We start from the raw sequence: 222,149 nt of genomic DNA on the forward strand, positions 1-222,149 counted from the left end.
CGACGACGTGCAGATCCTTGGCGCCTGGCCGGACGGACCGGCGGGGGCCTGCGTCGTGTACCGCCGCACCATCGACCCGACCGTGACCCTGGGCCACAGATTCCAATTCACTGCAAATGCGGCTGACGGCACCCTAGAGGGGTACGCGCGGGACATCGCGATTAATCTTGCCGAGCCGATCGGTGCCGCCGCGAGGACCAGTCGTCCGGATGGTTACGGCATCGTCTGGGTAGCAGTCGCCGAGAACGAGCCGACACCTCGGCCGCCTGTCGAGGTTGTCGAGCGGCTGAGAGCGTGGCCCAACGCGTGAGGTAACCTTCGCCAGCCTGCACGCTCAACGCGTCGATGCCGCCGCCTCGAGCACGGACTCGCGGGCGTAGCGGATCAGTCCGCGGCCGAGGTTGTGGAACGTTGGCCCGACGTCCTGGCCACGCCACCGACGCAGCTCCGCCACGTCGCGGCCGAGGAGTGCCCCCGGCCTCGTCAGGGGTCAGCAGAACGGGTGCAGGGGAGTGCTCGTGCAGCATCAGACGTCCTCTCTCGTGAGTGTGTCGATGACGGTCACGTACTCGGTTCCGTTGACCGTCACCGTGTTCGCGAGCCGGTACCCGTGCCGGCCGTAGTCGTGCAGTTGTTGGTCGCGTTCCTCGATCTTCTGTGAGAGCCGGTAGTGGTCCTCGTCGCCGCAGGGGAGCGTGGTGTGGATCGTCGCGAAGCTCACTGTCGTGCTCATCGCTCACACCGCCCTTGACTTGACCAGATCGTCGATCCGATCGGGTCGGAAACCCGACCACGGATCACCCGCGCCTTTGATGACGGGCGCGTGGAGGAAGCCCGACTCCTTGACGTGCTGCAACGCCACTGGATCGCCGGCCAGGTCGATCATCCGGTATGCGACGCCGGCGTTGTCGAGCGCTCGCAGCGTCGCGGTGCACTGCACACATCCGTCCTTGGAGTACACGGTCAGTGGTTCATCGTCCATGGCACTTCTCCTCTCCAAACCGGCGCGTGTCATCCTCAGGCCCCCGTTGGAGGCGACACCGGCCAAACGAGCGCTTGCTGTCGTCTCGCCAGCGCCGAGCGCCCAGCTGGTCGCCGTCATCACAGAGTCCGTATGGAGGTCGTTATCCGGGCACTCACGCAGCGCCGGCCGACGTCGCGCCGTCGACCAGGTGCCGAGCGTGAGGTTGCTCTCTCTGTGGCGGCGTCCTGTGATCGCTTCGTGTCGCAGGGGCGGTGGTCGCTCGCGTCTACGCCTCGCCGCGTAGCCCGATCGCGACCAGGGATCCCGCCGCGTCACGGACGCGCTTCGGCGCGTCGTCGGCGTGCCCGTGTTGTGCGGTGACGGCCACGGTGAGCGCGTCGCCGTGCAGGTGCGGGTGCTCCAGATGGTCGCGTCGATCCCGTCGAGCACATGGACGGTGCAGGCGGCGAGCACCATGACCCGCTGCCCGTCCGTGACCGCGTTCCGGACTTCGCGCCATGCCTCCTCCGGGGCGCAGTGTCGCGTTGCCCGCTCTGTGGCGGCGTTCTTCGATCGCTTCGTGTCACCGTGGCCAAGGGCGGCCCACGGCGGCCCGTGACGGGGTTCTCACACCGCTGCACTCTGGACGGCGGGCGAGACGTCAGCGGGCGAACGTACGCCCGTAGACCGCCACGTCCAGTCGTTCGTCTCCTCGAGGCAACGCAGAGGCGAGGACGCCTTCACGAGTGAACCCGAGCCGCTCAGCAACGCGCGAGCTGCGCTCGTTCTCAACCGCTGTTCGAATCTCAACTCGACGGATTCCTCGGCTTGGGGCCTCTGTCAGCAGCGCAGCGCAGGCACCAGTCACGGCGCCGCGACCCTCGGTCGCAGCGTCGATCCAGTACCCGAGTTCCGCTGTCTGCGTGTAGGAGTTCACTCGAAGAGAGGCTGAACCGACGATAGCGTCGCCGGACATGATGACGGTCGGCAGCACGGATCCCGCGACGAAGTCCGCCAGCTGAGCACGAGTGAAGGCAGCAGCGCCGTTCTCGGCACGTGCAGCTGCCGCGCTTCAGGTCGTTGAAGAACACCCCTCCTTACAGGAGGAGACTCAGCACAACGCCCGCCCAGCGCGTTCCGAGAGGCACAACAATGCCCCAGGACGTCGCCGTTAGATCGCCTCTGCCCGCCCGGGCTCGCTGCGCGACGGGGCGAAGTTCGACCGCGCGGAACGCACTCGAGCCGGCGAGAACTGGAAGGGCTCGATCTTTCCGACAGGGCTGGTGGTTCGGCGCGCTGCACGCAGCAGGAGCTCAGGGGTGAGCTCGTCCGGCGCCACCGCGATCGCCAGCCCCCGACGGTCGAGTTCTCGCGCGATCTGGATCTGGTGGTCGTCGATGTGCTCCCCGTGGGCCGCGAGACGCGGCACGAGGATGGGCACCTTCCCCGCCTCGATCGCCGTGATGGCCGCGCCGGTGCCGGCGTGTGCGATGACGACATCCGCCTCCTCCACGGCCTGCTGAAGCTCGTGGTGGGGGACACTTGCGCGAGCGGCGATCTCGTAGGGCGTCACGTCCGCGAGGCCGGTCTGCCAGAGCACCTCGGCGTCGCGCAGGAGTGGCACCGCGGCGGCGATGAGCCGATCGAAGGGATAGAGGTCCTGCGTGCCCACCGAGATCACGGCCCGGCGGATGCTGGGCACCGTCCTCGAAGGGCCGGTGGCGAAGGCGTCGAAGATCGAGCCGCCGAAGTGCCAGCGCTCGTCGGCCCACACGGGGTATTGCGTGTAGGTGTTCACCCCGGGAAAGTGCGAGACGATGCGCCCCGAGATCGAGGGTCCGTCGGCGCGCGCCGCGCTCTCGATGTAGTGGCACTCGATGCCCCGCATCGACGCCTCCGGCATGAACGACACCGCAGGGCTCGAGCCCGTGCTGAAAACGGCCGCGTAGTCGCCGCGGGCGAGGATGCGGTGCGCGAGCATCGCGTTCTGTCCGATCGCCACAGCCTCCCGCGGTGCCGCGAATCGGCTGAAGGTGACGCGACGGTCGCCGAGGAGCGAACGGCTGAGCGCGTTGTCGAAGGTCACCCAGTGCTGGTCGGCCGGGTCGATGCCGAACCGGGGAGCGAGGGTGAACAGCTGCTTGAGATGCCCTCCGCCGGAGCAGACGAACAGAAACTGTGACATGGGACCCTCTCCCGGACCGGTCGGGCCCGTGGGCTCCGCGACCGGCGGATGTGAATGTGGCGGCAATGCGAGGTGGTGCGATGTCGCTGAGAGGGGATCGCTGCCCCCTCCTCTCTTCGGAGCCGACGGCTCGAAAGGAGGGAAGGTCGTGGCGATCCCGCGACGCTCAGAGCGCGATGAGAGCTCCCGAGGCGTCGGATGGCGGCGGTTCCGGCGGGCGGGCGCGGGGGACGGGAGCGGTCCTGCGCGTCATAGGGGGTCCTGGTCGGGTTCGGGTGGAGCTTCGAGCGGGGCGGGTTCGCGAAGAGCGACGTCAGGGTTCGACGCTGGCGGGCGGGCGCCGCGGGGCGTGCTCGCCCTCCGTTCGATCGGAGACTGTGCGTCGCCCGATCTCGGGTCCGGAGGGAAGCGGCCGGCCGCAGTGCCACCTTTACGATAACCAGACCCTCAGGTGTTGGCTACTCGGAGGGTCCCCCCACTGGGGGGATTTACTCAAGCGTCTCCGATGTGTCACATGTCGGCAACGAGCCGCGAGCGGGCGCCATCACGATCGAGCAGGATGTCGAGGACCGTCCGGTGCCTCGAGGCCCACGAGTTCTCCTCCACCCACGCCACGCGCTCGCTCTCGGAGGCGCGACCCGCCGCAAGGGCCTCGTCGATCACTCCGGCGAACTCCGCCATGGTCGGGACGATCCTGATCCGGTCGCTGATGCCGTGGATGGGCGGCAGATCGACCGAGATCACGGGACTGCCGCTCGCGACGTACTCGTACAGCTTCAGCGGGCTCATCGCCTCCGTCAGTGGCGTGCGGCGATGGGCCAGCAGGCAGAGTTCGACGTTGCGCATCGTCGCGACCAGTTCGCGGCGACCGACCGAGTGGTGCAGGTGCACGTTCGGGAACGGGGCGAGCGGCGCGAGATAGCCGGGGTCGGGCTGTGGGCCCATCAGCACGATCTGCAGCTGCGGATGCGCCTGCGCGACCGCGACGATCCCCTCCACGTCGAGTCGGTCGTCGAGGGTGCCGACATGCAGAGCGCGAGGCCCGGGGATGCTCAGCAGCCACTCGGGGGCGTCGGGGACGGGGCCGCCCCACTCCTCAGGAGCGACGCCGTTGGGAACCACGGCATGCGGACCGGTCGGGGCGATGCGGTCGATGATCTCTTGCGAGACCGCGGTGACCGAGCGGCCACTGGAGGCCACGCGGCGGTACGCCTCCTGGAAAGCGGGCCAGTGACTGCGCCAGCGAGTCGACGTCGTCCAGTCGTCGCGAGCGAAGAACATCACGTGCTCCGCCCATTCGAACGGGGCGAAGCCCGCCACGACCGGGCTCGTGGTGACCACGACCGGGCGCACGAGCTCGAGTTCGTCGGCAAGACGCGCGATCCCGCGGTCGTACGCGCGGTACTCGGCCTCGAGGCCGGCGACGTCGGTCGGATCGCTCCGGCGCAGACGCAGCGGTGTGTGCAGGACGCGCCGGGGCGTCGCGGGAAACTCGACCTCGCGACCGAGCACCGAGCGGACGACGCTCGTCGGCAGGAAGCGGTAAGGGTTCGCCACGATGAGGCGCCCCACTTGCGGACTCTCCATGAGCGAGGTCAGGATGCGGTCCGGCGGCCGCATCATGCCGCGGCGGGCGGCGTCGGTGTACGTCTCGTAGGAGAAGGTGAAGATGACGTCGCGCACAACGCCGCCCTTGTTCGAATCGCTCACTGCGGGTGTCCTCACGCGAAGGTCCTGATGACGCGCGCCGGAACGCCGACGGCGACGGAGAAGTCCGGCACGTCCTCGCGGACCACCGCGTTGGCGCCGATGACGGCCCCGCGACCGACGGTGACACCGGGCATGATGACGGCGTTCTCGCCGATCCACGCGCCGCGACCGATCCGCACGGGCGCAATGCGGTCGACGGGCTGATCGCGGATGAACGTCTCCGGATCCGAGAAGCCGTGCGAGTGGTCCGAGATGTACACGCCTCTGGCGATACCCACGCCGTCCTCGATGACCACGCTGCGCACGGCGCTGATCGCCGTCATGTTCATGCGGACCCGGTCGCCGATGATGAGGGCAGGGGTCGGCGCGTCCTCCGAGGGGACCATCAGCATGCAGTTCGCGCTAATCAGGACGTTGTCCCCGATCGAGATCCGCTTGCCCTGGCCCGCTCCGATCCTGAACGGCAGGCAGATCCGCGAGCCTCGGCCGAAGCGGTGGAAGCCACCGGCGACCAGCTTGCTGAAGGCCAGATCGCGGGCTCGCTGGGCGAGGATCGCGAGATCCAGTCCGTTCACAGCATCGTCTCCAGGGTCGAGCGGAGCAGAACCGCCGGGGATGCGCGTTCTGAGCCTGGGGGCAGTGCGTCGGGGAGACGCAGAGAGGGAATGTCCCCACGATAGCGAGCGCTTCCTGAGCGCAACGAGTCCACGTCCCCCGCCGAGGCGAGGTTTTACCCCGCCGAAACAGGCGACTCCGTCCCGTCCGGCTGCGCGATGGCCGAGCATCGCAGCGAGCCCGGCGCTTGGCGGCCCGGCGCCGCCTCCGGTGGGCGTAAAATCAGACGGTCCGCCCGCAGGGGCCGGCTCCGCACGGAACGTGCGCCGGCGCATCGTCGGACCAGGCGGCGTCGCTCGGCCCGCTCCCGCTCCGCGACTCCGACCGACCGCACCACCAGAGAGGCTCGCCCGTGGCCCACGCCGCCGACTCCGCCAGCCGTCTGTGGGCCCTGCCCCTCGCACGCGCGATCGTCGCTGCGGCCGCCGGTGCAGTCGTCACCTTCTCACCCGACCACGGGCCCGCGCTCGGCCTCACGGTCTTCGGAGGCTTCGCGATCGCGAGCGGTGCCGTCGCGATCGTGAACGCCGTGCGCACCCTCTCGGGCAGGGCTCGCTCGCTCGGGGTCGGCGCGGCAGCGCTGACGGTGGTCGTCGGGATGGCGGCGTTCTTCGCGCTGCCGGTCGCGACCCTCCTCGCCTTCGTGGCGCTCGTCGCGGGCTGGGGGCTCGTCTCGGGGTTCCTCGAGTTCGCGAGCGGACGTCGCGGCTCGGGCCTCGCGGCCCGCGACCGCGTGGTCGTCGGAGTGGGCACCATGCTCCTCGGCGCCGCGTTCGCGCTGCTGCCTCCGCACCCCGTGGTCACGGTGGGGCTCCTCGGTGCCTATGCGGTGATGCTCGGCGTCTACCTCGCCATCGCGGCCTTCTCGCTCAAGTGGGCGGCCGTCGCTGACCCCGCCGCACGCACGACCCCCACCTCCGGAGGAGACCGATGACCGCCGAAGGCCAGAACCCCGAAAGCCAGGCCCCCGCCGAGTCGCAGACCCCTGCCGAGTCGCAGACCCCCGCCGAGTCGCGCGACCTCACTCCGCGCACCTTCCAGCCCACGCGGAAGGACCGCCTCCGGCCGCTCGAGCTCATCGGCTTCTCGGCGGTCCTCGCCGTGTTCGTCGGACTCGTCGTGCTGCTCTCGACCCGCGAGCCCGTGGTGGCGCTGGTCGCGCTGGGCATCACCTTCATCGTCGTCCTCGTCGCGATCGCGATGTTCTCGCTGACCTTCACGCCGAACGCCGCCGAGATCGCCGACATCGACGAGCAGGACCGCGGCCACTAGCGGGCGCCCGGCCTCGGGCCTCCCGCGGCCGCCTCACGACAGGCGATCGACCAGCTCGGAGGCGAGCCCCGTGTACCCGCCGGGCGTCAGGGCGAGGAGGCGCGTCCTCGCCGCGTCGCCGATGTCGAGTCGCCGGACGAAGACGGCAAGGTCCTCCGCCCCGAGGCGCTTGCCGCGGGTGAGGTCCTTGAGCAGCGCGTACGGATCGGTGATGGCCGAGCGGCCGGCCGCCACCTCGGCGCGGATGACCGTCTGGATCGCCTCCGCGAGCACCTCCCAGTTGCCGTCCAGATCGGCGGCGAGTGCGAGGGGATCGAGGTCGATCTCGAGGAGGCCCCGTGCGACGTTGTCGAGGGCGAGCAGCGAGTGCCCGAAGGCGACTCCGATGTTGCGCTGTGTCGTGGAGTCGGTGAGGTCGCGCTGCAGGCGCGAGGTCACCAGCGTCTGCGCGAGGGAGTCGAGCAGCGCGCTCGAGAGCTCGAGGTTCGCCTCCGCGTTCTCGAAGCGGATCGGGTTGATCTTGTGCGGCATCGTCGACGAGCCGGTCGCTCCGGCCTGGGGGATCTGACGGAAGTAGCCGAGCGAGATGTAGGTCCAGATGTCGGTGCAGACGTTGTGCAGAATACGGTTCGCGTGAGCGGCCTTGCCATACAGCTCGGCCTGCCAGTCGTGTGACTCGATCTGTGTCGTGAGCGGGTTGAAGACGAGGCCGAGGGAGGTGACGAACTCCTCCGCGAGCGCGGGCCAGTCGGTGCTCGGGTCGGCCGCGAGGTGAGCGGCGAAGGTCCCCGTCGCTCCGCTGAATTTGCCGAGGTACTCGGTGGCGTCGATCTGCGCGATCACGCGGTCGAGCCGGTAGGCGTAGACCGCGAACTCCTTGCCCATCGTCGTGGGGGTGGCCGGCTGCCCGTGAGTGCGGCTCAGCATCGCCTCGTCGCGGTAGCGCACGGCGAGCTCGCGCAGGGAGTCGACGACCGAGCGAAGCTTCGGCAGCCAGATCTCGCCGACCGCTTCCCTGACGACGAGCGCGTAGGAGAGGTTGTTGATGTCCTCGCTCGTGGCGGCGAAGTGGGTGAGCTCGGCGATCCGCTCGAGTCCGAGCTCGTCGAGCCAGCGACGCACGAGGTACTCCACGGCCTTCACGTCGTGGCGCGTCCGGGCCTCGAGGACGGCGAGCTCGTCGATCTCGGGCTGGCCGAAGTCGCGCGCGCGGCGGCGCAGCTCCTCGGCCGTGGCGGCGTCGACCGGCTCCGAGCCGAACAGGCGCCGGTCGGTGAGGGCGAGCAGCCACTCGATCTCGACGTGCACGCGCGCGCGGTTGAGACCCGCCTCCGACAGGTGCTCGCCGAGCGGGGAGACGGCGGCGCTGTAGCGTCCGTCGAGGGGGCTCAGCGGCTGAGGGGGGAGCGAGGTCATGCGGGTGTGCCTTCCGGTTCTCGGTCGTCCGGCGAGGGGCGGGCGACGGTGCGCATGCCGGAGGAGTCGGTGCGGACCGTGCGATTGCCGCGCAGTCCGGGTTCGATCTGGGCGAAGAGCGACCGGCAGGCGCGCTCGATGAGCGCGAGCACCTGGTCGAACGCCGCCGCATCGGAATAGTAGGGGTCCGGGACGTCGCCCTGCGGTGAGAGGCCCGGCTCGAAGTCGAGGAGGCGACGCACTTTCTGCCTGTCGCCCTCGGTGCGCGCCCACGAGCGGAGGGCCCGTTCGTGGCCGTGGTCGAGCGCGACGACCAGGTCGAGCTCCTCGAAGCGGCCCGGGTCGAACAGTTGCGCGCGGTGGTGTTCGCCGGTGAGGCCGTGGCGTTCCAGGGCGTCGAGCGCCCGCTGGTCGGCATGCTCGCCGAGGTGCCACTCGCCGGTGCCCGCCGAGCTGATCTCGATGGCGGAGGCGAGACCGGCGCGCTCGGCGAGGGAGCGCAGCACGACCTCGGCCATCGGCGACCGGCAGATATTGCCGGTGCACACGAAGCACACGGCGAACGCCGAGGGTGCAGGGGAGTGGCGGGTCACCCGCCCATTCTGGCCCACGGAGGCTCCTCCCCAGGAGGCGGATTCGGGAGTTCTCCGCCGCCCGGGTCAGTCCTCGCCGTGGCGGGCGAGCGGGCGGAGGACGAGGCCGATGAACCAGTTGAGGAGTGCGAGCACGAGCGCGCCCCAGACACCCCACCAGAAGCCGTCGACCGCGAGGCCGAAGCCGAAGAGCCCGCTGACCCATGCGGTCGCGATGAGGAGCACCCCGTTCACGAGGAACGAAACCAGACCCAACGTGAGCACGTACAGGGGAAAGGCGAGCACCCGCACCACCGGGCCGACGACGGCGTTGACGACGCCGAAGATCAGAGCGACCAACAGATACGTGAGGATCGCGGGCGTGGCCCCCGCGTCGAACGGATCGACTCGCACCCCGGCGACGACGAGCGTCGTGAGCCAGAGCGCGACTGCATGGGTGACGAGGCTGAGGAGGAGTCTGCGCATGACTCCACTATCGCGCTGCTCGGCGGGGTGCGTGCTGGTGCCTCCCGGCCGTGTCTCCGCCTCCGCCTAGCATGGGCGGGTGACCGACCAGCAGGAGCCTCCCGTCCGCCTCCGCCCCGAGATCCTCGCGCTGCCCGCCTACCGGCAGGGGCGCGCCGCTCCCGCCGACGCGTTCAAGCTCTCGTCCAACGAGAACCCCTTCGATCCGCTGCCCTCTGTGCTCGCGAAGGTGCGCGAGATCGACGACTTCAACCGCTACCCCGATGCCTCGGCGAGCGCCCTGCGCACGGCGATCGCCGCCCGGTTCGGCGTGGGGGTCGACGAGGTCATCGTCGGAGCCGGCTCTGTCGCGGTGATCGCGCAGATCATCAGCGCCGCCGCCGGAGCGGGCGACGAGGTCGTCTACGCCTGGCGCTCGTTCGAGGCCTACCCGGCGCTCGTCACCACGGCCGGCGCCACGAGCGTCCGGGTGCCGCTCCGCCCCGACGACACGCACGACGTCGAGGCGATGGCGCAGGCCGTCACCGGACGCACCCGGCTGATCATCGTGTGCAGCCCCAACAACCCCACGGGCACGATCGCGACGGCCGACGACGTCGTCGCCTTGCTCGATCGGGTGCCGAGCGATGTGCTCGTGCTGCTCGACGAGGCGTACGCCGAGTTCGTCGGAGACGAGCGCGCGGTCGACGGTGCGCGTCTCCTCACCCGTTACCCCAACCTCGTGATCGCGCGGACCTTCTCGAAGGCCTACGGCCTCGCCGGGCTCCGCGTCGGCTACGCGATCGGACATGCGCGGATCCTCGACGCCGCGCGCTCCACCGCGATCCCGCTCGCCGTCACGCGCTTCGCCGAGTCCGCCGCGGTCGCCTCCCTCGACCACCGCGAGGAGCTGCTCGAGCGGGTGCGCCGCATCACACGCCTCCGCGACCGGCTCTGGCAGGCGCTCCAGGACCAGGGCTGGACCATCCCGCGCTCCGAAGCGAACTTCCTCTGGTTCGACACCCGTGAGCAGACGGAGTGGGCCGCCGGCGTCTTCGAGCGGGCGGGAGTCGTGGTGCGCGCGTTTCCGCCCGAGGGCATCCGGGTGTCGGTCGGCGAGGCCGGCTCTGTCGACAAGCTCCTCACTGCGGCGGCCGAGATTGTGGAGTCCCTCCCGCAGGGGCATCCCGCGAGGCGGATAGGTTAGTCGGGTGGTAGCCACCAGCACGGAGTCGCCGACGGTCCAGTTCCTCACCGCCGACGGGCGGTTCGCGCCGACCCCTGCGGCCGAGGCCTACGCCTCGATCGTGGAGGGCGTGAGCGAGCAGCAGCATCGCGAGTTCTACCGCGAGATGGCGATCGTCCGCCGCTTCGACATCGAGGCGGCGAACCTCCAGCGACAGGGTCAGCTGGGGCTCTGGGTCCCCAGCCACGGGCAGGAGGCGGCCCAGGTCGGCTCCGCGTTCGCCATGCGACCGCAGGACCACGTGTTCCCCTCCTATCGCGAGCACGTCGTCGGCAAGATCCGCGGCGTCGATCTGCTCGGGGTCCTGGCGCTGCTGCGCGGGACCACCCACGGCGGATGGGATCCCACCGACCCCGCCAACGGCAACTTCCACCTCTACACTCTCGTGCTCGGCTCGCAAGCGCTGCACGCCACCGGCTACGCGATGGGCCTCACCCTGGACGGCGCGACCGGCACGGGCGATCCCGAGCGCGACGCGGCCGTCGTCGTCTACTTCGGCGACGGCGCCTCCAGCCAGGGAGACATCAGCGAGGCGATGGTGTTCGCCGCGAGCTATCAGGCGCCCGAGGTGTTCTTCCTGCAGAACAACCACTATGCGATCTCGGTGCCCGTCGCGACGCAGTCGCGCAGCCCGCTCTACCTCCGCTCCTCCGGCTTCGGCATTCCCGGCGTGCAGATCGACGGCAACGACGTGCTCGCGAGCTACGCGGTCACCGCCAAGCACCTCGACGACGCGCGCTCAGGAGGCGGACCTCAGTTCATCGAGGCCCTCACGTACCGCATCGGGGCGCACACCTCGAGCGACGACCCCACCAAGTACCGCACGGACGACGAGCTCGCCTCGTGGGTCGCGAAGGACCCGATCACGCGCTTCGCCGCCTTCCTGCGCTCCGAAGGGGTCGCGCAGTCGTTCTTCGACGAGGTCGACGAGGAGGCGCGCGACTTCGCCGCCGACATCCGTCGTCGGCTGCTCGAGCTCGAGCCTCCCGAGGCCGACGTGATCTTCGACCACGTGTACGCCGAGCCGCACCCGCGGGTCGAGGAGCAGAAGGCGTGGCTTCAGCGCTACGAGGAATCGTTCGGAGGCGAGTGATGACGATCGACACGAGCACCACGGCCGTGCAGCCGCCCCTCACGGGGGCGCAGCTGGAGTCGATGTCCATGGCCAAGGCCCTGAACGCCGGTCTCCGCCGCGCGATGACCGACGACGAGCGCGTGCTGCTGATGGGCGAGGACATCGGCCCGCTCGGCGGCGTCTTCCGGATCACGGAGGGCCTGCACGCCGAGTTCGGTCCGCGGCGCGTCCTCGACACCCCCTTGGCCGAATCGGGCATCGTCGGGACGGCCATCGGCCTCGCCCTGCGCGGATTCCGGCCCGTGTGCGAGATCCAGTTCGACGGGTTCATCTACCCCGCGTTCGACCAGATCACCTCACAGCTCGCGAAGATCAGCAACCGGCACGAGGGTTCGGTCACGATGCCCGTCGTCATCCGCGTGCCCTACGGCGGCCACATCGGAGCGGTCGAGCACCACCAGGAGAGCAACGAGGCGTACTTCGCGCACACCGCGGGCCTGCGAGCGGTCAGCCCCTCCACGCCCCACGACGCCTACTGGATGATCCAGGAGGCGATCGCCTCGGACGACCCGGTGATGTTCTTCGAGCCCAAGAGCCGCTACTGGCCCAAGGGCGATGTCGACCTCTCCACCTCCGGTACCCCGCTGCACGCGAGCCGCGTCGTGCGCCAGGGCACCGAGGTCACGGTGGTGGGCTGGGGTCCGATGGTCTCGGTGCTGCTCCAGGCGGCCGAGCTCGCCGGCGAGGAGGGCACGAGCCTCGAGGTCGTCGACCTGCGCTCGATCTCGCCCATCGACTGGGAGCCGCTTCTCGCGTCCGTGCGCAAGACCGGCCGACTCATCGTCGCGCAGGAGGCCTCCGCGAACGTCAGCCTCGGCTCCGAGATCGCCGCGACGATCACCGAGCGTGCCTTCTACTCGCTCGAGGCGCCCGTGCTGCGGGTCGCCGGCTTCGACACCCCCTTCCCGCCCGCCAAGGTCGAGAAGCTCTTCCTTCCCGACGTCGACCGCGTGCTCGAGGCCGTCGACCGCTCGCTCGCGTACTGACGCGCGATCCCTTCCCGTCCGAGCCCCCAGGAGTCCCGCCGATGACCGAACAGTTCCTCCTCCCCGATGTGGGCGAGGGCCTCACCGAGGCCGAGATCGTGGCCTGGAGGGTGAAGATCGGCGACGAGGTGACCGTGAACCAGGTCCTCGTCGAGATCGAGACCGCGAAGTCGCTCGTCGAACTGCCCTCGCCCTTCAGCGGCACCGTCGTCGACGTGCTCGTCGACGAGGGACAGACGGTCGACGTCGGCACCCCGATCATCACCGTCCGCTCGAGCGCGGGTGCCGCCGGCCCCGAGGTCCCGGCGATGCCCGCCCAGCCCGCGCCATCCACGTCCGAGCCCGGAGAGGGCTCCGGGGCCGCCCTCGTCGGCTACGGCACGGCGGGCGGACACGTCGCCACCCGCCGACGTCGCCCGGGGGCGGCGCCGGCCGCTGCGCCGGCCCGCCCGAGTGCACCGCAACGACCCGCCTCGGTGCCCGCCGCGGCCGCCCTGCCCGTCATTGCGAAGCCGCCGATCCGCAAGCTCGCGAAAGACCTCGACGTCGACCTCCTCGAGGTGCAGGCCACCGGGCTCGCCGGTGAGGTCACCCGCGACGACGTCATTCGCCACGCGTCCCAGGCCAGCGTCTTCCGCAACATTCAGACGCCCGACTGGGCAGACTCGCGCGAAGAGCGGATCCCCGTCCGCGGCGTGCGCAAGGCCATCGCCGCGGCGATGTCGACGAGCGCCTTCACCGCCCCCCACGTCAGCGTCTTCGTCGACGTGGACGCGACCCGCACGATGGAGTTCGTCAAGCGGCTCAAGAACTCGCCAGACTTCGCGGGCGTCAAAGTCTCACCGCTGCTCATCATGGCGAAGGCCATCATCTGGGCGGTCAGGAGGAACCCCACCGTCAACTCCGCCTGGACCGACACCGAGATCATCGTCCGGCACTACGTCAACCTCGGCATCGCCGCGGCGACCCCTCGCGGCCTGCTCGTCCCGAACGTCAAGGATGCCCAATCGATGAGCCTCCTCGAACTGGCCCAGGCGCTCGAGAAGCTCACCCTCGACGCTCGCGACGGCAAGACCACGGCCGCCGACATGCAGAACGGCACCATCACCATCACCAACATCGGGGTGTTCGGGATGGACACCGGCACGCCGATCCTCAACCCGGGCGAGGTCGCGATCATCGCCCTCGGCACGATCAAGCAGAAGCCGTGGGTCGTCGACGGCGAAGTCCGGCCCCGCTACGTCACCACCGTCGGTGGATCCTTCGACCATCGCGTCGTCGACGGCGACGTCGTCAGCCGCTTCGTCGCCGATGTCGCGAGCGTCCTCGAGGAACCGGCGCTGTTGCTCGACTGAGCAGTCTCCTCCGTCGTCGTCGGCCGCGTCTCGGTCGGCCGGGGCGGGCAGGGCGTGGGTGGAGCGGGACGGTATCCGGTCGTTCGCTCGAGACCGTGAGGGTGGGAGACCGCGCCCTTCCCGAGGAGGCGCGGCTCCACCGGTACGGGCCAGAAAAAGAAGAGCGGGCGGCCGGGCGCGATGCGCCTGGCCGCCCGCTCCGGGGATCAGCGGCAGCTGAGCGCGGCGAAGCCGGGCTGGGCCGAAGCCGGAGCGGCGGCGCCCGCCGTGGACGACGTCGACGCGACCGTCAGGGTGCCGGCCGTGACACTCGTGGCGCGAGTGCTGAAGGCGGCGGTGACGGTCTTGCCGGGAGCGACGGCTGCGAACGACTTGCTGCCCCACGCCGACGTCACGGTCACGTCGGCGGCGACCGGACCGGTGTTGGTCGCGGTACCGGTGACCGTGACCTTGCCCGCGATGCAGCGCGACAGTGCCGAGGCGTCGACCGTCAGGGCCGCGGTCCGCAGCGTCATCGGGGTGACCGAGATCTTGTCGATGTTCGGTGCGTACTGCGAGGTGAGCAGCACCCCCGGGAACGTGTCGGACAGGTAGGTCTTGCCGTCGAACTCGGGCAGCTCCTTCGAGGTGAACGAAATCGTGTTCGAGCCCTTCTTCAGGGTCACGGGCACCGTCAGATCCCACAGCTGGTTCTGGTGGAAAGTGTGCGGGAAGAGCACGCGCTGCGTGACTCCGTTGACCGTGATGTCGGCGTGCCGGGCGATCGGGTCGGGGTTGTAGTGCGTCGCGGGCGACTGCTCCTCGTTGGAGTAGCGCACGGTCAGCGCGTACGTCCCGTCGTCCTTGGCCTGCACCGAGGAGAAGGTGAGCGAGGAGTCGCCGTTGCGTCCGCCTCCGATGTTGCCGACCGCCTTGCCGCCCGAGGCCAGCGAGAGGTCGCGCACCACGGCGGGTCCGGCGATGGTCGCCGCCTCCGCCTCGTAGCTCGTGCTGGTCAGGGCACCGCTCGAGGCGCCGATCGTGATGCGGTCGAGCAGCAGCGTGCCGCTCGTGCCCGTGACCTCGATCTTGTTCACGCCTCCCGACAGGAACACCTGCTTGACAGTGCTCGAGGTGACCGGGCCGACCTTGACGTCGTTGACGTACAGGTCACCTGAGCCGCCGCCGAGGGTGTCGATGCCGATCGACGCCGGGGCGTCCTTGGCGCTATAGGTCCACAGGGTGTCGGTGGCGCCGGTGCCGAGGCTGGCGACCCCCGAGCCCGAGACTCCTGCGCGGGAGTAGTCGGCGGTCGCTCCGCTGGAGAGGTCGCCTGTCTCGGCCTCGTAGATCGAGGTCGCGGAGGAGGCGCTCGGCAAGGAGAGCTCGATCTTGTCGATGATCTCGTCGCCCACGGTCGACTTCGTGCCCGCCAGGTTCTTGGCGGCTAGCGAGATCGTGTGCGTGCCGGCGGTCAGGGCGACCTTCGTGTCGGCGTGGTCCCAGACCACGAACTTGTAGGCGAGCGGCAGGTAGACCTCTTGCTCGGCTGCTCCGTCGACGGTCACGAAGGCGTTGACCGGCCCTTGTTGGGCGTTGGCGGCGAAGGTGTTGAGCGAGTTGGCGAAGATGCTCAGGTTGTAGTCGCCGTTTTTGGGCACGGTGACCTGGAAGTTGAGCTTCAGGTCGCCGCCTGCGCGGATGCCGCCGACATCGCGGCCGCCCGAGGTGTAGAAGCCGCCGACGTTGCTCGGCGATCCCTCGGGGCCGTTGAGGTTGCGTGTCCCGGTGAAGGGCGCGTCCTCGGCCTCGTACTTCTGGCGGAAGTCGACCGGCGAGGAGGAGGGCGAGGTCGCGTTGGCTCCCGGAGTCACGATGACCTCGTAGGCCGAGTCCGCGTCGAGGGCGGGCAGCGAGCCGCCGAAGTCGAGCGCGAGGCTGCCGTTGGTGACGGTCGCGTCGTACTCCTTCACGGTCTGCGGCGCGCCCGAGTCGCCGACCTGGCCGGTCCAGCGGATCTCGTTGACCTTCACGTGCACCTTCGAGCCGAAGGTGGCGGAGGGGATGCGGTCGAAGGTGACCCTCTGCGAACCGCTACTGCCCCCGAAGATCGCGCGGGCCTGCTTGGTCGCGGTGTCGAGGGTGGCGACGCCCTGCAGCGTGTAGCTCGCGCCGGGCTGCGGAGGCGTGACCGCGACCGTCTTGCCGGTCATCGACGAGTAGGCGTTGAGGAGCCACCATTGGCCGTTTGCGCGATTCGCCTGGACGGCCGAGTCGCTGAGGTTGCCGTCGATGTTCCAGTAGGCGATGTCGCCGTCGACCTTCTTGTCCTCCAGCGCGCTGACCCACTGGATCATCTGGCCGGGAACGGAGGTGTGGTAGTTGAAGGCGTACTCGTTGAGGTTGATCGGCAGGTGCTTCCCGGCGTAGGAGGTGCCGGTGTAGAGCTCGTCCTCCCAGGAACGGAAGCGGTCGACGTTGGTGCGGATGTCGCCGGGATTGCTGAGCTCGTGCCAGGTCATCACGTCGGGCACGGTGTTCTTCGCGAGGGTGTGCGTCATGAAGCCGCGGATCTGGTTGTAGAGGATGCTCGTGTTCGGTCCGGCGATGCGAGCCGTCGGCATCTTGCCCTTGATGAGGGCGTAGGTGCTGTCCCACGCGGCGAAGAAGTCGGTGGGGTTGTCGAGCCAGCTGGTGCCGTTGTAGCTCCACTGCCCGTTGCCGAACATGTTGCCCTCGGGCTCGTTGAAGGGCACGAAGACGATGTTGTCCTGATACTGAGCGGGCATCGAGAGGACCTGGTCGACCTGCTTCGCGATCTTCGACTGATAGTCGGCGAGCTTGGCCTGCGGGGTGTCGCCCGGCCACTCGTAAGGGAAGCCTCGGTAGATGTCGGTCATGTAGATGAAGACGTCGCCGTTGGAGGCGTCGGCGATCGGCTTGACGACGTCCAGCGCGTCCGCTCCCGGGTGCTGCGGCCCGTCCTGGGCCTTAGTCGAGACGGTGCGCAGGCCCATCCCCTCGAGGAGGTTGCGTGAGGGCACGCCGTCGCCGTAGACGCCGTAGAGCGAGCCGGAGGCGCCGCCCATGAAGTCGCCGGTGGTCGTGCCGAGGTCGATGCTGAGCTCGCCCGGCGTGCGGACGGTCACGACCGCCGTGACGGCGCGAGTGGTGCCGGTGACGACTCCGTTGACCGTGAAGGAGCCGCGGGTGGCGTAGGCCGACGCGGGCACCGAGTCCCAGGTCACGGGGGCCGTGCGCGAGATGCCGTCCGAGTAGGAGGCGTCGATCCCGGCGGGCAGTGTCGGCGCAGTCCCCACATTGGTGAGCACGGTGACCGAGCTGGTGGAGAGCGCGGTGACGGTGGGCGCGGAGCTGCCGGCGAGTCCGCGGACCTGCGCGGCGGTGAGCGCCCGGTTGTAGACGCGGAAGTCGTCGATCGCACCGTCGTAGTAGGGGTGGACGTTCCACAGGGCGCGGCCGATATTGCCGCTCGTGCTAGCCGACGCCGAGTACAGCTGGGCGGCGAGGTCGACCGAGGCGGGGGCGGAGGCGACCTGGAGGCCGTTGAGGTAGAGCGCGATGGTGCTCCCGTCCATCGTCGCGGTGACGTTGACCCACTGGTCCTTCGGGAGAGCGGACGTGCTCGAGGCGCCGGTCTCGCCTCCGCCGCGCAGCTGCTTGATGATCGCCCGGGCGTTGCCGCTGTCGAAGGAGGGCGCGAACGCCGATGCGGCGTCGGGGCTGATGCCGAGGCACCAGAGCCACTGGAACCCGTCGGTGCCGGACCACTTCGTCCAGGCGGAGACCGTGGCTCCGCTGATGCCCTGGAAGACGCCGTTGGGCACGGTGATGTAAGGGGCGCTGGTCGAGTCCGACGCGCCGCCGGGGAGGTCGATCGCCTGCGTGCCGGCCGTGCGGCCCGCGACGTAGGTGGCCGAGCCGCTGTTGACGATGGTGCCGTCGAGCTTCTTCGACGACAGATCGGTCACCTTCGAGCCCGAGACCTGGCCCTGCTCGAAGTCGTAGCGGAGCACGAGGGCGTCCTGCGGGATGTCGGAGTCGGCCGCGAAAGCGGGCGACGCGACCGGCACGAGTGCCGTGAGAGCGACCACCGTGGCGGCGCTGAGCGAGAGTGCGAGCGCATGGGTTGCGCGCCTGCGGGGGGACGTCATCGTCACGCGAGCTTCTTCCTGTGGGGCGGAGAGACCGGGGCGCCGAGGCGCTGCGAAGCGTCGATGCTTCGAACCGGTTCGATAACCTTATTTTCGCGGACGCCCCGACACAAGGGTGAGGGTTCACGCAGTCGGTCCGCGGGAGGCTCTCCTCACGCCAGGTCGCGGTCACAGCCTCCGGGTGCTGCCGCGATCGACCAGGCGAGCCGCGAGGAGGCGCGTGGTGCCGGAGCCTGCCGTGGCGAGACCCTCGATGCGCTCGACCACCGCGTCCACCACGCGGGTGCCGAGCTCGCTCGGGCCGGTCTCGACGAAGCTGTACGGAAGGGTGAAGTCGCGCGCGAACTCCGCCGAGTACAGCCCGACGACGGCGAGGTCGTCGGGCACGCGGATGCCGCGAGGGCCGAGCAGGGAGGGCAGCATCGCCACCGTGCGGTCGCTGTGCACGATCAGGCCGGTGAGGTCCGGGTTCTCGTCGAGGAACCCCGAGACCATCGGCTCGATGCCCGCGGCCGAGGAGGCGGCGGCGCGGACCGCGAGCTCGATGCCGAGTCGCTCCGCGGTCTCGAGCGCCGCCTCTCGGAAGCGCCAGCAGTAGGTCCCGCCACGTTCGAACACGCGCTCGGGAGGCGTGACGAGGCCGATCCGGCGATGGCCGAGGCCGGCCAGGTGCTCGACGAGGAGCTGCGCGGCGGCTCCGAAGTCGAGATCGAAGACGTCGACCCCTTGGGCATCGGCGGGCACGCCGATGGCCGCGCCCGGACGGCGTGCCGTGCGCAGGGCCGGGAGGCGCTCGTCCTCGGTCGCGACGCTCAGCAGGATCACTCCGTCGACGAGGCCGGAGCCGGAGAGCCGGGTCAGGGCGGCGGCTCCGTCGCGGTCGGTCGTGAGCAGGATGTCGTAGCCGAGTTCGCGAGCACGCGTCGTGATGGGGAGGAGGTACTCCATCATCGCGGGCGCGAACTCGTCCGGATCGAAGTGCACGAGCACTCCGAGTGCCATCGTCCGTCGGGTCGCCAGGGCCCGGGCGCCGGCGTTGACCGTGAAATCGAGCTCGTCGATCGCGGCCTGGATGCGGCGCCGGGTATCGGGCGAGATGGCCCTCTTTCCCGAGATCGCATACGAGACGGTGCTGCGCGAGACACCCGCAGCTTTCGCGACGTCGCCGATCGTGGCCACCGTTTACCCCCTCGAACCGTTTCGAGGGTGGCACCAGGGGCCTCTAGACGCAACTCTTCCCCCGGAAAGACGGCGAGAGAGCGCTCCCGCAGGCGTCTCGGGACGCGCGGGCAGCTTCTCAGAGGGGGCGAACCCCGCTGCGCGGTGTCTCCCGTCCTCTTCGACCGTGTTGTTACCGTGAACACTTTCAGGTACTTTCGCTCTTATACCCTGCACCGCTTCGCGACTCCCCCTCCGCGAACTGAGGGTCAAACCGGTTCGATGTCGAACCCGAGAGGATCCGTCAACGATGACGACACGACCCCCGCGCGTCCGACGACGCCGACTGCTGGCGGCCGCACTCGCTTCTCTTTCGGCGGCCGCGCTCGCCGCCGGTGCTGCGGTTCCCGTCGCCGCCGCCGAGCCGAGCACCCCGCCGACGCCCGCGCAGAGCCTCCTCGCCGACTTCACCTTCGACTCGGCACCGACCGCAGGCGCGTTCACCGACCGCTCCGCCCGCGCGAGCGTGCAGGGCACCGCGACCCTCGTCCCTGGCCGTGACGGGCAGGGGACAGCCGCCTCGCTCTCGTCGTCGTTCTGGCTGAACCTCACCGGCACCGACGGGCAGCCGCTGCTCAAGGGCCGCGACAGCGTCACCTTCTCGTACGATTCCCGGCCCGCCACCGACGGCAACGTCGGCTGGAGCCTCTTCGCCGCGCGTACCGCCGACGGCCAGAACTACGGGCAGGAGAAGTACCTCGGTGTCCTCGACCGCACGACCGGGCTCAACGTCGAGCGGTACGCCAACACCACCGGCCGCGACACCTCCGGCAACCTCGCCGCTCCGGGATCGGGTGCGCAGTGGAAGCACGTCGACCTCGTGCTCGACGGCAGCACCGCCCGCCTCTACGTCGACGGCGTCGCGAAGTCGGTCACGACGGCCGGCCCGTCGCTCAGCACGATCCTCAGCAGCACCGGGGGCGTACTGCAGGTGGGGAAGGCGAACTGGGGAGGCGGAGAGTACTTCACGGGCCTCCTCGACAACCTGCGCGTCTACAGCCGAGCACTGACCGGAGCCGAGCTCGGCGCCGCACCGAGCTCCGTCGCCACCGACGTGGGCGCCGCCCTCGCCGTGCCCGCGACAGTGCTCGGAGACCTGCCCTCCCAGGTCCTCGGCAAAGCCGTGACCTGGACTGCGAGCGGAGCCGGTGCCGCGCGCGTCTCCTCCGCAGGGCGCGTCGACACCTCGGGCCTCGCCGCCCCGGTCTCCGTGACCCTGCAGGCCGCCGTCGCCGGAGTCGCCCAGACGTTCAGCTGGACCAGCACGATCGCCGCTCCCGGCGGCCGCATCGCCACCTACGTCAAGACGGTGACGACGACTAACGGAGTCAAGGACGACCCGCTGGCCTACAACGACGACCGCCGAGCAGACGCGCTCTATGCCGCGGCCCTGCCGACGGGCGCGAGCGCGTGGGAGCCGCTCAACCGCGCGCAGGCGATCCTCTACGTCGCGCAGGACGGCGACCAAAACCAGAAGCCCAACGCCCAGATGGGCTCGCCGCTGCTCTTCCGCGCGAAGGACGGCTCGCTCGCGGCGGTCTCGTCGCAGAACAACGCGACCGACTCCCTCTACCTGTGGAGCTCCTCCGACGGACGCACTTTCACCGACCAGCGCGTCGTGACGCTCGCCCCCGGCTCGGTCGTCACCGACCCGCGGATCGTCTTCGACACGGCCCGCTCGAGCTACAAGGTGTTCTGGACCGACCTGCTCACGGGGGAGGGGCGCGTGACCCTCCTCGCCGACCTCGCCGCCGGCACCACTCCGGGAGCCACCACTCTCGCCGACACCCGCACGCTCGGCGTGAGCGGCGCGGGAATCCCCAGCTGGGCCGCGCAGAACCAGGCGAGCGACGTCACTCTCACGGCGGGCGAGTTCGACACCTTCTACAAGAACTACGTCGACCTGCAGAACACCGGAGTCAAGACCCTCGCGGCGCAGGTCGCCCAGGGCGCCTCGTCGAGCGCGGTCGCCGCCTCCCTGCCGCAGAAGGCGGTCATGGAGTACAACGACGGCTCCACCAAGAGCCTCGTCGTCGACTGGCAGGACGACCTCTCGGGAGTCGACACCTCCAAGCCGGGCAGCTATCAGGTCAGCGGAGTCGTGCAGCAGGACCCCGAGAAGATGGTGAACGACGCGCGGGCCGACCCGCACGTGTTCCTCAACCCCGACGACGGCTACTACTACCTCACCGGCTCGCACTACGGTCAGCCGTCCACCGGCCCGATCGAGGAGAGCACCAGCTACCGCAAGATCGGCCTCAAGCGCGCGAAGACCCTCGCGGGCCTCGCGACCGCGCCCGAGCAGATCGTCATCGATCCCGACGCGGGCACTCCCGGCAAGCAGAGCCAATACCCCAACACCTTCTACGGCTGGGGCGGGTACATCTGGGCGCAGGAGTTCCACAAGATCAACGGCACCTGGTGGATCGTCGCCGGCATGCACAAGGGCTACGCGCTCACGGGCGCCTGGTGCGACAACACCGTGCTGATCCCGTACACCGGCACCGACGCCTCCATCGCCGCGGGTGGTTTCTTCGACCAGACGAAGTGGGGTGCGCCGGTCGTGCTCGAGGGTGCCCCGTTCGATGTGACCTACATCGACCGCCAGGAGAACGGCGCGACCCAGGGCTACTGGATCCTCCCCAGCGGCAATTCGATCTCGATCGCGAAGGCGCAGATGGGCCCGAAGGGGACCGTCCCCCTCATCGCGGGCGCGTCGAGCCGCGTCTACAGCCAGAGCCAGGCGTGGGAGCAGGGCAAGCGCTCGCCTACCCCCTCTGACACCACCGAGGGCACCGATCAGCCGGTCGTCGAGGCGCCGTTCATGGTGCAGCAGGGCGGGAAGATGTACCTGACCTACTCGGGTGGCACGGTCGACAAGTACTACTCGCTTGGGATGCTCACCGCCGACGCCACCGCCGATCTGCAGAACCCGGCGAGCTGGAAGCAGACCCCGTTCCCGGTGCTGGACACTTCCGACACCTACCAGGGTCGCCTCGGCGCCGACGAGACGGCATACACCCGCCAGCAGGCGGGCACCGGCCACAACTCGTTCGCCACCGACGAGTCCGGCAACCTCGTGCTCGCCTACCATGCGCGTCCCTACCCGGACCCGCACATGGTCACCGACCCGCAGAACGCCGGTGGCCTGTTCGACTCCGACCGCAACACCTGGCTCAAGGGCGTGAATGTGCGGGCCAACGGCGCGCTCGACCTCTCGCTCGGCAAAGACCAGGAGGTGGCGCCCGGCAACCGGACCGTCCGCGTGACCGTCACGGTCACCGGCTCGGCCGTCACGGCAAGCGCCGTCGCCCGCTGCGTCTCGGGCAAGGCGGTCGTCACGGTGACCACGAAGAACGCGGCGAACTCGACGGCCGACGTGCAGTGGAACACCGCCTGGGGCGCGCGCAGCCAGCAGATCGGCGCGCAGAAGACCGCCTCCCTCGCCATCACCACGCGCGCCACGTCGATCGTCGCCGGAACGCTGCAGGGCACCGCGACCATCGGCTCGACCTCGACGCCCGTGAGCGCGGCCTACCCCGCGCTGCGCTGCGGCTGATCACCTCCCTCCTCCCCTCCATCCCCGCTCTCTCGGAAAGGCACCCCATGCCACGATCCCCCAGGCCAGAGGCCCGCCAGCGGCGCCTCCGGCTCCCGAAGGCGGCCGTCTCGCTGACGCTCGCCGCCGTCTGTCTCGGAGGCGTCCTCGGTCCTGTCGGCAGCGCCGTCGCAGCCGAGACGGTCCCCGCCCCCGTCCTGCAGTACAGCTTCGACGCGCTCGGCACCGCCGCGCTCAGCAACGGAGCCGTCATCGCCGACGACATCGCCAACGGGCACCCGGGCACGGTCGTCAACGCTGGAGCGACCACCGTCGCCGGCCCTTCCGGCGCGTCGGGCGATCGCGCCCTCTCGCTCCCGGGCGGCGGCAGCAACTCGGGCGCCCCCTATGTGAACATCGCCCCGGGGCTCATCCCCGCCGGCACCACCGACGTCACGATGTCGGCGTGGCTCCTCTGGAGCGGCGCACCGCAGTGCACCTGGCCGTTCACCCTCGGCTCGGGCGTGAACGCGCACGTGCTCGCGACCACGCAGTGTGGTGACTCGGGCTACGGAGCGATCAAGAACGGCAACGAGGTGCGCGCCTCCGGCACCGCCCCCGTTCCCGCCTCCCGCTGGGTGCAGATGTCCGTCGTCGTCCGCGGCGGCGTCTCGATCTCGACCTTCCTCGACGGCCAGCAGATCGGCACCGCGGCCACCGGCTACAACGCCTCGGCCGCCGTCGGCAGCTCCACCTTCTCGGGCTTCCTCGGCAAGTCGTTCTACGGCGCCGACGCCTACTGGGCCGGCGCGATCGACAACGTCCAGGTCTGGACCTCCGCGCTGACCCCGGGCCAGCTCCAGCAGAGCGGCGCGTCCATCCACTCGGTGCTCGCCACGAAGGACGCCGCCGTCTCGCTCGGCGACACCTCGGCCGTGACGTCGAACCTCACGCTCCCGACCACGGGCGCCAACGGCTCCACGATCACCTGGGCGTCCAGCGCGCCCGGCACGGTCAGCACGAGCGGAGTCGTCACCCGGCCCGCCTCGGGCACCCCCGACGCGACGCTGACCCTCACCCCGACGGCGACCCACGGCGGCTCCGCGGTCACCGGCTCCGCCATCACGGTGACCGTCAAGGCGTACGCCGCCGGAGACAGCGCCCAGGCCGAGCTCGCTCGCGCCGTCGCCGCCGCTGTCAAGGCCGACCCGGCCCTGCAGGGCTCGGTCCGCGGCAGCCTCTCGCTGCCGAACACCGGAGCCGACCTCGACTCCGTGTCGTCGCTCTCGGGTGCCTCGAGCGCCGTCATCGACTGGAGCTCCTCCGCTCCGGCTGTGATCAGCGCCACCGACGTCGGCACCGAGCCGAACGTCGTCAAGAAGGGCTCCGTCACCCGCGGCAGCGCCGACACGAACGTGACCCTGACCGCCACCGTGCGCGTCTCGGGCGCCTCGCCCGTTGTCGTGACCCTGCCACTGACCGTGCTCGCCGCCGCGCCGGTGAGCCAGGCCGACCTCGACGCGTACCTGTTCGTCTACTTCACCGGTGACAACGTCGAGGGCGAGAAGCTGCGCTTCGCAACCTCCGACGGCAACAACGCGCTCAAGTGGAAGACCCTCAACGACGCGCAGCCGATCCTGACCTCGACCAAGGGCACGCAGGGTCTGCGCGACCCGTACATCCTGCGCTCGCCCGAGGGTGACCGCTTCTTCCTGATCGCGACCGACCTCTCGGTCGGCCGCTCGGGCTGGGGAGGCGCGACCGACAACGGCAGCCACTACCTCGAGATCTGGGAGTCGACCGACCTCGTCAACTGGGGCGAGCAGCGCCACGTCGAGGTCAACGTGCCCAAGGCGGGCATGACCTGGGCGCCTGAGGCGACCTACGACCCCACGATCGACGCCTACGTCGTGTACTGGACCTCGTCGATGTACCTCGACGACGCGCGCACGCAGCCCGACGGCAACGGACCGCAGATCGTCACCTCGATCACGCGCGACTTCCGCACTTTCACCACTCCTCAGCCGTGGTTCAAGGCGGCCGACCTCCCCAGCCTCAACAAGGGCAACGGACTGATCGACTCGACCGTCCTCAAGGAGGGCGACCAGTACTACCGGTTCACGAAGGCCACGCAGAACTCGGGCTGCCCCTCGCCCGACATCATCGGACAGCGTTCGACGGATCTGCGCGCCACCACGGCGTCCGGCGCCTGGAGCCTGGTCGACACCTGCATCGGTCGCACCGCCGGCACACCGGAGGTGGAGGGTCCGGAGATCTTCCGCGCCAACCCGGGTGACGCGAGCGGGTTCAAGTACTTCCTCTGGGTCGACAACTACGGCGGAGTCGGCTACATCCCGCTCGGCACGAACTCGCTCGACGGCGACATCCAGTGGACCTACCCGTCGAACTTCTCGCTGCCCGCCTCCCCGCGCCACGGCTCGGTGCTGGCGATCACGGCGAAGGAGCGCGACGCTCTCGCCGCGAAGTGGAACCCGGCACTCCTGGTCACCTCGGTCGACCCGGTCTCCGCGACCGTGCAGGCCGGCGCCACCACGGTGACGCTGCCCTCGACCGTGGGGGCGACCTTCAAGGACGGCCACCGCGAGACCGTCGGAGTCACCTGGGCGACCGCCGATCTGTCGGGCCTGAAGAAGGCAGGCGACACGGTCCAGGTCAAGGGACAGCTCGCGAACTCCGCGGCGACTCCCGCGATCGCGACCATCACCGCGACCGCCCCTCCCGGGATCCCGGTCACGGTGACCGCCGAGCCGCGATGCCTCGCGGGCAAGGTCACCCTGACGGGCACGGCGAAGAACACCAGCACCGTCACCGCCGACCTCACCATGAGGACGGCGTGGGGCAGCAAGACCTTCGCCTCGGTCGCCCCGGGCAAGACCGTCACGGGCGCCTTCTCGACCCGCGCCGCGTCGATTAGCGCGGGCACGCTCCAGCTGACCGCCACGGGCGTCTCGGGCAACTCGGCCACCGGAAGCGCCTCCGCGGCGTACCCGGCGCTGAGCTGCCGCTGACGACCTGAGTCGGGAGGGGGGCGGCCGCGTGCCGCCCCCCTCCCGACTCCCTTCCCTCCCCACCGATTCCGCCACGGAAGCAGACCACTATGCGATTGAGACGAACCACGACCCTCCTGGTCGCGGCGAGCCTGACGGCAGGAGGGCTGGTCCTGCAGGCCGCCCCCGCACAGGCCGCAGTGCCCAGCCCGATCCTCTCTTACGACTTCTCGGCCTCCTCGGCCGTCGGCACCGGCATCGCCGCCGGTGCGACGTTCGCCGACGCCGCCGGCTCGCACCCCGGAACCCTCCGCGGAACGGGAGCGACCACCGTCGCCGGACCCCGCGGCGGGACCGACCGTGCCCTCAAGCTCCCCGGCGGCAACGCCGGATCCTCGGCCGCCTACGTCGAGATCGCTCCCGGCCTGACCACCGCGGCGACCACCGACCTCACGATGTCGGCGTGGCTGCGCTGGGACGGTAACCAGAGCTGCTCCTGGGCGTACTCGCTCGGCCAGTCCTCCGACCGCTACCTCTTCACCACCCCGCAGTGCGGCGGGAACCTCATCGGAGCGGTGAAGAACGGCTCTGAGCAGCGCGCGACCGCCAACGGCCCCGCCGCGACCGGGCGCTGGAGCCACGTCGCCGTGGTGCTCCGCAGCGGCGTGAGCGTCTCGACCTATGTCGACGGCACGCTCGCCCAGACCACCCCCACTACGGCCACCGGTGCCGCTGCGCTGGGCACCTCGACCTTCTCGGGCCTGCTCGGCAAGTCGTTCTACGGCGGCGACCCGTTCTATGCGGGCGCGATCGACGACGTCCACGTGTATTCGTCCGCTCTCACCCAGGACCAGGTCCGTGAGGAGGCCGGCCCGGCCGCCAGCGCGATCGCCGCGTCCGACGCCGCCGCCGCGCGCGTGCCGGTCTCGGGAGCCGTCACCTCGGACATCGCCCTGCCCCTCACTGGCGCAGGCGGCTCCACCCTCACCTGGGCGAGCAGCAACACGAGCGTCATCGGGACCGACGGCACCGTCCGCCGCCCCGCGGCAGGCTCCGCCGACGCGAACGTGACGCTCACTCCGACGGCCACCTTCGCCGGCTCCTCCTCGACCGGGTCGCCCACCACCGTGACCGTGACCGCCGACACCGCGGCCGACGCGGCCGACCGCCTGCGCACGGTCCTCATCGTGCCGCCGGTCGTCGCCTCCGGAACGACCCTGCCCACCGTCCCCGGCTACACGGTGACGTGGACCGCCGACGGCGCGGGCCTCTCGGGCGGCGTGCTCACCAACAGCACGGCCACCGACCGCACCCTCAAGGTGACGGCGACCGTGCCGATCGGCTCGACGACCCTCACCAAGACGTTCACCGTCTCGGTGCTCAGCTCCTCCACCGGCCGTCAGATCGTGTCGTACACGCGCACGCCCAGCGGCGAGAACGACGCGAACCAGGACTCGGTCGCCCGCAGCCTGCACCTCGCGCTCGGCACCTCCGTCGCCGACGCCGCGCCGCTCTCGAAGAACGGCGGGATCCTCTTCGCCGACGGCGAGTTCATCGCCATCGACCGCGTCGACCACCGCAGCATGGCCAACCCCTCGCTGTTCACCTTCGCGGACGGCACGATCGGCGTCATCGCGACCCGCGTGCTCGAGAACGGTGGCCCCGACGGCACCGAGACCTCGAGCGCTCTCGTGTTCAAGGCCAAGGACGCCGGCGCCACCGACTTCGACGAGCTCGGCCTCCTCGATCTCGGCACCACCAACGGAGTCGCGCAGCCTCGCGCGGTCTACGACTCGGCTCAGGGCCGCTACCTCGTGTCGTGGAAGGACTCTTCTGGAGCCACCCGCTCGACGACCGTGACCGACCTCGCTCGGACCGAGCTGCGCACCGCGCCGTTCTGGCCCGAGAACGGCGGCAAGCGCTCCTGGATCGTCTCGGACAACAACCGTGGCACGGTCCGCTCCGGCGTCGCCGTGACCATCGCGGCCCCCGACCTGTCCGGCTTCGCGAGCCGCGTCGACGAAGCGGTTCCGGCCGGTACCCTCGCGGTCCCGTCGGCGACGGCGACATCGCTCCTGAACCGCCTCGGTCGCGTCGTGAACACCGGTGTCACTGTGGCGGGCCAGACGATCCCGCAGGGCGACACCTCGTCGCTCTCGACGGTCAAGGCGAACCTCTCGTATTCCGACGGCTCCACCGGGCAGCTCGGCGTCGACTGGAACCAGGACCAGCTCAAGAGCCTCGCCACCGCGGCTCCCGGCACCTACAACCTGTCGGGCACCGTGCGCCAGCACCAGTACTCGGACCCCTTCGCGTACAACCGCGCGGATCCGACGATCTACCGCTACGAGCACAACGGCACGACGAAGTACCTCTTCATCGCGACCGACGACACCAACAACAACAACATCGCCTCCAGTCACCTGCCGATCCGAGTGGCCGACACCATCGACCAGCTCGCCGACGACAACGGTGGACTCTCGCGTGAGGTCGACCTGCTCAACCGCAACACTCGCGGTGACCGCACGGCCGAGGGCCGCGTGATCGCGGGCTGCTACTGGGCTCCCGAGATCCACGAGATCGGCGGCAAGCTGTCGATCCTCTTCGCCCCGTGCTTCAACCCGGACAACGACCAGTCGACGCAGAACGGCGCCTGGTACACCGTGCAGGCGCACATCATGCAGATGCGCGACGGCGGCGACCCGGGCAACCCGGCCGACTGGTCCAAGCCCAGCGCGATCCTCAAGTCGGACGGCTCGGCCCTGGGCCGTGTCGGGTTCTCGCAGAACATCAGCCTCGACATGACCTATTTCGAGTCGGGCGGAACCGCCTACTACGCCTGGTCGCAGCGCTACACGCCCTCGGGCCAGCCGCTGAGCGACCCGGCGACCTGGATCGCGAAGGTCGACCCGGCCAACCCGACCCGCGTCATCGGCGAGCCGGTCCCGATCATCGTCCCCTCGGTCACCTTCGAGGAGCACCTGAGCGAGGGCGCCTTCGCGGTGCAGCGCAACGGCAAGATCACGCTGATCTACTCGAGCGACAGCGTCAGCCCGAAGTACATCGTGGGTGGCGCCTGGGCCGACGAGTCGAGCGACCTGACCGACATCAACAGCTGGCACAAGTACGACACCCCGCTGCTCAAGAGCGAGGCGATGCCCAACGGCGTGGTCGACTACCGCACCTACAAGCAGGGCCCGGGCCACGGCGCGGTCACCCAGGACGAGGACGGCAACGACCTGTTCGTGTATCACACGTGGGGTGACGGAGTGGGCGGCAACGGCCGCGACACCCGCATCTCGCGCATCCACTACGCCGCCGACGGTCGCCCGATCCTCGACATGACCCGTGACGAGGAGGTGCTGGCGGCCAACCGCTCGGTCACCACCACCGTCGTGGTCACCGGCTCGCTCTCGGTCAGCGCCACGGCGACGACCCGCTGCGTCGGAGGCAAGGTCGTGCTGACCGGTACGGCGAAGAACGACAGCCGTGTCGCCGTCGACCTGACGACGACCTCGACCTACGGGTCGAAGACCGCCACGGGAGTCGCTCCCGGAGCGAACTCCACCACCGCGTTCACGACGCGCGCCGTCTCGGTGCCCGCCGGCTCGATCACGGTGAAGGGCTCGGCGGTCGTGAACGGCAAGACGATCACGACGCAGGCCACGGCGGCGTACGCCGCGCGGTCCTGCGGCTGATCCACGAGTGAGAGGTGGGGGAGGGGCCGAGCGGCTCCTCCCTCACCTCAGCGATCACGGGGGCACGACAAGGCCGGGCCCACCTCTTGCGAGGTGGGCCCGGCCTTGTCGTGCGGGACGTGTCGGGGGATCACATCCCGTCGGTGAGCATCGCCTCCACGACGTCGACGTGGCGCACGAAGGCGACGTCCGAGAACTCGTTCGAGTAGTTCAGGCCGTAGGGCCAGATGTGCCCGCCGCCGCAGTTGAGCTGTGCATCCGGCCCGTCGAACGACTTCACGAGGGCGGTCGCGTTGGGGCCATCCCACACGCCGTTGACGCAGTGGGCGAACCAGCCGCCGTTCTGGCCGACGCCGATCGTGTGCGAGATCTCGTGCATCGCAGTGCCCTGGACCATGTAGTTGCGGTCGGAGCCGAAGCGGAGGTCTCCGTTGTTGCTGGCCTCGGCCGTCGGCACGCCGGGCGCGTAGTAGACGTTGAGGTGCTTCGTGATGTCGGAGTTGTCGTTGTAGACCGCGATGGCCGCGTCGACGGCCGCAGTGATGCGGTTGTATGCGTCCTGCTCGTCGGCGGTGGGGTTGTCGGAGCGGTAGAGCGTGTACGTGATCTCGCCGTCCGCTGCGTTCGCGGGAGCCGCGCCACCGAGGGCGGCGACCGCGCAGGCGGCCGTTGCCAGGGAGGCGAAGGCGATCGAGCGGAGGGAGTGGCGTGTGCGTCGTTGCATGTTCTTCTCCAGTTCAGCGTCTTCTTCGACTGGCCCCGATGCGGTGATCAGGACCGATGGCGACGCTAACAACGGCATGAGGAACACGTCCACCCATACGGGGGACAACGCGTCGAACCGGTTCGATAACACGCGCTTCCCGAGCGGCGCTGCGCGGGAGAGCGGTCTTTTGCAACGATCGCGCGCCGGCCCGGGGGAGTGCTCGAACGCGTCCGCCGGAGGCTGGACGGAATGAGAGAGGGCGGCTCGTGCTCACCTCGCCAGCGCGACCGCCGTCCACGACACCGGCGGCAGGGTGAGCGTCAGCACCCCGTCCTCCAGGGCGGCTGGCGCCTCCCTCAGACCCACCCGCTCCTGCTCGTCCTTCGTGTTCTTCGCGTACGGGTCTTCGTCGAAGAGGGCGAGCGCCTCGGCGACTGTCGTGACGCCCAGCCCGCTCACGTCGACCGACACCTCCAGCGGCTCGGAGATCGACCGGTTCACCAGGAACACTGCGGCGCGACCGTCGTCGGACGTGGCCACCGCGTCGACCAGCGGCGCCTCGCCGTAGCGCGCCGTCGAGTACGAGCCGACCTCGATGCGCGGGCGCAGCACCGAGCCGGAGGCGAGACGCGCGGTCGTCGAGAACGGGAAGAACGTGGTCTGCCGCCAGGCCGCGCCTCCGGGCTCGGTCATGATCGGCGCGATCACGTTGACGAGCTGCGCGAGGGAGGCTGAGGTCACGCGGTCGGAGTTCTTCAGCAGCGTGATCAGCAGTGTGCCGAGCACGACCGCGTCGGCGACCGAGTAGACGTCCTCGAGCAGGCGCGGCGCCCGGGCCCACTCGCGGGTGGTCTGGTCGCCCTCGGCGTCGGCCTTCTCCTTCGCGTTCCACTCGCTGAGGTACCAGACGTTCCACTCGTCGAAGGAGAGCGCGATGTCCTTCGTCTTCTTGAGCTTGTGCTTCACGTGGTCGACGGTCGCCGCCACGGTCGAGATGAAGTACTCCATGTCGAGCGAGGAGGCGAGGAACGAGCCGAGGTCGCCGTCGTACTCCTGGTAGTAGGCGTGGCACGACACGTACTCGATGTCGTCGTAGGTGTGCTCGAGGACGACGCGCTCCCATTCGCCGAAGGTGGGCATCGACGAGCTCGACGAGCCGCAGACGACCAGTTCGAGCGACGGATCGGCGATCTTCATCGCCTTGGCGGTGCGGGAGGCGAGCTTCGCGTAGTCCTCGGCGCTCATCGCGCCCACCTGCCACGGCCCGTCCATCTCGTTGCCGAGGCACCACATCCGGATGTCGTGCGGCTCGACGCTGCCGTTCGCGATGCGCTGGTCGGCGAGGGCGGTGCCGGCGGCGCCGTTCGCGTACTCGAGCACGTCGAGCGCCTCGAGGACGCCGCGGGTGCCGAGGTTGACGGCGTACATGATCTCGCTGCCGGTCAGCTTCGCCCACGCGGCGAAGTCGTCGAGGCCCACCTCGTTCGTCTCGAGCGAGTGCCACGCGAGGTCGCGTCGGCGCGGGCGGCCGGAGCGTGGTCCCACACCGTCCTCCCAGCGGTAGCCCGAGACGAAGTTGCCGCCCGGGTAGCGGATGGTCGTCACGCCCAGCTCCTTGACCAGGTCGACGACGTCGAGACGGAAACCGTCCTCGTTGGCGGTGGGGTGGTCGGGCTCGTAGATGCCGTCGTAGACGCAGCGGCCGAGGTGCTCGACGAAGGAGCCGAAGAGCCGCGGGTTCACGGCGGCGACGACCGCGGACGGATCGAGGGTGATGTGCGCGGAGGCGGCGTCGGTCATGGTGGGCCTTTCGGGCGTGTCTCCGGGAGCGGCGCTCGTCGGCGAGGGTATTTCTAACGTTGTAACGATGCTCGACCCTCGCCCGGGGCGCTGTCAAGGCAGAGAAGCGCCCGCGCCGTTGTGCTGTCCTGGAGCGGTGCCTCCCTCCGATGCCTGCGCCGCGCTCGCCGCGCGCACCGACGCGCTCGCCGCCTCCGCCCCGCGACCGCGTGCCCTGATCGCCGCTCTCGCCCGTGAGGTGGCGGGCATTCGCCGCGCGCCTCTCGGCGTGCTCGACCTGGCTGGAGGCGGCCGCAATCGCCTCCGCGGCCGAGGATTCCGCAGGCCGTACGACGATGGCACGCGCGGCCAGGCGCGGCACTTCGCCGGAGTCGCGGGCGCGAGTCTCGTCCTGGGCGGTCCCCTCGCGCACCTGTTCCTGCGGACGATCGGCGGCGACCGCGCCGGCTCCGCCGACGACCGCCTGACGACGCGAGCGCTCGAGTGGAGCCGCCTCCTGCGCCGAGGGGAGCTCCCGGTCGCCGAGGCGGGAGCCTGGATCCGTCGCGAGATCTGTGGCTGAGGCCGAGGGTGGCGGAGACGGAGGGCGGCTGAGGTCTAGGACGTCGCCGTCGACTCCCGCGGCACCACCCGGAACGACGCCTCGCGCAGGAGGGGTGGCTGCGTGAGCGGGCCGTCGATGCGCCCCTTCAGGAGCTCGACCGCCGTGCGGGCGATCTCGTCGCGGCCCGCGTCGACGCTCGAGAGGCTGGGGGAGGAGTAGCCGGCCTCGTCGATGTCGTCGAACCCGATCACGGCCACGTCCTCGGGCACGCGGACCCCCGCCTCCTGCAACGCCCGCATCGCGCCGAGCGCGAGCGTGTCGTTGAGGGCGAACACGCCGTCGATGTCGACACCGGAGGCGAGCAGTCGACGCATCGCGTCGGCTCCGCCCGAGCGCTGCCACGGGCCCGTCGCGGCGATCAGCCGGGGGTCGTAGGGGAGGCCGGCACCGACCAGTGCCGCGCGGTAGCCCTCGAGACGGAGGGAGGCGGAGCTCGTCTCGGTGCCGGGGTCGGCTCCGAGGACGGCGATCCGGCGTCGGCCCGCCGCGAGGAGGTGCTCGGTCGCGGCGCACGCGGCCGCAGCGTTCTGCATCGTCACGTGGTCGACGAGCCCGGTGAAGAGGCGCTCGCCGAGCAGCACGAGGGGGAAGTCGACCGCGAGCACCGACTCCTCCGGCACCCCGAGCGGGCTGAACAGCAGGCCGTCGGTGAGCTGGCGTCGCGAGCTGGTGAGGACGCCGCGCTCGCGCTCCGGATCGCCCTCGGTCTGCTCGATGAGCACCGTGAGGCCCCGCTGGTCGGCGGCGCGCATCACGCGGTCAGCCAGCTCGGCGAAATAGGGGAGGCTCAGCTCGGGCAGGGCGAGCCCGATCACGCCGGTGCGTCCGCGGCGCAGGCTCCGTGCGCTCAGATTGGGCCGGTAGCCGAGCTGGGCGACGGCCGCGGTGACGCGCGCGCGGGTCTCGGGGCGCACGTGCGGATAGTCGTTGATGACGTTCGACACGGTCTTGATCGAGACGTCGGCGGCTCGGGCGACGTCGTGCAGCGTGACCGCCATGTTCCTCCTCCGTCGACCTGCCCACGGTATCTCGGGCGTCGATGCGCCGCCATGCTCGGCGAAGGCGTCTCGCCCGTCAGAGTCTCGCGCAGCGATTTTGACAATCGTTATCAATAGTGGCTACGGTGGAGGCATCCCGACCGTCCGCACCCGGACTCAGATTGGCCCTCCGTGAAGACCCGCATCCTCGCTCTCGGCGCCCTCCTCGGCGCCTCCGCCCTCGCCCTCTCCGGCTGCGCCGGCGCCTCCTCCCCGGCGGCGGGAGGCGCCGTCAAGGTCGTCGCCTCGACGGACGTCTACGGCGACCTCGCCCGCACCGTCGGCGGTGACCACGTCGACGTCACGAGCATCATCGACAGCCCCGACAAGGACCCGCACGAGTACGAGGCCACCGCGCGCGACCAGCTCGCCGTCGCCGACGCCGCGCTCGTGATCGAGAACGGCGGCGGCTACGACTCCTTCGTCGAGAAGATGATCGACGCCTCCGGCTCGACCGCCCCGGTCATCACGGCGACGGTCGTCGCGGGCCTCGAGGAGGATCACGCGCACACGGACCACGCGACCTCCACGGACGAGGCGAGCAGCGCCTCCACGCCGGGCGACGACCACGAGCACGAGCACGCCGAGTTCAACGAGCACGTCTGGTACGACCTCGCCGCGATCCGCCAGGTCGTCGCGCGGATCGGCGACGAGCTCTCGAGCATCGACCCGGCGAACGCCTCCAGCTACGCCGCCAACGCCCAGACGCTCGAGAGCGGCATCGACGCCCTCGTCGCTCGCGAAGGCGAGCTGAAGGGCACCCTCTCCGGTCGCTCGATCGCGATCACCGAACCCGTCCCGCTTGACCTGACCGACGCGCTCGGGCTCGTCAACGCGACTCCGGAGGCGTTCAGCGAGGCGGTCGAGGAAGGCACCGACGTCCCCGCCACCACTCTCCAGCAGACGCTCGCGCTCTTCAGCGACAAGAAGGTCGACGCCCTCGTCTACAACGAGCAGACCGAGAGCGCGCAGACCGACACCGTGCTCAACGCGGCCACGACAGCGGGCATCCCGACGGTGGGGGTGACCGAGACGCTGCCCGCCGGCACGGACTACCTCGGCTGGATGACGGCCAACCTCGACGCGATCTCGGGGGCGCTCTCACGGTGAGCGCCGTCTCCTCGACCCGGCCCGCCTCTTCGGAGGCGGGCCCTTCGTCGGTTCTGCAGCTGCGCGGCGCGGGACTGCGCTTCGGCGACCGTGAGCTCTGGAGCGGTGTCGACCTCGACGTGCAGGCCGGCGAGTTCGTCGCCGTCCTCGGCGCGAACGGCTCGGGCAAGACGAGCCTCCTGCGTGCCGTGCTCGGCCAGCAGCCCCTCAGCGCGGGGGAGCTGCGCGTGCTCGGCACCCCCGTGCACCGCGGCAATCGGCGCATCGGCTACATCCCACAGCAGAAGCTCGCCGACGAGGGCACGCCGCTGCGCGCCCGCGACCTGCTCGGACTCGGGATCGACGGGCACCGCTTCGGACTTCCCCTGCCTTCGAAGGCCCGTCGCGCGCAAGTCGACGCCCTGCTCGAGGCCGTCGGCGCCACCGCGTTCGCCGATGCTCCCATCGGCAGCCTCTCCGGAGGCGAGCAGCAGCGCGTCCGCGTCGGTCAGGCCCTCGCAGGTGACCCGGCGCTCCTGCTCTGCGACGAGCCCCTGATCGCGCTCGACCTCGCGCACCAGCGCGCCGTGAGCGAGCTGATCGACCGGCACCGTCGCGAACGGAACCTCGGCGTCCTCTTCGTCACGCACGACGTGAACCCGGTGCTCGGGATGGTCGACCGCGTGCTCTACCTCGCGGGCGGCAGATTCCGGGTGGGCACGCCAGACGAGGTGCTGCGCTCGGAGGTGCTCTCAGAGCTCTACGACGCGCCGGTCGACGTGATCCGTGCGCGCGGTCGCGTCATCGTGGTCGGCGCGCCAGACCACTCGCACGTGCACGAGCACGAGGAGGGGCAGTCGTGAACGACGTCTGGTCTCAGATCTTCGACTTCTCCGACTACGGGGCTCTGCTCGCCCTCCTGCTGAACTCGGTGATCGCCGGAGCGGTGCTCGGCGTGGTGGGCGGGCTGATCGGCGTGTTCGTGATGTCGCGCGACATGGCGTTCGCGGTACACGGCATCAGCGAACTCTCGTTCGCCGGCGCCTCCGCGGGCCTCCTGCTGGGCATCGGAGTCGTCCAGGGGTCCCTCATCGGCTCCCTGATCGCGGCCGTGCTGATCGGACTGCTCGGCACCCGTGCCCGCGACCGGAACTCGATCATCGCGGTGCTGATGCCCTTCGGGCTCGGACTCGGCATCCTCTGCCTCGCCCTGTACCCGGGCCGGAGCGTCAACAAATTCGGCCTGCTCACCGGCCAGATCGTCGCCGTCGACGACCCGCAACTCGGCTGGCTGATCGCCATCTCGGTGGTCGTGGTGATCGGGCTCGCGCTGATCTGGCGTCCGTTGACCTTCGCGAGCGTCGACGCCGACGTCGCCGCCGCGCGCGGCATCCCGACCCGCGCCCTCTCGATCGCGTTCATGCTGCTGCTCGGGCTCGCTGTGGCCGTCTCGGTGCAGATCGTCGGGTCCTTGCTCGTCCTGGCGATCCTCGTGACGCCGGCGGCCGCCGCTCTGCGCATCTCCGCCTCCCCGGTCGTGGTGCCGCTGCTCAGCGTGCTGTTCGCCGTGGTCTCGCTGGTCGGAGGCATCCTGCTCGCGCTCGGCGGCTCCATCCCGATCAGCCCCTACGTCACCACCATCTCGTTCGCGATCTACGTCGTCTGCCGAGTCCTCGGCCGGCACGGCGTGCGGCGGCGCTCGCGGCCCGCCGTCGGGACGGCGCGGTAGCGTGGCGAGCACTCAGCGGAGGGAGGAGCGTCCCGTGGTCAGACGCAACACGTGGCAGCGCGAGGCAGTGCGGGAGGCGCTCGGCCGCCGCGAGGACTTCGTGAGCGCGCAGGGTCTGCACAGCGCCTTGCACGCCTCCGGATCGCCCATCGGCCTGGCGACCGTGTACCGCGCCCTCTCTGACCTCGCGGTCGAGGGCGAGGCCGACTCGCTGCAGTCGCCCGAAGGGGAGAGCCTCTATCGCGCGTGCACGCCCGGAACCCACCACCACCACCTGATCTGCCGTCACTGTGGGTTGACGGTCGAGATCGCCGCCGACGAGGTCGAGGCCTGGGCCCGATCGGTCGCGGCGCAACACGGCTTCACCGAGGCCCACCACGTCGTCGACGTGTTCGGCCTCTGCGTGTCGTGCACCGCCGAGACCTCCACCTGAGGGCACGGCCTGCGGCGCGGATCACGCCGGGAGGAAGACGCCCGCCGACCGGTCCTTCACGACAGCGCCGGCCGGCAGGATCCGACCGCTCATCGCGACGTACACACCGGGGGCGAGCAGCTGCACCGCCGCCACCGCGACGCCGAGGTTGAAGGAGGCGTCGCTGTCGCGCATACGCGCGGGCTGCATCGCGCCGGTCAGCACGACCACGCGATCGCCGACCGCGCCGAGACTCTCGGCCGTCACGGTCATCGTGTCGGTGCCGTGGGTGACGACGATGCGATCCTCCTCGGCGGCGAGCACACGGTCGCGGATCAGCGCCCGATCGTCGTCGTCGAGTTCGAGGCTGTCCTTCGCGAGGATCGGCTCCACTCGGAACTCGAGGGTCGTGAGCACGGGTGCGAGCAGGCGCGGCACCGTCGTCTCGCCGATCTCGAGCTCGCCCGCGAGCGAGTACTCCTTGTCGAGCGTGCCGCCGGTGGTGAGGACGAGGATGCGGTCTGTCACCCGATCAGACTAGGGGGGCGTCCGAGGCGTCCGAGGCACGTTCGTGCGAAGTCTCTCTCGGAGGCGGTTCCTCGGGCCGGCGTCGGTCACGATGGAGGACATGCGAACCTCGTCCCCCTCCCTCCTCCGCGCCGGTGCCACCGTGCTGCTGGGCGCCGCCCTCGTCTTCGCGGGTGTCAGTCACCTCACGCGCAAGCGGCAAGAGTTCCAGGCTCAGGTGCCCGAGTGGGTGCCTCTGGACGCCGATACGGTCGTCCTCGCCTCGGGTGTGGTCGAGATCGGGCTGGGTGCCTCGCTGGTGCTCGCGCGGCGCCACACGCCCCTCGCGGGCGTGGCTACGGCGGCATTCTTCGCGGCCGTCTTCCCGGGCAACGTCTCGCAGTGGCGCACCAAGACCGACGCCTTCGGGCTCGACACCGACCGCAAGCGCGCCGTGCGGCTGCTGTTCCAGCCCGTCCTGGTGGCGTGGGCGCTCTGGTCGACGCGGCGCTGAACGGGCGTCATCGGCACAACGTCAGCTGAGAGGGTCGCTGGCGCGCCATCGCGCGCGACCGGGCGCCTCAGCTGACGTTGTGCGGTCGATCGCGATCGTCGGGCGTCGGCGCTCGCTTCCGACGGCCGCCGATCAGGACGCGGGCACGAGCTTCCAGCGTGCGGCGAGCAGCTCGAGCCCCTTGTCGAAGATCGCCGACCAGGCCGTGGCATCGTGCGCGCTGCCCGGGACCTCGTAGTACGTCGCATCCATGCCCGCCGCCTTCGCCGCGGCGTAGACCGTCTTCGCGCTCGGGAGGAAGCCGGTGTCGTTCGCGCCGACTCCGAAGAGCGCGAACGTGTTCTTGTAGGGCGCCTTGGCGGCCATGATGCTGAGGGGCTTCGAGGCCTCGTAGGCCGCCGCGTTGCCGCCGAAGGCCCGCTGGATCGTGTCGGCGTCGTTGCCCAGGGTCGGCGCGAGTTCTCCCGACGCGTCCACGATGTTGCCGAAGAGCTCGGGGAACGCGGCGCCCAGCTGGATCGCGCATGTTCCTCCCTCCGAGAGGCCGCCAACCGCCCAGTGCTGCGCGTCGCCGAGCACCGGGAGGTGGCCGCGGATCCAGTCCGGCACATCGACTGTGAGGTAGGTGGCGGAACGGCCCAGCGGCGAATCGATGCACATCGGGTTGGCAGTGGGATCGCCCAACTGGTCGGGCGAGACGACGATGGGGGCGAGTCCGGCGTGGGCTGCGGCGTAGCTGTCGAGCGCCGGCTGGAGCTTCTCGGTCGACAGGGGGTCGGAGGGAGACCCGGGCTGCCCTGAGAGCATCACCATCACCGGGAGCAGCGGCGGCTTCGAGGTGAGCGCGGCAGGCGGGAGGTACACGACGGCGTCGCGCGCCGCGAATCCCGAGGCGGTCGCGGGGATGCTCACGGTGGTGACCGTGCCGACGGTGGCCATGCCGGCGGGTGCCGTCCAGCTCGCGAGGTCGGAGTGCGGCCCTGTCGCGGCGGCGACCGGCACCGGCACTGTCGAGTAGGCGCTGATCCCGAGGGCGCTGCGCACCGTCGGGTATTGGCCGAAGTCGATGTTGACGGTCATCGCCGTGGTGGCGAAGACGAGCACCGCGACCGCGAGCGAGGCGACGATGCCGCGCAGCCTCCTGCGGACCTTGCGGTGGGTGAAGGCGTGGACCGCGACGACGATCGCCAGTCCGAGGCCGCCGAGGCCGAGGCCGATCGACACGCGGGTGACGGGCGTGAAGTCGACGCCGAAGGGGCCGTCGCGGCCGTCGAGGGAGGCCGCCAGCGCCGCCCCGCCGATCAGGCCGATCAGGAGCACGGCGACCGCGATGCCGAAGCGGCGACCGCGACCGAAGCGGCGGACCCGGATGAAGGCGTCGGCGAGCAGGATCAGAGCGACGATCGAGATCGCGTACACGCCGACCACGAGAGGACCGGAGACAAGGCTGAGGTCGAGGAGTGTGGTCATGCGTGGATCCGGTCGTGTCTCTGCCGGCCGTGGAGGTGGCGCGGTGGGAGGTGGTGGCGGCGCGGGCCGGTCTGGCCCTGGCGCCGGGTCGTGGTGGTGGTGGCTCGGGTGGCTGTCCTGCGAGCCGGCTCCAGTGTGCCCCCGGTCTCTGGGCGAAGGCTGGCCTCGCGCCGCTGTGGTGGGTGTGTCGCGAGCGGGGCGTCGCGCCTCCTGAAGTCTGGAGCGATCGAGGGCCCGCTGCCACGTCGTGCCTCCTCCACAGGCGCGGATGCCCCGAGTACTCCCCCGGTCCGGCGCAACCCCGCGCGCCTCCTCGCCTCCCGGCCTAGCGTGGAAGGACAGACGCACCCGCACCCGACGCGACCCGCGCCCTCACGAAGGAGCACGATCATGACGCAGAATCTCCGCACGCCCGAGCCGTTCGGAGCCCTCGCGTGAGCCGCGGCGTGGCGGTCGTCACGGGCGGCACGGCCGGGCTCGGGCGCGCCACCGTCCGCGAGCTCGTGTCGCGGGGCTGGGATGTCGCCGTGCTCGCCCGTGGTGAGGACGGTCTGGCGGCCACGGTCGCCGAAATCGAGCAGGCCGGGCGTCGGGGCCTCGGCGTTCCCACAGATGTCGCCGACCGCGAGGCGGTCGAGTCGGCGGCCGACCGTGTCGAGGCCGAGCTCGGTCCGATCGACCTGTGGGTGAACGACGCGATGGTCGGTGTCTTCGGCGAGTTCCTCTCCACTGAGCCGGCCGATTTCGAGCGCGCCGTGGCGGTCAATTTCTTCGGCTTCGTCAACGGCACCCGCGCCGCGCTCTCGCGGATGACCCCGCGAGGCCACGGCCACGTCATCCAGGTGGGCTCGGCCCTCGCGCACCGCGGCATCCCCTTGCAGGCGGCGTACTGCGCCTCCAAGTTCGGAGCGCGCGGCTTCACCGAGGCGGTGACCGCCGAACTCCTCCACAGCAAGAGCAGGATCCGCCTCTCCGAGGTCGACATGCCCGCGCTCAACACCATCCAGTTCAACTGGGTCAAGTCGCAGCTTCCGCACCACCCGCAGCCGGTCCCGCCGATCTACGAGCCGGAGGTAGGGGCGATCGCGATAGCCGACGTCGCCGACAAGCCACGCCGCCGCACGTGGGTCGGGGAGCCGACTGCCGGCACGATCCTCGGAGACCGCTTCGCCGGCGCCTTCATGGACTGGTACCTCGCTCGCAGCGCTTTCGACGGGCAGCAGGCGCCCGAGAAGAAGGAGCCGATGCTCCCCACCAACATCTACGAGCCGGTGCCCGGAGACCACGGCGCCCGGGGGCTCTTCAGCGATCGCGCGCACACGATGACTCCGCAGATCTGGATGATCCGTCACCGGGCGGCGAGCTACGCGGGTGCAGCGCTCGCGCTGGCCGCCGGTGCCGTGGGCGCGGTCTCGGCGCTACGGAGGAAGTGAGCGTGGTCGACGCGGTCGTCGTCGGTGCGGGGCCCAACGGTCTCGCCGCCGCGGTCACCCTCGCGCGCGCGGGGCTGTCAGTCACGGTCTTCGAGCGCAACGAGACCATCGGCGGAGGCGCGCGCACGGCCGAGCTGACCCTCCCGGGCTTCCACCACGACGTCTGCTCCGCGGTGCACCCGATGGCGCTCGCGTCTGGCTTCTTCCGTAGCTTCGGGCTCGACCGCAGGATCGAGCTGCGAGTCCCCGAGATCTCCTACGCCCACCCGCTCGATGGCGGCCGTGCGGGAGTCGCCTATCGCGACCTCGAGCGCACGGCAGGAGCGCTCGGGCGGGACGGAGCGGCGTGGCGGGCCCTGATGGCTCCGCTCGCCGAGAGAGCCGATCGCGTGGCGGGTTTCACGAACGACGCGCTGCTGCGGATCCCGACCGATCCCGGGATCCTCCTCCGCTTCGGTCTGCGCATCCTCGAGCAGGGTTCGCCGGCGTGGAACCTGCGGTTCTCCGACGACGTCGCGCCGGCGATGCTCGCCGGCGTCGCCGCCCATTCCCTCCGCCCGATGCCGAGCCCGTCGACGGCCGCCGCGGCCCTCGCGCTCGGCGCCTACGCCCACGGACGGGGCTGGCCGGTGCCGATCGGCGGTAGCCAGGCGATCGTCGACGCCCTCGCCGACGATCTCCGCGCCCACGGCGGCACCATCGAGACCGGAGTCGAGGTGCGCTCGCTCGCCGAGCTGCCCGCCGCCCGCGCGCTCCTGGTCGATCTCACGCCGCGCGCGCTGCTCGAGCTCGCCGGAGAGCGCCTTCCCACCGCCTACGCGAAGGCTCTCCAGCTCTTCCGGTACGGCAACGGGGTCGCCAAGGTCGATTTCGCGCTCGACGGGCCCGTGCCGTGGACGCACCCCGAGCTCGCGCGCGCCGGCACCCTCCACCTCGGCGGCACACGCGCCGAGATCGCGGCCGCGGAGCACGATGTCGCTCGTGGACGTCACAGCGAGAACCCCTACGTCCTCGTCGCGCAGCCGTCGGTCGCCGATCCCACGCGCGCCCCCGAGGGCAAGCACGTCCTCTGGGCCTACACGCATGTGCCCCGCTTCTCGCCAGCGCATCAGCGCGAGGCGATCACGATGCAGATCGAGCGCTTCGCGCCGGGGTTCCGCGATCGCATCCTCGCCGCCTCCTCGATGACCGCCCGCGACATGCAGGCCCACAATCCCAACTACGTGGGAGGCGACATCGCGGCCGGGGCGGCGAGCGTCGCGCAGCTTCTGGCGCGACCGGTCCTCTCGGGTGATCCCTGGCGCACTCCCGCGAAGGGGCTGTACCTCTGCTCGTCGTCGACCCCGCCCGGTCCCGGCGTGCACGGCATGGCCGGCTGGCACGCCGCCCGCAGCGCCCTGCGCCACGAGTTCGGGATCCGCCTCGCGCCCGAGCTCGCCCCCGAGGCGGCGCACCCCGTGTCCTGACCGCCGCCGTCGACCTCACACCATCCCCTCCGACGAGAAGGAGCCCCCGATGTCTCGCAACACCCGTGTCTTCCACTGCCCGCCCGAATCCGTCTTCGCGGTCTTCGCGTCCGGTTGGCTGTTCCCCAGCTGGGTGGTGGGCGCCTCGCGGATGCGGCAGGTCGACGCCGACTGGCCGCACGTGGGAGCGCAGCTGCATCACTCCTTCGGGATCTGGCCGTTCGTCATCGACGACGCGACGACGGCGCTCGAGTGGAGTCCGTCCCAGCGCTTCGTGATCCAGGCGGCCGGCTGGCCGCTCGGGGAGGCGCGGGTGCGACTCGAGGTCGAGCCGCACCCGCGGGGATGCCGGGTCCGGATCCACGAGAACGCCGTGAAGGGGCCGGGCACACTCCTCCCCAAGCCTCTCCTCCATGCGGGACTCTGGCTGCGCAACGTCGAGACCCTCCGCCGTCTCGCGCACATGGCAGAGGCGGGAGCCGCCGGGCGCACCCTCGCGCCCGCGTCGCTCGCCTCTCCGCGCGACCGGGCGGGCGTGCAGACGCCGCGGCGGGCGTGGCCCCGAGTGCTCACGACGGTCGCGTCCGTCGTGGTCGGGTCGCTCGCGGTACGCGCGGCGCTCGCCGCGGTCAGGACGGTGCGCGACTGAAGGTGTCCCCGCGCTCTCAGAGGAGCGGCTCGATGAGGCGCACGTGGTGCACGGCGACCCGCTGGGGCTCGCCCGCGAACGCGGCGTCCCGCTCGGGCGAGGCGAGGTACGTCTTCTCGATCGCGGCGAACGCCTCCGCGTCGCCGGGCGTGCTGACGGCCCAGACGAACTCGTTCGCCTCCCGGTCGGCGTAGGCGAACTCGATCCGGAAGCCGTGAGCGTGCCGGGCGGGGACGATCCGCGCCGGGAACCAGGCAAGGAAATCGTCCATGACTCCGTCCATCAGCTCATAGCGTCGAAGCTGGATGGTCCTGGTCTCGTCTGCATCGCTCACCCTCCGACCGTATCGCCCGTGCGTCTCATCCGCCGCCTCCGCAGCTCTTCCCCAGAACGCCGCACCCGGCGCCTGCTCCGTGAGGCCCGCAGGAAGGCGTCAGCCCAGGCCGAGCGCCAGGCCGTCGAGGATGTCGTGGGAGGTGGCGGTGACCGCGGGCGCCGCCTCCCGCACGCCGCGCAGGACCTCGCCCCAGATCAGTGCGCCCGCGGCCAACACGTCCTCGCGTCCCGAGCGGACCCACGGCAGCGCCGCCGTCTCGGCGGGCGACAGCGCGGCGAGCTCGTCGCACGCCGAGAGCACATCGGCCAGAGGCAGGGCAGCCTCCACGGCGGCGCGGTCGGTGCTGCGTAGCACGTGCGCGCTGACCGTGAGCACGGTTGCTGCGACGCCGACGACGCTCCGAGCGAGGGAGAGATCGACGGAGGAGGTTGCCAGCGCCGCGCGGACATCGGCGCGCATCGCCGCGCGCTCGGCCTCGGTCGGCGCGTCGGCACGACGATGTCGTTCGGTGAGTCGGACGCTGCCGACGTCCATCGAGTGCGCCTGCTCGGGTGCCGAGCCGCCGAGGACCAGCTCGGTCGACCCTCCGCCGAGGTCGATCACGAGGACGGGGTGGGCCGACGTGACGGCCGAGACGGCTCCGCGGAACGAGAGTCGCGCCTCCTCGTCGCCCGTGATGGTCTCGGGCGCCACGCCCAGGAGGTGTTCGACGGCGGCCAAGAACTCGGCGCGGTCGGCGGCGTCTCGAGTGGCCGAGGTGGCGACGAAGCGGAGCCGCTCGACCCCGGCCTCGCGCGCGGTCGCCGCGTACTCGCGCGTGACGGCGAGAGTACGTTCGAGCGCTGCCGGGTCGAAGCGTCCTGTGCGGTCGACGCCGCGACCGAGTCGGACGAGTTCGGTGCGCCGCAGCACGTCGATGAGCCGGCCGTCCTCGACGTCCGCGATCAGCAGGCGGAGGGAGTTGGTGCCGCAGTCGAACGCCGCGACGCGCGTGGGGGAGGCCATGCCGTCATTCTGCCCGCCCCCGATCGAGCCGTCCGCGGCGCGGACTCGGTGCGGCGATAGCCTGAGACGGAGCCGAAGGAGTCGACCGTGCACGAACACCACGTCCGCGTCCACCGCAGCGAGGAGCAGCTCCCGCGCGACGGACAGCTCGCCCACGCGCTCGCCGAGGTCGCGGCCGACCCTGTCGGGATCGACGACGAGGTCACCGAGATGGTCGTCAACCGGGTGATCGACAATGCCGCGGTCGCCACCGCCTCTCTGCTGCGCCGCCCCGTCGTCGCCGCGCGCGCGCAGGCGCTCGCGCACCCCGCCTCCATCGGCGGCGAGGGCGCGGTCGTGCTCGGCGTCGATCCCGCACGCCGTGTCTCGCCGGAGTGGGCGGCGTGGGCCAACGGTGTCGCCGTCCGCGAGCTCGACTACCACGACACCTTCCTCGCGGCCGAGTACTCGCACCCGGGCGACAACATCCCTCCGCTGATCGCCGTGGCCCAGCATGCGGGCATCGGAGGCGCGCAGTTGGTCCGCGGCATCGTCACCGGCTACGAGGTCCAGGTCGATCTCGTCCGGGCGATCAGCCTGCACCGCCACAAGATCGACCACGTCGCGCACCTCGGCCCCGCGGCAGCGGCGGGCATCGGAACGCTGCTCGGACTCGACGTCGCGACCATCGAGCAGGCGATCGCCCAGGCGCTGCACACGACGACGGCGACGCGACAGTCGCGCAAGGGCGAGATCTCGAGCTGGAAGGCATACGCGCCCGCCTTCGCCGGGAAGATGGCGATCGAGGCCGTCGACCGGGCGATGCGCGGCGAGACCAGCCCGTCGCCGATCTACGAGGGTGAGGACGGCGTCATCGCCTGGCTGCTCGACGGGCCTGACGCGAGCTATGAGGTGCCGTTGCCCGACCGCGGCGAGGCCAAGCGTGCGATCCTCGACACGTACACGAAGGAGCACTCGGCCGAGTACCAGGCGCAGGCGTTGATCGACCTGGCGCGGCGCCTGCACCACTCGCATCCCGAGGCCGCGGACCTCGAGCGCGTCGAGCGCATCGTGATCCACACGTCGCACCATACGCATATGGTGATCGGTTCGGGAGCGAACGATCCGCAAAAATACGACCCGACCGCCTCTCGCGAGACGCTCGACCACTCGGTGCCCTACGTCTTCGCGGTGGCACTCCAGGACGGTGCCTGGCACCACGTCGACAGCTACGCTCCCGAGCGCGCGCGCCGAGCCGACACCGTCGCGCTCTGGCACCGCACGAGCACCGAGGAGGACGCGGAGTGGACGCGCCGCTACCACTCCACCGACCCCGCCGAGAAGGCGTTCGGCGCCCGTGTCGAGATCGCGTTGACGGATGGCACGACGATCGTCGAGGAGATCGCGGTCGCGGACGCGCATCCGCTCGGCGCGCATCCCTTCAGTCGCGAGCAGTATGTGGCGAAGTTCCGTACCCTCGCGGCCGACGTGCTCGAGGAGTCCGAGATCGAGCGCTTCCTCGACCTCGCGCAGCGCCTCCCCGAGCTGACCCCGGGAGAGGTCGCTCGCCTCTCGGTGGTCGCCGCGCCCGGAGTCCTCGCCGCGATCGAGCCTCCCCGCGGCCTCTTCTGACCCCCGCCGCGAGAGGCCGGCCGGACGCGACACCTCGGCGGAGGTGGGCCCACGCGGCATCTCGCGGCGCGCGTGTGGGAATCAGCCGGCGGCGCGGGGGATGGAACCGCTGCTTCAGTCGCGGGCACTCCGGCTCCCTCGACCAGCGGAGGAACTGGTCGACGGCGCGCTGTGGACGGTAGGCATCCCACACGAGTAGGCCCAGCCCTCGCTCGGCGGCCCGGCGCTGCGCGGCGGCGAGGCCGTCCGCCATCTCCTGACTCGCGAGGATCCGTTCGCGGGCGTAGCCGTCCACGGGGGCCCCGGTGAAGTTGTCCGCCGTCGCGTACACCGCCTCGCACCGGATGTCCTCGACCGCCTCGTCGAGATAGACGAAGCGCACACGCCCTGGAGTCATCGCTCCACCGCGAGTGCGATGCTGCGGTCGACCAGATCGGACACGCGGAGTCCGGCGGCGGCCATCATCCGCGGGTAGCGGCTGTAGGAGGTGAAGCCGGGCATCGTGTTGACCTCGTTGAGCACGATCCTCCCGTCGGCGAGGCGGAAGAGGTCGACGCGAGAGAGACCTCGGCACCCGAGCGCGCGATACACCGCCTTGGCCTGCTCCTGGATCCGCTCCCGTTCGGCGCGCGGCAGATCTGCCGGAACCGTGACGGTCGAGTTGGCCGAGCCTTTCTCCGGCTCCGTCTCCTGGTGGATGCGGAAGAGGCCGTGGTGCACGCGGATCTCGTCGACCTCCCCGACCAGGAGGTCCGCTCCGTCGCCGAGCACCGCGCAGCCGACCTCGGTGCCCTGCACGTGCTCCTCGATCACGACCCGCTGGTCGTAGCGGCGAGCGGTGGCGACCGCTTCCGCCAGGCCCTCCGGCGACTCCACGCGGCTGACCCCGAACGAGGAGCCGGAGCGTGCGGGCTTGACGAAAACGGGGTAGCGGAAGGTCGCGGGGTCGAGCTGGTCGCCCGCGTTCAGGATCGCGAAGGTGGGAACGGCGATCCCCGCCTGCGCCGCGACCGTGTAGGCGAGCGACTTGTCCATGCACACGACGGAGCCCTGGATGTCGCAGCCGACGTAGGGGATCCCCGACAGCTCGAGGAGGCCCTGGATCGCTCCGTCCTCGCCTCCTCGACCGTGAAGAACCGGCAGGACGACATCGACCGGGACGGTGCGGAGCACGCCGGCTTCCTCGATCAGCAGCCCTCCGGTCGCCCGGTCCGGGGAGAGCACGGCAGCGGAGCCAGGTCGGGACTCCCAGTCGGGGGTAGGGCCCTCGCTGAGCCTCCACTGCCCCGAGCGGGTGATACCGATGCAGAGGTTGTCGTACCGGGTCGGATCGAGAGCCGCGAGGACTTCCCGCGCGGACTTGATCGAGACGTCGTGCTCGTCGGAGCGGCCGCCGAACAGGAGGGCGACGGTTTTCTTAGACATGGAGGGTCCTTCTCTCGAGGTCCACGCAGCGCGAGAGCGTCGTCTCGACGACCTGGTGGAGGGTGCGGGTGGTGAAGTAGGCGGCGTGCGGGGTGACGATGACGTTCGGCAGCGCGATCAGGCGGGCCAGCTCGGGATGGGGGAGGGCGCGGCCGGAGTGGTCGGAGGAGAAGCACCTCTCCTCGCCGTCGAGGACGTCGAGCGCGGCGCCGCCCAGCCGTCCGTCCTCCAGGGCATGGACCAGCGCGTCGGTGTCGACGAGTCCGCCACGCCCGGTGTTGACGAGCAGTGCGCCCGGCCTCAACAGCGCGAGCCGCTCGGCCGACAGGTAGTGCCGGGTGCGTTCGTTGAGGGGGAGGTGGAGGGTGAGGATGTCGCTCTCGGTGAGCGCCCGCTGTAGCGGGACGCTCTCCGCCCCCTCGACCTCACGGCCGGACTCGCTGACGACGAGGATCCGGCAGCCGAACCCGCGGAGCCGAGCGACCACGGCGCGGCCGATCCGCCCGGCACCGAGCACGCCCACGGTGACCGAGCGCAGCTCCCGGCCACGGGGAGGCGTCACGCGGAAGTCGTGGCGCTCGGTCGCGGCGAGGGTCGGCCGGGCGTGGCGCAGTGCCATCAGCATCAGCATCACGGTGTAGTCGGCGACGCCGTCGGGGTCGTAGGGGATATTGGCGACGGTGAGGCCGAGGGACGCGGCGAGCTCGAGGTCGAGGTGGTCGACGCCGATGCTCCTCGTGAGGAGGTGGCGCACCCCGTTCTCGGCGAGCGCGCGCATCGTGTCGCCGACCACCGGAGTGAGATGGTTCACGCTCACGCAGGAGGTGCCGCGGGCGAGAGCGGCGCTCTCCAGCCCGAGGGGTGCCTCCTGGATGCGGCAGCGCACGGAGCGTCGGCGCGCGATGTCCTCGATCGCGCGAGCCTCCTCGGGGTCACAGCCGAAGAAGGTGACGAGGGGCGCAGATCGGCGCGCCAGGGCCGGGGGGAACGTGTCGAGCATTCCTCCAGTGAACGCTGCGGTGGGTTGCGGCACCGTTCACGTTTTCGGAGATGCTGACGAAACATCGCCTCCTCACCGCCGCTCCCCCTCCCGCCGCGAGATGCCACTTATGATGCGCGACACGCCGAGTGACGTGCTCATAAGTGGCATCTCGCGGCGGGAGGGGGAGTCGTCAGAGCAGCGCGTCCGTCAGGTGGTCGGGGGCGCCGAAGCGGTGGGCCGTGACCGAGACGGCCTGCTCACGCACGAACGGCAGCAGCTCCAGTCGTCCCGCCTCGGTCGCCTCGCCCGCGTAGACCGCGAGGTCCGGGCGGCCACCGGTGACCGCCGTCACGGAGGAGGTATCGGCGCCGAGCAGGCGCACCCGGCCGGCCCCGTGCGCGCGCACCCGCGCCTCCCAGGCGCCCTCGTCCTCGACGACCACGCTCGACGCCACCGCTCCGAGCGCTGCGGCGAGCTGCGGAGGCGGCGCCACTGCACTCGACAGCACGACGCGCGCCTGCGCGGTCGCCGCCGCGACGGCCACACGCGCGAGCGAGCCCAGCGGTTCCCCGGTGGCCAGCCGCACCAAGACGGCGGAGTCGTAAGGCCGGTGCCGGAACACGTTCCGCTCGGCCTCGAGCCCCGTCACATCGCGCGCCGGAGCGATGTGCTCGGCCCACGCGACGGCGCACGAGCGGGCCGTGCGTTCGACGCCGGCCGCCTCCTCTGCCGAGAGCTCGGCGCGCGCCGCCGCGACGAGACCTGACGCGGCCTGTGCGACGGGAGCCGTCGCCTCCGCCGGCGCCGACCTCCAGGAGCCGAGACCGAGGAGATAGTCCGGCCCGCCCGCCTTCGTGCCCGGTCCGACGGCCGACTTCTTCCAGCCGCCGAACGGCTGACGCTGCACGATCGCGCCGGTGATCCCGCGGTTCACGTACAGGTTGCCGGCGTCGATCCCCTCCAGCCATAGGCCGATCTCGGCCGGGTCGAGCGCGTGCAAGCCCGAGGTGAGGCCGTAGTCGACCTCGTTCACGAGCGCGATCGCCTCGTCGAGCGTCTCGGCGGTCATGATGCCCAGGATCGGGCCGAAGTACTCGGTGCGGTGGTACTCGGAGCCGCGCCGTACGCCGTCGCGCACGCCCGGGCTCCAGAGGCGGCCGGTGTCGTCGAGCCTGCGCGGCTCGAGCAGCCAGCGCTCGCCGGGGCCGAGCGTCGTCAGGCCGTGCAGGAGCTTGCCCGAGGCCGGCTCGATCACCGGGCCCATTCGCGAGGCGGGATCGTCCGGCCAGCCGACCGTGAGCGAGGCGACCGCGTCGAGCAGTTGCGCCCGGAACCGCTTCGACCGGGCGACGGAGCCCACCAGCACGACGAGCGAGGCGGCGGAGCACTTCTGGCCCGCGTGCCCGAAAGCGCTTGCCACCACATCCTTCACCGCACCATCGACATCGGCCGAAGGAGTGACCACGATCGCGTTCTTGCCGCTCGTCTCCGCGAGCAGCGGCAGGTCGTCCCGGAACGAACGGAACAGCTCGGCCGTCTCGTAGGCGCCAGTGAGGATCACGCGATCGACCGCCGGGTGGGCGATGAGGTCTCGGCCCAACTCCTCTTCGGGCAGGCGGAGCAGCCGCAGCGCATCGCGGGGCACGCCCGCCGCCCAGAGAGCCTCGGCCACCACGGCCCCGCAGCGCACGGTCGGACCGGCCGGCTTGAGCACGACGGCGGAGCCGGCAGCGAGCGCCGCGAGCACGCCGCCGGCCGGGATCGCGACCGGGAAGTTCCACGGCGGAGCGACGACGGTCAGCGCCGCAGGACGGAAGCGTGCGCCGTCGATCGCGTCGAGCTCGCGGGCGCGCTCCGCGTAGTAATGCGCGAAGTCGATCGCCTCCGAGACCTCCGGATCACCCTGATCGAGCGGCTTGCCGCCCTCGGCAGCCATCACTTCGAGCAGCTCGGACCGGCGAGCCTCCAGCTCGTCGCCCGCGCGGTGCAGGAGGCGGGCGCGCTCGTCGGCGGGCACGCCTCCCCAGCCGCTGGCATGAGTGGCGGTGAGCACTGCCTCCAGCTCGTCGCGGCTGCCGATCGTGGCCGCCTCGATCGCGTCGACGCCCGCGCGGGAACCGGGGACACGGGCGAGGATCGCCTGCGCCCATTCCCGATTCGCGGCGACGGCGGGGTCGGTGTCGGGCGTGCTGCGGAAGTCGCCGAAGCCGGGGCGTCCGGCCGCGGCGAAGCGGTCCGGCACGCGGTGCGCGGCGGGTACCGCGCCGTCGAGGGCGGCAACGGAGGCGCGGAACCGCTCCTCCTCGCGGGCGAACAGCGCGGGGTCGGCGTCGAGCTCGAAGACGGCCGACATGAAGTTGTCGCTCGACGCGCCCTCTTCGAGACGGCGGATCAGGTAGGCGATCGCCACGTCGAACTCGGCCGGAGCGACCACCGGCGTATAGAGCAGGAGCGAGCCGACGCTTCGGCGCACCGCCTCCGCTTGCCCCTGTGCCATGCCGAGGAGCATCTCGTACTCGATGCCTTCGCGGACGCCGCGCTCGCCCGCGAGCAGCCAGGAGTAGGCGATGTCGAAGAGGTTGTGTCCTGCGATGCCGAGCCGGACGGCGCGGATGCGGTCGGGGTGCAGCGCGTAGTCGAGCACGCGCTTGTAGTTCGTGTCGGAGTCCTGTTTCGTGCTCCAGGTCGCGAGCGGCCAGCCGTGCACCGAGGCCTCGACCTGTTCCATGGGGAGGTTCGCGCCCTTCACCAAGCGCACCTTGATCGCGGCGCCGCCGCGCTCGTGTCGCGTTGCGCTCCACTCCTGCAGCCGGATCATCGCCGAGAGGGCGTCAGGAAGGTAGGCCTGCAGCACGATGCCTGCTTCGAGGCCGAGGAACTCGGGGCGGTCGAGGAGGCGCGTGAAGACCGTGATGGTGAGATCGAGGTCCTTGTACTCCTCCATGTCGAGGTTGATGAACTTGTGCGGCGAGAAGCCGGCCGCGCGGGCGAACAGTGGTGTCAGCTCCGCCACGATGTCCTCCACGGCGGCGTCGAACGCCCACGGGTTGTGCGGCGCGACGGTCGACGAGACCTTGATCGAGACGTAGTCGACGTCATCGCGGTCGAGGAGGCGATGGGTGCCCTCGAGTCGGCGCTGCGCCTCCGCCCGGCCGAGCACGGCCTCGCCGAGCAAGTTCATGTTCAGGCGCACGCCGTCGCGGCGGATCCTGGCGATGGCAGGACCGAGCCGCGAGTCGCTCGCGTCGATGATGAGGTGGCCGACCATCCTCCGCAGCATCCGGCGGGCGATCGGCACCACGATGCCCGGCAGGAGCGGCGCCACGATGCCGCCCAGCGCGACGGCCGCGCGCAGGGGGGCGGGGAGGAACCGGGGCACGCCGCCCGCGATCGAGCGCAGCGCGGAGGCGGCCACGCGGGTGTCTTCCGGGCGGACGACGCCGTCGACGAAGCCGACGGTGAAGTCGAGGCCGGACGGGTCCTTCAGGACCCCGGCCAGCTGGGCGCCGGAGGCATCGGTCGGAACCTCAGCGGCCTCTCGCAGCCAACGGCGCACCAGGGCGACGCTGTCGTCGACCAGGCGCGGGTCGACGGAGTCGGGGGAGGGCCCGGTGGGGCGAGGGGAGTCGACGAGATCCGTCATGATGCGGTCCTTCTGCTGCGAGGGTCGGTGTCCTCAGTATTCGGGCGAGTACCGTTGAGCAGAAGCGACCGTTTCTTACCGATATCGGTCAACTAATCTGATGAATGGAGCGTGCCGTGCTCGATGTCCGCCGGCTGGTCCTGCTCCGGGAGGTCGCTATCCGCGGCACCCTCGCCGCCGCCGCCGAGGCGCTGGCCTACAGTCCCTCTGCCGTGTCGCAGCAGCTCACCGTGCTCGAGCGTGAGACCGGGGTCGAATTGCTGCGCAAGGTCGGCCGGCGCGTGCAGCTCACTCCGCAGGCCGAGATCTTGGTCGCGGCGGCGGGTGAGGTGCTCGCGCTGCTCGAGCGCGCGGAGGCGGCGCTCGCCGCGTCCGGCGAGTCGGTCACGGGCCGCGTCCGAGTCGCGGTGTTCCAGTCGGCGGCGCTCGCGCTGATGCCGGGAGCGCTGCGGGCGGTCGCCGAGCGCTTCCCCGAGGTGCGGGTCGAGATGGTGCAGCGCGAGCCGGAGGGTGCGCTGCACGAGACGTCGTGGGCGCGAGAGTTCGACCTCGTGGTGGCCGAGCAGTATCCCGGGCACTCGACCTCGTGGCTGCCCGGTCTGGTGCGCAGCGACCTCACGACCGATGCGATCCGTCTCGCGGTGAGCCGCGACTCCGCGATCGCCTCGTTGGCCGACGCCCGGGACGAGCCGTGGGTGATGGAGCCGCGAGGCACGGCGAGCCGCCACTTCGCCGAGCAGAGTTGCCGCCTCGCCGGTTTCGAGCCGGACGTGCGCTTCGAGACCGCCGATCTACAGGCGCAGATCCGCCTGGCCGCCTCGGGCAACGCCGTCGCGCTGATGCCCGATCTGGTCTGGGCGGGCGCGGAGCCCGACTGCCGCCTCCTCGACCTGCCGCGTCGCCCCCGCCGCACGATTTTCACGGCCCAGCGGGAGGCGGGCCTTGCCTCGCCCGCCGTCCGCGTCTTCCGCGACTGCCTCGCCGAGGTCGCTGCGGCCCACGTCTGACCCGCCCCGCCCCCGCCCCTCCCCTCCCGCGAGATGCCACTTATGACGACGACACGCCGACGGATTACCGCAGAGGTGGCATCTCGCGGGAGCGGGAGCGGGAGCGGGCGGGCGCGAGCGCGCCGCCGGGCAGGCGATCAGCCACGGCGTGGACGCGGCGGCTGATGAACGCCTCCAGGGGTCCGCGCCGCCCCGTGCGGAGGAGGTAGGCGCCGACCGCCAGGGCCGCTGCGGTATGGATCGCAATGGCGCCGGGGCCGAACGACCACCAGGGTGCCCCCTTCGTCGGGACGAGAATAGTCAGCAAGATCAGTGCGTCGATGCCGAAGAAGTGGGCGACATAGAGCGTCAGCGGCGCCGATCCAGCCCGGGCGACGACAGCGAGCGGGAGCGGCAGCGGAGAGCGCAGGAGGGGCACGAGGAGGAGGAGGACGGCGAGCACGAAGAGCGCGACTCCGCCCGTTCGCAGAATATCGGCGGTCGTCCCGGTGTGCGGCGCGGCGCTGAGCACCGCGATCCAGCCGCCGCCCAACGGCGTCCCGAATCCTTGAGCGGTGGTCAGCTCGCGGGCCTTGTCTGCGGTCTGCCCGGTTGCGATCAGTGCGGCGGTCACCAGTGGTCGGCTGAGGAGGTCGGCGGTGGCGCCGGCGGCGGCCATGACGGCTCCCGAGAGCAGAAGGGTCAGTGCAGCGCGCCGGGGTCGCGCCGCTCGGACGAGGAGGCGACCGGCGCAGACCCCGAAAAGGAGGAACGTGATCCAGGTCACGCCCGGGTAGAAGCCGGTGAACAGGACTGTCTGAAGGAAGTCGAGCGGAGAAGCGAGCGAGGGAAAGGGGATCGCCCCCGTGGGCCCCGTGCTCCTCGCCCACAGGATCAGATGCGGGCTCGCGAGGGTCAGGGTCGCTGCGAGGGTGAGCAGCGCGCCGGTCGGTAGCCAGATCAGGCAGGCGACGACGATCAAGGCGACGCCGTAGTAGGAGAGCACCATCACGATGAACGACGGAACTGCACCGAGGGCCAGCCCGATCAGCGCGAGGAGGACGCCGCGGACCGCGACGGACACGCACGCGGCGAGAGTCCTCCCCTCCTCGAGGAGGCGCCGGGTCGACACGACGACGCTGACTCCTCCGAGGACCGCGAACAGAGTGGAGGGGAAGCCCGTCACGACGGCCAGGACCGGCCCGGGTGCTTTGCCGAGCAACAGGTGCTCGCTGAACATCCCCAGCAGCGCGAGGAATCGGGCGAGGTCGAGAGCGACGATCCTGTCAGGCTGCCAGGGTGTGGCCGCCGGCCGGAGGAGGGCCGAGAGACGGGTGGCGAGGCGCATGGTGAGAGTCCTTTCGACGTAAGGCACCAGACTGCGGGGGTGAGCCAGGCGAGCGCATCGACCGCCAAGATGAGGTGGGCTCGCCGAAGGATGACGTCTGAAGGGCGGCGTCGAAGCGGTCGGGACAGGACGACGCAGGCGAGGCGCGTCAGCCGAGCGCGAGCGATGCCGCTAGCGCCAGCATCAGCACCGCGACTGCCGCATCCAGTGCCCGCCACGCCACGCGACTCCGGAACAGCGGCCGCAACACCCGCGCGCCGAACCCGAGCGCGGTGAACCAGAGCACGCTGCCGCACGCCGCTCCCGCACCGAACCACCAGCGCTCGTCGCCGTGCGTGTTCGCGACCGAGCCCAGCAGCACCACAGTGTCGAGGTAGACGTGCGGATTGAGCAGCGTCAGCGCGAGGCAGGTGCCCACCGCCGTCCGCAGCGACGTGGAGGCGCCCGCCGGGTCGCCGTCGAGGGTTCCGGGTCGCACTGCCCGCCGCGCGGCGAGTGCCGCGTACGCCAGGAGGAAGAGGATGCCGCCCCAGCGGATCACGACGAGCAGCCCCGGCGCCGAGTCGAGCATCGCGCCGATTCCCGCGATGCCGAGGACGATCAGCCCCGCATCGGCCGCGGCGCAGATCGCGACGACGGCGGGCACGTGCTCGCGACGCAGACCCTGGCGCAGCACGAAGGCGTTCTGCGCACCGATCGCGACGATGAGCGAGAGGCCGAAGCCGAGGCCTGACAGTGCGGCGAGGAGAGGGGTCACGGGTCGACGCTAGAGCGAGTCCGTCCTGTAGACCAGCTCACGCGTCTTCAGTATCGTAAGCAGAACTGATGTTGTCCGACGACCTCGACCTCCCGCGGCTGCGCGCCCTCGCCGCCGCAGTCCGCCACGGCTCCTTCGACTCCGCCGCCCGCGCCCTGCACATCACCCCGTCGGCGCTCAGCCAGCGGATCAAGGCGCTCGAGTCGGCGGCTGGACGCGTGCTGCTCGTGCGCGCACGTCCGGTCGTGGCGACGGAGGCGGGCGCCGGCCTCCTCCGCCTCGCGCGGCAGATCGAGCTGCTCGCCGACGACGCCGTGCTAGCCCTCGGCACCGATGTCGGGGAGGCGGGTCGCGCCGGGCCCGTCGTCGTCCCGCTCGCGGTGAACGCCGACTCCCTCGCCACCTGGACGCTGCCTGCGCTCGCCTCCGTGCCCGACGTGGTGGTCGAGCTGCACCGTGAGGACCAGGAGCACACTGCCGCGTTCCTCCGCGACGGCACCGTGTTGGCCGCCGTCACGGCGGAGGCGGAGGCGGTGCTCGGCTGCACCGTCGAACGGCTCGGAGCCATGCGATACCACGCGGTGGCGGCTCCGGTCTTCGCCGAGCGCTGGTTCCCCGGGGGCGACCTCAGGGCGCTCGCCGAGGCTCCGCTCGTCGTCTTCGACGAGAAGGACCGCCTGCAGGAGCGGTTCCTCCGCTCGGCCGGCGTCGAGGGGCGGCCGCCGCAGCACCGAGTGCCGGGCTCCGCCGATTTCGAACGCGCCGTGCGGCTCGGTCTGGGCTGGGGGATGCTGCCCGAGTTGCAGGCTCCCCCCGGAGGTGCGGGCCTCGTCGCCCTCGGCGGCGCGCCGGTCGACGTCCCCCTCTACTGGCAGCGGTGGTCGCTGCACACGCCGAGTCTGGACGCCGTGACCGCGGCCGTCACCTCGGCGGCCCGCGCCGCCCTGCGTCCCTGACCCCCGTCAGACGGCGAAGACGTCGCGGAGGGTCACCGTCTCGAGGGAGCGCTCGTGCAGGATGTCGACGAGCTTCGCGTAGACCGTCGTCACCGGGGTGAAGTTGGCGTGGCCGATGACGATGTGCTGCGGCAGGAACCACTGGTTCGCGAATCCCACGATCTGCTCGGGCGTGATGAGCCCGGAGTCGGACAGCGAGCCGTACCAGAGCGTGGGTGCCGTGTAGCCGATCGCTGCCGCTGCCGCCCGGCTCCGCTCGTCGGTGTATCCGTACGGCGGCCGGTAGAACGGTGCCGCCTCGACCCCATAGGTCGAGCGGATGAAGTCGCCGTTGCGGCCCAGCTCCTCCTGGATGCCGCTCGTCGAGAGGCTCGTGAGGTCGGCGTGCGAGTAGGTGTGGTTGGCGAGCTGCACCTGCCCGGAGGCGACCAGCGGCGCCAGCGTGGGCGCGTTCGTCGTCCAGGAGTCGTACTTGCCGTTGAGGAAGAAGGTCAGTCGCGTTCCGCTGTCTTTCGCGAACTGCGCATAGGCGGCGACGACGTCGGAGTCGGCGCCGTCGTCGACCGTCCATGCGATCAGCTTCCCGTCGCCCGGCAGCTCCGAGATGACGCCGCCCGGCAGCGGCACCCGGGCACGGACGGGCGAGGGCGCCGCCGTGACGCTCGGGACCGGGCGGGGAGGAGGGGGCGGGGCCGCGGAGGCGACCACTGCCGGGGCCACGCCGCTCGGGGCGGCCGAGAGCGGGGGGCGTTCGGGGGTGCACGCGGTGAGTCCGACCGCGGAGGCGGCGATCGCGACGAGCAGTGCGCGGCGTCTGACCGAATCCACGATCCCCTCTCGTGGCGGCCGATCCCGGCGCCTCCGCGACCGTAGCTGCCGCTCGGACCGCCGCGCAACATCGCGCCAGGCCGGAGGTGGCCCCACTTCGCGTGCCGCATCCCGATCGGCGCTCCTGCGGCATCCGCCCTCCCGCCCTTGCGGCGTCGGAGCGGGCTCGCGTAAGCTGTTCAGGTTGCGTGCGTCTGCACGCGCTTGCGCGCTGCCCGCCGGGCGGAGGCTTCGGCCTTCACCGATCGGACGGGCGGTGTGCCGACAAGTGACCTTGGGTGGGTCGGGCGGGGCCTCGTGCCGCGCGTGGCCCACGGTAACCACACATGGAGGAAACCATGGCAGCAGTCTGCCAGGTGACCGGAGCCGTCCCCGGCTTCGGGCACGCCATCTCGCACTCGCACCGGCGCACGAAGCGCCGCTTCGACCCGAACGTGCAGAAGAAGACGTACTACGTCCCGTCGCTTCGCCGTAACGTCACCCTGACCCTCTCGGCCAAGGGCATCAAGGTCATCGACGCCCGTGGCATCGAGTCCGTCGTCAAGGACATTCTCGCTCGTGGGGTGAAGATCTAATGGCAAAGCAGCAGGACGTCCGTCCCATCATCAAGCTCCGTTCGACGGCCGGCACGGGGTACACCTACGTGACCAAGAAGAACCGCCGCAACGACCCCGACCGTCTCGTGCTCAAGAAGTACGACCCCGTAGTGCGCAAGCACGTCGACTTCCGCGAGGAGCGCTAAGAATGGCCAAGAAGAGCAAGATCGCCCGCAACGAGCAGCGCAAGGTGATCGTGGATCGCTACGCTGCCAAGCGCCTCGAGCTGAAGAAGGCCCTCGTCGACCCCGCGGGGACCGACGAGTCCCGCGAGGCCGCTCGCGTCGGCCTCCAGAAGCTCCCCCGCAACGCCTCGCCCGTCCGCGTCCGTTCGCGCGACGCCGTCGACGGTCGTCCCCGCGGCAACCTCACGAAGTTCGGCATCTCGCGTGTCCGCTTCCGTGACATGGCTCACCGTGGTGAGCTCCCGGGCATCACCAAGTCGAGCTGGTAGAGCGTCAGACCCGGCGAAGGCCCCGCGATCCGATGATCGCGGGGCCTTCGTGCGTTCTCGGCGCGGGCGGTGCGGCCTCCGGGTGGCCCGCGCGCCTTCTCCCGCACGTACCCGCGCGCGTCGGCTGGAGGGGGTTCCCCGCAGGCCCGACGAATACAATGGCGCGATGTCCGAGAGCAGCCTGCCCAGCGTCGCCGAGATCGCGGCGCTCATCGACCACGCGATCCTCAAGCCCGAGCTCACCCGAGCGGAGGTCGATGCCCAGTTCGACGAGGCGCGGCAGCACGGCGTCTTCAGCGTCTGCGTCCGCCCGTCCGACATCGCTCACGCGGTGCGCCGCCTCGAGGGCTCGGGAGTCGCCGTCGGCACCGTCATCGGGTTCCCGCACGGCACCACGTCGACCACGGCGAAGGTCGCCGAGGCCCGGCAGGCCCTCGCCGACGGCGCCGTCGAGCTCGACATGGTCGTCAACATCGGCCGGCTGCGCAGCGGCCTGCTCGATGATGTCGAGGCCGATGTCCGCGCGGTGGTCGAGGCGGCGGGCGGGCACGTCGTCAAGGTCATCCTCGAGACCAGTCTGCTCGACGACGCGCAGATCGTCGCCGGGAGCGAAGCCTCCGAGCGTGCGGGAGCCGACTTCGTGAAGACCGCGACGGGCTTCGCGGGCGGCGGCGCCAACGAGCACGATCTTCGTCTGATGCGCGGGGCCGTCTCGCACGCCGTCCAGGTCAAGGCCTCGGGAGGCGTGCGCGACCTCGACACGCTCCTCGCCTTCCGGGCGCTCGGCGTCTCGCGCTTCGGGACGAGCGGCTCGGCCACGATCCTCGGCGACCTCACCGCGCGGCTCGCCGGCGACTCCTCCGCCGCGCGGGTGGACGCCTCCTCCTACTGACGCGCGTCGCGACCCGGGCGGGGAACGCCCCCTCGCCGAAGCGGGAGTGCGGCTCGGCAGGCGAGACCTGCTCGCCGCGCTCGTCTTCGCGCGGCCGGAGTCGTCTCGCCGCGCCCGGGGCATCGCTCAGATCTCGCGCGGCCCCGGGCGCGGTTCGCCGTCGTCGACGTCGATCCCCTCGATGACCTCGCGCCCCAGGAGGTGCGCGCCGTTCCAGGTCTCGACGACGCAGCGGGGGAATCCCTCCCGCGTCGGGTCGTGCAACCAGCTCGCGGCCGCCTCCCGCGCCCACGCCGCGGAAGCGTAGACGCCGATGATGTCGGTGCGATCGTCCCACGGAGTCGCGGTCGAGAGCACGAAATGATCCCGGCTCATCGTCCGCCTCCTCTTCTTCGCATCGAGCCCACAGCTCACCCGGCCTCCTGTTCGTCGCAGCCCCGGGTGGCACACGGACTCCCGGCAGGACGCTACCGGACGTGGCGCGTCCACGTGTCGCTCACGGCGCGGCGTGATAAGCGCGTGGCAGCGCTCCTCGCCTGATCGTCCCACTCCGGCGGCCGAAAGGGGTGCACGGATCGTCACGTGACGTTTTCCTGAAAATTTTCGGGAAAGCCCGACGGGGCGAAGGGCCCGCACACGAACGACGACGCCCCCGGGAGCCCGCAGGCTCCTCGGAGGCGTCGTCGTCGGTTCGAGGCGTGGGGTCAGGCGACGCGCGGCTCGGCCTCAGTCGCGTCGTCCTCGGGGATGTGGACGTCCTGGATGGTCACGTTGATCTCGGCGACCTCCATGCCGACGATCTGGGTGATCGCGTGGGCGACGGCGGAGCGGACGCCCTCGGCCACCTCCTGCAGCGGCACGGGGTACTCGGCGACGATCGTGACATCCGCTGCCACCTGGCGCTCGCCGACCTCGACCTTGACGCCCTGGGCGCGATCGTCGTTGCCGATCGCGCTGCGGAGGGCGCCGATCGCGCGGGCCGCGCCTCCGCCCAGGGCGTGCACGCCGAGGACCTCGCGCGCCGCGATGCCGGCGACCTTGGCGACGACGCCGTCGTCGATGACGGTGCGACCGGCCCCGGTGCTCGTTCCGGTGGTGGTCGACGGGCTGGTGGTCGGGGTGCTCTGGGCCATGGTCTCCTCTTTCGCTCGGTGCCGGTCGGTCGACCGGAGGTTCTCCAGCTCAGACGCCCGCGGCGCAGGCGGTCTCACGGTCGGATCGAGAGTCCGCAGGCGACTCCCAGCAACGGAGGCTCTGTGCGTCGTCACGTGCCCGTCCGCTGTGGTCCCATGGTCGGGTGAGCGACGAGGTGACTCCGCAGACCGGTGCTGACGCGCAGGCCGCCGTGCACACGCGGGACGGTGCGTCGTCGACCGGCGCGCGGGCTCTTCTCCTCTTCACGCTGATCGGCGCGACCGGCGGGGTGCTCTCGGGCGCGTTCGGCGTCGGCGGAGGCATCGTGATGGTGCCGATGCTCATCGCGTGGGCCGGCATGGACCAGCGCCGCGCCTCCGCGACCTCGCTGCTGGCCATCGCACCGACCTCGATCGCCGGTGCGTTCGCGTACACGCTCGCGGGTCAGGTCGCCTGGCTGCCGGCAGCGGTGATTGCGGTCGCGGCAATGCTGGGGGCCGTCGCGGGGTCCTGGCTGCTCGCGCGCCTCCCGCTCGGTGTGCTGCGCTGGCTGTTCGTCGTGCTGCTGCTCGCGGCGGCCGTGCGGATGGGCGTGGTCGGCTCGAACGAGACCGGGGAGGTCGCGGAGGGCTGGGGAGTGTGGCCCGGCTTCGCGGGGCTCGGCGTCGTCATGGGGGCCGCGTCCGGCCTGTTCGGGATCGGTGGCGGAGCGGTCGCAGTGCCCGTCCTGGTCGGCGCCTTCGGGCTCGCCGACCTGTTGGCCAAGGGCACCTCGCTCGCGGCGATGATCCCCACGGCGCTGACGGGCTCGATCGCGAACGCTCGGCGGGGACTGCTCGACGTGCGGGCCGGTCTCGTGGTGGGGCTCTCGGCGACGGCGTTCTCGTTCGCCGGGGTCGCGCTCTCGTTCCTCCTGCCCGCACGGCTCTCGGGGATCCTCTTCGCTGCGCTGCTGCTGCTCGCCGCAGTGCAGCTCGCGGTGCGAGGGTGCCGGCGGCCCGTGGGCTGATCGCTGCGTCCTGACGCAGACGCGCGCCCGTGTCGAGGACCGTGCCCGAGGCGCGGCTCTCATGGCAGCATCGACGGGATGACCTCCGGTACCGCATGAGCGCGTTCAGCTACCAGGCCGCGTCGATCCCCCTCCGTCTCGCGAGCGCGGGCATGATCGTCGCCCTCCCGGTCCTCGCCGTCGACCGGCTCGACGACGTCGCGCTGGGCGGCGCGTTGACGGGAGCCGCGCTGTTCCCGAGCGTGATCGCCGCGCCGCTCGTCGGCACGGTGCTCGACCGCGTGCGACACCCGCGCCGGCTGCTGGTCGCCTCCGCCCTGGTCACCGCCGTCTCGTTCACGCTCGCCGCATTCCTCGGCGAGGTGCCGACTCCGCTCATCGCCGCACTGCTCGTGGCTGCGGGACTCGCGACGCCGGTCTACATGGGCGGCATGTCGAGTTTTGTGACGAGCGCGATCCGCGACCCCCGTCGCGCCTACGCGCAGGACTCGCTCTCGTACACGGTCGCGTCGATCGGCGGGCCGTCGATCGTCGGCCTCGCGATCGCCGTCGGCGGGGCGCGGGCGGCGATGCTCGCGATGGCGGTCCTCGCGTTCGTGGGCGTGTTCGGCTCGCTCGGCCTGGCGATGGAGGCGCGTCCGGCGCCGACTGTGGGCGTGCTGCGCACGATCGTGGCGGGAGTCCGGCATCTGGCCACGCACCGCCCGCTCGCGGTGGTCACCTCGGCCGGCACGCTGAGTCAGGTGGCGGCCGGTGCGGCCGGTGTCGCCGCGATCGGCCTCTCGGTCGAGCGGCTCGGCAGCACCGATGCCGCGGCGTGGATCCTGACCGCCTCCGCGGTCGGCGGCCTCCTCGGCGCCATCCTCGTGACCGCGCGCCGCGGCCGGAGGCGACCCTCCTGGGTGATGGGAGCCTCCTACGTCGCGACCGGTGCGGCCCTCCTCGTGGCGGTGCCCGATCTCGGGATCGTCGTGGCCGTCGTCGCCTTCGCCGTGGCGGGAGTGTTCACCGCGCCCTCGAATGCGGCGATGCTCTTCCTCCGCGACCAGGAGAGCCCGGCGCAGGTGCGCTCTCAGGTGTTCACGATCGGCGCGGGGCTGCGCTCCGCCGCCGCGGCAGTGGGCGCGGTGCTCGCGGGCGCGGTCGCCGGGATCGGCGCCTCCTGGCTCGTGGCGGGGATCGCGGTCGTGTGGATCGGCTCCGGGCTCCTGCTGCGAGCCTTCCCGCGGACGGCCGAAGAGGGCCGCCTCGCTTGATCCGCGCTCAGCTGGCGGAGCCGGCGAGACTGCCCGCGGTGAGCCCGCTCGGATCGGTGGCGAGGCAGTTGATCGTGCGGTCGCCGCTGTCCCAGCTCTCCTGGGTGGGGTAGTAGTAGCTGAAGTCGAGGTCCGACTCCTCGGGGGAGGCGCCCACGAACGACTCGAAGGCGGCACCGCAGTCGGTCTCGGCCTGCTGGGTCGTGGCGTCACTCCCGGGGTAGTCGTCGGCGTCGGTCATCGTCACGTTCTGGAACACCTCGTAGGCATGCGGCTCGCTGCACGGCACGGTCGGCACGTCGGTGACCTCGGTCGCGGTCTCGGTGAGCTCGTCGTTGAGGCAGTCACCGACGCGCAACTGGAAGACATCGGTCGTGCCGCCCTCGGTGATCTCGCCGGTCTGCTCGTCGCGCGTCTCGCCGCCGAGGAGGCTGGCGATCCCCGAGCATCCCGTGAGGCCGAGGACGAGTGCCGCACCCACGGCGAGGACGACGGGACGGCGGCGGTTCATCGGAGCTCCAAGTGTCGACGGACAGGTTCTGACCAGGCTAGAGCGCCGACGCGGCGGGCGAGTCCGTCGCGGGGAGGATCCGGACTCCCTGCTGCGGAGGCTGGCGCGTACCCCGCGCGGGTAGTCGAATAGGGGAATGGCTCAGAAGACGGTCGCAGACCAGCTCATCGCCCAGCTCATCGACGCCGGCGTCTCCCGGATCTACGGGATCGTCGGCGACTCGCTCAACCCGATCGTCGATGCGGTGCGCCGCAGCGGCGGTGCGGCCAAGGGAGGCATCGACTGGATCCACGTGCGCAACGAAGAGGCTGCCGCGTTCGCCGCGGGCGCCGAGGCGCAGCTCACGGGCAGGCTCGCGGTCTGCGCGGGCAGCTGCGGACCGGGCAACCTGCACCTCATCAACGGACTGTACGACGCCCACCGCTCCTCCGCGCCCGTGCTCGCCATCGCCAGCCACATCCCGAGCAGCGAGATCGGTTCCTCCTACTTCCAAGAGACGCACCCCGACCGCCTCTTCGTCGAGTGCTCGAACTACCGCGAGCTGGTGTCCACCGCGGCGCAGGCTCCGCGAGTCGTCAACGCCGCGATGCGCAGCGCCGTGGCCCTGCGCGGGGTGGCCGTGGTGACCCTTCCCGGCGATGTCGCCGAGCTCGACGCGGTGGGCGAGTTCCCCGCCTTTGTGCTCCCCGCCGCACCGGTGCTCGTGCCAGCCGAGAGCGACGTCCGCGCCCTGGCCGCCGCGATCGAGGAGGCGAAGACCGTCGCGATCTTCGCCGGGGCCGGGGTGCAGAACGCACACGACGAGGTCGTGACGTTCGCCGAGCTCGTCGGTGCCCCGATCGGGCACAGTTTGCGCGGCAAGGAGTGGATCCAGTACGACAACCCCTACGACGTGGGCATGACGGGTCTGCTCGGCTACGGCGCCGCCCACGCGGGCATCCACGACGCCGATCTGCTGATCCTGCTGGGAACGGACTTCCCCTACGAGCAGTTCCTGCCCGACGCATCGAAAGTGGTGATCGCGCAGGTCGACTCCGACGCCTCCAAGCTGGGCCGCCGCGTCAGCGTGGCGCACCCCGTGCACGGCGACGTCGCGGCGACCCTCGCCGCCCTCACCCCGCTGGTGTCGCGCAAGAGCCACCGTTTCCTCGACAAGACGCTGAAGAAGCACGAGAAGCTCGTGACCGGAGTCGTGGGCACCTACACCGAGGTCACCACGCGACGCCCCATCCATCCCGAGCTGGTCGCGTCCACCCTCGACGGCCTGCTGTCCGACGACGCGATCGTCACCGCCGACACCGGCATGGGCAACGTCTGGCAGGCCCGCTACATCACCCCCAACGGCCGGAGGCGCCTCGTGGGCTCCTACCTGCACGGTTCCATGGCCAATGCACTCCCGCAGGCGGTCGGCGCGCAGCTCTCGCACCCCGGCCGCCAGGTCGTGTCGCTGAGCGGAGACGGCGGCCTCTCGATGCTGATGGGCGAGCTGGTGACCGTCGCCGCCTACCGGCTGCCCGTCACGATCGTCGTGTTCAACAACTCCACCCTCGGTCTCGTGAAGGTGGAGATGCTGGTCGACGGCTTCCCCGACTTCGGAGTGGACGTGCCGATGGTCGACTACGCGCAGGTGGCGCAGGCGATCGGGATTCGGGGCATCCGGGTCGAGGACCCCCGGGAGGTCGAGGGGGCACTGCGGGAGGCGCTCGCCGAGGACGGGCCGGTCCTCGTCGACGTGGTGACGGATCCGCTCGCGCTCTCGCTGCCTCCGACGATCACCGGCACCCAGGTGAAGGGCTTCGCTCTGGCGATCTCGAAGATCGTGATGAACGGAGGAGCGGGCGAGGCCGTCGCCCTCGCCCGCTCGAACATCGGGCACGCGTTGCCCTGAGGCGCTACCGCACCGACTTGATCGGCAGGATCGCGATCGCGCCGAGGAGCGCCAGGGCGGCGCAGAGCGAGAACCACAGGCCGTAGTTGTTGCCGGTCGGGTCGCCGACGTACACCAGGATCCCGCCGAGGAGAGGGGCCACGGTCTGCGGCAGTGCGTTGGCGATGTTGAACACGCCGAGATCCTTGCCCGCATCCTCGGGGTTGGGCAGCACGTCGACCACGAGCGCGAGATCGACGCCCACGTAGATGCCATAGGCAAGTCCGAGAATCGCCTCGAGGAGGTAGAACGAGCCGACGTCGTGCACGGCGACGAGCGCGAGCGTGCCGATCGCGTAGAGGGCGGTCGAGCCCATGACGAACACTTTGCGCCGGCGGAGCCTGTCCGAGAGCCAGCCCGCGGCGAAGCTCGAACCGATCAGCGCCACGGTGTAAACGAGCACGCTGATGGTGATGACGCCCGGGATCTCGTCCTCGGGCACTCCGACATGGGTGAGCAGGTAGAAGAAGCGGAAGGTCGAGAAGCCGAAGCCCGCGAAGGTGATGAGGAAGCGCGACCACCAGGCCAGTGCGTAGTCGGGGTGCCGCACGGGGCTGACCCAGAAGGTGCCGATCCAGTCGCGGAGGGTGGCGCGGGGTGGTCGGGTCGGCAGTGGCCGGTCGGGCAACACGATCGCGAACACGACCATCGTCGCGACCGACAGCACTGCGGGAGCGACGAACATCACGAGGAGCTGACCCGCGAACGCCTGTGCCACGGCGGTGCCGCCGAGGACCCCGACGTTCTGCGCGATGCCGAGCGCCGCCGTGATCGTGCCGCGCTGGAACGTCGGCACCTGGTCGGCGATCGTCGCCAGGAACGGGGCGAACGCCATGTTCGCCCCGAGCTGCGCGAGCGACCAGCCCACGGTCGCCGTCGGCAGATCCGGGGCGACCGCCATGACGACGAACGCGAGCGTCATCAGGACAGTGCCCGCGACGATCCAGACGCGGCGTCGCCCGAACCTGCTCGTGGTGCGGTCGGAGAGCCTCCCGAAGGCGACGTTGGCCACCGTCGCGAAGATCGCGCCGAAGCCGCCGAGCATCGAGGCCGCGCCGGTCGCTCCGTCCTGCGGGATCACTCCCGCCTGCACGAACGACTGGATCTTGAGTCCGATGCCGACGATGGCGGGGCCGAGGAGGGCGACGAAGAAGACCAGTTGCGCCACGAGCAGCGCCGCCACGAAACTCCTTCGTGCTGGCTCGGTGGGCTCGGGGAGCCCGTGGTTCCTCGCCGTCGCCGTCGCCGTCGTCATGCCCGAGGGCATCCCCGCGGCTGATCCGCTCGCTGTCGTCATGATCGTCCTCTCCCCATTGAGCGTCGAAGCATCGATGGAGCGGTTCGCGAAAACCGTTCATCGTGCGGGGATGAGTATGTGGGCGCAGTCGAGACGATGCAATACCTGTATGAGGAAAAGTCAGTAAGCGAGGAGGCGCCAGAGGCTCTCGATGTCGTCGCCCATATCGATCGAACGGTCCAGTGCCCACTGGATCTGGATGCCGTCGGCGGCGGCGATGAGCAGTCGCGCGACGAGTTCGGGGTCGAGGTCGGCGCGCGCCATTCCCCTCTCGATCCGCGCCCGGATGGCGTCGGCGAGGTCCGAGCGGATCGAGGCGAGGCGTGCCATGAAGTGCGCGTGCGCGGGGTGCGCCGGATCCTCCGCCGCCGCGGCGAGCGTCAGGTGCAGCTGCACCAGGCCCGGCACATCGCGGTTGTGCCGCATCACGGCGATCAGGCCATCGATGATGTCGGTCGCCGAATCGAGGGGCTCGGAGTCGATCTCGTCGCGCTTCTGCAGGATCGCGGTGAGCAGGTGCTCCTTCGACTCGAAGTAGTGCATCAGCCCCGGGAGGCTCATCTCGCAGCGCCGCGCCACCTCTCGCAGCGAGGTGCCCCGGTAGCCCTCGCGGGCGAAGACGTCGAGGGCGACCCGGAGGATCTCCTGACGGCGGGCGATCCCTCGCGCGTACGACCCTCGCTCCGGCATGGTCCGATCGTAGGGCAGCGCTTCTCTCACTCTGGTGTGGTCAAAGCCGCTCATTGTATGGTTTTGCTGCCGCGGCGCAGGAGCCCGGCCGATCGGAGAGCAGCCATGACCCACGCCGACCAGCTCGACGCCCTCACCCTCGACGAGAAGGCGTCGCTGACCAGCGGCGACGGCCTCTGGTCGACCACGCCCGTCGCTCGGTTGGGAGTGCCCTCGATCGTCCTCACCGACGGCCCGCACGGCGTGCGCCTCCAGAGGTCGAGCGCCGACCACCTCGGCCTGGCCGACAGCGTGCCCGCGACGTGCTTCCCGCCCGCCGTCACTCTCGGCTCCACCTGGGACGTCCACCTCGCCCGTCGGGTCGGCATCGCGCTCGGCCAGGAGGCGCGAGCACTGGGAGTCGGGGTCCTGCTCGGCCCGGGCATCAACATCAAGCGTTCTCCGCTGTGCGGGCGCAACTTCGAGTACCTCTCGGAGGATCCGCTCATCAGCGGCGTCCTCGGCGCGGCGCTCGTCGGTGGCCTGCAGAGCCAGGGCGTCGGCGCCTCGCTCAAGCACTTCGCGGCCAACAACCAAGAGACGGACCGCCTCCGCGTCAGCGCCGACATCGACGAGCGCCCCCTGCGCGAGATCTACCTGCGCGCCTTCCAGAGGGTCGTCACCGAGCAGCAGCCGTGGACGGTGATGTGCTCGTACAACCGGATCAACGGCGTGTACGCCTCCGAGAACCCGTGGCTGCTCACCACGGTGCTGCGCGAGGAGTGGGGCTTCGACGGGCTCGTCGTCTCGGACTGGGGCGCGGTCGACGACCGTGTCGCCGCTCTCGCCGCAGGGCTCGACCTCGAGATGCCCTCGAGCGGCGGCCGCAGCGACGCCCGGCTCATCGAGGCGGTGCATGCCGGAGAGCTCGCCGAGACGCACCTGACGACGGCCGCCCGCCGCCTCCTCGAACTGCTCGAACGCGTCGCCGAGGGCGCCGACCCGAAGGCCGTCTACGATGCGGACGCCCACCACGCGCTCGCCAGGGAGGCTGCCTCCCGTGGCATCGTGCTGCTCAAGAACGATGGCGGAGTGCTCCCGATCAACCCCTCGACCGTGGACAGCGTCGCCGTGATCGGCGAGCTCGCCCGCACCCCGCGCTACCAGGGCGCGGGCAGTTCCCTCATCACGCCGACCCGTCTCGACTCCGCCCTCGACGCGCTGCGGGAGGCGCTCGGCGAGCGGCTCTCCTTCTCGCCCGGTCACACGCTCGACGGCTCGGGAGACGCGGAGGCACTGCGGTCGGAGGCCGTCGGGGCGGCCGCGGCGGCCGAGGTCGTGGTGCTCTTCCTCGGCCTGCCCGCGACGGAGGAGTCGGAGGGATTCGACCGCCGGCACCTCGAGCTGCCCGCCGAGCAGATCCGCCTGCTCGAGGCGATCGTCTCGGCGAACCCGCGCACCGTCGTCGTGCTCTCCAACGGCGGAGTCGTCCGTACCTCCGGGTGGCAGGACGACGTGCCGGCCCTCGTCGAGGGCTGGCTGCTCGGCCAGGCGGGCGGAGGCGCGGTCGCCGATGTCCTCCTCGGCGTCGTCAACCCCTCGGGACGCCTCGCCGAGACGATCCCGCTGCGACTCGAGGACAGCCCCGCTCACCTCGACTTTCCGGGCGGATTCGGGCACGTCCGCTACGGCGAGGGTCTCTTCGTCGGCTACCGCGGCTACGACGCCCGGGCGAGCGAGGTCGCCTTCCCCTTCGGCCACGGTCTCTCTTACACCCGGTTCGTGTACCGAGACCTCGTCGTCCTGGCCCACGAGGGCGGCCTGAGCGTCCGGCTGACCGTCGCGAACACCGGTGCCCGCGACGGACGCGAGGTCGTGCAGGCGTATGTCGGTGTGCCGGGATCCGCCGTGCCGAGGGCTCTCCGCGAGCTGCGCGGCTTCGCAGTCGTCGACCTCGCCGCCGGATCCGAGGAGGCCGTGACGATCGAGATCGCTCGCGACGACCTCGCCTACTTCGACCCGCAGGCCGGCCGCTGGTGTGTGGAGGGCGGCGAGTACCGCGTCGAGGTGGGTGCCTCGAGCCGTGACCTGCGGGTGAGTGCCACCGTCGCGGTGGTGGGCGATGACGTGGCGCGTCCGCTCACGGCGGCGTCGACGCTCGCCGAATGGCTCGCGCGCCCCCGCGCCGGGGCGCTGCTGCGCGAGGCGCTCGCCTCCGGGGGCGGGATGCTCGCGTCGGCGGCGGAGGATCCGGCTGCGCTGGCATTGCTCGGCTCGATGCCTCTGAGCCGGCTGGCCGTGTTCCCCGGGAGCCCACTCGACGAGGCGACCCTCGCGAGCCTCCTCGAGGCCGAACGCTCCTGAGGGGCGGCCCCGGTCGACACAACGTCAGCCGTGACGCGTTCTCGCGCACCATCGTGGCTGAGACCTCGTCGTGGCTGACGTTGTGCGCGAGTTCACTCGCCGAACGTGATGGCCTGCGCCTCGACGAGCTCGGGCTCTGCCTCGTGTGCGTCCGCGCGCACCAGCGTGTGGCGTCCGAGCAGCACGATCAGGGCGGCGACGGCCACGGCTCCAGCGGCCGCAAACATCGGGAAGGCCGGAGAGATCGCCGCGGCGAGGGCGGAGGCGGCTGGCGGAGCGATCGCGCCGCCGAGGAAGCGCACTCCCGAGTAGGCGGAGGAGGCGACGGAACGCGGCAGCTCGGTGGCCTCCATCACGCACTCGGTCAGCACCGTGTTGACGACACCCAGCAGCAGGCCGCCGACGATGATGCAGACGATGAGGCCGACCCGCGATGAGATCGCCAGCCCGCCGGCGATCAGGTCGAGCGCCAGCAGCACGAGCACCGAGCGCAGCACGACGGTCCGCGGGAGGCGCGCGGTCAACAGCGGGGCGACGAACACCGAGGTGATCGCGACGCTCAGGCCCCAGCCGAAGAACGTGAAGCCGAGTCCCATCTCGTCGAGTCGCAGCGGATAGGGGGTGTAGGCCAGCAGGACGAAGAAGCCGATGTTGTAGAAGAGCGCGGCGGCCGCGAGGGTGCGGATGGCGGGCACCTTGAGGGCGGCGAAGGGCGCCGAGAGCGGCGTCGGCGTGGGCTTCGGGCCGTCCTCGCGCAGGAGGGTCGCGATGGCGATGAAGCCCACTGCCATCAGCACGGCGGTGCCGAAGAAGGGTCCGCGCCAGGACACGCTGCCGAGGAGGCCGCCCAGCAGCGGCCCGACCGCGATGCCGACACCCAGCGCGGCCTCGTAGAGCACGATTGCGGCCGAGGAGCCTCCGCTGGCCGCCCCGACGATCGTCGAGAGCGCGGTCGAGATGAAGAGCGCGTTGCCGAATCCCCAGCCCGCTCGGAAGCCGATGACGCCTTCGACGCTGCCGGCCGAGCCGGCGAGGGCGGCGAAGACCACGATCAGCACCAGGCCGATCATCAGCGTCTTCTTTGCGCCGATGCGGCTCGACAGCCAGCTGGTGAAGAACATCACCACGCCGGTGATGACGAGGTAGCTCGTGAACAGCAGCGACGTCTCGGTCGGGGTCGCGCGGAGGCTCTCGGCGATCGCCGGGAGGATCGGGTCGACGAGTCCGATGCCCATGAAGGCGATGACCGCCGCGAAGGCGACGGCCCAGACTGCGAGCGGCTGCTTGAGGATCGAACCCTGGGAGGGGGAGGTGGTCACGACTGGCCTTTCTGGGGAGAGGTGGGGGAGGTGCCTGTGATGCGCGCGACGCGGGCCTCGACGATCGCGGCGGCCCGCTCGATGGTCTGGTGCTCGTCGTCGTCGAGGTCGTCGAACAGGGGTGCGAGCGCGCTCTCGAGGCGGAGGCGGTGCTCGCCGAGGGCGGTGAAGCCCGCGGCGGTGCCCTCGATCAGCCAGGCGCGACCGTCGTTCTCGTCGTGCACCCGGCGGATCCAGCCGGCCTCGTCGAGGCGGGCGATGATTCCGGTCATCGTCGGCTGGGTGACCCGCACACGCTCGGCCAGCTCACCGAGGCGGGCCGGGGAGGAGGTGCGCAGCTCGGCGAGGGTGGTCCAGACCGCGCCGGCTTGGGCGCCGAGCCCTGTGGCGCCACTGGAGCGACCTGCGAACCGCGTGAGAGCGGTGGCGGCGGAGGCGAGCCGCACGGGAGCGCTGGAATCGGGCACGAGGAACAATATAGCACTCCTATGTATAGGGGATGCGCGCGGGTCCTCGTAGGGGCACTGCCCTTTTCGTCTGCCCGTGTGTCAAAATGGTTCGAGATCCTTCGCCATGAGCCCGGGCCACCGACGGAACGAGAAGTGATGTCCTCTATCGAGCGCGATGTCGTCGTGATCGGAGCCGGCGCCACCGGCCTCACCGCGGCACTCCGACTACACGAGGCCGGCTATGACGTCGTCGTGGTTGAGGCGCGAGAGCGGGTCGGCGGACGCCTCGAAACCCGCGTGGTCGAGGGACAACTGCTCGAACTCGGCGGTCAGTGGGTCTCGCCCGACCAGACCGCGCTGCTCCAGACGCTCGACGAGCTGGGCTTGCGCACCTACTCCCGCTACCGCGCCGGCGAGAGCGTCTACCTCGGCGCCGACGCCTCCGCACGCCGCTTCACCGGCGAGATCTTCCCCGGACCCGAACGCACCGAGGCCGAGGTCGCCCGACTCATCGCCGACCTCGACCGTCTCTCGGCCGAGACCGATCCTGCCGCACCGTGGGAGCATCCGCTCGCCCACGCCTACGACCGCATCACCTTCGCGGCGTGGCTCGACCAGCAGAGCGACGATGCGGAGGCGCGCGCGACCATCGCGCTGTTCCTCGCCGGCGCGATGCTCACCAAGCCCGCCCACGCGTTCTCCCTCCTTCAGGCGCTGCTCATGGCGGCGAGCGCGGGCGGCTTCCGGCATCTGGTCGACGCCGACTTCATCCTCGACAGGCGCGTCATCGGGGGCCTGCAGCAGGTGCCGGAGCGGCTGGCCGAGCGACTCGGCGGCGAGCGGGTCCTGCTCGGGCAGCCGGCGCGGTCGCTGCGGTGGAGTCGCGAGGGCGTCGAGGTCCGCACCGACGCGCTGAGCATCCGCGCCCGCCATGCGATCGTCGCCGTGCCGCCGAACCTCGTCGGCCGCATCGCCTTCGAGCCGCCGCTCCCGCGTCTTCGTCAGCAGGCGCTCCAGCATCAGTCCCTGGGGCTGGTGATCAAGGTGCACGCGAGCTACCCCACGCCGTTCTGGCGCGCCGACGGCCTCTCGGGCACCGCCTTCAGCCCGCACGCCCTCGTGCACGAGGCTTACGACAACTCCAACCACGGCGAGGAGCGCGGGACGCTCGTCGGCTTCGTCTCAGACGAGAAGGCCGATCGCCTGCTCGCGCTGCCCGACGCCGAGCGCAAGGCGGCGGTCCTCAGCTCTCTCGCCGCCTACTTCGGACCGGCCGCTCTCGATCCGCTCGTCTACTACGAGAGTGATTGGGCGTCGGAGGAGTGGACGCAGGGTGCCTACGCTGCGAGCTTCGACCTCGGCGGTCTCACCCGCTACGGCGCGATGCAGCTCGAGCCGGTGGGTCCCGTCCGCTTCGGCTCGAGCGATCTCGCCGCCGAGGGGTACCAGCACGTGGACGGCGCGATCCGTGTCGGATGGCGCCTGGCACAGGAGATCATCGACGAGGACGGCGCGACCGCGTCGTCGCCCGAGCGCGAAGGAGCACTGCCCGTATGAGCATCCAGTACGCCGTCACCGACCCGGCCTCCGGCGAGACCCTGCGCGAGTACCCGACGATCGACGACGAGGCCCTCGGGCGGGCGATCAGTGCCGCGCACGACGCCTACTCCGCCTGGTCGCGCACCGTGCCGGTCGCGACGAGGGCAGCGCTGATCGCCCGAGTGGCCGAACTGCACACCGAGCGCGCCGACGAGCTGGCCGCGATCGTCGTGCGCGAGATGGGCAAGCCGCTCGACCAGGCGCAGGGCGAGGTCGGCTTCGCGGCCGACATCTACCGCTACTACGCCGAAAACGGTGCGGCCTTCCTCGCCGACGAGCCGATCGAGCTCGCCGAAGGCACCGGCACTGCCGTGATCCGCCGCGCGGGGCTGGGCGTGCTGCTGGGCATCATGCCGTGGAACTTCCCCTACTACCAGGTGGCGCGTTTCGCGGGCCCCAACATCGTTGCGGGCAACACGATCCTGCTCAAGCACGCCCCCCAGTGCCCGGAGTCGGCGGCCGCCATCGCCGAGATCTTCCGCACCGCGGCCGAGGAGCTGGGCGCCCCTGCCGGCGTCTACGTGAACCTGTACGCCTCGAACGAGCAGGCCGCCACCGTCATCGCCGACCCGCGCGTGCAGGGAGTCTCGGTCACCGGCTCCGAGCGCGCGGGAGCGGCGGTCGCCGAGCTCGCCGGACGCCACCTCAAGAAGGTCGTGCTCGAGCTCGGCGGATCCGATCCCTTCGTGCTGCTCTCGACGGACGACCTCGACAAGGCCGTCGAGGACGCGGTCGCCGCCCGTCTCGACAACAACGGGCAGTCGTGCAACGCCGCCAAGCGCTTCATCGTCGTCGACGAGCTGTACGACGCCTTCGCCGAGAAGTTCACGGAGGCGTTCACCCGTGCCCAGCCCGCCGATCCGTTCGCGGAGGGGACCCTGCTCGGCCCGCTCTCCTCGTCGGCTGCGACTGAGCGGCTGAAGGACCAGCTCGCCCGGGCCGTCGAGCAGGGCGCAACCGTGCGCGCGAGCGGCGAGGTGACCGGCAACTTCTTCCCGCCGGCCGTGCTCGAAGACGTCACTCCCGCAATGGACGCCTACCGCGAGGAGTTCTTCGGACCCGTTGCCGCGCTCTACCGCGTGCGCGACGAAGACGAGGCCATCGTCATCGCGAACGACACCCCGTACGGGCTCGGCTCCTACCTCTATACGACCGACCACGAGCAGGCGTTGCGCCTGGCCGATCGCATCGACGCGGGCATGGTCTGGGTCAATCTCGTTCTCGGCGACGCGGCCGAGTTGCCTTTCGGCGGCGTGAAGCGCTCGGGTACTGGCCGCGAGATGGGCCGCCCTGCGCTGGAGGAGTTCGTGAACAAGAAGCTGATTCGCATCGCTTAAGCCGCGTGGGCAGTCCCGGCAACACAACGTCAGCTGAGACGCTGTCGCGCGCACCATCGTGGCTGAGGCGGCGTCTCAGCTGACGTTGTGCCGTGCCCGTTCCCTTGCCGCCTGACGGGCGGTGGCCACGGGACGACGGAAGGAGGGGTGTCGAGCTGATCGCCCGGCACCCCTCCTCCCGTCATCGCGGAGATCCTGCGGAGAGACGACCAACGCCGCCTCTCAGAAAGGATCCGGCAGCCGGACTAGTCAGCTGCAGGTGGGATCGACCACATAGGTGGCGATGTCGGCATTGGTCGAGTCGACGTGCTCGCCGACGGCGGAGGAGACGTTGGAAGCGACGGGGGTGGTGCGGATCTTCCACCAGAGTTCGCCGTTGACGAGGAAGAAGCCGTAGCCGACGGCGGTGGCGTTGGCGGGGATCTGGTCGTAGGTGTCAAACCGTCCGTTTGAGTTCCATTGGTAGCTTTTTCCGTTGGCCTCGAAGGTGGCGACGTCGGCATTCAGCGAGTCGACGTGTTGTCCGACGGCGGAGGTGACTCCGGTGATGACGGGGGTGGTGCGGCCCTTCCACCAGAGTTCGCCGTTGACGAGGAAGAAGCCGTAGCCGACGGCGGTGGCGTTGGCGGGAATGTTCGGGTAGGTGTTGAGCTGTCCGTTTGAGTTCCATTGGTAGCTGGTTCCGTTGGCCTCGACGGTGGCGACGTCGGCATTCAGCGAGTCGACGTGTTGTCCGACGGCGGAGGTGACTCCGGTGATGACGGGGGTGGTGCGGCCCTTCCACCAGAGTTCGCCGTTGACGAGGAAGAAACCGTAGCCGACCGCCTTCGCGCCGGACGGAATATTCGAATAGGTCTCGAGCTGTCCGGTCGAGCGCCACTGATAGTTGCCCCCACCTGGCGCCGCTGTTGCGGAGACGGGTGCGGTGGTGCCGAGCGAGTCGGAGGCGGCGGCGAAGGTGCTGGTGCCGCCCTTCGCGGGGACGCTGATGGCGGGGAGGGTGATGAGTCCGTTGGAGTCTGTTGTCGCTGAGTGGCTGGTGGAGCCGTCGGAGAAGGTGTAGCCGTCGGTGAGGGTGACGGTGATGGTTTTTCCGGGGTCGGGTGTGGTGCCGTCGGTGGTGCGTCGTACTTGGACGCCGGTGATGGTGCTGCAGCCTTGGCCGGTGTAGGAGTTTTGGGTGAATCTGAGGGTGGGTGTGCCAGAGGCTGCGGCGGCAGGGGTGGCGGTGGCGACGGCGACGGCGGGGAGGGTCCAGGCGACGCCTTTCACCAGGGTGCGGCGATGGACGCCGTCCTCGGCGGGAATGCTCCAGCCGGTGAGCGGAGCCGCGCTGTCGCGGGATTCGGAGGGGTTCTTGGTCATGTGCTCGAACTTTCATCATGGAGAAGGGGGGCAGGGGAATCATCGCCAGCTCCCGCCTCCGCACGCCCTCGTCTGACCGTTATTTGATTGCTCGTTGCCGGAAAGAGCCGCCGTGCCGTGGCTGTGGCGGTATCGATGAGGAGGCGGGGGCTCGGTGTCACGAGAATGTGGCGGAGTTCTCTGGAGTGGAGGAACCGGCGGCGATGCCGGCCACTATTGCCAGCGGCGCGTCGCTCTCGAGGCGAGAAGGGCGACTTTGTGAGGCTCAGTGCAATAAGACACACCGAGTGGGGCGTATAGACACATGAATGTGCGGGTCTTCTCGAGGAGGCGGGCGGTCGTGGCCGAGCTGTCGACAGCGCGGCATCGAGCGTCGTCCGTCTGAAAATGACCCCTGTTTGGGGGTTGTTACTACGGGCTGAGGGGCTGAACTGCGCCCACCGGCTCCCTCCTTGAGTGCTTTTAGCGGCCGCTTATTGCACACCGTTCGCCGGAAAGTGTGGCCGACTATCGCGTCCGAGGTGCTGTGGTCAGAATCGAGCGGGTGCCCCCACGCCCTCCGAGGGCCCATTTCTGCCTTGTGCCGACTATTGAGGGATATCTGAAAGGCGTATGTCAATGCGGATGGCTCGCCAAAAATACTCGCTCCAGGGTGACGCTGCACAGGAATGGCTCGTCGAACGTCACTTTCTCGGTGATGTCGGTCCGGGTTTCAGACTCGTCTCCGACGAGATTGAATTCCCTGAATATCGCGCGACGAGGGTGTGGCATACCGAAGGTCGATACCTTATCGAGCGCTCGTCTCCTTCTGCCCTGATTCTCCTGCAGATCGAGGGGCGGTCGACGCTCGCGTCGCCGCAGTGGGAGGAGACCAAGCAGCTCGGGCCCGGCGACGTCGCTGTCCTCCCGGCGGCCTCCGCCTCGTACTCCTTCTCCGCCCAGGGACCAGTCGCGCGGTATCAAATCGAATGCAGCCTCGCCGGGCTTCCCCTCGTCGCGCGCTCCGACATCATGTCCGGGAGGATCTACTCAGGACTCTCGAAAGAATATCGGGATGCCGTGGTAGCGGCGGCGAATATCGCACTGAATTCGACGATGAGCCGGGGCGAGGCGGGTTTCGCGGACTTTGGAATGGGACTGAGGCATCTCACGGCGGCCCTTCTTCAGCACGCCTTCGACACGTCGGCCCCTGTGGGCCCGAACGCCGTGAGCCCCCTGCACCACGCCGCTCTTCGCGTCATCGCCACACGGGCCACGGATGCCGATTTCGATGTCACGATGCTCGCCGACGCCGTCGGGACCTCGCCGCGTAACCTCCGCCACGTCTTCGCCCAGGCGGGCAGCTGGGCCAAGGTCGAGCTGACCGCCGAACGCGTACGACGCGCTCGCGCCTATCTCGCGCAGTCGGTCGGCAACCCCCAGTTCACCCCGGCCGAGATCGCTCGGCTCTCGGGATTCCGCGATGTCCGTGCCCTGACCCGCGCGCTGGCCAAGCATGACGGTGAGGCCCCGCCCCCGCGAGGAGGTCGGCAGCGGCGGGACGATACGACCCGGACCTGAGTCAGAGCCCGCGCTCGATCGAGGACGTCGCTGTGCGAGCCGGCACCGACACGACGTCAGCTGAGACGTCGACTCGCGCGCCATCGTGCGCGAGAGAGCGTCTCAGCTGACGTTCTGCGCTCGGGCCGTCACCTCGTCGTCAGCGACGACTCCTTGTGTGCCGCCCTCGCGCCGGTCTTTTCGCTCTGCACGATCCGGTACGGTTCGTCGTCGGAGGCGGTGGACTTCTGCCCGTCGAACCGGAACTCCTTCGTCTTGTTCTCGATCAGCTCGCCGTGGGTTTCGCCCTGCGAGGTGTTCCAGCTGACCGCATCGCCTTTCTTCACGAGGTGCTTCCTCTCTCTCGCTCCGGCGTTTGATGTTGCGGCTCTGGCGGCGACGCAGAGCATGACTCCGCGCTGGCTCCAGATGGCGTTCGCCGAGCGGGGGCTGACGCCGCGTCGGGCGATTCGTCTTGAGCGCACTCGTGCGGCGCACGGGGTCCTCGAGGCGGACCGTGGTCTCACCCTCGACGAGGTGGCGCGGCGTACCGGTTTCCCGTCGGCGCGTGCGCTGAGGCAGGCTTTGCGCACGTTCGGCGAGACGGGTGACCTCGGTTTGCTGGCGACGAACGACCCCGGAAGGGCCTGAACGTCCAAGGAGCCTCCTGCCTGGACGACACGCTGCTCTGCGTCTTCGACCCTGTGCCGGGCGCACGCCACAACCGGGCCGCGATCACGCTCTGCGGCTGGGAGTCGATCCTGGACGCAACCGCCTGGATCGAGGTTTTTGAGGCTCCGAGCGAGCTGTCTTTCTCGATGCAAAAAGTGTGGGGGTGCCGGACCGAGTCCGGCACCCCCACACTTCTGAGGTTAGTACTGCCGCTGATCGACTGCGAGCGGGGGCTTCTTATAGCCGATCATGTTGGTGCTGTTCTGCTGGGAATTGGGGATAAACCCGCGCTGGAGGTGTCCACCCCGGTCTCGGTTCCCTTCAATGGGCGACTCTCTCGCCTTCTGAAGTGAGAACTACATCACTCGCGTGAACTTCTGAAGACGCGTGAGGCGATCAGCAGCTGGAGTTGCTCGACGTCACGTAGTCCATGTAGAAGCCGTTCGTCGAGTCGTACGCGATCTGCGAGGCAGAGGTGACGTTGCTGTCCACGAGCTGGCCGCCATTATACAGCTTTCCGTCCGAGGTCAGGAACATTCGGTCTCCGAGTGCCGTGGCGCCGGTGAAACCAGAGGCCTGCTTGGTGACTGTTCCGGTCGCGTCGCCGGACTTCCGGTAGTACGTGTAGACGTCTCCGGTGGTCGTGACATAGTCCATGTAAACGCCGTTTTGACTGTCATACTCGACCTGAGACGCTGATGCGACACCCGTCGCTATGCTCGTCGTCCCCGTTTTGAGTTCGCCTGAAGACGTCAGGTAAAGGGTGTCGCCAAGAGCCGTGGCTCCCGTCTGGCCGGTGGTGATGGCGCTGCTCGAGCCGGTTGTCTGGTCAGACTGCTTGTAGAACTGACGTACTTCCCCGGTCTTGGTGACGTAGTCGATATAGATGTTATTAGCGCTGTCGTAATTCACCTGCGAGACAGACGCGACATCAGTTCCGATAGCCTGCGAATCGAAGAACAGGGATCCACCGGACGTCAGGTAGATGCCGTCTCCGTATGCGGTGGCATCGGTCTGGCCGGATGTAATCAGGCTGCTCGACCCCGTGTTGCTAGTCCCATCCTTCTTGAAGATGCGGACGTCGCCGCTCTTCGTGACGTAGTTCAGGAACAGATTGTTCTTCGAGTCATATTCGATCTGCGAGACGGAGGTGACGTTCGAGTCAATCAACTGGGGGGCGCCGGTAGGAGCGCCGTTGTAAAGCATGCCGTCCGACGTGAGGAAGATCGCGTCGCCGTAGACGGTCGCATCCTTGTAGCCGGCGCGAATGAGGCTGCTGGAGCCCGTCGATGAATTCGCTGGCTTGTGGAAGCCTCGAACGGCGTAGGCCGTTGAGGTGACCGGCGCCGAGGCCGCGAGCGTATCCGACGTCGCGTTGAACATGGTCGACTTCTCGCCGGTCGGAACGTTGATGTTCGGGAGGGTGATGAGCCCCGAGCTGTTTGTGGTCGCGGAATAGGTCGTGGTGCCGTCAGCGAAGGTGAAACCATCCTTCAGCGTCACGGTCACAACCTTGCCCGCGTCGGGCGTGGTGCCGTCTGTCGTGCGCTTGACCTGCACGCCGGTGATGGTCTCGCATCCGTTACCGGTGTAAGAGCCCTGCGTGAACTCCAGCTTCGGCGTCGCCGACGCCGCAGCGGCCGGCGTCGCGACCGCGACGGCGACAACGGGGATGGTCCAGGCGGCGCCCTTGACGATGGTGCGGCGGTGGACGCCGTCCTCGGCGGGGATGGTCCACTCGGAGAGGGGTGACCCGACGTCGCGGAACTTGTCGAAGGAATTTTTTGTCATGTGCTCGAACTTTCGTCTGTGATGAGGGGGACAGACGAAGCATTGCCAGGTCAGCGAGGCACACGACCCGCTGGGCCGCAAATGGTTCTGTCGGGGCCGGAAATTGCGATCACGGTAGCCCCTGGGCGATACCTGCGCAGACGATTACTCTTGGGCTTATGGCCCCCGATTCACTACGCCGTAAATTCTCTCTGCAAGGCGACGATGCCCAGCAATGGCTAGCCGAGAGAGACTTTTTTGGAGAATTCGATACGACTTTCCGGCTTGTGTCGGACGAGATCAGCTTCGAGGGTTTCGGAGCCGCCCGCGTGTGGCACAGCGAGGGGTCATACGAGATTGACCGCCGCTCACCCACGGCCCTCTTGATCGTGCAGATCGAGGGCGAGTCGACCCTCCAGGTGCAGACCTGGGGTGAGGCGGCGAGGGTCATCAGCCCGGGCGACGTTGCGGTCCTCCCTGGTGGGGGGGCACCGTTCCAGTTCGCTGCTACCCGCCCGGTCGCGAGATACCAGATCGAGTTCGATCTGGCCGGACTTCCTGCCCAAACACGCCTCGAACTCGAGCTCGGGATGGTGTTCGCTCAACCCGTGAAGACGTATCGCGACGCCGTCGCGGCGACCGCGAACATCGCGCTCAATTCCGCGATGGTCGACAAGGAGGCGGGGTTCGCCGACTTCGGGTTGGGGCTCCGACATCTTACGACGGCGCTTCTGCTGCACGCTCTCGCGGCCACGGCGCCGGAGCACTCGGAAGACACCGAAAGTCTGCACCGCGCGGCGCTCAGGGTGATCGCGATGCGGGCGACCGACCCCGATTTCACGGTAGAAGCGCTCGCTCGGGCGATCGGCAGGTCGCCACGTAACCTGCGGCACATTTTCGCTCAGGCCGGCTCCTCTGCAAAGACCGCGCTCACTGAGGAGCGGGTTCGGCGGGCACGCAGCCATTTCGGCATAACGGAAAACGGACAGCTTTTCACCGCACCAGAGATCGCCCAACTGGCCGGTTTCCGGGATGTGCGGGCACTGCGCCGCGCCCTCGCGAAGGACGAGGATGCCGAATAGGTTACTTCTTCGTCAGCGACGACTCTTTGTGCGCGGCCTTCGCTTCCGTCTTATCGCTCTGCACGATCCAGTACGGTTCGTCCTCCGAGGCGTTGAATTTCTGCCCCTCGAAGTGGAACTCTTTCGTCTTCTTTTCCACGAGCTCCCCGTGAGTCTCGCCCTGCGAGGTGTTCCAGGTGATCTTGTCGCCCTTCTTCACGAGGCGCTTCCTCTCTCTCGGTCGCGCAGACGCGCGGTGTTCCCCTCGTGCGGCAGCACAATGGTGGTCGTGACGTCGACGATCGCCGGAGCAGCGGGGGCCGACGAGAAGCCGAAGCGCACGGGAGGCGAGAGCGGCCGCAGCGGGCCGAGGTCCGCCTCCGCGAAGGTCGCCTCGACGCCCTCGATGCGGCGGATCGCCCGCACGCCGTAGTACTCCCGCCGCCCGTGCCCCGCCGAGCCGGCAGTGCTGACGCCGCGCACGAGCAGCGACGCGACCGGCGAGATCGCGGTCAGCCACGCGGGATGCTCGGCCACCGGCCCCGGCACCGCCCGCAGCAGGCGCCCGAGCGGAGTGAGCCCGCCGAGTCGCAGCCTCACCCGCAGGGGACCGGCCGCAAGAGAGAGACCGCCGGCGCTCCTTCGCCATTCCACGGGTGCCACCACGACCTCGTCGAAGGCATAGGTCGACCCGATGAGGTCGGCGATCTCATGGGTCGGCGCGATCAGAAGTCGGTGGCCATCTCCCGTCTCGATCATCGCGTCGGCGAAGGCCCCGAACGGCGTCTGCTCCCAGAGCCCGAGCACGATCCGCGTGCCCGAGCTCGTGCCGAACCCTGCGATGCGCCCGCCGAAGCGGAGCCGCCGCGGAGCTCGGCCGGGCATCAGGAGGCCGACCGCAGGAGCGTGAACGATCCGTCGCGGACGATCAGCGTGGTGACCTCGCCCGCGACGACCTGCTTCGGGTCGCTGGACGCGGCGAGCGTCCACTCCGCCCCGGGCGCCTTCGGCACCGTGAACTCGACACCGTTCTCGGCTGCGTTCAGCAGCAGGGCGAAGGAGTCGCTGCCCTCGTGCTCGAACACGAACGCGATCGAGCGGGCGTCCGGATTGTCCCACTCGTCGTCGGCGAACCCGTGGGCGTCCGAGCGCAGGATGTCGACCGTGTCGGGGCCGCCGTCACCCGGAGCGCGGCGGAACCACCGGGGGCGCAGTGCCGGCTCCGCGGTGCGTAGCGCGATCAGCTCGCGGGTGAAGGCGAGCAGCTCGCGGTCCGCGTTCTCCCAGTCGAACCACGAGATCTCGTCGTCCTGGCAGTAGGCGTTGTTGTTGCCGCCCTGCGTGCGGGCGATCTCGTCGCCGCCGAGGATCATCGGGACCCCCGCCGAGAGCAGCAGCGTCGCGAGGAAGTTGCGGCGCATCCGTGCGCGGCGCTCGTTCACGGCCTCGTTGTCTGTCGGCCCCTCCGCGCCGTTGTTGGAGGAGCGATTGTCGCTCTCGCCGTCGGCGTTGTCTTCGCCGTTGGCCGTGTTGTGCTTGCGCGAATAGGCGGTGAGGTCGGCGAGGGTGAACCCGTCGTGCGCCGTGACGAAGTTGACGCTCGAGAGCGGCGATCGGCGGCTGGACTCGTAGACATCCGGTGACCCGAGCACGCGCTGCGCGGTCGTGCCGAGCACGGAGTCCGCTCCGTGCCAGAAGTCGCGCACGTCGTCGCGGAACTTCCCGTTCCACTCCGACCAGTCCGCCGGGAAGCCGCCGACCTGGTATCCCGCGGTGTCCCACGGCTCGGCGATCATCTTCACGGGTGCGAGCACCGGGTCCTGGGCGATCAGGTCGAGGAACGCGCTGTGCACCTCCGCCTCGCCGCTCTGGCGCGTCAGCGTGGTGGCGAGGTCGAAGCGGAAGCCGTCGACGTGCATCTCGGTCACCCAGTAGCGCAGCGAGTCCATGATCAGCCCGAGCGCCGCCGGATGGCTCACGTTGAGGCTGTTGCCCGTGCCGGTGGTGTCGAAGTAGTGGGCGCGGTCGTCCTCGACGAGACGGTAGTAGGAGGCGTTGTCGATGCCTTTGAACGAGAGCGTCGGTCCCTTGTCGTTGCCTTCGGCGGTGTGGTTGTAGACCACGTCGAGGATGACTTCGAGGCCCGCCTCGTGGAACGCCTTCACCATCGCCTTGAACTCATCGACCTGGGAGCCGTCGTCTCCCGCGTGCGAGTACTCGTTGTGCGGCGCGAAGAAGCCGAGGGAGTTGTAGCCCCAGTAGTTGCGCAGGCCCTTCTCCTCGAGGTGCGAGTCCTGCACGAACTGGTGCACGGGCAGCAGCTCGACCGAGGTGACGCCGAGGTCGGTGAAGTGCGCGATCGCGGCGGGATGCGCGAGACCGCGGTAGGTGCCGCGGATCTCCTCCGGCACGTCGGGGTGCAGTTGGGTGAACCCCTTCACGTGCACCTCGTAGACGATCGTCTCCTCGAGGGGGATGCGCGGGGCGGAGTCGCCCGCCCAGTCGAACGAGTCGGGATCGGTCACGACGCACCGCGGTACGGATGGGGCGGAGTCGGTGTCGTTGCGCCTGTCGGCGTCCTCGTGGAACTGGCCGAAGACGTCCTCGCTCCACGAGTAGGCGCCTTCGATCGCGGTCGCGTGGGGGTCGAGGAGGAGCTTCGCGGCGTTGTGTCGGAGGCCGTGGGCCGGGTCCCAGGGGCCGTCGACGCGCAGGCCGTAGCGCGTGCCGACCCGCATGCCCGGAACGATTCCGTGGAAGACGTGGCCGGTGCGCTCGGTCAGGGTGACGCGGGTCTCGGCTCCGGACTCATCGAAGAGGCAGACCTCGACGCGGTCCGCCGTCTCGGAGTAGACGGCCACGTCGGCGCCCGCGTCGCCGAGGAGGGAGACGCCGAGGGGGTGGGGGAAGGAACGGGGAGAAGCGGGCATGCGACCATCCTGACCGGCGCCGCCCGGGTGCATCGCCTGCTTGTCCGCGCGCTCGGTGCCCGCTAGCCTTGCGGCGCCTCCGACGCCAGAAGATCGCGCGGCCGGCCCGCGTTCGTCGTTGGCGCGACTCAGTTCAGCGCGGCCGAGCCGTCGCTCGTGAAGACGATCTTGCCGAGGGCGCCGTCGCCGCCTGCCGCCCGCCGCGTGAGCACGTCGACGATCTCGCCGAGCGGATACACGGCGCCGGGCTCGGGCCGTAGCTCGCCGGAGGAGGCGAGGGACACCGCGCGCCCGATCCGCTCCGCCGTCGCCACCACGATGAGGTTGCGCACTCGAGGCCGGTCGCGGCGCACGACTCCGAGCGCCTCCGCGCCCAGCGCCGGGCCATTGGGCACGAGCGTGGCGATGCGCCCGCCGTCGGCGAGCAGGATCGCAGCGTCGGCGACGGGGAGGTGTCCTGAGACGTCGACCACGAGGTCGAAGCGGCCCGCGAGCACACCGAGGTCGAGCGCCCGATAGTCGTGCGGCTCGGCTCCCAGACCCCGCAGCAGCTCGGCGGAGGCGGCGGAACCGGTCGCCGCGACCGCGCAGCCCGCGCGCACCAGCAGCTGGATCGTCAGGTTCCCGATCGCTCCGGAGCCGCCTCCGACGAAGACCCGCTCGCCGGCTCGCACGTGCAGCGCGTCGACGAGGCCGACCGCGGTGCCTCCCGACATCGCCAGAGTCACGGCCTGCACGTCGTCGAGGGAGTCGGGGATCGGCACGAGCGAGCGGCTGCGCGCGATCGAGGCGTCCGCGAACGCGTCGCCGTCGCGAGTCATCCCCACGACGCGGTCGCCGATGGCGAAGCCCTGCACGCCGGGGCCGAGTGCCTCCACGGTGCCTGCGATGTCGAGCCCGAAGCCGTAGGGCCGGCGCCGGCCGACGGCCATGATGCGCGCGCTGCCCGAGAGGATCTTCTCGTCGGTGGCATTGACGCTCGCGGCACGCGTGCGCACGAGGAGCTCGCCGCGACCCGGCATCGGCACGGGTGCGTCCCGCCACGAGAGCAGGTCGGGACCGCCAAAGCGGTCATAGCCGAGTCGTCTCATCTCGCTCCCGTCCGAGACGTCGACGCGTCTCCGCCACGAGCCTAGGCGGTGCTCGAGCGGGGTTCTGGTCGGAGGGAAGCCCCCTCGAGGCGCACGGGCGCGGTGCTACCGTGGCCGCCATGAGTGCAGACCAGAGCCCCGAGTTCGCCGGCTTCGAGGGCACGCCCTCGGTCGAGGTCGGGCGGGCCGACGACGTCGGCCCGTCCGACGTCGAGGTCGAAGAGAACACGGGAGCCGACGAGAGCCGCGACCCGGATCACGGCTACGACCCGCGTGCCGAGAGCGGCACCGAGAACACCGCAACAGACGAGGTCTCCTCCTCGGAGGACGAGGACAGCCTCCTCCCTCCGGGCAGCACAGCGGAGGGGGCAGGCACCTCGATGGGTGCTGTCCCCGCCGAGGCGCGCCGCGAGGCGGCCCCTCTGGGCGATCCCGCCGACTCCGCCGCCTCGTCGCAGCTCGCCGACGAGCGCTGGCGCACGAACGGCGTCGACCCGCTCGCCTGACGTCGCGCCCCGGAGCGAGGTGTGAGGCGCGACAGGGCGAGAGGCGGGATGTCCAGCAACTACTCCGGTCGCTCGGAGGGGGAGCGGGGGTAGGGGCCGTAGTTTCTCCAGAGCGCGACACGCCGGTCGCGCGGACGGGGAGTCCTGATGTCGTTGTTCCTGAGCCGCACGCGCGAGATCAGCTGGAGCGCCGACGAGCGCCGGGCGCTCGCCGAGGCAGTGGCCGAGGACCGAGCCGAGATGTGGCGGGCCGTGGGAGCGCTCGACCGCACCGTGGTCGTCTCGACCGAGGACCCCGGCACCCGGGGAGGCGCCCGCTGGCCCACCGACCATCGCGCGTTCCTCCGGATCGAGCGCGCGGACTCCGTCGTGCTCGCCACCGACGGCCTGAGCGACCCCTTCGACCGCCTCGCCCGCCCCGGAACGGGTCTGGGCCTCGAGCTCTGCCTCGAATCCTCTGCCCTGTGCGGCGTGCCCGCCGCCGATCTCTGGAACCACTGGCACTTCCGCGTGCTCTACGAGGCCGCGCGCCGCGCCGCCCTGCAGGGCGTGTGCTGTCGCACCGGACTCGACACCGCGAGGCTCGCAGGCACCTCGGCGCCCGCCTCCTGGCTCGACGCCGACGGGTGCGTCGGGGTGCTGCTGGGGTTGCGGAGTCCGCGGCTCCCCGAACACATCGAGCTCGCGACCGGCGAGGCGGAGCTGGTCACGCTCACCCCGCTGCGCCCCCAGGAGTATGCGTGGGCCGCGGTCGACGCGACGGCGCGCGCCGAGATCGGCGACCGCCTCCGCCGTCTGCCGCATGACGAGCTCGTGCACACCGCCCGCCCGCTGGTGGTCTGAGGCCCTCGTCGTGCCAGCCTCTCGTGGCCCGAGGGTCAGGCCTCCTCGGGCTCCGGGACCACCGTCATCTCGCCCGTGTTGTTGGCGCCCGCGATGAACTGCTCGATCCAGGCGCGGTTGAGCGATGGCCGCTTGCTGCCGTAGAAGCGGAAGTGCAGGGGAGTGGTGGGGTGCACCCAGACGGAGCTGCGGCCGTAGCCGCTCGTCTCGGGCTCGGACCACGACAAACTGAACGATTCGTTGCGCCGCATCTTGGCGAACATCGCGACCTTGAGGTGGGCGAGCAGCCGATCCTCGAAGTCGATCTCGAGTGATTGCGGTCCGTAGATCAGTCGTCCCATTGTCTCCGCCTCGATGGTCGTCCCGACGTCGCAGAGAGCCCGGGCGTCGTGGGCTCCGTGAGAGGGGAGCCGCCACCACAGGAGGATACCGACGAGGGCGCTCGAAGGGGGACACGCCGCGGGAACGACGAGCGCCCCGCCAGCCGGATCATACGATCACGGCCGACGGGGCGCTCGGGGTTCAGAGAACCGGGGTTCGGTGACTACTCGCCGACGCCGCGGATGTTCGCGGCCTGCGGGCCCTTGCGGCCCTGCTCGACGTCGTACTCGACGTGCTGGTTCTCGACGAGCTCGCGGTAGCCCTGCTTCGCGATGGCGGAGAAGTGCGCGAACACGTCGGCGCCTCCGTCGTCGGGAGCGATGAAGCCGAAGCCCTTTTCGGAGTTGAACCACTTAACGGTGCCAGTAGGCATTTCTTTTCCTTACGTGATGGTGACGCCGGCCGAGGCCTGCGTCGTCAGATTCCGCACGAGTGTGCGGTACCCGCTCGACTCCTCCTCCGCGCGGATGAAACACGCGTCAGCCGGGAGTCGCTCGGGTCGTCTAGGGGGTGCGAGGGCCGCCTCCACGGGGGAGGGCGCCTCTGCGAGGGAGAACGTCCCGCGCACCGAACGAATCGGCGGGGCGGGGGTCGAACGAGGAACGTCGCGGCTTCCGCGGCGTCCTGTGAAGGGCGGTACCCGCGGGTGAGGCGGGCGTTCGAACCGGGAGATCGAGGTCGGAGCCGTCGATCGGAACGGTTTCTATCAGGGGCTGAGTCTCTTCGTCGTGGTGCGACTTCTCAGCCGTGGAATTCGGGCGATCGCCCAGGAGATGTCTTGACTCTACGCGATGGGTGCCCTCGAGCGCGACCGTCCGTCGCATGATGTCGTCGACGCGCCTCCTTTCGTCGGCTCCTCCTCCCCGTCGGCGAACCCCGATGCGTGTGGCACGATGCAAGCCAGGGTGCGGTCCGCGCATCCCCACCCGCCCCGTCCGTCGCCACCTCGAGGCGCGCCGGACCCCGTGTGCACGAGGTTCACGATGCCGGTCCCGAACCCCCCTGGCGATGCCGCCGAGCTGCGTCGCGAGCAGGAGGACGTCGGCATCTCCTGCGCACGGACGGCCGGCGGGATCTTCACCGCCGCCTCCGCCCTGCACTTCGTCGCCCTCTCGCCTCCCGAGCTGCTCCCTGTGCTGCCGAGCCTGTTGCTCCTCGTCGTCGGTGCGGCCGTGCAGCTCTCGTCACGGCGGGCCGGGCCGAGCGGCGCGCGCGCGGTCATCACAGGCCTCCTGCTCAACGTCGCGGCGCTCGCCGCATTCCTCGGGCCGGGAGTCGACGACCGCCTGCGCGCGCTCCTCGGTGCGATAACGATGCTCACCTCCATGGCCGTGCCGAGCGGACTCTTCGCGATCGGCGCCCGCCCACGGATGCGGCTCGTCGCGGTGATCGCGATCCTCCCGACGATGGCGCTCGGCGCGGCCGCGACGTGGGAGTCGGGACGGGCCGCGTTCGTGCTGCTCTCGATCGTGGTGTGCTGGACGCTCGCCTTCAGTGGCTCACGCTGGCTGGCGTCGAGCGTCGAGCGGGCCTTCGTGGGCACGGCCGCACTGCGCACCGCGCACGACGCCGAGCGCCGATCGAGCGAGAGCGAGGCGCGCCGCCGCTCCGACGCCCGACTGATGCACGACACGATCCTCTCGACGCTCACTCTCGTCGCCCACCGCGGCGAAGGGGTCGCGCCCGAGACGCTGCGCGCTCAGGCCGCCGCCGACCTGGGGCTGCTGCGAGGCCTCGAGGCGGGACCGGAGCTGGGGCGGGGCGGGGCGCTGCGGCTCCCGGGGCCCCTTCTCGAGGCTGGACGTCGCGCCGAGGCGCGCGGTCTCGACATCCGCTGGCATGTTGCCTCCGAGGTGCGTCTCGCCGCCTCGACGCTCGACGCGCTTGCGCGGGCCGTCGGCGAGTGCCTCGAGAACGTGCGGAGGCACTCAGGTGCCTCGGCCGCGCACCTCACGGTCGTCGAGGAGGCGGGCGAGATCCGCATCGCGGTCTCGGACGACGGGTGCGGCTTCGACCCCGCCGCGGTGCCCGCGGGCCGGCTGGGGCTGGCGCAGTCGGTCGTGGGGCGTCTCGAGGCGGTGGGTGGAGCGGTGCGTGTCTTCTCGGCGCCCGGCTCCGGCACCACCGTTCTGTTGAGCGTGTCTTAATGACCGCCCCCGACGACGAGGGAACGCTCCTCGAGCTCGTGCGTGCCGCCGAGAGCGGGCCGCGGACACTCGGCTCCGTGCGCGAGCGGATCCGCCGCACCCACCGCCTGAGCGCGAGCTACCTCGGCCTGGGGTTCATCACCATGGCGACGCTGCTCATCGTTCGCGGGGTCGTCTCCTACCTGTGGGCGCTCGACGAGCGGTCGGCGACCTGGTGGAGTGGAGTCGCGTGGTTGCTCGTGATCGGCGCGCTCGCCTGCGCCGTCGTGGTGGCGCTCGCGCGGCACGGCGAGCTGCCCCGGGCGGCCTTCGTGGCCGTGCTCGCGGTCGACGTGCTCGCCCTCGGGCTCGAGTTCGCCGACTACGCCCTGCCGGAGCCCTCCGCGGTCTACTACCCGTCGGTGTGCGTCGGAGTCGGCGCCACGGTGCTCGCTGTGCTCAGCTACCAGCCGCTTTCGCGTTCCTTCGCGGCTCTCGGCCTGCTGGTGGGCCTCAGCGCGCTCGGGCTGCTCGGTCACACCCTTCTCGGCGGATCGAGCGCCGCGCTCGCCGTCAGCAATGTTCTGCTGGCCGTCGCGCCGACCGCGGTGTGCGCCGCGCTGCTGACCACGCTCGACCGCCACGTGCACCGCAAGCTCGACCGCACGCTGGCCGAGAGCGTCGTCGATGGGCCGAGCGTGCGACCGGGCAGCCTGGCCGCCTCCGAGCTCTCGCACGTGGACGCACGGGTCGAGGAGCTGCTGGAACAGGTGACGCGGCGCTCGCCCCGCGCGGCGCTCGACGAGCGACTCGGTGAGCGTGCGCGCGTCCTCGGGGACGAGCTCCGGGAGGCGCTCGCGCGCAGCCACGACGAGACCTGGCTGAGGATCGCGGTGGCGGAGTCGGCCGTGCTCTCGACCGCGGTCTCGGTCAGCGACCCCGAGGGGCGGGCGGCGCGCCTGCTCCCGCCCGACCGATCGAGGCTGCTCTCGGTGCTGTGGCTTCTCACCGCTCCCACGACGCGCCCCTCGATCGAGCTGGCCCTGACCGGAGGCGCGGACGGCGCGCTCTCGATCGGCGTGACAGCGGTCGGTCTTCGCGCTCGCGACCTCGATCCCGCGGTCTGGGGAATCCTGAGCGAGCTGGGCGAGCACCGTGTGGGCGCTGAGGGCCATTCGACGACGGTCCGCCTCGTGCACCTGCCCGGACGGAGGGCAGGCGAGTGAGTGCCTCGATCGCCCTCGCGATCCTCGACGACCACCCGATCCTGCTCTCGGCGCTGGGGGAGTGGATCCGCCGCGCCGGCTCCGAGGTGGAGGTGGTCGCGACTGTCGGCAGCTGGACGGATCTGCTCGCGCATCCCCGTTTCCCGAGCGACGTCGTACTGCTGGACGTCGACCTGGGCGACGACCTCGACCTCTCGATGAAGATCCGCACCATCGCGGCGGCTGGGGCGGCGACCGTCGTCATCAGCACCCATTCCGACCGAGAGACGATCGCTCGGGCGCTCGACGCGGGCGCCAGCGGCTACGTGGTGAAGAGCGAGCCCACACCGATCCTCCTCGAGGCGATCCGCGCCGCGGCGCGCGGCGAGGGCTTCCTCACCCCGCAGACCCGCGCGCTGCTCTCCCCTGGTCCTGCCGGCGCTCTCTCGCACCGCGAGCGGAGGATCGTCGGGCTCTTCGCCGAGGGGATGCCGCTCAAGCAGGTCGCGACAGCCCTCGGCATCACTCAGGACGCGGCGAGGAGCGGCTTGCGCAACGCCCGCTCCAAGTACCGCGACGCGGGCGTGAACGTCAGCACCACGATCGCCCTACGGCGGCAGGCGTTGCGGGACGGCATCATCCAGCGCCAGCCGTAGTGGTGCCTCACACGGTCTCGGGTCGCTTCTGCCGCGCGGGCTCCGCCGGTCGATCGGGCCCGTTCCAGACCGAGATGATCCCCCAGACGACGGCCGCGATCGGCACGGCCAGCACGGCCCCGACGATCCCGGCGAGCACCGTCCCGACGGTCAGCGCGATGAGCACGATCAACGGGTGCAGCTTGAGTGAACGGGCCATCACGACGGGCTGGAGGAAGTTGCCCTCGAGCTGGTTGACCCCGATGACCACGAGGACGACGACCAGGGCCGCGAGGGGCCCGTTGGCCACGAGCGCGACGAGTGCGGCGAGGATCCCCGCGGCAGTCGCTCCGACGATCGGGATGAAGGCGGTGAGGAACACGACCACCGCGAGCGGCAGAGCCAGGGGCACCTGGATGATCGCGAGGGCCACTCCGATGCCGACCGCGTCGACTGCCGCCACGGTCGCCGTGCCGCGCACGTAGCCGCCCAGCACGTCGACCGTCTTGGCTCCCGCCCGCTGGGCGCGCTCGTAGCCCGTGCCGGTCAAGGGACGCAGCAGGAACTCCCAGATTCTGGGTCCGTCCTTCATGAAGAAGAAGAGCACCACCACCATCAGCGCGAGGCCGGTGGCGAAGTTGGCGGCAGCCGAGACGCCGGCCAGGGCTCCCGTGCCGAAGGAGCTCGAGGTGAGGAACCCCACCACCGACTGGCGCGCGCTCTCGATCTGCTCCGGCGTGATCTGGAACGGCAGGTGCTGCGCGTAGTCCTGCAGGGAGGCGATGCCGTCGGAGGCGCGGTCCGACAGTTCGCTCCACTGGTTGCGTACCGCGACGGTGATCAGCCACGCCACCGCGGAGAGGACCGCGAGCAGCCCGATCAGGGCGAGCCAGGTGGCGGCGATCGACGGCACGCCCTTGCGGCGCAACCACGACAGCACAGGGTGGATCGCGGACGCGAGGATCAGCGCGATGATCACGGGGATCAGCACGAGGGTGAGCTGCGTCATCACGAAGACGAGCACGGCCGCGAGGGCGAGGACGATGATCGCCTGCAGGCAGCGGAAGGCGAAGCGTCCGAAGCCGTCGCTCCACACCTGATGGCGCTGTCCGGGTTCGAGGGTCGAAGGGTCGTTGCGGTCGAAGAAGCCCATGGTGGCACCGTACGCGAGCGGAGGATCGCTCGGCCCCCGCTTGACGGCGGGCCCCGCGTGCCGGTGCATGCGGCTTCCGCGCTCGGCGGAAAGGGGAGAAGAAAGTCCCCCCTTTCTGGTGTGCCTCGAAAGAGTGTCGAAAAGAGAAGAAGGATGAGAAAAGGGCGCCTCCCCCTCGTTGGGGTGTGACCCGAACGAGTGCGGAATCAGTCGTGAGTGGCACTGATATCACGGCAAAAGTACCCATCCTTCGAGGAATACCAGGAATATCAATTGCTGGGACGACGGAATTCGCACTAGAGTCGCCATGTTCATGCAGCTGCATGTACTGCGGCACCCGAAGCCGCGCTGCAGGTCGTATGAGCCGCAGCACCCTCTCTCCTTCCGGGGTGGAACCCGAATCTCCACCCCGGACGGAGCGGTCCCGTCACCGTCGTGGATTCGCAGGCACTGCCGTGCGTCCACGCCGACGCTGGACCGAGCCCCCCGCACACCCGCCCCCGCACACCCGCCCTGGAGCCCTTTCGCATGTCCGCACTCCCTCAGGGGGGTGACTCCGGCGCGCTCACGCGCGTCACGGAGCACTCCACCGTGCCCTCGACCACCACGACCACCGGACGCCGGACGCTCATGCGGGCCGCCCTCTGGAGCGCGCCCGTCGTCGCCGTCGCGCTCGCCACTCCGGCCGCCGCCGCATCAGGGGGCGGATCGAGCAAGCCGACCCCCACCCCCACTCCCTCGGCTCCGCCCGTGCCCGTGGGATCGACCTCGACCCTCCTCTTCGACACCTGGCAGAGCAACGCCCACTGGGACAACGCGGGGCATCGCACGGGGATCGACACCCTCATCCAGATCCAGAACAGCTACTGGACGGGTCACGGCAAGAACACAGTGATCGGCGCGCCCGTGCCCATCCTCTCTGTCTCGGTGCTCTACCCCGCCTCCTGCCGCGTCACCGGCGCGCCGACGGCACTCACCGGCTCGGGCTGGAGCTTCACGACGATCGCCGCCCGTGGCGAGGGCGCGGTCGAGTACATCTTCACGTGGTCGGGACCGGCGCTCCAGCCTTCGAAGTCGACCCCCCAGCTGAGCTACACGGTTGCCGCGACGCTGCCGCGCGGGCAGGCCCAGCTCACGGCCGACGCCTCCGCCCCTAACGCGGACAAGGTCAAGGCACCCGCATACGGCAACACGCTGTACTGAGCGGGAGTCAGGCCGGGACCCTCACGGTGAGCCCTCCGGGCTCGATCCACGTGCGGAAGGCGGACGTCGTTCCGAACGGATCGCCGTCGAGCTCGATCTCCTGCGGGCTCTCGAGGCGCACGGTGAGGTCCCGGCCCTTCACATAGCGCAAGGCCGCCACCTCCTTGGTGAGGCCCATTAGCTTGGCGCCGACCGCACCGGCGCGACGGAGCACGCCGTTCTCCCAGATCACTTTCACGATGATCTGCACCCAGCCGAAGAATCCCTCCGGTCGCAGCAGGACGATGTCGAACTCGCCGTCATCGACCGCCGCATCGGGCAAGAGGAGGATGTTCGCGGGCAGAGAGCCGCAATTGCCGACAATGATCGTATGTGCCCGCACATGGCGGGTCTTCGAGCCGTCGAGGCGATAGCGGAAGTCGAGCTGGTTCTTGTCGAGCAGTGCCGTGCGCAGCGCATCGACATAGGCGAGCCAACCGGCGCGCTTCTTCAGCTCGTCGTTCGTGTTCGCGAGCATCTTCGCGTCGATCCCGAGCCCGGCCATGACGACGTAGGCGTGACGGTCGCGGCCGGTCGCGGTCTCGATATCGATCATCCCGACATCGATGGCACGGTCGCGACCCGTGAAGGCGACGGAAAGCGCGTTGTCGACGTCGTCGAGAGTGAGGTCGAGGTTGCGGGCGAGCAGGTTGCCGGTGCCGGACGGCAGCAGGGCGAGTGAGGCTCGGGAGCCGCGCAGCTCCTCCGCTACCACGCGGACAGTCCCGTCGCCGCCCGCCGCGATCACCATGTCGGCCCCGGCGGCGAGCGCCTGCTGGGTCTGACCGGCGCCCGGGTCCTCGACCGACGTCTCGAACCAGAGCGTCTCCTCCCACCCCGCCGCCGCCTCAGCGCGCGCGACGGCGGCCTTCACGGCGTCGAGCTCGACCTTGACGGGGTTGTAGACCAGGGCGGCGCGGCGCCGCTCAGGCATCGGGACCCTCGGTGGCGGTGCCGTCCTCGTCGACACGGCCAGGCCGTACGGCCGCGTCCTCGCGGATGTCGATCCGCGTGTCGCCCGCGGCGGTCGTCGAGACGTCGATGCGGGGTGCAGCATCGGCTTCCGTCGCGTTCGGGGCGCTGGTCAGCTGGTCGCGGCGATCATCCGCGGTGTGGTCGCTCATGGCTGGACGCTAGCAGCGGCGCGAAACCGCCGCGCGGGGTTGCGGTGGCCGCACAACGTCAGCTGAGACGGCCGCTCAGCGACGATCGTGTGCGAGGGGCCGTCTCAACTGACGTTGTGTCGTCGTCGGCGGCGCCGCCGCTCAGCGCGACCGCGCCGCCTGGAGCCCCCAGAGCACGAGCGGAATCTGCAGGGGCAGACGCGCGACCGCAATGGCCCGCGCCCTCGGCCGCCGCGCATCCCGCGCCATCTGCACATTGCCGGGGAACACCGCCACCATCAGCGCCGCCGAAGCGGTCCCGCCGATCGCGCGCGTCGACGGCCAGAGTGTCGCCGCCGCGCACGCCAGCTCGGCCAGGCCGGAGGCGAGCACCCAGCCGCGCGCAGAACCCGGCATGCCGCGCGGCACGACCCCGTCGAAGGTGCTCGGATGCACGAGATGCACCACTCCCGACGCGGCCATCGCCGAGATGAGCACGAGCGGGCCGGCGCCCAGACGTCGACGCGTCACCGGCTCTGCGCCCCACGCTCGAGCGGGGCGACGTGGTCGAGGATCCGCCGCCATTCGCGCACCAGCGCGAGGCGGCCGGTGCCCTCGACGGTCGCGGTGCGCGCATCCGCGAGACGATCGCGGTACCAGCGGCCGTCCTCCGCGCTCGCCACCGGGTCGAGGTCGCCGTGCACGAGGAGCGTCTGTGCGCTCACCCGGTCGAGCTCGTCGGCCCAGGAGCCGTCGCGCAGCGCCGCGAGATCGGTCGCGGCTCCGCCCGGGCCCTGCCGCCACCCCTCGCCGAGCATCCGCTCGAGTCGATGGCGCAGACCGCCGTGGCTCGCGAGCACCGGGTCGTCGTCCTCGATGCCGAGGGCATCGAGGCCCGGCTGTGTCGGCGGGAGGGAGTCGGCGATCCCGTGGGCGTCCTCCCCGGGCAGAGTCTCCCGTCGCTCCCATGCACGAGTGGGCCGCACGAGGACGCCGGCCTGCGGCGGTGCTGGCGTGCCGACGATCGCGAGGCGGTCGACGAGGTCCGGGTGGCGGGCGGCGAGGGAGAGCGCGAAGACGCCTCCCGAGCCCCACCCGACGACGCCGACGCTGCCAAACCGCGCGCCCTCGACCATGCGGGCGGTGCGCTCCGAGCGGCGGAGGTACTCCGCCAGGTCGTCTGCGCGATCCTGCACCCGGCCGTCGGCGGCGTCGACCGGATCGGATGCGCCGTATCCCGGGCGGTCGAGGATCAGCAGGTGCAGCCCCCAGGGCCCGGTGACCAGGGGATCGGGGTCGAAGCCTCCCGCGCCGGGGGTCGGATGGCAGAACACCACCAGCCGGTCGGCGATCGGGTCGCCCGCCGCCGAGACGCCGATGCCGCGGCCCGACCGCAGCTCGAAACGGTGATTCGCCATGTCGCCTCCCCAGTGGCGCCGACGATCGGCGCTGTGCACTCAGTCAACCGGAGGGACCCGGCCGTCCGCTGGGCCTTGCCTCGACAGGCGGGCAGACGGCAGGAGCGGTTGGCGACGGCGGGCGAGTTGGTCGAGCCGCTGAGGCCCGTCACCGTGCTCCTCCGCGCGACGCGCAGGGCGAACGGGCGGGCGCTCCGCCCCGAAGACTGGCATGCTGGAGCAGACGGTCGGAGCGCACGCGCACCGCTCGGTCGACGTGCTCCCGCCACCTGCGGCGCGTCGGCCCCGTCCCGCACACCTCCACCCGCTCCCGGCCGTGCACGATCCCGCCGGGGCGACACATCACCGCGGCCCGTCCGGGCGCGCGGTCGGACGCCGAGCGCACAGCGCGCGTCCGAGCCACTCCTTCCGGAAAGCACCTATGAGAAACACGAGATCCGCCAAGCCCGCGCGCCATCACCTCGAGCTCCCGCGCCCCAAGCCGCTCGAGAAGGGCGGGATGCGTATCACTCCGCTCGGCGGCCTGGGCGAGATCGGCCGCAACATGACCGTCTTCGAGCACCAGGGCAAGCTGCTCATCGTCGACTGCGGCGTCCTCTTCCCCGAGGAGAACCAGCCCGGCATCGACGTCATCCTCCCCGACTTCGCCGCGATCCGTTCGCGCCTGAAGGACATCGAGGCAATCGTGCTCACCCACGGTCACGAGGACCACATCGGCGGCGTGCCGTACCTCCTCAAGGAGCGTGGCGACATCCCGATCATCGCCTCGACCTTCACGCTCGCGCTCATCACCGCGAAGCTCACCGAGCACCGCATCGTTCCGCGCACCCGCCCGGTCAAGGAGGGCGACCGGATCGACGCGGGCGTCTTCGACCTCGAGTTCCTCGCCGTGAACCACTCGATCCCGGATGGTCTGGCCGTGGCGATCCGGACCGAGGCCGGCCTCGTGCTGCACACGGGCGACTTCAAGATGGACCAGTTCCCTCTCGATGGCCGCACCACCGACCTCCCCGGCTTCGCTCGCCTCGGCGACGAGGGAGTCGACCTGTTCCTCGTCGACTCCACCAACGCCGACGTGCCCGGCTTCGCGATCTCGGAGGGGGACCTCGCCCCCGCGATCGACCAGGTGTTCCGCACCGCCCCTCGCCGCATCGTCGTCTCGAGCTTCGCGAGCCACGTGCACCGCATCCAGCAGGTCCTCGACGCGGCGCACCGCCACGGCCGCAAGGTCGCCTTCGTCGGCCGCTCGATGGTGCGCAACATGGGAATCGCTGCCGAGCTGGGCTACCTCAAGATCCCTGCGGGCCTCGTCGTCGACATGAAGGTGCTCGAGAAGCTCCCCGCGACGGAGATCGTGATGATCTGCACCGGTTCGCAGGGCGAGCCCATGGCGGCGCTCTCGCGGATGGCGAACAAGGACCACATCATCGATATCGGACCGGGCGACACCGTCCTGCTCGCGAGTTCGCTGATCCCGGGCAACGAGAACGCGATCTACCGCATCATCAACGCGTTCACTCGCTGGGGTGCGACCGTCGTGCACAAGGGCAACGCGAAGGTGCACGTCTCGGGTCACGCCAGCGCGGGTGAGCTCGCGTACTGCTACAACATCCTCCGCCCGACGGCCGTGCTGCCGGTGCACGGGGAATGGCGCCACCTGACGGCGAACGCGGCCATCGCGACCCGCACCGGGATCGACGAGAAGAACGTCTTCGTGATCGAGGACGGCGTCTCGATCGACTTGGTGAAGGGCCGCGCGCGCATGAGCGGGCGCATCGAGGCCGATCACATCCTGGTCGACGGCACCACGATGGGAGTCGCGACCGAGGACGCCATGATCGACCGCCGTGTCCTCGCCGAGGAGGGGACGATCACCGTCCTCGCCATCGTCGACATCGAGCGCGGCACGCTGGGCGAGCCCGTCGAGTTCTTCACTCGCGGGTTCGTCGAGGAGCCGGGCTGGAAGGCCAACGCGAGCAAGGCGATCGACGACGCGGTGCTCCAGGCCGCCGGTCAGCCGACCGACCGCGACGCGATGGAGAGGCTCATCACGCGCACTCTGGGCCGCTGGCTCACCCGCCGTCACCGTCGCAACCCCGTGATCACCACGATCGTCGTCGAGGAGTAAGGGGCGCGGGCCGGCGCTTGTCACGCCGTGTCGCGCCTCCGCTACCCCCTGCACCGGACGGCGGGCCCGGAGCAGAGTGGGAGGGTCGGCACGGCGTCGACGCGAAGGGAGAGCACCATGAGCACCGAGCGCACCACGGTCGAGGGCGGCGAGTCCGCCGAGGACCTCCCCGACGGCACCGGTACGGACACCTCCACGGGCGGCGGCGACACCGACACGGTGTCGGGCGGCGAGCCGGAGGAGCCTTCGAAGTAGGACGTCCGACGAAGGGGCGGGACCGATTGTGGTCCCGCCCCTTCGTCGTGTGGTGCCCAGCCTGTTCGGGGCCCCGTTGCTCGGTGTCTCCCGTCCAGACGAGGCCCTCCGCTCAGACGAGCGGGCCGTCGCTCTCGCTCGTGCGACGGGTGACCTGCTCGCCGCTGGCGGGATCGACGGCCGAACGGGTGGTCGACACCGCCTGGCGCCGACGCGTCATCAGGACGAGCCCGAGGATCAGGCCGACGGCTCCAGCGGCCATCAGGATGTACCCGACCAGGTGCAGGTCGAGTCCGGACACCTGCAGGTCAACTGCGAACGCGAGGACCGCGCCGACGACGAGGAGGAAGATCCCTGCTCCGATGCTCATTTCGTGCTCCTTCGGGTGTCACCGATGTGCGCGGGAGGCGCAGGAGCATCGGCGACCGGCTCACTGTAGACCCGCCTCCCCCCGGACCGGTAAGCCCTTCCGATGGCGCCTCGACAAGTGTAGGGAGGCGTCAGCGGTCAGCGAGTCGCAGCATCACGCGGGTGCGGTCGGCGCGCGTCGCCAGCCGTTCAATGAGGAGGAAGACGCGGTACTCGAGGCGGTACTTCCTTCGGAACACCTCGCCGAGCCTCTCGACGGTCTCCGCATCCGAGACGATGCGGGCCGCGGCGTCCACGACCTCCGCTCCCTCCTGCACGCGCCCGCGTCGATCGCAGACCACGAGGGTGGCCCGCGGGTCGTGGCGCAACCGCTTCACCTTGCCGCTGCGTCGCGGAGTCGTGACGATCAGCTCCTCGCCGTCCCGGGCGATCCAGACCGGTGTCGAGACTCCGACGCCGCTCTTGCGGAAGGTGGTGAGGGAGACGAAGGAGGCATCGGCGAGCGCCGCGAGGGCGGGGGAGAGGGTCATCCCCGAAGCGTAGGACTGCGCGGGGCTGTCTCCGCAAGTCTCCCGAGCGCTCCGCGGGCCACCCGTAGGCTGGCGGGATGACCGACCCGACACCTGTGATCGGCCACACCGAGGCACCCGAGCTGCACGTGATGACCTACAACATCCGACGTCGTATGCCGCGCCTCACGTCGCGCGCCGTCGACCAGTGGGAGCGTCGCGCACCCCTCGTGCGCCGAGTGCTGCGGAGCGAACGGCCATCGATCCTCGCCGTGCAGGAGGCGCTGCCCGATCAGGCGGCGTTCGTCCACGAGTCTCTCGGTGCCTCCTTCGAGGCGATGGGCTTCGGCCGCGATCCCGACCGGGGAGGCGAGCGAGTGATGCTCTTCGTCGACCGCAGCCGGTTCGCGGTGCGGCACTGGACACAGATCGCCCTCTCGGACACTCCCGACATCGCGGGTTCGCGGAGCTGGGGCAACCGCATTCCGCGTACCGCGGTGATAGCGGAGCTCACCGATCACGGGACCGGACGCGAGCTCACCGCGATCGCGACGCACTTCGACCACCTCTCGCACCGCTCCCGGTTGCGCTCGGCCGAGCTGCTCGCTCGCCGGGTCCGAGAGCTCGGCAGCCCGGCGATCGTCATGGGCGATATGAACACGGACGCGGGTACTGCCCCGTACCGCGTGCTGCTCGACGAGGCCGCGCTCGCCGACTCCTGGGTCGTGGCGGGACGTCATCTCAGCCGCAGCTGGAGCACCTTCTCGAACTATCGCGCGCCGAGGCCGGGCAAGCGCATCGACTGGCTCGCCGTCACCGCTGGCGCCTTCGAGGTCGTCTCGACGGCGATCAACGCGATCCGGTACGACGGCGCGGCGCCCTCCGACCACGAGCCGGTGCAGGCTGTGCTCCGCTTCACCCGGCCGTGAGCGGCTCCGTCCTCGTCGCGACGTTCCTGCAGCCTCCGCGCACTCGAGGGGAGTGGTTCGCGGACGCCGTACGGATGGCGGGTGCGCTGAGCATCGTCGCTGCCGCCCTGGGCTGGGGCCTGGTCGACGTCGCGGTGTTCGGGCTCGCTGCGATCGGGCTCGTCCTGCCGCGGTTTCTCGGGATCCGAGCGGCGCTGGATGCGGCGTTCGGGATCGCGCTGCTGGTCGCCTCCTGGAGCAGTGTGCTCGATCTCTACGCAGCGTGGACGACGTGGGACCTCGTGGTGCACGGCGTGCTCAATGGTCTCGTCGCCGTCGTGGCCTTCCTCCTCGCCGCCCGTGCCGGAGTGGTGCCGCCGGTCGCGGGTCAGGGCGGTCCGCTCGCCCCGGCCGTCGTGCTCTGCGTCTGCTTCGGCATCACGGCCGGCGTGCTGTGGGAGTGGGGCGAGTGGGCGGGCCATCGCTTCATCGACTCCTCGATCTTCGTCGGCTATGACGACACGCTCGGCGACCTCGCCGCGGGGGCTCTCGGCTCGCTGCTCGCCGGCTCCCTGATGCGCTACTGGTCCGCGACGTCGCGAGTCGGGCGCGCGGCATAGGCGAGCAACGGACGTCAGAGAGGAGAGAGGGCGCAGCAGCGCCTCGGGCGGGCTACGCGGTACCGGCGTGTCCCGGGAAGGGCTTGCCGTTCAGCGACACCTCGTCGGGGTCGACCTCGACGTCACCGACATCGTCCGGGCCGCCCGTGCCGGGAACGGCCTTCACCTCGGCCGAGCCGGACACCTCGGTGCGGCTCGCGGCCGGGTCCTCGTCCTGCTTCGCCTCCGTCTCGCGCTCGCTGCCCGGAGACTCGGAGCGGTCTTTCTCGATCGTCTCGCTCTCGGACGAGGTGGGCGAGGCCGCCCCTGCCGGTGTCCCGATCGTCGAGCCCAGGTCGTCGTCTCTCGAGCCGTGCTCGTGCTCGGTGCCGTGGTGGTCCATGTCGCCGCCTTTCGTCGGTGGATCCCGACGCTACGTGCGCCCGTCGGAGGAGGCACCGGCTTGACACCGCTCCGTCCCACGCCCGCGGTGCCGGACGTACTACCCTGGATCGAGGGTCGCACCGGGGGCACGGCACCCGCCGCAGCACCCGCGAGGAGGATCCGTGGCATCTCACCGGACAGGCGAGACCCCGGTCGTGGGGACGACCATCGGTCGGCGGTACACCATCGAGGAGTTCATCGGCCGCGGAGGCATGGCCACCGTCTATCGGGCGCGCGACGAGATCCTCGGCCGCTCGGTCGCGCTCAAGATGTTCGCCGCGGGAATCGACGACGCGCAGGATTTGCAACGCAAGGCCTCGGAGATCCGCCTTCTGGCTGCGCTCAATCACCCCGCCCTGGTCACCCTTTATGACGCCCACGACGGAGGGGACGACACCAACGGCCAGGCGTACATGGTCATGGAGCTGGCCGAAGGGCCGAGCCTCGCGGAGCGCCTCGCCACCGGCCCCGTCGCCCCGAACGACGTCGCCGCGATGGCCGCCGACCTGGGTGAGGCGCTGCACACGGTGCACGAGGCCGGAGTCGTCCACCGCGACGTCAAGCCGTCGAACGTCCTGCTCGTGCCGAGTCCGCTGACGAGCCGCGAGTTCCGGCCCAAGCTCGCCGACTTCGGCATCGCGTCCCTTATCGACGCGACGAGGATCACCGCACCCGGCACCCTGATCGGGACGGCCGCCTACCTCAGCCCCGAACAGGCGCAGGGCGATCAGGCGACCGCGGCGACCGACATCTATTCGCTCGGACTCGTGCTCCTGGAGTCCCTCACCGGGCGTCGGCCCTTCACCGGCTCGGCGATCGAGATGACCCTCGCCCGCCTCCTCCGCGACCCCGAGATCTCGGCGTCGCTCGGTGGCGGCTGGTCGTCGCTCCTGACCGCGATGACGCAGCGCGAACCAGCTGAGCGGCCCACGGCGATCGCGGTCGCGGAGGTGGCGCGCCGACTCATCGATCCCCGTCGCGATAGCCCGCCCGCCGCGATCGTCGTGCCCGATGTTCCTCCGCACCGAGACGAGACCGTCCCGATGCCCGCGGTGACGCGACCGATCGCCCCGAACGACTCCGCCCCTGAGACCGAGGTGATCGCTCCGACGCGGCTCGTGCCGGAGGCGGCCCCGCGCACCGAGATGATGCCCGCGGCCTCGCTTGCGCCTCCGGCCACTCGCGCCGACGCCCGTGTACCGGTGCCCAATGCCTCCGCTCGTCGACGCGGCCCGAACCCCTGGCTGCTCGTCTTGGTGCTCGCGCTCGTCGCGGTCGCCGTCGGCCTCGCGATCATCCTCGTGGGCGGCCAGGAGGCTCCGCTCCCCGCGGTCGGTGGCGAACTCGGCGACCATCTCCGTCAGCTGCGCGAGAGCATCCGCTCGTGAAGCGCGCGCGAGTCGCGGCCGTTCTGGTCTCGGCGCTGATGCTTGCGGGATGCTCCGCCTCCGACCCGTCGATTCAGGCGGGCACGGCGCAGACGCTCGACGACGCGGTCGTGGCCGTCGCCGAGCGGGCAGCCGCCGACGACTACACGGGGGCGCTGAGAGAGCTGGACTCCCTGCAGTCGGCGCTCGATCAGGCGGTGGCGGCCGCGACGATCAGCGCTGAGCGCGCCTCGCTCGTCCAGGCCCGAGTCGACACCGTCCGCGCCGACCTCGAGGGCGCGATCGGCGCGACCCCCGGTCCGTCGCCGTCGCCGACGTCGAGCGAGGAGCCGAACGGCGAGCAGGAGACATCCTCCGAGACCCCGGTCGCGTCGGCTCCCCAACCCGAGGAGACGGACGACGATGCGCCCGCGCCGACTCCCGAGGACACCGAGCCCGTCGACACGCCGGAGCCGTCGACAGCGCCGGGCAACAGCGGCGAGGCGCCCGGCAACGGCGGAGACGCGCCGGGCAACAGCGGAGACGCGCCGGGCAACAGCGGGAACGCGCCGGGCAACAGCGGAGACGCGCCCGGCAACGGCAAGGGCCCCGGCGCACGCTGAGCGCCCGCCGCCGCTACTCGTCGCGGTCGGTGTACTCGCCGTCGGGCTCGGACTCGGTGCCCGCCGCGTCCGTGTCGACGTAGCCGCCCTTGACCGAGCTGTCCTCCTCGTTGGTGGACGTGTCGACGTAGCTGCGCTCCTCCTCGCTCGCCGTGTGCGAGACGCCGTCCGTCGAGGTGTACTCGCCGCTCGGCTCGGTGCCGTCGGCACGATGACGGCCCTGCCGGGTGTCCGCGTCGGAGGCGCTCTCGTGCACCTCGTGGTTCTCGTCGTGGTGGGTCATGCCGGGCTCCTCGCTCCATCGCGTCGGATCTGCGCGAACCGAGTGCCCGCGCCATTCCGACCCTCGTCCATCCCCTCCACACGTGCAAGTCGTTGCGCCTGCACATCCGTGCCATCACGCCCCACACACCGGCGGATCGGACATGCCCGTTCACGGTGTACGCCGAGCGATCGTCGCGTGTCCGGGTGCTGCCGCGCCCGATCGTTCGCGAGACACCGACCAAGCAGTGCGATGTGCGGAGTCACGCGCGGCGGTCGTCGATCAGGAACGGCGAGGCGAAGCGCACTGAACGGTCACTCGCGCACAAATCTCGACACCGTCACGGCGATGGTGACGGCTGTCTTCTCTCCGTGGGCGTCGAGTGCCGCGTCGAGGGCGGATGGATCGATGTGGTGCGCGCTCGGCCCCATCAGAGCCTCCGCGCGCAGTTCCGCGCGCGACATGAGGGCGACGTAGTCGAGTTCGTCGCGGCGCGCGAGCGAGAAGCCGCGCAACTGCTCGTCGAGCCGTTCGGCCTTGCCTGCGTCGATGCCGAGCATTCCGAGCTCGGTGCGGATCTCGTGCAGGTGCCGCTCGCGAGGGGTCACGACGACGGCCGAGCCGCCCTGGCGCAGCACGCGGTGCATCTCGGCCGGAGTGCGCGGGGCGAAGACGCTCAGCAGGGCGTCGGCGGTCCCGTCGCCGAGGGGGAGGGGCTGCCACAGGTCCGCGGTCGCGACCGCGGCGCGGGGGTGCGCTCGCGCCGCTCGGCGGGCAGCGGCGGCCGAGAGGTCCAGACCCAGTCCGTCGCTCTCCGGATGCGCATCGAGCACGGTGGCGAGGTAGGCGGCGGTGCCGCAGCCGAGGTCGACCACCAACCGGACGCTGGCGGGAACGGCCTCGGCGACCGCCTCGCGGATCGGCGAGAAGTGGCCGGAGTCCAGCAGCACCTCCCTGGCGTGAACCATCGCCGCCGTGTCGCCCGAGGTCGCGTGGCGGCCGCGTAGCAGCGAGACGTATCCCTGTCGCGCGAGGTCGGCGCTGTGACCGAGCTCGCAGCGCAGGGTGGAGGGGCGCGGCACGGCATCGGGCGCGAGTGCGCGAGCGCAGACGGGGCATGCTAGCGCCGGCAGCACGGTCGAGCCAGGCCGCGTCTCCGGGTCGAAGGCGTTCACTCCCGCTCGGACCGCATCGCGGTGATCGCCGCGTTGAGCGTCGCGATGGTGGGAACGGCGAAGAGGGCGCCGGCGAGGCCGGCGACCTCGAGTCCTGTCGCGACGCCGAGGACGACGGCCAGCGGATGCACTTTCACCGCACTGCCCAGGATCAGCGGTTGCAGTACGTGCCCTTCGAGGAGGTGCACGAGCACGACGATGCCGACCATCACCAGGGCGGCCACGGGGCCGCTGAACAACAGGGCGACGAGGGCTGCGAGCGCGCCCGTCATGATCGCACCGAGGATCGGCACGAAGGACCCGAGGAACACGACGATCGCGATCGGCATGACGAGCGGGAGCTGCAGCGCGAGCGCCCCGATCCCGATGCCCACCGCGTTGATCCCAGCGACTCCGAGCTGGGCCCGCACGAACAGGCTGAGCGTGCGCCAGCCCGCCGCGCCTCCGCGATCGAGCGAGGGCCGGGCGCGCTGCGGCAGCAGGCGGAGCAGCCAGCCCCAGATCCGGCGCCCGTCGAGCATCAGGAAGATGAGCGAGAAGAGAGTGAGCAGCGTGCCGGCGAACACCTGGGCGAGCTGCGAGCCGACGGCGAGGGCTCCCGAGGCGATCGTGGCGGCCCGCGTGTCCGCCCAGGTGATCGCGCGCTGGGCGTAGTCGCCCAGCTGCACGTCACTCAACGAGAACGGCGGCCCTTGCAGCCACGTCTCGATGTCGCGACTGGCCGAGAGCGCGCGCTCCCCGACTCCGCTGAACCCCGAGCGCGACTGCACGATCACGAGCGCGACGAGACCCGACAGCACGAGCAGCATCGCCAGGATCGACACCAGCACCGCGAGCGGACGGGGCCAGTGCAGACGTTCCAGCGCGTCGCGCAGCGGTGAGAGCAGCGCCGTCAACAGGAGGGCGACGAGCACCGGCACCACGATGACGGGCAGGAGCGAGACGAGTCGCACCACGAGGTACAGCACGGCGGCCACGGCGAGGAACCGCCAGCCCCACGCCGCGGCTATGCGCATCCCGGGAGAGACGTCCGCGGAGCGATCGAGCGTGGAGTCGGCCGGCAGGAGGGCCTGTGCGCCCCGAACCGCAGAGGCGGGAGGCGTCACCGCGTGCCCGTGTCGCCCGGTGCGCCGTGGGCGTTCTCGCATGTCCCCTCCGATCTCCTCGCAGTGTACGGCGCGGTGACCTCTCGGAACCCCGAGAGTGGCGGGAGACGCTCCGGCGCTCGACGAGGCGCGGCTCGCGCCGGGCCGCGCCCCGCTCGGAGACGCGGACAGTGGCGAACGCTGCCAGGCTGGGCAGGCGACCGAGCTCCTCGTCGTGATGGTGACCGCGCTGGTGGTCATCGCCGCCGCGGCCCTCGTGGGCCTGCGGCTGGGCGTCGCCTCTCCTCTCGTCCTCGTGGCGATCGGCGTGGCCGCCAGTTTCCTGCCGAGGCTCGGCTCCCTGTCGCACGTCGCACAAGCAGGCACTGATCGCTCTCGCCCGCCGCCGCATCAACGGCCTGATGAGCGCGGGTCCTTGCGCGGCGGTGACAGCATCATCGTTCCGCGATGGTCACCGCCCGGATGCGGGAGACGGTGTCGAGCTGTCCTCGGACGTGGACCAGACGGCTTGCGCTCCGGTGTCGCCTATCTGGACGACGTTCGCAGTCGCTCCCACGGCGACGACGATCGCGACGGCAGCGAGGATCAACGAGGGGACAGAGCGAGCGCGCCGTGCCCGTGCGACGGCGGGGTACTTCCCGCGCGCGCGGAACCAGAGCCAGTGCGCGACGCAGAGGACGAAGAGTCCGGCCGCCCAGGGCAGCAGGTGATCGCCGAGCTCTGCGTGGCGTTCGAGTGCCGCGGAAGGGTCGACCTGGCGTTCGAGCGCTTCGCCGGCCTGGGTAGCGAGGGGGACTCCGAGGAGTGCGACGAGGGCGGTGATCGGAGTGATCACGCCGAGGCGTCGTCGGGCGGCCGGCCAGATGCTGCCGAAGACGAGCATCAGGGCGGCGAGGGGGAGTAGGACGACGACGAAGTGGACGAGGAGGGGGTGGAGGGGAAGGCCGTTGATCTGCCAGTCGGTCATCGTGGTTCACGCTTTCGGTTGGAGGGTCATTGCGGCGTGCTGCGCATCGTCGTCGAGTCAGGGTCCGGTGAGAGTGGTCAGCAGCTCCTGAATGCTCTTCGTCTCGGCGGCCGGGTCGGAGCTGCCGGCGCGGACGGAGGAGAGGACGGGGTCGATCTGCTGGTCGACGTAGGTCCAGGTCTGGCAGTTCGCTGCGCTCAGCGCGGGCTCGGCGTCGTCCCAGGCCGTCTCGAGGTCGGTGGCGCGGGCTTTCGCGCCGGCCTGGTCGCCGCTAGTGACGAGGGCGAGGGTGTCGGAGGTGATGGTCTGGAAGTTCTGCACGTCGCCAGTCGGGAAGTCCGCCTGCACTGACTCCTGCGCGTCGGCTGCGGAGAAGGTCCCTGATGCGTCGCAGGCCGGGGCCGCGCCTTCCGGTGCCGGGGTGGTGTGCGGCTGGCTGTTGGTGAACGCGAGCAGACCGACGACAGCGACGGCGAGGACGGCGAACGCGACGAGCGAGCGTCGCTCCCGAGCGACGGGCGGGGTGTGATGTTCCGCGCCCTTGTCGACGTCGGCCTTGCTGAGGGAGAGGTAGACGACCGTGGCGAGGATCGCGAGCAGGAAGATGATGCTCGTGACGAAGGTGCCCAGCCCGAGGCCCTGCTCGTCGGGGGAGAGGCCGAGCCAGTCGCCGATGTTCGCGCCGAGGGGCCGGGTCAGGATGTAGGCGATCCAGAACGCGAGGACGGGGTTCGCTCCGTAGCGCCAGAGGCCGGTGGCGATCGCGATCAGCGCGAGCGGCAGGAGGATCGAGACGCCGGGGCCCCAGCCGGTGAGCTCGAGGGTCCAGTCGCCGAGGGCGGTGCCGAGCGCGAAGGTGACGAGGACGGTGAGCCAGTAGAACGCCTCGCGCGGGGTCGTGTCGATGCTGTGGATCGAGAGCGTGCGCTCCTTCGAATGCCAGATGCCGAACACGATCGCGAGGAGCACCGAGAAGGCGAGGGAGCTGGCCCAGAGGGGCACTCCGAGCTGGTCGGTGAGGATGTCGGTGAGCAGGGTTCCGGTGACGCTCATCACGACGACGGTCAGCCAGTACGCGGAGGGGACGTAGCGCCGCAGCCGCATCTGCACGGCGAGCACGATCGCCGTGACCACGATGAAGATCGCGGCGGTGGCGAGGAGGCCGACTCCGAGGACCATGTTGATCCAGTCGGCGAAGCTCTCGCCGACCGTGGTGCAGAGGATCTTGATGATCCAGAACCAGATCGTGACCTCGGGGACCTTGCTGAGCAGCCGGTGCGCCGGGAAGCGGGTCGTCATCGTTGCGTTGTCCATTCCCGCAGAGTCCCAGTCGGGAAGGAGGCGGCGGCTCGGGATGCACCGTGCCGCGTTGTGTTTGCTCACAGAATCCTCCGCTGCCTGCGGGCGCACGTTCGTAGCGTGGACACCTTCGCCGTTCTCTGCGCTGAGAGACGAGGGCGCCACTGATGCCGAACCGGGAACCCACATCGGACGGCGCTGATCTTCTACCGGGAGCAGGACAAGCCGTTCGGGTTCGACACTGCGTGGATGAACGAGGTCATCGAGCACCGTTCGATGTTCTGGCTGGTGCCGTCGCTGGTGATGAACAGCCTCGGAGGCGGGATCTTCGGCACGATCGTGATCCCGGTCGCGGTCCGGCTGCGCACCGAGCGCGTGGCGTCACCGCCGCCTCTGTGGCGCCGGAGTGCCCAGCGCCGCGCCTCTTGCTGACGACCGGTCAGGGCTGAGGCTTCACCACGTCGCCGCGGAGGATCGTCAGGAGGACGACGGCCACGATCGACTCGGATGTGACGAGGGCCGCGAGCACGATGATCGGGAAGGCGCCTGCGGCGACCGGTGAGAGGCCGCCGAAGCGGGTCGCAACCACGCCGGGCAGGACGACGAGTTCCGTCGTCCTGGTCTGATCGGTCAACGGCACCAGCCCAGCGGATGTCCGTGATGACGCCCGAGAGGACCACGGCGAGGAGCGCGAGCTGAGCCGCGCCACGCAGGATCGCCAGCGCCGGCCGCGATCACGGCGCCCGGGGCCAGCTGGTCGATGGGCGCTCCTGGATGACCCAGGTGTTGCCATCGAGGTCGGTGACGAGGACGACGGTGTTCCGCACGTCGAGGTCGAGGTGGAACCCGACTCGCTCTGCGGAGAACGCTTTCGCCCGGTCGACGTCCTCGACACTCACGGGGGCGACTTCACGATTCCACTGCACAGGACGAGGGCGAGGTGCTGTGTGCATCCTCAACGACCCCGGTGAATGCCCCAGCGTGTGACACCGAGGGCTCCTCCAGCATGGCGGGATGACGCATCTCTCTGCCCCGCGCCGAGCACCGCTCCCGCGACCTCGCGGCGGTGTTCTCGCCGGCCGGTACACCGCATCGACGGTGCCCGAGGCGACGGCGCTGTTCTGGATTCTGAAGGTGCTGACCACCGGGATGGGCGAGACCGCGTCGGATTTCCTCGCGACGGCGTTCGACCCGGTGATCGTGGTCGGCGTGACGGGGCTCGCGTTCCTCGCCGCCCTCGGGCTGCAGTTCGCGGTGCGCCGTTACATCCCGTGGGTGTACTGGCTGGCGGTGCTGATGGTGAGCATCTTCGGCACCATGGCCGCCGACGTGCTCCATGTCGTCGCCGGCATCCCCTACCTCGTCTCCACGCTCGTGTTTGCGGTGGCCCTCGCCGCGGTCTTCGCCGGGTGGTGGCGGGTCGAGCGGACGCTGTCGATCCACTCGATCACGACGCCCCGCCGGGCCCTGTTCTACTGGCTGGCCGTCTCGGGGACCTTCGCGCTCGGCACGGCCGCCGGCGACCTGACCGCGTCGACGCTCGGCTTCGGCTACCTGCCCTCCGCCGTTGTCTTCGCGGCGATCATCGCTGTCCCTGCTGTCGGGCACCGGTTCGCGGGGATGAACGCGGTCCTCGCGTTCTGGTTCGCGTACGTCGTCACGCGACCTCTCGGGGCGTCGGTGTGCGACTGGCTCGCGGACCCGGTGAGCCGCAGCGGACTCGGCCTGGGAACCGGCCCGGTCACTCTCGCGGCTCTCGCGCTGTTCGTGCTGCTGGTCGCTGTGATCGCGTTTGGACGCCGTCCGCACCCGGTCGCCGCGGCGGAGTGACGACGTTCAGGAGCGATCAGGCGTCGCGGCGCGCGCGACTCTTCTGCCGCCAGTAGGCGAGCGCGATGCCGGCGAGGCTGATGACGATCAGGCAGACCACGGCGATCGCCCAGGGGCCGGCGCCGTCGAGCAGAGATTCAGGGTCGATCATCGGTTCTCCTTGCGAGAGGTCGGGTGGGGCTGCGTCGCAGGGATGCGGACTTCAACACCGAGGCCGTGGGGGACGAGATTGCGGATCGTGAACTGTCCGCCGGCGGCTCGGCTGAGGCCGGCGACGATCCCGAGCCCGAGGCCGGCGCCGCCCTCGCGGGATCGGGCGGCGTCAGGGCGGGTGAATCGGTCGGTCGCGACGGCGAGGAAGGACTCGGGGACGCCGGGGCCGTCGTCGTCGACAGAGAGGACGATCTCCTCGGCGCGCTCGACGAGGGTCGCGGTGATGCTGCCGCCGTCGGAGGTCGCGGCGACGGCGTTCGCGAGCAGGTTGTCCAGAATCCGGCCGAAATCGGTCGGCGAGATCGGGTACCGGGCCGCGACGCTGGAGGAGGGCGCGACGAAGTCGATGGCGAGGTCGCGATCACGGGCGAGCATCCGGGCACGGTCGACGCTGTCGGTCACCTCCTCGCGCAGGGCCGCCGAAGAGGCGTCGCCGGCGACGGTGCCGGCGTCGATCCTCGAGAGGATCAGCAGCCCATCGGTCAGCGATTGCAAGCGGTCGATCGAGCGGCGCGCGTCGACGATGTCGGCGTAGAGCGCGGCCGGGTCGTCACGGACCCGCTCGGCGAGCTCGAGGCGGGTGCGCAGGGCCGCGAGCGGGGTGCGCAGCTCGTGACTCGCGTCGGCGACGAGCTGCCGTTCGCGGTCCGCCGACTCCCGCAGGTCCTCGATCAGCGCGTTCAGGGTCGAGGCGAGATCGGAGAGCTCGTCCCGCGCGGGCCCGACGGGGAGCAGCTCGGTGGAGCGTCCCTGGCGCAGCCGGTCGGCGATGGCGCGCATCCGGCCGACGGGGCGCAGCGCGAGGCCGACCAGGATCCAGGAGGTCGCCGCGAACGCGACGAACAGGATCACCAGGGCGATCAGGAGTGTCGTGCTGACCCCGTCGACGACCGCTTCGGCGGTGTCGCGGCTCTCCTCGATCAGCGCCTGCGACGCCCCGGAGCGAACCAGGTCGATGGTGGACTCGTCGAGGATGTGATCGAGCTGCTCGCGGACGACGATCGCCACGATCCCGAAAAACAGCATCGCGACCAGCAGGCTCGACACCGTGATCCGCACCCGGATCGACAGCGAACGCCACCTCACGGCGTCACCCCGAGGCGATAGCCGGCGCCCCGTCGGGTGAGGATCTCGACCGTCGCACCGCCGGCGGCGAGCTTGCGGCGGAGGTAGCTGATGTACTGCTCCGCGATGTTGTGATCCACGAACTCCGCAGACCCCCACACCTCGAGCAGGATCTCCTCCCGCGGCACGAACTCGCCGGCGCGCACCGCGAGCACGCGCAGCACCCCGAATTCCTTCGGGCTCAACGGCAGCACGGCGCCCTCGACCGTCGCGGCGTGCGCGTACGGATCCACCCGCAGATTTCCCAGCACGACCGGTGCCCGGTTCGTGAGGTGCTCTCGGCGGATCATCGCGCGTAAGCGAGCGGAGAGCTCCTCGAAGTGGAATGGCTTGGCGAGGTAGTCGTCGGCGCCCGCGTCGAGGCCGAACACGCGGTCCTGCAGGGCGTCCCGGGCGGTGAGCATGATCACCGGGAGAGTTGCGCCGGTCGCGCGCAGGTGCCGGCAGATCTCGAAACCGCTCATCCCCGGGAGCATCACGTCCAGGACCGCCGCAGCGTAGTCCGCGTCGCGAGCTGCGTTCAGCGCGTCGACCCCGTTCGAGAACAGGGCGACGTCGTAGCCGTCACCGGTGAGGCCTCGCTTGATGAGCTCGCCCATCTCGACGTCGTCTTCGACGACCATCACCGCGTCACGCATCCACGCCTCCTATGGTCATGCTCGCACCGCTGGCGTGACGGAACCGGCCTACTCCGCGGAGATATGCGGCTTTTCAGCGGCACGCAATGCATACAGAGGCAGCGCAGGTGCAGTCCCATCGAGCAGCACGTCCGTGGCGCGCGGACGACCTCGAGCATGAGTGCTGGCATGGACGCCGACTTCGGTCGGCGCTGCGCTGTGCGCATTGTGCCTGGAAGCCATTCGGCAGCGTACGGGCCTCCGGTGTCCACGCAAGCCGCTGCGCGGCCGGCTCCTCCGAGGTTCTCGACACGCGGTCGCTGCGCTTCCCCACATCGCGCCGACACTCTCCCCGCCGCCGCCCTCCGGGTTGCGTTCCCACGTCCGACCCTGCTCGGCACGACGTGCCTTCCAGGCAAAAAAGCGAGGAGAGAGAACGGACGACTGCGCCAGATCACCCCCCTGCTTGACAAATCTGATGGAGAATCACCGTGGCGATGCTCTCGCTCCTCGTCCAGGGCGTCACGATCGGGCCGCTGGTGCGGAGGACTGCGCCGGTGGTGGACGCGGCGTCGGCGACGGCCGCCGCCGACGCCGAACGCGCGCGGGTCTATGCGCTGCTGAAGTCGAGCGTCGAGGCGGAGCAGGAGCGCGAGCCCGCGGGCGAGGAGCGCAGCAGGGAGGCGTTCGAGGCCTCGCAGATCGCTCTCGAGTTGCGAGCCCGGGCTGCGGGCCGAATCCCGGCCGGTCCGGTCAGCTCTGCTCGAACTCCGCGGCGAAGGAGCCGTGCAGGGGGTGAGCAGGGTCGTCGCCGACGGCGCTCGCGGGGTCGTCCGTCTCCACTGCGCGCGCGGAGGCGGCTCCCGGGCCGCCGTCGTCCACGGCCAGGTCGTCGAGGATCTCGTGGGCGATGCGGCTCGAGAGACCGCTCCGCTCTCCGGGCGCCGGATCCGATCGGGGGTCGGCGGGAGCCGCGAGCGCCTGCTCGAGCCCCGTCGCCCCCGGCATGCCCGCGGATCCTCCGGCGTGTGTGTCGTCCATCGCCTCTCCTTGCTGCTCGAGTGCACATCGGACAGCGCCGACCGCGTGAGCCTGAGCGTAGAGGACGACGGGGATCGCCGGGTGCTGCGTCGGGCCGCCGCCGTCAGTCGACGAGAACCCAGGCGTGCGCGTCGACCTGGGCGCCGCCGAGCGAGACCGGGCTGTCGTCGAGATTGAGCGCGAGTCGTGCGCTCTGTCCGTCCGGCCCTTCGGCGACGAGGAGTACTGCCGTGTTCGAGAGATCGACCGCGCGCGTCGCCGCGGAGACCAGCCAGGGGTGCCGACGCCGGAACGCGAGGACCTCCTGGTGCGCGCGGTAGGCCTCTCCGCCCGCCCACTCGCTGGGGTCGGCCGGGAATGCGGGGCGTACCGCGTCGTCTCCGCCCGCCCGCTCCTCCTTCACCCCGAGTAGGCCGCGCTCGTCGCCAGAGTAGATGCTCGGTACGCCTCCGACGAAGCCGAGAACGGCCACCGCATGCCCGTGATGGCGCGGATCGCTGATGGCGCTCGCCACCCGTGTGACGTCGTGGTTGCCGAGGAACGTGAGCGGCAGGAACTCGTCGAGGAAGCCGTTGTGGCGCTGCAGCGACCATGCGAGCTCGAAAAGGTTCGCCTCCTCGATCGAGTTGCGCACCGCCTTCCAGAGCTCGTACTGGGTGACGGAGTCGAGCCCGGACTCGCGCACGTACCCCGCGTAGTCGCCGTGGATGACCTCGCCGACGAACCAGGCGTCGGGAAACCGCTCGCGCACCGGGTCGATCGCCGCATGCCACGCGGCGGGCGCCAGGGCGTAGGCGGCGTCGAGCCGCCAGCCGTCGATGCCCCGCTCGAGCCAGTGCGCGAGCACCGACGACACGAATGCCGCCACCTCGGGGTTGCCGTTGTCGAGCTCGACCAATGCCTCGTGGCCCTCGAAGACGTCGACGAGAAGTCCGTCCACGTCGCGCGAGCGCTCGCTCCGCGAGAAGCGCGCGGCGGCTGTCGAGCTGGCTCCTGCGGCGACGGCCTCGCGCCACCAGGGATGCTCGCGCCCGACGTGATTGAAGACTCCGTCGAGCAGCACGCGGATGCCGCGCGCCCGGCAGGCGGCGATCAGCGCATCGAGGTCCGCCTCGTCGCCGAGGCGCGGGTCGACGCGAAAGTGATCGATCGTGTCGTAGCCGTGCGTGCTCGACGCGAACACCGGGCCGAGCAGCAGCCCGTTGCAGCCGAGCGCGAGCAGGTCGTCGAGCCAGGGCAGCAGTGCTCGGAGGCGGTGCTGCGGCGGATCCGCGTCGCGCGGCCCCTCGAGCGCGCTCGCCTCGGCTCCCGTGAAGCCGAGTGGGTAGACATGCCACCAGATCGCCGTCGAGATCCATCCGTTCGTCGGTGCCACGATGACCGCCTCTCCGGCGGCCCGAGGCGCGCCGTCGACACTGTAGCGAGCGCAGCTCGCGTGCCTCCGTGACCGTGGCCCCTGGGCGCAGGGCTCGTACCGCGGGCTCAGCCGGCGTGTCCCCCCGCTCACGGCCCGGGCCGGAGCTCGGCGGCCCAGCCCACGACCCCTAGCATCGCCGCGAGCACGGCCGGCACGGTGACGGAGGCGAGGGCGAGCGCGAGGAGGGCGGCGGCCAGCCCCAGCGCCCCGTGCCGTCGCTGGTCGACGTGAGCCACCGCCCGCAGGCCCGGCACGAGCGCCACGATGGCGAGCCCGACGGCCGCGATCGCCCACACGGGGTGCACGGAGCACGTCAGTGCGAGCAGCCCGAGGGCGAATGCAGCGAGCCCGGTGTCGGGGGAACGAGTGATGGGAGGCTCCCGGGGCGGCGCCGGGTCGGGGAGCGAGGGACGGCGGGAGAGGAAGGAAACGATCGACATGACTCCACCCTCGTGAGGGTCGACCGGCGGGAGGAGCGCCTCCCGAGATCGGTGGAGAGATCGCATGATCGCCGTCTGTGGAGGGAGCCTTCGTGCGCTCCGAGAGGCGCGGATCGGCGTCCTGGCGGGCGGCAGAGGCCGGGAATCGCGGGAAATTCGTGATCAGGCTGGTAGGTTACCGACGGTCCGACCGGTTTTGGGGGCGTCCGTCCCCGGCCGAGGACGATCCACTACAACCAGCTGTTCTCAACAGCGCGAACGTCCTGGGAGGACACTCCAATGGCTGACAAGTCGCTCAACCGCACCGAGCTCGTCGCGAAGATCGCCGCGGACTCCGGCCAGAGCCAGGCCGCCGTCAACGGCGTCCTCGACTCGCTCTTCGCCACCCTGGCCGACTCCGTCTCGAACGACGTGAAGGTCACCATCCCCGGCTGGATCGCCGTCGAGCGCACCTCCCGCGCCGCGCGCACCGGCCGCAACCCGCAGACCGGCGAGACCATCCAGATCGCCGCCGGCCACTCGGTCAAGGTCTCGGCGGGCACCAAGCTCAAGGCCGCGGCCAAGTAGTCGCAGCACTACGACGAAGGCCCCGGCTCGACGCCGGGGCCATCGTCGTTCGGCGGCGGCCGTCGTCCGGCGCGGGAACGTAGGCTGTGCGGGTGAATCGCACCGCTCGGATCGTCGGCCCGGCACTCGTCCTCGTCGTTGCGTCCCTCGCCGCCCTCCTCGCGGCCCTCGTCTTCGGCGGCGGTGCTCGCGCCCTCCTGCTGACCGATCCCGGGCCCGTGGTGCGCTGGGGGCTGCCGATCGCGAAGCTCGCCGTGAATCTCGGAGCAGCCGGCATGATCGGCTCGCTCGTGCTGACCCTCTTCGCCCTCAGCCCCCGTACGCCCCGCGCTGCTGGCTCCCGCATCGACACGTCCGAGCCGCGCACCGAGTTCTCGGTGGCGCTCGACGTCGCCGCCGCGAGTGCGGCCTTCTTCGCCGCCGCGAGCGCCGTGACGGGCTTCCTCACGTTCCTCAGCGTCACGCAGACCCCGCTCAGCCTCGATCGCGACTTCGGCACCAAGCTCAGCTACTTCCTGGGGAGCATCCCGGTCGGGCAGGCCTGGCTCGTCACGGCGCTCCTCGGTGCGGTCGTGACCGTGCTGTGCTTCGCCGTCCGCAACCACACGGCTCTCGTGTTCGTCACAGCGGCGGCGCTGCTCTCCCTGGTGCCGATGACGCAGCAGGGCCACACTGCGGAATCCAGCGGTCACGACGCCGCCGTCACGGCGCTCGGCCTGCACCTCGTGTTCGCGGCGATCTGGCTCGGCGGCCTGATGACGATCGTGGTCCTGCGTCCGCTCCTGGCGGGCACACGCCTCCTGGCGGTCGTCGAGCGCTACTCGAGCCTGGCGCTCGTCAGCTTCGTCGTCGTGGCGGCCTCGGGCTACGTCAGTGCCGAGCTGCGTCTGGCGACCCTCGCCAACCTCCTGACCGGCTACGGCGTGCTCGTGCTCGTGAAGGTCGCTGTTCTCCTCGTGCTCGGGCTCCTCGGTGCCGTGCAGCGGCGTGTGCTCATCGAGCGGATGCGGGCGGCCGGCGGTGCGGGCGGCCGCAGCTTCTGGTGGTTGGTCGGCGCCGAGCTCGCGTTCATGGGCATCGCCTCGGGAGTCGCGGCTGCGCTCGCACGCACCGCCCCGCCGGTCGAGCAGCTCGCCGCCGATCAGCTCACGAATCCGACTCCCGCGCAGCTGCTCACGGGCGAGGCGCTTCCGCCTCCCGCGAGCGCCCTCAACTTCCTCACGCTGTGGAACGTCGACCTCGTCTGGCTCCTCGTCTGCGCGTTCGCTGTCGCGTTCTACATAGCGGGAGTCGTGCGGCTGCGCCGCCGCGGCGATCGCTGGCCGGTGTACCGGACGGTGCTCTGGGTCGCAGGCATGCTCCTGCTCGCTTACATCACCAACGGCGGCGTCAATGCCTACGAGAAGTACCTGTTCAGCGCGCACATGCTCGCGCACATGGTCCTCACGATGGCCGTTCCGCTTCTGCTGGTCCCGGCCGCCCCCGTGACCCTGCTGGCGCGGGCCGCCCGGCGCCGCACCGACGGCTCGCGGGGCCCCCGCGAGTGGGTGCTGCTGGCGGTGCACTCGCGCTTCGCGACGGCGATCTCGCATCCGATCGTCGCGGCGTTGCTGTTCGTCGGCTCGCTCTGGGGCTTCTACTACTCGCCCCTGTTCCGCTGGGCGACGACTGACCACATCGGCCACGAGTGGATGATCGTGCACTTCCTCATCACGGGGTACCTCTTCGTGAGCGTGCTCATCGGAGTCGATCCCAGCCCGCACCGAGTGCCGTACCCGATGCGGCTGCTCCTGCTGCTCGGCACGATGGCGTTCCACGCCTTCTTCGGCCTTGCCCTGATGACCGGGGAGGGGCTCCTCCTCGCCGACTGGTACGGCGCCATGGGCTGGGGGACCTCCGCTCTCGTCGATCAGCAGGCAGCGGGGGGCATCGCGTGGAGCGTGGGCGAGATCCCGACCGTCGCGCTCGCGATCGTCGTCGCGATGATGTGGAGTCGCTCCGACGACCGCGAGACCCGTCGCCGGGATCGCCAGGCCGATCGGTCGGGAGAGGCCGAGCTCTCGGCCTACAACGATCGGCTCGCCGCGCTCGAGAGACGCGGCTGAGCTGCACGGGACGCTCCGAAGCCTCCTCCACAGCGCGCGAAAGCGGGGGAGTCATCGGGAGGCGCCAGGGCGCCGCGACCGGCTGGGTACAGTGGAGCGGTGACCCAGCCGACCCTCTCCGACGAGCAACAGCGGGTGTTCGACCTCATCGAGAACACCCGCGAGCACCTGTTCGTCACCGGGCGCGCGGGCACCGGCAAGTCCACCCTGCTCAACCACCTGAGCTGGAACACCGACAAGCAGATCGTCATCTGCGCGCCGACCGGGGTCGCCGCTCTGAACGTCGGCGGACAGACCATCCACTCCCTCTTCCGCCTTCCGATCGGCGTGATCGCCGACTCCGACCTCGAGCAGCCTCCTGAGCTGCGCAAGCTCCTCAACACGATCGACACGCTCGTGATCGACGAGATCTCGATGGTCAACGCCGATCTGCTCGACGGGATCGACCGCAGCCTCCGCCAGGCGCGCCAGCGTCGGTCCGAGCCGTTCGGAGGCGTCCAGGTCGTCCTCTTCGGCGACCCGTTCCAGCTCGCTCCCGTGCCCGGCGACCCGGAGGAGCGCGCCTATTTCGCCGACCGCTACCGCTCGCTCTGGTTCTTCGACGCGATGGTCTGGCAAGAGGCGCCGCTGCGGATCGTCGAGCTCGGACGCATCCATCGGCAGAGCGACGAGCGCTTCAAGTGGATGCTCAACGCCGTGCGCTTCGGCATGGTCACGAAGGAGATCGCCGACGTCCTCAACGCGGCCGGTGCCCGCACGCCTCCGGCGAACGACGCGATCACGCTCGCGACGCGCAACGATACGGTCAATCGGATCAATCAGACCGCCCTCGCACGGCTGAAGGGGCCGCTGAAGACCGCCGCCGCAGAGATCAGCGGCGACTTCGGCGGTCGGGCCTATCCGGCCGATCAGAACCTCGAGCTCAAGATCGGTGCGCACGTGATGTTCTTGCGCAACGATGCCGACCAGCGCTGGGTGAACGGCACGATCGGTCGGGTGACGAAGGTCGCGGGCACCGTCTGGGTCGACGTCGACGGCGAGGTGCACGAGGTCGAGCCGGCCACGTGGGAGCGCTATCGCTACTCCTATTCGGCCGCGACCAAGAAGCTCACGCGCGAGATCGTCGCGGAGTTTGCGCAGTTCCCGTTGCGGCTCGCGTGGGCGGTCACCATTCACAAGTCGCAGGGCAAGACGTACGACTCGGCGGTGGTCGACCTCGGACAGCGTGCCTTCGCCCCGGGGCAGACCTACGTCGCCCTGAGTCGCATCACGAGTCTCGAGGGGCTCTACCTCACCCGGCCGTTGCGGCCGAGCGACATCATCGTCGACAAGGACGTCCTGCGCTTCATGTCCGAGCGGCGGGCAGAGCCGGCGGCCGTCGCGGCCGATGAGGCGGCGAGCGCGCCGAGCTGAGCGGTGTCCGAGCCGAGTGGCGGGGGGCCGCAGGCGTTCGTGAGCGTCGCGGAGGCGTCAGGCCGCGATGCGGGAGCGCGCGAGCTCGCGGAAGACCTCGGTCGTCAGCCGGTAGGCCTCGGCCACTTCGGCGATGACCCTTTCTCGTTCGGCGTCGTCCCATCCCGCGGCATCGAGCTGCTCGCGATAGGTGGCGCGGAACGCGGAGGGTGCGGCGATCTCGCCGTAGAGGAAGAATCCGACGCCGTTGGTCTCGAAGCCGAACCGCCGCTGGAGCAGTGCGCGCACGATCGAGCAGCCCGAGAGGTCGCCGAGGTATCGGGTGTAGTGGTGCGCGACGAAGCCGCCGCTCCAGGTCGCCGCGACCGTGCGGATCCGCTCGACGTAGGCCCGAGTGGATCGAAGCGGGACGATGCGCTCGCGCCAGTCCTCGCCGACCAAGAACCGCAGGTCTTCGGCGATGGCCGGGAGGCGCGTGAGCTTGGTCGAGAGGAAGGGGGCGGCCACCGGGTCGTGGGCCATGGTGGCTCCGACCGTTTCGAGGGCCTCGTAGACGAAGTAGTGCTGCGAGATCAGGGCGACATAGTCATCGCGGCTGCCCGATCCCGTCATCAATGCCGTCATGAACGCCGCGCCCTCGTCGTCGGCGCTCGACTGGCCGATGCGCTGCCGCAGGGCCTCGGAGAACGGGATCACGGTCACGGTCGCCTCCCTCACAGCTTCTTAGGTTGGCCTTACCTTAGCTGAGGGGCATCGGGGGTGCCAGAGGAAGGCGCCCAGCGCGCGGGGTTCTCGAGACGGTCAATGGCGATGGCTCGGGAGCTCGCTCGACATCATCCCGCCCATGTCGCCCGGGCCTCCAGAGGAGGAGGCGAGGGCGGGGGTCGCGACCGCCGACACGGCGAGTGCCCCGGCCAGCAGACCCACGAGGGCGCGCGACGCCGAGACCGGCCGTTCCGTCGTCTCCGGTCGACGGAGCGCGGCGATCACCACGGCCGCAGCGACGAGCTGGAGGAGCCCTGCCGCGAGCGGAGGCAGCGGATCGCGGAGGAGACCGGCGGGGACCGCGAGCACGAATCCTCCGAAGGCGACGGCCGTCACCGAGAGAGCGACGAGAGGGACCAGGATCCGAGCCCGGGCGAGGACGAGCACCGCCCACAGGATCTCCGCCGCCCCGAGCATGCCGAGAGCGAGGGAGGCGGCATCGGCGCGGGCCGCCGCCATCGAGATGTGGATCAGCCCGGCGCCGAGAGCGGCGAAGGAAGCGTTGCAGCGGGCGACGGTCGACATGGCGACTCCGATCGGGGGGCTCCAGAAGGTTCCCGGAGAGAGAGGAGGCCCCGGATCGACACACCGCATCGTGTCGTCCGGGGCCGTAGGGGTCCGTCCGCCGCGGAAAACGGCGGGCCCGCGGCGGACGGAGTAGAGGGGAGCGGGAGCGCCCGCCCGGGTCAGGCAGTCGCCCGGCTCGTCCTGAGCGACTTCTCGGTGCCGAGGCCGACTCCCAGGAGCACGAGTGCACTGGCCAGGTGGAGGAAGTGGTCGGCGGTGTTGAGCGCGAGCACGTTCAGCGCTGTGTTCACCAGGAAGAAGCCCACGATGCCGAGGAGAAGGTAGACCGCCCCAACCGTCACGTTGACCGAGCGGGCGGCCGAGACCGTCGAGAGCCCGGCGATGAGCAGGGCGCCGCCGATCAGCAGGTGGGCGATGTTGTGCAGAGGGTTCACCTCGAAGATGCCGAGCAGGAGCCCGCCCTGCGTCGAGAGGAACTGCACTCCACCGGTGACGACGAAGCCGAGAAGGCCGACAACGACGTACACGGCACCGAAGACCGTGGCCAGGAGTCGGTTGGGGGATCTGTTCATGGTCTTTTACCTTCCTCGAGCAACGCGTCGGCGGTGTACTTCTCTCTTCGTCGCCCGGGCGCTGTCGGTTTGGGAAAGGGGTGGACCAATCGGCGCGTGGACCGATGACGCCCGCCCACCGGCGCCGCATCCAGGTCCTACCCTGGTGCGATGACGATCACTCCCGATACCAAGGACTGGACCTGGGTGCTCGAGCGCCCGTGCCTCGAGTGCGGCTACGACGCCTCCCTGGTCGAGCCGAGCGAGGTGCCCGCGCGTGCGCGGAGGAACGCCGCCGCCTGGCCGTTCGTGCTCGAACGCGACGGCGCGGCGGGCCGCCCGGACGGCGAGACGTGGTCGCCGCTCGAGTATGCGGCGCACGTGCGTGACGTGCACCGCATCAACCGCGAGCGTCTCGCCCTGATGCTCGAGAACGACGACCCGCTCTTCCCGAACTGGGATCAGGACGTCACCGCCGTGGAGGAGCGCTACGACCAGCAGGACCCTGCGACGGTCGGCCGCGAGCTCGTCGACGCGGCGGAGCACATCGCGAGCCTTCTCGAGGGTGTCTCGGACGAGCAGTGGCGGCGGTCGGGTCGCCGCAGCGACGGCGCCTCCTTCACGGTCGGCACCCTCGCGGTGTACTACCTGCACGACGTCGTGCATCATCTGCACGACGTCGACGGCTGAGCGTCAGGCCCCGACGCTCAGGTGTCGATGAGTTGCGGGTTGAGGAACGACAGCGTCCGGGCGTAGGCGAGGGCGGCGGAGGCGGGGCTCACTGCCTCCCGCAGGTTGCCGTTGGCGAAGTGGCGCTGCGTGTCGGCATAGGTGTGCGCCGTCACCGGAGTGCCCGACTCCTTGAGTCGACCGACGAATGACTCGGGGTCGCCGCCCGGGCCCCAGTCGTCGTGCTGGGCGAAGTGCACGAGCACAGGGCAGGGGATGAGCACGTGCTCCTCGGCGTCGAGTGTCGCGTAGTAGGCGACCACCGCATCGACGAGACCGGTGCCGGCGGTGAGCAGACCGAGTCTCCCTCCGAAACCGAAGCCGACGATCGCGCTTCGCGTGGCACCGGCCGCGAGACCCGTGCGCACCGCGTCGGCGACGGAGGCGAGGGTGCGGTCCTCCGCGGCCATCGCCGCGAGATCGCGCGCGTCCTCGGGGGCGAGGGTGGCCCAGCCGTCGTAGAGGTCGGGTACGAGCACGTGGTAGCCGTGCTTGGCGACCGCCTCCGCGAAGGGTTCGAGCCAGGGGAGGCGCCCGAACACGTCGTGCAGCACGACGACGACCGGCCGGCCGGGCTGCCCGAACTCGAGGGCGACTCCCGGTGACGGGATCTGGACGAGCTCGCTCATGCTTCCAGAGTGCCCTGCGCGGACGCCGTTGCCGCCCGCCGGGGCGGTTCGTCTCGGCGTGTCGCCGCCGAACGCCTTATGGCGTGGGCGAAAGAGGCGAGTTCTGCCGGCCTTGCGTGGCGCTACGACTCTTCAGAGGGAGCGAGTGACGGGAATCGAACCCGCGCCATCTGCTTGGGAAGCAGAAGTTCTACCATTGAACTACACTCGCGCGGCGCCCCGAAGGCGCACCGTGACATCGTAGCAAGCCCTGTGACACGCCCACGCCCTAGGATCGCCTGGTGCTGCTCTCCGATCGTGACATCAAGCTCGAGCTCTCCTCCGGACGGGTCGGGCTCGCCCCGCACGATCCCTCGATGATCCAGCCCTCGTCCGTCGATGTGCGACTCGATCGCTTCTTCCGACTGTTCGACAACCACCGCTACCCCTATATCGATCCGGCCGAGGATCAGCCCGAGTTGACGCGGCTCGTCGAGACGCCCGCGGGCGAGCCGTTCATCCTGCACCCGGGCGAGTTCGTGCTGGGCTCCACCTACGAGGAGGTGTCGCTGCCGGACGACGTCGCCGCGCGCCTCGAGGGCAAGAGCTCGCTCGGGAGGCTGGGCCTGCTCACCCACTCGACCGCCGGCTTCATCGATCCCGGCTTCACGGGGCACGTGACGCTCGAGCTCAGCAACGTGGCGACCCTCCCGATCACGCTGTGGCCCGGGATGAAGATCGGCCAGATGTGCTTCTTCCGCCTCAGCTCGCCCGCCGAGAAGCCCTACGGCTCGGCCGAGTACAGCTCGCGCTACCAGGGCCAGCGTGGCCCCACAGCCTCCCGCTCGTCGCTCCGCTTCCACCGTACGGATGTCTACGCCGACTGACGCCCCCTCCCGCGAGATGCCACTTATGAGCGCGACACGCCGATGGGCGAGCTCATATGTGGCATCTCGCGGCGGTGAGCCTCAGCCGAGGAGGCGCGGCAGCTGCAGCACCAGCCACGGCGAGAACGCCCACGGCGTCGCGCGCACCGCCGCGAGCGTCGCCTCGGGGTCGACCCACTCATAGTCCATGACCTCGTCCGCGCGCGGGTCGAGCGCCTCCCGGCTCGAGAGCGTCGCGGTGTAGACCGGGCAGATCTCGTTCTCGACGACCCCGGAGGCATCGACCGCGCGGTAGCGGAAGTCGGGGAGCGCCAGCTCCAGCGACTCGAGCCGCGCCCCGAGCTCGCGGTCGGCGCGGCGCGTCACCGCGTCCTCGATCCTCTCGCCGGGGGAGGGGTGGCCGCAGAACGAATTCGTCCACACTCCCGGCCAGGTGCGCTTCGCGAGCGCGCGTCGGGTGACGAGCAGTGCTCCGTCGGGAGCGAACACGTGGCAGGAGAAGGCGAGGTGCAGCGCGGTCGCGCCGTCGTGGACCGTCGCCTTGTCGGCTACTCCGATGGCGTCACCGGTCTCGTCGAGCAGCACGACCTGTTCGATCTCATCGATGCGCACGGCCGTTCCTCCCGGAGTCATACCCTCAAGTCAAGCATGCCGCAACACATCAGCCGGCTTATCGTTCGAGAAGTCCCCTTTGTTAGCCTTCCCCCGTGGATACGCGCGACTCCGTGGTTCTGTCCCGGCTGAGGCAGGAGCACGTCGATGCCGTCCTCGACCGCTTCTTCTCGCTGGCGCGGTCCCGGGCCGGTCGATATGGCGAGCGATACCACACGCTGTGGCGCACCCTCGAGGCGAACACGCGAGGCGGCAAGCGCTTTCGTCCCCTCATGGTGATGTCGGCGTACGACGCGCACGGCGGTCACGATGCGGAGGCGGCGGCGCATCTGGGCGCGGCGTTCGAGCTCCTCCACACCGCGCTCATCGTGCACGACGACGTGATCGACCGCGACTTCGTCCGCCGCGGCAGCCCGAACGTCTCGGGCAGCTACCGCGACGAGGCCACGACCGCGGGGCTCTCGATCCCCATCGCCGAGCACCGGGGCACCTCGGTCGCGGTGATCGCCGGCGATCTCGCGCTCACCGGCGCGCACCGCCTCGTCGAGGGCGTCGGCGCCTCCGACGGCGTGCGCGCCCGGCTGTTGACGCTGCTCGACGAAGCGGTGTTCGCCTCCGCGGCGGGCGAGCTCGCCGACGTCGACTTCTCGCTCATGCCCGGCATGCCCTCGGTCGAGGAGGTGCTGGAGATGGAGCGGCTGAAGACCGCGGTCTACTCGTTCGAGGCGCCGTTGCAGGCGGGGGCGATCCTCGCGGGCGCCGACGATGCGGCGGTCGCGGCGCTCGGCGAATTCGGGCGCTGCATCGGCATCGCCTATCAGATCGTCGACGACCTCCTCGGCGTCTTCGGCGCGGAGGGGCAGACCGGCAAGTCCACCCTCGGCGACCTGCGCGAGGGCAAGCGCACCGTGCTCATCGCACACGCCGCCCAGACCGAGTGCTGGCCCGAGATCGAGGCTCTGATCGGCGACGAGCACCTCGCCGCCGAGACCGCCGAGCGGGTGCGTCGCGTGCTCGAGGAGTGCGGCGCCCGTCGCTTCGCCGAGCAGCTCGCGAACGACTTCGCCGACCGCGCCTGGGCCGCTCTCGAGACTCCCGCGGTGACGGAGGCGTTCCGCACCGAAGCACGCCCGCTCGTCGCGAGCGTCGTCGGGCGCACGCGATGAGCATCGCCCGCCACGCGCGGAGGGGCGCCCCGATGTCGTTCGCTGGGGCGCGCGCCCGTACGGTGGCACGATGAGCCGGCAGAGCGAGCTGTACGACCGTGTCGCCCATGAGTCGTCCGCGCGGGTGATCCGGCGCTACTCCACCTCCTTCGGGTTGGCGACCCGGCTGCTGGCCGCCGGAGTCCGGGAGCGCGTCGAGGACGTCTACGCCCTGGTCCGCGTCGCCGATGAGATCGTCGACGGGGTCGCCGAGGAGGCGCGGCTCGACCGCGAGGCGGTCGAGGAGGCACTCGACGCCTTCGAGGCGGAGACCGAGCGGGCCCTCGCCACCGGTTACAGCTCCAATCTCGTGATCCACGCTTTCGCGAAAACCGCCAGGGCGACGGGCATCGACGCCGAGCTGACCCGGCCGTTCTTCGCCTCCATGCGCGCTGATCTGCGCGAGACAGTGCACACGCCCGAGTCGTTCGAGGCCTACGTCTACGGCTCGGCCGAGGTGGTCGGGCTGATGTGCCTCCGGGTGTTCCTCGCGGCCGACGACGCCGGGCTCGTCTCGGGCTCGTCCCGCGCGCGCCTCGTCGCGGGCGCTCGCCGTCTGGGGGCGGCGTTCCAGAAGGTCAATTTCCTCCGCGACCTCGCCGCCGACGTCGACGGGCTCGGCCGCAGCTACTTCCCGGGAGTCGATCCGCGCGCCTTCTCGGAGCGCGACAAGGCAGCGCTGCTGGCCGACCTCGACGACGACCTCGAGGCCGCAGGTGCGATCGTCGCCGAACTGCCCCGATCGAGTCGCCGTGCCGTGCTGCTGGCCCACTCGCTGTTCGCCGCGCTCGCCGAGCGGATCCGCGCGACCCCGGCCGAGCGGCTCCTCCGTGCCCGCGTGAGCGTGCCCACGGCGACGAAGGCAGCGCTCGCCGCGAAGGCCGCCGTCTCGACGCTCGGGCCGCGCCTGGGCCCCGGCCCGGCGAGGGCCGCCCGATCGGCGAACGGGCCGCACCGAGCGGTCGTGATCGGAGGCGGGATCGGCGGTCTCGCCTCCGCGGCGCTCCTCGCCCGCGATGGCTGGGACGTCACTCTGCTCGAGGCCCGCGACGCTCTCGGAGGCCGCGCCGGCTCGTGGGAGAAGGACGGGTTCCGATTCGACACCGGCCCCTCCTGGTACCTGATGCCCGAGGTCTTCGATCACTTCTTCCGTCTCATGGGCACGAGCGCCGACGAGCGCCTGGACCTCGTGAAGCTCGACCCCGGTTACCGCGTCTACAGCGAGGGCATCGACGAGCCCCTCGACGTGCGCGCCGACCTCGAGGCGAACCTCGCGCTGTTCGAGAGGGTCGAGCCCGGGTCGGGCGAGCGGATGCGGCGCTACCTCGACTCGGCGCGCGACACCTACGAGGTGGCCAAGCGCCGCTTCCTCTATTCGAGCTTCGCGTCCTTCCTCCCGTTGATGCGCCGCGATGTACTCCGCCGCACGGGAAAGCTGGGGAAGCTGCTCCTCACGCCGCTCGACACGTTCGCCGCGACCGCGGTGAGCGAGAACCGGCTCCGTCAGATCCTCGGCTACCCCGCCGTGTTCTTGGGCTCGTCGCCCTTCACCGCGCCGAGCATGTACCACCTGATGAGCCACCTCGACCTGGCCGATGGCGTGCTGTATCCGAGGGGCGGCTTCACGACCCTGATCGAGGCCGTCGCCGACGTCGCCAAGGAGGCGGGGGTGCGCCTCCGCACCTCCTCGCCCGCCACACGCATCCTCACCGCGCGCGCCCCCCGCGGCAGCCGTCGAGGCGCCGAGGTCGTCGGAGTCGAGTTCGCCGGGGCGGACGGCCTCGAGCGTCTCCCCGCGGAACTCGTGGTCAACGCCTCCGATCTCTTCACGACCGAGCAGTCGCTACTACCGAAGGAGCTGCGCAGTTACCCGCCCGAGTACTGGGAGTCGCGCGAGCCCGGCCCGAGCGCGGTCCTCGTCTTGCTGGGGGTGCGAGGCGAACTGCCGCAGCTCCAGCACCACACGCTCCTCTTCACGCGGGACTGGCGGGACAACTTCGGCCGGATCTTCGGCGAGAACCCGAGCGTGCCCGATCCCGCGTCGATCTATGTCTGCCGGCCGAGCGCCACCGACTCGAGCGTGGCTCCCGAAGGGTACGAGAACCTGTTCGTGCTCGTGCCGATCCCGGCCGACACCTCGATCGGACGCGGAGGGGTGGATGGCGCGGGCGACGCGCGCGTGGAGGCGATCGCTGATTCCGCCATCGAGCAGATCGCGAGCTGGACGGGTGCCTCCGACCTCGCCGAGCGGATCGTGGTGCGCCGCACCATCGGCCCGGCCGATTTCGAGAGCGACCTCGGCGCCTGGCGCGGCTCGATGCTCGGCCCGTCGCACGTGCTCTCCCAGAGCGCCTTCTTCCGCGCCGGCAACGTCAGCGCGACGGTCGGCGGGCTGCTCTTCGCCGGGAGCTCGACCATCCCGGGGATCGGGTTGCCGATGTGCGTGATCAGCGCCGAGGTGATGCTCAAGCGTGTGCGCGGCGACGTGTCGACCGAGCCGTTGCCGGTGCGCGGAGTGCCCACGCCTCCCGTCGCCCCGCAGGTCGGCGCGCCGGTGGGGGAGTAGCCGGTGGGAGTCCTCTACCTGCTCGCGCTCCTCGTCTCGATCACGGGGATGGTGGTGCTCGACCGTCGCTTCGGCCTCTTCTTCTGGGCGGACGCACGGCGCGCGGCGATCGTGCTGCCGGTGGGGGTCGCCTTCTTCCTCCTCTGGGACCTCGTCGGTATCGGCCTCGGCGTCTTCTTCCGCGGCGAGACCTCCTATATGACCGGCCTGCAGCTCGCCCCCGAGCTCCCGATCGAGGAGGTCTTCTTCCTCACGCTGCTGTGCTACCTGACGATGGACGTGCACGGCTTCCTCGCGACGCGCTCGTCTCGGCGCTCCGGCGCGCGGAGGGAGGCGCGCCGATGACCTATGCGCTGCTCAACGCCGCGTTCCTCGCGGTGGTCCTCGTGCTCCTCCTGGTTGCGCTCCGCCGTCGCACCCTGCTGGCCTCCGCCCTGTTCGGCACACTCGCCGTGCTGCTCGTGATGACCGCGATCTTCGACAACGTGATGATCGGTGTCGGCCTGCTCGTCGCCTACGACGACACGCTCATCTCGGGCATTCGGATCGGCGTCGCGCCGATCGAGGACTTCGCCTACGCGGTGGCCGCCGCTCTGGCCCTCCCGGCGCTGTGGAGCCTCCTGCCCGCGCGACGGAGCGAGCCGTGAGCCGGCTGCGCGCGCTGTTCGTCTCGAGCCGGCCGCTGAGCTGGGTGAACACGGCGTATCCGTTCGCGGCCGCCTACCTGCTGACCACGCGCGAGGTCGACCTCGCCTTCGTGCTCGGCACGCTCTACTTTCTCATTCCCTACAACCTCGCGATGTACGGGATCAACGACGTCTTCGACTACGAGTCCGACCTCCGCAACCCGCGCAAGGGAGGCGTCGAGGGAGCGGTCCTCGACCGGAGCGAGCACCGTGCCACCCTGCTCGCGGCGGTCGTCACGAACGTGCCGTTCCTCGCCGCGCTCGTGCTGCTGGGCTCGCCCGTCTCGTGGCTCGTCCTCGCGATCAGCGTCTTCGCCGTGATCGCCTACAGCGCGCCGGGCCTGCGCTTCAAGGAGCGCCCGTTCGTCGACTCGCTGACCTCGGCGACACACTTCGTCAGCCCCGCCGTCTACGGCATCGCCCTCGCCGGCACGACTCTCACCCCCGGCCTCGTCGCGCTGCTCGTGTCCTTCTTCCTCTGGGGCATCGCGAGCCACGCCTTCGGTGCGGTGCAGGACATTCTGGCCGATCGGGCCGGAGGCATCGGCTCGATCGCCACGGTCATCGGCGCGACGGCGACGACGCGATTCGCGATCTGCGCCTACCTCGCGAGCGGAGTGCTCCTCCTCCTGTTGCCGTGGCCGGGGACTCTCGCTGCGGTGCTCGCCCTGCCCTACGCGGCGAGCATCTGGCCGTACCGCTCACTCGGCGACGCGGAGGCGGAGCGCGCGAACGCCGGCTGGCGGCGTTTTCTCGTGCTCAACTTCGTGACGGGTTTCTTGGTGACGCTGCTGCTGATCGCCTTCTGGCTCGCGAGCTGAGCGGCAAGGAGGCCCCTGTGCGCGCCTAGAAGAGGTGGTGCGGGGCGACGATCAGCACGACGACGAGAGCGAGGCTCGCGAGCAGGGCGACGACGAGGGCCGTATAGCCGAGGCGCTTCGCAAGCTTCTTCGCCCGTGCGCTACGCGAGCTCGAGCGCTTCTTTCTGACGCGGATCGAGGCGGGGTGCTCGTCGGACGGCCGCGGTGTGGCTGGCATGCCTCCGCTCGCATCGGCCGTCGGCCACGACGAGGCGGGGCTGGTGACGGGGGCATCGACGGCCGACTCGGAAACGGAGGTGTGCCGCTCCGGTCCTCGGGGCGGGGGGCCTCCTGCGGGCGGGCGTCGCGCCATGAGGGTCCTCCGTCTCGGATCGGTGTCGCCGACCGGCCATGCTGCTTGCCGCCGCTTGGTCACTCTAAGGGAGCGGTGGCTCCGGCGTCTCGGCTGGCACAGAAGGACGGGTGCTCGGCGGACGAGGCACCGGCAGAAGCAGCACGAGCCCGACGGCGAGGACGAGGAGCAGGCCGAGAATGCCCCAGTACTGCACGTTCGCGTCGCTGCCTCCCGAGACGGCGGCGGCGATCGAGACGGCCGTCGCGAAGGCGGCAGGCGCGAGGAAGGAGGCGGCCCGCCCCGTGGTGGCGTAGAGCCCGAAGATCTCGCCCTCCCGTCCCTCCGGGATGAGCCGGGCGAGGTAGCTGCGGCTCGCGGACTGCGCCGGCCCGACGAAGAGGCACAGCAGCAGGCCGAAGATCTAGAAGACGGTCGTGCCGCCGTCGTGCAGGGCGAAGACCGCGGTGCCGCAGAGCACCAGTCCGATCAGGGAGGAGACGATCACGGCCTTCGGTCCGATGCGGTCGTCGAGGGCGCCGACCGCAATGGTGGCGGCTCCCGCGACGACGTTCGCCGCGATCGCGAAGAGGATGACCTGGCCCGCGCTGAATCCGAAGGTGCCCTGGGCCAAGACGCCGCCGAAGGTGAAGATCCCGACCAGCCCATCGCGGAAGACGGCGCTCGCCAGGAGGAACAGCACGGTGGTGCGGCTCTCGCGCCAGAGCCCTGCGATGTGGGCGAACAGGGCGCGATAGGAGGCGATCAGGCCGGTCCGCGTCTCGCGCCCGGCTCGCGCAGGCATCTCGGGCACGGCGAACAGGACCGGCAGGGCGAACACCGCGAACCAGACCCCTGCGAGCAGGATCGACACCCGCACGTCGAGCCCGTCGGCGCCCGTGACGCCGAAGAGCCCCACCTCCGGCTGGATGAAGCCGAGGTAGACGATCAGCAGCAGCACGATTCCGCCGACGTACCCCATGCCCCAGCCGAAGCCGGAGACGCGGCCGATGGTCGCGCGGGTCGAGACTTGCGCGAGCATCGCGTTGTAGTTGACGCTCGCGAACTCGAAGAACACGGTGCCGACGGCCAGCAGCCCGAGGCCGAGCCAGAGGAACGCCGGGTCGGGGCGGACGAAGAACATCAGCAGGATGCACAGCACGACGACGGCGGTGTGCACGCCGAGCCAGAAGCGCCTCCGGCCGCCCAGATCCGCGCGCCGCCCGGTGATCGGGGCGATGAACGCGACGACGAGACCGGCGACGGCGAGCGACCAGCCGAGCGCGGCGGAGACTCCACTGGGCGTGCCGAACAGTCCGTCGGTGGTGAGGTAGACGGTGAAGACGAAGGTGGTCACGACGGCGTTGAACGCCGAGCCGCCCCAGTCCCAGAGACCCCAGGCGAGGACGGGCCAGCGGGAGGTGCGCGTCGTCATGGGCTCACCGTAGGGCGAGGAGGTGAACGGTCGGAAGTGGGGACCGCACGAGACTGAGAGTTGAGCCGAGAAGACTCAAGTTCTGCCGTCTCGACTTGACGGCGGTCGCCCGATGCGTAAACTTGAGCGTGCGGGGCTCAACTCCCGCAGAGGATTCCGTTCCACAGTCATAGGTCCGGCCACGAGGCCGTTCGCGAAGGAGAAACACGCATATGTCCCGTGCCGTAGGCATCGATCTGGGAACCACCAACTCGGTCGTGGCCGTCCTCGAGGGTGGCGAGCCCACCGTCATCGCCAATGCCGAGGGCTTCCGCACCACCCCCTCCGTCGTCGCGTTCACCAAGGATGGCGAGGTGCTCGTCGGCGAGACCGCGAAGCGCCAGGCCGTCACCAACGTCGATCGCACCATCGCCTCGGTCAAGCGCCACATGGGCACCGACTGGACCTTCGGCGTCGAGGACAAGAAGTACACGCCTCAGGAGATCTCGGCGCGCATCCTGGGCAAGCTCAAGCGCGACGCCGAGCAGTACCTCGGTGACAAGGTGACCGACGCGGTCATCACCGTCCCCGCCTACTTCAACGACGCCGAGCGTCAAGCCACGAAGGACGCGGGCGAGATCGCCGGCCTCAACGTGCTGCGCATCATCAACGAGCCCACGGCGGCGGCGCTCGCCTACGGCCTCGACAAGGGCAAGGAAGACGAGCTCATCCTGGTCTTCGACCTCGGTGGTGGAACCTTCGACGTCTCCCTCCTCGAGGTGGGCAAGGACGACGACTTCTCGACCATCCAGGTCCGCGCGACCTCGGGCGACAACCGCCTCGGCGGCGACGACTGGGACCAGCGCGTCGTCGACTACCTGGTCAAGCGTTTCAAGGACTCGACGGGTGTCGACGTCTCGAAGGACAAGATTGCACGCCAGCGCCTCAAGGAGGCGGCGGAGCAGGCCAAGAAGGAGCTCTCGTCGAGCACCTCGACCAGCATCCAGCTGCCTTACCTCTCGCTCACCGAGAACGGCCCTGCGAACCTCGACGAGACGCTCACTCGCGCCAAGTTCGAGGAGCTGACGAGCGATCTGATCGAGCGCACGCGCAAGCCCTTCACCGACGTCATCGCCGAGGCCGGGGTGAGCGTCGACGACATCGCGCACGTGGTCCTCGTCGGCGGCTCGACCCGCATGCCGGCCGTGGCCGAGCTCGTCAAGAAGCTCACGGGTGGCAAGGAGCCGAACAAGGGTGTCAACCCGGACGAGGTCGTGGCCGTCGGCGCTGCGCTTCAGGCCGGTGTCCTCAAGGGCGAGCGCAAGGACGTCCTCCTGATCGACGTGACCCCGCTCTCGCTCGGCATCGAGACCAAGGGAGGGATCATGACCAAGCTCATCGAGCGCAACACCGCGATCCCGACCAAGCGCTCCGAGACCTTCACGACGGCCGACGACAACCAGCCGTCCGTCGCGATCCAGGTGTTCCAGGGCGAGCGCGAGTTCACCCGCGACAACAAGAACCTCGGAACCTTCGAGCTCACGGGCATCGCGCCCGCGCCGCGAGGCATCCCGCAGGTCGAGGTGACCTTCGACATCGACGCCAACGGCATCGTGCACGTCTCGGCCAAGGACAAGGGCACCGGCAAGGAGCAATCGATGACGATCACCGGCGGCTCCTCGCTGCCGAAGGACGACATCGACCGCATGGTGCGCGAGGCCGAGGAGCACGCCGCCGAGGACAAGGCTCGCCGCGAGGCCGCCGAGGTCCGCAACAACGCCGAGACCCTCGCCTACTCGGTCGACAAGCTCATCAAGGACAACGAGGACAAGCTGCCGGACGACGTCAAGACCGAGGTCCAGGGCGACGTCGATGCGCTGAAGACCGCGCTCGCCGGCGCCGACGACGCGGCCGTCAAGACCGCATTCGACGCGCTGAACGCCTCGCAGACCAAGATCGGCCAGGCCATCTACTCGCAGGACCAGGCCGCTCAGAGCGCCCCGCAGGACGCTCCCGCCGACGGTGAGAAGAAGGACGACGAGGACATCGTCGACGCCGAGGTCATCGACGAGGACGAGCCGAAGGACAAGAAGTAGCCATGGGGAAGCACAACCAGCCCCACGGCGAGGGTGCTCCCGAGGAGGAGCCCGTCGATGCCGCCTCCGAGGCGGCCGAGGCCGCTCAGGACTCCGAAGGTCTGATCGAGGCCGAGGGCCCCGACGTCGAGACCACCCTCTCGGACGCCGACCTCTCGTTCCTTTCGGGCCAGTCCGACGCCGAGACGCTCGCGGCCGAGCACCTCGCCGACCTCCAGCGGGTCACCGCCGAGTACGCGAACTACCGCAAGCGCACCGAGTCGAACCGCCAGCTCGAGAAGGAGCGCGCGATCGGCGATGCCGTGAAGGTGATCCTCCCGGTTCTCGACGATCTCGACCGCGCCGAGAAGCACGGCGATCTGCCCGAGGGTGGCCCCGTGACGGCTATCGCGCAGAAGCTGCGCGGCGGAGTGGAGAAGCTCGGTCTCGTGAAGACGGGCGCGGTCGGGGACCTCTTCGACCCGAACATCCACGAGGCGATCTTCCAGCAGCCGACACCGGGGGTCGAGACATCCACGGTCGCCGACGTCGTCGAGTCGGGCTACTACCTCGGAGGCTCGCTCTTGCGCGCCGCCAAGGTGGTCGTCGCGGTCCCGGCCGACTGACCGTCCAGCACGACAGCACGACAGCACGACAGCACGACAGCACTGCGGAGTGCCCCGCCTCACCCCCTGCCCGGGTGGGGCGGGCCCGTCCGCCGCATTCGACATAGGAAGAGGCACATGGCCAGCCAGGATTGGTTCGACAAGGACTTCTACAAGGTCCTCGGCGTGTCCAAGGACGTCTCCGCGGCGGACCTCAAGAAGACCTACCGCAAGCTCGCGCGCCAGTTCCACCCCGACTCGAACCCCGGCGACGCGAAGTCGGAGGCGCGGTTCAAGGAGATCAGCGAGGCCTACACGGTCCTGTCCGACCCGGACCAGCGCAAAGAGTACGACCAGATCCGCGCGATGGGCTCGGGGGCCCGCTTCACCGCGGGCGGCCAGCCCGGCGGCTTCGACGATGTGTTCGGCAACGTCTTCGGGCAGGGAGGCGGTGGCCGTGCCTCGTACAGCACCCAGCAGGGGCCGCCCGCCGGCTTCGAGGACATCCTCGGGGGCATGTTCGGCGCAGGAGGCGGCGGCCGCTTCGGCCAGGCCAGCGGCGGATTCCGCGGCTTCGGCGGGCCTCAGCGCGGCGCGGACGTCACGGCCAGCACCTCCATCGACTTCCGTACCGCGACGGTCGGTGACACGGTCCAACTCCAGACGGGAGAGGGACGCACTCTGTCGGTGCGCATCCCCGCCGGAGTCGCCGACGACCAGAAGATCCGCGTGCGCGGCAAGGGGCGACCGAGCCCCGATGGTGGTGAGCCGGGCGATCTCGTCCTCACGGTGTCGGTGCGCAAGCACCCCGTCTTCGAGCGTGACGGTCTCGCTCTGCGCGTCACCGTCCCCGTGACCTTCGTCGAGGCGGTCTTCGGTGCGACGATCGAGGTGCCGACCCTGAGCGGCGAGCCCGTCAAGCTCCGCGTCGCTCCCGGCACGCCGAGCGGACGGGTGCTCCGCGTGAAGGGCCGAGGCGTCACGACCGCGAAGGGCACGGGCGACCTGCTCGCCGTCCTCCAGGTCGCGGTCCCCTCTCATCTCTCGGGAGCCGCTCGCGATGCCCTCGAGGCCTTCGCGGCGGCCCAGCCCGCCGAGAACCCGCGCGAAGACATCCTGGAGAAGGCCCGCTACTAGCGAGCGCGGATCGGCTCGGTCGACCGCAGAGGAGGGGACGTGGACGAGAACACGCCGGTCTTCGCGATCGCGGTCGCGGCCGAGCTCGCGGGCATGCATCCGCAGACCCTCCGGCAGTACGACCGCCTGGGGCTCGTAAGCCCCACGCGCACGGCAGGTAAGTCGCGCCGCTACTCGATGCGCGACGTTGTGCAGCTCCGCGAGGTCGCGCGGCTCTCATCCGAGGGGGTGTCCCTCGAGGGCATCGGTCGCATCCTCCAGCTCGAGAATCAGGTCCAGGCCCTCTCGCGGCGCGTTCGCGAGCTGGAGGGGGCGCTCGCCGACGAGCTGCTCAACCGACCCGGTCGGCGCGTCTTCGCCGCGGGCCTCGAGGGCGATGTGGTGACACTCCGCCACGGCACGCGTGCCCAGCGCCGTACCGAGCTCGTCGTGTGGCGCCCCCTTGCGCCGTCTCGCGCCAACGACACCGATGCCCCCTGATTCGGGGGTAGGTTTTTTGGGCGCTCGGTGTCACTGCCGCGGCGTCCGTCCCGTCCACCTCGTCTGCGGCGGCGCGGCGAACGGAGGAGGACCCGGTGGGCGACGACAGCAACGAGCAGAACGGCGTCCTCGCTGGCCAGCCGGATCAGAGCGGAGCACGCGGCGCCCCGTCCCCCTCCGCCTCGGCACGTACCTCTGACGAGGGCAGTGCGCCTGCCGAGGGGCGCGCTCCCGTCGTCCCCGACAACCGATACAGCCGTGAGTCCTACGCGATCCACGCGACGCGGAGCGAGCTGCCGCTCTTCTCCGACGCCCTCACCGGCCGTCGTGACGACGCCGGCTGGCTCTCGTCGCTCTCGAGCGTGCTCGGCGGCGAGAAGGCCTCGGGCGAGGCCGAGACGACCGCCGCCGCGGCGCAGGCCGCGATCGAGCGTCGCCGCCGCCGAGAGTGACACTGCGCCGCTGATCCCGGCGTCCCTCGGCGAGGACGAGCGTCGTCGCCGCTCCAAGCTCCCGCAGACCTCCTCCGTCACCCGCATCATCGTGCAGAGGTGCTGAAGGGGATCCCCTCCCGCGCGCCGTTAGTCGCGGAAGCCCGAGTGCACGAAGCCGCGCTCGACGACCCGGCCGCCGCTCATCCGCCGGAGTACCTCTGAGCCGAACGGCACCGCATGGATGAGGCGGCCGAAGTCGACCCGCTCCTCGTCGGTGTACCCGAGCACGACGTACAGCCCGATGACCGCGATCGCCGCGATCGTCGCAACACGAGCCGGAATCTGGTCGAGGGTGCCGCCTCCGCCATCGACGGGCTCGGCAAGCGTCACGGCCATGAGGAAGATCGAGGCGTAGACGGCGAGATGCACATGCGCGCTCTTCCAGCGGCGCGAGAGGGCCGCGATCGGCAGGATCCACAGCGCGTACCAGGGGTGGATCGCCGTGGACGCCGTGACGAAGGCGAGCAGTGCGCCCGAGAGACGGGCGAACGGATCGATCGCCCGTCGCGAGAGCATGAGGGCTGCGGCAATCAAACCGGCGAGGGCCAGCGCGAGCATCTTCACGAGCGCGATCGCGCCGGCGGGGTCGTGCCCCGTCGCCTCGACCGCCGTCGAGGTGAGCACCGACACGAACGACATCGGCGCATACCAGTGCAGGATCGCACCAGGCACGACCATCGCCGCGACCCAGCCGACCCCCACCCCCGCCAGGAGGCCGACCGCGACGACGAGACCGAGGGCTCCGGCCCCGCTCCACGCCCAGACGCGGACGCGTTCCCGCCAGCTCGCGTCGTGGCGCAGCCACAGCAGCGCGAGGATGGGCAGGGCGAGGATCGCGATCGGCTTGACTGCGATCGCCGCGCCCATGAGCACGACCGCCGCGATCCTCCGATCGGTCTGCGCGTAGTAGAGCGAGGCGAGGATCGCCGCGAGCATCACGGAGTCGTTGTGCCCCGCGACGATGAAGAGCACGAGGGTGAGCGGGTTGGCGATGACCGTCCACGCCGTGAGCGAGGTCGACAGGCCGCGCAGCCGCGCGAGACGGATGGTGTACACCGCGGCCACGACGACTCCCGCCACCGAGACGGCGCGGAGCATCGCGATCGAGAGCTCGGGGAAGTTCCAGCCCGCGAACTGCACGGCCGTGCGCTCGATCACGAGATAAAGGGGTCCGTAGGGCGTGGGCGTGTTGGCCCACAGCGGGTCGACGCCGAGCGCGAACCAGCCGGGGAGCGTCGCGACGCCGTTCGTGTAGGGATCGATGCCCTGCACCATCAAGCGCCCCTGGGCCACGTACGAGAACATGTCGTGGCTGAACAGCGGCACGCTCACGAGCAGCGGTGCCGACCAGGCGAGGGCGGCGACGAGGATCGTGCGGAGCGCACCCGGCCCGTCGGCGAGGGCGACCGTTCGCAGCCGCAGCCAGGCGACGAGCAGGAGCAGGCCGCCTCCGATGACCAGGACGGCGCTCGCCTCCGAGAGCCAGCCCGTCGCGCGGATGGTCGCGACGAGCGGCCAATCGCGGATGCCCGAGTTATGGGGCAGATAGCCGACGCCGAGCGACCCGGCGAGGATCGCGAGCGAGCCCACCGTTCCCGCGGCCAGCGGAGCGACGCTCCCCAGGCGGAGTCGGGGGCGTCGGACGCTCGCTGAAGTGCTGGTCGCTGTCGACCCTTCGATCGTCCCCGGTGAAGCCATTTACTCAACGCTAGGCGATCGGCGTCCGAACTGCATCCACGTGCGGTGAACGCTTGGTCAGGCTCTTCTCAGGAACAGGAGGGCCCGCGCTTAGCGGCCGGCCGCCTCCGGAGCCGGTTCGGCGAAGCGCAGCTGATTGCCGAACGGGTCGATCACGTCCAGCGCGAAGCCGAACGGCGTGCGGGTGATCCTCGGATTGAGGTAGGGATAGGCCTTCGCGTCGAGTTCGGCGTGCAGCTCGTGGACTCCGCGGAGGGCCACGTGCACCGCGACCCCGGGACTCCCGTCGCGGTGGTGCTCGCTGAGGTGCAGACGCAGGCCCGACCGCGACACCTGGAGGTAGAGCGGCGCGTCGCGGGTCGCGCGATGCTCCCAGTCGACCGCGAAGCCGAGATAGTCGACGTAGAACTCGCCCGCCTTCGCGACCGAGAAGATGCGCAGGATCGGCACCGCCGCCTCTAGCCGCACGGGCTCGAGGACCCCCGCGTGCTCGCTCGTCGACCGGTCGCGCGCTCGCCGTCTCGTCTCCACGCCACGAGGCTAGTCGCCGACGGGGCCCCGCTCCGACGCGCCCTCAGTCGACCAGCCCGAGGGCATGGAGACGCTCCAGCGTCTCGACGCCGGCGGGCGGGCACCGGTGGGCGTCGACGGAGGCGACCCAGTGCAGGGAGTCGATCTCGCCGCTCGGGCGCGGCGCGGCGTCGAGCTCGGCGGCGAAGACGCGCATGTGCACCTCGCGGCCCTCCGGCTCGCCGTGCGCCTGAGCGCGCACCGTGAACAGTTCGTCGAGGCTCGTGGGGGAGGCGCCCAGCTCCTCCCTGGCCTCGCGCGCCGCCGCCTCCGCTCCCGTCTCGCCGGGGTCGACCTTGCCGCCCGGGAGGTAGAGCACGTCGCGACCGCGCGCGGTCACCATCAGCACCCGGCGCTCGCGCAGGACGGCGACGGCGGAGACGACGAGGGGAGGCAGGGCGGTCATCCTCCCATCATCGGCCCCGCGGCTACCATGGGGGCACACCAGAAGGACGCGCGCAGCCGGCGTGCGCCAGGGCCCCGTGCGCCCGAACAGCTGAGGAGCTCCCCGTGGCAGAAACCACCACCCTCGACAAGGTCATCACCCTCGCGCAGCATCGCGGGTTCGTCTTCCCCTCGGGGGAGATCTACGGAGGCACGCGCTCCGCGTGGGACTACGGGCCCCTCGGCGTCGAGCTCAAAGAGAACATCAAGCGCCAGTGGTGGAAGGCGTTCGTCCAGGGCCGCGGCGACGTGGTCGGCCTCGACTCCGCCGTGATCCTGCCCACCGCCATCTGGCACGCCTCCGGGCATGTCGGAGTCTTCTCCGACCCGCTGACCGAGTCGCTCATCACCCACAAGCGCTACCGTGCCGACCACCTCTTCGAGAAGTACGAAGAGGTGAACGGCCACCCCCCGGTCAACGGCCTCGCGGACATCCCCGACCCGGAGCATCCCGACAAGATCGGCCAGTGGACCGAGATCAAGCAGTTCTCGGGACTGATGAAGACCTACCTGGGCGTCGTCGACGACGAGTCCGGCCTGCACTACCTGCGCCCCGAGACCGCGCAGGGCATCTTCACCAACTTCGCGAACGTCCTCCAGAGCGCGCGCCGTAAGCCGCCGTTCGGCATCGGTCAGATCGGGAAGGCGTTCCGCAACGAGATCACGCCCGGCAACTTCATCTTCCGTACCCGCGAGTTCGAGCAGATGGAGCTCGAGTTCTTCGTCGAGCCGGGCACCGACGAGGAGTGGCAGGAGACCTGGATGCAGCTCGCCTGGGACTGGTTCGTCGACCTCGGGCTGAACCCGGAGAACATCCGCCAGTACGAGCACCCCAAGGACAAGCTCTCCCACTACTCCAAGCGCACCGTCGACATCGAATACCGCTTCAGCTTCGCCTCGGGCGAGTGGGGCGAGCTGATGGGCGTCGCGAACCGCACGGACTACGACCTCAAGACCCACATCGAGCATTCGGGCAAAGACCTCTCGTTCTTCGACCAGACGAAGAACGAGCGCTACGTGCCCTTCGTGATCGAGCCGTCCTTCGGTCTGACCCGCGCGCTCATGGCGTTCCTGGTCGACGCCTACGAGGAGCAGGAGCTGCCTCCCAACGCCAAGGGCAAGGTCGAGACGCGTACGGTGCTGCACCTCGACCCGCGTCTGGCGCCCGTGAAGGTCGCCGTGCTGCCGCTCTCGCGCAACGAGGCGCTCTCTCCGCTCGCGCGCCGGGTGGCCGACCAGCTGCGCCAGCTCTGGAACGTCGACTTCGACGACTCCGGTGCGATCGGCCGCCGCTACCGCCGCCAAGACGAGATCGGCACGCCGTACTGCGTCACCGTCGACTTCGACTCGCTCGAGGACGACGCGGTGACGGTGCGAGACCGCGACACGATGCGGCAGGAGCGCATCCCGCTCGCCGAGCTCGAGGCGTACCTCTCCGCAGGGCTGCGAGGCGCGTAGCCCGAGGTCGTGCCTCGGGACCGCGCCTTCGCGGGACCCGAGGCTCCCGCTGCTCCTCGGAGGAGGCTGCTCAGCGTGCGCGGTACTCCCGGGCGAGGAGGGCGTAGACGAGGGTCGAGGTCCACTCGCCCTTGCAGAACTCGTCGTCGAGGTGGTGCGCCTCGAGCCGCATGCCGAGCCGCTCGCAGAGGCGGGCGGAGGCGGCATTGCGCGCGTCGAGCTGAGCGACCACACGGTGCGCGCCGAGCTCGTCGAAGGCGAGGGCAATCAGGGCGCGAGCCGCCTCGCTCGCGAGGCCGCGCCCCTGCGCCTCCGGGTGCACGACCCAGCCGACCTCGACGCTCGCGTGCGCGAGGGAGGAGGCGATCAGGGTCAGGTCCCCGATGACGCGGCCGGCCAGCGCGCCCTCGCGCGCGACGATCGCGAGCACGACGACGTCGCCGTCGGCGGCGAGCCTCGTCGACGGGAGACGGACGCGCAGATGTGCCCGCGACTCCTCGGGGGTGCGGACGGGCCAACGGAGGTAGCGCACCGCCTCCGCGTCACCCTGGTAGCGGGCGTGGTCGTCGGCGTCCGCGAACGAGAGCGGGCGCAGCAGGAGGCGTTCGGTCTCGAGCGGCTCACGGCGGAGCGGCTCGGCGTCGAACGGGAGCCGGAGGGGCGTGCTCACGCGGTCTCGGCGGTGTCCTCGGCGAGGGCGGGGCGGGCGGCGACCGGTTCGGCGGGGACCGTGATGCCGAAGAGCGCCTCGAGCCCGGTGAGGTACGCCTCTTGCTCGCCGGCGCGGGCGTACTCGCGGGCCCGCACGCTGGGAGTGTGCAGGAGAACGCCCGCGAGGTGACGGAGCGCCTGCTCGGTGCGGCCGTCGTCGCCCCGTGAGCGAGCGCGCTCGATCTCGGCGTCGAGGGCGTCGAAGACGTGAGAGCGCAACGCGACCACCGCCGGGGTGAGGCTCTTCTCGTCGGCGACGTCCGAGAATTTCCGGGCGGCCTTGCCGACGAGCGCTCGGGCCTGCTCGGACGCATCGAGGACGTCGAGCGGCGCGTGCAGGCCGATCGTCTCGAGGTCGAGCAGCTCGACTCCCGTGACGCTCGTCACATCGGGAGCGACGTTGCGGGGAAGGCCGAGATCGATCACGAGCTGACGTTCGCGCGAAAAGCCCCGGAGGCGACCCTGGGCGAGCAGGGAGGCGTCGAGCACCGGCCCGGCCGTCGTGGTGCACGTGATGACGACATCGGCAGCGACCGCCTCGACGGCGAGGTCGTTGCCCTCGATCGGGCGCAGGGCCCGCCGCGTCGCGAAACCCTCTGCACGGCCGGAGGGGGAGTGCACGGCGATGTCGACGACTCCCCGATCGCGCAACGCCGCCACCGTGGCTCGGGCATAGCTGCCCGTGCCGATGAGCAGCACGCGCGCGGCACGCCAGTCGGTAACTCGACTGGAGGCGAGGTCGAGCGCGAGACGCACGAGCGAGCGCCCCGCACTGCCGAGCCCGGTGCGGTTCTTGATGCCGCGGGAGGTCTGTGAGGCGCGCTGGAAGAGACGCTCGAGCTCGGAGGAGGTGGTCCCCAGGCGCCGCGCCTCCTCGAGCGAGCGGCGAACCTGGCCCGCGATCTCTCCCTCGCCGACGACGACGGACTCGAGTCCGCTCGACACCGCGAAGAGGTGCTCGGCCACCCGATCACCCGACACGATCTCGACGCTGCCGCGCAGCTCGTCCTGCTCGACGCCCGTCGCGGCGCTGACGGCGGCGGTCGCGGCCTCGACGGCCACGGCCCGCGCGGCGGTCAACGGCTCGTCGATGTCGAGGTAGGCCTCGAAGCGGTTGCAGGTCGCGACGACCACCGCTCCCGAAACGAAGTCGATGCCGTCCGCGAGGGCCGAGGCGACGACGGAGGAGTCGACGGAGAGCTTCTCGAGGAGATCGAAGCTGGCGTTCTTGTGCGACGCCGTCAGACACAGAAGCACCACATCAGTCTACGCGCGGTCGAGGAGGGTCGGCTCGGCGTGGGCGAGGAATGGACGGACGCGCGTCGGTCCGGGTGACGCCCCGCGGTCGGACGGGCCGGGCGATCTCGGGTAGGCCTGGAATAATGCCGCGGTGACCTCCCCCACCGACGGCCTGCTCGATCCGCCGCACCCCCTCTCCGACGGGCGCACCGCCGACTCCGCCCTCCTGCGGGCCTACCGCTCGGACCGGCCCGAGCGGACGCCCGTCTGGTTCATGCGCCAGGCCGGTCGCAGCCTCCCCGAATACCGCGCCCTGCGTACCGACACCGCGATGCTGGACGCCTGCCTCGACCCGGCGCTGGCGAGCGAGATCACGCTGCAGCCGGTCCGCCGTCACGGCGTCGATGCAGGCATCTTCTTCAGCGACATTGTGATCCCGCTGCGCCTCGCGGGCGTGGGAGTCGACATCGTGCCCGGACGTGGACCGGTGCTCGAGAAGCCGGTGCGCACCGCCGCCGACGTGGCCGAACTCGCCGCCATCGATCCCGCCGTGCTCGACGAGACGCTCGAGCCGATCCGCGAGGGCGTGCGGCGCACGGTCGAGGGCCTCGCCGACACTCCACTGATCGGCTTCGCCGGAGCGCCGTTCACCCTCGCCGCATACCTCGTCGAGGGCGGCCCCTCGAAGGACCATCTGCGTGCCCGCACGATGATGCACGCCGACCCCAGCGCGTGGGCCCAGCTGATGGAGTGGACCGCCGAGGTCACCGGTCGCTTCCTCCGCGCGCAGGTGCTCGCCGGGGCGAGTGCCGCACAGCTGTTCGACTCGTGGGCGGGCGCTCTCTCGCTCGCCGACTACACGGAGCACGTCGCCCCCGCCTCCGCCCGCGCCCTCGCGCACGTGCGCGACCTGGCCTTCGAGCACGGGGGGGTGCGCCGCAACGTGCCCATCGTGCACTTCGGTGTCGGCACGGGCGAGCTGCTGGCGGCCATGCACGCCATCGGCGCCGACGTGGTCGGGGTCGACTACCGCATCCCTCTCGACGAGGCCAACCATCGACTGGGCGGTTTCGCGCCGGTGCAGGGCAACGTCGACCCCGCTCTGCTCAGCGCTCCGTGGGAGGTGCTCTCGGCCCACGTCGACGACGTCCTCCGCCGGGGCCTCAGCGCTCCCGCGCACGTGCTCAACCTCGGGCACGGTGTGCCTCCCGATACCGACCCCGACGTGCTGACGCGCCTCGTCGCGTTCGTGCACGACTGGCGCCCGTGACCGGCTCCGCCGCGCAGCAGTACGACGTCGCGGTCGTCGGCGGGGGAGTCGCGGGCCTCGCCGCCGCGGCCGAGTGCCTCCGCATCGGCCTGCGGGTCGTGGTGCTCGAGGCCGGCGAGCAGCTGGGCGGCTCGGTCGCCGAGCTCGAGATCGCCGGCATGGTGCTCGACGCGGGAGCCGAGAGCTTCGCCACTCGTGGCGGTCACGTCGCCGCGGCGCTCGCCGGGCTCACGCTCGAGGGGCGTCCGCTCGCCGAGTCGATCGTCGAGCCCCGCGCCGGCGGGTCGTGGCTGCACCTCTCGGGCGGACGCTCCGTCCCGTCGCCGCGAGCGGGCATCCTCGGGATCCCCGGAACGCCGCTCGCGCCCGACGTGATGCACGCGATCGGCCGACGAGGCGCCTGGCGCGCCTGGCTGGACACGCTGATGCCGGTGCTCCGCATCGGGCGCGCCCACTCGCTGGCCGAGCTCGTGCGCACCAGGATGGGCGAGCGAGTGCTCGAGGACCTGGTCGCCCCGGTCGTCTCCGGCGTCTATTCGAGCCGACCGCAGGACATCGACGTGGATGCCGCGGCGCCCGGGCTGAACGGTGCGATCACGCGAGCCGGCTCGCTCGCCGGCGCTGTCTCGGCCCTTCGCGCCAATCTGCCGGCCGGTGCCGCCGTCCGCGGGCTCGAAGGCGGGATGCACCGCCTCGTCGCCGCGCTCGTCGAGCGGATCGACTACCTCTCGGGCGAGATCCGCACCGCCGCTCCCGTCGCCGCGATCGAGAGCGCCGAGGGCGGCTTCGTGCTCCGTCTCGCCGAGGAGGAGGCGCTGGCCGCGCGCGCAGTCATCGTCGCCACGTCCGAACGCGATGCCCGCGCCCTGCTCGCCGAGCTCGCGCCGGGAGCACGCGGCGAGGAGACGCCGGAGGACTCGGTCGAGCTGGTGACCCTCGTCGTCGACGACCCCCGACTCGATGCCGCGCCGCGCGGCTCCGGTGTTCTCGTCGCCCCGACGGCGCGCGACGTGACCGCGAAAGCGCTCACCCACGCGACCGCGAAGTGGGAGTGGCTCGCCGCCGCCCTGCCCCCCGGGCGACACGTGCTGCGCCTCTCGTACGGGCGCCCCGGCGAACGCCCGCCACTGGAGGGGCTGGGCGAGCAGGAGGTGGCCGCGATCGCCCGGCGCGACGCCTCCGTCCTCCTCGGCGTCGATCTCGCCCCCGCGAGCCTCGTCGACTCCGCCCGCGTGCGCTGGGCAAATGTCCGCCCTGCGGCGGCTCTCGGGCGTCGCGCCCATCTGGAGGCGTTCCGCGACGCCCTCGCACCCGTCGAGGGGATCGCGGTCACCGGCACTTGGATCGCGGGGACGGGTCTCGCGTCGGTGTTGCCGCACGCCGCAGCGGCGGCCGCCCTTATCCGGCGCCGAGTGGTGCGTCAAGGCGTCGAGGCGCCCGGCGAACAGTCCGAGCGCGGCGACTACTCTGGGGGACAGGCCTCCGCGTGAGCGCGGTGCGCCCCGCCACGAGTGGTCACCGACCGTGTGGACGATCCGCGAGAGCGATCCAGAACGAGGAGTAGGCGTGAAGGGCAAGATTCTTTTCGTGGCAGGAGCTGCAACCGGATACGTGCTGGGAGCACGCGCAGGGCGCAAGCGGTACGAGCAGATCGCCTCCGCGGCGAGCAGGCTCTGGAAGACCCAGCCCGTGCAGGACGTCGCGGGTGCCGTCGGCGGCGCGGCGAAGACGCAGCTGAGCGCGGTCTCCGACAAGGCGTACGAGGTCGTGCGCTCCGTCGTCGTCAAGGCGGTGTCCGGGGGCAGGAAGGCCCAGGGCGCGAGCGATGCGGAGGCCACGGCCGCCGCCCGCCAGGCCGCCGCCAAGGTCGACGAGGCGGCCGCCGCGGCCGGTTCCGGAGGCTCGGCGTCGTCCACCTCCACCAGCAAGGCGTAGTGCCCGTCCTCTCGGCCCCTCCGCATCAGACGGGGCCCGCACGTCCCACCCTCGAGGAGCTTCCGTGGTGAACGAACGCAATCCGAAGAACGCCCGATCGCTGGGCGAACTCGTCAGCGACCTCCCCGGGCTCGTGATCGAACTGGTCAAGGCCGAGATCGCCTCCCTCAAGAACGAGGTCGCGGGCAAGGCCAAGAGCGCGGGGCTGGCGGTGGGCCTCTTCGCGGTCGCCGTCTTCTTCCTCCTCACCGCCTGGGCGACGCTGGTGGCCTTCGCGATCATCGGCATCGCCTCCTGGCTGCCGGCCTGGCTGTCGGCGCTCATCGTGACGGTGTTCTTCCTGCTGCTCGCGGTGGTCCTTGCACTCATCGGCGTCAGGACGATCAAGAAGGCGGTCCCGCCGGTACCGCAGGAGTCGATCGAGAGCATCAAGAAGGACGTGCAGGCGTTCAAGGGAGTGGGCAGCTATGACAACTGAGCGCGCAATCAGCAGCGGCTCCCCTCGCTTCGTGGATCCGGCGGAGCTCAAGCCCGGCCAGCTCAAGGCCGACATCGAGCGCGCCCGCAGCGAGCTCGCAGCCACCCTCGACGCGATCGAGTACAAGGTCAACGTCCCGCGCAAGCTCCGCGCCGCCCAGCGCACCCTCGAGCACAAGCTCCAGGTGGTGCGACGCGAGAACCCCTCCGCCCTCGTGGCGGGAGCGGCCGGAGCGGCCGCTGCGGTCGGGCTCGTCGTCTGGGGTGTCGTCCGTGGCCTTATCGAGGACTGAGCACTAGCGCGCCCACCGCCGCGGCGCCAGACCCCGCCCGCTTTTGTGCATCCGCGCGAGCGGAGGGATGATGGGTCAATGACCGATCAGACCGCCGGTACGGCGGGTCCCGTTCAGTCCGCCCCCGACACGAGCGCCGCCGCTCCGGCGCCGCAGCCCCCCGCCGATCAGGATCACTCCGATCAGGCCCTGGGATACACGCTCTGGGCGGTTCTCCGCAGGGATTCCGCACGTCCGTTCACCCTCCCGAGCGATGCCATCGAGCCTGCCGTCACGCAGTACGAGAATCTCGTCGCCCAGCTGGCCGACGAGGGCGTGACCGTCCGAGGTACCTACGACGTCTCTGCCCTGCGTGCCGACGCCGACATCATGCTCTGGCTCACCGGCCCGGCACCCGAAGAACTGCAGCGCGCCTACCGAGAGCTGCGCCGCACCGAGTTGCTCCTGAAGCTCCTCCCCACGTGGAACGCGATGGGGGTGCACCGCGACGCGGAGTTCAGCGCCAACCACCTGCCCGCCTACATGCGCGGCAAGGCTCCCGCCCGATGGCTGACCGTCTACCCGTTCGTTCGCTCCTATGAGTGGTACATCCTCCCCGAGGGCGAGCGTCGGGACATGCTGGCGCAGCACGGTCGTCAAGGCTCGCGGTTCCGCTCCGTACTGACCAACACCGTCGCCTCGTTCTCGCTCGGCGATTACGAGTGGATCCTCGCGCTCGAGGACGACGAGCTCGTCACCCTGGTCGACCTCATGCGCGACCTGCGGGCGACGGAGGCGCGCCGGCACGTGCGCGAAGAAGTGCCGTTCTACACGGGCCGGCGCATCGAGGCCGAGCAGATCGCCGAGGTGCTCCGATGAGCGACGAGATGCTGGTGCGCGGAGCCACGCCCGCCGCGGCCTCCGGACCCGAACATGTGGAGGTGCCCGTCGCCTACGACGCGATCCTCCTCGCGGGCTTCGGCGGCCCAGAGGGACAGGACGACGTCATCCCGTTCCTCCGCAACGTCACCCGCGGGCGCGGGATCCCCGAGGAGCGTCTCGAGGAGGTTGCCCACCACTACCGGCACTTCGGCGGCATCAGCCCCATCAACGCGCAAAATCGCGCGCTGAAGGCGGCGCTCGAGGCCGAGCTCTCCCGCCGCGGCATCACCCTCCCGGTGCTCTGGGGCAACCGCAACTGGGCGCCGTACCTGAGCGAGGCGGTGGCGGAGGCGCAGGAGCGCGGCTTCTCGAACCTCATCGCCATCGCGACGAGCGCCTACTCCTCCTTCTCCTCCTGCCGGCAGTATCGCGAGGACTTCGCGGCGGCGCTGGACGCCACCGGCCTCGAGGGGCAGCTCCGCATCGACAAGGTGCGCCAGTTCTTCGACCACCCCGGTTTCGTGATGCCGTTCGTGAAGGCCGTGCACGACGGCCTCGACGAGCTGCGCGAACGCCTCCCGGATCTCGACCCCGCGAGCGAGGTCGAAGTGCTGTTCGCGACGCACTCGATCCCCACCTCCGACGCCGAGCGCAGCGGGCCGCACGAGCGCCACGACGACGGCACCGTCATCGATGTGCACGGGTTCGGGGCGGGAGGCGCCTACGAGGCCCAGCACCTCGCCGTCGCCGAGGTCGTCATGGCGGCGGCCACCGACATCGACGTGCCGTGGCAACTCGTCTACCAGTCGCGCTCCGGCCCGCCCTCGCAGCCGTGGCTCGAGCCCGACATCAACGACGCCATCGCCGAGCTGCCCGCCCGAGGCCGCCGCGCGCTGCTGATCGTGCCGCTGGGCTTCGTGTCCGACCACATGGAGGTCATGTGGGACCTCGACAACGAGGCGATGGAGACCTCCGAGGAGCACGGGCTCGTCGCGCTCCGGGTCGCGACGCCCGGCACCGACCCGGTGTACGTCTCCGGGCTCGTCGACCTCGTCCTCGAACGGGTCCACGGCACGCCGACCGAGGACCGACCGTCGATGACGGCGCTCGGCCCCTGGTACGACGTCTGCCGCCCCGGCTGCTGCGAGAACGTACGCGCCGGGTTCAAGCCCGCGCTGGCGGGAGTCGCCCCGTGAGCGGGAGCCCCCTGTCGTGAGCATCCGAGTCGGCACCCGCGCGAGCGCGCTCGCGGTGGCGCAGACCCGGATGACGGCCGAGCTGATGGCGGCCGCGGCGGGAGTACCGGTGGAGCTCGTGCGCATCGAGTCCGACGGTGACCGCATGCGCGGCTCCCTCGCCTCCCTCGGAGGCACGGGAGTCTTCGTCAGTGCGCTTCGCGATGCTCTGCTCGCCGGGCAGTGCGACGCGATCGTGCACTCCTTGAAAGACCTGCCCACGGCCCCGGTCGACGGTCTCGTGTTGGGCGCCGTGCCCGAGCGGGAGGACCCGCGCGACGCGCTCTGCGCCCGCGAGGGCGCGACCCTCGCGACCCTCCCACCCGGCGCGCGCGTGGGCACGGGCTCGCCCCGCCGGCGCGCCGCACTGCTCGCGGCGCGCCCCGACCTCGACGTCGTGGATATCCGCGGCAACGTGGATACCCGGCTCGGCCGCGTGCTTCCCGGGAGCGGAGCCCCGCTGGACGCGGTCGTTCTCGCGGTCTCGGGGCTGCGCCGCCTCGGGCGCACGGCGGCGATCACCGAGCTGCTCGACTTCGCCGTGTCGCCGCACGCACCCGGCCAGGGCGCGCTGGCGATCGAGGTGCGCGACGAGGAGCCGTCGGAGGAGCTGCGCGCGGCGCTCGCGGCCGTCGAGCACCTGCCCACGCGAGCCGCGATCACGGCCGAGCGCTCGCTGCTCGCAGCGCTCGAGGCCGGCTGTGCCGCCCCCATCGGAGCCTCGGGCCTCCTCGAAGGCGAACGGATCCTCCTGCGCGGCGTGGTCTTCGCGACCGACGGTCGAGCCTCCCTCGCTCGAGAGGTCACGGAGCTCATCGACCCCCGATCGGCCATCGGGGATCGACAGACGTCGGATTCGCAGTATGGTGGTCGCGAACTGCCCGTCGTCGAAGCCGCGTTCCGATGCGGCTCCCTGCTCGCTGACGCACTTCTCAGTTCGGGTGCCGCTGAACTCGCACCCCTGGGAGCCCCTTCGTGATCGTCCCCGCCGCCTACTCCCAATGGGAGAAGCCGTTGCAGGGCTGGCGCATCCTCGTCCCCCGCGGAGGACCGTGGGGAGACGGCGTCGCCGCCGCTCTGCGCGCCAAGGGCGCCTCCCCCGTCGTCGCCCCCATGATCAACTTCGCGCCCACCGATGACTTCCCGGCGCTCGAGCAGGCTTTGGCCGACCTCGAGGCCGGTGCCTTCGACTGGATGACGGTCACGAGCGCCACGACCGTCGACGTCCTCTCGCTCCTGCGCACGACCGTCCCCGCGACGACGAAGGTCGCCGCGGTCGGCGAAACCACGGCCGCCGCTCTCGTCGCGGCGGGCTACACCGTCGATCTCGTCCCGTCCGAGGACAACTCGGCGCGCGGCCTGCTCGCCGAGTGGGAACAGGCGACGGGCGGCAAGCGGCCTCTGCGCGTGCTGACTCTGCGGTCGGAGATCGCGAAGCCGCTACTGACCGAGGGTCTCACCCGCATCGGCCACGACGTGCGCTCGGTCGTGGCGTACCGCACCGTGGGAGTACCGGTCGAGGATCGCGTCGTCGCCGATGTCGCGAGCGGTGCCGTCCACGCCATCCTCGTCACCTCGGGGAGCGTGGCCGAGCAAGTGCAGAAGCAGCTCGGCCCCGTGCCGGAGTCGACGCTCGTCGCCGCGATCGGGCCGCAGACCGCCAAGGATGCCCGCGCGTTCGGGCTTCGGGTCGACGTCATCGCCGACGAGCGCTCTGCCTCCTCCCTGATCGCCGCGGTCGCCGCGGTTGCCTCGGAGCGCGCCGGGCGCTGATCGTTCGCACAACGTCAGCCCAGACGGCTCCTCGCGCACGATGGTGCGCGAGAGCGCCTCTCAGCCGAGGTTGTGCCGTCGGCATTGCGCCGGAGTCCACCGGTGCTCCCTCCGACGGATCAGCGCGCGGAGCACCTCCTCCGTGCGGGGCCAGTCCTCCATGATCTGGTGGTTGTCGAGCCGGAGGCAGAGGTACTCCTGGCGGGCGAGCTCGAGATCGCGGCGCCGATCCTCGCGGAACTGCTCGACGCTCGAGTGGTAGCGGAAGCCGTCGCTCTCGAGCACGAGTCGCTCGCCGATGATCTCATCGACGAACCCGACTCCCGGGATGAGCACCTGCGTGCGGACACGGACGCGCAGTCGCGCCGTGCCGAGTCGTGTCTTCGTTTCGAGCCCTGACTGGCTGCTGCCGTCGACCCGGTCGAACAGTGCGCGCTTGGCGGCGGGCGCCAGTTCGCGCAGCTCGGCGAGCAACTCGGGGGAGAGCCGGCCGGAGTTCATCGCCGAGTCGATCGTGACGATGGCGTCGTCCTCGCGGAGGCAGGTCACGAGATGCAGGATCGCGGCGCCGATCCCGTCTTGCGAGGGTGAGCGGCGACCCTGGCCGGGCCACTGGCGCCAGTGCCCGACGGCGCCGGCGCGGAGGTCGCGGACCGACGATCCGCCGAGGGCGACGTGCAGACCTGGTCGGTCGGTCGTGAAGAGCCCGAGGTGGTGCAGGAGGGACACACACGTCAGCACGCCGCCCGCGCGGACGGCGGCGATCTCGAGGGGCGGGGCGGTCGCGAGGGCGAACCAGCCCCGTCGGACCCGCAGGACGATGCCTCTCGCGAGGGCGCGCTCGAGGGTTGGCCGTCGGATGCCGCCTCGGGCGAGGACTCGTGCAGACGCGAAGCCGCCGGCGGCGCTGAGGAGGGTGAGAAGGTCGTCCACGCCTGTCAGCCTCGATCCAGTGCAGAGACCGTGGAGCGCCGAACGGCGGATCTGTGGAGACGGAGGGCACCTGCCGGGGTGGGGAGGGAGCACAACGTCAGCTGAGACGCGCTGTCGCGCACCCTCATGCGCGACGCGCCGTCTCAGCTGAGGTTGTGCTCCCGGCCGACGCGCACTCGCCCCGGATTAGTCTGGAAGGCATGACTGCCCACCGTCCGCGGCGCCTCCGCACGACCCCGGCCCTCCGCCGCCTCGTGCAGGAGACGCGCATCCATCCCGCCCAGCTCGTCCTGCCGCTCTTCGTCGCGGAGGGGATCACCGAGCCGCGCGCGATCGGCTCGATGCCCGGCGTGGTGCATCACTCCCTCGACAGTGTCCGCCGCGCAGTGACGGAGGCCGCGGATGCGGGGCTCGGCGGCGTGATGCTGTTCGGCGTCCCGACGACGCGCGACGCGGTGGGCTCCGGCGCGACCGATCCGAACGGTGTGCTCAACGCCGCGACCCGCGTCGTCGTCGAGGAGGTCGGTGACGCCCTGGTCGTGCAGACCGACCTGTGCCTGGACGAGTTCACCGACCACGGGCACTGCGGGGTCCTCGACTCCAGGGGCCACGTGGACAACGACGCGACGCTCCTCCGGTACGAAGAGATGGCGCTCGCGCAAGCCGAGGCGGGCTCGCACCTGCTGGGCCTGTCGGGGATGATGGACGGCCAGGTCGGTGCGATCCGGGCGGCGCTCGACGGCGCGGGCCATCTCGACACGGCGATCCTCGCGTACTCGGCGAAGTACGCGTCGAGCTTCTACGGTCCGTTCCGGGAGGCCGTGCAGTCGACGCTCGAGGGCGACCGGCGGACCTATCAGCAGGATCCGGCGAACCGCCGCGAGGGGCTGCGGGAGGCGACGCTCGACCTGGCTGAGGGCGCCGACATCGTGATGGTCAAGCCGGCGATGAGCTACCTCGACGTCCTCGCCGACGTCGCAGCGGTCTCGGACGTGCCGGTGTGGGCGTACCAAGTGTCGGGCGAGTACGCGATGATCGAGGCCGCCGCCGCGAACGGCTGGATCTCGCGGGAGCCGGCGATCCTCGAGTCCGTGACGGGGATCCTCCGCGCCGGCGCCGACGCCGTGCTCACCTACTGGGCCGTCGAGATCGCCCGCGACCTCCTCCGATAGCCGCCCGTCGTCAGATTCCCCCGAGCGAACGCCGGACCGAGGCTCTCGTCCGGAACGAGGCCTCCCGGGAGGGGCCCGCGTCCAGCGCGTACCCTGGAGGAGTGACCACCTCCGCGAACGACACCCTGTACGAGCGTGCCCGTCACGCGATCCCCGGAGGCGTCAACTCGCCTGTCCGAGCCTTCCGCTCGGTGGGGGGGACCCCGCGCTTCATGGTGTCGGCCAGCGGCTCGTCCATCACCGACGCCGACGGCCGCGAGTACGTCGACCTCGTCTGCTCGTGGGGTCCCGCCGTGCTCGGTCACGCGCACCCCGAGGTCGTCTCCGCCGTGCAGGAGGCGGCGGCCCGTGGCCTCTCCTTCGGCGCGTCGACCCCCGCCGAGACCGAGCTCGCCGAACTCGTCGAGGCGCGGATCACGGCAGGCGGCGTCTCACCCATCGAGAAGCTCCGGCTCGTCTCGACGGGCACGGAGGCGACCATGACCGCGATCCGCCTCGCCCGCGGAGTCACCGGTCGCGAGTTGCTGATCAAGTTCTCCGGCCACTACCACGGCCACTCCGACGGGCTGCTCGCCGAGGCCGGCTCGGGCCTTGCGACCCTGTCGCTGCCCGCCTCCGCCGGGGTGACCGCCGCGACCGCCGCCCAGACGCTCGTCCTGCCGTACAACGACCTCGACGCGGTGCGCTCCGTGTTCGCCGAGCGTGGCCCCGAGATCGCCGCCGTGATCACGGAGGCTGCTGCCGCGAACATGGGCGTCGTCGCGCCGGCTCCGGGCTTCAACGCCGCGCTCGCGGAGCTGGTGCACGCCAACGGATCCCTGCTCATCCTCGATGAGGTGCTGACCGGGTTCCGCGTCAGCGCCGGCGGGTGGTGGGCGCTCGAGAACCGCGACGCAGAGACGCCCTATCGGGCCGACCTTTACACCTTCGGCAAGGTCATCGGCGGGGGGATGCCCGTCGCCGCCCTCGGCGGTCGCGCCGAGGTGATGGACCACTTGGCCCCGCTCGGCCCCGTCTACCAGGCGGGCACCCTCTCGGGAAACCCGGTCGCGGTGGCCGCGGGGATCCGCACGCTGCAGCTCGCGGACGACGCCGTCTACGCCGCCCTCGACCGCACGGCGGCGACGCTGCAGCGCGAGGTCTCGGCCGCTCTCTCGAGAGAGGGAGTCGCCCACACGGTGCAGACGGCGGGCAGCCTCTTCAGCTTCATGTTCACGGATCTCGGACGACCCGTGCGCGACTACGCGGAGGTGCAGGCGCAGGAGGCGTTCCGCTACCCCGCGTTCTTCCACGCGATGCTGGAGGCCGGCGTCTCGCTACCGCCGTCCGTGTTCGAGGCGTGGTTCGTCTCGGCCGCGCACGACGACACCGCCATCGGGCGCATCGTCAACGCGCTGCCTGCCGCCGCGAAGGCCGCGGCGGCGGCTCGGCCCTAGCGGGCGGCTCCTGACGGACGAGGCCCGCCGGGGCCTCAGCCGTGCCGCGAGACCGAGCGCGGAAGGACGAAGACCAGGGCGAACGCCGCAACGGCCATGACCGTGCTGAGGAGCATCGCCGGCGCGGCGGCGTCCAGGAAGCCCGAGGCGACCGTGTCCGGGCCGGTGATGACGAGCCCTCCGAAGAGCACGCTGCCGATCACCGCGATGCCGACGGCCGAGCCGATCCGCTGGATGGCCGAGATCACCCCGCTCGCCGCTCCCGCGTCCTGCGGGTCGACGGTCGCCACGATGAACTGCACGTTCGGCGCGATGAAGAAGCCGTTGCCCACGCCCGCGATCAGCAGCGGCGGCAGGAGCTGCCAGTTGTTGATCGAGTCGGGCGTGGCGGTGAGCAGCACCAGCCACACCCACGCCAGGCCGATCGCGAGCAGCCCGCTGCCCAGCACGAGCACGGTGCGCCCGAGACGCGCGGTGAGCTTGTTGCTCTGCGAGGAGCTGATGATGCTGCCGATGGCGAAGGGGATCGAGACGAGTCCCGACTCCAGGGCGGTGTGGCCCAGGCCCGACTGCCAGAGGAGGGAGATGGTGAAGAAGATGCTCGTGAATGCGGCGAAGTAGACGAGCGCGAGTACCACGCCTCCGGTGAAGGCGGGGTGGCGGAAGAGCGTCGGTGGCACGAGCGGCGTCCGGCCGCGGCGGACGTAGAGGACCTCCCAGGCGCCGAACGCCGCGAGGAGGACGACTCCGCCGACGATCGAGAGGATCGTCCACAGCGGCCAGCCCTCCTCCTCGCCCTGGATGAGCGGCACGAGCAGGGCGACGAGGCCGCCCGAGACGAGCACGAGGCCGAGCCAGTCGACGCCTCCGCTCGGCCGACGGTCGCCGGTCTCGAGGTCGCGGCGCGCCGGGAGGAGGATCCCCGCGGCGACCAGGGTCGCGATGCCGATGGGAAGGTTGACCCAGAAGACCAGCCGCCAGCCGTTCTCGTCGCCGAAGGCTTGGATGATCAGGCCGCCGATGATGGGGCCGAGCGCCGACGAGACCCCGAGCACGGCGCCCATGACGGCGAAGGCCTTGCCGCGGGCCGGCCCGCGGAACAGCAGCTGGATGTAGGCGTTGACCGCGGGGACGAACATGCCTCCCGCAAGGCCCTGCACGACGCGCGCGATCACCAGCTGCACGTCGTCGGCCGCGAGACCGCAGGCGAAACTCGCGACCGTGAACAGCGCGACTCCGCTGACGAACACCCACTTGTGCCCGAAACGATCGCCGACGCGGCCGGAGGGGATGAGCGCGAGGCCGAACGCCAGCGCGTACCCCGAGATGATCCACGAGAGCGTCGACTCCGAGGCGTCCAGCGTGGTGCGGATGGTCGGGAGCGCGACGTTGACGATCGTGGTGTCGAGAAGGGCGATGAACATGCCCGCGAGCAGAACGACGAGCGAGCGCCAAGCGCGCTTGTCGGGGGCGGGAGGGGCGCCGGTCGAGCGGTCGGTCGACGTCTCGGTCATGGGTGTGCCTTTCGAGCGGAGGGCGGGGCGGCGCGAGAGACCCTCCTCGTGGGGACGGCATTCGAGGGAGAACCCTCTCAGGAGAACTCGGATTTTCGCGCGTCGGAGGCTGTGGGAGCTTTCAGGAGATACCCGGGTCAGCGACGTGCCTCGGCTTGCCGGGCACAGTCGATGCAGAGCTCCGCGGTCGGCCGGGCGGCCAGCCGGGCGCCGCCGATCGGGCGGCCGCAGAGATCGCAGTCGCCGTAGGCTCCGGCGGCGAGGCGCTCGCGGGCTGAGGAGAGCTCGCGGGTCCTCCTGCCGAGCGCCGCGCGGACTCCGGTAAGCCTCGACCACTCGGCCGAGAGCGGGGTCCCCTCCGGATCGTGCTCGTCGTCGGCCGTGCCGTCGGCTCGATCGCGGAGCAGCTCGGCGAGCGACTCGTCGAGTCGGGCGACCTCGAGTCGGGTCTCGCTCTGCCGATCGGCGAGCACTGTGTCGAGGAGGCGGGCCTCCTCCGGGTCCAGAGGCATCCCCCCATGCTGCCACCCACGTCCGGTGCGAGATCGTTGTGCGATCCGACGCTCACCCGGCGCAGGCTGCGGGGCAGACTAGGGGCATGCCCGTCGTGACCGTGCTCCCCGACCGCCTCGAACTCCGTCTGTCGGCGGCCGAACGTGTGCTCGCGTTCCACCGCAGCGATGTCGTGATCGACCGCGCAAGCATCCGCTCGGCGACCGTGACAGAGGATCCCTGGATCTGGGTACGCGGCATTCGAGCCCCCGGCACCGCGGTTCCGCTCACGATCGCGGCCGGCACCTGGAAGTTCCACGGCGGCAAGGACTTCCTGCTGATCAAGCGCACGGCGGCTGCCGTCGTGATCGACCTCGTCGGAGAGGAGTACTCGCGCCTGATCGTGAGCACCAGGCACGCCCCCGAGCTGATCGCGGCACTCCAGCTGGGGACGACGACCGCCGCCATCCCGGTGATCGAGACCGACGACCTCGTGGTGGTGCCGGAAGCCGCGCAGCAGGCGGCTCCCGCGGTGGCGGACGACGCCCAGGGCGAGTCGGAGCAGCCCCGGCGTCCGGTCAGGAAGAAGCGCGTCGCGAAGCCCCGTGCCGACACCTCCGAACACGCTTCCGCCGAGCCGAGCGGCGCCACAGAGGCCGCCGAGTAGCGGCCCGATAGCGCAACGTCAGCTGAGGCGCCGGCTCGCGCACCATCGTGCGCGAGCCGCGCTCTCAGCTGACGTTGCGCACGTTCAGGCCCGTACGTCGACGAGGATCCGCCCGTGGCTGCGGCCCGCGAGCAGCGAGTCGGCCGCGCCGAACGCCTCGGCGAGCGGCACCGTCGTCGTCAGCTCGTCGAGCAGCGCCAGATCGAGGTCGTGGGCGAGCCGCCGCCACGCCTCCTCGCGGAGCTTGCGCGGCGCCTCCACCGAGTTGATGCCCGCGAGAGTGACCCCCCGCAGGATGAACGGCATGACGCTGGCGGGCAAATCCGGCCCCTGGGCGAGTCCACACGCGGCGACGGTGCCTCCCCACCGAGTCTGCGCGAGCGCGTTCGCGAGCGTGTGCGAGCCGGCCGAGTCGACGACACCGGCCCACCGCTCCGTCTGCAGCGGCTTCCCGCCCCCGTGGAGTTCTGCGCGGTCGATCACCGCAGCGGCACCCATCTGGCGGAGGAGCGTCCCGTGCTCGTCGACGCGCCCGGTCGACGCGACGACCTCATGCCCGAGGCGGGTGAGCAGCGCGACGGCCAGCGAGCCCACGCCTCCTGAGGCGCCGGTCACCAGCACCGGGCCCTCGCCCGCACGAAGTCCGTGCCGCTCGAGCGCGAGGACCGCGAGCATCGCGGTGAAGCCCGCTGTGCCGATTGCGCCCGCGCGGTCCGCCGAGATCGCTCCGGGCAGGCGGAGCAGCGATGCGGAGTCGACACGGGCACGCTCGGCCAGCCCGCCGTCGTGCCTCTCGCCGAGCCCGGCCCCGTTGAGCACGACGCGGTCGCCGGAGTCGAAACGCTCAGCGGCTGCGCCGTCGGCGTATTCGACGGTGCCGACGAGGTCGATCCCGGCGATGAGCGGCGTGCGGCGCACGACCCCCGGACGACCGGTCAGTGCGAGCGCATCCTTGTAGTTGACGCTGGAGTACTCGACCGCGATCGACACGTCGCCGTGTGCGCGGTCGGGTTCGTCGCGGTCGACCAGCCGGGCGCGGTTCGGGGTGTCGGAGTCGGAGTGGCGTTCGACGACGATGGCTCGGTACATGGGCCCACGCTACGCCCGCCGAGCGAGGGGTGGGCCGTCAGTTGAGCGGCCGGGTTCCTTCGGGCAGTGAACCGCCGGCGTGGAGGGCCGAGGCGCTGTCCTGCAGCGCGGTCAGGGCCACGCGCTGGGTCCACGGCCCGTACGAGACGCGGGCGATGCCGAGCTGCTCGAGCCGCCCGCGCGCGTCGATGCTCATCCGACGAGCGTGGGGCCGGCGTGCGAGGCGCACGCGGCGGTGTCACAGGACTCACAGACGACCAGCTGCGCGCGACACGAGACGTCGGTGCAGTTGCGCATACGGCTGCTGGGCTCGGAGCAGCTCGTGCACCGGCCGATCACCTCGGTGTCTGGAGAGAAGGTGATCGAGCCGCGGCCGTCGAACACGTAGAGCGCGCCGTGCCAGAGTCCGCGGTCGCGACGGGCCTCGGCGTAGCGGACGACGCCTCCGTCGAGCTGGTACACCTCGCCGAAGCCGCGCGCCCGCATCAGGCTCGAGAGCACCTCGCAGCGGATGCCTCCCGTGCAATAGGTGACGACCGGCCGGCCCTTGAGGTGGTCGTAGGCGCCGGAGTCGAGCTGCTCGACGAACTCCCGCGTGCTCGCCACCCCGGGTACGATCGCGCCCTCGAAGCGGCCGATCTCCGCCTCGAACGAGTTGCGCCCGTCGAAGAACACGACGTCTTCGCGGTCCGCGACAAGGGCGTCCACCTCGTCGGGGGTGAGCCGAGGAGCGGTTCCGACGACTCCCTCCGCGTCGACCCTGAGCTCGCCTGGTGCGCCGAACGACACGATCTCGTCGCGGACTTTCACCGACAGCCCGGGGAAGTCGACGCTGCGACCGGACTGGTCCAGGCCAGTTCCTTCGCTCCACTTCACCTCCAGCCCGCGGAAGGCCGAGTGCTCGCGGGTCCGCCGCACGTAGCGCTTGAGCGCCTCCATCTCGCCTCCCAGCGTGCCGTTGATGCCGTCGGGCGACAGCAGGAGGCGGCCTCGCAGTCCCAGCGCCTCGCACAGCTCCCGCTGCCACAGGCGGATCGCCTCGGGGTCGGCGAGGGGCACGAAGCGGTAGAACAGCAGGATCTTGGGCAGCACCGGCACATCCTACGAGCCGAGGCGCTTCCGGCGTCACGCCCGCGAAACGCTCGTATGGCAGCATCGCCGGAGTGACCGACGCCTCCGCCACCGTGCCGCACTCCCGCCTCGAGGACGTCTTCGGACTCGTCACCGGTGCGTTCGTGGTCTCGCTCGGCCTGTACCTGCTGCGCGCCAGCCAGGCAGTCACGGGAGGCACCGCCGGTCTGGCCCTGCTGCTCGGCTATCCACTGCACGTGCCCTTCGGCGTGATCCTGGTGGCGGTGAACCTCCCGTTCCTCGCGCTCTCGCTGTGGAAGAAGGGCTGGCGGTTCACGCTTCGCACCATGTTCTCGATCGCGCTGGTGTCGCTGCTGACTGGCGTGCATCCTCTGGCTTTTGGCGCTCTGAGCATCGAGCCGGTCTACGGGGTGCTGACCGGCGACGTTCTCGCGGGGATCGGGCTGTTGATCCTCTTCCGGCACGGCTCGAGCCTGGGCGGTTTCAGCATCGTCGCGCTCATCGCGCAGGAGCGCCTCGGCTGGCGGGCCGGCTATGTGATGATGGCGCTCGACGCGTGCGTGGTCGTCGCCGCGCTGTTCGTCGTGCCTCCCGTGAACGTGGTGATCTCGGCGCTCGGAGTCGTCGTGCTCAACCTCGTGCTGGCCTTCAACCACAGGCCGGGCCGCTACCTCGGGTCGTGATCGCGGTGCCTCCGCAAGCCCTTCGGGTGGGGGCTCGCGGTTCCTACGCTGGGAGGAGGCGCGCGCCGTGCGTTGCCCCGTTCGAACGGAGAAACCGGATGTCCGACTGGACCTACGATCCCTACACGCGCCTCGGCGAGGTGCCGATCTTCACGCTCGAGAGCGACGACATCGCTGACGGGCAGCCCCTGGCGGCACGCCACTATGGGGAGGACGCCGGCGGCGAGGATGTTTCGCCCCACGTGCGCTGGTCGGGGGCTCCCGCCGGGACGAAGAGCTTCGCGGTGACCGTGTTCGACCCGGACGCGCCCACCGGCTCGGGCTTCTGGCACTGGGCCGTCTACAACCTGCCCGCCGACACCAGCGAGCTGCCGACGGGTGCCGGTGCGGCCGGATTCGAGCTGCTTCCTGCCGGCGCGCAGACGCTGCCCAACGAGATGCGGCTGCGCCAGTTCATCGGAGCCGCCCCGCCGGACCGCGAGCACCGCTACTTCTTCGTCGTGCACGCCCTCGACGTCGCCTCGTTCGACCTCGACCCCGAGTCGACCCCGGCGATCCTCGGCTTCAACGCGCACTTCCATACGCTCGCGCGGGCAGTGCTCGTCGCGACGGCAACGCCCGACGGCGCTCGGCAGTAGCACGTGGAGGAGGCGGGCACGCGCCAGGGCTGCGCGCCTCCTCCTCGCGGGGGCTGGCCGCGCGCCGAGCGAGGAACCGTGGGCGCTAGCCGAAGAGGATGCGCGCCTCCTCGTAGCGGGCGTCGGGCACCGTCTTCAGGGTGCCCAGTGCTTCGGCGAAGTCGACGTGGTAGATGTCGGTGCCGCGCAGGGCGACCATGCGGCCCCAGTGCTCGGCGACCACCGAGTCGATCGCGGCCATGCCCAGGCGGGTCGCGAGGACACGATCGAAGGCGGTCGGGGTGCCTCCGCGCTGGATGTGGCCCAGGGTGGTCGCGCGGGTCTCGATGCCCGTCCGCTCCTCGATCATCGGGGCGAGCATCTCGCCGATGCCACCCAGGCGAGGACGGCCGAAGGCATCGAGGCCGCGCTCGGAGTGCGCGTCGTCCATGGAGTCGAGCGAGAAGCCCTCGGCGACGACCACGAGAGGGGCCCGCCCGCGGTCTTGTGCGCTCTGCACCCACTCCACGATCTGCTCGATCGAGGTGCGCCTCTCGGGGATGAGGATGACGTGCGCCCCGGCGGCCATGCCCGAGTGCAGCGCAATCCACCCCACGTGGCGGCCCATGACCTCGGCGACCATGCAGCGTCTGTGCGAGTCGCCGGTCGTGCGGAGGCGATCCATCGCGTCGGTCGCGATGCCCACGGCCGTGTCGAAGCCGAAGGTGTAGTCGGTGGCGCTGAGGTCGTTGTCGATGGTCTTGGGGACGCCGACGATCTTGAGGCCCGCGTCGGTGAGGCGCTTGGCTGCGGCGAGGGTGCCTTCTCCTCCGATCGCGATGATGGAGTCGATGCCGTTGCGGTCCATCATCTCGGCGATGCGCTCCGGGCCGCCGTTCGGGCCCTCGAAGGGATTGGTGCGGCTCGTGCCGAGGATCGTGCCGCCCTGCTTGGCGATGCCCTGGATGTCGCTGCGCTCGAGCGGGCGGACGTCGCCGTCGACCACTCCACGCCAGCCGTCGCGGAAGCCCACGAACTCCTGGTCGTACACCTTGATGCCCTTGTACACGGCGCCGCGGATGACGGCGTTCAGCCCCGGGCAGTCGCCGCCGGAGGTCAGGATCCCGATCTTCACCCGCTCAGAGTAGAGGACGGCGGGACGGCTCGCGCACGCAGGGGAGCGAGATGGCGACCGGCCCCTCCTCGCCGCCTCGAGGAAGGGCCCGTCGCCATTCGGTACTAGTTGGCCTGGCTGGTGGTGATGTCGCCGTGGACGCCCTGGGGGAAGAAGCCGCCGGAGGTGACGGCCTTCGAGTTCAGGTACACGACGTTGAGCACCTGGCCGGGGCTGCGGCTGAAGGCGATGCCGTTGGCGTCGGTGGGCTGGATGTTCGCCTGCCCGTTGACCTTGATGCCCTGGTCGTCGTCGGAGGGGCCGTCGAGGCTGTCGCGAGCGTCCGACAGCTTGCCGGCCTGTACGTCGAGTCCCGCGGCGTAGAGCGCCGAACGGATCGTGCCCGCGTGGTACGCCTCGACCGCGAGGATGCCCGCGGCGGCCTCGAGGTACGTCTTGTTCTGGATGAACGGGGCGGCCCCCTTGTATGCCGTGACTCCGACGTCCTCGAAGACGAAGGCGCCGAGGAGGAAGTTCTGCTCGTTCAGGAACGGATCGAAGCTCTGTCCGGCCTGGATCAGGCCGGCCGCGGTGGCCGCAGCGGTGAAGCTGGCCGAGAGGTTGATCGCGGGACGCGCGACGGCCGTGCCTCCGAGCTGGCTGCGGAGGAACTTCACGTGGGCCTTCTCGTCGTTGGCCACCTCGGCGGCGAACGACTTGAGCCACGGGGTCTTGAACGGCACGGCCTTGCCGCCGACGACGCCTCCCGTGCTGCCGACGCCGTTGATGTCGCCGCTGGACAGGCCGGCACCCGTGACGGCGCGGAGGTAGAACTCGGCCTCGAGGTACTCGAGGTTGAGCGCGAAGTTGAGGATCGAACCGTCGGAGGGACCGTCGGCGGCGACCTCTTCGGCCGAGGCCGAGGGGGCGGCGAGTGCTGCGGCTCCGATGCCCAGGCCGGCGATACCGGTGGCCTCGAAGAAGCGGCGACGGTCGAGAGCGGTTTCCGAGCTCCTGACGATCGCATTGCGGATGAAAGACGTGTCGAACATGTGCGCATCTCCAGTGATAGGCGGTGACGAGCGGCTGGACGCCGCCGCGACAGCGCGACGCTACGCCCGACCTGTGCCCGCTGACCAGGGAAAACAGCGGATCGGATGTGCGCATGTGTTCTCGGCGTCTGAACCAATCCGGTGCGCGTGTCGCTCCGAACACAAGAGTGATGGCGGTTCTGTGAGCAGAGGTCTCGGCGCGTCTTCTCTCTCGTCTTTCCCCCGGGTCGGCGTCGGCGCCCAGGTCGGCCGCCTCGGGTGTCGGTGGCCGCGGTTAGCGTCGCTGCGTGTCGATCGCCGCCTCCGTGCCCGCTTCGGTCACGGTCTACGCGCCGGCCGTTCCGGTGAGCCTTCCGCTCACCCTCCGCACGCTGCTGCGCGGCTCCGGCGACCCGACGATGCTCATCGACGCCTCCGGCTACTGGCGCGCCTTCCGTACACCGCTCGGACCGGGCACGCTCCATCTGCGACAGGCTGCCGACGGCGCCGTGCATGCTCGCGCCTGGGGAGCGGGGGCGGAGTGGCTCATCGCTCACGTTCCCGAGCTGCTGGGCCACGGCGACGACTGGAGCGGGCTTGATCTCTCGGAGCACCGCCCGCTCGCGGAGGTGCTGCGCCGTTCGACGGGCCTGCGGCTCACCCGTACGAACCTGGTGTTCGAGATGCTCGCCCCGTCGATCCTCGAGCAGAAGGTCACGAGCACGGAGGCGTGGCGCGCCTACCGTGCGCTGGTTCGCCTGCACGGCGAGCCGGCCCCCGGTCCGATCGCCCTGCATGTGGCGCCGTCGGCCGAGCAGTGGCGTCGGGTGCCGTCGTGGGACTGGCACCGGGCGGGTGTGGATCCGCGGCGCTCGCGCACGCTCGTGACCGCGGCGCTCGTCGCCCCCGGCCTCGAGCGCACGCTGGTGCTCGGTCGCGGCGGGGCGGAGGCGGAGCGCCGACTGCGCTCGGTGCCCGGGATCGGGCCGTGGACCGCCTCCGAGGTGATGATGCGCGCGCACGGGGATCCCGATGCGGTGAGTGTGGGCGACTACCATCTCGCCTCCGCGGTGGGTTTTGCGCTGACGGGGCGTCTCGGGGTCGACGACGACGGCATGCTCGAGCTGCTCGACCCGTGGCGCGGTCACCGGCAGCGCGTCATCCGACTGATCGAGTGCAGTGGTGCCCACCGACCGCGGCGCGGCCCGCGGCTGACCATTCAGGACCACCGGTGGCACTGAGCGCCTACTCGGAGCGCCGTGACACGCTCGGGGTAGATGCTCACGGGGCCTGCAACACGGTGACGTGTTCACCAGTGGCGGAGAACGAGTCCTGTCTGGGCGGGTGGTGGTGACCGCAGAATCTCCTCCCTGTCGTCCGCGAAGGAGCATGCCGCGTAGCCCGTGATGCCCGCTCGGGCATAGCCTCGTGGGATGGAGCGCCCGACGACCTCAGCCGTGCCCGGGAACGAGCCGGAACGCGAGCCCGACAGGGCGCCCGACGCCGTCGCCGAGCCAGACGAGGCCGCCGAGACCGACTCCGAGACCGTCGACGCCGAGACGGCCGAGCCCGCCGACTCCTCCGCGCCGAAGGCCGACCGCGGAGCCCTGAGCGACACCGGCAGCTACCACACGGGCATGCCCCTGCGCCTGCCTCGCAACAAGCCCGAGTTCGACGCCGAGCAGCCCCTCCTCGGGCGTATCGAGGCGCTCGTGCGGCGCTGGCTCGTGCGCAGCCGTGCCTTCGACGTCGATCCGGCGGCTCGGCGTCTCGCGGGTGTGCTCCGGGACGAGAACGGCCTCGACTTCACGGTCGGCTTCGTCGATGGCGTCGCCCGCCCCGAGGACCTCACGGTCGCGGCCGAGAACCTGGCCGCGCTGACCGGCAGGACGCCCGCTTTCCTCCCCTCCTCCCTCCGCGCCGCGATCGCCACAGGAGGGGCGGTCGGCCCGGTGCTGCCGTGGATCGTCGTCCCGGCGGCGAGGCAGGTACTGCGCCGGATGGTCGGCCACCTCGTCGTCGACGCCTCCGACGCCCGCTTGGGTGCGGCAATCGCGCGGCTGCGCGGTAACGGCGACCGGCTGAACCTCAACCTCCTCGGCGAGGCCGTCCTCGGCGAACGCGAGGCGCAGCGACGGCTCGAGGGAACGCGTCGGCTGCTCGAGCGAGCCGATGTCGACTACGTCAGCATCAAGGTCTCGAGTGTCGTCAGCCAGGTGTCCCTCTGGGCATTCGAGGAGGAGGTGGCGCGCGTCGTCGAGAGGCTCACCCCGCTCTACCAGGCCGCGGCCTCGAGCCCGGTGCCCACCTTCATCAACCTCGACATGGAGGAGTACCGCGATCTCGACCTCACTGTCGCGGTGTTCCGACGCCTCCTGGACGCCCCGGGCATGCACGAACTGGAGGCGGGGATCGTGCTTCAGGCCTACCTCCCCGACTCTCTCGCCGTGCTGGAGGAGCTCACCGAGTGGGCGAAGGAGCGTCGCTTGCGCGGAGGCGCGCCGATCAAGGTGCGCCTCGTGAAGGGCGCGAACCTCGCGATGGAGCGGGTCGACGCGGCGATGCATGACTGGCCGCTCGCGACCTTCGGCAGCAAGGTCGAGACCGACACGCACTACAAGCGCTTACTCGACGCGGCACTGACGCCCGAGCGCACCGACGCCGTACGGATCGGTGTGGCCGGCCACAATCTCTTCGACATCGCGTTCGCCTGGATCCTCGCGAACGAGCGCGGAGTCGAGTCGGCGGTCGAGTTCGAGATGCTGCTGGGCATGGCGACCGGTCAGGCGCGTGCCATCCGGGAGGACGTCGGTCGGCTCCTCCTCTACACGCCCGTCGTGCATCCGCACGAGTTCGATGTGGCGATCTCGTACCTCGTTCGGCGCCTCGAAGAGAACGCGAGCGACGAGAACTTCATGTCGGCACTCTTCGAACTCGACGACGAGAGCATGTTCCAGCGTGAGCTCGAGCGTTTCCGCGCGCCGCTGGAGGCACTGGGCGGAGCCGCGCCGACTCCGAACCGCACCCAGGACCGCCTCCGCGAGTGGTCGTCGGGCTCAGGAGTCCGGCTCGTGCAGGAGCACGCGCGGGCGGGCGAGCACGCGCAGGATCCGGCCGCCGACGGACTGACCGAGGCGGTCCTCGGCCTCCGCCGCGGCTCGGGAGTCGCTGCCGCGACCGCAGGCTTCCGCAACGAGCCCGACACCGACCCCTCGCTGCCCGGCAACAGACGATGGGCGCGCCTGATCGCCGAGCGCATCGCCTCCTCGACCGTCGGCGAGCGCACCGCGGCGTCGGCCCGCGTCTCGACCACGGAGCAGCTCCAGGAGGTGCTGCGGGCTGTCGCCCAGCGCGCCGAACGCTGGGGGGATCGGCTGGGCTACGACCGTGCGGCGATCCTCGATCGCGCGGGGCTCGCCCTGGCCGCCAACCGCGACCGTCTGATCGAGGTGATGGCGTCCGAGACCGGAAAGACCATCGCCGAGGCCGACCCCGAGGTGTCGGAGGCGATCGACTTCGCCCACTACTACGCCACGCGCGCCCGCGAACTCGACGCCGTGGGAGGCGCGACCTTCGTGCCCGCGCGCGTCACCGTGGTGGCGCCTCCGTGGAACTTCCCTGTGGCGATCCCCGCCGGGTCGATCCTGGCGGCGCTCGCCGCCGGCTCAGGAGTGGTCGTGAAGCCGGCCCCGCAGGCGCGTCGCTCGGCCGCGGTGCTCGTCGAGGCGCTGTGGGATGCGGGGATCCCGCAGGACCTGCTCGCCCTCGTCGACCTCGACGAGGAGACCCTCGGCCGCGAGCTGATCACCGATCCGCTCGTCGACCGCGTCTTGCTCACGGGCTCCTACGAGACGGCACGGCTCTTCCGCTCGTGGAGGCCGGACCTCGCGCTCCAGGCGGAGACCAGCGGTAAGAACGCGATCGTCGTGACTCCGCACGCCGACTACGACCTCGCCGTCGCCGACATCGTGAAGAGCGCCTTCGGTCACGCCGGCCAGAAGTGCTCGGCAGCCTCGCTCGTGATCCTCGTCGGCTCGGTCGCCCGGTCGAAGCGGTTCCGCGCGCAACTGGTCGACGCGGTCACGTCGCTGCGAGTCGGCGTGCCCGAGGACCCGAGCACCGCCATGGGTCCGCTCATCGAGGCGCCGACGGGCAAGCTCGCGCACGCGTTGACGACGCTGGGTGCGGGGGAGTCGTGGCTCGTCGAGCCGCGTCGCCTCGACGAGTCGGGGAGGCTGTGGTCGCCGGGCATCCGCGAGGGCGTGAGCGAGGGGAGCTACGTCCACCTCACCGAGTTCTTCGGGCCGGTGCTCGGGATCCTGCACGCGGCGACCCTCGAGGACGCGATCCGGATGCAGAACGCCACCGACTACGGACTCACCGCCGGGCTGCACTCGCTGCACGCCGACGAGCTCGCGCTGTGGATCGACTCGGTCGAGGCCGGCAACCTCTACGTCAATCGGGGCATCACGGGGGCGATCGTGCGGCGTCAACCTTTCGGAGGGTGGAAGCGCTCCTCCGTGGGAGGCGGCGCGAAGGCGGGCGGACCGAATCACCTGATCGGTCTGGGCTCGTGGAAGCCCTCGCCTGCCCGCCCGTCGACCACCCTGCACTTGCGCGGGCTCGACGACCGGGCGCGGCAGTTCATCGAGGCGGCGCAGTCGTCGTTGCAGTTCGAGCAGTTCGACCTCCTGCGCCGCTCCGCCCTCTCCGACCAGCTGGCCTGGGCGACCGAGTTCGGGGTCGTCACCGACATCTCCAAGGTCGGGGTCGAGCGCAACCTGTTCCGCTACCTCCGGGTGCCGATCGCCCTGCGCCTGGCCGATGGCGGCGACCTCGGCGAGCTGTTGCGGGTGATCGCCGCGGGCCTGCTCACGCGCTCGCGGATGGACATCTCGACGTCGCTCCCGCTGCCTCCTCGGGTGCAGGAGATGCTCGCGGGCGACGAGTTGCTCGAGATGGCCGGGCTCGCTCCGCGTGTCGTCGTCGAGTCGGACGCCCAGTGGCTGGAGCGCGCGGCTGCCGGTCGGATCACCGCCTCCCGAGTGAGGATCATCGGGGATGTCGTGTCGGAGCGGGTCGACGGGTTCGGGTCGAGGACTGCGGCGTCCACAGCCTCGCCCGCCGAGGGCGCGGTGCGCGCCTCGCGGACGCCCGACTCCACTCGCTCGTTCACCGATGTCGTGGCAGGGATGTCACGCGGTAGCACCGGCACGCGCATCCCGCTGCTCCGCGCCGACGGCTCGCGGGTGCCCCTCGCTTCGGCGCTGGCGGAGGCGCTCGGAGGCTCGCCGGATGTGGCGATCTACGCCGACCCGGTCACTCCCGCCGGTCGTGTCGAGCTGCTTCCCTTCCTCCGCGAGCAGGCGATCTCGATCACGAACCACCGCTTCGGCGCGCCGATCTCGCTGAGCGACGACGTGGTGTGACCCCGGCCGCTGGTCTGACGAGGCCCGACCCCCTGCTCTTACTTGTCGCGGCAACCTCTCGCTAGACTCCCGGAATGACGACTCCGGAGCCGCGCTGGCTCACGCCCGAGCAGCTCGACGCGTGGCTGAGGCTCATCGCTGTCGTCGAGCTGCTGCCGGGCTCCCTCGACTCGCAGCTCCAGCGGGACGCGGGGCTCACCCATTTCGAGTACATGACGCTCGCGATGCTCTCGGAGGCGCCGGGCCACTCCCTACGGATGACCACGCTCGCGGCGCGCACGAACGCGACCCTCCCGCGCCTCTCGCACGTCGTCACCCGCCTGGTCCGCCGGAACTACCTGGAGCGACGCCCCTGCCCGAGCGACGGGCGCGCGACCAACGCCGTGCTCACCGAAGAGGGGCTGCGGAAGGTCATCGAGACGGCGCCGGGACACGTCGCGACAGTGCTCGCCGACGTGATCGACCCGCTCGACGCCGAGCAGATCACCCAGCTCGCCGACATCATGGCGCGCATGCTGACGCGACTCGATCCTGAGGGTCGGATGACCGTCGAGGCTGTCCGCTCGGCCCTGCGCGAGCCGGAGTCCTGAGCCTCCGACGACGCCCGAGCGTCGGGCGCAGGGCTCGGGAGCCTCAGGCCGCGGGCGGGCCGGCCTCGGCTGCCGCCGGGTCCATCCAGAGGATCTCCCAGATGTGTCCGTCCGGGTCCTCGAGATCGCGAGAGTACATGAAGCCGAGATCCTGCGCGGCAACGGGCTCCGCGCCTCCCGCGGCCAGCCCCTTGGCGAGCAGATCGTCGACCTCGTCGCGGCTCTCGGCGCCGAGCGCGAAGAGGCCCTGCACCTGGGTCTTCGCGTCGATGATCTCCTTCGACGTGAAGGTCGAGAAGAAGGGGTGGACGAGGAGCATCGCGTAGATGGTGTCCGAGATGACGATGCAGGCGGCGTTCTCGTCGCTGAAAAGCGGATTCACGCTCCAGCCGAGGGAGGTGTAGAACGCCTTCGAGCGTTCGAGATCGGTGACGGGCAGATTCACGAAGACGGTCGAGACACTCATGCGGGTCAGTATGACGATCCGCAGCCCGCGGCGCGAGAGGCCATGGCATCCTCGACCCATGCAGTTCACGACGACGCTGTTCCAGATGGGTCGCAACACGGGCATCGAGGTGCCCCCGGAGGTGCTCGAAGCGCTCGGCGGAGGCAAGCGGCCCGCGGTCATCGTCGAGGTGAACGGCTACCGCTACGAAAGCACGGTCGGGGCGATGGGCGGCCGCGCGCTGATCCCGTTCTCGGCCGAGCGACGCGCGACCACGGGGCTGAACGGCGGCGAGACGATCGACGTGGTGCTCGAGCTCGACGCGGCGCCCCGCGAGGTGGCGGTGCCCGAGGATCTCGCCCGCGCGCTCGCGGACGCGGGGCGCACCTCCGCTTTCGCCGCTCTCGCGCCGAGCGTGCGCAAGGCCCGGGTGGCCTCGGTGGAGGGCGCGAAGGCCGAGGCGACGCGCGCGCGACGGATCGCCTCCGTGCTCGCCGAGCTGGCCGATTGACCCCTAACCGGGGAGAGCGGTCCGGTGGTGGCGACGGCTAGGCTGCCGTCGGCGCACCACGGGGGAGCGTTGCTGACGCGGAGCCGGGGTACAGGGTATGGGTGCTTTTCGACGATGGGTGTTTCCGATCGTCTGGATGGTGATCATCGGTGCGGCGAGCATCGCGCTGGTCAAGATCGCCTTCTTCCCCGACCGCGCCACGGAGGCCGATCCGGCGTTCCCCACCGGCGAGATCACCGAGCCGACGATCGTCGTCGGCCGCGGCACGGTGACCAACGACCTCACCCTCCAGGGCACCGTCGCGGCCGACCCGGCCGTTCCGGTGAAGGCGACGGCGGCGGGAACGGTCGACGACGTCTACGCCGAGCAGGGCGCCGCCGTCGCCACGGGCGACCTCCTCTACGACATCCGCGTCGAGACGCAACGCGACCCCGTCGCGACCACGGGCGCCGACGGAGTCGTCACCACGGCCCAGCCCGAACCCACCGTGCGCTTCGAGCGGGTCTACGCGCCCAGCGCGGGCATCCTCAGCGCTCTCGGCGTCATCCACGACCAGGCCGTGACGGTGGGAGAGGTCACCGGCCAGGTCGCTCCTCCGACATTCGCGGTGACGGGCTCGATCGAGGCCGACAAGCTCTATCGCATCCAGAACCGGCCGACGGAGGCACAGGTCGCCATCACGGGCGGCCCCGCGCCCTTCACCTGCACCGGCCTGACCATCTCGACGCCGCTCGCCGGCGAGGGCTCGTCGGGAGGCACGAGCACCGGCTCCGACGCCTCAGGCGGTGTCTCGGGCGGCTCGAGCGGCTCGAACACGACCTTCCGCTGCCAGGTGCCGGACGGCGTGACGGTGTTCCCCGGGCTGGCCTCCACGGTGACCCTCGCGGGAGGCAGGGCCGAGAACGTCCTCGTCGTGCCGACGACGGCGGTCGAGGGCGCGGCCCAATCGGGAGTCGTCTACCGCCGCGGTGCCGACGGCGCCGACGAAGAGGTGCCTGTCACCCTCGGCCTCACCGATGGCACGAACGTGGAAGTCACCGGAGGCCTGGATGAGGGCGCAGAGCTGCTTCAGTTCGTCCCCGGAGCCAGCGCCACCCCGGCGGACGGCCAGGGGGAAGGCTGCACGCAGCAGCCCGACGGCTCGGTCTTCTGCTCGTGACGATCCTCCGGCTCGAGGGGATCCGGAAGGTCGTCCCGCTGCCCGACGCCGAGCCGCTCACGATCCTCGACGGTGTCGACCTCGAGGTCGGCGAGGGCGACCATGTCTCGGTCGTCGGGCGCAGCGGTTCGGGCAAGTCGACGCTCCTCAACATCCTCGGGCTCATCGACGAGCCCACCGAGGGGCGCATGCTGCTCGAGGGACGACCGACCGAGACCCTGTCCTCGCGGGCTCGCGCCCGGATCCGCGGCGGGAGCATCGGCTTCATCTTCCAGCAGTTCAATCTGCTCGAGGGGCGGACCGCTCGCGAGAACGTGATGACCCCGCTGCTCTACGCGTCCGGCTCGGAGTTCTGGCGCCGTGCCTCCCTCGCGGCCGAGATGCTCGAGCGCGTCGGCCTCGGCCACCGAGTCGACTCGATGCCGGGCCGCATGTCGGGAGGAGAGCAGCAGCGCATCGCGATCGCGCGCGCTCTTGTGCGGAGGCCGCGCCTGATCCTCGCCGACGAGCCGACCGGCGCCCTCGACACCGACACCGGAGAGACCGTCATGGGACTGCTCGACGAGATCGCCCGCGAATCCGGATCGGCCCTCGTCACCATCACCCACGACCCGGCGATCGCCGCTCGCGCCGAACGCCACTACCGGCTCGACCACGGTCGTCTCGGGCCGGTCGCCGCCTCCGATCCGGCGCAGACTGCGCTGCACGTGCCGGGGGTCTTCTGATGCGCGCCGTCGTCGCCATCGTCGGCGCGATCGTCGAGGCCTGGGCAGAGCTCCGGATCCATCGCGGCCGCGTGCTGCTGTCGCTGATCGGCGTCGCAGTGGCGGTCGCGGCGCTGACTGGAGTCGTCGCCGCGGGCGGCATCGCGCGCCAGGCGAGCATCGAATCGGCTGAGCGCAGCAGTGGTCGGCCGGCGAGCCTCTTCGTCTCGGCCTTCGCACCCGGCGCAGGCTCGAGAGAGGTCGATGCCGAGTCGTTGCAGAGCGCGTGGGAGAGCGTGCTCGAGCGCTACTCGATCGACTACGCGAGCCGGTCGCTCTCAGGAGGCGTACGCGTCCAGTTCGCGGACGGCGTCGTCGATGTGCCCGTGCTCGCCATCGACCCTCCCTACGCCGACATGCACCGCCTCACCCTCGACCGCGGCAGCTGGTTCACCGCGGACGACACACGACGTCTGGCGCCCGCCGTGGTCGTCAACGAGATCTTCTGGGAACGCATCGGCCGGCCCGATCTGCGTACCCACCCGCTTGTCAGCCTCCTGAGCGAGGAGCGGACCACCACGGCGGTGATCATCGGTGTCACGCCCGCCGCCTCCTGGGAGATGGAGCCGTCGATGACGATGCTCGCCGATGCGTTCTCCGCCGTCGCCGCCTCGAGCGATCCGAGGTTCGGCGGCCAGGTGACTCCGAGCTACGAGATGTGGGTGCCCCTCGACATCGCCGAGCCCCTCGCGGCTGCCGTGAAGCGCGACATGTCTGCGGCGCTCGGTTCGGGGATCGAGGTGAACGTCAACCGGCAGGACTACCTCGTCTACGATTCCGACCCGTTCGCCGTGCTCACGTGGGTGATCGGCGGTGTCGCGGGCCTGGTGCTCGCTCTCGGTGCGCTCGGCCTGCTCAACATCGCGCTCGTCACGGTGCGGCAGCGGATCCGCGAGATCGGGATCCGACGCAGCTTCGGCGCCTCCTCGGGGCGCATCTTCTTCTCGATCATGATGGAGAGCGTCGTCGCCACGGTGGTGGCGGGCGTCGTCGGAGTGACGATCGCCGTCATCCTGGTCACGAACCCCTGGACGGTGTCGTTCGTCCAAGAGAACGGGGTCGAGGACATCCCGTCGTTCCCGGTCGACGCGGCGTTGATCGGCTTGGGCGCGGCGACGCTCGTCGGCGCCCTCGCGGGCATCGTGCCGGCGATCGTCGCGGTACGGGTGAAGGTCATCGACGCGATCCGGTATTGATCCGCGGCGGCCGACGCGCCGAAGGGCGCTCGTGTCGTCGTGCCGGGACTCGGATCAGCCGAGCGTGAAGACGAGTTCGTCGCCGTCGACCTCCGCACGGACCTCGCTGTAGTGCTCGATCCGCGGGAGCCCTCTGGTCGACGTGCTCTCGTGCGCCCCGACGACCACGACACGCATTCCGGCGGCGAGGCCGGCGAGGATGCCCGCCTCCGCGTCCTCGAAGACCAGCGCATCGCGCGGGTCGACGCCGAGTCGACTCGCCGCCGCGAGGTAGCCGTCGGGAGCAGGCTTGCCGTTCGCGACGTCGTGGGCGGTCACGACGATGTCGGGGGAGGGGACGCCCGCCGCTCCGAGGCGCCCGGCGGCCAGGCCAGGGCTCGCGGAGGTGACCAGTGCCACGCGGTCGCGGGGCAGCGCCGCAAGGAGGGCGACGGCCCCCGGGATCGCGAGGGTCCCCTCCGTATGCTCGAGCTCGAAGGCGTCGAGCTCGGCGACGATCGCCGCGACGTCGCTCCCCTCCGGAGCGAAACGCCGCACGCTGTCCTCCGCGCGGACACCGTGAACGGCACGGAGGATCACGGCGCGATCGAGGCCGAAGCGTGCCGCGAAGTCACTCCAGATCGTCTCGACGACCGCCGTCGAGTCGACGAGTGTCCCGTCCATGTCGAAGAGGGCTGCACGGGCGCGGAGGAGCTGGGGCATGCCTCCATCCTGGCCGATCGTCCGAGGATCCCGGGGCGCAAGGCGACCAGCGCTCGGACAGGGTGCGTTCAGAATCCATTCAGGCGGGAGCATGGGTCGCGGCAGTACGGTGGAGGCTTACTGCGGGCAGCATGCCCCGACGGGGAAGCGGAGGACGCGATGGCGGACGACAACGGGACGGGCGATATCGGCACGGGCGGCAGCGACCGAGGTGCCGATCCGGTGACATCGGCGGGAGGAACCGGGTCCGGCCCCCGCGCCGGCTGGTACCCCGACCCCGCCGGCTCGCCTCGGCAGCGGTGGTGGGACGGCTCGGGATGGACGGAGTCCCTGCGCGACGCCACGCTCGCCTCGGCCGCGACTCCGCCTCCCGCCGCGAGCCCCACTCCGGTGCCTCCGGTCGCTCCGGTGCCCCCGGTCGCTCCGGTGTACGGACAGACGTCGAGCGGGGCGGAGACGAGCTACGGGCAGGGCGCCTCTGGGCAGTATCCGCAGCAGGCTCAGCAGGCTCCCGCGCAGCACTCGCCGGCTCCGCAGTACGCGTACGCTCAGCAGCCGTACGCGCAGGAGCAGTACCAGCAGCCGTACGGTCAGCAGCCCTCGACACAGGCCCAGCCGCGCGACCCGAGCATCGTCACGTCGACGCCCTGGATCTGGGTGGTCGTGCTCCTGCCGCTGCTCTCCGCGCTGTCGCTCTTCCTGCTTCCGCCGAGCTCCATCATCAACTCCTCGATGGCCTCGGGCTATGGCCCGCGCGCGACGCTGGGGATGTCGACCGGCTACTTCATCGGTCTGGGTCTCCTCCAGGTCGTCGGCTTCCTGATCTACGCGGCCGAGGTCGTCTTCGCCTTCCTCGACTGGCGCCAGCTCAAGCGGGCCGGCGTGCAGCGCCCGTTCCATTGGGCGTGGGCATTCCTGGCTGCTCCGTACGTCTATGTGATCGGCCGCAGCGTGGTCGTGAAGCGTGTCACCGGAGGCGGACTTCTGCCCCTGTGGATCTTCCTCGGCGTCGTCGTCGTGTCGTTCGTCATCGGGATCGCCTGGGCGGCGACCCTGTTCTCCGCGTGGGGACACGCCTACTCGAGCTATCGCTACTGATCGCGTGGCGTCCTCCCGGCCTGCTCGGAGTGACGTCCCACCCCACGGCCGACGCCGTGCGCTCTCGGGCGCACGGCGTCGCTGTCGTTCGGGGTCGCGCCGCCGAGCCCGCAAGAGCGGGGCGGGGGTACTGCGCGCCCTTACTCGTCCGAGCGCGTCTGATGTGCCCCACACCTCGGAGGGGCGTCACGGAGGGGGCGGCGTCCGTCAGCCGTCGCCGCGCTGGATCAGGCGGGAGAGCACGATGGCCGAGCGCGTGTGGTCGACGTTCGGCGCGATGCGCACCTTCTCGAGGGCGAGCTCGAGGCTCGGGATGTCGCGCGAGCGGATGTGCACGATCGCGTCGGCCGAGCCGGTGACGGTTCCGGCGTCGACGACTTCGGGCACGGCGGCGAGGATGCGGCGGAGCTCGTCCGGAGCGACCGTTCCGCGGCAGAAGAGCTCGACGTAGGCCTCTGTCGCCATGCCGTCGACGGCGGGGTCGACCTTGATCGTGAAGCCGCGGATCACGCCGTCGGCCACGAGGCGATCGACGCGGCGCTTGACCGCGGAGGCGGAGAGACCGACCACGCCGCCGATGTCGCCGTAGCCCGCGCGGGCGTTCTGGCGCAGCAGATCGAGGATCTTCCGGTCGATGTTGTCCATGCTCCGAGGATAGGCGCGCCTCCGGGGCCTCTCCGGCGCTGGCCATTTGCCGCGCTTCGCTATATAGTTGCATTTAGTCAATAGTTGACCAAGATCAACTAGAACTGCCGCCGTGCCGAAGAGGAGCCCATGTCACACGCTGAACACCGCGCCGTATCGCGCAGCACCGCACGCCGTCACGCCGTCACGAACGGCGGAGCGATGTCGCACCGCCAAGTCCTCGAGTCGCTCAGCGGACTGCTGCTGGGGATGTTCGTCTCGATCCTCGCGGGCACGGTCGTCTCGACCTCGCTGCCCCGGATCATCTCGGACCTCAAGGGCGACCAGAACGCCTACACCTGGGTCGTCACCGCCACGCTGCTCGCCACCACCGTGTCGACTCCGCTCTGGGGCAAGTTCGCCGACCTCTTCAATCGGAAGCTCCTCATCCAGCTCGCCCTCGGCCTCTTCGTCGTGGGCTCCGCGCTCGCCGGCTTCTCGCAGGACACGAACACGCTCATCGTGTTCCGTGTCTTCCAGGGCCTGGGAGCCGGCGGCCTGGCCGCGCTGAGCCAGATCATCATGGCCGACATCATCAGCCCGCGAGAGCGCGGCAAGTACGCCGGTCTCTTCGGCGGTGTGATGGCCATCGGCACCGTCGGCGGCCCGCTCCTCGGCGGAGTCGTCACCGACGCGTTCGGCTGGCGCTGGAACTTCTTCATCGCGATGCCCGTAGCGATCGTGGCGATCGTCCTCCTCCAGGTGACGCTGCGCCTCCCCGCGCACCCCCGTCGCCGCGTCAAGATCGACTACCTCGGCGCCGTGCTCATCGCAGGCGGCGTCTCCCTCCTGCTGATCTGGGTGTCGCTCGCCGGAAAGAACTTCGACTGGGCGTCGTGGGAGACCGCGCTCATGGTCGGCGGAGCAGTCGTCCTGCTCGTCGCCGCGGTGATCACCGAGCTCACGGTCGCCGAGCCGATCATCCCGATGGGCATGTTCAAGAACCGCACCTTCAGCCTCGCCGTCGTGGCGAGCATCTCGGTCGGCGTCTCGATGTTCGGTGTCGCGGTGTTCCTCGCGCAGTACATGCAGCTCGCCCGCGGCGCGACACCGACCCAGTCGGGTCTGCTCACGATCCCGATGATGGCGGGCCTGCTCATCGCCTCCACCATCTTCGGAGGCATCATCTCGCGCACCGGGAAGTGGAAGGCGATCATGGTCTCGGGCGGCGTGCTCGCGGTCGTCGGCACCTTCCTCCTGAGCACCCTGCGCTACGACACCGACCTGGCGTTGGTAGGCGTCTACATGGCCGTGCTCGGCGCGGGCCTGGGCATGCTGATGCAGAACCTCGTGCTCGTGGTGCAGAACTCGATCGAGGTGAAGAACCTCGGAGTCGCGACGAGCTCGGTCACCTTCTTCCGCAGCCTCGGCGGCACCATCGGCGTCTCGGTGCTCGGGTCGATGCTCGGCACGGTGATCGCGGACCGCATCTCCACGGGCATCGCCGGCCTCGCTCCGGCCGATCAGGCCCTCGCGGCGCAGGCGCTCGGCAGCGGCACGATTCCGCAGCCGGCGGGCCTGCCCGACGCGGTGCGCGTCGTCGTCGAGAGCGCCTATGGCATAGGGGTCGGCGACGTGTTCCTCGCGAGCATCCCGCTCGCCGTCATCACCCTCCTCGCGGTCATCCTGCTGCCCAACGTGCCGCTCGGATCGAAGAACGCGATGCAGCTGAAGGCCGGCCCGGCGGAGTCGGAGTCGGCGCGCGTGATCCGAGACGCCGAGGACGCCCTCATCGCTGCCTCCGACGGCCAGGCCGGGCTCCGCCCGGTCGGACAGGCCCGACCGACCGGCTCGATCGACGTGGTCGAGCGCCGCTGATGTCCGCACTCGCGCCGTCCGCGGAGGCGATGCGCCGGGTCGAGGAGCAGATCACGGCTCTCGCGGTCCAGGTCCGTTGCGCCGTGCGGGACGCCGCGGCGACGATCGATCCGTCGCTGCCGCCCTTCGGCCTTCGACTGCTGCGGATGCTCGAGCGCTGCGGACCGGTGCATTCCGGGGCCGCCGCCGAGCGTCTCGGCGTCGACCGCAGCGCGATCAGCAGGCAGGCGCGGCAGCTGTGCCAGCTGGGGCTCCTCGAGATGACGGCGGATCCGGCCGACGGGCGGGCCCGGTTCCTCGCGCTCACCGACTCCGCCCGCGAGCAGCTGCACGATCTCGGCGGGCTGCAGCGCGTCCGTATGCAGGACGCGTTGCGCTCGTGGTCGGAGGCCGATCTGCTGGCGTTCGCGGAGTACCTGGAGCGGCTGAGCACGGCGGGGTGAATCGCGCTGTGGCGCCGACGGAACGCAGGAACCCCACGGCAACGCGCCTCCGGCGATGCGTGCATTCTGTGCATCGAACATCGGCTCTCAGGCGACGTTCTGCGACAGCCGAAACTCGGTGACGAGGCCTCGATTACGATTCCTGAGCATTGCTCGTTCAGGAGGATCCAATGGCCCTTGCATTCGACGATGCGGTCGCGCGGGCGTTCGCGGACGCGCTGCACATCGCCTCCGAGACCCTTCCTGCGCAAGGGATCCTTCGCGCCGGAGCCGTCGAGCACGCCCTCGAGCACTTCTCGGGCCCCTACGCCGAACTCTTCACCACTGCGTGCCTGACCGAGACGGACAACCGCGTGCGGCTGGCGCGGGTGCTCTTCGACCTCTCCGACCAGGTCCGGCTCGCCGCGATCAGGGCGGCGGACGAACGGGAGCGCCAGCAGAGGCTCGGAGCGTGGGAGCTGCGGGAAGCCGAGCGGGAGGAGCGTCGGCGCTCCGACCCGGCGTCGGCGCTCGCGGCCTCCCTCGATGCCGTGTTCGATGGTCGCCCGCCCGACGAGCCCGTCGTGCCTCCGCCACTCTCGGCCGAGTACTTGCCCTGGGTTCCGAGGCGTACCTCCGCGGGCGCCCTGATGAGCGCCGGTCGCACGTCGGCAGACCCCGATCGGCTCGGCGTCTTCGTCTCGGAGGCTCGGGCCGCGAACGCCGCGATGCGGGCACACCTCGACGAGCTGAACACCCGGTGGGCGACGTTCCGCGCCACCTGCGCCTGGGCTCGGTCGACGACCGTCACGGTGTTCCGCGGCTTCGCCGAGCTGATCGACATCAACCGGGCAGACGCCGACTGGATCGAGCAGGTGGCGGTCGCCTTCAGCGTTGCCGGCGGAGGTCTCCTGTCGACTCCGACCCTCGACCTCGCCAGCTCGACGAACTGGACGACGAGCGACCAGGGCCTGCTGCGTTCGCTGGCGACCCTGCCGACCGCAGAGATCGCCACCCTGCTGGCGGCATCGCCGCGCCTCGAGGCGCAGCTGCGCCGGATGGATCCGGCGACCGTACACACCTGGTGGACGGGGCTCGCGCCGACCGGCGAGGCGCAGTTGTCGAAACGACAGGAGGCACTCATCGCGGTCGTTCCTGCGATCATCGGGAACCTCGACGGCATCCCGTACGGGGCGCGAGCCCGGGCGAACTCCAGTGTCCTCACGGCGAGGATGGCGGCCTTGATGCGGGAGCGGGAGGCGCTCGTCGGGGCGAGCTCCGCAGAGGGGGTCGCCCGGCGGGAAGCGGTGAAAGCCGAATGGGAGGCGCTCGTTGACATCGAGGATTCGCTCGACCGCCCTGTCGGCGGGGATCAGCGGTTCTTGATCTCGCTGACCAATGACGTTCCCCCGTTGGCGGCGGTCTCGATCGGCGACCTCGACACCGCGACGAGTGTCACCTACGCCGTGCCCGGAATGGGGCAGACGACGACGGACATATCGCGGTGGGCGAAAGCCTCTCAGAATGTACAGTCGCTGCTTCCTCCGGGGAGCGCGGTCGTGGCGTGGGTCGGCTACGAGATGCCTCCCGTGCCGTCGATCGACGATCTCGATCTCTCTGTCCTCGAGGTGAACGACGCCGTCGCGGGCGGAGCCGCTCTCGCCTCCGCCGTCCGGGGGCTTGTCGCCGTGCGAGGAGACACCCTTCCGAAGCCCCATGCCGTCGGGCACTCGTACGGCAGCACCGTCATCGCCGCGTCCGCGTCGCGATCGGACGTCGCATTCGGAACCGTGGTCACCCTCGGTTCGGCCGGATTGCCCGACAGCGTGAAGTCGGTGGGTGACCTGAACGTCGAGGCGGTGTACTCGGGGCAGGCCCGCTCGAAGTACCCGGGTGAAACCGAGAGCGGTGACGAAGCGGCCTGGGTGGGGCGGGATCTGAGCCGCGATCACCATGTGAATCCCGTCGATCCGGATTTCGGTGCTGAGGTCTTCGGTGTCGAGAGCGGAGGCGACACGGGACGAGTCGTCACCAATCACGGCGCGCTGATGAGCGATGACGGCGCCTTGGCGGGCTACCTCGACAAGAACTCGGAGTCGCTCAGGAATACCGCGCGAGCCCTGTCGGGAAGGACGGACGTCATCACGGAGAACAAAAAACTGGGGCCGACGGAGTTCCAGAAGACGATGGATCGGATGGTCAGCGGTGCATACACGTTGTAGGGCAGGTCGCCGAGGGGGTCGACGCGTCAGAGCTCTGTCGGTCCTCCTGTGTGCGGTGACGCTATCCGCGTGCGCGGAGAAAGAGGTGAGACCAGTGAACACGATGAGTCCCCGCGAGGGGCGGGACCGGGTGGTCGAGTTTGTCGTCGAGACGACGAAACAGCTCGACGTCGTTGGATGGTGGCCGCGAAGCGGAGCTGCGCGTCCGGACGTCTGCAGCCTGGGCGACGGCGAGACCGGCGCGAGTTACAGCTATGACCATTGGGCGCCGGAGGGCACGGATTTCCAGGGTGACGCGCGCAAGGTCGCAGCGTATTGGGAATCGTTGGGGATGTCCGTGCGGATCGCCGATTCGACGCCTCGTCCGACGGTCTACGCCACGGGTGGACCAGTGCTGAGCGCGAGCTTCGACACGGCAGGTTCCGACGATTCCTACAACGTCGGTGCGGAGGCGCGATGCGCTCCCGGATACGCCGCGGGTCTGCTTCGCGAAGACAATGCCCAGCGGGCGGCCGGGGCCGTCCTACCGGGCGATGAGGGTGTCGTGGAGAGGCCGAGTGCAACCGGTCGCCCGCCGACTCCGGCCGAGAGCACTCCGACAACAGAACCGCCCTCCGCCGCCACCGTGGGAAGCGGTTAAGATCGACCCCGTCATGACGCCGTTGACCGAGCACGCCCTCCGCGAGTCCTTCGTGAACGCCTCCCGTAAGGAGGTCGCCGACCTGTCCCTCCCGCACGACTTCGAGACGCTCGACTGGGACACGATCGACTACCTCGGCTGGCGCGACCGCAAGATGAGTCGGCGTTCCTATGTGGTCGCCCCTCTGGGCGAAAGGGTGGTCGGCGTCCTGCTGACCCAGGCCGACGCACGCCCGCGCTCACGAGCGCAGTGTTCGTGGTGCCGTGATGTCCGATTGCCCAACGATGTCGTCTTCTTCGGCGCGCGTAAGGCCGGAGCGGCGGGGCGAGCGGGGGACACGCTCGGGACGCTTGTCTGCTCCGAGTTCCAGTGCTCCGCGAACGTCCGGCAGCGTCCGCCGATCGCCTACGTGGGCTTCGACGTCGAGGCGGCGAAGGCGGAGCGGATCGCCACGCTCCGCGCGAAGACGGCCGGATTCGTGCGCGAGGTGCTGGGGGAGGCGTGAGCGTCACCGGCGTGTGGACGCGCGGACGTGCATCCGCTCACCCTGGCGCCCGAAGAGGCTCAGGAACTCCACCGAGTGCGTATCGGCGCGACCGAACCAGTGCGGCACACGAGTGTCGAACTCGGCGGCCTCGCCCGCCGGGAGCACCAGATCGTGCTCACCGAGCCGTAACCGCAGCCTGCCGCTGAGCACGTAGAGCCACTCGAAGCCCTCGTGTACGCGCTGACCGTCGGGCTCGGGCACCGGTCCCGCAGGGATCGTGTGCTTGAAGGCCTCCAGTCCGCCGGCATCGCGGCTGAGGGGCTGGATGACCATCCCGTCCCGCATGATCGGGCGCCTCTGGACGCGAGGGTCCGACGGCGTTCCGACGAGCTCGTCCAGAGGCACCGCCAGCGCTCGGGCGATCGGGAGCAGCAGCTCGAGCGTCGCACGTCGGCCGCCGCTCTCGAGGCGCGACAGAGTGCTCGCCGAGATGCCCGTCTCGGCCGAGAGTGAGGCGAGAGTGCGGTCGCGGCGTATGCGGAGGCGGCGCAGCCGCGGTCCCACGGCCGCCACGATCTCCCGATCGAGGGGCGTCGCCGCGTCATGATCCATGTCACCAGAGTGGCACGCGAGCGCAGCCCTCATGCCGGAACAGCACGGATGCTGGTCCTGCGGCGAATCGCCGACGCAGGCTCGTTGGCATGACCTCCACCACCGATGTCCTGATCGTCGGCGCCTCCTTCGCCGGACTCGCCGCCGCCACCGCGCTTCGCCGCAGCCTCCGCACAGTCGTGGTCGTCGATGGAGGGCCGCCCCGCAACGCTCCGTCGCGTGGGGCGCATAACGTCCTCACCCGCGACGGGACGCCCCCGACCGAACTCGTCCGCCTGGCCCGGGAGGAGGCTCACGGCTACGGAGCGCAGCTCCTGGCGGGCGAGGCCGTGCGCGCCACAGGTGATGCCGACGGCGTTTCGGTCGTCCTTGCCGACGGCACCGAGCTGAGTGCGCGTCGCCTGCTCTTGGCCAGCGGTGTCCGCGACCTGCTGCCAGAGATCCCGGGGCTCGCCGAGCGCTGGGGCCGCGACGTGCTGCACTGCCCGTACTGCCACGGCTTCGAGGTGCGCGGGCAGCGCATCGGCGTTCTCGCGAGCGCGTTCTCGGCGCATCAGGCACAGCTGTTCCGGCAGCTGAGCGAGCGGACGTCGATCCTCCTCGATGGAACACCGGAGCCGACCGGCGACGAGGCGACAGGGCTCGCCGCCCGGGGGATACGCCTCGTCGCTGGAGAGATCGATGAGGTGGTCGTCGAGGACGACCGCCTCATCGGAGTGCTGATTGCGGGCAGACTCCACCCGCTCGACGCGATGGTCGTCGGCCCGCGCGTGGAGGGGCGCCTCCCGGAAGGGCTCGGGCTTGAGCTCGTCGAGCATCCTTCCGGCGTCGCGCGACACCTCGCTGTCGACTCGAGGGGGCGCACCGCGAGCGCGCGCGTGTTCGCCGCCGGATCGTTGGTCGAGCCGATGTCGCAGGTGATGGCGGCGGCCGCGGACGGCCTGCGCGTCGCTGCCGCCCTCAACGGCGACCTGATCGAGGAGGACATCGCCGCGGCGATCGCGGCGGGCTGACCTGTGGCGTTCACTATTCAGGATGGATGTCGTTCCGGCGGCCGCCACGGCCCGGAATCACGGGGGCCAGTGTCTGGGTCGTCGGTATTCGTCCTGGATAGTGAACGCCAGACGCGTTCAGCGGCGCCGGTACTCCAACTCCGGACGGCCGGGCGACCCGTATCGAGGCGCACGATCGGCAATCCCGGTGTCGGCGAGGTGTTCGAGGTAACGGCGGGCCGTCACCCGCGAGATGTCGAGGCGAGAGGCGAGTTCGCCGGCCGAGAGCCCGACCGGCCCGAGCAGGGCGGTCACGGCGTCGAGGGTCTCGGAGGACAAGCCCTTCGCCAGTCCGGGCGCGTTCGAGGTGCGCAGGGCGGCGAAGGCCCCGTCCACCTCGCGCTGGCTCGCTACCTCTGCGCCCTGCATCCGTTCGTGGTAAGCCCGATAGCTGGTGAGCTTGGCCGCGAAGACGCTGAAGACGAACGGCTTGATCAGGTACTGCACGATTCCGGCCGAGACGGAGGCACGCACGACGGCCGCATCGCGCACCGCCGTGATCGCGATGACGTCGACCTCGAGACCGGCCGTGCGGACGGCTCGACAGAGATCGAGCCCGTCCATGTCCGGGAGATTCATGTCGAGCAGGATCAGCGCGATCTCGGAATCGCTGCGCAACGCACGGATGGCCTCCGCCCCGCTACCCGCCACAGCGGCCACGTCGAAGCCGTCGACGCGGCGCACGTAGTCGGCATGGGCGTCGGCGGTGAGCGGCTCGTCCTCGACGACGAGCACGCGGATCACGACGCTACCCGCGTGGGCAGAGGGAGCTGCACGGTGAAGACCGCGCCCACGTGTCGCGAGACGTCGACGGTGCCCCCGAGCCGCTCGACTACTTGCTGCACGAGCGCCAGGCCGATTCCACGGCCGAACGCGTCCGCAGCCTTCGTCGAGTAGCCGCGGGCGAACACGTCTGCCGCCTCCTCGACACCGGGTCCGCTGTCCGAGACCTGCACCACCAGCTCGCCGTCCGCCAGGCCGAGATACACCTCGACCCAGGGCTCCCGGTCGGCGGCGGCCGAGGAGGCGGCGTCGAGCGCATTGTCGATCAGGTTGCCCAGCACGGTCACCAGATCGCTTGGATCGAGCCCCTGCGTGCCGGGTTCGAGGTGTGTCTCGAAATGCAGTTCGACACCCCGCTCGCGCGCTTGCGCGGCTTTGCCCAGCAGCAGCGCCGCGATCACCGGTTCTTGCACCGAGCCGAGCACGCGGTCGGCGAGGCGCTGGCTGAGGTTCAACTCGCCGGCCGCGAACGACAGTGCCTCCTCGGGGCGGCCGAGCTCGATCAGCGACGCGATCGTGTGCAGGCGGTTCGAGAACTCGTGGGTCTGCGAGCGCAGGGCGTCCGAGAGGGTGCGCATCGACTCCAGCTCACCGCTCACCCGTTGCAGCTCGGTGCGGTCGCGGAGGGTCGTGACTGTGCCCATCGGCCGGGCGCCGGGGGAGGCGGCCGGCCGCTCGTTGACGACGAGGATCCGTTCGTGGGCGACGACGAGCCGGTCGGCGACGGGCTCGTCGGCCTGGAGGAGCGAGCGCAGTGATTCGGGGATATCGAGCTCGGCGACGGGGACGGGGGTCTGGATTCCTTCGAGGCCGAGGAGCTCGAGCGCGTGGTCGTTCGCGAGCACGAGCCGTCCGCGGTCGTCGACCAGCAGCAGTCCCTCGCGCACCGAATGCAGGACCGACTCGTAGTAGGCGAACACCTGGCTCATCTGCTCCGGCCCGCGCCCTCCCGTCACCCGTCGGAGGTAGCGGGCGAGGAGCCAGGATCCGATCGCTCCGAGCGCGACCGCGCCGAGCGCCCCCCACGCCACCACTTGCACGCGAGAGGCGAAGGAGGCGTCCACCGCCGAGAGCGTCACTCCCGCGGAGACGAGCGCGACGACGGTCCCGCGGGAGTCCTCGATCGGGGCGACGGCCCGCATCGAGGGGCCGAGCGTGCCGGTGTAGGTCTCGGTGAATGTGCGGCCCTCGAGTGCGGGTTCGATGGTGCCGAGGAAGGGGAGACCGATCTGGTCGCGGTCGCGGTGGGTGTAGCGCGTGCGATCGGGGTTCATGATCGTGAGGAAGTCGACCGAGGTGTCGGCCATGATCTCCTCGGCGTAGGGCTGGAGGGCCGCGGAGGGGTCGGGCTGCTGGGTCGCCGCGATCACGAACGGGTTCGCAGCGACGGTGCGCGCGACGACGAGGCTCCGCTGCGCCGCGTCCTCGATCGCCCTCCCGCGAGCGTCGATCGCGAGCGCGGCGACCGCCGCCGAGGCGACGACGAGGATGCAGACGAGCTGGACCACGAACAGGCGAGCGGCGATGCTTCCGCGTGGACTGCGTGCGGTGGGGGGCTTGGGCATCGACACCCCTTCCAGGAAACGGCTGCTCCTCGCTGAGCAGAGCGTGCTTCGGCGAGAGGCCCATTCTCGCCGGAGGAACCGGCCTACGCCCGTGAACGGCGGGTTGTTCGTGAACAGTATGAACGCAACCGCGGCGGTCGCCGCAGCCGGGTCCACCATCGTCCTACCCCCTCCCCTCGACGAAGAGACAGGACACCCACCATGGCGAAGACGCCCGGCAGCCCCTCCGACCGGTTGACCCCTGCGGTCGCCCCCGCAAAGACCCGCAGACGGATCGACAAGAACCACTGGCTGTACATCGCCGTCATCATCGCCGTGGTCGCCGGAATCCTCGTCGGTCTGGTCGCCCCGGGATTCGCCGCTTCGCTAGAGCCCATCGGTAAGGCTTTCGTCGGACTGATCAAGATGATGATCGCGCCGATCATCTTCTGCACGATCGTGATCGGCATCGGATCGATCGCCAAGGCCGCCACGGTCGGCAAGGTCGGCGGACTGGCCCTCGGCTACTTCATCGTCATGTCGACCTTCGCGCTCGCCATCGGCCTCGTCGTCGGCAACATCCTCCACCCCGGTGAGGGGCTCGACATCTCGAGCGCCACCTACGACACCAGCAACATCAAGGCCGAGACCACGCAGGACTTCATCCTGGGGATCATCCCGGTCTCGCTCTTCTCCTCGCTCGTCGATGGCAGCATCCTCCAGACCCTCTTCGTCGCGCTGCTCGTGGGCTTCGCGCTGCAGAAGATGGGCGCCAAGGGTCAGCCCATCCTCGGCGCGATCAAGCAGCTCCAGGTGCTCATCTTCCGCATCCTCTCGATGGTCCTCTGGGTCGCTCCGATCGGAGCCTTCGGCGCCATCGCCGCGGTCGTCGGCAAGACCGGCTGGGGCGCGGTCCTCGCCCTCGGCACTCTGATGATCGGCTTCTACATCACGTGCGCGATCTTCGTCATCGTGATTCTCGGCCTGTTGCTGCGCATCGTGACCGGCGTCAGCATCTTCTCGCTGATGAAGTACCTCGGTCGCGAGTACCTCCTCATCATCGGCACCTCCTCCTCGGAGGCAGCGCTGCCTCGCCTGATCGCGAAGATGGAGCACCTCGGCATCTCGAAGCCCGTCGTGGGCATCACGGTCCCGACCGGCTACTCCTTCAACCTCGACGGCACCGCGATCTACCTCACGATGGCCTCGCTCTTCATCGCCTCCGCGACCGGCGCCCCCATGTCGGTGCCGGAGCAGATCGGCCTCCTGCTCTTCATGATGATCGCCTCGAAGGGCGCGGCGGGCGTCACCGGTGCCGGGCTCGCCACCCTCGCGGGCGGTCTGCAGTCGTTCCGCCCCGACCTGGTGAACGGCGTCGGCGTGATCGTCGGCATCGACCGCTTCATGTCGGAGGCGCGCGCGGTCACCAACTTCACCGGCAACGCGGTCGCCACCCTGCTCGTCGGCACCTGGACGAAGCAGGTCGACACGGTGCAGGTCCGCGAGGTCCTCGCCGGCCGTCTTCCCTTCGACGAGACGACGCTCGGTGCAGACGAGCACGGCCACGACGCTCCGGCGTCGGGCACGTCGATCACCGAGGGCATTGCGTCGATCCAGGACTCGGAGGAGGCGGAGCGCACCCGCGGCACGATCGCCTCCAAGCGCTAGAGGGTTGTCGCGAGGGCCCCGTCCGGATCGTTCCGGGCGGGGCCCTCGTCGTACCGGCCACCCTCGGCCTCTGCGGGCGCCGTGCCATGACGCACGCCGAGCAGCGGGAGGGTCACCGAGCAGAGCGGACCGATCAGCACGGCGAAGAGCAGGGTGCCGACGCCCACGTCGCCGCCGAGCAGCCAGCCCACGAGCAGGACGCTCAGCTCCACTCCGGAGCGCGCGATCCAGATCCGGACGCCGAGCCGCGCGTGGAGGCCCAGCATCAGCCCATCCCGAGGGCCGGGACCGAGATGGGCGCCGATGTAGACACCGCTCGCCACCGCGAGCAGGAGCAGCCCTCCCGCGAAGGACAGACCTCGGGCCCACCACTCCTCGGGCACGGGCAGCACGTGTAGGCCGACATCGATCATCGTCCCGACCACGAGCACGTTGAGCACGGTGCCCAGCCCGGGGCGCTGGCGGAGAGGAATCCACAGCAGCAGAACGAGCAGTCCGATCACGTTCGTGAGCAGTCCGATTCCCAGACCGGTCTGTCGGGCGAGTCCCTGTGCGAAGACGGTCCACGGGTCCACTCCGATCGCCGCTCTGATCATCATGGCGTCCGCGACGCCATACAGGGCAAGCCCGAGAAGAAGGCGCGGCACAGGGCGGAGGCGCCATTGGCTCGGGCCGACCCGGTCAGGCAGGAGGACGGGCGTCGCGATCATGACGATCATCTCAGCGCGAGAGTGGTCTTCTCTGCGCGGTCCAATCTGGTTATCTTGGACGCATGGCAGATGTCCACTTCGGCGCTCGCGCCCTGCAGACCCTCCTCGGCGACTGGCGCGAGCAGCGCGGGACGCGGCCCGCCTACCTTGCGCTCGCCGACCGCATCCGGCTCCTCAGCATCGACGGGCGCATCCCGGCCGACAGCCGTCTGCCCGCCGAGCGCGAGCTGGCGGCGCGCCTCGTGGTGAGCCGGACGACGGTGGCCGCCGCCTATCGGGAACTGCGCGAGAGCGGCTATCTCGTGAGCGTGCGCGGCTCGGGCAGCGTGACGCGCCTCCCCGGTGCGGCGGTCCACGCCGTGCCCTCGCTCGCGCCGGACTTCCTCGACTTCACGAAGGCGGCGCTGCCCGCGGTGCCCGAGCTGGCGGAGGCCTACCAGCGAGCGGCGCTCCTCCTGCCCGAGCACTTGGAGGACGGCTCGTACGACACGGTCGGCCTACCGGTGCTGCGCCGTGCGATCGCCGAGCGCTACACCGCCAAGGGCCTGCGCACCGAGCCGGGGCAGATCATGGTGACCATCGGCGCCCAGCACGCGATCGCGCTCGTCGCGCGCACCCTCCTCTCCCGCGGCGACCGGGCGTTGATCGAGGCGCCGACCTATCCGCACGCCTACGAGGCCTTGCGCCTGGCCGGAGCGCGCCTCGTTCCGGTCAACGTCGACGGCGCAGACGGCTGGGACGGTGAAGGGCTCCTCGCTGCTCTGCGCGGGACGAGTCCGACCCTCGCCTACCTCATGCCCGACTTCCACAATCCGACCGGTCGCTCGATGGCGCCGGAGCTGCGTGAGCGGGCGATTGCGGCTGCCGCGCGTCAGGGCACCCTGATCATCGCCGACGAGACGACGGCCGAGCTCGACATCGACCGGCGGATGACGCCGCTCCCGTTCGCCGCGTACGGGCCGGAGGGCACCGTGCTCTCGATCGGCTCGGTCGGCAAGACCCTGTGGGGCGGGATCCGCATCGGCTGGGTGCGCGCCGAGCGCAGCGTGATCCGCAAGCTGGTGCTCGCGCGGTCGGCCGGTGACCTGGGCAGCCCGATCCTCGAGCAGTTGCTCGTCGCCGATCTGCTCGGGCGGATGGACGAGGTGCTCGAGCTGCGCCGTGCCCAGTTGCGGGCGGGTCGCGACCATCTCGAGGAGGCGCTCGCCCGTGCGATCCCGGAGTGGAGGGTCCCGCGCGTCTCGGGTGGGCTCTCGACCTGGGTGGGTCTGGGTCGCCCCGCGAGCTCGCAGCTGGCGCTCGCCGCGCGTTCGGCGGGCCTGCTCATCACCGCCGGCCCACGTTTCGGCATCGACGGCGCCTTCGAACGCTTCCTCCGCATCCCCATCGGCTATTCGCCGGAGACGACCGACCGCGCCGTCCAGGCGCTCGCGGAGGCGTGGGCGCAAGTAGCGCGGCAGCCCGCCGCCGACGCCGGGTATCTCGCTGACGTGGTGTGACGTGTCTCCGGCGAGGCGGGCGCACTCTCCGCGCCCAACACTCAGCCGGCTGATGGAAGACTCCTAGGGTGCATCTCCTCGCGGTCCTCAGCATGAAGAATCGGGCGCTCATCGCCCTCGTCACCGTCGTGATCGCCGTCTTCGGCGGCGTCGCCCTGACCGGGCTCAAGCAGGAGCTCGCTCCCTCGCTCTCGTTCCCTCAGCTCGCGATCGTCACCTCCTACCCAGGCGCCGCGCCAGAGGTGGTCAATGACGACGTGTCGACCCCGATCGAGACCGCCATCCAGGGTGTGCCCGGCCTCGAGACGACGAGCGCGACCTCGTCGACGAACTCCTCCGTGATCTCGGCGTCCTTCACCTACGGGACCGACCTGGCGACGGCCGAGCAGAAGATCCTCCAGGCGATCAACCGGATCAAGACCACGCTCCCCGAGAACCTCGACCCGCAGGTGCTCACGGGCTCGCTCGACGACCTGCCGGTGCTTCAGCTCGCCGTCTCGAGCGACGGCGATGCGAAGGCGCTCGCCGACCGGTTGCGCACGAGCGTGATCCCCGATCTCGAGAAGGTCAGCGGCGTGCGCGAGGTCGCGCTGTTGGGCGAGAGTGACCAGCGGGTCACGATCACCCCCGACGACGCGGCTCTCGCGAGCGCAGGACTGACGACGAGCGACATCCGCAGCGCGCTGCAGCAGAACGGCATCCTGGTCGCGGGCGGCGAGATCACCCAGGACGGCTCGACGTTCTCGGTCCAGTCGGGCGAAAAGCTCGACTCGACGGATGCCCTCGCGGCGCTCCCGTTGCTGCGGTCGGGAGCCCCCACCTCGGCGCAGGCCTCGGCAGCCGCGCAGGCCGCCCCGGCGGGATCGGCAGGGGGACAGGCCGCCTCGGGCACCGCCGCTCCGACCGTCACCACCCTCGGCTCGGTGGCGACGGTCGCGGTCACCGACGCCCCCGTCACCTCGATCTCGCGGGTCAATGGGCAGCCCTCGCTCACGCTCTCGATCACGAAGCTGCCCGCCGCCAACACGGTCGACGTCTCCACCGGAGTCACCGCGCTGCTGCCCGGGCTCGAATCCTCCCTCGGCGACAACACCACCTTCACCTCGGTCTTCGACCAGGCCCCGTACATCCAGGAGTCGATCGCGTCGCTCGCGCAGGAGGGGGCTCTCGGCCTCGTCTTCGCGGTGCTGGTGATCCTTCTCTTCCTGCTCTCGGTGCGCTCGACGCTCGTCACGGCGATCTCGATCCCGACCTCCGTCCTCATCACCTTCATCGGTCTGCAGACCGCCGGCTACACCCTCAACATCCTGACGCTGGGTGCGCTGACGATCGCGATCGGGCGGGTCGTGGACGACTCCATCGTCGTTATCGAGAACATCAAGAGGCATCTCGACGCGGGCGAAGAACGCGCTGGCACCATCGTCAGGGCGGTGCGGGAGGTCGCGGGCGCGATCACCGCCTCCACCATCACGACGGTCGCGGTGTTCTTGCCGATCTCGTTCGTCGGCGGCACTACCGGAGAGCTCTTCCGACCCTTCGCCCTGACGGTCTCGATCGCCCTGCTCGCCTCGCTGATCGTCGCGCTGACGATCGTCCCGGTGCTGGCCTACTGGTTCCTCCGGCCCTCGAAGCGTGAGAACGTGCGTCGCGCGGCGCAGGCGGCGCTGGCCGAAGAACGCGCGGCGACGGGGGAGGCGACACCCCGCACGAACGCCGTCGAGACGCGGGCGCCGGGCGAAGCGCCCGCCGAACCCCCGCACCACGGCGCCCATGCCGTGCCCCGTCCCGCTTCCGGACTGCAGCGGGTGTACGGCCCGATCATCGCCTGGACGCTCCGGCACTCGGTCGTCACCGTGCTGCTGGCGCTGCTCGTGCTGGTCGGAACGGGCGCGCTCTACCCGCTGATGAAGACCAATTTCCTCGGTTCCAGCGGCCAGAACACCTTCACCGTGACCCAGACGGTGCCCGTCGGGCAGAGTCTCGACGCGCAGGACGCGACGGCGCAGAAGGCGAGCACCGCGATCCTCGGCGTCGCCGGCGTCGACACGGTGCAATTGACGGTCGGCTCGGCCGGCGGCCTGCAGAGCGCGTTCCGAGGCGGAGGCGGAGGCGCTACGTCCATCCGCTACTCGGTCACCACCGACGACTCCGCCGACCAGGGAGCGGTGCAGTCGGCAGTGCGTGACGCGCTGGCGACCGTCGCCTCGCCCGAGGACATCAGCGTCGCCGCCTCGTCAGGCTTCGGCGCCTCCTCGAACATCGAGGTCGACCTCTCGACCGCTTCGCAGAGCGACTTGCAGAGTGCCAACGACCAGCTCCTCGCCGCACTGCGCGGGACCGGCGGGATCAGTCAGGCCGAGAGCAACCTCTCCTCCTCGCTCCCCTACATCGCGGTGCGCGTCGACCGCGAGAAGGCGGCCGCCGACGGACTCAGCGAGGTCGCCGTCGGCACGCTGGTCAGTCAGGCCCTGCAGCCCACGCAGGTGGGCAGCGTGGTGATCGACGAGCGGACGCTCTCGATCTACCTGGCCGACGCGCAGCCTCCCGCGACCCTCGACGAACTGCGCGCCCTCGAGGTGCCGACGCGCACGGGAGTCGTCGCGCTCTCGAGTCTCGCGTCGGTCGAGCAGGCCGACGGGCCGGCGAGCATCACCACCGAGCGCGGGCAGCGCACTGCCACGATCACCGTCACACCGGCAGGGGACGACCTCGCATCGACGAACATCGCCGTGCAGAAGGCGATCGACGCGACGACCCTTCCCGCCGGCGTCTCCGCCTCCCTCGGCGGAGTGACGGCCGATCAGGCGGACGCGTTCTCGCAGCTCGGGATCGCGCTGCTCGTCGCGATCCTGATCGTGTACGTGGTCATGGTGGCGACTTTCCGCTCGCTGCTCCAGCCGCTCCTGCTGCTCGTCTCGGTGCCGTTCGCGGCGACCGGCGCGATCCTCCTGCAGGTACTCACCGGTGTGCCGCTGGGCGTTGCCTCGCTCATCGGCGTGCTGATGCTGATCGGCATCGTCGTCACCAACGCGATCGTGCTCGTGGATCTGGTGAACCAGTACCGTCAGCGCGGCATGCCGGTGCGGGAGGCGCTCCTTCACGGCACCGAGAGACGCTTGCGGCCCATCCTGATGACCGCTCTCGCGACGATCTTCGCGCTGCTGCCGATGGCGCTGGGCATCACCGGGCACGGCGGGTTCATCTCGCAGCCCCTCGCGATCGTGGTCATCGGCGGACTCGTGTCGTCGACGGTGCTGACCCTGGTGGTGCTGCCCGTCGTCTACAACCTGGTCGAGGGATATCGTGAACGTCGGCGTGCCGCCCGCGCCGGGAAGGCCACCGCATGACCGATCTCCGCGACCCGTCCGCGACGGTCGGCTCGTGCTGGCAGAGCGGACCGGAGCGTGCCGCAGCCACACTCGCCGACGTCGGGCCCGAGCGATTCGTGGCGGCGGACTTCCGTCCGGGCGTCCTCCGGCACATCGTGCTGCTGCGCTTCCGGCCCACAGCGCTCGTGGCGGAGGCGGAGGAGGTCACCCGCCGCTTCCTCGCTCTGGCCGACGAGTGCGTGCGCGGCGGACGACCGTACATCCGCTCGATCGAGACCGGTCCGCAGCTGAGCACCGAGGGGGCGGGGGAGGGGTTCGACCGCGCGTTCCTGCTCACCTTCGCCTCGGAGGGCGACCTGAACTACTACCTGGGACGGCCCGCCGTCGACGCACCGGGCCTCTTCGACCCCGCGCACGACGCGTTCAAGGCTTTCGTGGGGCCCGTGCTCGACACGGCGGGCATCGTCGCATTCGACTTCCGGCCCGAGGCGCGCTGATGGCGACGCCGGAGTTCGTCGTCCGGCTGCGCGAGCATGTCGGCACCGAGCTGCTCTGGCTCAGCGGCGTGACTGCGGTGATCGTCCGCGACTCCGGCGAGGTGCTGCTTGTGCGGCGGGCCGACACAGGAGCCTGGACGGCGGTCACCGGCATCATCGACCCGGGGGAGACCGTCGCCGGCACCGCTCGGCGCGAAGCTCGGGAGGAGGCGGGCGTCGAGATCGAGGTGGAGCGCCTTGTGCAGGTGCGCACGCTGCCTCCGATGACCTACCCGCACGGCGACCGGGCGCAGTACCTCGACCACGTGGTGCGCGCCCGCTACCTCTCGGGCGAGGCGCACGTGGCCGACGAGGAGTCGACCGAGGTGGGCTGGTTCGCTCCCGATGAGCTCCCGCCGATGTCGGCGGAGCACCGGGGCCGGATCGAGCGGGCGCTCTCGGACGAGGTGGGCTGCTCGTTCGACTGAGGCCCTGGTTGCCGCTCAGTCGGCCTGATCGACTCGGTCCTGGGCGTCGCCGGGGAGCATGTCACCGCCGGGCGCGGCCTGCCGGAACGCGAGTGACCTTTCTTTCCGCCGAGCGGGAAAAAAACTTTTTCCCCTCTCGCCGAATGTGGTCATTGCTGGGTGCCTATGACACTGGACCGCCGAGTGTCCAGAAGGTGAAAAATTCGCATCGTGCAAGGTGGGCTGCTCGTGCTTGTGGTAAACATGCGATGTTGCCCGCGCGCAACTCGCGTGTCGGGAAGAATTCCGGCCTGCGCGTGGGGACTCAAGAGGGGTATCAGTGTCACCAATTCAGGGGTCGATTTCGCGACGAATGGCTGTCATAGCCGGATCCGTTGCTCTGGGCGCAGTCGTTCTCGCGCCGCAGGCATTCGCTCAAGAGAAGCCGAGGTGCGTCGCATGACAGCATCGATGGCAGGAGGAAATCCGTGATCCAGGTCGTCAATAACTTCTCCTACCCGATCATTCAGGACGATGATCGCGACGCGTACGTCTCGTGGAATCACCATCAGGCACGCGGTTCGCTCGGAGGCGTCGACCTTGCCTACCCTGCGGGATCGCCGGTCACAGCGAACGCCGACGGCATCGTCACGACCTCCGGGAACTCGGGAAGTGGTGGCATCACCTCGACCCTGCAGCTCGACGACGGTCGTCAGATCCAGTACATGCACCTCCAGGCCGCCAGAGTAGCCAACGGGACGCGCGTGACGCTCGGAACCGTCATCGCGACGTCCGGCGCCTCCGGTTTCGGTTCGTCGGACTACTACGCGCCCCACCTCCACGTGCACATGATCCTACAAAACGGGACACGCGTGAATCTGTGGGACTACTTCACCGGAGGCGCGACTGCACCCGCCCCGATCGTCGCTAAAAACAAAGAGGAGAACATCATGCTTGCCATTGAACAGAACCAGAACACCGATGGGCCCGACTACCTGAAGATCGCCGTCTATGGCGAAGGACGCTGGGTCGAGATCCTTCCGAACAACCGCAGCCTCTACAATGCCTACCGAGGCGTGCACAACTCGCAGGTCGACGCCGGAAATGCGTACTTCAAACTGCCTCAGAGTGCAAAGAGTGTCGACCAGATCGGCTGGAACGCCGTGAAGAGCATCCACTCCTGAGTGCATTCTGCCCTCGCATTCTTTGCAGAATGCGAGGGCAGTCGCTTGTCGCGGCGACGCGCTCGGTCGCGGTTCACGTGTGAGAGACGCGCGGTCGTCTTGCGGAGTCGGACTGCAGGCGGACCAGGACGACTCCGCCGAGAATGAGCGCGCCGCCCGCGAACTGGATCGGCGCGGGGAGTTCGCCCAGGAGGAGCCAGGCCGCGGCGATCGAGAACAGCACCTCCGTCAGGCCGACGAAGGAGGCGATGCGCGTGCCGAGTCGCGAGCTTCCCTGGATGCCGAGCAGATAGGCGAGCACCGTCGACATGCCGAGGATGACCGCGGCCGGCATGAACCACGGCACATCCGCGCCGAGGAAGACGACGCTGCCGAAGCTCGCGCGCAGGTGCACGGCGCCCACGGCGCCCAGCACGATCAGGAGCCCTGCCCCCACCACCATCGCCCCCGCGGTGAGGACGAGCGGAGGCAGCTCAGGATCGACCTTTCCCGCGACGACGTAATAGACGCACAGGCCGAGCGATGCGGTCAGCGCCCACGCGATGCCGACCAGGTCGGGTGTGGACTCGCCCGAGAGATCGAGCACCAAGACCAGGCCTGCCAGCGCGAGCGCCGAGCCGGCGAGGGTGAAGCGGCCGGGATGTCTCCGAGTGCGTGCCCACGCGAAGAGCACGAGGAACACGGGGGCGAGGTACTCGATGAGCAGCGCGATGCCGACCGACATGTGTTCGATGGCGCTGTAGAAGCAGAGCTGGGCGGCGATCACGGCGAAGATGCCGTAGAGGGCGACGGTGCCGACGTTGCGGCGCAGCACGTGCCAACGGCCGCGGAGCGAGAGTGCCGCAGGGATCGCGAGGATCAGCGCGGCACCGCCTGCCCGCCAGAGGACGGCGGCGGCGGGGCTCCAGCCCGCTTCGAGCAGCGGTTTCACGAAGGGGCCGCCGAGGCCGAATGCGGCGGAGGCGGCGAGCGCGAGCGCGAGGCCCGAGCCGAGGTGGCGGGGGGTGACCGCGGCGGCGGGGGAGGTGACGGCGGTCATGCGCGACCCTTCAGGAGTCAAAGCGGTTATGCTCGTGACAACGAGCTGGTTGCACAGTACTAACCCGCCCTGTCAGGAGTCAACATGGTCTTCGCTTATGACGTCGAAGCATCGCTCACGTCGACCGCGATCCTGGTCAACACCCTTCCTCAGCTGTCCGCGTCGGGAGGGGACGAGATGGCGACCGTGGATCAGCTCGACGAGTTCCTCCGCGTCAACCGCTACACGGGCAGCCGCACGGGCTCGACGGCGGAGCTGGAGGCCGTGCGCGCCCTCCGCTCCTCCCTCCGCTCGCTCTGGCTCACGACGGCCGAAGAGGACCTCGTCGCGGTGGTCAACGGGATGCTGGAGTCGGGTCGCGCACTCCCGCAACTGGTGCGCCACGGCCAGTTCGGTTGGCACCTCCACGCGACGCGCGATGAGAGCCCACTGGCCACCCGCATCCTCGTGGAGGCAGCCATGGCGTTCGTCGACGTGATCCGCGGAGACGAACGCGAGCGCATCCGAGTGTGCGCGGCGGAGGACTGCGACGCCGTCCTGGTCGACTTCTCACGCAACCGGTCGAAGCGCTACTGCGACACCGGCAACTGCGGCAACCGAGCCAACGTCGCGGCCTACCGTGCCCGGCGGGCGGCGGAGGAGGCCGGCGGCCTCTAGCCAGCGGCCGGGAGTCGCGTATAGACTCCTGCGGTCGGCTCTTGACACCGCGCGCTCGCGTGCGGATGGGTTTGTTAGTCAAGTGGGCCGAGTCTCCGACAGTCGTCGTGAGACGAATCACATGTGTGAATCGGCCCCGGTCAATGACTCGCCCGGGTTCTCCCCCTGCTGCCTTCGCAGCGGAACAGCGCACGGATGCTCCGCACGACGGAGCTGCTCCGGCGCCGCTTCTTCGCGCACGACCTGAACCCAGGAAGAACAGCCATGCCTAAGAACAAAAAGCCCGCCGGCGGACGTCCGGCCAAGAACTTCGAGCCCAACCGCTTCGGTGCCTCGAGCGGCAAGTCGCAACTGGGAGGACGCCCGCGGTTCGCGGCGGCCAAGCCGGGTTCGCGGAGCGAAGGACACCGCGGCTACCGCCCGATCGACGAGAACGCGCCCAAGAAGGCGCGGTGGAACGCCGACGAGCGTGCAGCGCGTGCGACCGAGCGCGAGGAGCGGCCCGCCCGCGGGTACGACCGCGATGCGCGTCCCGCGCGATCGGCCGACCGCGACGAGCGGCCTCGCACGAACGATCGGGACTCGCGTCCTGCGCGCTCCTCCGACCGCGACGACCGGCCAGCGCGCGGGTTCGACCGTGACTCCCGGCCGACCCGCGGGTACGACCGTGACTCCCGGCCCGCGCGCCGCGACGAGCGCAGCGAGCGCCCGGCTCGGCCGTTCGACCGGGATGAGCGACCCTCGCGCGGCTACGACCGCGACTCTCGTCCTGCCCGCGGTAGCGACTCGCGTCCCGCGCGTTCGTCCGACCGGGATGAGCGTCCCGCTCGTTCGTTCGACCGCAGCGATCGGCCTGCGCGTTCGTTCGACCGCGACTCCCGCCCCCCGCGGAGCCACGACCGCGGCGATCGCCCGCGCTCGTTCGACCGTGACTCCCGCCCGGCGCGCCGCGACTCCGGCTCTGACTTCTTCCCGAGCCGCACCACCCGCGCCACGCACCAGGCCGACGATGTCGTGCTCGAGCGCCTCGAGGCGACCGCGACGCTCGCCGTCGATGTCGAGGGCGTCACCTTCGGCGACCTCGGCCTCGGCGCCAACATCGTCCGCCAGCTGACCGAGCTGGGAGCGGCGGCGCCGTTCCCGATCCAGGCCGCGACGATCCCCGAGGTGCTCGCGGGCAAGGACGTCCTCGGCCGCGGCAAGACCGGCTCGGGCAAGACCATCGCCTTCGGCGCTCCCGTCGTCGAGCGCCTGATGGAGAACAACGGAGCCAAGGGCCGCAAGCCCGGACGTGCACCCCGCGCGCTGATCCTCGCGCCGACCCGCGAGCTCGCGATGCAGATCGACCGCACGATCCAACCGATTGCCCGCGCCGTAGGCCTGTTCACGACGACCATCTACGGAGGCGTCCCGCAGTACAAGCAGGTGGGTGCGCTCCAGCGCGGCGTCGACATCGTCATCGCGACCCCGGGCCGCCTGGAAGACCTGATCGAGCAGGGCCGCCTGGACCTGTCGAACATCACCATCACGGTGCTCGACGAGGCCGACCACATGTGCGACCTGGGTTTCCTCGAGCCGGTGCAGCGGATCCTCCGCCAGACCGCCGAGGGCGGTCAGCGCCTGCTGTTCTCGGCCACCCTCGACAAGGGCGTCGCGACGCTCGTCGACGAGTTCCTGGTCGAGCCGAGCGTGCACGAAGTCGCCGGCGAAGACCAGGCGTCCTCGACGATCGACCACCGTGTGCTCGTCATCGAGCACCGCGACAAGGCCGAGATCATCGAGCAGCTCGCCGCGCGTCAGGGCAAGACCCTGATCTTCGCGCGCACCCGGGCATTCGCGGAACAGCTCGCGGAGCAGCTCGAGCACGCAGATATTCCCGCGACAAGCCTCCACGGCGACCTGAACCAGTCGCGTCGCACCCGCAACCTCGCGCTGCTCACGAGCGGTCGCGTCGACGTGCTCGTCGCAACCGACGTCGCCGCGCGCGGCATCCACGTCGACGACATCGACCTCGTGATCCAGGCCGACGCCCCCGACGAGTACAAGACGTACCTGCACCGCTCCGGCCGCACCGGTCGCGCGGGCAAGAAGGGCACCGTCGTGACACTCATCACTCGCAACCGCCGTCACCGCATGGAAGATCTGCTCGACCGCGCCGAGATCCAGGCCGACATGGTCGAGGCGCGCCCCGGCGACCGCCTCCTGACCGAGATCAGCGCTCCGGCGGAGTGAGCTGCGCAGGCGCGACCGAGAGGTGCGCGCCTCCGACGGCCGGGGTTCGGCAGCCGTGACAACGGCCGCCGTGACTCAGGGCGTACGAACGCCGAAGGGCGGACACCTCGCGGTGCCCGCCCTTCGGCGTTCGTACGGTCAGCGACCGCCCCAGGAATTACTTGGCCGGGGGAGTGAGGACCGTGTCGATGAGGTAGACGGTCGCGTTGGCGGTCTGCACGCCACCGCAGATGACCGAGGCGTCGTTGACCTTGATGTTGTCGCCGGAACCGGTGACGGTCACGTCGCCGCCCTCGACGGTCGCGTGAGTGCCGTCGATCGCGTCAGGAGCGATCTGGCCGGGGACCACGTGGTAGGTCAGAATCGACGACAGCGTCTTGGCGCCGTCAGGCGACTTCAGGGTGTCCAGCGTCGCCGCGTCGAGCTTGGCGAACGCGTCGTCGACCGGGGCGAAGACGGTGAACTGGCCGCTGTTCAGGGTGTCGACGAGGTTGACGTCGGGGTTCAGCTTGCCCGAGACCGCTGCGGTGAGGGTGGTGAGCAGCGGGTTGTTCGACGCAGCGGTCGCCACCGGGTCGAGGGCCATGCCGCCGACCGAGCCGGCTCCACTCGGCACCTGCGAGGCGTAGGCGGCGCAGCCAGGACCGACGAGGTTCGCGGCGGGGTCCATCGTGGCCATGGGCGTCGAGGAGGCAGAGGCCGAGGAGGTCATCATCGGGGTCGACGACTCGCCGGCGGCCGTGCTGCCGCTTCCGCTCGAACAAGCGGTGAGACCGAGGGCGGCGGTGCCGAGCAGGGCGAATGCGGCGAGGGCGGTACGCTTCGTGGATCGCATGGGATTTCTCCTTCGTGAGACGGCCCCCACTGATGCGGAGGACCTGAACTAGGTGGACCGTTTCGCGGCCGTTGACAGGTCTTCGGAGCCCTGCCGCCGGGGGTTTGGAATTCGCATGACGATCTAGGTAACGGCTTCGTAACGGCTGCTGCCCCGTCAGGGACGCGAGGCACGGAGGCGTCGATTACCCTTGTCGAGGCACGCGCGCGCGGGCCGGTTCGGAGGGACGAGCAGTGCAGACGCGAGGCGCACGAGCAGCACGGGGCATCGCCTCGGCCGTCGCCGCGACCACGACTGCCGCTGCATCGCACACGTTCGCCGGAGCGGACATGCCCTCGCCGTCGATCCTGGCGCTCGCCACCGCCTTCGCCACCGTCGTCTGCGTGATGCTCGCTGGACGCCGTCTCTCCGGCTCTCGCCTCGCTGCCTCCGTGCTCCTCAGCCAGGTCGCCTACCACGCGCTGTTCCTCGTCGGAGGTGGCGGAGGCGACGTGAGCGTCGTCGGAGACCCTCACGCGCACCTCCACGGCGGGGAGACGATGCAGCTCGTCGCTGGCGGGATGGGCGCCGCGGGACATGCCGCGCACTCACCCGCGATGTACGTCGCGCATCTTCTGGCGGCTGTGCTCACGATCGCTGCGCTCCGCCACGGCGAACGGATCTTGTGGACGCTCGGAGCGCAGTGGAGCCGTGTCGTCCTGCGCATCGTCGCGCGCGCCTCCGCTCTCCTTGCCCCCACTTCTCCCTGCATCGCGGTCCTCGGCGCGACCGAGCCGTGTGCCCCGCATCCGCTCGACGCTGCGCTCACCGCACGACGACACCGCGGCCCGCCGTTGCGCGCCCTCCGCGTCGCCTGACGTCCTCCTTCACGGGTGGCGTGAGGCGGCGTTCTCGCGCGCACCGCGAACCCGCGCTGCGCCAGGACCGCGGCACTTTCTGCCACACACAGTCAAGGACTTCGATCATGGTCTCGCTTACTTCCGTCCCCTCTGCTTCCGTCCCGTCTTCCGCTCGCTCCCGCCTGCGTCTCGTCGGCTCCGGCGTTCTCGTCACCGCGGGCTCGCTCACACTCGCGCTCTCGGCTCCTGCCGCAGCGAGCGCTCATGTCACCGCCGCCGCGACCAGTACCGCGGCAGGCTCCTACACCGTCGTCACCTTCTCTCTGGCGCACGGCTGCAACGGCTCGCCGACGACAGCCCTCGCGATCACTCTTCCGGACGGCATCAACTCCGTGAGCCCCACGGTCAACCCGAACTGGGACGTCGTGAAGAACGAGGTGGACATCACCAACCCCACCCCTGACTCGCAGGGCAACACGGCGACGAAGCGGGTCTCGGACGTCGTCTACACCGCCAAGACGCCCCTCGCCGACGGCTACCGCGATACCGTCTCGCTGCAGCTTCAGCTCCCCGAGGACGCGGTGGGAAAGACGCTCGAGTTCCCCGTGCTGCAGAACTGCGAGGTCGGTTCGACCTCGTGGGACCAGCCCACCGTCGAGGGGCAGGACGAGCCGGAGCATCCGGCGCCGACCGTCGCAGTGAGGGCGTCAGCCGCGATCTCGGGTCACCACGATTCCGACGGCGACGGCGACGAGGCGACGGCGACGACTGCCTCCTCGACGCCGTCGGGATCAGGCGACGATGTCCTCGCGCGCGTCCTCGGAGTCGGCGGGCTCGTAGTGGGAGCGGTGGGTGTCGCCGTCGCGCTCGCCTCGCGCCGCCGCGGACCGAAGGCGTCGGCGTGAAGCGAACACGCCTCCTCGTCGCTGCCGCCGTGATCGGGCTGATCGCCGCGATCTCTGTCGCGGCGCCGGCGAGTGCGCACAATTACCTGGTGTCGGCCTCGCCCGGCGTCGACGCGACCGTCACGCAGCAGCCGGAGTCGCTGGTGCTCACCACCAACGACGACCTCCTGGTGCTCGGGACCGATGGCTCGTCGGCGGCGCTGCGCGTCGTCGGGCCCGATGGGCTCTATTACGGCGACGGCTGCGTGAAGGTCGTCGGCCCGTCGGCCTCCATGCCAGTGCAGCTCGGGCCGTCCGGAGCGTACGAGGTCACCTGGCAGGTCGTGTCGACTGACGGTCACCCGGTCTCGGGGCAGTACTCGTTCACGTGGGCGCCGGCAGCGGATGCCACGCTCGCTTCCGGGTCGTCTTCTGTGCCCGACTGCAACGGGACCGTCGCCGTGTCACAGAGCTCAGGAGCCGACAAGACGGCAGGAGAGGCGGCGGCGTCGTCCGGCGCGGATCCTGCACTTCTCGCCGACGTGCTGTGGATCGGCGGCGCTCTTGTGGCCGTGGTGGTCGCGGTAGGGATCACCCTGCTGATCCTGCGACGGCGCCCGCGAGACTGACGACGACGGGCCTCCTGCGCATGGTCGTCGGGTCAGCGCAGGAGGCCCTTCAGCGGCCCCTCCTCCAGATCGGCGAGGATGGCCGCCGCGTCGTCGTAGACGGCGACGGCGCCCGCCTCGCGCAGATCGCTCTCGCTCGTGCCTCCTGAGAGCACGCCCACGGTCGCGAGTCCGGCCTGCCGTGCGGCGAGGACGTCCCAGGTGGCATCGCCTACCATCACGGCATGATCGCTGATCGTCTCAGCGCGTTCGAGGGCGAGGGTGATCAGGTCGGGCTCGGGTTTCGCGGTGTCGACGTCGTGCCCACTCGTCACGGCGTGCACGGCGCCGCCCAGATCGAGCACCCCGAGGAGGATGTCGAGCTCGTCCTGCGGGGCTGACGTGGCGAGCACGACGCGCACACCCGATCCGACGAGTCGTGCCACGAGCTCGCGGGCGCCAGGCAGGGGCGCGATGCGGCTGCTCAGCTCGGCGTAGTTCTTCGAGTGCAGCGTCGTGAGCTGGGAGCGGAGCTCGTCGCTCGGCGTCTCGTCGATGAGCATGTCGAGCAGCTTCGTGGAGTCGGCTCCGATCGCCCGCTGGATGCGCCAGGAGGGCACGGCCAGATCGCGCTGCCAGAATGCCCGAGACCATGCCTCCACGTGGAGGAAGTTGGTGTCGGCGAGGGTCCCGTCGATGTCGAAAAGGACGGCGGTGATGGGGCGGTCTGCGGTCATGGTGGCCCAAGCTACGCCGAGGGGGCAGGCGAGGGTCACCCCTTGACCGCCCGGCGCCGTCAGCCGGACCGGTCGGAGTCGTCGAGGCGTGATGCCGTCTGCGATCACGCCGGCGCGTTCGAGCAGCGTGAGTCCCCTCTCGCGCTGCGACGCCGAGCATGCTCCCGGCCGTGCCAGTGCTTCAGCCGTGCTGAATCATGAGACAGCGACGTGAACTGGTGCTGAACCGACCGCGACGGCCACGATGGACCGGTGACCGCCTCCCTCGCCGCCCTGCCGACCACCCGAGACCGCTTTCTTCTCTGGACGGCTCTCGTCGTCACGGTCGTGCTCTGGGCCTCCGCTTTCGTGGCGATCAGGGCGATGGGCGGCGACTTCGGCCCGGGAGCCCTCACCTTCGGGCGGATCGTGGTCGGTGCGGCCTCGCTGAGCGTGGTGCGCGTCGCGTTCCGGAGGCGTCGCCAGGCGATGCCGGCCCGCGCGGGGCTGCCTCGCGGGCGCCTCCTCGTTCTCGTGATCGCCTGGGGAGTCGCATGGTTCGGCGTCTACACGCTCGCGCTCAGCGCGGCCGAACGGCACGTCGATGCGGGAACGGCGGCGCTCCTGGTCAACATCGCCCCGATGATCACGGCGGTCTTGGCCGGCCTGCTGCTCGGAGAGGGGTTCCCGCGACGGCTGCTCGCCGGCATGCTGGTGGCGCTCGTCGGGGTGGCCGTCATCGCGTTCTCGACCTCGACCGGCCAGTTCGACGTGATCGGAGTCGTGCTCGGTCTGCTCGCGGCCGTGGTCTACGGGAGCGCTGCGACGCTCCAGAAGCGGCTCCTCGCGCACGTCGATGCTCCGACCATGACGTGGCTCGGTGCTGTGGCCACGGCTGTCGTGTGTCTGCCGTTCGCTCCGGAGTTGCTCTCGGAGCTGGCCGCGGCACCCGTCTCCTCGGCGCTCGCGCTCGTCTACCTCGGCATCTTTCCCACGGCGATCGCCTTCACGACCTGGGGATATGTGTTGGCGCGCTCGAGCGCGGGGCGCACGGCTGCGTCGACGTACGCGGTGCCGGCCGTGGTCGTCCTGCTGTCGTGGCTCCTGCTCGGCGAGACCCCACCGATGGCGGCCCTGGTCGGAGGCGCGCTCGCCCTCGCCGGTGTCGCCGTGGCGACCCTGCGTCGTCGCCCTTAGCTCCCTCCACAGGCGGCGCCTCGGCGCGTCCTCCACAGCAGGAGGGAGCGCTCGGCTGGTGAGCGAACGCCCGGGCTATGCTGTGCCGACGTTCATCCGCAGACGGCGCCGAGCGCCGAGAACGGTGAGGATCCCGATGACCGAGGCCCTGCAGCCGCCCGTCCAGAACTCCCTCTCGCTGACGCCTCCCGGGCCTGTCGCGGCGGTGCCCACGACGGCCGCGCCCTCGATCGCCCCGAAGGTGCCCGAGCAGGCGCTGCCCGGTCTCGAGGCGAAGGTCGACGGCTACCTCTCCTCGCTCCTGGGTGCGGAGGCGCGCAGCCCCGAGTTCGCCGCGAAGGCGAACGACATCCGCACGATGGGCGACGCCGACATCCGTACGGCCGCAGACTCCTCGAACCGCCTCCTCAGCACTCCCGTGCGTGCCCTCAAAGAGGGCGGCCTGTCGGAGGGGTCGACCATCGGTCGCACGCTCCTCGAGCTCAGGCGCACCGTCGAGGATCTGGACCCGTCCGAGGACAACATCCAGAAGAAGATCCTCGGATTCATTCCCTTCGGCTCCAAGATCACCGACTACTTCCGCCGCTACGAGAGCGCGCAGTCGCACCTCAACGCCATCATCCAGGCGCTGTACGACGGGCAGGACGAGCTGCGCAAGGACAACGCGGCGCTGAACCTCGAGAAGCAGCACCTCTGGGAGACGATGACGCGTCTCAACGAGTACATCTATGTCGCCGAGAGGCTCGACGTGAAGCTCTCGGCGACGATCGCCGAGCTCGACTCGACGGACCCCGAGCGCGCGAAGGCCCTGCGCGAGGACGTCCTCTTCTACGCGCGTCAGAAGCACCAAGACCTCCTGACCCAGCTCGCGGTCTCGATCCAGGGCTACCTCGCGATCGACGTGGTCATCAAGAACAACGTCGAGCTGATCAAGGGCGTCGACCGCGCGACCACCACGACGGTCTCGGCGCTGCGCACGGCAGTGATCGTCGCGCAGGCGCTCGCCAATCAGCGTCTCGTGCTCGACCAGATCACCGCGCTCAACACGACGACGTCGAACATGATCGAGGCCACGTCGAGGATGCTCGCCGAGCAGTCCGCGACGATCCAGTCGCAGGCCGCGACCGCCACGGTGGGGCTGCCGCAGCTTCAGGCCGCGTTCGCGAACATTTACCAGACGATGGACTCGATCTCGGATTTCAAGCTCAAGGCGCTCGACAGCATGGCGCAGACCGTGGGTGTCCTCCAGACCGAGACGGCCAAGGCCGGAGAGTACGTCGAGCGCGCGCGTCGCAGCTCCGCCGACATCGACGCGACGTCCTCACTCGACCTCGGGCGATAGCCGATGGGCTGGTTCTCCCGCCTGTTCGGCGCTGCCCCGGAGGTGCCGGAGGAGGCCGCTCCTGCCCTTCCGCGGGTGCCCAGCAGCGATGACATCGTGGCCGCGCTCGACAGGGTCACGGCGTCCACGAAGGACCGCGTGCCTCCGATCGTCGCGGCTCGTATCCAGCGCATCGATGAGACGGTGCGAGAGATGGTGCCGCGTCTCGATCGGCTCGGCGGCATGAGCAGGCAGGGGCACACGGTCGTCGCCACCGCGACGAGCTACCTGCCCGAGGCGGTCGAGGGCTACCTCCGCCTGCCCCGCGACTTCGCCGACCGCCGTGCCGTCTATAAGGGGAAGACCTCGCTCATGGTCCTGTGCGACCAGCTCGACCTTCTCGGAGCGACGCTTGACCGCATCTCGGACGCCGTCTCGCGCCAGGACGCCTCCGCGCTTATCGCGCACGGGCAGTTCCTCGCCGACAAATTCACGGAGTCGTCTCTCTCGCCGAGCGGGCTCGACGCGGCGCAGCAGCCTCCCGCCTCCGGCTCCCTCACTCCGCCGAGCGCCTCATGAGCGCTCTCGCTCCTGCGCTCGACGCGCTTGTGCTCGTCGGGGCCGCCGCGGGCCTGGACGCGGCGGCCGTGCGCGACGAGGGCATGCGCCTCGCGGCAGCGGTCGCCGAGTCGATCCGAGGAGCGGGCCCGGAGTGGCTCGCCGCCACCGGGACGACCGGTGGCCTCGAGGCGTTCTTCACCTCGGCCGCGAGCGCCCGCCGCTGGCGGACGTCGCCGACCGATCTGCTCGCCGGGCTCGTGTCTGCTGGCGCACAGGAGGCCGGTGCCTACGCGCGAGCTCTCACCGAGGTCGTGTCGGCGGCGAGCGCGCTCGGCGAGCCGGGCATCGGAGGCATCGCGGCCGCGTCCGCGACGGCCGCTGCCCAGCTCGGCGCGGTGACGGCCCCGGCTGCTCCTCCTGCCGAGCGGGCTGCGTCGGCGGGGACAATGCCCGGGGGAGCCGTTCCCGCGGGCGTGCCGGGAGTCGACGAGATCCTCGCTCGCTTGCGGCGCACGGGAGGCGGCGACTCCGACGCGATCGCCCCCGCGCCGGCGCAGCAACCGCAGACGGATCCGGAGCCCGTCGAGCCGATCGACGACCTCCTCGCCGAGCTCGACGCCCTCATCGGCCTCGACCGCGTGAAGAGCGAGATCAAGCGGCAGACCCAGCTGCTCCGCATCGATACGCTGCGCCAAGCGGTGGGCCTCAGCACGCCGACCCTCACCCGTCATCTCGTGTTCACCGGCAACCCGGGCACGGGCAAGACCACCGTCGCCCGGCTGGTGTCGCGCATCTACCGTTCGCTCGGCATTCTCTCGAAGGGCGTCCTCGTCGAAGTGGACCGCTCGGAGCTCGTCGCGGGCTACCTCGGCCAGACGGCGACCAAGACGGCCGAGGTCATCGCGTCCGCCCGCGGCGGCGTGCTCTTCATCGACGAGGCCTACGCCCTCGCGCTCGACCAGTACGGCGCGGAGGCGGTCACGACGCTGGTGAAGGACATGGAGGACCACCGCGGCGACCTCGTCGTCATCGTCGCCGGCTACTCCGGCCCGATGCGGGGCTTCCTCGAGACGAACCCCGGTCTGGCCAGTCGCTTCTCGACCACGATCGACTTCGCCGACTACAGCGACGACGAGCTCTCGGCGATCTTCGGTCGCTTGGCCGCGTCCGCCGACTTCGAGCCGACGCCGGAGGCGCTCGCCGCGTTCGCGACGCTCGCGGCGGCCCAGCAGCGCACGGAGGCCTTCGGCAACGGCCGCTGGGTGCGCAACATCCTCGACGCCGCCATCGCGCGTCACGCCTGGCGTCTGCGTGAGGTCGAGGAGCCGACGCTCGACGAGCTGCGCATCCTGCTGCCCGAGGACATCGCCGAGGCGGGCGAGACGACCCCCGCCTCCCCGTCCCCCGTGACACCCCCGGAAGAGTCCGCATGAGCACTGCACCCGCCGCGTCGCCCACGACGAATGCTCCTCAGCCACGGATCGCCACCGCGCCCGCGCCACGCCGGCCCTCTCTGCTCACGCGGGTCACGGCGACGACCCCGGCGACCCTCCGGTCGCTGCTCGCGCTCACCGTGATCGCCGCGGTGCTCTTCGGAGTCTTCGCGCAGCAGGCGGGGGCGATGCAGGCCCGTGCGGCGACCGAGGCGCGCGAACAGTCCGCGCAGCTGGTCGGCGTGCAGAACGTCCGCAATCTCCTCGTCGACGCGAACGCGATCGCCGCCAACACCTTCCTGGTCGGCGGGCTCGAGCCCACCGATCAACGTGAGGCCTACGTGAAGAACCTCACCGACGCCGCGGCCCAGATCGCGCAGCTCTCGGCGAGCGACTCTGCCGACGCGGCGGTGCTCGCGTCGGTCGCGAGCAAGGTCGCGAGCTATAGCGGCTTGGTCGAGCAGGCTCGCGCGACCAACAGGCAGGGCTTCCCCGTCGGCTCCGCCTACCTCGATCAGGCCTCCGCGCAGCTCAGCGACGACGATGGGATCCTCGCCGATCTCAATGCCCTCGTGGCGACGGCTGCCGACCGGGTGGCCCACGCGTACGACACCGTGCGCTGGAGCGTCCTGCTGCTCGTGGGTTCGCTCGTGATGCTGCTGGTGCTCCTCGCCGCGCAAGTGTGGCTCGCGCGGCGCACGCACCGCTACCTCAACCGCCCGCTCGCGACGGCGACGGCGCTCCTTCTCGTGCTCGGTATCGGAGGGGGCGTGGTCTACGGATCGACGGCCGCGAACGCGAGCAGCGCCCGGCAGGACTCCTACCGGGCCGCCGTGACCGTGTCGCAGGCGTTGACGGCGGCGAGCGATGCCAAATCGCTCGAGAGCTTCACCCTCATCAAGCGCGGCTCGGGGGCCGCGCTGGAGGCGCAGTTCCAGGTCGCCGCGCAGGGCGCACGCGACAAGCTCGAGGACGGCGTCAGTCGTGGCATCGTCGACGGAAGGCTCGTCGGTGAGTTCGACACCTGGCTCGCCTTCCACCGGCAGATCCGCGAGGCCGACGACGGCAACGACTGGGAGAAAGCGGTCGGCATCGCGACCGCCACCGGCAGCGGCACGCCGAACGACGCGTTCGCGGCCTTCGCCTCCGACGCCCGTGAGGTCGTGAGCGAGGAGGCCGCGGCGACCGGGTCGACCCTCGACGCCGCCGGCCGCTTCTCGACCCTCGCCTCCTGGGTTCTGCTCGTCGCCGGAGTGGCGGGCGCGGTCCTCGCGTGGCGCGGGGTTTCTCAGCGACTGGAGGAGTACCGATGAACCGGGTGCGCGTTGCCGTTCTGGCCCTCGTCACCGCCACCGTGCTCGCCGTCGCCGGCTGCTCGAGCGGAGGAGACGATCTGGGCGCGCCGATTGCAGCGGCCACCGCGGCGGCGACGCCCGCGCCGACGACGAGTGCGGCGCCTCCGGTCGCCGACTGCTCGCCCTCGGCCGTCACGTCGTACGCGCCCACCGGAGTCACCGAGAGCACGCGCCTCGCCGAGATCCGCCAGCGCGGCACCCTTCGCGTCGGCGTCTCGGCCGACACCCTGCTGATGAGCGCGCGCAACCCGCTCACCGGGACGATCGAGGGCTTCGACGTCGATATCGCTCGCGAGATGGCGAGGGCGATCCTCGGCAGTCCCGACGCGATCACGTTCGTCGTGATCACCTCAGCGCAGCGTCTCCCGTCGCTCACGGGCGGCGACGGCGCCCCGCAGGTCGACATGGTCGCGCGGACCCTCACGATGACCTGCGACCGCTGGAGCAGCATCGCCTTCTCGTCCGAGTACTACGGCGCGGGCCTCAAAGTGCTCGTCTCGACCAGCAGCGACCAGACGAGCATCCAGGGCCTCGAAGCCAAGGGTGGCCAGAAGGTCTGCGCGCCCCGCGGCACGACGACGCTCAGCCGCCTCCAGAGCGACTACCCGGGGGTCGAGGCGGTCGCCGCCGATACGCACACGCAGTGCCTCGCGCTGTTCCAGGAGGGGCAGGTCGAGGCGATCGCGGGCGACGACACGATCCTCGCCGGCTTCGTCGCACAAGACCCGTACGCGAAGGTCGTCGGTGACGCGCTGAGCTCCGAGCCCTATGGCTTGGGGCTTCCCGCTGACGACGTCGACTTCGTCCGTTTCGTCAACGGCGCTCTCGAGGGCATCCGCAGCGACGGTCGTTGGCAGAGCATCTACGATCGCTGGCTGGGAGCGCTCGGGCAGGCGTCGCCTCCGGCGCCGGTGTACGGCCGATGAGCGCGGGCGTCGCGGAGGGGACTCCGCTCGCGCCGGGTCGCCTCGGCGAGGCCGCTCCCCAGCGCGAGCTCTTCGACTATCTCGCGGCCCTCAGACGCTGGCTCGACCGCACCTCGCGCGAGCTTGCCCGCCTCGACGCCGCGGCGCTCGCCTCGCCGCAGGCCGAAAGCTACACGTCCGACGTCGTGCTCGCGCAGTCCTTGCGAGAGTCGGTGACGCGTCGACTCGCCGAGCTCGAGGCCGTCTGGGATTCGGGTCGGGTCGACGCCCTCGGCCGCGAGAGGCTGTCGCAGCTGATCTGGGGCCGACTGGACGCCTCCGGATCGGGGGCCGCCGTCTCGCTCGTCGAAGCCGTCCGCCTCTGCGACGCGGTCGTCGCGCAGCTGAAGTCGCGCCTCGAACTGGACCCCAGCGGGACCGACACGGCGGGACGGATCGTCGGGGTGCGGGCAGAGATCGAGCGGTGCCGTGACCTCGCGCGAGCCGGGGCGCCCGAGCTCGAGCGGGTGGCCGTGCTCCGGTCTCGCCTCGACGCCCTCGCAGAGAGGGCTGGTCGGGGAGCGGACATCGCCGGCCCGCTCGGGCAGCTCGAGCGCGACTCCGCTCGCCTCGAGCGCGACCTCATCATCGCGGCCTCCGAGCGTCGAGGGCTCGAACGCGATCGGCGTCGAGCGCGTGAGCTGGCCGAGACGGCCGAACGGAGGGAGGCGCCGCTGCGCGAGCTGGTCGCCCGCTGCCGCCGCGAGATCGCCGACCCGCCCCGCCTGGCCGTCCCCGACGTCTCGCGTCTGGGCGAGCCTCCCACGCAGCGGGAGGCGCTCGACGCGCACCTCGAGCGCCTCGCCGCCGTCGGTCGCGCCTTCGACGCCGTCGAGGCCGCATACACCGCTCCGCTGCGCGAGCGGGCCGCGCTGGGGTTCCGCCTCCGTGCCCTCCAGGAGCGCGCCGTCACCAACGGCCGCGCCGACACCGCCGTGGGTCGCGCCGCCGAGGAGGAGGTCCGCGCCGCGCTCGACGCCGTGCCCTGCTCGGTGCCGCTCGCCCGCCATCTCGTCGAGCAGTACGACGTCGTCACTCGCGATCTCCCGCCTCGCGCACCCCAGCACCACCGGAAGGCCACTCCATGAACGGCGAGCACTGCTCTGCGACCCCGGGCTGCACCGGGACGATCGAGGACGGCTACTGCAACGTCTGCGGGCTTCCGCCCGGGGAGGGCGCGGTTGCGTCCACTCCCACGGCCCGTCGTACCGCGCCGGCCCCCGCCACCGCGTCGGCCGCTTTCGGCACGGGCTTCGTCGAGGGCACCCCCGCTCCCGCCCCCGCGGCCGGGTGGGGAGGAGAGGAGGCGGTGACCGCGCGCAGCGGACGCACCTCCTCCGCGCGCCTGGCCACCGCCGCCCTCGGCTCGGCTCGCACCGCCCAGACCGGCTCGAAGGTCACCCGGAGGGTCGGGACGACGTCCACGCGCTTGCGCGGCCCGCGTCTCGGCGCCGGACTGACGACCGTCCCCGCGCGACCCGCGGCCGACCCGATGGCCGCCCTCATGGCCGAGGCCGTGCTGCCGGAGCGCAAGCGCTTCTGCGCGCACTGCGGCACCGAGGTCGGTCGGGGGCGTGAGGGGCGGCCGGGACGCAGCGAGGGCTTCTGCCCGAACTGCCGAACGCCGTTCTCGTTCACTCCGCAGCTGAAGGCGGGCGACGTCGTCGCCGGGCAGTACGAGGTCGTGGGCTGCCTCGCGTTCGGAGGCCTCGGCTGGATCTACCTCGGACGGGACAGGAACGTCTCGGGTCGCTGGGTCGTGCTCAAGGGCCTGCTCAACTCCGGCGATCCCGATGCGTCGGCCGCCGCGATCACCGAGCGCCAGTTCCTCGCCGAGGTCGAGCATCCGCTCATCGTCGAGATCTACAACTTCGTGCTGCACGAGGGTGCCGGCTACATCGTCATGGAGTACGTCGGCGGTCCGAGCCTCAAGCAGATCCTCCAGGAGCGGCGCGACGCGAAGGGGGGAGCGGCCGATCCGCTGCCGGTCGACCAGGCGCTCGCCTTCGTGCTCGAGGTGATGCCGGCGTTCGCCTACCTGCACGACCACGGCCTGCTCTACTGCGACTTCAAGCCTGACAACATGATCCAGGTCGCCGACCAGGTGAAGCTCATCGATCTCGGAGGCGTGCGTCGCGCCGACGATGAGGAGTCCGCGATCTACGGCACCGTCGGCTATCAGGCACCGGAGGTGGCGGAGCTCGGCCCGTCCATCGCCTCCGACGTCTACACGATCGGCCGCACTCTCGCCTCGCTCGTGCTCGACTTCCGCGGCAACCAGACCACCTACGTCGCTTCGTTGCCGCCCGTGTCCCAGACCCCGGTGTTCCAGCGGTACGACTCGTTCTATCGACTGGTGGCCAAGGCGTGCGCGCCCGACCCGCAGGACCGCTTCGCGACCGTCGACGAGATGCGCGGGCAGTTGCTCGGGGTGCTGCGCGAGGTCGTCGCGACCGACCGCGGACCGGGGCACCCTGCTCTGCACTCCACCGCCTCCGCGCTGTTCGAGGCGCCCGTCGCCGACATCGTCGACCGAGTGCCGCCGTGGGATGCGCTGCCTGCGCTGCGCATCGACGAGTCCGATCCCGCGAAGGCGTGGCTCGCGGGCGTGAACGTCGCCGATCCGGTCGTGCGGCTGCGTGCGCTCGCGCTCGCGCCGACGGTCACGGTGGAGGTGCGTCTGGCGCGGGCTCGCGCCGCGATCGAGGCCGAGCGGTGGGAGGAGGTCTCTCGCGCGACGGGCGAGATCCTCACCGAGGATCCGTGGGAGTGGCGCGCGGTGTGGATGAGCGGCCTGGCCCAGCTCGCGCGCGGCGATGACATCGGCGCCCGCGCGTCGTTCAACACCGTCTACGGCCAGGTGCCGGGCGAGCTCGCGCCCAAATTGGCGCTCGCGGCGGCCTGCGAGGCGAGCGGCGAGCCGGAGGTGGCGGAGTCGCTCTACGTGATCTGCGCGCGCGCCGACGCCAACTACACGGCTCCTGCCGCGTTCGGTCTCGCCCGCGTCCGGCAGCATCGCTCCGACCTCGACGGGGCCCTCGACGCCCTCGACATCGTCACCCCGACGCGCTCCTCGTACGTTGACGCGCGCCGTCGCCGTGCCGAGCTTCTGGCCGAGTCCGGCCGTGGGCTTCCGGCACTCTCGGCCGCGCTCGCGAGTGTCGACTCGATCGCGATCGATCAGCGTTCGCGTCTCGAGCTCACTGCTCGGGTCCTCGAGTCCGCGCTGGAGCTGGTGCGCCGCGACGGGCCGGCCGAGGGCGCGACGCTCGGCGGGGTGGAGGCGAATGAGGCGGCGATCCGCGACGGGCTGGAGTCGTCCTATCGTGCGCTGGCCGCCTCCACTCGTGTGCGCGACGAGCGTGTGCGCCTGGTCGACCAGGCGAACGACGTGCGCCGCTGGACGTTGACGTGAGCGCCGAGCTTTCGACGCCGTGCCCGGTCTGTGGCGAGCCCGTCACGACGGGCGATGCGTTCTGCGAGGCGTGCGGAGCGACGCTGATCGTCGCTGCCGCCTCCGCAGCCCCCACGGAGCGGCCGCTCTGCACACAGTGCGGGGGAGTCGTGGCCGAGGACGGCTACTGCGAGCAGTGCGGCGCGCGGGCGCCGAGCGGGCGCGAGCACTGGGCGGAGGCGCCGCATCCCCTGGTCGGCGGCGTCTGCGACCGCGGACGCCGTCACGCCGCCAACGAGGATGCGCTGGCCGTCGGCGCTGTCGTCGACGACGACGGCACGCTGCGTACGGCCCTGCTGGTCGTGTGCGACGGCGTCTCCTCGACACCCGACTCCGATGCCGCCTCCCTCGCGGCGGCGCGGGCGGCGCTGAGCGCGCTGCAGTCCGAGGTCGGCACCTCGGTGCGCGGTGTCGACCGCTGGAGGGCGTTGCTGCAGATGGCCACGGTGCGTGCCTCCGGAGCGATCGACGCTGCCGTGCCCGGGAAGCGTGCGAACCCTCCTTCGTGCACGTTCACCGCGGCCGTGCTCGACGGTGCGCTCCTCGTGACGGGCAACGTCGGCGACAGCCGCAGCTACTGGATCCCGGACGAGGGGGAGCCGCGGCAGTTGACGATCGACGACTCCTGGGCGCAAGAGCAGATCGCGGCGGGCGTCGCGCGCGACACGGCGGAGGCGGCGCCCGAGGCGCATGCGATCACGCGTTGGCTGGGCTCCGACTCGCACGACGAGGAGCCGCGCATCGCCTCCGAGACGCTGGTCGACCCCGGCTGGGTGCTGGTCTGCTCGGACGGCCTGTGGAACTACGCGTCCGCCGCGGACGACCTCGCGCGCGTGGTGCACGAGGCTGAGGGGCGGGTCGGTCGGGATCCCGTGACGCTCGCGGAGGCTCTCGTCGCGTGGGCGAACGAGCACGGCGGCCAGGACAACATCACGGCGGCGCTCGCCCGATTCGAGGGTGCTGCCGATCCGTCCAAGGAGGCGGTCGGCGACTAGACGATTCCGCGCCCGCTCGTGTCGCCTCCGCGCCTACAGTCGAGCGCATGAGCATCGCCGAGCCCGCCGCCTCGTTGTCCGTCGTCGGCCACTGGATCGACGGGGCGCCGTCGCCGTCGACCTCGGGGCGTACCGCAGCTGTGCACGACCCGGCCTTGGGAGTCGTCACCAAGGAGGTCGCGCTCGCCGACGCGGCCGAGGTCGCCGTGGCCGTCGCCTCCGCCTCGGCCGCGTTCCCCGCGTGGCGCGACACCTCGCTGGCGCGGCGACAACAGATCGTCTTCCGGTTCCGCGAGCTGCTCGAGGCCAAGAAGCAGGAGCTCGCCGAGATCATCACGTCCGAGCACGGCAAGGTCGTCTCGGACGCGCTCGGCGAGATCAGCCGGGGTCAGGAGGTGGTGGAGTTCGCGACAGGGCTCGCCCACCACCTCAAGGGCGAATACTCCGAACAGGTCTCGACCGGAGTCGACGTCTACTCGATCAGGCAGCCCCTGGGGGTCGTCGCGATCATCAGCCCCTTCAACTTTCCTGCGATGGTGCCGATGTGGTTCTTCCCCCTCGCGATCGCCGCGGGCAACGCCGTCGTCGTGAAGCCCTCCGAGAAGGATCCGTCGGCTGTCGTCTGGCTCGGCGCCCTCTGGAAGGAGGCGGGCCTGCCCGACGGCGTGTTCACGGTCGTCAACGGCGACAAGGTGGCTGTCGATGCGCTGCTCGAGCACCCCGACGTGCGGTCCATCTCGTTCGTCGGCTCCACTCCGATCGCCCGCTACGTCTACGAGACGGGCACTCGCCACGGCAAGCGCGTGCAGGCCCTCGGTGGCGCGAAGAACCACATGCTGGTCCTGCCCGACGCCGACCTCGACCTCGTGGCCGACTCCGCTATCAATGCGGGCTTCGGCTCGGCAGGCGAACGCTGCATGGCCGTCAGCGTCGTGGTCGCGGTGGAGCCGATCGCGGACGAGCTGGTCGAGAAGATCCGGGAGCGGGCCGTGCGGCTGCGCACGGGAGACGGCCGTCGGGGGTGCGACATGGGGCCGCTCGTGACGCGTCAGCATCGCGACAAGGTCGCCTCCTACATCGGTGTCGCCGAGGAGGACGGCGCCCGCGTCGTCGTCGACGGTCGCGGTGTCGAGGTCGACGGCGACCCGAACGGCTTCTGGCTCGGTCCGACCCTGCTCGATGACGTCCCCGTCACCTCCCGCGCCTACACCGAGGAGATCTTCGGCCCCGTGCTGTCGGTCGTGCGCGTCGGCTCCTACGAGGAGGGCGTGGCGCTCCTCAACAGAGGCGCCTTCGGCAACGGCGCCGCGATCTTCACGAACGACGGAGGCGCGGCCCGCCGCTTCCAGAACGAGGTCGAGGTCGGGATGATCGGCATCAACGTGCCGATCCCGGTGCCCGTCGCCACGTTCTCGTTCGGAGGCTGGAAGGACTCGCTCTTCGGCGACACCAAGGCGCACGGTGCTGAGGGTGTGCGTTTCTTCACCCGGCAGAAGGCGATCACGAGTCGGTGGCTCGACCCGTCTCACGGCGGCATCAACCTCGGCTTCCCGCGCACGTCCTGATGCGTTCTTCTCGTGTCGCGACGGTGCCGTTGTGCGTCACTGCACGAGCGACATCGCCGTCCACAGCTCGGCTCGCGCGCCGAAGTCGTCGAGGTCGACGCCCAGCGCTCGTTCGACTGCCGTGATCCGGTTGCGGAGCGTGTGCCGGTGAACGCCTAGCTCGCGGGCGGCCGGCTCCCAGGCCCCGTTGCAGCGCAGCCACACGCGGGCGGTCTCGAGCAGCACGGCGTTCGAGGGGGTCAGCAGCGGCGCCAGGATCCGCCGCGCGAGAGGCTCCGCCCCCGAGGCGACGAGCAGTCCCAGCAGGCCCTGTGCCGCGAGGTCGTCGAAGCGCAGCAGAGGGAGTGAGCCGCCGGCGCGCTCGGCCGCGCGTCGCGCCTCGGCCAGCCCGCGGTCGAGCTCGGCCCAGGTCACCGGCCCGGAGGCGCCCGCGGTCGCGCCGTGCCGCTCGAGCACTCGGGTCACCGGCCCCAGATCGTCGGCCGGCGTGATCACGACGAGCGTCGCGTCGCGCTCGGCGACGAACAGTCGCGACCCGTTCTCCTCCGCGACCACCTCGAGCTCGTCGAGCAGCGAGTCGCCCTGCACGGGGGCGCTCAGCACGCTCACTCGCACGGGCTCGGCGGGCAGCGTCGCCCAGAGAGCGGTGCCGGCCGCCGCGTCGAAGGCCCCGGCCGCCAGGAGGTCGAGCAGCCCCGACCGCAGGTGCCGGCGGGCGGCGTCGAGCGCGCGCCGCTGCTCCAGCGCGATGCTCGCGAGAGCGATCACGCTCGCCACGAGATCGCTTCCTGCCGGATCGAGGGGCGTGCCCGTCCCGACGGCGAGCACTCCGCGGAGGTGGTCGCGTCGCCCAAGGGTCTGGAGCGTCACTCCGCCGCCGTCGTCGAGACGCAGGCCCGCCCGGCTGCCGCGGGAGAGCGCGAGCCGCACTGCCGCGGCGACCGCGTGTTCCGCCTCCGCCGGCACGTCGAGACGGGTGGGCAGGTGCACGCGCTGGCCGACGGCGTCGTAGAGCGCTACCCAGCAGCCGAGCTGACGCTCCAGCTCGCTGAGGATCGCGGCGAGCCCGTCGGGTCGCAGCGCCGCCCGGGCGACGCGGCGCTGCGCCTCGAGCGACCACTCCAGCCGTTCGCGCTGCTCGCGGGAGATGACGTCGGCGACGAAGCGGATGATGCCCATGAACGGCGTGAGCTCTGCGACGTCGAGCAGCGGCAGCCCCTGCCTCTCGCACGCGGCGATGAGCGGGGGCGGCACCTCGTCGTGCACGACCCCCGTGGCGAAGCCGAGCGCGCGGATGCCGCGGCCGAGGAGGCGTGCGACGTACGCCTCCGAGAACTCCGCGCTGTCGTGCCCCGAGAAGTGCACGCCGTCGGTCAGCAGCAGCTGTCCTGACTCGAGCCAGGGCGTCGGATCGACGAGGTCGGAGGAGTGCGCCCAGACGAGCGGGGCGTCCAGCACCGCCTCGTCGTGCACTCCGGCGAGCACACGGAGGCGGAAGGCGGGCTCGGCGAGCAGGTCGCGGACGGTCGCGGGCATGCGCGGCTCCCTTCGACGTTCCGTCCATCGTAGGGTCGAGGCTTCGACGGATCCGCACGAGCGCTCGAGCGCCTCCCGGGGCACGATGGAGGGCATGACGTCCTCGACCGCCCCCACCGTCCGCGACAACGCCTCGGTCAGTGCCGCTGACACCTCTCGCGTCTTCCACTCGTGGTCAGCGCAGGGGACGCTGAACCCTCTGCCGCTCGCGGGCGGCCTCGGCGCCGAGGTCTGGGACGTCGACGGCACGCGATACCTCGACTTCTCGAGCCAGCTCGTGAACGTGACCATCGGCTACCAGCACCCGAAGGTCGTCGCCGCGATCCAGAAGCAGGCGGGCGTCCTCGCGACGATCGGCCCCGCCTACGCCAATGAGACGCGGGCCGAGGCGGCGCGCCTCATCGCCGAGCGTGCCCCCGAGGGCTTCGAGAAGGTCTTCTTCACCAACGGCGGAGCCGACGCGAACGAGAACGCGATCCGGATGGCACGGCTGTTCACCGGCCGCGACAAGGTCGTCTCGTTCTACCGCTCCTACCACGGCAACACCGGAGCGGCTGTCGTCGCGACCGGCGACTGGCGCCGTGTCCCCAACGAGTACGCGCGCGGCCACGTGCACGCCTTCGGCCCCTACCTCTACCGCAGCGAGTTCTGGGCGGAGTCGCTCGAGCAGGAGTGCGCGCGCGCTCTGCACCACCTGGAGCGCGTCGTCCAGGCGGAGGGGCCGGAGTCGATCGCCGCGTTCCTCTTCGAGACGATCCCGGGCACCGCGGGCGTGCTCACGCCTCCGCCCGGCTACCTCGCCGGAGTGCGCGAGATCGCCGACCGGTACGGCATCCAGCTCATCCTCGACGAGGTGATGGCCGGGTTCGGGCGCACGGGGGAGTGGTTCGCCTTCGATGCGTTCGACGTGCGGCCCGATCTCATCACCTTCGCCAAGGGCGTCAACTCGGGCTATGTGCCGATCGGAGGCGTCCTCCTCTCGGATCCGGTCGCCCACCACTTCGACGAGCGCGTGTTTCCGGGCGGGCTCACCTACTCGGGTCATCCGCTCGCCGCCGCGAGCGTCGTCGCGACGCTGACCGCGATGGCGGAGGAGGGGATCGTCGAGAACGCGCGTGTCATCGGCTCCGAGCATCTCGCTCCAGGCCTGGCCGCGTTGGAGGCGAAGCATGCGCTGATCGGCGAAGTCCGCGGATCGGGCGTGTTCTGGGCCCTCGAGCTCGTGACCGATCGGGTCGCGCGGACGCCGCTGCCCGCCGCCTCCGTCGCGCGCCTGAAGGCGTCGCTGCTCGAGCGTGGCCTGCTGCCCTTCACCGCCGACAATCGGATCCATGTCGTGCCTCCCGCGGTCATCACCCCTGGCGAGGTCGCCCGCGGCCTGGCCATCCTCGACGACGCTCTGACCGCGTTCTCGGGCTGACCCTCCCGCCGCCCGTCGCGGCGGAGGCAAGCTACGAGACGGTGTGCAGCGTGAACGCGGTCACGAATCCCAGCACCGCGTACAGGCCCGTGAGCACGTTGTCGCGGTCGAACGCCTCCGGGATCATCGTGTTCGAGATCATCGCGAGGATCGCGCCGGCGGCGACGGTGGTCACGAAGGCGACGAGCGTGCCGGGAGCGGAGGCGAAGGCGAGGAAGCCGACCAGAGCGGCGAGCGCGGAGAGGGTCGCGATGCCTCCCCACACGGTGAACACGTAGCGGGCCGAGCGCCCGTCGGCCTTCATCCCCACGGTCGACGAGAGCCCTTCCGGCAGGTTCGAGATCGCGACCGCCGCGACGATCGGCACGCTGATCGCCGCCCCGCCGCCGCTCTGGGCGACCGAGAGACCGAGCACGATCGACTCGGGGATGCCGTCGATCAGGGCACCCGCCGCGATGGCCGCCCCGCCGCTTCCCCCGGAGCCCTTCGAGCTCTTGCGATCGCCTGCCCCGAACCGCGTGAGGAGCGCGTCGGCGATGACGAACACCACGGCTCCCGCGAGAGTGCCCAGAACCGTGGGCAGGAGCCCGCCGTCCTCGGTCGCCTCCTGCACGAGCTCGTAGGCGAGGGCCGAGATCAGCACGCCCGCGCCGAACGCCGAGATCGCGGCGGTGAGCTTCGGTGGCACGTGCGCGAACCAGGCGAGCGCGGCTCCGACGAGGAGGGTCGCGCCGCCGATCGCGCCGCTGAGCAGGGCGAGGGTCCACGGGGGCACGGTGGCAAGCCTGTCAGGGCTGCGGCGCGGGCTCGCGGGGGTTGACGGGAGGCGGCTCCGCGGCCGACGCGTCCCGCTCGGGACCGGCAGAGTCGGGCTTTCTCGGTGGGTACACCAGGGTCACCAGGACGACGGAGACGATCATCAGCAGGAGCCATGACACGAACTTCGACACCGAGACCAGCTGCCAGCCCGTGAGCTGGTCGGGGTAGAGCCAGGCGCCGGCGAAAGTCCCGATGTTCTCGGCCAGCCAGAGGAAGAACGCGACCAAGCAGAACGCGAGGAGCACGGGCATTCGGTGGCTCCCGCGGTGCACGCGGTAGACCATCGTGCTCCGCCCCCAGAGGGCGCCGACGGCGACGAGGAGGAGCCAGCGCGCGTCGGGCAGGACGTGGTGGCTGAAGAAGTTGACGTAGATCAGGGCCGCCGCCGTCACCGTGAGCCATCGCGGTGGCCAGTGCGAGAAGCGTAGGTCGAAGAGGCGGTGGACCCGCACCATGTAGGAGCCGACCGAGGCGTAGAGGAAGCCGCTGAACAGCGGCACGGCGCCCACCCGAAGGACGCCGTCGGCCGCGTAGCTCCACGAGCCCACATCGGTCTTGAACAGCTCCATCCCCGTCCCGACCACGTGGAACAGCACGATCACCCACAGCTCGCGTCCGGTCTCGAGCCGTGTGGCGACCATGGCGATCTGGAGTGCGACGGCCGCGAGCGTGAGCAGGTCGTTGCGGGCGAGGGCGGCGTCGTCCGGATACCACAGTCGCGCGGCGAGGATCACGATGAGCAGTGCCGCACCGAACACGCAGGCCCAGGCCTGTTTGGCGCCGAAGACGAGGAACTCGACCAGCGCCGCGCGAGGACCGGAGGCGGGACCGCGGGCGAGCACGCGCCGTGCCGCGTCGTCGATCCGCTGCTCGACCGGTGTGAACGCCCGTCCTGCTCCGTGCATCCGCACCCCTCCCGTCGAAGCGGCCGATGCTACCGGACGAGGCCAGCAGCCGGGGCGCTCGTGTCCTCGCGGGCCCAGCGGTCGAGGTGCGGGAGGACCCCGGGTCGAGGTGCGCCCCATACACTGACGCCATGGCGGAGTTCAGCGCGAGTGTCTTCCAGAACGAGTTCCTCTCGGACGGTGCCACGGACGTGCACGCGATCGTGACGGTGACCGCCTCGGGCACCGGCGCCGCGGGGTCCGACGGTGCGGCTGCCGAGATCATCATCGTCGACTGCTCGGGGTCGATGACCGGCGAGAACATGACTGCCGCCAAGCGTGCCGCGTCCGTCGCCGTCGACCAGATCCTCGACGGCACCTTCTTCGCCGTGGTGGCGGGCTCCGAGCGGGCCGACCGCGCCTTCCCGTACCCCAATGCCTCCGTCTCGATGGTGCGGATGGAGCCGGGCGCGCGAGCCGCCGCGAAGGAGGCGATCGGGTTCCTCCGGGCCGACGGCGGCACCGCGATGGGCACCTGGCTGACTCTCGCGCGCCAGCTCTTCGCGACCGTGCCGGAGGCGTCGCAGCGGCACGCGATCCTCCTCACCGACGGCAAGAACGAGCACGAGTCGCGCCTGCAGCTCGACGCTGCGATCCGGGCGGCGGGAGGCGAGTTCCAGTGCGACGTGCGCGGCGTCGGTTCGCGCTGGATCGTCGAGGAGGCGCGCACCATCGCGAGCGCACTGCTCGGTACCGTCGGTCTCATCGCCGACCCGGCCGATATGGCCGCCGATTTCGAGCAGCTGATGCGGGCCTCGATGGGCCGCGGAGTCGCAAACGGCGAGCTGCGCGTGTGGACTCCGCAGGGCGCCCAGCTGCTGTTCGTGCGACAGGTCGCGCCGACCCTCGAAGACCTGAGCGCCCGCCGCGCCGCCGTGAACCCGCTGACGGGCTCCTACCCGACCGGCGCGTGGGGCGACGAGTCCCGCGACTATCACGTGGCGGTGCGCGTCGCCTCGAAGCCGGTGGGGTCGGAGCAGCTCGCCGCCCGCGTGCAGCTCAGCGTGCGCGACGAGGTGGTCGCCTCGGCCCTCGTGAAGGCCCGCTGGACCGACGACTCCGCATTGACCGCCCGCATCGACCCCGCCGTCGCGCACTACACGGGCCAGACCGAGTTGGCATCCGCGATCCAGGACGGGCTCGCCGCGAAGGCCGTGGGCGATGACGCGACCGCGACCGTCAAGCTCGGACGTGCCGTGCAGCTCGCGGCGGCCACCGGCAACGACGAGGCGACCGCGAAGCTGCGCAAGGTCGTCGAGATCGACGACCCCGACGAGGGCACCGTGCGCCTCAAGCGCGGTGTCGACCGTCTCGACGAGATGGCGCTGGACACGGCCTCGACCAAGACGACGCGGGTGCGCAAGTGAGCTACCGCTGCCCCGAGGGGCACACCTCGGAGTCGGGCGACTACTGCGATGTGTGCGGTGTCCCGATCGTCTCCGCGCCGGCTCCTGGTCCCGCTCCGACGACCGCGATCCCGATCGGCCCCTCGGTGTGCCCGAACTGTTCGTACCCCCATGAAGCGGAAGCGCTGTTCTGCGAGAACTGCGGCTACGACTTCACCACGGGCTCCCTGCCGGAGAGCGATCCCTTCACGGAGTCGGGAGCGGTGCGCGCTCCGGCAGAGGTGGGCGGCTCGCCGTCTCCCCTGCCTTTCGACCCGGCGGCACCCACCGCGCTCGTGCCCGAGCAGGAGGCAGGGTTCGACGTGCCGGTCGCGACCGCGCCGCCGACTCCCGCCGAGCCTCCGACCGAGGTGATCCCGGAGGCGGCTCCTGCCGCTCCCGAGCAGGCTCCGGCGGCTCCCGAGCCGGAGGAGACCCGCCCCTGGATCGCCGAGCTGTGGATCGATCCCGAGTGGTACGCCGAGCAGCGGGCGGAGGATCCGATGCCCTCTCCCGGTCCGCCGACCACCATCGTCTTGCGCGAGCGCTCCCTCCTCGTCGGTCGCCCGTCCGTCTCGCGGGGTATCTCGCCCCAGATCGACTGCGGCTCCGATTCCGGCGTCTCGCGGAGGCACTGCCAGCTGAGCACGGACGGCTACCGCTGGTGGGTCGAAGACCTCCAGTCGGCCAACGGCACTTACGTCGCGCCCGCGGGGGCACCTCTTCCGCAGACGCCGGTCGCACCCGGACGGCGCCGCGAGCTCGAGGACGGCGACCGCATCTACGTCGGCGCATGGACCCGCATCGTGCTTCGCGAGGCCTTCCCCGGCGAGGCCTGAGCCGGCTGTCGACCCCTCCGCTCGACACGACATCGTGTCAGCGGCCGGCCAACACCCCGAGCATCCACGACAGCGCCGCGATGGCGCCCACACCGACGACGCTCGAGCCGACTATCACGGCACGCCGTATGCGAGCCGACCGCTCTCCGCCCGCGGGCAGAGAGAGTCCGCTCGACGATCGCGTCCCGCCCGTCATCCCGCCGCGCATCCTGTGCGCGACCTCGTCGGCGGTCGGCCTGGTCTCGGGATCGCGGGCCGTCATCGCCGTCAGCAACGCCCGCCAGTCCTCCGGCAGGGTGTCGGGAACCACCGGGCTGCGGTGCAGCCGTGCGATCGCCGCCTCCAGCACGGTGCCCGAGTACTCGCGGCGCCCGGTCACCGCCTCGAGGAGCACGAGCCCCAACGAGAACACGTCGCTCGCCCCGCTGATCGGCTCGCCCGCCACCTGCTCGGGGCTGACGAAGCTCGCCGTTCCGATCACGATGCCGTCGCTCGTGAGGCGTGAGCCGTCCATGAAGTGCGCGACGCCGAAATCGGTGAGCTTCGCGGTGCGGTCGTAGCCGCTGGAGGCGACCTCGCTCACGAGCACGTTCGCGGGTTTCACATCGCGGTGCACGATTCCGCGCGCGTGCAGGTAGGCGAGCGCCTCCGCGAGCTGTGTGCCGATCGCGGCGACCTCGGCGATCGATAGCGGGCCGTCGACGAGTCGCGCCTCCATCGTGGGGTCCGCGACCAACTCCATCACGACGTAGCGGCGCACCGCTCCGCCGAAGTTGTGCAGACCGGCGTCGAAGAGGTTGACGATGCCCGGATGAGCGAACGAGCTCAGCATGCGCACCTCGCGCTCCTGGCGCGCGACGTCCTCCGGGTGAGACGCTTCGGCGCGGAACACCTTCACGGCGACGTCGCGCTGGACGGTCTCGTCGCGGGCCCGGTACACCGACCCCATGCCCCCCGAGCCGATGCGCTCGATGAGGTAGTACCGGCCGGCGATCTTCTGCGTCGCAGCATTCGCGGCGATGGTGCTCACGACGACCCCGCCTTCCGCTTGGACGGTGCGTTCCGCAGCGCGCCGTGGAAGCGCCCTGGTCGACCGTATCGCGGGCCCGCTTTCCGGGGGAGGCGAGAACGGGGGATTGACACGCCCCCGTGCTCAGTCGCGCGGGCCGAGCATCCCCTCGAACGAGCCCTCGAGTGCCCACGGGTCGTGCACCTCCGTCGAGCGTGTCGAGCGCGCTGCCTCGGCGGCGAGCTCGCGTCCGGCGCGTTCGATGCGGGAGGGGAGGGCTCGCGCGTCCTCGGTCGCGCCGCCCCAGTCGTCGGTCGCGGCGAACACCGTGGTCGAGAGCGGAGACGCGTGGAGGTAGGCGAACAGCGGTCGCATCGCGTAGTCGACGGCCAGCGAGTGGCGGGGCGAGCCGCCTGTCGCCGCGAGCAGCACGGGCAGCGAGCGCAGCGCCTCCGTGTCGAGCACGTCGACGAACGACTTGAACAGGCCGCTGTAGCTGGTGGTGAAGATCGGCGTCACCGCGATCAGGCCGTCGGCGCCGGCGACCGCATCGAGTGCCGTCTGCAGCGCGGGGCTCGCGAAGCCGGTGAGGAGGGTATTGGTCACGTCGTGTGCGAGCTCGCGCAGCTCGACGATGCTCCGCTCGACGGCGAAGCCCTGCGCGGCGAGAGCGGACTCGGTGGCGTCGGCCAGCCGGTCGGCGAGCAGACGTGTCGACGAGGGCTGGCTGAGGCCTGCCGAGACGACGGTGATCCTGCGGGTGTCCATGGGGGTCTCCTCGGCGTCAGACGGTGGCGGGTTCGGCGGCGGCGGTGGTCTGCGTCTCGCGAGCGGCGACGAGGGAGGCGTGGGTCGGCGCCTCCGGCACATGCGCCGGGCGTCCCTCGGCGAAGCCGGCGCGCAGCGCGGGGAGGATCTCGCCGAGCATGTCCATCTGCTCGAGGACGGTCTTCAGCGGGAGGCCGGCGTGGTCCATCAGGAACAGTTGGCGCTGGTAGTCGCCCACGTACTCGCGGAAGCCGAGAGTGCGGTCGATGATCTGCTGCGGCGAGCCGACGGTGAGCGGCGTCTGCTCGGTGAAGTCCTCGAGCGACGGACCGTGACCGTAGACCGGTGCGTTGTCGAAGTAGGGGCGGAACTGCGAGACCGCGTCCTGGGAGGTGCGCGCGATGAACATCTGACCGCCCAGGCCGACGATCGCCTGGTCGGCGCTGCCGTGTCCGTAGTGCTCGAAGCGCTCGCGGTAGAGCTGCACCATCTTCTGGGTGTGCGAGGCCGGCCAGAAGATGTGGTTCGCGAAGAACCCGTCGCCGTAGTACGCGGCCTGCTCGGCGATCTGCGGCGAGCGGATCGAGCCGTGCCAGACGAAGGGGGCGACTCCGTCGAGCGGACGCGGGGTCGACTGGAAGCCCTGGAGGGGCGTGCGGAACTGGCCCTGCCAGTCGACGGACTCCTCCGTCCAGAGTCGGTGCAGCAGGTCGTAGTTCTCGATGGCCAGCTCGATACCTCGACGGATGTCCTTGCCGAACCAGGGGTAGACGGGGCCGGTGTTGCCTCGTCCGAGCATCACGTCGACGCGGCCGTCGGCAAGGTGCTGGAGCATGGCGTAGTCCTCGGCGAGCTTCACGGGGTCGTTCGTGGTGATGAGGGCCATCGCGGTCGAGAGCTGGAGGCGCTCGGTCTTCGCGGCGAGGTAGCCGAGGGTCGTGGTGGGGGAGGAGGACCAGAAGGGCGGGTTGTGGTGCTCGCCGAGCGCGAAGACATCGAGGCCGATCTCCTCGGCCTTGAGGGCGAGGGCGAGGGTCGCCTGGATCTTCTCCGTCTCGCTCGGCGTGCGTCCGGTCGTGGGGTCGGTCGTGATGTCGCTGACCGTGAAGATGCCGAACTGCATCGGGCGCTCCTTGCTTTCCTCCGGCCCGTGAGGCCGGTTCATGCGTTTGCATGTACAAGATGCTCCAACCGCGCGCGGCCGGATCTATTCCCGATCGCAACCGAGCGGCCCTTCTCGCTGTCGAGGTCCGCGACCAGCCGGTACTCCGCGAGCACGCCCCCGCCTCCGAAACATCCCCGCAATCTGCCCACGACTAGAGTCGTGCCATGGGTGACCTCTTCGACGGATACGGGTCCCAGAAGGTCGAGCGACGCCCCACCGGCGCCTCCCCCTGGGACGAGATGTTCGCCGACGTTGCGGCGGCGAGCGGGCGGGACGGAGTCCGCGGCGCCTACCGCGACATCTATTCGGCGCTGGCCAGGATGACGCAGGACGAGCTGCGGGGACGCACCGACGCG

At 70.6% G+C, this 222,149-nt stretch carries 213 protein-coding genes, 1 tRNA gene and 3 pseudogenes (2 of these 217 only partly in view); 118 read left to right on the forward strand and 99 right to left on the reverse strand.

What is annotated here, in order from left to right; all coding sequences use genetic code 11:
* Nucleotides 1–310, forward strand: partial view of a hypothetical protein gene (locus ITJ45_RS01880; RefSeq protein ID WP_194607147.1) — the 3' portion only. Its footprint begins 47 nt before the window's first position; 310 of the gene's 357 nt are visible here — the last part of the coding sequence; its start codon lies off the left edge, out of view; its stop codon occupies nucleotides 308–310.
* 216 nt (nucleotides 311–526) lie between these two features.
* On the opposite strand, the gene ITJ45_RS01885 is transcribed toward ITJ45_RS01880, so the two are convergent.
* From ITJ45_RS01885 to ITJ45_RS14275, 6 genes are all read right to left on the reverse strand, one after another.
* Nucleotides 527–733 carry a hypothetical protein gene (locus tag ITJ45_RS01885; RefSeq protein WP_194607148.1) on the reverse strand — a complete coding sequence of 69 codons (207 nt, stop codon included), beginning with the start codon at nucleotides 731–733 and terminating at the stop codon, nucleotides 527–529.
* Between the two features lie 3 nt (nucleotides 734–736).
* Nucleotides 737–982, reverse strand: coding sequence for a glutaredoxin domain-containing protein (locus ITJ45_RS01890; protein ID WP_194607149.1), 246 nt, complete (start codon nucleotides 980–982; stop codon nucleotides 737–739).
* 643 nt (nucleotides 983–1,625) lie between these two features.
* Complete coding sequence (locus ITJ45_RS14395; RefSeq protein ID WP_416365267.1) at nucleotides 1,626–1,940, reverse strand: GNAT family N-acetyltransferase; 315 nt, start codon at nucleotides 1,938–1,940, stop codon at nucleotides 1,626–1,628.
* A gap of 195 nt (nucleotides 1,941–2,135) precedes the next feature.
* A complete protein-coding gene (locus ITJ45_RS01900) occupies nucleotides 2,136–3,149 on the reverse strand; it encodes a glycosyltransferase (RefSeq protein ID WP_194607151.1) in 1,014 nt (337 codons plus the stop codon).
* 510 nt (nucleotides 3,150–3,659) lie between these two features.
* On the reverse strand, nucleotides 3,660–4,859 hold the full coding sequence (locus ITJ45_RS01905; RefSeq protein WP_194607152.1) for a hypothetical protein: 1,200 nt from the start codon (nucleotides 4,857–4,859) through the stop codon (nucleotides 3,660–3,662).
* Nucleotides 4,860–4,870: 11 nt separating this feature from the next.
* Entirely contained in the window at nucleotides 4,871–5,434 is a 564-nt protein-coding gene (locus ITJ45_RS14275) for an acyltransferase (RefSeq protein WP_323742814.1), read from the reverse strand.
* Between the two features lie 392 nt (nucleotides 5,435–5,826).
* Here ITJ45_RS14275 and ITJ45_RS01915 point away from each other — a divergent pair, with 392 nt between their 5' ends.
* Nucleotides 5,827–6,408: a DUF308 domain-containing protein gene (locus ITJ45_RS01915; protein WP_194607153.1), complete on the forward strand. Its 582-nt coding sequence runs from the start codon at nucleotides 5,827–5,829 to the stop codon at nucleotides 6,406–6,408.
* Nucleotides 6,405–6,746: a hypothetical protein gene (locus ITJ45_RS13930; RefSeq protein WP_228493405.1), complete on the forward strand. Its 342-nt coding sequence runs from the start codon at nucleotides 6,405–6,407 to the stop codon at nucleotides 6,744–6,746. Before ITJ45_RS01915 ends, ITJ45_RS13930 begins: the two co-directional genes overlap by 4 nt.
* Nucleotides 6,747–6,779: 33 nt before the next feature.
* On the opposite strand, the gene purB is transcribed toward ITJ45_RS13930, so the two are convergent.
* The 3 genes from purB to ITJ45_RS01935 form a co-directional block, all read right to left on the reverse strand.
* Nucleotides 6,780–8,162 (reverse strand): adenylosuccinate lyase, encoded by a 1,383-nt coding sequence (gene purB / locus ITJ45_RS01925; RefSeq protein ID WP_194607154.1) that lies wholly within the window; start codon nucleotides 8,160–8,162, stop codon nucleotides 6,780–6,782.
* Nucleotides 8,159–8,755 (reverse strand): low molecular weight protein-tyrosine-phosphatase, encoded by a 597-nt coding sequence (locus tag ITJ45_RS01930; protein WP_194607155.1) that lies wholly within the window; start codon nucleotides 8,753–8,755, stop codon nucleotides 8,159–8,161. Before ITJ45_RS01930 ends, purB begins: the two co-directional genes overlap by 4 nt.
* Nucleotides 8,756–8,821: 66 nt before the next feature.
* A complete protein-coding gene (locus tag ITJ45_RS01935) occupies nucleotides 8,822–9,220 on the reverse strand; it encodes a phage holin family protein (RefSeq protein ID WP_194607156.1) in 399 nt (132 codons plus the stop codon).
* A 79-nt stretch (nucleotides 9,221–9,299) separates the two neighbouring features.
* Between ITJ45_RS01935 and hisC the strand changes: the two genes are divergently transcribed.
* The 4 genes from hisC to ITJ45_RS01955 all read left to right on the forward strand — a co-directional run bounded on the left by hisC (nucleotide 9,300) and on the right by ITJ45_RS01955 (nucleotide 13,921).
* Complete coding sequence (gene hisC, locus ITJ45_RS01940; RefSeq protein WP_194607157.1) at nucleotides 9,300–10,406, forward strand: histidinol-phosphate transaminase; 1,107 nt, start codon at nucleotides 9,300–9,302, stop codon at nucleotides 10,404–10,406.
* Between the two features lie 4 nt (nucleotides 10,407–10,410).
* Complete coding sequence (locus tag ITJ45_RS01945; protein WP_194607158.1) at nucleotides 10,411–11,538, forward strand: thiamine pyrophosphate-dependent dehydrogenase E1 component subunit alpha; 1,128 nt, start codon at nucleotides 10,411–10,413, stop codon at nucleotides 11,536–11,538.
* A 62-nt stretch (nucleotides 11,539–11,600) separates the two neighbouring features.
* Nucleotides 11,601–12,566, forward strand: a complete 966-nt coding sequence (locus tag ITJ45_RS01950; RefSeq protein ID WP_194607705.1) for an alpha-ketoacid dehydrogenase subunit beta — start codon at nucleotides 11,601–11,603, stop codon at nucleotides 12,564–12,566.
* Between the two features lie 41 nt (nucleotides 12,567–12,607).
* Nucleotides 12,608–13,921 carry a dihydrolipoamide acetyltransferase family protein gene (locus ITJ45_RS01955; protein WP_194607159.1) on the forward strand — a complete coding sequence of 438 codons (1,314 nt, stop codon included), beginning with the start codon at nucleotides 12,608–12,610 and terminating at the stop codon, nucleotides 13,919–13,921.
* A 206-nt stretch (nucleotides 13,922–14,127) separates the two neighbouring features.
* Here ITJ45_RS01955 and ITJ45_RS01960 read toward each other — a convergent pair whose 3' ends face one another.
* On the reverse strand, nucleotides 14,128–18,075 hold the full coding sequence (locus ITJ45_RS01960) for a LamG-like jellyroll fold domain-containing protein (RefSeq protein ID WP_194607706.1): 3,948 nt from the start codon (nucleotides 18,073–18,075) through the stop codon (nucleotides 14,128–14,130).
* 168 nt (nucleotides 18,076–18,243) lie between these two features.
* Entirely contained in the window at nucleotides 18,244–19,254 is a 1,011-nt protein-coding gene (locus ITJ45_RS01965) for a LacI family DNA-binding transcriptional regulator (protein ID WP_194607160.1), read from the reverse strand.
* 289 nt (nucleotides 19,255–19,543) lie between these two features.
* Here ITJ45_RS01965 and ITJ45_RS01970 point away from each other — a divergent pair, with 289 nt between their 5' ends.
* The 3 genes from ITJ45_RS01970 to ITJ45_RS01980 all read left to right on the forward strand — a co-directional run bounded on the left by ITJ45_RS01970 (nucleotide 19,544) and on the right by ITJ45_RS01980 (nucleotide 29,537).
* Nucleotides 19,544–22,852: a LamG-like jellyroll fold domain-containing protein gene (locus ITJ45_RS01970; RefSeq protein ID WP_194607161.1), complete on the forward strand. Its 3,309-nt coding sequence runs from the start codon at nucleotides 19,544–19,546 to the stop codon at nucleotides 22,850–22,852.
* A gap of 47 nt (nucleotides 22,853–22,899) precedes the next feature.
* Nucleotides 22,900–25,860: an immunoglobulin-like domain-containing protein gene (locus tag ITJ45_RS01975; RefSeq protein WP_194607162.1), complete on the forward strand. Its 2,961-nt coding sequence runs from the start codon at nucleotides 22,900–22,902 to the stop codon at nucleotides 25,858–25,860.
* An 89-nt stretch (nucleotides 25,861–25,949) separates the two neighbouring features.
* The gene (locus ITJ45_RS01980; RefSeq protein WP_194607163.1) at nucleotides 25,950–29,537 is read left to right on the forward strand and encodes a LamG-like jellyroll fold domain-containing protein; all 3,588 of its coding nucleotides are present in this window, start codon (nucleotides 25,950–25,952) and stop codon (nucleotides 29,535–29,537) included.
* Between the two features lie 130 nt (nucleotides 29,538–29,667).
* On the opposite strand, the gene ITJ45_RS01985 is transcribed toward ITJ45_RS01980, so the two are convergent.
* Nucleotides 29,668–30,261 carry a hypothetical protein gene (locus ITJ45_RS01985; protein WP_194607164.1) on the reverse strand — a complete coding sequence of 198 codons (594 nt, stop codon included), beginning with the start codon at nucleotides 30,259–30,261 and terminating at the stop codon, nucleotides 29,668–29,670.
* Between the two features lie 252 nt (nucleotides 30,262–30,513).
* Nucleotides 30,514–32,043: an alpha-N-arabinofuranosidase gene (locus tag ITJ45_RS01990; protein ID WP_194607165.1), complete on the reverse strand. Its 1,530-nt coding sequence runs from the start codon at nucleotides 32,041–32,043 to the stop codon at nucleotides 30,514–30,516.
* A 136-nt stretch (nucleotides 32,044–32,179) separates the two neighbouring features.
* Here ITJ45_RS01990 and ITJ45_RS01995 point away from each other — a divergent pair, with 136 nt between their 5' ends.
* The gene (locus tag ITJ45_RS01995) at nucleotides 32,180–32,605 is read left to right on the forward strand and encodes a hypothetical protein (protein WP_194607166.1); all 426 of its coding nucleotides are present in this window, start codon (nucleotides 32,180–32,182) and stop codon (nucleotides 32,603–32,605) included.
* Nucleotides 32,606–32,640: 35 nt separating this feature from the next.
* On the opposite strand, the gene ITJ45_RS02000 is transcribed toward ITJ45_RS01995, so the two are convergent.
* Nucleotides 32,641–33,645: a LacI family DNA-binding transcriptional regulator gene (locus ITJ45_RS02000; protein ID WP_194607167.1), complete on the reverse strand. Its 1,005-nt coding sequence runs from the start codon at nucleotides 33,643–33,645 to the stop codon at nucleotides 32,641–32,643.
* Nucleotides 33,646–33,816: 171 nt separating this feature from the next.
* On the opposite strand from ITJ45_RS02000, the gene ITJ45_RS02005 reads away from it, so the two are divergent.
* Genes ITJ45_RS02005 through ITJ45_RS02020 form a run of 4 tightly spaced genes read left to right on the forward strand, consistent with a single transcriptional unit; the run spans nucleotide 33,817 to nucleotide 36,935 of the window.
* Complete coding sequence (locus tag ITJ45_RS02005; RefSeq protein ID WP_194607168.1) at nucleotides 33,817–34,794, forward strand: metal ABC transporter solute-binding protein, Zn/Mn family; 978 nt, start codon at nucleotides 33,817–33,819, stop codon at nucleotides 34,792–34,794.
* Nucleotides 34,791–35,636: a metal ABC transporter ATP-binding protein gene (locus tag ITJ45_RS02010; protein WP_194607169.1), complete on the forward strand. Its 846-nt coding sequence runs from the start codon at nucleotides 34,791–34,793 to the stop codon at nucleotides 35,634–35,636. The genes ITJ45_RS02005 and ITJ45_RS02010 overlap by 4 nt, the downstream gene beginning before the upstream one ends.
* A complete protein-coding gene (locus tag ITJ45_RS02015) occupies nucleotides 35,633–36,502 on the forward strand; it encodes a metal ABC transporter permease (RefSeq protein ID WP_194607170.1) in 870 nt (289 codons plus the stop codon). Before ITJ45_RS02010 ends, ITJ45_RS02015 begins: the two co-directional genes overlap by 4 nt.
* Before the next feature lie 34 nt (nucleotides 36,503–36,536).
* Nucleotides 36,537–36,935, forward strand: a complete 399-nt coding sequence (locus tag ITJ45_RS02020; RefSeq protein ID WP_194607171.1) for a Fur family transcriptional regulator — start codon at nucleotides 36,537–36,539, stop codon at nucleotides 36,933–36,935.
* Nucleotides 36,936–36,956: 21 nt separating this feature from the next.
* On the opposite strand, the gene ITJ45_RS02025 is transcribed toward ITJ45_RS02020, so the two are convergent.
* A complete protein-coding gene (locus tag ITJ45_RS02025) occupies nucleotides 36,957–37,442 on the reverse strand; it encodes an asparaginase domain-containing protein (RefSeq protein WP_194607172.1) in 486 nt (161 codons plus the stop codon).
* A 100-nt stretch (nucleotides 37,443–37,542) separates the two neighbouring features.
* On the opposite strand from ITJ45_RS02025, the gene ITJ45_RS02030 reads away from it, so the two are divergent.
* Entirely contained in the window at nucleotides 37,543–37,935 is a 393-nt protein-coding gene (locus ITJ45_RS02030; protein ID WP_194607173.1) for a hypothetical protein, read from the forward strand.
* Nucleotides 37,936–38,067: 132 nt separating this feature from the next.
* Here the strand turns inward: ITJ45_RS02030 and ITJ45_RS02035 are convergent, their stop codons facing one another.
* The gene (locus ITJ45_RS02035; protein ID WP_194607174.1) at nucleotides 38,068–39,405 is read right to left on the reverse strand and encodes an alpha/beta hydrolase; all 1,338 of its coding nucleotides are present in this window, start codon (nucleotides 39,403–39,405) and stop codon (nucleotides 38,068–38,070) included.
* A gap of 434 nt (nucleotides 39,406–39,839) precedes the next feature.
* Between ITJ45_RS02035 and ITJ45_RS02040 the strand changes: the two genes are divergently transcribed.
* The 3 genes from ITJ45_RS02040 to ITJ45_RS02050 are packed head-to-tail and all read left to right on the forward strand — an operon-like array spanning nucleotide 39,840 to nucleotide 42,953.
* Nucleotides 39,840–40,838, forward strand: a complete 999-nt coding sequence (locus tag ITJ45_RS02040; protein WP_194607175.1) for an SDR family oxidoreductase — start codon at nucleotides 39,840–39,842, stop codon at nucleotides 40,836–40,838.
* Nucleotides 40,835–42,304 carry a phytoene desaturase family protein gene (locus ITJ45_RS02045; RefSeq protein WP_194607176.1) on the forward strand — a complete coding sequence of 490 codons (1,470 nt, stop codon included), beginning with the start codon at nucleotides 40,835–40,837 and terminating at the stop codon, nucleotides 42,302–42,304. The genes ITJ45_RS02040 and ITJ45_RS02045 overlap by 4 nt, the downstream gene beginning before the upstream one ends.
* 49 nt (nucleotides 42,305–42,353) lie before the next feature.
* The gene (locus tag ITJ45_RS02050) at nucleotides 42,354–42,953 is read left to right on the forward strand and encodes an SRPBCC family protein (RefSeq protein ID WP_228493407.1); all 600 of its coding nucleotides are present in this window, start codon (nucleotides 42,354–42,356) and stop codon (nucleotides 42,951–42,953) included.
* A 16-nt stretch (nucleotides 42,954–42,969) separates the two neighbouring features.
* Here ITJ45_RS02050 and ITJ45_RS02055 read toward each other — a convergent pair whose 3' ends face one another.
* Both ITJ45_RS02055 and ITJ45_RS02060 read right to left on the reverse strand, forming a co-directional pair.
* Complete coding sequence (locus ITJ45_RS02055) at nucleotides 42,970–43,287, reverse strand: hypothetical protein (protein ID WP_323742815.1); 318 nt, start codon at nucleotides 43,285–43,287, stop codon at nucleotides 42,970–42,972.
* A gap of 99 nt (nucleotides 43,288–43,386) precedes the next feature.
* Nucleotides 43,387–44,295 (reverse strand): exopolyphosphatase, encoded by a 909-nt coding sequence (locus ITJ45_RS02060; protein ID WP_194607177.1) that lies wholly within the window; start codon nucleotides 44,293–44,295, stop codon nucleotides 43,387–43,389.
* An 87-nt stretch (nucleotides 44,296–44,382) separates the two neighbouring features.
* Between ITJ45_RS02060 and ITJ45_RS02065 the strand changes: the two genes are divergently transcribed.
* Nucleotides 44,383–45,906, forward strand: coding sequence for an MmgE/PrpD family protein (locus ITJ45_RS02065; protein WP_194607178.1), 1,524 nt, complete (start codon nucleotides 44,383–44,385; stop codon nucleotides 45,904–45,906).
* Between the two features lie 139 nt (nucleotides 45,907–46,045).
* Here ITJ45_RS02065 and ITJ45_RS14400 read toward each other — a convergent pair.
* From ITJ45_RS14400 to ITJ45_RS02080, 4 genes and pseudogenes are all read right to left on the reverse strand, one after another.
* Nucleotides 46,046–46,303 (reverse strand): annotated as a pseudogene (locus ITJ45_RS14400) (M15 family metallopeptidase); the annotation flags it as partial.
* A complete protein-coding gene (locus tag ITJ45_RS02070; protein WP_194607179.1) occupies nucleotides 46,300–47,331 on the reverse strand; it encodes a D-alanine--D-alanine ligase family protein in 1,032 nt (343 codons plus the stop codon). The pseudogene ITJ45_RS14400 and the gene ITJ45_RS02070, both read right to left, overlap by 4 nt.
* Entirely contained in the window at nucleotides 47,324–48,331 is a 1,008-nt protein-coding gene (locus ITJ45_RS02075; protein WP_194607180.1) for an NAD(P)-dependent oxidoreductase, read from the reverse strand. The genes ITJ45_RS02070 and ITJ45_RS02075 overlap by 8 nt, the downstream gene beginning before the upstream one ends.
* 172 nt (nucleotides 48,332–48,503) lie before the next feature.
* Complete coding sequence (locus tag ITJ45_RS02080; protein ID WP_194607181.1) at nucleotides 48,504–51,956, reverse strand: bifunctional proline dehydrogenase/L-glutamate gamma-semialdehyde dehydrogenase; 3,453 nt, start codon at nucleotides 51,954–51,956, stop codon at nucleotides 48,504–48,506.
* A 116-nt stretch (nucleotides 51,957–52,072) separates the two neighbouring features.
* Here ITJ45_RS02080 and ITJ45_RS02085 point away from each other — a divergent pair, with 116 nt between their 5' ends.
* Nucleotides 52,073–52,963: a LysR family transcriptional regulator gene (locus ITJ45_RS02085; protein ID WP_194607182.1), complete on the forward strand. Its 891-nt coding sequence runs from the start codon at nucleotides 52,073–52,075 to the stop codon at nucleotides 52,961–52,963.
* Nucleotides 52,964–53,027: 64 nt separating this feature from the next.
* Here ITJ45_RS02085 and ITJ45_RS02090 read toward each other — a convergent pair whose 3' ends face one another.
* Both ITJ45_RS02090 and ITJ45_RS02095 read right to left on the reverse strand, forming a co-directional pair.
* Nucleotides 53,028–54,290, reverse strand: a complete 1,263-nt coding sequence (locus ITJ45_RS02090; RefSeq protein WP_194607183.1) for a heparan-alpha-glucosaminide N-acetyltransferase domain-containing protein — start codon at nucleotides 54,288–54,290, stop codon at nucleotides 53,028–53,030.
* A 148-nt stretch (nucleotides 54,291–54,438) separates the two neighbouring features.
* Complete coding sequence (locus tag ITJ45_RS02095; protein WP_194607184.1) at nucleotides 54,439–55,047, reverse strand: LysE/ArgO family amino acid transporter; 609 nt, start codon at nucleotides 55,045–55,047, stop codon at nucleotides 54,439–54,441.
* A gap of 68 nt (nucleotides 55,048–55,115) precedes the next feature.
* Here ITJ45_RS02095 and ITJ45_RS02100 point away from each other — a divergent pair, with 68 nt between their 5' ends.
* Nucleotides 55,116–56,003 (forward strand): ArgP/LysG family DNA-binding transcriptional regulator, encoded by an 888-nt coding sequence (locus ITJ45_RS02100; protein ID WP_194607185.1) that lies wholly within the window; start codon nucleotides 55,116–55,118, stop codon nucleotides 56,001–56,003.
* Between the two features lie 6 nt (nucleotides 56,004–56,009).
* On the opposite strand, the gene ITJ45_RS02105 is transcribed toward ITJ45_RS02100, so the two are convergent.
* Entirely contained in the window at nucleotides 56,010–56,831 is an 822-nt protein-coding gene (locus ITJ45_RS02105; protein ID WP_194607186.1) for a polysaccharide deacetylase family protein, read from the reverse strand.
* A gap of 338 nt (nucleotides 56,832–57,169) precedes the next feature.
* On the opposite strand from ITJ45_RS02105, the gene rpmB reads away from it, so the two are divergent.
* The 4 genes from rpmB to deoC all read left to right on the forward strand — a co-directional run bounded on the left by rpmB (nucleotide 57,170) and on the right by deoC (nucleotide 58,773).
* Entirely contained in the window at nucleotides 57,170–57,406 is a 237-nt protein-coding gene (rpmB, locus tag ITJ45_RS02110) for a 50S ribosomal protein L28 (RefSeq protein ID WP_055786157.1), read from the forward strand.
* Nucleotides 57,406–57,573 (forward strand): 50S ribosomal protein L33, encoded by a 168-nt coding sequence (gene rpmG / locus ITJ45_RS02115; RefSeq protein WP_027692168.1) that lies wholly within the window; start codon nucleotides 57,406–57,408, stop codon nucleotides 57,571–57,573. Before rpmB ends, rpmG begins: the two co-directional genes overlap by 1 nt.
* Nucleotides 57,574–57,575: 2 nt before the next feature.
* On the forward strand, nucleotides 57,576–57,881 hold the full coding sequence (rpsN, locus tag ITJ45_RS02120) for a 30S ribosomal protein S14 (RefSeq protein WP_194607187.1): 306 nt from the start codon (nucleotides 57,576–57,578) through the stop codon (nucleotides 57,879–57,881).
* Between the two features lie 166 nt (nucleotides 57,882–58,047).
* Nucleotides 58,048–58,773, forward strand: coding sequence for a deoxyribose-phosphate aldolase (gene deoC, locus ITJ45_RS02125; RefSeq protein ID WP_194607188.1), 726 nt, complete (start codon nucleotides 58,048–58,050; stop codon nucleotides 58,771–58,773).
* A gap of 126 nt (nucleotides 58,774–58,899) precedes the next feature.
* Here the strand turns inward: deoC and ITJ45_RS02130 are convergent, their stop codons facing one another.
* Both ITJ45_RS02130 and ITJ45_RS02135 read right to left on the reverse strand, forming a co-directional pair.
* Nucleotides 58,900–59,148: a hypothetical protein gene (locus ITJ45_RS02130; RefSeq protein ID WP_194607189.1), complete on the reverse strand. Its 249-nt coding sequence runs from the start codon at nucleotides 59,146–59,148 to the stop codon at nucleotides 58,900–58,902.
* Nucleotides 59,149–59,477: 329 nt separating this feature from the next.
* Entirely contained in the window at nucleotides 59,478–59,906 is a 429-nt protein-coding gene (locus ITJ45_RS02135; protein WP_194607190.1) for an Asp23/Gls24 family envelope stress response protein, read from the reverse strand.
* Nucleotides 59,907–60,070: 164 nt separating this feature from the next.
* Between ITJ45_RS02135 and ITJ45_RS02140 the strand changes: the two genes are divergently transcribed.
* Both ITJ45_RS02140 and ITJ45_RS02145 read left to right on the forward strand, forming a co-directional pair.
* Nucleotides 60,071–60,916 (forward strand): sulfite exporter TauE/SafE family protein, encoded by an 846-nt coding sequence (locus ITJ45_RS02140; protein ID WP_194607191.1) that lies wholly within the window; start codon nucleotides 60,071–60,073, stop codon nucleotides 60,914–60,916.
* A gap of 95 nt (nucleotides 60,917–61,011) precedes the next feature.
* The gene (locus tag ITJ45_RS02145) at nucleotides 61,012–62,172 is read left to right on the forward strand and encodes an MFS transporter (RefSeq protein WP_194607192.1); all 1,161 of its coding nucleotides are present in this window, start codon (nucleotides 61,012–61,014) and stop codon (nucleotides 62,170–62,172) included.
* Nucleotides 62,173–62,179: 7 nt separating this feature from the next.
* Here ITJ45_RS02145 and ITJ45_RS02150 read toward each other — a convergent pair whose 3' ends face one another.
* Entirely contained in the window at nucleotides 62,180–62,683 is a 504-nt protein-coding gene (locus tag ITJ45_RS02150) for a septum formation family protein (protein WP_194607193.1), read from the reverse strand.
* Nucleotides 62,684–62,819: 136 nt separating this feature from the next.
* Between ITJ45_RS02150 and ITJ45_RS02155 the strand changes: the two genes are divergently transcribed.
* Nucleotides 62,820–64,571: a pyruvate dehydrogenase gene (locus tag ITJ45_RS02155; protein ID WP_194607194.1), complete on the forward strand. Its 1,752-nt coding sequence runs from the start codon at nucleotides 62,820–62,822 to the stop codon at nucleotides 64,569–64,571.
* A 4-nt stretch (nucleotides 64,572–64,575) separates the two neighbouring features.
* Here ITJ45_RS02155 and ITJ45_RS02160 read toward each other — a convergent pair whose 3' ends face one another.
* Nucleotides 64,576–65,907: an MFS transporter gene (locus ITJ45_RS02160; protein ID WP_194607195.1), complete on the reverse strand. Its 1,332-nt coding sequence runs from the start codon at nucleotides 65,905–65,907 to the stop codon at nucleotides 64,576–64,578.
* A gap of 120 nt (nucleotides 65,908–66,027) precedes the next feature.
* Nucleotides 66,028–66,597, reverse strand: a complete 570-nt coding sequence (locus ITJ45_RS02165; protein WP_194607196.1) for a TetR/AcrR family transcriptional regulator — start codon at nucleotides 66,595–66,597, stop codon at nucleotides 66,028–66,030.
* 105 nt (nucleotides 66,598–66,702) lie between these two features.
* On the opposite strand from ITJ45_RS02165, the gene ITJ45_RS02170 reads away from it, so the two are divergent.
* Nucleotides 66,703–68,940, forward strand: coding sequence for a beta-glucosidase family protein (locus tag ITJ45_RS02170; protein ID WP_194607197.1), 2,238 nt, complete (start codon nucleotides 66,703–66,705; stop codon nucleotides 68,938–68,940).
* 92 nt (nucleotides 68,941–69,032) lie between these two features.
* Here the strand turns inward: ITJ45_RS02170 and ITJ45_RS02175 are convergent, their stop codons facing one another.
* Entirely contained in the window at nucleotides 69,033–70,259 is a 1,227-nt protein-coding gene (locus ITJ45_RS02175) for an MFS transporter (RefSeq protein WP_323742816.1), read from the reverse strand.
* Entirely contained in the window at nucleotides 70,256–70,726 is a 471-nt protein-coding gene (locus ITJ45_RS02180; RefSeq protein ID WP_194607198.1) for a MarR family winged helix-turn-helix transcriptional regulator, read from the reverse strand. Before ITJ45_RS02180 ends, ITJ45_RS02175 begins: the two co-directional genes overlap by 4 nt.
* A gap of 138 nt (nucleotides 70,727–70,864) precedes the next feature.
* Between ITJ45_RS02180 and ITJ45_RS02185 the strand changes: the two genes are divergently transcribed.
* Both ITJ45_RS02185 and ITJ45_RS02190 read left to right on the forward strand, forming a co-directional pair.
* Nucleotides 70,865–72,265, forward strand: a complete 1,401-nt coding sequence (locus ITJ45_RS02185; RefSeq protein ID WP_323742817.1) for a flavin monoamine oxidase family protein — start codon at nucleotides 70,865–70,867, stop codon at nucleotides 72,263–72,265.
* On the forward strand, nucleotides 72,262–73,644 hold the full coding sequence (locus tag ITJ45_RS02190) for an NAD-dependent succinate-semialdehyde dehydrogenase (protein ID WP_194607200.1): 1,383 nt from the start codon (nucleotides 72,262–72,264) through the stop codon (nucleotides 73,642–73,644). Before ITJ45_RS02185 ends, ITJ45_RS02190 begins: the two co-directional genes overlap by 4 nt.
* A gap of 249 nt (nucleotides 73,645–73,893) precedes the next feature.
* Here the strand turns inward: ITJ45_RS02190 and ITJ45_RS02195 are convergent, their stop codons facing one another.
* Nucleotides 73,894–75,009 carry a hypothetical protein gene (locus ITJ45_RS02195; RefSeq protein ID WP_194607201.1) on the reverse strand — a complete coding sequence of 372 codons (1,116 nt, stop codon included), beginning with the start codon at nucleotides 75,007–75,009 and terminating at the stop codon, nucleotides 73,894–73,896.
* Nucleotides 75,010–76,104: 1,095 nt separating this feature from the next.
* Between ITJ45_RS02195 and ITJ45_RS02200 the strand changes: the two genes are divergently transcribed.
* Complete coding sequence (locus ITJ45_RS02200; protein WP_194607202.1) at nucleotides 76,105–76,569, forward strand: helix-turn-helix domain-containing protein; 465 nt, start codon at nucleotides 76,105–76,107, stop codon at nucleotides 76,567–76,569.
* A 128-nt stretch (nucleotides 76,570–76,697) separates the two neighbouring features.
* Here the strand turns inward: ITJ45_RS02200 and ITJ45_RS02205 are convergent, their stop codons facing one another.
* Nucleotides 76,698–76,958 carry a DUF2945 domain-containing protein gene (locus ITJ45_RS02205; protein ID WP_194607203.1) on the reverse strand — a complete coding sequence of 87 codons (261 nt, stop codon included), beginning with the start codon at nucleotides 76,956–76,958 and terminating at the stop codon, nucleotides 76,698–76,700.
* A gap of 19 nt (nucleotides 76,959–76,977) precedes the next feature.
* Between ITJ45_RS02205 and ITJ45_RS02210 the strand changes: the two genes are divergently transcribed.
* Nucleotides 76,978–77,199: a hypothetical protein gene (locus ITJ45_RS02210; protein ID WP_194607204.1), complete on the forward strand. Its 222-nt coding sequence runs from the start codon at nucleotides 76,978–76,980 to the stop codon at nucleotides 77,197–77,199.
* A gap of 417 nt (nucleotides 77,200–77,616) precedes the next feature.
* Here the strand turns inward: ITJ45_RS02210 and ITJ45_RS02215 are convergent, their stop codons facing one another.
* On the reverse strand, nucleotides 77,617–79,011 hold the full coding sequence (locus ITJ45_RS02215; RefSeq protein WP_194607205.1) for a hypothetical protein: 1,395 nt from the start codon (nucleotides 79,009–79,011) through the stop codon (nucleotides 77,617–77,619).
* Nucleotides 79,012–79,169: 158 nt separating this feature from the next.
* Between ITJ45_RS02215 and ITJ45_RS02220 the strand changes: the two genes are divergently transcribed.
* On the forward strand, nucleotides 79,170–80,072 hold the full coding sequence (locus ITJ45_RS02220) for a hypothetical protein (protein WP_194607206.1): 903 nt from the start codon (nucleotides 79,170–79,172) through the stop codon (nucleotides 80,070–80,072).
* A 1-nt stretch (nucleotide 80,073) separates the two neighbouring features.
* Here the strand turns inward: ITJ45_RS02220 and ITJ45_RS02225 are convergent, their stop codons facing one another.
* The 4 genes from ITJ45_RS02225 to ITJ45_RS02240 form a co-directional block, all read right to left on the reverse strand.
* The gene (locus ITJ45_RS02225; protein ID WP_194607207.1) at nucleotides 80,074–80,271 is read right to left on the reverse strand and encodes a DUF2945 domain-containing protein; all 198 of its coding nucleotides are present in this window, start codon (nucleotides 80,269–80,271) and stop codon (nucleotides 80,074–80,076) included.
* The gene (locus ITJ45_RS02230) at nucleotides 80,268–80,936 is read right to left on the reverse strand and encodes a hypothetical protein (RefSeq protein ID WP_194607208.1); all 669 of its coding nucleotides are present in this window, start codon (nucleotides 80,934–80,936) and stop codon (nucleotides 80,268–80,270) included. The genes ITJ45_RS02225 and ITJ45_RS02230 overlap by 4 nt, the downstream gene beginning before the upstream one ends.
* Entirely contained in the window at nucleotides 80,936–82,981 is a 2,046-nt protein-coding gene (gene glgX / locus ITJ45_RS02235) for a glycogen debranching protein GlgX (RefSeq protein WP_194607209.1), read from the reverse strand. Before glgX ends, ITJ45_RS02230 begins: the two co-directional genes overlap by 1 nt.
* Nucleotides 82,982–83,109: 128 nt before the next feature.
* On the reverse strand, nucleotides 83,110–84,072 hold the full coding sequence (locus ITJ45_RS02240; protein WP_194607210.1) for an NADP-dependent oxidoreductase: 963 nt from the start codon (nucleotides 84,070–84,072) through the stop codon (nucleotides 83,110–83,112).
* Between the two features lie 119 nt (nucleotides 84,073–84,191).
* Between ITJ45_RS02240 and ITJ45_RS02245 the strand changes: the two genes are divergently transcribed.
* Nucleotides 84,192–84,578 carry a hypothetical protein gene (locus ITJ45_RS02245; RefSeq protein ID WP_194607211.1) on the forward strand — a complete coding sequence of 129 codons (387 nt, stop codon included), beginning with the start codon at nucleotides 84,192–84,194 and terminating at the stop codon, nucleotides 84,576–84,578.
* 147 nt (nucleotides 84,579–84,725) lie between these two features.
* Nucleotides 84,726–85,421, forward strand: coding sequence for a hypothetical protein (locus ITJ45_RS02250; protein WP_194607212.1), 696 nt, complete (start codon nucleotides 84,726–84,728; stop codon nucleotides 85,419–85,421).
* A 35-nt stretch (nucleotides 85,422–85,456) separates the two neighbouring features.
* Here the strand turns inward: ITJ45_RS02250 and ITJ45_RS02255 are convergent, their stop codons facing one another.
* Together ITJ45_RS02255 and ITJ45_RS02260 are read right to left on the reverse strand one after the other, a co-directional pair.
* Entirely contained in the window at nucleotides 85,457–85,762 is a 306-nt protein-coding gene (locus ITJ45_RS02255) for a hypothetical protein (RefSeq protein ID WP_194607213.1), read from the reverse strand.
* Between the two features lie 203 nt (nucleotides 85,763–85,965).
* Nucleotides 85,966–86,175, reverse strand: coding sequence for a cold-shock protein (locus ITJ45_RS02260; RefSeq protein WP_055786246.1), 210 nt, complete (start codon nucleotides 86,173–86,175; stop codon nucleotides 85,966–85,968).
* Nucleotides 86,176–86,785: 610 nt separating this feature from the next.
* Between ITJ45_RS02260 and ITJ45_RS02265 the strand changes: the two genes are divergently transcribed.
* From ITJ45_RS02265 to ITJ45_RS02275, 3 genes are read left to right on the forward strand one after another with little or no spacing between them, the layout of a single operon-like run.
* Complete coding sequence (locus ITJ45_RS02265; protein ID WP_194607214.1) at nucleotides 86,786–87,949, forward strand: sensor histidine kinase; 1,164 nt, start codon at nucleotides 86,786–86,788, stop codon at nucleotides 87,947–87,949.
* A complete protein-coding gene (locus tag ITJ45_RS02270; RefSeq protein WP_194607215.1) occupies nucleotides 87,949–89,154 on the forward strand; it encodes a hypothetical protein in 1,206 nt (401 codons plus the stop codon). Before ITJ45_RS02265 ends, ITJ45_RS02270 begins: the two co-directional genes overlap by 1 nt.
* A complete protein-coding gene (locus ITJ45_RS02275) occupies nucleotides 89,151–89,789 on the forward strand; it encodes a response regulator (protein ID WP_194607216.1) in 639 nt (212 codons plus the stop codon). Before ITJ45_RS02270 ends, ITJ45_RS02275 begins: the two co-directional genes overlap by 4 nt.
* Nucleotides 89,790–89,796: 7 nt before the next feature.
* Here ITJ45_RS02275 and ITJ45_RS02280 read toward each other — a convergent pair whose 3' ends face one another.
* Nucleotides 89,797–90,921, reverse strand: a complete 1,125-nt coding sequence (locus tag ITJ45_RS02280) for an AI-2E family transporter (protein WP_194607709.1) — start codon at nucleotides 90,919–90,921, stop codon at nucleotides 89,797–89,799.
* 528 nt (nucleotides 90,922–91,449) lie between these two features.
* Between ITJ45_RS02280 and ITJ45_RS02285 the strand changes: the two genes are divergently transcribed.
* A complete protein-coding gene (locus tag ITJ45_RS02285; RefSeq protein WP_194607217.1) occupies nucleotides 91,450–92,124 on the forward strand; it encodes a hypothetical protein in 675 nt (224 codons plus the stop codon).
* Between the two features lie 7 nt (nucleotides 92,125–92,131).
* On the opposite strand, the gene ITJ45_RS02290 is transcribed toward ITJ45_RS02285, so the two are convergent.
* From ITJ45_RS02290 to ITJ45_RS02305, 4 genes are all read right to left on the reverse strand, one after another.
* Nucleotides 92,132–93,097 carry a diacylglycerol/lipid kinase family protein gene (locus ITJ45_RS02290; protein WP_194607218.1) on the reverse strand — a complete coding sequence of 322 codons (966 nt, stop codon included), beginning with the start codon at nucleotides 93,095–93,097 and terminating at the stop codon, nucleotides 92,132–92,134.
* A complete protein-coding gene (locus ITJ45_RS02295; protein ID WP_194607219.1) occupies nucleotides 93,090–93,287 on the reverse strand; it encodes a multidrug transporter in 198 nt (65 codons plus the stop codon). The genes ITJ45_RS02290 and ITJ45_RS02295 overlap by 8 nt, the downstream gene beginning before the upstream one ends.
* Before the next feature lie 141 nt (nucleotides 93,288–93,428).
* Nucleotides 93,429–93,797, reverse strand: coding sequence for a hypothetical protein (locus ITJ45_RS02300; protein WP_323742818.1), 369 nt, complete (start codon nucleotides 93,795–93,797; stop codon nucleotides 93,429–93,431).
* Nucleotides 93,794–94,684, reverse strand: coding sequence for an alpha/beta fold hydrolase (locus ITJ45_RS02305; RefSeq protein ID WP_194607220.1), 891 nt, complete (start codon nucleotides 94,682–94,684; stop codon nucleotides 93,794–93,796). Before ITJ45_RS02305 ends, ITJ45_RS02300 begins: the two co-directional genes overlap by 4 nt.
* Before the next feature lie 421 nt (nucleotides 94,685–95,105).
* On the opposite strand from ITJ45_RS02305, the gene ITJ45_RS02310 reads away from it, so the two are divergent.
* Complete coding sequence (locus ITJ45_RS02310; RefSeq protein WP_194607221.1) at nucleotides 95,106–96,812, forward strand: ribonuclease J; 1,707 nt, start codon at nucleotides 95,106–95,108, stop codon at nucleotides 96,810–96,812.
* Nucleotides 96,813–96,929: 117 nt separating this feature from the next.
* A complete protein-coding gene (locus ITJ45_RS02315; protein ID WP_194607222.1) occupies nucleotides 96,930–97,067 on the forward strand; it encodes a hypothetical protein in 138 nt (45 codons plus the stop codon).
* 112 nt (nucleotides 97,068–97,179) lie between these two features.
* On the opposite strand, the gene ITJ45_RS02320 is transcribed toward ITJ45_RS02315, so the two are convergent.
* The gene (locus tag ITJ45_RS02320) at nucleotides 97,180–97,437 is read right to left on the reverse strand and encodes a DUF6458 family protein (RefSeq protein WP_194607223.1); all 258 of its coding nucleotides are present in this window, start codon (nucleotides 97,435–97,437) and stop codon (nucleotides 97,180–97,182) included.
* 130 nt (nucleotides 97,438–97,567) lie between these two features.
* The gene (locus ITJ45_RS02325) at nucleotides 97,568–97,966 is read right to left on the reverse strand and encodes a PPOX class F420-dependent oxidoreductase (RefSeq protein WP_194607224.1); all 399 of its coding nucleotides are present in this window, start codon (nucleotides 97,964–97,966) and stop codon (nucleotides 97,568–97,570) included.
* A gap of 77 nt (nucleotides 97,967–98,043) precedes the next feature.
* Between ITJ45_RS02325 and ITJ45_RS02330 the strand changes: the two genes are divergently transcribed.
* Both ITJ45_RS02330 and ITJ45_RS02335 read left to right on the forward strand, forming a co-directional pair.
* Complete coding sequence (locus tag ITJ45_RS02330) at nucleotides 98,044–98,874, forward strand: endonuclease/exonuclease/phosphatase family protein (protein ID WP_194607225.1); 831 nt, start codon at nucleotides 98,044–98,046, stop codon at nucleotides 98,872–98,874.
* Nucleotides 98,871–99,473 (forward strand): hypothetical protein, encoded by a 603-nt coding sequence (locus tag ITJ45_RS02335; protein ID WP_194607226.1) that lies wholly within the window; start codon nucleotides 98,871–98,873, stop codon nucleotides 99,471–99,473. The genes ITJ45_RS02330 and ITJ45_RS02335 overlap by 4 nt, the downstream gene beginning before the upstream one ends.
* A 52-nt stretch (nucleotides 99,474–99,525) precedes the next feature.
* Here ITJ45_RS02335 and ITJ45_RS02340 read toward each other — a convergent pair whose 3' ends face one another.
* Nucleotides 99,526–99,855, reverse strand: coding sequence for a hypothetical protein (locus ITJ45_RS02340; RefSeq protein ID WP_194607227.1), 330 nt, complete (start codon nucleotides 99,853–99,855; stop codon nucleotides 99,526–99,528).
* A gap of 163 nt (nucleotides 99,856–100,018) precedes the next feature.
* On the opposite strand from ITJ45_RS02340, the gene ITJ45_RS02345 reads away from it, so the two are divergent.
* Both ITJ45_RS02345 and ITJ45_RS02350 read left to right on the forward strand, forming a co-directional pair.
* A complete protein-coding gene (locus ITJ45_RS02345) occupies nucleotides 100,019–101,284 on the forward strand; it encodes a serine/threonine-protein kinase (RefSeq protein ID WP_194607228.1) in 1,266 nt (421 codons plus the stop codon).
* Complete coding sequence (locus tag ITJ45_RS02350; RefSeq protein WP_194607229.1) at nucleotides 101,281–101,886, forward strand: hypothetical protein; 606 nt, start codon at nucleotides 101,281–101,283, stop codon at nucleotides 101,884–101,886. The genes ITJ45_RS02345 and ITJ45_RS02350 overlap by 4 nt, the downstream gene beginning before the upstream one ends.
* A 13-nt stretch (nucleotides 101,887–101,899) precedes the next feature.
* Here the strand turns inward: ITJ45_RS02350 and ITJ45_RS02355 are convergent, their stop codons facing one another.
* The 5 genes from ITJ45_RS02355 to ITJ45_RS02375 all read right to left on the reverse strand — a co-directional run bounded on the left by ITJ45_RS02355 (nucleotide 101,900) and on the right by ITJ45_RS02375 (nucleotide 106,779).
* Entirely contained in the window at nucleotides 101,900–102,169 is a 270-nt protein-coding gene (locus ITJ45_RS02355) for a hypothetical protein (RefSeq protein WP_194607230.1), read from the reverse strand.
* Between the two features lie 293 nt (nucleotides 102,170–102,462).
* Nucleotides 102,463–103,323, reverse strand: coding sequence for a methyltransferase domain-containing protein (locus ITJ45_RS02360; protein ID WP_323742819.1), 861 nt, complete (start codon nucleotides 103,321–103,323; stop codon nucleotides 102,463–102,465).
* Entirely contained in the window at nucleotides 103,320–104,471 is a 1,152-nt protein-coding gene (locus ITJ45_RS02365; RefSeq protein ID WP_194607231.1) for an AI-2E family transporter, read from the reverse strand. Before ITJ45_RS02365 ends, ITJ45_RS02360 begins: the two co-directional genes overlap by 4 nt.
* A 409-nt stretch (nucleotides 104,472–104,880) precedes the next feature.
* Nucleotides 104,881–105,396 (reverse strand): DUF2231 domain-containing protein, encoded by a 516-nt coding sequence (locus ITJ45_RS02370; RefSeq protein WP_194607232.1) that lies wholly within the window; start codon nucleotides 105,394–105,396, stop codon nucleotides 104,881–104,883.
* A 57-nt stretch (nucleotides 105,397–105,453) separates the two neighbouring features.
* Entirely contained in the window at nucleotides 105,454–106,779 is a 1,326-nt protein-coding gene (locus ITJ45_RS02375; protein ID WP_323742820.1) for a hypothetical protein, read from the reverse strand.
* Between the two features lie 165 nt (nucleotides 106,780–106,944).
* On the opposite strand from ITJ45_RS02375, the gene ITJ45_RS02380 reads away from it, so the two are divergent.
* Entirely contained in the window at nucleotides 106,945–107,127 is a 183-nt protein-coding gene (locus tag ITJ45_RS02380) for a hypothetical protein (protein WP_194607233.1), read from the forward strand.
* A gap of 7 nt (nucleotides 107,128–107,134) precedes the next feature.
* On the opposite strand, the gene ITJ45_RS14405 is transcribed toward ITJ45_RS02380, so the two are convergent.
* Both ITJ45_RS14405 and ITJ45_RS02390 read right to left on the reverse strand, forming a co-directional pair.
* Entirely contained in the window at nucleotides 107,135–107,335 is a 201-nt protein-coding gene (locus ITJ45_RS14405) for a hypothetical protein (protein WP_416365261.1), read from the reverse strand.
* Nucleotides 107,336–107,429: 94 nt separating this feature from the next.
* The gene (locus ITJ45_RS02390) at nucleotides 107,430–107,594 is read right to left on the reverse strand and encodes a hypothetical protein (protein WP_194607235.1); all 165 of its coding nucleotides are present in this window, start codon (nucleotides 107,592–107,594) and stop codon (nucleotides 107,430–107,432) included.
* Nucleotides 107,595–107,709: 115 nt separating this feature from the next.
* Here ITJ45_RS02390 and ITJ45_RS02395 point away from each other — a divergent pair, with 115 nt between their 5' ends.
* Nucleotides 107,710–108,525, forward strand: coding sequence for a hypothetical protein (locus ITJ45_RS02395; protein ID WP_194607236.1), 816 nt, complete (start codon nucleotides 107,710–107,712; stop codon nucleotides 108,523–108,525).
* A gap of 16 nt (nucleotides 108,526–108,541) precedes the next feature.
* On the opposite strand, the gene ITJ45_RS14145 is transcribed toward ITJ45_RS02395, so the two are convergent.
* The 6 genes from ITJ45_RS14145 to ITJ45_RS02420 all read right to left on the reverse strand — a co-directional run bounded on the left by ITJ45_RS14145 (nucleotide 108,542) and on the right by ITJ45_RS02420 (nucleotide 113,378).
* Nucleotides 108,542–108,676, reverse strand: coding sequence for a hypothetical protein (locus tag ITJ45_RS14145; protein ID WP_267238131.1), 135 nt, complete (start codon nucleotides 108,674–108,676; stop codon nucleotides 108,542–108,544).
* Nucleotides 108,673–109,824, reverse strand: a complete 1,152-nt coding sequence (locus tag ITJ45_RS02400; RefSeq protein ID WP_323742821.1) for a HAMP domain-containing sensor histidine kinase — start codon at nucleotides 109,822–109,824, stop codon at nucleotides 108,673–108,675. The genes ITJ45_RS14145 and ITJ45_RS02400 overlap by 4 nt, the downstream gene beginning before the upstream one ends.
* Nucleotides 109,821–110,501 carry a response regulator transcription factor gene (locus tag ITJ45_RS02405; protein ID WP_194607237.1) on the reverse strand — a complete coding sequence of 227 codons (681 nt, stop codon included), beginning with the start codon at nucleotides 110,499–110,501 and terminating at the stop codon, nucleotides 109,821–109,823. The genes ITJ45_RS02400 and ITJ45_RS02405 overlap by 4 nt, the downstream gene beginning before the upstream one ends.
* A gap of 732 nt (nucleotides 110,502–111,233) precedes the next feature.
* On the reverse strand, nucleotides 111,234–111,521 hold the full coding sequence (locus tag ITJ45_RS02410; RefSeq protein ID WP_194607238.1) for a hypothetical protein: 288 nt from the start codon (nucleotides 111,519–111,521) through the stop codon (nucleotides 111,234–111,236).
* Between the two features lie 103 nt (nucleotides 111,522–111,624).
* Nucleotides 111,625–112,896 carry an alpha-amylase family glycosyl hydrolase gene (locus ITJ45_RS02415; RefSeq protein ID WP_323742822.1) on the reverse strand — a complete coding sequence of 424 codons (1,272 nt, stop codon included), beginning with the start codon at nucleotides 112,894–112,896 and terminating at the stop codon, nucleotides 111,625–111,627.
* A 128-nt stretch (nucleotides 112,897–113,024) separates the two neighbouring features.
* Nucleotides 113,025–113,378 (reverse strand): hypothetical protein, encoded by a 354-nt coding sequence (locus ITJ45_RS02420; protein WP_194607239.1) that lies wholly within the window; start codon nucleotides 113,376–113,378, stop codon nucleotides 113,025–113,027.
* Nucleotides 113,379–113,657: 279 nt separating this feature from the next.
* Between ITJ45_RS02420 and ITJ45_RS02425 the strand changes: the two genes are divergently transcribed.
* The 3 genes from ITJ45_RS02425 to ITJ45_RS02435 all read left to right on the forward strand — a co-directional run bounded on the left by ITJ45_RS02425 (nucleotide 113,658) and on the right by ITJ45_RS02435 (nucleotide 117,463).
* Nucleotides 113,658–113,945 (forward strand): HU family DNA-binding protein, encoded by a 288-nt coding sequence (locus tag ITJ45_RS02425; protein ID WP_194607240.1) that lies wholly within the window; start codon nucleotides 113,658–113,660, stop codon nucleotides 113,943–113,945.
* A 92-nt stretch (nucleotides 113,946–114,037) separates the two neighbouring features.
* Nucleotides 114,038–116,050, forward strand: coding sequence for a cytochrome c oxidase assembly protein (locus tag ITJ45_RS02430; protein ID WP_323742823.1), 2,013 nt, complete (start codon nucleotides 114,038–114,040; stop codon nucleotides 116,048–116,050).
* Nucleotides 116,051–116,149: 99 nt separating this feature from the next.
* On the forward strand, nucleotides 116,150–117,463 hold the full coding sequence (locus tag ITJ45_RS02435; RefSeq protein WP_194607241.1) for an ATP-dependent DNA helicase: 1,314 nt from the start codon (nucleotides 116,150–116,152) through the stop codon (nucleotides 117,461–117,463).
* A 57-nt stretch (nucleotides 117,464–117,520) separates the two neighbouring features.
* On the opposite strand, the gene ITJ45_RS02440 is transcribed toward ITJ45_RS02435, so the two are convergent.
* From ITJ45_RS02440 to ITJ45_RS02450, 3 genes are all read right to left on the reverse strand, one after another.
* Nucleotides 117,521–118,165, reverse strand: coding sequence for a heme oxygenase (biliverdin-producing) (locus tag ITJ45_RS02440; protein WP_194607242.1), 645 nt, complete (start codon nucleotides 118,163–118,165; stop codon nucleotides 117,521–117,523).
* A 99-nt stretch (nucleotides 118,166–118,264) separates the two neighbouring features.
* Nucleotides 118,265–118,753: a hypothetical protein gene (locus tag ITJ45_RS02445; RefSeq protein WP_194607243.1), complete on the reverse strand. Its 489-nt coding sequence runs from the start codon at nucleotides 118,751–118,753 to the stop codon at nucleotides 118,265–118,267.
* 161 nt (nucleotides 118,754–118,914) lie between these two features.
* On the reverse strand, nucleotides 118,915–119,328 hold the full coding sequence (locus ITJ45_RS02450) for a DUF4383 domain-containing protein (protein ID WP_194607244.1): 414 nt from the start codon (nucleotides 119,326–119,328) through the stop codon (nucleotides 118,915–118,917).
* A gap of 150 nt (nucleotides 119,329–119,478) precedes the next feature.
* Here ITJ45_RS02450 and ITJ45_RS02455 point away from each other — a divergent pair, with 150 nt between their 5' ends.
* Complete coding sequence (locus ITJ45_RS02455; RefSeq protein WP_194607245.1) at nucleotides 119,479–119,997, forward strand: DinB family protein; 519 nt, start codon at nucleotides 119,479–119,481, stop codon at nucleotides 119,995–119,997.
* 17 nt (nucleotides 119,998–120,014) lie between these two features.
* Here ITJ45_RS02455 and ITJ45_RS02460 read toward each other — a convergent pair whose 3' ends face one another.
* Complete coding sequence (locus ITJ45_RS02460) at nucleotides 120,015–120,665, reverse strand: dienelactone hydrolase family protein (protein ID WP_194607246.1); 651 nt, start codon at nucleotides 120,663–120,665, stop codon at nucleotides 120,015–120,017.
* A 140-nt stretch (nucleotides 120,666–120,805) separates the two neighbouring features.
* Nucleotides 120,806–120,876 (reverse strand) — tRNA-Gly (locus tag ITJ45_RS02465).
* Nucleotides 120,877–120,946: 70 nt separating this feature from the next.
* Here ITJ45_RS02465 and dcd point away from each other — a divergent pair.
* Complete coding sequence (gene dcd / locus ITJ45_RS02470; protein ID WP_194607247.1) at nucleotides 120,947–121,531, forward strand: dCTP deaminase; 585 nt, start codon at nucleotides 120,947–120,949, stop codon at nucleotides 121,529–121,531.
* 81 nt (nucleotides 121,532–121,612) lie between these two features.
* On the opposite strand, the gene idi is transcribed toward dcd, so the two are convergent.
* Nucleotides 121,613–122,137 (reverse strand): isopentenyl-diphosphate Delta-isomerase, encoded by a 525-nt coding sequence (gene idi / locus ITJ45_RS02475; protein WP_323742866.1) that lies wholly within the window; start codon nucleotides 122,135–122,137, stop codon nucleotides 121,613–121,615.
* 101 nt (nucleotides 122,138–122,238) lie between these two features.
* Between idi and ITJ45_RS02480 the strand changes: the two genes are divergently transcribed.
* The 5 genes from ITJ45_RS02480 to ITJ45_RS02500 all read left to right on the forward strand — a co-directional run bounded on the left by ITJ45_RS02480 (nucleotide 122,239) and on the right by ITJ45_RS02500 (nucleotide 127,421).
* The gene (locus ITJ45_RS02480; RefSeq protein ID WP_323742824.1) at nucleotides 122,239–123,309 is read left to right on the forward strand and encodes a polyprenyl synthetase family protein; all 1,071 of its coding nucleotides are present in this window, start codon (nucleotides 122,239–122,241) and stop codon (nucleotides 123,307–123,309) included.
* Nucleotides 123,310–123,379: 70 nt separating this feature from the next.
* Entirely contained in the window at nucleotides 123,380–125,914 is a 2,535-nt protein-coding gene (gene crtI / locus ITJ45_RS02485) for a phytoene desaturase family protein (protein ID WP_194607249.1), read from the forward strand.
* Nucleotides 125,915–125,917: 3 nt separating this feature from the next.
* On the forward strand, nucleotides 125,918–126,259 hold the full coding sequence (locus ITJ45_RS02490; RefSeq protein WP_194607250.1) for a lycopene cyclase domain-containing protein: 342 nt from the start codon (nucleotides 125,918–125,920) through the stop codon (nucleotides 126,257–126,259).
* Nucleotides 126,256–126,561: a lycopene cyclase domain-containing protein gene (locus ITJ45_RS02495; protein ID WP_194607251.1), complete on the forward strand. Its 306-nt coding sequence runs from the start codon at nucleotides 126,256–126,258 to the stop codon at nucleotides 126,559–126,561. Before ITJ45_RS02490 ends, ITJ45_RS02495 begins: the two co-directional genes overlap by 4 nt.
* A complete protein-coding gene (locus ITJ45_RS02500) occupies nucleotides 126,558–127,421 on the forward strand; it encodes a prenyltransferase (protein WP_194607252.1) in 864 nt (287 codons plus the stop codon). Before ITJ45_RS02495 ends, ITJ45_RS02500 begins: the two co-directional genes overlap by 4 nt.
* A 25-nt stretch (nucleotides 127,422–127,446) precedes the next feature.
* Here ITJ45_RS02500 and ITJ45_RS13945 read toward each other — a convergent pair whose 3' ends face one another.
* Nucleotides 127,447–127,773, reverse strand: coding sequence for a hypothetical protein (locus ITJ45_RS13945; RefSeq protein ID WP_228493411.1), 327 nt, complete (start codon nucleotides 127,771–127,773; stop codon nucleotides 127,447–127,449).
* 64 nt (nucleotides 127,774–127,837) lie between these two features.
* Nucleotides 127,838–129,187: pseudogene (locus ITJ45_RS02510) on the reverse strand (MFS transporter).
* Between the two features lie 212 nt (nucleotides 129,188–129,399).
* Between ITJ45_RS02510 and dnaK the strand changes: the two are divergent.
* The 5 genes from dnaK (at nucleotide 129,400) to ITJ45_RS02535 (ending at nucleotide 133,915) form a co-directional block, all read left to right on the forward strand.
* A complete protein-coding gene (gene dnaK, locus ITJ45_RS02515; protein ID WP_194607254.1) occupies nucleotides 129,400–131,262 on the forward strand; it encodes a molecular chaperone DnaK in 1,863 nt (620 codons plus the stop codon).
* Between the two features lie 2 nt (nucleotides 131,263–131,264).
* Entirely contained in the window at nucleotides 131,265–131,867 is a 603-nt protein-coding gene (locus ITJ45_RS02520) for a nucleotide exchange factor GrpE (RefSeq protein ID WP_194607255.1), read from the forward strand.
* A 117-nt stretch (nucleotides 131,868–131,984) separates the two neighbouring features.
* Entirely contained in the window at nucleotides 131,985–132,983 is a 999-nt protein-coding gene (locus tag ITJ45_RS02525) for a DnaJ C-terminal domain-containing protein (protein ID WP_194607256.1), read from the forward strand.
* A 39-nt stretch (nucleotides 132,984–133,022) separates the two neighbouring features.
* A complete protein-coding gene (locus ITJ45_RS02530; protein ID WP_194607257.1) occupies nucleotides 133,023–133,463 on the forward strand; it encodes a heat shock protein transcriptional repressor HspR in 441 nt (146 codons plus the stop codon).
* Nucleotides 133,464–133,558: 95 nt separating this feature from the next.
* Nucleotides 133,559–133,915, forward strand: a complete 357-nt coding sequence (locus tag ITJ45_RS02535) for a hypothetical protein (protein ID WP_194607258.1) — start codon at nucleotides 133,559–133,561, stop codon at nucleotides 133,913–133,915.
* A 129-nt stretch (nucleotides 133,916–134,044) separates the two neighbouring features.
* Here the strand turns inward: ITJ45_RS02535 and mptB are convergent, their stop codons facing one another.
* The 3 genes from mptB to ITJ45_RS02550 form a co-directional block, all read right to left on the reverse strand.
* A complete protein-coding gene (mptB, locus tag ITJ45_RS02540; protein ID WP_194607259.1) occupies nucleotides 134,045–135,655 on the reverse strand; it encodes a polyprenol phosphomannose-dependent alpha 1,6 mannosyltransferase MptB in 1,611 nt (536 codons plus the stop codon).
* A gap of 90 nt (nucleotides 135,656–135,745) precedes the next feature.
* Nucleotides 135,746–136,186 (reverse strand): glyoxalase superfamily protein, encoded by a 441-nt coding sequence (locus tag ITJ45_RS02545; RefSeq protein ID WP_323742825.1) that lies wholly within the window; start codon nucleotides 136,184–136,186, stop codon nucleotides 135,746–135,748.
* Nucleotides 136,187–136,229: 43 nt separating this feature from the next.
* Nucleotides 136,230–136,631, reverse strand: a complete 402-nt coding sequence (locus tag ITJ45_RS02550) for an NUDIX hydrolase (RefSeq protein WP_194607260.1) — start codon at nucleotides 136,629–136,631, stop codon at nucleotides 136,230–136,232.
* A gap of 104 nt (nucleotides 136,632–136,735) precedes the next feature.
* On the opposite strand from ITJ45_RS02550, the gene ITJ45_RS02555 reads away from it, so the two are divergent.
* Nucleotides 136,736–138,127 carry a glycine--tRNA ligase gene (locus tag ITJ45_RS02555; protein WP_194607261.1) on the forward strand — a complete coding sequence of 464 codons (1,392 nt, stop codon included), beginning with the start codon at nucleotides 136,736–136,738 and terminating at the stop codon, nucleotides 138,125–138,127.
* Nucleotides 138,128–138,197: 70 nt separating this feature from the next.
* Here ITJ45_RS02555 and ITJ45_RS02560 read toward each other — a convergent pair whose 3' ends face one another.
* Complete coding sequence (locus tag ITJ45_RS02560; protein WP_194607262.1) at nucleotides 138,198–138,797, reverse strand: GNAT family N-acetyltransferase; 600 nt, start codon at nucleotides 138,795–138,797, stop codon at nucleotides 138,198–138,200.
* A complete protein-coding gene (locus ITJ45_RS02565; protein WP_194607263.1) occupies nucleotides 138,794–140,095 on the reverse strand; it encodes a glutamyl-tRNA reductase in 1,302 nt (433 codons plus the stop codon). Before ITJ45_RS02565 ends, ITJ45_RS02560 begins: the two co-directional genes overlap by 4 nt.
* Nucleotides 140,096–140,228: 133 nt before the next feature.
* Between ITJ45_RS02565 and hemE the strand changes: the two genes are divergently transcribed.
* The 9 genes from hemE (at nucleotide 140,229) to ITJ45_RS02610 (ending at nucleotide 147,921) form a co-directional block, all read left to right on the forward strand.
* Nucleotides 140,229–141,347 carry a uroporphyrinogen decarboxylase gene (gene hemE, locus ITJ45_RS02570; protein WP_323742826.1) on the forward strand — a complete coding sequence of 373 codons (1,119 nt, stop codon included), beginning with the start codon at nucleotides 140,229–140,231 and terminating at the stop codon, nucleotides 141,345–141,347.
* Entirely contained in the window at nucleotides 141,344–142,837 is a 1,494-nt protein-coding gene (locus tag ITJ45_RS02575; protein ID WP_323742827.1) for a protoporphyrinogen/coproporphyrinogen oxidase, read from the forward strand. The genes hemE and ITJ45_RS02575 overlap by 4 nt, the downstream gene beginning before the upstream one ends.
* A 97-nt stretch (nucleotides 142,838–142,934) precedes the next feature.
* A complete protein-coding gene (locus ITJ45_RS13950) occupies nucleotides 142,935–143,282 on the forward strand; it encodes a hypothetical protein (protein ID WP_323742828.1) in 348 nt (115 codons plus the stop codon).
* A gap of 67 nt (nucleotides 143,283–143,349) precedes the next feature.
* Nucleotides 143,350–143,760, forward strand: coding sequence for a phage holin family protein (locus tag ITJ45_RS13955; RefSeq protein ID WP_323742829.1), 411 nt, complete (start codon nucleotides 143,350–143,352; stop codon nucleotides 143,758–143,760).
* Complete coding sequence (locus ITJ45_RS02590; protein ID WP_194607265.1) at nucleotides 143,750–144,052, forward strand: DUF3618 domain-containing protein; 303 nt, start codon at nucleotides 143,750–143,752, stop codon at nucleotides 144,050–144,052. The genes ITJ45_RS13955 and ITJ45_RS02590 overlap by 11 nt, the downstream gene beginning before the upstream one ends.
* Before the next feature lie 78 nt (nucleotides 144,053–144,130).
* Nucleotides 144,131–144,910, forward strand: a complete 780-nt coding sequence (hemQ, locus tag ITJ45_RS02595) for a hydrogen peroxide-dependent heme synthase (protein WP_194607266.1) — start codon at nucleotides 144,131–144,133, stop codon at nucleotides 144,908–144,910.
* Complete coding sequence (locus tag ITJ45_RS02600) at nucleotides 144,907–146,109, forward strand: ferrochelatase (protein WP_194607267.1); 1,203 nt, start codon at nucleotides 144,907–144,909, stop codon at nucleotides 146,107–146,109. Before hemQ ends, ITJ45_RS02600 begins: the two co-directional genes overlap by 4 nt.
* Nucleotides 146,110–146,179: 70 nt before the next feature.
* Entirely contained in the window at nucleotides 146,180–147,127 is a 948-nt protein-coding gene (hemC, locus tag ITJ45_RS02605) for a hydroxymethylbilane synthase (RefSeq protein ID WP_228493511.1), read from the forward strand.
* On the forward strand, nucleotides 147,127–147,921 hold the full coding sequence (locus ITJ45_RS02610; RefSeq protein ID WP_194607720.1) for a uroporphyrinogen-III synthase: 795 nt from the start codon (nucleotides 147,127–147,129) through the stop codon (nucleotides 147,919–147,921). The genes hemC and ITJ45_RS02610 overlap by 1 nt, the downstream gene beginning before the upstream one ends.
* Before the next feature lie 60 nt (nucleotides 147,922–147,981).
* Here ITJ45_RS02610 and ITJ45_RS14280 read toward each other — a convergent pair whose 3' ends face one another.
* The gene (locus tag ITJ45_RS14280) at nucleotides 147,982–148,854 is read right to left on the reverse strand and encodes an endonuclease domain-containing protein (RefSeq protein ID WP_194607269.1); all 873 of its coding nucleotides are present in this window, start codon (nucleotides 148,852–148,854) and stop codon (nucleotides 147,982–147,984) included.
* A gap of 200 nt (nucleotides 148,855–149,054) precedes the next feature.
* Here ITJ45_RS14280 and hemB point away from each other — a divergent pair, with 200 nt between their 5' ends.
* Nucleotides 149,055–150,026 (forward strand): porphobilinogen synthase, encoded by a 972-nt coding sequence (gene hemB / locus ITJ45_RS02620; RefSeq protein ID WP_194607270.1) that lies wholly within the window; start codon nucleotides 149,055–149,057, stop codon nucleotides 150,024–150,026.
* A 101-nt stretch (nucleotides 150,027–150,127) separates the two neighbouring features.
* Nucleotides 150,128–151,462 carry a glutamate-1-semialdehyde 2,1-aminomutase gene (gene hemL, locus ITJ45_RS02625; protein ID WP_194607271.1) on the forward strand — a complete coding sequence of 445 codons (1,335 nt, stop codon included), beginning with the start codon at nucleotides 150,128–150,130 and terminating at the stop codon, nucleotides 151,460–151,462.
* A gap of 35 nt (nucleotides 151,463–151,497) precedes the next feature.
* On the opposite strand, the gene ITJ45_RS02630 is transcribed toward hemL, so the two are convergent.
* Both ITJ45_RS02630 and ITJ45_RS02635 read right to left on the reverse strand, forming a co-directional pair.
* Nucleotides 151,498–152,976: an MFS transporter gene (locus tag ITJ45_RS02630; protein WP_194607272.1), complete on the reverse strand. Its 1,479-nt coding sequence runs from the start codon at nucleotides 152,974–152,976 to the stop codon at nucleotides 151,498–151,500.
* Between the two features lie 137 nt (nucleotides 152,977–153,113).
* Entirely contained in the window at nucleotides 153,114–153,488 is a 375-nt protein-coding gene (locus ITJ45_RS02635) for a TraR/DksA family transcriptional regulator (protein WP_194607273.1), read from the reverse strand.
* A gap of 86 nt (nucleotides 153,489–153,574) precedes the next feature.
* Between ITJ45_RS02635 and ITJ45_RS02640 the strand changes: the two genes are divergently transcribed.
* Nucleotides 153,575–154,135 carry a hypothetical protein gene (locus tag ITJ45_RS02640; protein ID WP_228493412.1) on the forward strand — a complete coding sequence of 187 codons (561 nt, stop codon included), beginning with the start codon at nucleotides 153,575–153,577 and terminating at the stop codon, nucleotides 154,133–154,135.
* A gap of 84 nt (nucleotides 154,136–154,219) precedes the next feature.
* On the opposite strand, the gene ITJ45_RS02645 is transcribed toward ITJ45_RS02640, so the two are convergent.
* The 3 genes and pseudogenes from ITJ45_RS02645 to ITJ45_RS02655 all read right to left on the reverse strand — a co-directional run bounded on the left by ITJ45_RS02645 (nucleotide 154,220) and on the right by ITJ45_RS02655 (nucleotide 156,316).
* A complete protein-coding gene (locus tag ITJ45_RS02645; protein WP_194607274.1) occupies nucleotides 154,220–155,224 on the reverse strand; it encodes an MDR family oxidoreductase in 1,005 nt (334 codons plus the stop codon).
* A gap of 37 nt (nucleotides 155,225–155,261) precedes the next feature.
* Nucleotides 155,262–155,399, reverse strand: a pseudogene (locus ITJ45_RS02650) (isocitrate lyase/phosphoenolpyruvate mutase family protein); the annotation flags it as partial.
* A 17-nt stretch (nucleotides 155,400–155,416) separates the two neighbouring features.
* Nucleotides 155,417–156,316, reverse strand: a complete 900-nt coding sequence (locus ITJ45_RS02655) for a rhodanese-related sulfurtransferase (protein WP_194607275.1) — start codon at nucleotides 156,314–156,316, stop codon at nucleotides 155,417–155,419.
* A 71-nt stretch (nucleotides 156,317–156,387) separates the two neighbouring features.
* Here ITJ45_RS02655 and ITJ45_RS02660 point away from each other — a divergent pair, with 71 nt between their 5' ends.
* Together ITJ45_RS02660 and ITJ45_RS02665 are read left to right on the forward strand one after the other, a co-directional pair.
* Nucleotides 156,388–156,999: a YitT family protein gene (locus tag ITJ45_RS02660; RefSeq protein WP_323742830.1), complete on the forward strand. Its 612-nt coding sequence runs from the start codon at nucleotides 156,388–156,390 to the stop codon at nucleotides 156,997–156,999.
* A 98-nt stretch (nucleotides 157,000–157,097) separates the two neighbouring features.
* Nucleotides 157,098–157,637, forward strand: a complete 540-nt coding sequence (locus tag ITJ45_RS02665) for a YbhB/YbcL family Raf kinase inhibitor-like protein (protein WP_194607276.1) — start codon at nucleotides 157,098–157,100, stop codon at nucleotides 157,635–157,637.
* 85 nt (nucleotides 157,638–157,722) lie between these two features.
* On the opposite strand, the gene ITJ45_RS02670 is transcribed toward ITJ45_RS02665, so the two are convergent.
* A complete protein-coding gene (locus ITJ45_RS02670) occupies nucleotides 157,723–158,751 on the reverse strand; it encodes a 6-phosphofructokinase (protein ID WP_194607277.1) in 1,029 nt (342 codons plus the stop codon).
* 104 nt (nucleotides 158,752–158,855) lie between these two features.
* Nucleotides 158,856–159,782 carry a ferritin-like domain-containing protein gene (locus tag ITJ45_RS02675; RefSeq protein WP_194607278.1) on the reverse strand — a complete coding sequence of 309 codons (927 nt, stop codon included), beginning with the start codon at nucleotides 159,780–159,782 and terminating at the stop codon, nucleotides 158,856–158,858.
* Between the two features lie 287 nt (nucleotides 159,783–160,069).
* Here ITJ45_RS02675 and ITJ45_RS02680 point away from each other — a divergent pair, with 287 nt between their 5' ends.
* From ITJ45_RS02680 to ITJ45_RS02690, 3 genes are all read left to right on the forward strand, one after another.
* Entirely contained in the window at nucleotides 160,070–161,002 is a 933-nt protein-coding gene (locus tag ITJ45_RS02680) for a DNA-3-methyladenine glycosylase family protein (RefSeq protein ID WP_194607279.1), read from the forward strand.
* 396 nt (nucleotides 161,003–161,398) lie between these two features.
* Nucleotides 161,399–165,190 (forward strand): bifunctional proline dehydrogenase/L-glutamate gamma-semialdehyde dehydrogenase, encoded by a 3,792-nt coding sequence (locus ITJ45_RS02685; RefSeq protein ID WP_194607722.1) that lies wholly within the window; start codon nucleotides 161,399–161,401, stop codon nucleotides 165,188–165,190.
* A gap of 74 nt (nucleotides 165,191–165,264) precedes the next feature.
* On the forward strand, nucleotides 165,265–165,780 hold the full coding sequence (locus ITJ45_RS02690; RefSeq protein ID WP_194607280.1) for a MarR family winged helix-turn-helix transcriptional regulator: 516 nt from the start codon (nucleotides 165,265–165,267) through the stop codon (nucleotides 165,778–165,780).
* 43 nt (nucleotides 165,781–165,823) lie between these two features.
* Here the strand turns inward: ITJ45_RS02690 and ITJ45_RS02695 are convergent, their stop codons facing one another.
* On the reverse strand, nucleotides 165,824–166,246 hold the full coding sequence (locus tag ITJ45_RS02695; RefSeq protein WP_194607281.1) for a VOC family protein: 423 nt from the start codon (nucleotides 166,244–166,246) through the stop codon (nucleotides 165,824–165,826).
* A 58-nt stretch (nucleotides 166,247–166,304) separates the two neighbouring features.
* Here ITJ45_RS02695 and ITJ45_RS02700 point away from each other — a divergent pair, with 58 nt between their 5' ends.
* The 4 genes from ITJ45_RS02700 to ITJ45_RS02715 all read left to right on the forward strand — a co-directional run bounded on the left by ITJ45_RS02700 (nucleotide 166,305) and on the right by ITJ45_RS02715 (nucleotide 169,855).
* A complete protein-coding gene (locus ITJ45_RS02700) occupies nucleotides 166,305–166,736 on the forward strand; it encodes a DUF1905 domain-containing protein (protein WP_194607282.1) in 432 nt (143 codons plus the stop codon).
* Nucleotides 166,737–166,854: 118 nt separating this feature from the next.
* Complete coding sequence (locus tag ITJ45_RS02705; RefSeq protein ID WP_194630383.1) at nucleotides 166,855–167,895, forward strand: efflux RND transporter periplasmic adaptor subunit; 1,041 nt, start codon at nucleotides 166,855–166,857, stop codon at nucleotides 167,893–167,895.
* Nucleotides 167,892–168,620: an ABC transporter ATP-binding protein gene (locus ITJ45_RS02710; protein ID WP_194607284.1), complete on the forward strand. Its 729-nt coding sequence runs from the start codon at nucleotides 167,892–167,894 to the stop codon at nucleotides 168,618–168,620. The genes ITJ45_RS02705 and ITJ45_RS02710 overlap by 4 nt, the downstream gene beginning before the upstream one ends.
* Nucleotides 168,620–169,855: an ABC transporter permease gene (locus ITJ45_RS02715; protein ID WP_194607285.1), complete on the forward strand. Its 1,236-nt coding sequence runs from the start codon at nucleotides 168,620–168,622 to the stop codon at nucleotides 169,853–169,855. Before ITJ45_RS02710 ends, ITJ45_RS02715 begins: the two co-directional genes overlap by 1 nt.
* 54 nt (nucleotides 169,856–169,909) lie before the next feature.
* Here ITJ45_RS02715 and ITJ45_RS02720 read toward each other — a convergent pair whose 3' ends face one another.
* The gene (locus ITJ45_RS02720) at nucleotides 169,910–170,557 is read right to left on the reverse strand and encodes an HAD-IA family hydrolase (RefSeq protein ID WP_194607286.1); all 648 of its coding nucleotides are present in this window, start codon (nucleotides 170,555–170,557) and stop codon (nucleotides 169,910–169,912) included.
* A gap of 159 nt (nucleotides 170,558–170,716) precedes the next feature.
* Between ITJ45_RS02720 and ITJ45_RS02725 the strand changes: the two genes are divergently transcribed.
* On the forward strand, nucleotides 170,717–171,655 hold the full coding sequence (locus ITJ45_RS02725) for a DUF2510 domain-containing protein (protein WP_194607287.1): 939 nt from the start codon (nucleotides 170,717–170,719) through the stop codon (nucleotides 171,653–171,655).
* Nucleotides 171,656–171,862: 207 nt separating this feature from the next.
* Here ITJ45_RS02725 and ITJ45_RS02730 read toward each other — a convergent pair whose 3' ends face one another.
* Nucleotides 171,863–172,300 (reverse strand): Lrp/AsnC family transcriptional regulator, encoded by a 438-nt coding sequence (locus ITJ45_RS02730; RefSeq protein WP_194607288.1) that lies wholly within the window; start codon nucleotides 172,298–172,300, stop codon nucleotides 171,863–171,865.
* A gap of 201 nt (nucleotides 172,301–172,501) precedes the next feature.
* Between ITJ45_RS02730 and ITJ45_RS02735 the strand changes: the two genes are divergently transcribed.
* The 5 genes from ITJ45_RS02735 to ITJ45_RS02755 all read left to right on the forward strand — a co-directional run bounded on the left by ITJ45_RS02735 (nucleotide 172,502) and on the right by ITJ45_RS02755 (nucleotide 177,946).
* Complete coding sequence (locus tag ITJ45_RS02735) at nucleotides 172,502–174,157, forward strand: MDR family MFS transporter (protein ID WP_194607723.1); 1,656 nt, start codon at nucleotides 172,502–172,504, stop codon at nucleotides 174,155–174,157.
* A complete protein-coding gene (locus ITJ45_RS02740; protein ID WP_194607289.1) occupies nucleotides 174,157–174,600 on the forward strand; it encodes a MarR family winged helix-turn-helix transcriptional regulator in 444 nt (147 codons plus the stop codon). The genes ITJ45_RS02735 and ITJ45_RS02740 overlap by 1 nt, the downstream gene beginning before the upstream one ends.
* 170 nt (nucleotides 174,601–174,770) lie before the next feature.
* Complete coding sequence (locus tag ITJ45_RS02745; RefSeq protein WP_194607290.1) at nucleotides 174,771–176,801, forward strand: alpha/beta hydrolase; 2,031 nt, start codon at nucleotides 174,771–174,773, stop codon at nucleotides 176,799–176,801.
* Between the two features lie 94 nt (nucleotides 176,802–176,895).
* On the forward strand, nucleotides 176,896–177,441 hold the full coding sequence (locus tag ITJ45_RS02750; protein ID WP_194607291.1) for a hypothetical protein: 546 nt from the start codon (nucleotides 176,896–176,898) through the stop codon (nucleotides 177,439–177,441).
* Between the two features lie 13 nt (nucleotides 177,442–177,454).
* Nucleotides 177,455–177,946: an FBP domain-containing protein gene (locus tag ITJ45_RS02755; RefSeq protein ID WP_194607292.1), complete on the forward strand. Its 492-nt coding sequence runs from the start codon at nucleotides 177,455–177,457 to the stop codon at nucleotides 177,944–177,946.
* 3 nt (nucleotides 177,947–177,949) lie between these two features.
* Here the strand turns inward: ITJ45_RS02755 and ITJ45_RS02760 are convergent, their stop codons facing one another.
* Nucleotides 177,950–178,540 carry a helix-turn-helix domain-containing protein gene (locus ITJ45_RS02760; protein WP_194607293.1) on the reverse strand — a complete coding sequence of 197 codons (591 nt, stop codon included), beginning with the start codon at nucleotides 178,538–178,540 and terminating at the stop codon, nucleotides 177,950–177,952.
* An 89-nt stretch (nucleotides 178,541–178,629) separates the two neighbouring features.
* Here ITJ45_RS02760 and ITJ45_RS02765 point away from each other — a divergent pair, with 89 nt between their 5' ends.
* Nucleotides 178,630–179,553 (forward strand): NAD(P)/FAD-dependent oxidoreductase, encoded by a 924-nt coding sequence (locus tag ITJ45_RS02765; protein ID WP_194607294.1) that lies wholly within the window; start codon nucleotides 178,630–178,632, stop codon nucleotides 179,551–179,553.
* A gap of 117 nt (nucleotides 179,554–179,670) precedes the next feature.
* On the opposite strand, the gene ITJ45_RS02770 is transcribed toward ITJ45_RS02765, so the two are convergent.
* Together ITJ45_RS02770 and ITJ45_RS02775 are read right to left on the reverse strand one after the other, a co-directional pair.
* Nucleotides 179,671–180,336: a response regulator gene (locus ITJ45_RS02770; RefSeq protein WP_194607295.1), complete on the reverse strand. Its 666-nt coding sequence runs from the start codon at nucleotides 180,334–180,336 to the stop codon at nucleotides 179,671–179,673.
* Nucleotides 180,333–181,940 carry an ATP-binding protein gene (locus tag ITJ45_RS02775; RefSeq protein ID WP_194607296.1) on the reverse strand — a complete coding sequence of 536 codons (1,608 nt, stop codon included), beginning with the start codon at nucleotides 181,938–181,940 and terminating at the stop codon, nucleotides 180,333–180,335. The genes ITJ45_RS02770 and ITJ45_RS02775 overlap by 4 nt, the downstream gene beginning before the upstream one ends.
* 201 nt (nucleotides 181,941–182,141) lie before the next feature.
* On the opposite strand from ITJ45_RS02775, the gene ITJ45_RS02780 reads away from it, so the two are divergent.
* Nucleotides 182,142–183,587 carry a cation:dicarboxylate symporter family transporter gene (locus ITJ45_RS02780; RefSeq protein ID WP_194607297.1) on the forward strand — a complete coding sequence of 482 codons (1,446 nt, stop codon included), beginning with the start codon at nucleotides 182,142–182,144 and terminating at the stop codon, nucleotides 183,585–183,587.
* Here ITJ45_RS02780 and ITJ45_RS02785 read toward each other — a convergent pair.
* A complete protein-coding gene (locus tag ITJ45_RS02785) occupies nucleotides 183,584–184,297 on the reverse strand; it encodes a YczE/YyaS/YitT family protein (RefSeq protein ID WP_194607298.1) in 714 nt (237 codons plus the stop codon). The two genes, ITJ45_RS02780 and ITJ45_RS02785, sit on opposite strands and share 4 nt — an antisense overlap.
* Nucleotides 184,298–184,359: 62 nt before the next feature.
* On the opposite strand from ITJ45_RS02785, the gene ITJ45_RS02790 reads away from it, so the two are divergent.
* The 5 genes from ITJ45_RS02790 (at nucleotide 184,360) to ITJ45_RS02810 (ending at nucleotide 191,252) form a co-directional block, all read left to right on the forward strand.
* On the forward strand, nucleotides 184,360–185,796 hold the full coding sequence (locus ITJ45_RS02790) for a PLP-dependent aminotransferase family protein (RefSeq protein ID WP_194607299.1): 1,437 nt from the start codon (nucleotides 184,360–184,362) through the stop codon (nucleotides 185,794–185,796).
* A 68-nt stretch (nucleotides 185,797–185,864) separates the two neighbouring features.
* Nucleotides 185,865–189,143, forward strand: coding sequence for an efflux RND transporter permease subunit (locus tag ITJ45_RS02795; protein ID WP_194607300.1), 3,279 nt, complete (start codon nucleotides 185,865–185,867; stop codon nucleotides 189,141–189,143).
* The gene (locus tag ITJ45_RS02800) at nucleotides 189,140–189,622 is read left to right on the forward strand and encodes a Dabb family protein (RefSeq protein ID WP_194607301.1); all 483 of its coding nucleotides are present in this window, start codon (nucleotides 189,140–189,142) and stop codon (nucleotides 189,620–189,622) included. Before ITJ45_RS02795 ends, ITJ45_RS02800 begins: the two co-directional genes overlap by 4 nt.
* Nucleotides 189,622–190,089: an NUDIX hydrolase gene (locus ITJ45_RS02805; RefSeq protein WP_194607302.1), complete on the forward strand. Its 468-nt coding sequence runs from the start codon at nucleotides 189,622–189,624 to the stop codon at nucleotides 190,087–190,089. Before ITJ45_RS02800 ends, ITJ45_RS02805 begins: the two co-directional genes overlap by 1 nt.
* Before the next feature lie 467 nt (nucleotides 190,090–190,556).
* Complete coding sequence (locus ITJ45_RS02810; RefSeq protein WP_194607303.1) at nucleotides 190,557–191,252, forward strand: M23 family metallopeptidase; 696 nt, start codon at nucleotides 190,557–190,559, stop codon at nucleotides 191,250–191,252.
* Between the two features lie 73 nt (nucleotides 191,253–191,325).
* Here ITJ45_RS02810 and ITJ45_RS02815 read toward each other — a convergent pair whose 3' ends face one another.
* Nucleotides 191,326–192,291: an EamA family transporter gene (locus tag ITJ45_RS02815; RefSeq protein ID WP_194607304.1), complete on the reverse strand. Its 966-nt coding sequence runs from the start codon at nucleotides 192,289–192,291 to the stop codon at nucleotides 191,326–191,328.
* An 84-nt stretch (nucleotides 192,292–192,375) separates the two neighbouring features.
* Here ITJ45_RS02815 and ITJ45_RS02820 point away from each other — a divergent pair, with 84 nt between their 5' ends.
* Both ITJ45_RS02820 and ITJ45_RS02825 read left to right on the forward strand, forming a co-directional pair.
* Nucleotides 192,376–192,948 (forward strand): CGNR zinc finger domain-containing protein, encoded by a 573-nt coding sequence (locus tag ITJ45_RS02820; protein WP_194607305.1) that lies wholly within the window; start codon nucleotides 192,376–192,378, stop codon nucleotides 192,946–192,948.
* A gap of 264 nt (nucleotides 192,949–193,212) precedes the next feature.
* A complete protein-coding gene (locus tag ITJ45_RS02825) occupies nucleotides 193,213–195,180 on the forward strand; it encodes a DEAD/DEAH box helicase (RefSeq protein WP_194607306.1) in 1,968 nt (655 codons plus the stop codon).
* A gap of 157 nt (nucleotides 195,181–195,337) precedes the next feature.
* Here the strand turns inward: ITJ45_RS02825 and ITJ45_RS02830 are convergent, their stop codons facing one another.
* Complete coding sequence (locus tag ITJ45_RS02830) at nucleotides 195,338–196,015, reverse strand: fasciclin domain-containing protein (protein WP_194607307.1); 678 nt, start codon at nucleotides 196,013–196,015, stop codon at nucleotides 195,338–195,340.
* 233 nt (nucleotides 196,016–196,248) lie between these two features.
* Between ITJ45_RS02830 and ITJ45_RS02835 the strand changes: the two genes are divergently transcribed.
* The 3 genes from ITJ45_RS02835 (at nucleotide 196,249) to ITJ45_RS02845 (ending at nucleotide 198,367) form a co-directional block, all read left to right on the forward strand.
* A complete protein-coding gene (locus ITJ45_RS02835) occupies nucleotides 196,249–196,872 on the forward strand; it encodes a hypothetical protein (protein ID WP_194607308.1) in 624 nt (207 codons plus the stop codon).
* 107 nt (nucleotides 196,873–196,979) lie between these two features.
* A complete protein-coding gene (locus tag ITJ45_RS02840) occupies nucleotides 196,980–197,759 on the forward strand; it encodes a YcnI family protein (protein WP_194607309.1) in 780 nt (259 codons plus the stop codon).
* Entirely contained in the window at nucleotides 197,756–198,367 is a 612-nt protein-coding gene (locus ITJ45_RS02845) for a copper resistance CopC family protein (protein ID WP_194607310.1), read from the forward strand. The genes ITJ45_RS02840 and ITJ45_RS02845 overlap by 4 nt, the downstream gene beginning before the upstream one ends.
* A 32-nt stretch (nucleotides 198,368–198,399) precedes the next feature.
* On the opposite strand, the gene ITJ45_RS02850 is transcribed toward ITJ45_RS02845, so the two are convergent.
* On the reverse strand, nucleotides 198,400–199,083 hold the full coding sequence (locus ITJ45_RS02850; RefSeq protein ID WP_194607311.1) for an HAD family hydrolase: 684 nt from the start codon (nucleotides 199,081–199,083) through the stop codon (nucleotides 198,400–198,402).
* Nucleotides 199,084–199,335: 252 nt separating this feature from the next.
* On the opposite strand from ITJ45_RS02850, the gene ITJ45_RS02855 reads away from it, so the two are divergent.
* The 10 genes from ITJ45_RS02855 to ITJ45_RS02900 all read left to right on the forward strand — a co-directional run bounded on the left by ITJ45_RS02855 (nucleotide 199,336) and on the right by ITJ45_RS02900 (nucleotide 211,908).
* Complete coding sequence (locus ITJ45_RS02855) at nucleotides 199,336–200,259, forward strand: DMT family transporter (protein ID WP_194607312.1); 924 nt, start codon at nucleotides 199,336–199,338, stop codon at nucleotides 200,257–200,259.
* A gap of 136 nt (nucleotides 200,260–200,395) precedes the next feature.
* Nucleotides 200,396–201,601 (forward strand): toxic anion resistance protein, encoded by a 1,206-nt coding sequence (locus ITJ45_RS02860; protein ID WP_194607313.1) that lies wholly within the window; start codon nucleotides 200,396–200,398, stop codon nucleotides 201,599–201,601.
* Nucleotides 201,602–201,604: 3 nt separating this feature from the next.
* Entirely contained in the window at nucleotides 201,605–202,159 is a 555-nt protein-coding gene (locus ITJ45_RS02865) for a hypothetical protein (protein WP_228493415.1), read from the forward strand.
* Nucleotides 202,156–203,574, forward strand: coding sequence for an AAA family ATPase (locus tag ITJ45_RS02870; protein WP_194607314.1), 1,419 nt, complete (start codon nucleotides 202,156–202,158; stop codon nucleotides 203,572–203,574). The genes ITJ45_RS02865 and ITJ45_RS02870 overlap by 4 nt, the downstream gene beginning before the upstream one ends.
* Nucleotides 203,571–204,887, forward strand: a complete 1,317-nt coding sequence (locus ITJ45_RS02875; protein WP_194607315.1) for a hypothetical protein — start codon at nucleotides 203,571–203,573, stop codon at nucleotides 204,885–204,887. Before ITJ45_RS02870 ends, ITJ45_RS02875 begins: the two co-directional genes overlap by 4 nt.
* Nucleotides 204,884–205,855, forward strand: a complete 972-nt coding sequence (locus ITJ45_RS02880) for a glutamate ABC transporter substrate-binding protein (RefSeq protein ID WP_194607316.1) — start codon at nucleotides 204,884–204,886, stop codon at nucleotides 205,853–205,855. The genes ITJ45_RS02875 and ITJ45_RS02880 overlap by 4 nt, the downstream gene beginning before the upstream one ends.
* Nucleotides 205,852–206,982, forward strand: coding sequence for a hypothetical protein (locus ITJ45_RS02885; RefSeq protein ID WP_194607317.1), 1,131 nt, complete (start codon nucleotides 205,852–205,854; stop codon nucleotides 206,980–206,982). The genes ITJ45_RS02880 and ITJ45_RS02885 overlap by 4 nt, the downstream gene beginning before the upstream one ends.
* Complete coding sequence (locus tag ITJ45_RS02890; protein ID WP_194607318.1) at nucleotides 206,979–209,309, forward strand: serine/threonine-protein kinase; 2,331 nt, start codon at nucleotides 206,979–206,981, stop codon at nucleotides 209,307–209,309. Before ITJ45_RS02885 ends, ITJ45_RS02890 begins: the two co-directional genes overlap by 4 nt.
* Nucleotides 209,306–210,343 carry a protein phosphatase 2C domain-containing protein gene (locus tag ITJ45_RS02895; protein ID WP_323742831.1) on the forward strand — a complete coding sequence of 346 codons (1,038 nt, stop codon included), beginning with the start codon at nucleotides 209,306–209,308 and terminating at the stop codon, nucleotides 210,341–210,343. The genes ITJ45_RS02890 and ITJ45_RS02895 overlap by 4 nt, the downstream gene beginning before the upstream one ends.
* Nucleotides 210,344–210,390: 47 nt before the next feature.
* Nucleotides 210,391–211,908, forward strand: a complete 1,518-nt coding sequence (locus ITJ45_RS02900; RefSeq protein ID WP_323742832.1) for a CoA-acylating methylmalonate-semialdehyde dehydrogenase — start codon at nucleotides 210,391–210,393, stop codon at nucleotides 211,906–211,908.
* A gap of 36 nt (nucleotides 211,909–211,944) precedes the next feature.
* Here ITJ45_RS02900 and ITJ45_RS02905 read toward each other — a convergent pair whose 3' ends face one another.
* Nucleotides 211,945–213,444, reverse strand: coding sequence for a PucR family transcriptional regulator (locus ITJ45_RS02905; RefSeq protein WP_194607319.1), 1,500 nt, complete (start codon nucleotides 213,442–213,444; stop codon nucleotides 211,945–211,947).
* A gap of 94 nt (nucleotides 213,445–213,538) precedes the next feature.
* On the opposite strand from ITJ45_RS02905, the gene ITJ45_RS02910 reads away from it, so the two are divergent.
* Nucleotides 213,539–214,864, forward strand: coding sequence for an aspartate aminotransferase family protein (locus ITJ45_RS02910; RefSeq protein ID WP_194607320.1), 1,326 nt, complete (start codon nucleotides 213,539–213,541; stop codon nucleotides 214,862–214,864).
* A 31-nt stretch (nucleotides 214,865–214,895) separates the two neighbouring features.
* On the opposite strand, the gene ITJ45_RS02915 is transcribed toward ITJ45_RS02910, so the two are convergent.
* Nucleotides 214,896–215,639, reverse strand: a complete 744-nt coding sequence (locus tag ITJ45_RS02915) for a ZIP family metal transporter (RefSeq protein ID WP_194607321.1) — start codon at nucleotides 215,637–215,639, stop codon at nucleotides 214,896–214,898.
* Nucleotides 215,640–215,652: 13 nt separating this feature from the next.
* Nucleotides 215,653–216,588, reverse strand: coding sequence for a DUF817 domain-containing protein (locus ITJ45_RS02920; protein WP_194607322.1), 936 nt, complete (start codon nucleotides 216,586–216,588; stop codon nucleotides 215,653–215,655).
* Nucleotides 216,589–216,719: 131 nt separating this feature from the next.
* On the opposite strand from ITJ45_RS02920, the gene ITJ45_RS02925 reads away from it, so the two are divergent.
* A complete protein-coding gene (locus tag ITJ45_RS02925; RefSeq protein ID WP_194607323.1) occupies nucleotides 216,720–217,994 on the forward strand; it encodes a VWA domain-containing protein in 1,275 nt (424 codons plus the stop codon).
* Nucleotides 217,991–218,851 carry an FHA domain-containing protein gene (locus ITJ45_RS02930; protein WP_194607324.1) on the forward strand — a complete coding sequence of 287 codons (861 nt, stop codon included), beginning with the start codon at nucleotides 217,991–217,993 and terminating at the stop codon, nucleotides 218,849–218,851. The genes ITJ45_RS02925 and ITJ45_RS02930 overlap by 4 nt, the downstream gene beginning before the upstream one ends.
* 37 nt (nucleotides 218,852–218,888) lie before the next feature.
* On the opposite strand, the gene ITJ45_RS02935 is transcribed toward ITJ45_RS02930, so the two are convergent.
* The 3 genes from ITJ45_RS02935 to ITJ45_RS02945 form a co-directional block, all read right to left on the reverse strand.
* Nucleotides 218,889–219,881 (reverse strand): serine/threonine-protein kinase, encoded by a 993-nt coding sequence (locus tag ITJ45_RS02935; protein WP_194607325.1) that lies wholly within the window; start codon nucleotides 219,879–219,881, stop codon nucleotides 218,889–218,891.
* 123 nt (nucleotides 219,882–220,004) lie between these two features.
* Nucleotides 220,005–220,628 carry an FMN reductase gene (locus tag ITJ45_RS02940; protein WP_194607326.1) on the reverse strand — a complete coding sequence of 208 codons (624 nt, stop codon included), beginning with the start codon at nucleotides 220,626–220,628 and terminating at the stop codon, nucleotides 220,005–220,007.
* 16 nt (nucleotides 220,629–220,644) lie between these two features.
* Complete coding sequence (locus ITJ45_RS02945; protein ID WP_194607327.1) at nucleotides 220,645–221,751, reverse strand: LLM class flavin-dependent oxidoreductase; 1,107 nt, start codon at nucleotides 221,749–221,751, stop codon at nucleotides 220,645–220,647.
* Between the two features lie 206 nt (nucleotides 221,752–221,957).
* Between ITJ45_RS02945 and ITJ45_RS02950 the strand changes: the two genes are divergently transcribed.
* Nucleotides 221,958–222,149: the start of a circularly permuted type 2 ATP-grasp protein gene (locus ITJ45_RS02950; protein WP_194607328.1), read on the forward strand. Its footprint extends 1,470 nt past the window's final position; the window shows 192 of its 1,662 coding nt (coding positions 1–192); its start codon is at nucleotides 221,958–221,960; its stop codon lies beyond the right edge, outside the window.

The sequence above is a fragment of the Rathayibacter sp. VKM Ac-2879 genome, from assembly GCF_015351245.1.
Taxonomy (GTDB): Bacteria; Actinomycetota; Actinomycetes; order Actinomycetales; family Microbacteriaceae; genus Rathayibacter.

What these genes read in the sequence shown, in the direction of transcription:
- ITJ45_RS01885 (WP_194607148.1), bottom strand. Translation starts at nt 733, where the DNA reads ATGAGCACGACAGTGAGCTTCGCGACGATCCACACCACGCTCCCCTGC.
- ITJ45_RS01890 (WP_194607149.1), bottom strand. Translation starts at nt 982, where the DNA reads ATGGACGATGAACCACTGACCGTGTACTCCAAGGACGGATGTGTGCAG.
- ITJ45_RS14395 (WP_416365267.1), bottom strand. Translation starts at nt 1,940, where the DNA reads ATGTCCGGCGACGCTATCGTCGGTTCAGCCTCTCTTCGAGTGAACTCC.
- ITJ45_RS01900 (WP_194607151.1), bottom strand. Translation starts at nt 3,149, where the DNA reads ATGTCACAGTTTCTGTTCGTCTGCTCCGGCGGAGGGCATCTCAAGCAG.
- ITJ45_RS13930 (WP_228493405.1), top strand. Translation starts at nt 6,405, where the DNA reads ATGACCGCCGAAGGCCAGAACCCCGAAAGCCAGGCCCCCGCCGAGTCG.
- purB (WP_194607154.1), bottom strand. Translation starts at nt 8,162, where the DNA reads ATGACCTCGCTCCCCCCTCAGCCGCTGAGCCCCCTCGACGGACGCTAC.
- ITJ45_RS01935 (WP_194607156.1), bottom strand. Translation starts at nt 9,220, where the DNA reads ATGCGCAGACTCCTCCTCAGCCTCGTCACCCATGCAGTCGCGCTCTGG.
- ITJ45_RS01950 (WP_194607705.1), top strand. Translation starts at nt 11,601, where the DNA reads ATGTCCATGGCCAAGGCCCTGAACGCCGGTCTCCGCCGCGCGATGACC.
- ITJ45_RS01955 (WP_194607159.1), top strand. Translation starts at nt 12,608, where the DNA reads ATGACCGAACAGTTCCTCCTCCCCGATGTGGGCGAGGGCCTCACCGAG.
- ITJ45_RS01960 (WP_194607706.1), bottom strand. Translation starts at nt 18,075, where the DNA reads ATGACGTCCCCCCGCAGGCGCGCAACCCATGCGCTCGCACTCTCGCTC.
- ITJ45_RS01970 (WP_194607161.1), top strand. Translation starts at nt 19,544, where the DNA reads ATGACGACACGACCCCCGCGCGTCCGACGACGCCGACTGCTGGCGGCC.
- ITJ45_RS01975 (WP_194607162.1), top strand. Translation starts at nt 22,900, where the DNA reads ATGCCACGATCCCCCAGGCCAGAGGCCCGCCAGCGGCGCCTCCGGCTC.
- ITJ45_RS01980 (WP_194607163.1), top strand. Translation starts at nt 25,950, where the DNA reads ATGCGATTGAGACGAACCACGACCCTCCTGGTCGCGGCGAGCCTGACG.
- ITJ45_RS01985 (WP_194607164.1), bottom strand. Translation starts at nt 30,261, where the DNA reads ATGCAACGACGCACACGCCACTCCCTCCGCTCGATCGCCTTCGCCTCC.
- ITJ45_RS01990 (WP_194607165.1), bottom strand. Translation starts at nt 32,043, where the DNA reads ATGACCGACGCCGCCTCCGCGCACATCACCCTCGATCCGTCCGCGGTC.
- ITJ45_RS02000 (WP_194607167.1), bottom strand. Translation starts at nt 33,645, where the DNA reads ATGGCGGTCACGCTGCACGACGTCGCCCGAGCCGCCGACGTCTCGATC.
- ITJ45_RS02030 (WP_194607173.1), top strand. Translation starts at nt 37,543, where the DNA reads ATGCGAACCTCGTCCCCCTCCCTCCTCCGCGCCGGTGCCACCGTGCTG.
- ITJ45_RS02035 (WP_194607174.1), bottom strand. Translation starts at nt 39,405, where the DNA reads ATGACCACACTCCTCGACCTCAGCCTTGTCTCCGGTCCTCTCGTGGTC.
- ITJ45_RS02050 (WP_228493407.1), top strand. Translation starts at nt 42,354, where the DNA reads ATGTCTCGCAACACCCGTGTCTTCCACTGCCCGCCCGAATCCGTCTTC.
- ITJ45_RS02060 (WP_194607177.1), bottom strand. Translation starts at nt 44,295, where the DNA reads ATGGCCTCCCCCACGCGCGTCGCGGCGTTCGACTGCGGCACCAACTCC.
- ITJ45_RS02070 (WP_194607179.1), bottom strand. Translation starts at nt 47,331, where the DNA reads ATGTCTAAGAAAACCGTCGCCCTCCTGTTCGGCGGCCGCTCCGACGAG.
- ITJ45_RS02075 (WP_194607180.1), bottom strand. Translation starts at nt 48,331, where the DNA reads ATGCTCGACACGTTCCCCCCGGCCCTGGCGCGCCGATCTGCGCCCCTC.
- ITJ45_RS02080 (WP_194607181.1), bottom strand. Translation starts at nt 51,956, where the DNA reads ATGACGGATCTCGTCGACTCCCCTCGCCCCACCGGGCCCTCCCCCGAC.
- ITJ45_RS02090 (WP_194607183.1), bottom strand. Translation starts at nt 54,290, where the DNA reads ATGCGCCTCGCCACCCGTCTCTCGGCCCTCCTCCGGCCGGCGGCCACA.
- ITJ45_RS02100 (WP_194607185.1), top strand. Translation starts at nt 55,116, where the DNA reads ATGTTGTCCGACGACCTCGACCTCCCGCGGCTGCGCGCCCTCGCCGCC.
- rpmB (WP_055786157.1), top strand. Translation starts at nt 57,170, where the DNA reads ATGGCAGCAGTCTGCCAGGTGACCGGAGCCGTCCCCGGCTTCGGGCAC.
- rpmG (WP_027692168.1), top strand. Translation starts at nt 57,406, where the DNA reads ATGGCAAAGCAGCAGGACGTCCGTCCCATCATCAAGCTCCGTTCGACG.
- rpsN (WP_194607187.1), top strand. Translation starts at nt 57,576, where the DNA reads ATGGCCAAGAAGAGCAAGATCGCCCGCAACGAGCAGCGCAAGGTGATC.
- deoC (WP_194607188.1), top strand. Translation starts at nt 58,048, where the DNA reads ATGTCCGAGAGCAGCCTGCCCAGCGTCGCCGAGATCGCGGCGCTCATC.
- ITJ45_RS02130 (WP_194607189.1), bottom strand. Translation starts at nt 59,148, where the DNA reads ATGAGCCGGGATCATTTCGTGCTCTCGACCGCGACTCCGTGGGACGAT.
- ITJ45_RS02135 (WP_194607190.1), bottom strand. Translation starts at nt 59,906, where the DNA reads ATGGCCCAGAGCACCCCGACCACCAGCCCGTCGACCACCACCGGAACG.
- ITJ45_RS02145 (WP_194607192.1), top strand. Translation starts at nt 61,012, where the DNA reads ATGAGCGCGTTCAGCTACCAGGCCGCGTCGATCCCCCTCCGTCTCGCG.
- ITJ45_RS02150 (WP_194607193.1), bottom strand. Translation starts at nt 62,683, where the DNA reads ATGAACCGCCGCCGTCCCGTCGTCCTCGCCGTGGGTGCGGCACTCGTC.
- ITJ45_RS02155 (WP_194607194.1), top strand. Translation starts at nt 62,820, where the DNA reads ATGGCTCAGAAGACGGTCGCAGACCAGCTCATCGCCCAGCTCATCGAC.
- ITJ45_RS02160 (WP_194607195.1), bottom strand. Translation starts at nt 65,907, where the DNA reads ATGACGACAGCGAGCGGATCAGCCGCGGGGATGCCCTCGGGCATGACG.
- ITJ45_RS02165 (WP_194607196.1), bottom strand. Translation starts at nt 66,597, where the DNA reads ATGCCGGAGCGAGGGTCGTACGCGCGAGGGATCGCCCGCCGTCAGGAG.
- ITJ45_RS02170 (WP_194607197.1), top strand. Translation starts at nt 66,703, where the DNA reads ATGACCCACGCCGACCAGCTCGACGCCCTCACCCTCGACGAGAAGGCG.
- ITJ45_RS02185 (WP_323742817.1), top strand. Translation starts at nt 70,865, where the DNA reads ATGTCCTCTATCGAGCGCGATGTCGTCGTGATCGGAGCCGGCGCCACC.
- ITJ45_RS02190 (WP_194607200.1), top strand. Translation starts at nt 72,262, where the DNA reads ATGAGCATCCAGTACGCCGTCACCGACCCGGCCTCCGGCGAGACCCTG.
- ITJ45_RS02195 (WP_194607201.1), bottom strand. Translation starts at nt 75,009, where the DNA reads ATGACCAAGAACCCCTCCGAATCCCGCGACAGCGCGGCTCCGCTCACC.
- ITJ45_RS02200 (WP_194607202.1), top strand. Translation starts at nt 76,105, where the DNA reads ATGAGCCGGGGCGAGGCGGGTTTCGCGGACTTTGGAATGGGACTGAGG.
- ITJ45_RS02205 (WP_194607203.1), bottom strand. Translation starts at nt 76,958, where the DNA reads ATGCTCTGCGTCGCCGCCAGAGCCGCAACATCAAACGCCGGAGCGAGA.
- ITJ45_RS02210 (WP_194607204.1), top strand. Translation starts at nt 76,978, where the DNA reads ATGGCGTTCGCCGAGCGGGGGCTGACGCCGCGTCGGGCGATTCGTCTT.
- ITJ45_RS02215 (WP_194607205.1), bottom strand. Translation starts at nt 79,011, where the DNA reads ATGACAAAAAATTCCTTCGACAAGTTCCGCGACGTCGGGTCACCCCTC.
- ITJ45_RS02220 (WP_194607206.1), top strand. Translation starts at nt 79,170, where the DNA reads ATGGCCCCCGATTCACTACGCCGTAAATTCTCTCTGCAAGGCGACGAT.
- ITJ45_RS02230 (WP_194607208.1), bottom strand. Translation starts at nt 80,936, where the DNA reads ATGCCCGGCCGAGCTCCGCGGCGGCTCCGCTTCGGCGGGCGCATCGCA.
- glgX (WP_194607209.1), bottom strand. Translation starts at nt 82,981, where the DNA reads ATGCCCGCTTCTCCCCGTTCCTTCCCCCACCCCCTCGGCGTCTCCCTC.
- ITJ45_RS02240 (WP_194607210.1), bottom strand. Translation starts at nt 84,072, where the DNA reads ATGAGACGACTCGGCTATGACCGCTTTGGCGGTCCCGACCTGCTCTCG.
- ITJ45_RS02245 (WP_194607211.1), top strand. Translation starts at nt 84,192, where the DNA reads ATGAGTGCAGACCAGAGCCCCGAGTTCGCCGGCTTCGAGGGCACGCCC.
- ITJ45_RS02250 (WP_194607212.1), top strand. Translation starts at nt 84,726, where the DNA reads ATGTCGTTGTTCCTGAGCCGCACGCGCGAGATCAGCTGGAGCGCCGAC.
- ITJ45_RS02255 (WP_194607213.1), bottom strand. Translation starts at nt 85,762, where the DNA reads ATGGGACGACTGATCTACGGACCGCAATCACTCGAGATCGACTTCGAG.
- ITJ45_RS02260 (WP_055786246.1), bottom strand. Translation starts at nt 86,175, where the DNA reads ATGCCTACTGGCACCGTTAAGTGGTTCAACTCCGAAAAGGGCTTCGGC.
- ITJ45_RS02265 (WP_194607214.1), top strand. Translation starts at nt 86,786, where the DNA reads ATGCCGGTCCCGAACCCCCCTGGCGATGCCGCCGAGCTGCGTCGCGAG.
- ITJ45_RS02270 (WP_194607215.1), top strand. Translation starts at nt 87,949, where the DNA reads ATGACCGCCCCCGACGACGAGGGAACGCTCCTCGAGCTCGTGCGTGCC.
- ITJ45_RS02280 (WP_194607709.1), bottom strand. Translation starts at nt 90,921, where the DNA reads ATGGGCTTCTTCGACCGCAACGACCCTTCGACCCTCGAACCCGGACAG.
- ITJ45_RS02285 (WP_194607217.1), top strand. Translation starts at nt 91,450, where the DNA reads ATGTCCGCACTCCCTCAGGGGGGTGACTCCGGCGCGCTCACGCGCGTC.
- ITJ45_RS02290 (WP_194607218.1), bottom strand. Translation starts at nt 93,097, where the DNA reads ATGCCTGAGCGGCGCCGCGCCGCCCTGGTCTACAACCCCGTCAAGGTC.
- ITJ45_RS02295 (WP_194607219.1), bottom strand. Translation starts at nt 93,287, where the DNA reads ATGAGCGACCACACCGCGGATGATCGCCGCGACCAGCTGACCAGCGCC.
- ITJ45_RS02305 (WP_194607220.1), bottom strand. Translation starts at nt 94,684, where the DNA reads ATGGCGAATCACCGTTTCGAGCTGCGGTCGGGCCGCGGCATCGGCGTC.
- ITJ45_RS02310 (WP_194607221.1), top strand. Translation starts at nt 95,106, where the DNA reads ATGAGAAACACGAGATCCGCCAAGCCCGCGCGCCATCACCTCGAGCTC.
- ITJ45_RS02315 (WP_194607222.1), top strand. Translation starts at nt 96,930, where the DNA reads ATGAGCACCGAGCGCACCACGGTCGAGGGCGGCGAGTCCGCCGAGGAC.
- ITJ45_RS02320 (WP_194607223.1), bottom strand. Translation starts at nt 97,437, where the DNA reads ATGAGCATCGGAGCAGGGATCTTCCTCCTCGTCGTCGGCGCGGTCCTC.
- ITJ45_RS02325 (WP_194607224.1), bottom strand. Translation starts at nt 97,966, where the DNA reads ATGACCCTCTCCCCCGCCCTCGCGGCGCTCGCCGATGCCTCCTTCGTC.
- ITJ45_RS02330 (WP_194607225.1), top strand. Translation starts at nt 98,044, where the DNA reads ATGACCGACCCGACACCTGTGATCGGCCACACCGAGGCACCCGAGCTG.
- ITJ45_RS02340 (WP_194607227.1), bottom strand. Translation starts at nt 99,855, where the DNA reads ATGGACCACCACGGCACCGAGCACGAGCACGGCTCGAGAGACGACGAC.
- ITJ45_RS02355 (WP_194607230.1), bottom strand. Translation starts at nt 102,169, where the DNA reads ATGACCCACCACGACGAGAACCACGAGGTGCACGAGAGCGCCTCCGAC.
- ITJ45_RS02365 (WP_194607231.1), bottom strand. Translation starts at nt 104,471, where the DNA reads ATGCGAGAACGCCCACGGCGCACCGGGCGACACGGGCACGCGGTGACG.
- ITJ45_RS02370 (WP_194607232.1), bottom strand. Translation starts at nt 105,396, where the DNA reads ATGACCGACTGGCAGATCAACGGCCTTCCCCTCCACCCCCTCCTCGTC.
- ITJ45_RS02380 (WP_194607233.1), top strand. Translation starts at nt 106,945, where the DNA reads ATGAACGAGGTCATCGAGCACCGTTCGATGTTCTGGCTGGTGCCGTCG.
- ITJ45_RS02395 (WP_194607236.1), top strand. Translation starts at nt 107,710, where the DNA reads ATGACGCATCTCTCTGCCCCGCGCCGAGCACCGCTCCCGCGACCTCGC.
- ITJ45_RS14145 (WP_267238131.1), bottom strand. Translation starts at nt 108,676, where the DNA reads ATGATCGACCCTGAATCTCTGCTCGACGGCGCCGGCCCCTGGGCGATC.
- ITJ45_RS02405 (WP_194607237.1), bottom strand. Translation starts at nt 110,501, where the DNA reads ATGCGTGACGCGGTGATGGTCGTCGAAGACGACGTCGAGATGGGCGAG.
- ITJ45_RS02410 (WP_194607238.1), bottom strand. Translation starts at nt 111,521, where the DNA reads ATGGACGACACACACGCCGGAGGATCCGCGGGCATGCCGGGGGCGACG.
- ITJ45_RS02420 (WP_194607239.1), bottom strand. Translation starts at nt 113,378, where the DNA reads ATGTCGATCGTTTCCTTCCTCTCCCGCCGTCCCTCGCTCCCCGACCCG.
- ITJ45_RS02425 (WP_194607240.1), top strand. Translation starts at nt 113,658, where the DNA reads ATGGCTGACAAGTCGCTCAACCGCACCGAGCTCGTCGCGAAGATCGCC.
- ITJ45_RS02445 (WP_194607243.1), bottom strand. Translation starts at nt 118,753, where the DNA reads ATGTCGACCGTCGCCCGCTGCAACGCTTCCTTCGCCGCTCTCGGCGCC.
- ITJ45_RS02450 (WP_194607244.1), bottom strand. Translation starts at nt 119,328, where the DNA reads ATGAACAGATCCCCCAACCGACTCCTGGCCACGGTCTTCGGTGCCGTG.
- ITJ45_RS02455 (WP_194607245.1), top strand. Translation starts at nt 119,479, where the DNA reads ATGACGATCACTCCCGATACCAAGGACTGGACCTGGGTGCTCGAGCGC.
- ITJ45_RS02460 (WP_194607246.1), bottom strand. Translation starts at nt 120,665, where the DNA reads ATGAGCGAGCTCGTCCAGATCCCGTCACCGGGAGTCGCCCTCGAGTTC.
- crtI (WP_194607249.1), top strand. Translation starts at nt 123,380, where the DNA reads ATGAGCCGGCAGAGCGAGCTGTACGACCGTGTCGCCCATGAGTCGTCC.
- ITJ45_RS02495 (WP_194607251.1), top strand. Translation starts at nt 126,256, where the DNA reads ATGACCTATGCGCTGCTCAACGCCGCGTTCCTCGCGGTGGTCCTCGTG.
- ITJ45_RS13945 (WP_228493411.1), bottom strand. Translation starts at nt 127,773, where the DNA reads ATGGCGCGACGCCCGCCCGCAGGAGGCCCCCCGCCCCGAGGACCGGAG.
- dnaK (WP_194607254.1), top strand. Translation starts at nt 129,400, where the DNA reads ATGTCCCGTGCCGTAGGCATCGATCTGGGAACCACCAACTCGGTCGTG.
- ITJ45_RS02520 (WP_194607255.1), top strand. Translation starts at nt 131,265, where the DNA reads ATGGGGAAGCACAACCAGCCCCACGGCGAGGGTGCTCCCGAGGAGGAG.
- ITJ45_RS02525 (WP_194607256.1), top strand. Translation starts at nt 131,985, where the DNA reads ATGGCCAGCCAGGATTGGTTCGACAAGGACTTCTACAAGGTCCTCGGC.
- mptB (WP_194607259.1), bottom strand. Translation starts at nt 135,655, where the DNA reads ATGGCTTCACCGGGGACGATCGAAGGGTCGACAGCGACCAGCACTTCA.
- ITJ45_RS02550 (WP_194607260.1), bottom strand. Translation starts at nt 136,631, where the DNA reads ATGACCGCCCTGCCTCCCCTCGTCGTCTCCGCCGTCGCCGTCCTGCGC.
- ITJ45_RS02590 (WP_194607265.1), top strand. Translation starts at nt 143,750, where the DNA reads ATGACAACTGAGCGCGCAATCAGCAGCGGCTCCCCTCGCTTCGTGGAT.
- hemQ (WP_194607266.1), top strand. Translation starts at nt 144,131, where the DNA reads ATGACCGATCAGACCGCCGGTACGGCGGGTCCCGTTCAGTCCGCCCCC.
- ITJ45_RS02600 (WP_194607267.1), top strand. Translation starts at nt 144,907, where the DNA reads ATGAGCGACGAGATGCTGGTGCGCGGAGCCACGCCCGCCGCGGCCTCC.
- hemC (WP_228493511.1), top strand. Translation starts at nt 146,180, where the DNA reads ATGACGGCCGAGCTGATGGCGGCCGCGGCGGGAGTACCGGTGGAGCTC.
- hemB (WP_194607270.1), top strand. Translation starts at nt 149,055, where the DNA reads ATGACTGCCCACCGTCCGCGGCGCCTCCGCACGACCCCGGCCCTCCGC.
- ITJ45_RS02630 (WP_194607272.1), bottom strand. Translation starts at nt 152,976, where the DNA reads ATGACCGAGACGTCGACCGACCGCTCGACCGGCGCCCCTCCCGCCCCC.
- ITJ45_RS02635 (WP_194607273.1), bottom strand. Translation starts at nt 153,488, where the DNA reads ATGCCTCTGGACCCGGAGGAGGCCCGCCTCCTCGACACAGTGCTCGCC.
- ITJ45_RS02640 (WP_228493412.1), top strand. Translation starts at nt 153,575, where the DNA reads ATGCCCGTCGTGACCGTGCTCCCCGACCGCCTCGAACTCCGTCTGTCG.
- ITJ45_RS02645 (WP_194607274.1), bottom strand. Translation starts at nt 155,224, where the DNA reads ATGTACCGAGCCATCGTCGTCGAACGCCACTCCGACTCCGACACCCCG.
- ITJ45_RS02665 (WP_194607276.1), top strand. Translation starts at nt 157,098, where the DNA reads ATGTCCGACTGGACCTACGATCCCTACACGCGCCTCGGCGAGGTGCCG.
- ITJ45_RS02675 (WP_194607278.1), bottom strand. Translation starts at nt 159,782, where the DNA reads ATGTTCGACACGTCTTTCATCCGCAATGCGATCGTCAGGAGCTCGGAA.
- ITJ45_RS02685 (WP_194607722.1), top strand. Translation starts at nt 161,399, where the DNA reads ATGCCCCTGCGCCTGCCTCGCAACAAGCCCGAGTTCGACGCCGAGCAG.
- ITJ45_RS02690 (WP_194607280.1), top strand. Translation starts at nt 165,265, where the DNA reads ATGACGACTCCGGAGCCGCGCTGGCTCACGCCCGAGCAGCTCGACGCG.
- ITJ45_RS02695 (WP_194607281.1), bottom strand. Translation starts at nt 166,246, where the DNA reads ATGAGTGTCTCGACCGTCTTCGTGAATCTGCCCGTCACCGATCTCGAA.
- ITJ45_RS02700 (WP_194607282.1), top strand. Translation starts at nt 166,305, where the DNA reads ATGCAGTTCACGACGACGCTGTTCCAGATGGGTCGCAACACGGGCATC.
- ITJ45_RS02715 (WP_194607285.1), top strand. Translation starts at nt 168,620, where the DNA reads ATGCGCGCCGTCGTCGCCATCGTCGGCGCGATCGTCGAGGCCTGGGCA.
- ITJ45_RS02720 (WP_194607286.1), bottom strand. Translation starts at nt 170,557, where the DNA reads ATGCCCCAGCTCCTCCGCGCCCGTGCAGCCCTCTTCGACATGGACGGG.
- ITJ45_RS02725 (WP_194607287.1), top strand. Translation starts at nt 170,717, where the DNA reads ATGGCGGACGACAACGGGACGGGCGATATCGGCACGGGCGGCAGCGAC.
- ITJ45_RS02730 (WP_194607288.1), bottom strand. Translation starts at nt 172,300, where the DNA reads ATGGACAACATCGACCGGAAGATCCTCGATCTGCTGCGCCAGAACGCC.
- ITJ45_RS02735 (WP_194607723.1), top strand. Translation starts at nt 172,502, where the DNA reads ATGTCGCACCGCCAAGTCCTCGAGTCGCTCAGCGGACTGCTGCTGGGG.
- ITJ45_RS02740 (WP_194607289.1), top strand. Translation starts at nt 174,157, where the DNA reads ATGTCCGCACTCGCGCCGTCCGCGGAGGCGATGCGCCGGGTCGAGGAG.
- ITJ45_RS02745 (WP_194607290.1), top strand. Translation starts at nt 174,771, where the DNA reads ATGGCCCTTGCATTCGACGATGCGGTCGCGCGGGCGTTCGCGGACGCG.
- ITJ45_RS02755 (WP_194607292.1), top strand. Translation starts at nt 177,455, where the DNA reads ATGACGCCGTTGACCGAGCACGCCCTCCGCGAGTCCTTCGTGAACGCC.
- ITJ45_RS02760 (WP_194607293.1), bottom strand. Translation starts at nt 178,540, where the DNA reads ATGGATCATGACGCGGCGACGCCCCTCGATCGGGAGATCGTGGCGGCC.
- ITJ45_RS02765 (WP_194607294.1), top strand. Translation starts at nt 178,630, where the DNA reads ATGACCTCCACCACCGATGTCCTGATCGTCGGCGCCTCCTTCGCCGGA.
- ITJ45_RS02775 (WP_194607296.1), bottom strand. Translation starts at nt 181,940, where the DNA reads ATGCCCAAGCCCCCCACCGCACGCAGTCCACGCGGAAGCATCGCCGCT.
- ITJ45_RS02780 (WP_194607297.1), top strand. Translation starts at nt 182,142, where the DNA reads ATGGCGAAGACGCCCGGCAGCCCCTCCGACCGGTTGACCCCTGCGGTC.
- ITJ45_RS02785 (WP_194607298.1), bottom strand. Translation starts at nt 184,297, where the DNA reads ATGATCGCGACGCCCGTCCTCCTGCCTGACCGGGTCGGCCCGAGCCAA.
- ITJ45_RS02790 (WP_194607299.1), top strand. Translation starts at nt 184,360, where the DNA reads ATGGCAGATGTCCACTTCGGCGCTCGCGCCCTGCAGACCCTCCTCGGC.
- ITJ45_RS02800 (WP_194607301.1), top strand. Translation starts at nt 189,140, where the DNA reads ATGACCGATCTCCGCGACCCGTCCGCGACGGTCGGCTCGTGCTGGCAG.
- ITJ45_RS02805 (WP_194607302.1), top strand. Translation starts at nt 189,622, where the DNA reads ATGGCGACGCCGGAGTTCGTCGTCCGGCTGCGCGAGCATGTCGGCACC.
- ITJ45_RS02815 (WP_194607304.1), bottom strand. Translation starts at nt 192,291, where the DNA reads ATGACCGCCGTCACCTCCCCCGCCGCCGCGGTCACCCCCCGCCACCTC.
- ITJ45_RS02820 (WP_194607305.1), top strand. Translation starts at nt 192,376, where the DNA reads ATGGTCTTCGCTTATGACGTCGAAGCATCGCTCACGTCGACCGCGATC.
- ITJ45_RS02825 (WP_194607306.1), top strand. Translation starts at nt 193,213, where the DNA reads ATGCCTAAGAACAAAAAGCCCGCCGGCGGACGTCCGGCCAAGAACTTC.
- ITJ45_RS02830 (WP_194607307.1), bottom strand. Translation starts at nt 196,015, where the DNA reads ATGCGATCCACGAAGCGTACCGCCCTCGCCGCATTCGCCCTGCTCGGC.
- ITJ45_RS02840 (WP_194607309.1), top strand. Translation starts at nt 196,980, where the DNA reads ATGGTCTCGCTTACTTCCGTCCCCTCTGCTTCCGTCCCGTCTTCCGCT.
- ITJ45_RS02850 (WP_194607311.1), bottom strand. Translation starts at nt 199,083, where the DNA reads ATGACCGCAGACCGCCCCATCACCGCCGTCCTTTTCGACATCGACGGG.
- ITJ45_RS02860 (WP_194607313.1), top strand. Translation starts at nt 200,396, where the DNA reads ATGACCGAGGCCCTGCAGCCGCCCGTCCAGAACTCCCTCTCGCTGACG.
- ITJ45_RS02865 (WP_228493415.1), top strand. Translation starts at nt 201,605, where the DNA reads ATGGGCTGGTTCTCCCGCCTGTTCGGCGCTGCCCCGGAGGTGCCGGAG.
- ITJ45_RS02870 (WP_194607314.1), top strand. Translation starts at nt 202,156, where the DNA reads ATGAGCGCTCTCGCTCCTGCGCTCGACGCGCTTGTGCTCGTCGGGGCC.
- ITJ45_RS02875 (WP_194607315.1), top strand. Translation starts at nt 203,571, where the DNA reads ATGAGCACTGCACCCGCCGCGTCGCCCACGACGAATGCTCCTCAGCCA.
- ITJ45_RS02880 (WP_194607316.1), top strand. Translation starts at nt 204,884, where the DNA reads ATGAACCGGGTGCGCGTTGCCGTTCTGGCCCTCGTCACCGCCACCGTG.
- ITJ45_RS02885 (WP_194607317.1), top strand. Translation starts at nt 205,852, where the DNA reads ATGAGCGCGGGCGTCGCGGAGGGGACTCCGCTCGCGCCGGGTCGCCTC.
- ITJ45_RS02890 (WP_194607318.1), top strand. Translation starts at nt 206,979, where the DNA reads ATGAACGGCGAGCACTGCTCTGCGACCCCGGGCTGCACCGGGACGATC.
- ITJ45_RS02900 (WP_323742832.1), top strand. Translation starts at nt 210,391, where the DNA reads ATGAGCATCGCCGAGCCCGCCGCCTCGTTGTCCGTCGTCGGCCACTGG.
- ITJ45_RS02905 (WP_194607319.1), bottom strand. Translation starts at nt 213,444, where the DNA reads ATGCCCGCGACCGTCCGCGACCTGCTCGCCGAGCCCGCCTTCCGCCTC.
- ITJ45_RS02910 (WP_194607320.1), top strand. Translation starts at nt 213,539, where the DNA reads ATGACGTCCTCGACCGCCCCCACCGTCCGCGACAACGCCTCGGTCAGT.
- ITJ45_RS02920 (WP_194607322.1), bottom strand. Translation starts at nt 216,588, where the DNA reads ATGCACGGAGCAGGACGGGCGTTCACACCGGTCGAGCAGCGGATCGAC.
- ITJ45_RS02925 (WP_194607323.1), top strand. Translation starts at nt 216,720, where the DNA reads ATGGCGGAGTTCAGCGCGAGTGTCTTCCAGAACGAGTTCCTCTCGGAC.
- ITJ45_RS02940 (WP_194607326.1), bottom strand. Translation starts at nt 220,628, where the DNA reads ATGGACACCCGCAGGATCACCGTCGTCTCGGCAGGCCTCAGCCAGCCC.
- ITJ45_RS02945 (WP_194607327.1), bottom strand. Translation starts at nt 221,751, where the DNA reads ATGCAGTTCGGCATCTTCACGGTCAGCGACATCACGACCGACCCCACG.